The organism is Sphingobium sp. (assembly GCA_035196065.1).
Classification (GTDB): Bacteria; Pseudomonadota; Alphaproteobacteria; order Sphingomonadales; family Sphingomonadaceae; genus Sphingorhabdus_B; species Sphingorhabdus_B rara.
Genome location: CP136575.1, coordinates 500,883 through 731,568 on the forward strand (window position 1 = coordinate 500,883; position 230,686 = coordinate 731,568).

At 57.8% G+C, this 230,686-nt stretch carries 219 protein-coding genes, 4 tRNA genes and 1 pseudogene (2 of these 224 only partly in view); 109 read left to right on the forward strand and 115 right to left on the reverse strand.

From position 1 onward, the window contains the following. Both RSE16_02410 and RSE16_02415 read right to left on the reverse strand, forming a co-directional pair. Window positions 1-90, reverse strand: partial view of a nicotinate-nucleotide adenylyltransferase gene (locus tag RSE16_02410; GenBank protein ID WRH77281.1) — the start only. Its footprint begins 543 nt before the window's first position; the window shows 90 of its 633 coding nt (coding positions 1-90); it begins with the start codon at window positions 88-90; the stop codon falls past the left edge of the window. Next, window positions 87-1,343, reverse strand: coding sequence for a glutamate-5-semialdehyde dehydrogenase (locus tag RSE16_02415; protein WRH76339.1), 1,257 nt, complete (start codon window positions 1,341-1,343; stop codon window positions 87-89). The genes RSE16_02410 and RSE16_02415 overlap by 4 nt, the downstream gene beginning before the upstream one ends. A 333-nt stretch (window positions 1,344-1,676) precedes the next feature. Between RSE16_02415 and RSE16_02420 the strand changes: the two genes are divergently transcribed. Beyond that, on the forward strand, window positions 1,677-2,813 hold the full coding sequence (locus tag RSE16_02420) for a M23 family metallopeptidase (GenBank protein ID WRH76340.1): 1,137 nt from the start codon (window positions 1,677-1,679) through the stop codon (window positions 2,811-2,813). Window position 2,814: 1 nt separating this feature from the next. After that, window positions 2,815-3,219, forward strand: coding sequence for a polymer-forming cytoskeletal protein (locus tag RSE16_02425; protein ID WRH76341.1), 405 nt, complete (start codon window positions 2,815-2,817; stop codon window positions 3,217-3,219). Window positions 3,220-3,267: 48 nt separating this feature from the next. Here the strand turns inward: RSE16_02425 and RSE16_02430 are convergent, their stop codons facing one another. The 11 genes from RSE16_02430 to RSE16_02480 all read right to left on the reverse strand — a co-directional run bounded on the left by RSE16_02430 (window position 3,268) and on the right by RSE16_02480 (window position 25,584). After that, entirely contained in the window at window positions 3,268-4,143 is an 876-nt protein-coding gene (locus RSE16_02430) for an ROK family protein (GenBank protein ID WRH76342.1), read from the reverse strand. A gap of 74 nt (window positions 4,144-4,217) precedes the next feature. Beyond that, complete coding sequence (locus RSE16_02435) at window positions 4,218-4,877, reverse strand: hypothetical protein (protein ID WRH76343.1); 660 nt, start codon at window positions 4,875-4,877, stop codon at window positions 4,218-4,220. 4 nt (window positions 4,878-4,881) lie between these two features. After that, on the reverse strand, window positions 4,882-5,430 hold the full coding sequence (locus RSE16_02440; GenBank protein ID WRH76344.1) for a hypothetical protein: 549 nt from the start codon (window positions 5,428-5,430) through the stop codon (window positions 4,882-4,884). After that, window positions 5,427-5,660, reverse strand: a complete 234-nt coding sequence (locus RSE16_02445; protein ID WRH76345.1) for a hypothetical protein — start codon at window positions 5,658-5,660, stop codon at window positions 5,427-5,429. The genes RSE16_02440 and RSE16_02445 overlap by 4 nt, the downstream gene beginning before the upstream one ends. A 60-nt stretch (window positions 5,661-5,720) precedes the next feature. Continuing rightward, window positions 5,721-6,350, reverse strand: coding sequence for a PilZ domain-containing protein (locus RSE16_02450; GenBank protein WRH76346.1), 630 nt, complete (start codon window positions 6,348-6,350; stop codon window positions 5,721-5,723). A 437-nt stretch (window positions 6,351-6,787) separates the two neighbouring features. Beyond that, complete coding sequence (locus tag RSE16_02455; protein WRH76347.1) at window positions 6,788-8,563, reverse strand: hypothetical protein; 1,776 nt, start codon at window positions 8,561-8,563, stop codon at window positions 6,788-6,790. 520 nt (window positions 8,564-9,083) lie between these two features. Beyond that, window positions 9,084-9,926: a response regulator gene (locus RSE16_02460; protein ID WRH76348.1), complete on the reverse strand. Its 843-nt coding sequence runs from the start codon at window positions 9,924-9,926 to the stop codon at window positions 9,084-9,086. 149 nt (window positions 9,927-10,075) lie between these two features. Then, window positions 10,076-11,392 (reverse strand): HlyD family type I secretion periplasmic adaptor subunit, encoded by a 1,317-nt coding sequence (locus tag RSE16_02465; GenBank protein WRH76349.1) that lies wholly within the window; start codon window positions 11,390-11,392, stop codon window positions 10,076-10,078. A 36-nt stretch (window positions 11,393-11,428) separates the two neighbouring features. Then, a complete protein-coding gene (locus tag RSE16_02470) occupies window positions 11,429-13,237 on the reverse strand; it encodes a type I secretion system permease/ATPase (protein WRH76350.1) in 1,809 nt (602 codons plus the stop codon). 2 nt (window positions 13,238-13,239) lie between these two features. Further along, a complete protein-coding gene (locus tag RSE16_02475) occupies window positions 13,240-15,054 on the reverse strand; it encodes a TolC family outer membrane protein (GenBank protein WRH76351.1) in 1,815 nt (604 codons plus the stop codon). 294 nt (window positions 15,055-15,348) lie between these two features. After that, on the reverse strand, window positions 15,349-25,584 hold the full coding sequence (locus RSE16_02480) for a peroxidase family protein (GenBank protein WRH76352.1): 10,236 nt from the start codon (window positions 25,582-25,584) through the stop codon (window positions 15,349-15,351). Window positions 25,585-26,187: 603 nt separating this feature from the next. On the opposite strand from RSE16_02480, the gene RSE16_02485 reads away from it, so the two are divergent. The 3 genes from RSE16_02485 to RSE16_02495 all read left to right on the forward strand — a co-directional run bounded on the left by RSE16_02485 (window position 26,188) and on the right by RSE16_02495 (window position 28,559). Beyond that, window positions 26,188-26,373 carry a hypothetical protein gene (locus tag RSE16_02485; GenBank protein WRH76353.1) on the forward strand — a complete coding sequence of 62 codons (186 nt, stop codon included), beginning with the start codon at window positions 26,188-26,190 and terminating at the stop codon, window positions 26,371-26,373. Between the two features lie 66 nt (window positions 26,374-26,439). Then, window positions 26,440-26,982: a heme NO-binding domain-containing protein gene (locus RSE16_02490; protein WRH77282.1), complete on the forward strand. Its 543-nt coding sequence runs from the start codon at window positions 26,440-26,442 to the stop codon at window positions 26,980-26,982. Beyond that, complete coding sequence (locus RSE16_02495; protein ID WRH76354.1) at window positions 26,979-28,559, forward strand: response regulator; 1,581 nt, start codon at window positions 26,979-26,981, stop codon at window positions 28,557-28,559. Before RSE16_02490 ends, RSE16_02495 begins: the two co-directional genes overlap by 4 nt. Window positions 28,560-28,574: 15 nt before the next feature. Here RSE16_02495 and RSE16_02500 read toward each other — a convergent pair whose 3' ends face one another. The 14 genes from RSE16_02500 to gspG all read right to left on the reverse strand — a co-directional run bounded on the left by RSE16_02500 (window position 28,575) and on the right by gspG (window position 40,177). Beyond that, the gene (locus RSE16_02500; protein ID WRH76355.1) at window positions 28,575-29,066 is read right to left on the reverse strand and encodes an A24 family peptidase; all 492 of its coding nucleotides are present in this window, start codon (window positions 29,064-29,066) and stop codon (window positions 28,575-28,577) included. Between the two features lie 5 nt (window positions 29,067-29,071). Beyond that, the gene (locus tag RSE16_02505; GenBank protein WRH76356.1) at window positions 29,072-29,581 is read right to left on the reverse strand and encodes a hypothetical protein; all 510 of its coding nucleotides are present in this window, start codon (window positions 29,579-29,581) and stop codon (window positions 29,072-29,074) included. Further along, window positions 29,578-30,267, reverse strand: coding sequence for an SCO family protein (locus RSE16_02510; protein ID WRH76357.1), 690 nt, complete (start codon window positions 30,265-30,267; stop codon window positions 29,578-29,580). The genes RSE16_02505 and RSE16_02510 overlap by 4 nt, the downstream gene beginning before the upstream one ends. Then, window positions 30,264-31,292: a multicopper oxidase domain-containing protein gene (locus tag RSE16_02515; protein WRH76358.1), complete on the reverse strand. Its 1,029-nt coding sequence runs from the start codon at window positions 31,290-31,292 to the stop codon at window positions 30,264-30,266. The genes RSE16_02510 and RSE16_02515 overlap by 4 nt, the downstream gene beginning before the upstream one ends. A gap of 42 nt (window positions 31,293-31,334) precedes the next feature. Further along, window positions 31,335-32,459, reverse strand: coding sequence for a multicopper oxidase domain-containing protein (locus RSE16_02520; protein WRH76359.1), 1,125 nt, complete (start codon window positions 32,457-32,459; stop codon window positions 31,335-31,337). Between the two features lie 304 nt (window positions 32,460-32,763). Further along, on the reverse strand, window positions 32,764-33,381 hold the full coding sequence (locus tag RSE16_02525; GenBank protein WRH76360.1) for an SCO family protein: 618 nt from the start codon (window positions 33,379-33,381) through the stop codon (window positions 32,764-32,766). Next, on the reverse strand, window positions 33,368-33,856 hold the full coding sequence (locus RSE16_02530) for a copper chaperone PCu(A)C (GenBank protein ID WRH76361.1): 489 nt from the start codon (window positions 33,854-33,856) through the stop codon (window positions 33,368-33,370). The genes RSE16_02525 and RSE16_02530 overlap by 14 nt, the downstream gene beginning before the upstream one ends. 11 nt (window positions 33,857-33,867) lie before the next feature. After that, a complete protein-coding gene (locus RSE16_02535) occupies window positions 33,868-36,009 on the reverse strand; it encodes a secretin N-terminal domain-containing protein (protein ID WRH76362.1) in 2,142 nt (713 codons plus the stop codon). A gap of 20 nt (window positions 36,010-36,029) precedes the next feature. Then, window positions 36,030-36,734 carry a hypothetical protein gene (locus tag RSE16_02540; protein WRH76363.1) on the reverse strand — a complete coding sequence of 235 codons (705 nt, stop codon included), beginning with the start codon at window positions 36,732-36,734 and terminating at the stop codon, window positions 36,030-36,032. Then, window positions 36,731-37,321 carry a hypothetical protein gene (locus RSE16_02545; GenBank protein WRH76364.1) on the reverse strand — a complete coding sequence of 197 codons (591 nt, stop codon included), beginning with the start codon at window positions 37,319-37,321 and terminating at the stop codon, window positions 36,731-36,733. Before RSE16_02545 ends, RSE16_02540 begins: the two co-directional genes overlap by 4 nt. After that, window positions 37,318-38,394 carry a hypothetical protein gene (locus tag RSE16_02550; protein WRH76365.1) on the reverse strand — a complete coding sequence of 359 codons (1,077 nt, stop codon included), beginning with the start codon at window positions 38,392-38,394 and terminating at the stop codon, window positions 37,318-37,320. The genes RSE16_02545 and RSE16_02550 overlap by 4 nt, the downstream gene beginning before the upstream one ends. Continuing rightward, window positions 38,327-39,289, reverse strand: a complete 963-nt coding sequence (locus RSE16_02555) for a hypothetical protein (protein WRH76366.1) — start codon at window positions 39,287-39,289, stop codon at window positions 38,327-38,329. Before RSE16_02555 ends, RSE16_02550 begins: the two co-directional genes overlap by 68 nt. After that, complete coding sequence (locus tag RSE16_02560; protein WRH76367.1) at window positions 39,286-39,720, reverse strand: prepilin-type N-terminal cleavage/methylation domain-containing protein; 435 nt, start codon at window positions 39,718-39,720, stop codon at window positions 39,286-39,288. Before RSE16_02560 ends, RSE16_02555 begins: the two co-directional genes overlap by 4 nt. Beyond that, on the reverse strand, window positions 39,704-40,177 hold the full coding sequence (gene gspG / locus RSE16_02565; GenBank protein ID WRH76368.1) for a type II secretion system major pseudopilin GspG: 474 nt from the start codon (window positions 40,175-40,177) through the stop codon (window positions 39,704-39,706). Before gspG ends, RSE16_02560 begins: the two co-directional genes overlap by 17 nt. 45 nt (window positions 40,178-40,222) lie before the next feature. Between gspG and RSE16_02570 the strand changes: the two genes are divergently transcribed. From RSE16_02570 to RSE16_02580, 3 genes are read left to right on the forward strand one after another with little or no spacing between them, the layout of a single operon-like run. Beyond that, a complete protein-coding gene (locus RSE16_02570) occupies window positions 40,223-41,755 on the forward strand; it encodes a GspE/PulE family protein (GenBank protein ID WRH76369.1) in 1,533 nt (510 codons plus the stop codon). A gap of 1 nt (window position 41,756) precedes the next feature. Further along, entirely contained in the window at window positions 41,757-42,968 is a 1,212-nt protein-coding gene (locus RSE16_02575; protein ID WRH76370.1) for a type II secretion system F family protein, read from the forward strand. Further along, complete coding sequence (locus tag RSE16_02580; GenBank protein WRH76371.1) at window positions 42,965-43,390, forward strand: prepilin-type N-terminal cleavage/methylation domain-containing protein; 426 nt, start codon at window positions 42,965-42,967, stop codon at window positions 43,388-43,390. The genes RSE16_02575 and RSE16_02580 overlap by 4 nt, the downstream gene beginning before the upstream one ends. Window positions 43,391-43,456: 66 nt before the next feature. Here the strand turns inward: RSE16_02580 and RSE16_02585 are convergent, their stop codons facing one another. Further along, on the reverse strand, window positions 43,457-44,386 hold the full coding sequence (locus RSE16_02585) for a haloalkane dehalogenase (protein WRH76372.1): 930 nt from the start codon (window positions 44,384-44,386) through the stop codon (window positions 43,457-43,459). Window positions 44,387-44,440: 54 nt separating this feature from the next. Then, window positions 44,441-44,788 carry a hypothetical protein gene (locus RSE16_02590; protein WRH76373.1) on the reverse strand — a complete coding sequence of 116 codons (348 nt, stop codon included), beginning with the start codon at window positions 44,786-44,788 and terminating at the stop codon, window positions 44,441-44,443. 172 nt (window positions 44,789-44,960) lie between these two features. Here RSE16_02590 and RSE16_02595 point away from each other — a divergent pair, with 172 nt between their 5' ends. The 8 genes from RSE16_02595 to RSE16_02630 all read left to right on the forward strand — a co-directional run bounded on the left by RSE16_02595 (window position 44,961) and on the right by RSE16_02630 (window position 55,549). After that, a complete protein-coding gene (locus tag RSE16_02595; GenBank protein WRH76374.1) occupies window positions 44,961-45,512 on the forward strand; it encodes a TetR/AcrR family transcriptional regulator in 552 nt (183 codons plus the stop codon). Window positions 45,513-46,435: 923 nt separating this feature from the next. Further along, window positions 46,436-47,515 (forward strand): alanine racemase, encoded by a 1,080-nt coding sequence (locus tag RSE16_02600; GenBank protein ID WRH77283.1) that lies wholly within the window; start codon window positions 46,436-46,438, stop codon window positions 47,513-47,515. Window positions 47,516-47,762: 247 nt separating this feature from the next. Further along, a complete protein-coding gene (locus RSE16_02605; GenBank protein ID WRH76375.1) occupies window positions 47,763-48,980 on the forward strand; it encodes a saccharopine dehydrogenase NADP-binding domain-containing protein in 1,218 nt (405 codons plus the stop codon). 230 nt (window positions 48,981-49,210) lie between these two features. Further along, window positions 49,211-50,830, forward strand: a complete 1,620-nt coding sequence (locus tag RSE16_02610; GenBank protein ID WRH76376.1) for an NAD(P)/FAD-dependent oxidoreductase — start codon at window positions 49,211-49,213, stop codon at window positions 50,828-50,830. Between the two features lie 52 nt (window positions 50,831-50,882). Further along, a complete protein-coding gene (locus tag RSE16_02615; protein WRH76377.1) occupies window positions 50,883-52,427 on the forward strand; it encodes a long-chain fatty acid--CoA ligase in 1,545 nt (514 codons plus the stop codon). A gap of 176 nt (window positions 52,428-52,603) precedes the next feature. Continuing rightward, a complete protein-coding gene (locus RSE16_02620) occupies window positions 52,604-53,659 on the forward strand; it encodes an efflux RND transporter periplasmic adaptor subunit (GenBank protein ID WRH76378.1) in 1,056 nt (351 codons plus the stop codon). A gap of 1 nt (window position 53,660) precedes the next feature. Next, entirely contained in the window at window positions 53,661-54,752 is a 1,092-nt protein-coding gene (locus RSE16_02625) for an ABC transporter permease (GenBank protein WRH76379.1), read from the forward strand. A gap of 110 nt (window positions 54,753-54,862) precedes the next feature. After that, on the forward strand, window positions 54,863-55,549 hold the full coding sequence (locus RSE16_02630; protein ID WRH76380.1) for an ABC transporter ATP-binding protein: 687 nt from the start codon (window positions 54,863-54,865) through the stop codon (window positions 55,547-55,549). A gap of 42 nt (window positions 55,550-55,591) precedes the next feature. On the opposite strand, the gene RSE16_02635 is transcribed toward RSE16_02630, so the two are convergent. Further along, on the reverse strand, window positions 55,592-56,152 hold the full coding sequence (locus RSE16_02635; GenBank protein ID WRH76381.1) for a heme-binding protein: 561 nt from the start codon (window positions 56,150-56,152) through the stop codon (window positions 55,592-55,594). A 478-nt stretch (window positions 56,153-56,630) separates the two neighbouring features. On the opposite strand from RSE16_02635, the gene RSE16_02640 reads away from it, so the two are divergent. Next, window positions 56,631-57,521, forward strand: a complete 891-nt coding sequence (locus tag RSE16_02640; GenBank protein WRH76382.1) for a hypothetical protein — start codon at window positions 56,631-56,633, stop codon at window positions 57,519-57,521. A 266-nt stretch (window positions 57,522-57,787) separates the two neighbouring features. Here RSE16_02640 and RSE16_02645 read toward each other — a convergent pair whose 3' ends face one another. Together RSE16_02645 and eutB are read right to left on the reverse strand one after the other, a co-directional pair. Further along, on the reverse strand, window positions 57,788-58,279 hold the full coding sequence (locus RSE16_02645; GenBank protein WRH76383.1) for a cupin domain-containing protein: 492 nt from the start codon (window positions 58,277-58,279) through the stop codon (window positions 57,788-57,790). After that, window positions 58,276-60,501: an ethanolamine ammonia-lyase subunit EutB gene (gene eutB, locus RSE16_02650; GenBank protein WRH76384.1), complete on the reverse strand. Its 2,226-nt coding sequence runs from the start codon at window positions 60,499-60,501 to the stop codon at window positions 58,276-58,278. The genes RSE16_02645 and eutB overlap by 4 nt, the downstream gene beginning before the upstream one ends. A 246-nt stretch (window positions 60,502-60,747) precedes the next feature. Between eutB and RSE16_02655 the strand changes: the two genes are divergently transcribed. Then, window positions 60,748-61,215 (forward strand): cupin domain-containing protein, encoded by a 468-nt coding sequence (locus RSE16_02655; GenBank protein ID WRH76385.1) that lies wholly within the window; start codon window positions 60,748-60,750, stop codon window positions 61,213-61,215. Between the two features lie 475 nt (window positions 61,216-61,690). On the opposite strand, the gene RSE16_02660 is transcribed toward RSE16_02655, so the two are convergent. The 4 genes from RSE16_02660 to RSE16_02675 are packed head-to-tail and all read right to left on the reverse strand — an operon-like array spanning window position 61,691 to window position 67,861. Further along, window positions 61,691-62,683: a DUF2891 domain-containing protein gene (locus RSE16_02660; protein WRH76386.1), complete on the reverse strand. Its 993-nt coding sequence runs from the start codon at window positions 62,681-62,683 to the stop codon at window positions 61,691-61,693. Then, entirely contained in the window at window positions 62,683-63,618 is a 936-nt protein-coding gene (locus RSE16_02665; GenBank protein WRH76387.1) for a DUF979 domain-containing protein, read from the reverse strand. Before RSE16_02665 ends, RSE16_02660 begins: the two co-directional genes overlap by 1 nt. After that, complete coding sequence (locus tag RSE16_02670; protein ID WRH77284.1) at window positions 63,615-64,283, reverse strand: DUF969 domain-containing protein; 669 nt, start codon at window positions 64,281-64,283, stop codon at window positions 63,615-63,617. Before RSE16_02670 ends, RSE16_02665 begins: the two co-directional genes overlap by 4 nt. A 5-nt stretch (window positions 64,284-64,288) precedes the next feature. After that, window positions 64,289-67,861 carry a hydantoinase B/oxoprolinase family protein gene (locus tag RSE16_02675; GenBank protein ID WRH76388.1) on the reverse strand — a complete coding sequence of 1,191 codons (3,573 nt, stop codon included), beginning with the start codon at window positions 67,859-67,861 and terminating at the stop codon, window positions 64,289-64,291. A 263-nt stretch (window positions 67,862-68,124) separates the two neighbouring features. On the opposite strand from RSE16_02675, the gene RSE16_02680 reads away from it, so the two are divergent. Then, on the forward strand, window positions 68,125-70,014 hold the full coding sequence (locus RSE16_02680) for an ATP-binding cassette domain-containing protein (GenBank protein WRH76389.1): 1,890 nt from the start codon (window positions 68,125-68,127) through the stop codon (window positions 70,012-70,014). Between the two features lie 284 nt (window positions 70,015-70,298). Here RSE16_02680 and RSE16_02685 read toward each other — a convergent pair whose 3' ends face one another. Then, complete coding sequence (locus RSE16_02685) at window positions 70,299-71,177, reverse strand: alpha/beta hydrolase (GenBank protein WRH76390.1); 879 nt, start codon at window positions 71,175-71,177, stop codon at window positions 70,299-70,301. A gap of 367 nt (window positions 71,178-71,544) precedes the next feature. Between RSE16_02685 and rlmJ the strand changes: the two genes are divergently transcribed. Continuing rightward, complete coding sequence (rlmJ, locus tag RSE16_02690) at window positions 71,545-72,375, forward strand: 23S rRNA (adenine(2030)-N(6))-methyltransferase RlmJ (GenBank protein WRH76391.1); 831 nt, start codon at window positions 71,545-71,547, stop codon at window positions 72,373-72,375. Window positions 72,376-72,451: 76 nt separating this feature from the next. On the opposite strand, the gene RSE16_02695 is transcribed toward rlmJ, so the two are convergent. The 6 genes from RSE16_02695 to RSE16_02720 all read right to left on the reverse strand — a co-directional run bounded on the left by RSE16_02695 (window position 72,452) and on the right by RSE16_02720 (window position 80,676). Then, window positions 72,452-72,772 (reverse strand): hypothetical protein, encoded by a 321-nt coding sequence (locus RSE16_02695; protein ID WRH76392.1) that lies wholly within the window; start codon window positions 72,770-72,772, stop codon window positions 72,452-72,454. Between the two features lie 325 nt (window positions 72,773-73,097). Next, complete coding sequence (locus tag RSE16_02700; GenBank protein WRH76393.1) at window positions 73,098-73,841, reverse strand: hypothetical protein; 744 nt, start codon at window positions 73,839-73,841, stop codon at window positions 73,098-73,100. Between the two features lie 203 nt (window positions 73,842-74,044). Then, window positions 74,045-75,229 carry a M14 family metallopeptidase gene (locus RSE16_02705; protein WRH76394.1) on the reverse strand — a complete coding sequence of 395 codons (1,185 nt, stop codon included), beginning with the start codon at window positions 75,227-75,229 and terminating at the stop codon, window positions 74,045-74,047. Window positions 75,230-75,257: 28 nt separating this feature from the next. Then, window positions 75,258-78,332, reverse strand: coding sequence for a TonB-dependent receptor (locus tag RSE16_02710; protein ID WRH76395.1), 3,075 nt, complete (start codon window positions 78,330-78,332; stop codon window positions 75,258-75,260). A gap of 14 nt (window positions 78,333-78,346) precedes the next feature. Further along, the gene (locus RSE16_02715; GenBank protein WRH76396.1) at window positions 78,347-79,294 is read right to left on the reverse strand and encodes an alpha/beta hydrolase; all 948 of its coding nucleotides are present in this window, start codon (window positions 79,292-79,294) and stop codon (window positions 78,347-78,349) included. Next, window positions 79,291-80,676 carry a dicarboxylate/amino acid:cation symporter gene (locus RSE16_02720; GenBank protein ID WRH76397.1) on the reverse strand — a complete coding sequence of 462 codons (1,386 nt, stop codon included), beginning with the start codon at window positions 80,674-80,676 and terminating at the stop codon, window positions 79,291-79,293. The genes RSE16_02715 and RSE16_02720 overlap by 4 nt, the downstream gene beginning before the upstream one ends. A 211-nt stretch (window positions 80,677-80,887) precedes the next feature. Between RSE16_02720 and RSE16_02725 the strand changes: the two genes are divergently transcribed. From RSE16_02725 to RSE16_02735, 3 genes are all read left to right on the forward strand, one after another. Beyond that, window positions 80,888-82,561, forward strand: a complete 1,674-nt coding sequence (locus RSE16_02725; GenBank protein WRH76398.1) for an ATP-binding protein — start codon at window positions 80,888-80,890, stop codon at window positions 82,559-82,561. Next, window positions 82,558-83,883, forward strand: coding sequence for a sigma-54 dependent transcriptional regulator (locus RSE16_02730; protein ID WRH76399.1), 1,326 nt, complete (start codon window positions 82,558-82,560; stop codon window positions 83,881-83,883). The genes RSE16_02725 and RSE16_02730 overlap by 4 nt, the downstream gene beginning before the upstream one ends. A 104-nt stretch (window positions 83,884-83,987) precedes the next feature. Continuing rightward, window positions 83,988-84,134 carry a hypothetical protein gene (locus RSE16_02735; GenBank protein WRH76400.1) on the forward strand — a complete coding sequence of 49 codons (147 nt, stop codon included), beginning with the start codon at window positions 83,988-83,990 and terminating at the stop codon, window positions 84,132-84,134. A gap of 137 nt (window positions 84,135-84,271) precedes the next feature. Here the strand turns inward: RSE16_02735 and RSE16_02740 are convergent, their stop codons facing one another. Beyond that, entirely contained in the window at window positions 84,272-84,988 is a 717-nt protein-coding gene (locus RSE16_02740) for an IS6 family transposase (GenBank protein ID WRH76401.1), read from the reverse strand. 71 nt (window positions 84,989-85,059) lie between these two features. Between RSE16_02740 and RSE16_02745 the strand changes: the two genes are divergently transcribed. After that, window positions 85,060-85,203: a hypothetical protein gene (locus tag RSE16_02745; protein WRH76402.1), complete on the forward strand. Its 144-nt coding sequence runs from the start codon at window positions 85,060-85,062 to the stop codon at window positions 85,201-85,203. A gap of 176 nt (window positions 85,204-85,379) precedes the next feature. Here the strand turns inward: RSE16_02745 and RSE16_02750 are convergent, their stop codons facing one another. The 4 genes from RSE16_02750 to RSE16_02765 all read right to left on the reverse strand — a co-directional run bounded on the left by RSE16_02750 (window position 85,380) and on the right by RSE16_02765 (window position 88,185). Beyond that, window positions 85,380-86,270 carry a hypothetical protein gene (locus RSE16_02750; protein WRH76403.1) on the reverse strand — a complete coding sequence of 297 codons (891 nt, stop codon included), beginning with the start codon at window positions 86,268-86,270 and terminating at the stop codon, window positions 85,380-85,382. A 158-nt stretch (window positions 86,271-86,428) separates the two neighbouring features. Beyond that, window positions 86,429-86,857 carry a hypothetical protein gene (locus RSE16_02755; GenBank protein ID WRH76404.1) on the reverse strand — a complete coding sequence of 143 codons (429 nt, stop codon included), beginning with the start codon at window positions 86,855-86,857 and terminating at the stop codon, window positions 86,429-86,431. 97 nt (window positions 86,858-86,954) lie between these two features. Next, window positions 86,955-87,656 (reverse strand): hypothetical protein, encoded by a 702-nt coding sequence (locus RSE16_02760; protein ID WRH76405.1) that lies wholly within the window; start codon window positions 87,654-87,656, stop codon window positions 86,955-86,957. After that, complete coding sequence (locus RSE16_02765) at window positions 87,649-88,185, reverse strand: RNA polymerase sigma factor (GenBank protein ID WRH76406.1); 537 nt, start codon at window positions 88,183-88,185, stop codon at window positions 87,649-87,651. Before RSE16_02765 ends, RSE16_02760 begins: the two co-directional genes overlap by 8 nt. A gap of 178 nt (window positions 88,186-88,363) precedes the next feature. Here RSE16_02765 and RSE16_02770 point away from each other — a divergent pair, with 178 nt between their 5' ends. Then, window positions 88,364-89,890, forward strand: a complete 1,527-nt coding sequence (locus RSE16_02770) for a S8 family serine peptidase (protein ID WRH76407.1) — start codon at window positions 88,364-88,366, stop codon at window positions 89,888-89,890. 210 nt (window positions 89,891-90,100) lie between these two features. On the opposite strand, the gene RSE16_02775 is transcribed toward RSE16_02770, so the two are convergent. From RSE16_02775 to RSE16_02785, 3 genes are read right to left on the reverse strand one after another with little or no spacing between them, the layout of a single operon-like run. After that, on the reverse strand, window positions 90,101-90,808 hold the full coding sequence (locus tag RSE16_02775; protein WRH76408.1) for a hypothetical protein: 708 nt from the start codon (window positions 90,806-90,808) through the stop codon (window positions 90,101-90,103). Then, entirely contained in the window at window positions 90,805-91,890 is a 1,086-nt protein-coding gene (locus RSE16_02780; GenBank protein ID WRH76409.1) for an ester cyclase, read from the reverse strand. The genes RSE16_02775 and RSE16_02780 overlap by 4 nt, the downstream gene beginning before the upstream one ends. After that, window positions 91,887-92,834 (reverse strand): cupin domain-containing protein, encoded by a 948-nt coding sequence (locus RSE16_02785; protein WRH76410.1) that lies wholly within the window; start codon window positions 92,832-92,834, stop codon window positions 91,887-91,889. Before RSE16_02785 ends, RSE16_02780 begins: the two co-directional genes overlap by 4 nt. 84 nt (window positions 92,835-92,918) lie before the next feature. On the opposite strand from RSE16_02785, the gene RSE16_02790 reads away from it, so the two are divergent. From RSE16_02790 to RSE16_02805, 4 genes are read left to right on the forward strand one after another with little or no spacing between them, the layout of a single operon-like run. Beyond that, the gene (locus tag RSE16_02790) at window positions 92,919-93,920 is read left to right on the forward strand and encodes an ester cyclase (protein ID WRH76411.1); all 1,002 of its coding nucleotides are present in this window, start codon (window positions 92,919-92,921) and stop codon (window positions 93,918-93,920) included. Beyond that, window positions 93,917-95,164, forward strand: coding sequence for an MFS transporter (locus RSE16_02795; protein ID WRH76412.1), 1,248 nt, complete (start codon window positions 93,917-93,919; stop codon window positions 95,162-95,164). Before RSE16_02790 ends, RSE16_02795 begins: the two co-directional genes overlap by 4 nt. Continuing rightward, entirely contained in the window at window positions 95,161-96,537 is a 1,377-nt protein-coding gene (locus RSE16_02800) for an L-serine ammonia-lyase (GenBank protein WRH76413.1), read from the forward strand. The genes RSE16_02795 and RSE16_02800 overlap by 4 nt, the downstream gene beginning before the upstream one ends. Continuing rightward, on the forward strand, window positions 96,521-97,423 hold the full coding sequence (locus tag RSE16_02805; GenBank protein WRH76414.1) for an amidohydrolase family protein: 903 nt from the start codon (window positions 96,521-96,523) through the stop codon (window positions 97,421-97,423). The genes RSE16_02800 and RSE16_02805 overlap by 17 nt, the downstream gene beginning before the upstream one ends. Window positions 97,424-97,482: 59 nt before the next feature. Here the strand turns inward: RSE16_02805 and RSE16_02810 are convergent, their stop codons facing one another. Next, window positions 97,483-100,113: a TonB-dependent receptor gene (locus RSE16_02810; protein WRH76415.1), complete on the reverse strand. Its 2,631-nt coding sequence runs from the start codon at window positions 100,111-100,113 to the stop codon at window positions 97,483-97,485. A 133-nt stretch (window positions 100,114-100,246) separates the two neighbouring features. Further along, entirely contained in the window at window positions 100,247-100,987 is a 741-nt protein-coding gene (locus tag RSE16_02815; protein ID WRH76416.1) for a glucose 1-dehydrogenase, read from the reverse strand. Window positions 100,988-101,079: 92 nt separating this feature from the next. Between RSE16_02815 and hisD the strand changes: the two genes are divergently transcribed. The 5 genes from hisD (at window position 101,080) to RSE16_02840 (ending at window position 106,008) form a co-directional block, all read left to right on the forward strand. Continuing rightward, window positions 101,080-102,372 (forward strand): histidinol dehydrogenase, encoded by a 1,293-nt coding sequence (gene hisD / locus RSE16_02820; protein WRH76417.1) that lies wholly within the window; start codon window positions 101,080-101,082, stop codon window positions 102,370-102,372. A gap of 3 nt (window positions 102,373-102,375) precedes the next feature. Further along, window positions 102,376-103,377: a LacI family DNA-binding transcriptional regulator gene (locus RSE16_02825; GenBank protein WRH76418.1), complete on the forward strand. Its 1,002-nt coding sequence runs from the start codon at window positions 102,376-102,378 to the stop codon at window positions 103,375-103,377. Between the two features lie 111 nt (window positions 103,378-103,488). Then, window positions 103,489-104,640, forward strand: a complete 1,152-nt coding sequence (locus RSE16_02830) for a cobalamin-independent methionine synthase II family protein (GenBank protein ID WRH76419.1) — start codon at window positions 103,489-103,491, stop codon at window positions 104,638-104,640. Next, entirely contained in the window at window positions 104,637-105,386 is a 750-nt protein-coding gene (locus RSE16_02835; protein ID WRH76420.1) for an aldolase/citrate lyase family protein, read from the forward strand. Before RSE16_02830 ends, RSE16_02835 begins: the two co-directional genes overlap by 4 nt. A 217-nt stretch (window positions 105,387-105,603) precedes the next feature. Continuing rightward, window positions 105,604-106,008 carry a heme-binding protein gene (locus RSE16_02840; protein ID WRH76421.1) on the forward strand — a complete coding sequence of 135 codons (405 nt, stop codon included), beginning with the start codon at window positions 105,604-105,606 and terminating at the stop codon, window positions 106,006-106,008. Between the two features lie 191 nt (window positions 106,009-106,199). Here RSE16_02840 and RSE16_02845 read toward each other — a convergent pair whose 3' ends face one another. Next, window positions 106,200-106,916, reverse strand: coding sequence for an IS6 family transposase (locus tag RSE16_02845; protein ID WRH76422.1), 717 nt, complete (start codon window positions 106,914-106,916; stop codon window positions 106,200-106,202). A 455-nt stretch (window positions 106,917-107,371) separates the two neighbouring features. Here RSE16_02845 and RSE16_02850 point away from each other — a divergent pair, with 455 nt between their 5' ends. The 4 genes from RSE16_02850 to RSE16_02865 are packed head-to-tail and all read left to right on the forward strand — an operon-like array spanning window position 107,372 to window position 114,586. Further along, a complete protein-coding gene (locus RSE16_02850; GenBank protein WRH76423.1) occupies window positions 107,372-110,209 on the forward strand; it encodes a TonB-dependent receptor in 2,838 nt (945 codons plus the stop codon). Between the two features lie 19 nt (window positions 110,210-110,228). After that, on the forward strand, window positions 110,229-111,800 hold the full coding sequence (locus RSE16_02855) for an AbgT family transporter (protein WRH76424.1): 1,572 nt from the start codon (window positions 110,229-110,231) through the stop codon (window positions 111,798-111,800). Then, window positions 111,797-113,647 (forward strand): CocE/NonD family hydrolase, encoded by a 1,851-nt coding sequence (locus tag RSE16_02860; GenBank protein WRH76425.1) that lies wholly within the window; start codon window positions 111,797-111,799, stop codon window positions 113,645-113,647. The genes RSE16_02855 and RSE16_02860 overlap by 4 nt, the downstream gene beginning before the upstream one ends. A 6-nt stretch (window positions 113,648-113,653) precedes the next feature. Beyond that, window positions 113,654-114,586: a LysR family transcriptional regulator gene (locus tag RSE16_02865; GenBank protein WRH76426.1), complete on the forward strand. Its 933-nt coding sequence runs from the start codon at window positions 113,654-113,656 to the stop codon at window positions 114,584-114,586. Window positions 114,587-114,651: 65 nt separating this feature from the next. Here RSE16_02865 and RSE16_02870 read toward each other — a convergent pair whose 3' ends face one another. From RSE16_02870 to RSE16_02880, 3 genes are all read right to left on the reverse strand, one after another. Beyond that, window positions 114,652-115,368 (reverse strand): IS6 family transposase, encoded by a 717-nt coding sequence (locus tag RSE16_02870; protein WRH76427.1) that lies wholly within the window; start codon window positions 115,366-115,368, stop codon window positions 114,652-114,654. Between the two features lie 77 nt (window positions 115,369-115,445). Continuing rightward, window positions 115,446-115,844, reverse strand: coding sequence for a metalloregulator ArsR/SmtB family transcription factor (locus RSE16_02875; GenBank protein ID WRH76428.1), 399 nt, complete (start codon window positions 115,842-115,844; stop codon window positions 115,446-115,448). Further along, on the reverse strand, window positions 115,841-116,473 hold the full coding sequence (locus RSE16_02880) for a peroxiredoxin (protein ID WRH76429.1): 633 nt from the start codon (window positions 116,471-116,473) through the stop codon (window positions 115,841-115,843). The genes RSE16_02875 and RSE16_02880 overlap by 4 nt, the downstream gene beginning before the upstream one ends. Before the next feature lie 105 nt (window positions 116,474-116,578). Here RSE16_02880 and RSE16_02885 point away from each other — a divergent pair, with 105 nt between their 5' ends. From RSE16_02885 to RSE16_02970, 18 genes are all read left to right on the forward strand, one after another. Continuing rightward, on the forward strand, window positions 116,579-117,496 hold the full coding sequence (locus RSE16_02885) for an MBL fold metallo-hydrolase (protein ID WRH76430.1): 918 nt from the start codon (window positions 116,579-116,581) through the stop codon (window positions 117,494-117,496). Continuing rightward, the gene (locus RSE16_02890; GenBank protein ID WRH76431.1) at window positions 117,493-117,933 is read left to right on the forward strand and encodes a YeeE/YedE thiosulfate transporter family protein; all 441 of its coding nucleotides are present in this window, start codon (window positions 117,493-117,495) and stop codon (window positions 117,931-117,933) included. Before RSE16_02885 ends, RSE16_02890 begins: the two co-directional genes overlap by 4 nt. After that, window positions 117,930-118,370 carry a DUF6691 family protein gene (locus RSE16_02895; GenBank protein ID WRH76432.1) on the forward strand — a complete coding sequence of 147 codons (441 nt, stop codon included), beginning with the start codon at window positions 117,930-117,932 and terminating at the stop codon, window positions 118,368-118,370. The genes RSE16_02890 and RSE16_02895 overlap by 4 nt, the downstream gene beginning before the upstream one ends. Continuing rightward, entirely contained in the window at window positions 118,371-119,954 is a 1,584-nt protein-coding gene (locus RSE16_02900; GenBank protein ID WRH76433.1) for a TIGR01244 family sulfur transferase, read from the forward strand. It begins immediately after the preceding gene. 5 nt (window positions 119,955-119,959) lie between these two features. Further along, a complete protein-coding gene (gene sulP, locus RSE16_02905; protein ID WRH76434.1) occupies window positions 119,960-121,729 on the forward strand; it encodes a sulfate permease in 1,770 nt (589 codons plus the stop codon). 155 nt (window positions 121,730-121,884) lie between these two features. Beyond that, window positions 121,885-122,514 (forward strand): peroxiredoxin, encoded by a 630-nt coding sequence (locus tag RSE16_02910; GenBank protein ID WRH76435.1) that lies wholly within the window; start codon window positions 121,885-121,887, stop codon window positions 122,512-122,514. Window positions 122,515-122,608: 94 nt separating this feature from the next. Next, the gene (locus RSE16_02915; GenBank protein WRH76436.1) at window positions 122,609-123,358 is read left to right on the forward strand and encodes a hypothetical protein; all 750 of its coding nucleotides are present in this window, start codon (window positions 122,609-122,611) and stop codon (window positions 123,356-123,358) included. Then, window positions 123,355-124,761, forward strand: a complete 1,407-nt coding sequence (locus tag RSE16_02920) for a cytochrome ubiquinol oxidase subunit I (protein ID WRH76437.1) — start codon at window positions 123,355-123,357, stop codon at window positions 124,759-124,761. The genes RSE16_02915 and RSE16_02920 overlap by 4 nt, the downstream gene beginning before the upstream one ends. Beyond that, a complete protein-coding gene (gene cydB, locus RSE16_02925; protein WRH76438.1) occupies window positions 124,758-125,756 on the forward strand; it encodes a cytochrome d ubiquinol oxidase subunit II in 999 nt (332 codons plus the stop codon). The genes RSE16_02920 and cydB overlap by 4 nt, the downstream gene beginning before the upstream one ends. Further along, window positions 125,756-125,857, forward strand: a complete 102-nt coding sequence (locus RSE16_02930) for a DUF2474 domain-containing protein (protein WRH76439.1) — start codon at window positions 125,756-125,758, stop codon at window positions 125,855-125,857. Before cydB ends, RSE16_02930 begins: the two co-directional genes overlap by 1 nt. Before the next feature lie 25 nt (window positions 125,858-125,882). Continuing rightward, on the forward strand, window positions 125,883-126,746 hold the full coding sequence (locus RSE16_02935; GenBank protein WRH76440.1) for a methyltransferase domain-containing protein: 864 nt from the start codon (window positions 125,883-125,885) through the stop codon (window positions 126,744-126,746). A gap of 114 nt (window positions 126,747-126,860) precedes the next feature. Beyond that, window positions 126,861-127,262 (forward strand): DDE-type integrase/transposase/recombinase, encoded by a 402-nt coding sequence (locus tag RSE16_02940; GenBank protein ID WRH76441.1) that lies wholly within the window; start codon window positions 126,861-126,863, stop codon window positions 127,260-127,262. An 84-nt stretch (window positions 127,263-127,346) separates the two neighbouring features. Continuing rightward, a protein-coding gene (locus RSE16_02945; GenBank protein WRH76442.1) for an IS3 family transposase occupies window positions 127,347-128,536 on the forward strand; the annotation gives its coding sequence in 2 pieces (ribosomal slippage) (window positions 127,347-127,599 and window positions 127,599-128,536; 1,191 coding nt in all). Between the two features lie 155 nt (window positions 128,537-128,691). Further along, a complete protein-coding gene (locus tag RSE16_02950; protein WRH76443.1) occupies window positions 128,692-129,297 on the forward strand; it encodes a TetR/AcrR family transcriptional regulator in 606 nt (201 codons plus the stop codon). Between the two features lie 69 nt (window positions 129,298-129,366). After that, window positions 129,367-129,594, forward strand: coding sequence for a hypothetical protein (locus RSE16_02955; GenBank protein ID WRH76444.1), 228 nt, complete (start codon window positions 129,367-129,369; stop codon window positions 129,592-129,594). An 89-nt stretch (window positions 129,595-129,683) separates the two neighbouring features. After that, on the forward strand, window positions 129,684-131,222 hold the full coding sequence (gene istA / locus RSE16_02960) for an IS21 family transposase (protein WRH76445.1): 1,539 nt from the start codon (window positions 129,684-129,686) through the stop codon (window positions 131,220-131,222). Next, complete coding sequence (istB, locus tag RSE16_02965) at window positions 131,212-131,991, forward strand: IS21-like element helper ATPase IstB (protein WRH76446.1); 780 nt, start codon at window positions 131,212-131,214, stop codon at window positions 131,989-131,991. Before istA ends, istB begins: the two co-directional genes overlap by 11 nt. A 224-nt stretch (window positions 131,992-132,215) precedes the next feature. After that, entirely contained in the window at window positions 132,216-132,431 is a 216-nt protein-coding gene (locus RSE16_02970) for a helix-turn-helix transcriptional regulator (GenBank protein ID WRH76447.1), read from the forward strand. 314 nt (window positions 132,432-132,745) lie between these two features. Here the strand turns inward: RSE16_02970 and RSE16_02975 are convergent. Continuing rightward, a tRNA-Leu gene (locus RSE16_02975) sits at window positions 132,746-132,832 on the reverse strand. 214 nt (window positions 132,833-133,046) lie between these two features. On the opposite strand from RSE16_02975, the gene RSE16_02980 reads away from it, so the two are divergent. Further along, on the forward strand, window positions 133,047-133,250 hold the full coding sequence (locus RSE16_02980) for a hypothetical protein (GenBank protein ID WRH76448.1): 204 nt from the start codon (window positions 133,047-133,049) through the stop codon (window positions 133,248-133,250). A gap of 13 nt (window positions 133,251-133,263) precedes the next feature. On the opposite strand, the gene RSE16_02985 is transcribed toward RSE16_02980, so the two are convergent. Then, window positions 133,264-134,082 carry a zinc-ribbon domain-containing protein gene (locus tag RSE16_02985; GenBank protein ID WRH76449.1) on the reverse strand — a complete coding sequence of 273 codons (819 nt, stop codon included), beginning with the start codon at window positions 134,080-134,082 and terminating at the stop codon, window positions 133,264-133,266. Window positions 134,083-134,231: 149 nt separating this feature from the next. Between RSE16_02985 and ftsE the strand changes: the two genes are divergently transcribed. Genes ftsE through RSE16_03010 form a run of 5 tightly spaced genes read left to right on the forward strand, consistent with a single transcriptional unit; the run spans window position 134,232 to window position 137,870 of the window. Continuing rightward, window positions 134,232-134,945 carry a cell division ATP-binding protein FtsE gene (gene ftsE / locus RSE16_02990; protein ID WRH77285.1) on the forward strand — a complete coding sequence of 238 codons (714 nt, stop codon included), beginning with the start codon at window positions 134,232-134,234 and terminating at the stop codon, window positions 134,943-134,945. Beyond that, window positions 134,945-135,862, forward strand: a complete 918-nt coding sequence (locus RSE16_02995) for a cell division protein (GenBank protein ID WRH76450.1) — start codon at window positions 134,945-134,947, stop codon at window positions 135,860-135,862. The genes ftsE and RSE16_02995 overlap by 1 nt, the downstream gene beginning before the upstream one ends. Further along, complete coding sequence (locus tag RSE16_03000; protein WRH76451.1) at window positions 135,859-136,389, forward strand: YdcF family protein; 531 nt, start codon at window positions 135,859-135,861, stop codon at window positions 136,387-136,389. The genes RSE16_02995 and RSE16_03000 overlap by 4 nt, the downstream gene beginning before the upstream one ends. A gap of 7 nt (window positions 136,390-136,396) precedes the next feature. Then, window positions 136,397-137,083 (forward strand): lysophospholipid acyltransferase family protein, encoded by a 687-nt coding sequence (locus RSE16_03005; GenBank protein WRH76452.1) that lies wholly within the window; start codon window positions 136,397-136,399, stop codon window positions 137,081-137,083. Next, window positions 137,055-137,870: an alpha/beta hydrolase gene (locus RSE16_03010; protein ID WRH76453.1), complete on the forward strand. Its 816-nt coding sequence runs from the start codon at window positions 137,055-137,057 to the stop codon at window positions 137,868-137,870. Before RSE16_03005 ends, RSE16_03010 begins: the two co-directional genes overlap by 29 nt. On the opposite strand, the gene RSE16_03015 is transcribed toward RSE16_03010, so the two are convergent. Together RSE16_03015 and hisC are read right to left on the reverse strand one after the other, a co-directional pair. Beyond that, window positions 137,867-138,772 carry a prephenate/arogenate dehydrogenase family protein gene (locus tag RSE16_03015; protein WRH76454.1) on the reverse strand — a complete coding sequence of 302 codons (906 nt, stop codon included), beginning with the start codon at window positions 138,770-138,772 and terminating at the stop codon, window positions 137,867-137,869. The two genes, RSE16_03010 and RSE16_03015, sit on opposite strands and share 4 nt — an antisense overlap. Beyond that, window positions 138,772-139,869 carry a histidinol-phosphate transaminase gene (hisC, locus tag RSE16_03020; GenBank protein ID WRH76455.1) on the reverse strand — a complete coding sequence of 366 codons (1,098 nt, stop codon included), beginning with the start codon at window positions 139,867-139,869 and terminating at the stop codon, window positions 138,772-138,774. The genes RSE16_03015 and hisC overlap by 1 nt, the downstream gene beginning before the upstream one ends. Before the next feature lie 67 nt (window positions 139,870-139,936). Between hisC and RSE16_03025 the strand changes: the two genes are divergently transcribed. Both RSE16_03025 and metW read left to right on the forward strand, forming a co-directional pair. Beyond that, window positions 139,937-141,070 carry a homoserine O-acetyltransferase gene (locus tag RSE16_03025; protein ID WRH76456.1) on the forward strand — a complete coding sequence of 378 codons (1,134 nt, stop codon included), beginning with the start codon at window positions 139,937-139,939 and terminating at the stop codon, window positions 141,068-141,070. Then, window positions 141,070-141,657: a methionine biosynthesis protein MetW gene (gene metW, locus RSE16_03030; GenBank protein ID WRH77286.1), complete on the forward strand. Its 588-nt coding sequence runs from the start codon at window positions 141,070-141,072 to the stop codon at window positions 141,655-141,657. The genes RSE16_03025 and metW overlap by 1 nt, the downstream gene beginning before the upstream one ends. A 12-nt stretch (window positions 141,658-141,669) precedes the next feature. On the opposite strand, the gene RSE16_03035 is transcribed toward metW, so the two are convergent. From RSE16_03035 to ispG, 4 genes are read right to left on the reverse strand one after another with little or no spacing between them, the layout of a single operon-like run. Continuing rightward, the gene (locus tag RSE16_03035; protein WRH76457.1) at window positions 141,670-142,446 is read right to left on the reverse strand and encodes an SDR family oxidoreductase; all 777 of its coding nucleotides are present in this window, start codon (window positions 142,444-142,446) and stop codon (window positions 141,670-141,672) included. Window positions 142,447-142,469: 23 nt separating this feature from the next. Then, window positions 142,470-142,952, reverse strand: coding sequence for a GNAT family N-acetyltransferase (locus tag RSE16_03040; protein ID WRH76458.1), 483 nt, complete (start codon window positions 142,950-142,952; stop codon window positions 142,470-142,472). Then, window positions 142,949-143,842, reverse strand: coding sequence for an EamA family transporter (locus RSE16_03045; GenBank protein ID WRH76459.1), 894 nt, complete (start codon window positions 143,840-143,842; stop codon window positions 142,949-142,951). The genes RSE16_03040 and RSE16_03045 overlap by 4 nt, the downstream gene beginning before the upstream one ends. A 20-nt stretch (window positions 143,843-143,862) precedes the next feature. Next, on the reverse strand, window positions 143,863-145,002 hold the full coding sequence (ispG, locus tag RSE16_03050) for a flavodoxin-dependent (E)-4-hydroxy-3-methylbut-2-enyl-diphosphate synthase (GenBank protein ID WRH76460.1): 1,140 nt from the start codon (window positions 145,000-145,002) through the stop codon (window positions 143,863-143,865). 150 nt (window positions 145,003-145,152) lie between these two features. Here ispG and RSE16_03055 point away from each other — a divergent pair, with 150 nt between their 5' ends. Then, entirely contained in the window at window positions 145,153-146,673 is a 1,521-nt protein-coding gene (locus tag RSE16_03055) for a carboxyl transferase domain-containing protein (protein WRH76461.1), read from the forward strand. Window positions 146,674-146,678: 5 nt separating this feature from the next. On the opposite strand, the gene RSE16_03060 is transcribed toward RSE16_03055, so the two are convergent. From RSE16_03060 to RSE16_03075, 4 genes are all read right to left on the reverse strand, one after another. Then, the gene (locus RSE16_03060) at window positions 146,679-146,945 is read right to left on the reverse strand and encodes a hypothetical protein (protein WRH76462.1); all 267 of its coding nucleotides are present in this window, start codon (window positions 146,943-146,945) and stop codon (window positions 146,679-146,681) included. 21 nt (window positions 146,946-146,966) lie between these two features. Then, window positions 146,967-147,194 carry a toxin-antitoxin system HicB family antitoxin gene (locus tag RSE16_03065; GenBank protein WRH76463.1) on the reverse strand — a complete coding sequence of 76 codons (228 nt, stop codon included), beginning with the start codon at window positions 147,192-147,194 and terminating at the stop codon, window positions 146,967-146,969. A gap of 9 nt (window positions 147,195-147,203) precedes the next feature. After that, on the reverse strand, window positions 147,204-148,097 hold the full coding sequence (locus RSE16_03070; protein ID WRH76464.1) for an SPFH domain-containing protein: 894 nt from the start codon (window positions 148,095-148,097) through the stop codon (window positions 147,204-147,206). Between the two features lie 113 nt (window positions 148,098-148,210). After that, window positions 148,211-150,298, reverse strand: a complete 2,088-nt coding sequence (locus RSE16_03075; GenBank protein ID WRH76465.1) for a M3 family metallopeptidase — start codon at window positions 150,296-150,298, stop codon at window positions 148,211-148,213. A 135-nt stretch (window positions 150,299-150,433) separates the two neighbouring features. On the opposite strand from RSE16_03075, the gene RSE16_03080 reads away from it, so the two are divergent. The 3 genes from RSE16_03080 to RSE16_03090 all read left to right on the forward strand — a co-directional run bounded on the left by RSE16_03080 (window position 150,434) and on the right by RSE16_03090 (window position 151,898). Continuing rightward, on the forward strand, window positions 150,434-151,459 hold the full coding sequence (locus RSE16_03080; protein ID WRH76466.1) for a MarR family winged helix-turn-helix transcriptional regulator: 1,026 nt from the start codon (window positions 150,434-150,436) through the stop codon (window positions 151,457-151,459). A gap of 47 nt (window positions 151,460-151,506) precedes the next feature. Further along, window positions 151,507-151,582: transfer RNA gene (locus tag RSE16_03085), tRNA-Val, on the forward strand. A gap of 55 nt (window positions 151,583-151,637) precedes the next feature. Further along, complete coding sequence (locus RSE16_03090; protein ID WRH76467.1) at window positions 151,638-151,898, forward strand: hypothetical protein; 261 nt, start codon at window positions 151,638-151,640, stop codon at window positions 151,896-151,898. Window positions 151,899-151,919: 21 nt separating this feature from the next. Here the strand turns inward: RSE16_03090 and RSE16_03095 are convergent, their stop codons facing one another. Then, complete coding sequence (locus RSE16_03095; protein WRH76468.1) at window positions 151,920-152,519, reverse strand: TlpA family protein disulfide reductase; 600 nt, start codon at window positions 152,517-152,519, stop codon at window positions 151,920-151,922. Window positions 152,520-152,535: 16 nt separating this feature from the next. Between RSE16_03095 and argH the strand changes: the two genes are divergently transcribed. Genes argH through proC form a run of 5 tightly spaced genes read left to right on the forward strand, consistent with a single transcriptional unit; the run spans window position 152,536 to window position 157,084 of the window. Continuing rightward, window positions 152,536-153,906, forward strand: a complete 1,371-nt coding sequence (argH, locus tag RSE16_03100) for an argininosuccinate lyase (protein WRH77287.1) — start codon at window positions 152,536-152,538, stop codon at window positions 153,904-153,906. After that, on the forward strand, window positions 153,903-154,214 hold the full coding sequence (locus RSE16_03105; GenBank protein WRH76469.1) for a hypothetical protein: 312 nt from the start codon (window positions 153,903-153,905) through the stop codon (window positions 154,212-154,214). The genes argH and RSE16_03105 overlap by 4 nt, the downstream gene beginning before the upstream one ends. A 10-nt stretch (window positions 154,215-154,224) precedes the next feature. Further along, window positions 154,225-155,493: a diaminopimelate decarboxylase gene (lysA, locus tag RSE16_03110; GenBank protein ID WRH76470.1), complete on the forward strand. Its 1,269-nt coding sequence runs from the start codon at window positions 154,225-154,227 to the stop codon at window positions 155,491-155,493. A gap of 6 nt (window positions 155,494-155,499) precedes the next feature. Beyond that, complete coding sequence (locus tag RSE16_03115; GenBank protein WRH76471.1) at window positions 155,500-156,285, forward strand: siroheme synthase; 786 nt, start codon at window positions 155,500-155,502, stop codon at window positions 156,283-156,285. Continuing rightward, window positions 156,278-157,084 (forward strand): pyrroline-5-carboxylate reductase, encoded by an 807-nt coding sequence (proC, locus tag RSE16_03120; GenBank protein ID WRH76472.1) that lies wholly within the window; start codon window positions 156,278-156,280, stop codon window positions 157,082-157,084. The genes RSE16_03115 and proC overlap by 8 nt, the downstream gene beginning before the upstream one ends. Window positions 157,085-157,141: 57 nt before the next feature. On the opposite strand, the gene RSE16_03125 is transcribed toward proC, so the two are convergent. The 9 genes from RSE16_03125 to RSE16_03165 all read right to left on the reverse strand — a co-directional run bounded on the left by RSE16_03125 (window position 157,142) and on the right by RSE16_03165 (window position 163,163). Continuing rightward, window positions 157,142-157,861, reverse strand: a complete 720-nt coding sequence (locus RSE16_03125; GenBank protein WRH76473.1) for a cell wall hydrolase — start codon at window positions 157,859-157,861, stop codon at window positions 157,142-157,144. A gap of 169 nt (window positions 157,862-158,030) precedes the next feature. Continuing rightward, window positions 158,031-158,348 carry a DUF1491 family protein gene (locus tag RSE16_03130; GenBank protein WRH76474.1) on the reverse strand — a complete coding sequence of 106 codons (318 nt, stop codon included), beginning with the start codon at window positions 158,346-158,348 and terminating at the stop codon, window positions 158,031-158,033. Between the two features lie 48 nt (window positions 158,349-158,396). Continuing rightward, entirely contained in the window at window positions 158,397-158,864 is a 468-nt protein-coding gene (locus RSE16_03135; GenBank protein WRH76475.1) for a PTS sugar transporter subunit IIA, read from the reverse strand. Between the two features lie 90 nt (window positions 158,865-158,954). Then, on the reverse strand, window positions 158,955-159,530 hold the full coding sequence (gene raiA / locus RSE16_03140) for a ribosome-associated translation inhibitor RaiA (GenBank protein ID WRH76476.1): 576 nt from the start codon (window positions 159,528-159,530) through the stop codon (window positions 158,955-158,957). Window positions 159,531-159,574: 44 nt separating this feature from the next. Next, window positions 159,575-160,294: a DNA polymerase III subunit epsilon gene (gene dnaQ / locus RSE16_03145; GenBank protein WRH76477.1), complete on the reverse strand. Its 720-nt coding sequence runs from the start codon at window positions 160,292-160,294 to the stop codon at window positions 159,575-159,577. Window positions 160,295-160,313: 19 nt separating this feature from the next. After that, window positions 160,314-160,928: a dephospho-CoA kinase gene (gene coaE / locus RSE16_03150; protein WRH76478.1), complete on the reverse strand. Its 615-nt coding sequence runs from the start codon at window positions 160,926-160,928 to the stop codon at window positions 160,314-160,316. Beyond that, window positions 160,925-161,734 (reverse strand): shikimate dehydrogenase, encoded by an 810-nt coding sequence (aroE, locus tag RSE16_03155; protein ID WRH76479.1) that lies wholly within the window; start codon window positions 161,732-161,734, stop codon window positions 160,925-160,927. The genes coaE and aroE overlap by 4 nt, the downstream gene beginning before the upstream one ends. Beyond that, complete coding sequence (locus tag RSE16_03160) at window positions 161,731-162,333, reverse strand: Maf family nucleotide pyrophosphatase (protein WRH76480.1); 603 nt, start codon at window positions 162,331-162,333, stop codon at window positions 161,731-161,733. Before RSE16_03160 ends, aroE begins: the two co-directional genes overlap by 4 nt. Beyond that, window positions 162,330-163,163 carry a pyruvate, water dikinase regulatory protein gene (locus RSE16_03165; protein ID WRH76481.1) on the reverse strand — a complete coding sequence of 278 codons (834 nt, stop codon included), beginning with the start codon at window positions 163,161-163,163 and terminating at the stop codon, window positions 162,330-162,332. The genes RSE16_03160 and RSE16_03165 overlap by 4 nt, the downstream gene beginning before the upstream one ends. A gap of 309 nt (window positions 163,164-163,472) precedes the next feature. Here RSE16_03165 and hemE point away from each other — a divergent pair, with 309 nt between their 5' ends. The 5 genes from hemE (at window position 163,473) to RSE16_03190 (ending at window position 167,914) form a co-directional block, all read left to right on the forward strand. After that, on the forward strand, window positions 163,473-164,507 hold the full coding sequence (gene hemE / locus RSE16_03170; protein WRH76482.1) for a uroporphyrinogen decarboxylase: 1,035 nt from the start codon (window positions 163,473-163,475) through the stop codon (window positions 164,505-164,507). Between the two features lie 23 nt (window positions 164,508-164,530). After that, the gene (locus RSE16_03175) at window positions 164,531-164,974 is read left to right on the forward strand and encodes a CopD family protein (protein WRH76483.1); all 444 of its coding nucleotides are present in this window, start codon (window positions 164,531-164,533) and stop codon (window positions 164,972-164,974) included. A 186-nt stretch (window positions 164,975-165,160) separates the two neighbouring features. Further along, a complete protein-coding gene (rho, locus tag RSE16_03180) occupies window positions 165,161-166,417 on the forward strand; it encodes a transcription termination factor Rho (GenBank protein WRH76484.1) in 1,257 nt (418 codons plus the stop codon). Window positions 166,418-166,566: 149 nt separating this feature from the next. Beyond that, the gene (locus RSE16_03185; protein WRH76485.1) at window positions 166,567-167,310 is read left to right on the forward strand and encodes a TerC family protein; all 744 of its coding nucleotides are present in this window, start codon (window positions 166,567-166,569) and stop codon (window positions 167,308-167,310) included. Window positions 167,311-167,320: 10 nt separating this feature from the next. Then, a complete protein-coding gene (locus RSE16_03190; GenBank protein WRH76486.1) occupies window positions 167,321-167,914 on the forward strand; it encodes a GNAT family protein in 594 nt (197 codons plus the stop codon). Between the two features lie 3 nt (window positions 167,915-167,917). Here RSE16_03190 and RSE16_03195 read toward each other — a convergent pair whose 3' ends face one another. Then, window positions 167,918-168,628 carry a dienelactone hydrolase family protein gene (locus RSE16_03195; GenBank protein WRH76487.1) on the reverse strand — a complete coding sequence of 237 codons (711 nt, stop codon included), beginning with the start codon at window positions 168,626-168,628 and terminating at the stop codon, window positions 167,918-167,920. Between the two features lie 109 nt (window positions 168,629-168,737). On the opposite strand from RSE16_03195, the gene RSE16_03200 reads away from it, so the two are divergent. The 15 genes from RSE16_03200 (at window position 168,738) to RSE16_03270 (ending at window position 183,936) form a co-directional block, all read left to right on the forward strand. After that, a complete protein-coding gene (locus tag RSE16_03200) occupies window positions 168,738-168,989 on the forward strand; it encodes a DUF6489 family protein (protein ID WRH76488.1) in 252 nt (83 codons plus the stop codon). Window positions 168,990-168,998: 9 nt separating this feature from the next. After that, on the forward strand, window positions 168,999-170,294 hold the full coding sequence (gene mnmE, locus RSE16_03205; GenBank protein ID WRH76489.1) for a tRNA uridine-5-carboxymethylaminomethyl(34) synthesis GTPase MnmE: 1,296 nt from the start codon (window positions 168,999-169,001) through the stop codon (window positions 170,292-170,294). 68 nt (window positions 170,295-170,362) lie between these two features. Beyond that, window positions 170,363-172,252, forward strand: a complete 1,890-nt coding sequence (mnmG, locus tag RSE16_03210; GenBank protein WRH76490.1) for a tRNA uridine-5-carboxymethylaminomethyl(34) synthesis enzyme MnmG — start codon at window positions 170,363-170,365, stop codon at window positions 172,250-172,252. Further along, the gene (gene rsmG / locus RSE16_03215; GenBank protein ID WRH76491.1) at window positions 172,249-172,902 is read left to right on the forward strand and encodes a 16S rRNA (guanine(527)-N(7))-methyltransferase RsmG; all 654 of its coding nucleotides are present in this window, start codon (window positions 172,249-172,251) and stop codon (window positions 172,900-172,902) included. The genes mnmG and rsmG overlap by 4 nt, the downstream gene beginning before the upstream one ends. Then, entirely contained in the window at window positions 172,899-173,681 is a 783-nt protein-coding gene (locus RSE16_03220; protein ID WRH76492.1) for a ParA family protein, read from the forward strand. The genes rsmG and RSE16_03220 overlap by 4 nt, the downstream gene beginning before the upstream one ends. Beyond that, window positions 173,678-174,622, forward strand: coding sequence for a ParB/RepB/Spo0J family partition protein (locus RSE16_03225; GenBank protein ID WRH76493.1), 945 nt, complete (start codon window positions 173,678-173,680; stop codon window positions 174,620-174,622). The genes RSE16_03220 and RSE16_03225 overlap by 4 nt, the downstream gene beginning before the upstream one ends. Window positions 174,623-174,814: 192 nt before the next feature. Then, the gene (locus RSE16_03230; protein WRH76494.1) at window positions 174,815-175,318 is read left to right on the forward strand and encodes a DUF4402 domain-containing protein; all 504 of its coding nucleotides are present in this window, start codon (window positions 174,815-174,817) and stop codon (window positions 175,316-175,318) included. A 183-nt stretch (window positions 175,319-175,501) separates the two neighbouring features. Beyond that, complete coding sequence (locus RSE16_03235) at window positions 175,502-176,329, forward strand: molecular chaperone (protein WRH76495.1); 828 nt, start codon at window positions 175,502-175,504, stop codon at window positions 176,327-176,329. Between the two features lie 69 nt (window positions 176,330-176,398). Beyond that, the gene (locus RSE16_03240) at window positions 176,399-179,059 is read left to right on the forward strand and encodes a carboxypeptidase-like regulatory domain-containing protein (GenBank protein ID WRH76496.1); all 2,661 of its coding nucleotides are present in this window, start codon (window positions 176,399-176,401) and stop codon (window positions 179,057-179,059) included. Window positions 179,060-179,104: 45 nt separating this feature from the next. Further along, on the forward strand, window positions 179,105-179,947 hold the full coding sequence (fghA, locus tag RSE16_03245) for an S-formylglutathione hydrolase (protein WRH76497.1): 843 nt from the start codon (window positions 179,105-179,107) through the stop codon (window positions 179,945-179,947). Further along, window positions 179,944-180,453, forward strand: a complete 510-nt coding sequence (locus tag RSE16_03250; GenBank protein ID WRH76498.1) for a molybdenum cofactor guanylyltransferase — start codon at window positions 179,944-179,946, stop codon at window positions 180,451-180,453. The genes fghA and RSE16_03250 overlap by 4 nt, the downstream gene beginning before the upstream one ends. A gap of 46 nt (window positions 180,454-180,499) precedes the next feature. Beyond that, a tRNA-Gly gene (locus RSE16_03255) sits at window positions 180,500-180,573 on the forward strand. Window positions 180,574-180,615: 42 nt separating this feature from the next. Beyond that, window positions 180,616-182,385: an aminodeoxychorismate synthase component I gene (gene pabB / locus RSE16_03260; GenBank protein WRH76499.1), complete on the forward strand. Its 1,770-nt coding sequence runs from the start codon at window positions 180,616-180,618 to the stop codon at window positions 182,383-182,385. Window positions 182,386-182,454: 69 nt separating this feature from the next. After that, window positions 182,455-183,657, forward strand: a complete 1,203-nt coding sequence (locus RSE16_03265; GenBank protein WRH77288.1) for a pyridoxal phosphate-dependent aminotransferase — start codon at window positions 182,455-182,457, stop codon at window positions 183,655-183,657. Between the two features lie 108 nt (window positions 183,658-183,765). Beyond that, complete coding sequence (locus tag RSE16_03270) at window positions 183,766-183,936, forward strand: hypothetical protein (protein WRH76500.1); 171 nt, start codon at window positions 183,766-183,768, stop codon at window positions 183,934-183,936. Window positions 183,937-183,943: 7 nt separating this feature from the next. Here RSE16_03270 and RSE16_03275 read toward each other — a convergent pair whose 3' ends face one another. The 11 genes from RSE16_03275 to RSE16_03325 all read right to left on the reverse strand — a co-directional run bounded on the left by RSE16_03275 (window position 183,944) and on the right by RSE16_03325 (window position 197,270). Continuing rightward, window positions 183,944-184,570 carry a trimeric intracellular cation channel family protein gene (locus RSE16_03275; protein WRH76501.1) on the reverse strand — a complete coding sequence of 209 codons (627 nt, stop codon included), beginning with the start codon at window positions 184,568-184,570 and terminating at the stop codon, window positions 183,944-183,946. Between the two features lie 4 nt (window positions 184,571-184,574). Next, window positions 184,575-185,966: a dihydrolipoyl dehydrogenase gene (gene lpdA, locus RSE16_03280; GenBank protein ID WRH76502.1), complete on the reverse strand. Its 1,392-nt coding sequence runs from the start codon at window positions 185,964-185,966 to the stop codon at window positions 184,575-184,577. A 12-nt stretch (window positions 185,967-185,978) separates the two neighbouring features. Then, on the reverse strand, window positions 185,979-187,208 hold the full coding sequence (gene odhB / locus RSE16_03285; protein WRH76503.1) for a 2-oxoglutarate dehydrogenase complex dihydrolipoyllysine-residue succinyltransferase: 1,230 nt from the start codon (window positions 187,206-187,208) through the stop codon (window positions 185,979-185,981). A 36-nt stretch (window positions 187,209-187,244) separates the two neighbouring features. Continuing rightward, entirely contained in the window at window positions 187,245-190,073 is a 2,829-nt protein-coding gene (locus tag RSE16_03290) for a 2-oxoglutarate dehydrogenase E1 component (GenBank protein WRH77289.1), read from the reverse strand. Window positions 190,074-190,244: 171 nt separating this feature from the next. Further along, window positions 190,245-191,129, reverse strand: a complete 885-nt coding sequence (sucD, locus tag RSE16_03295) for a succinate--CoA ligase subunit alpha (protein ID WRH76504.1) — start codon at window positions 191,127-191,129, stop codon at window positions 190,245-190,247. Between the two features lie 36 nt (window positions 191,130-191,165). Beyond that, window positions 191,166-192,128 carry a malate dehydrogenase gene (gene mdh, locus RSE16_03300; GenBank protein WRH76505.1) on the reverse strand — a complete coding sequence of 321 codons (963 nt, stop codon included), beginning with the start codon at window positions 192,126-192,128 and terminating at the stop codon, window positions 191,166-191,168. A gap of 250 nt (window positions 192,129-192,378) precedes the next feature. Next, entirely contained in the window at window positions 192,379-193,767 is a 1,389-nt protein-coding gene (locus RSE16_03305) for a M20/M25/M40 family metallo-hydrolase (GenBank protein WRH76506.1), read from the reverse strand. Between the two features lie 22 nt (window positions 193,768-193,789). Continuing rightward, window positions 193,790-194,905 carry a cell division protein ZapE gene (gene zapE / locus RSE16_03310; protein WRH76507.1) on the reverse strand — a complete coding sequence of 372 codons (1,116 nt, stop codon included), beginning with the start codon at window positions 194,903-194,905 and terminating at the stop codon, window positions 193,790-193,792. Continuing rightward, a complete protein-coding gene (locus RSE16_03315; GenBank protein WRH76508.1) occupies window positions 194,902-195,399 on the reverse strand; it encodes a PaaI family thioesterase in 498 nt (165 codons plus the stop codon). The genes zapE and RSE16_03315 overlap by 4 nt, the downstream gene beginning before the upstream one ends. Continuing rightward, window positions 195,396-196,175, reverse strand: coding sequence for a succinate dehydrogenase iron-sulfur subunit (locus tag RSE16_03320; GenBank protein ID WRH76509.1), 780 nt, complete (start codon window positions 196,173-196,175; stop codon window positions 195,396-195,398). Before RSE16_03320 ends, RSE16_03315 begins: the two co-directional genes overlap by 4 nt. Before the next feature lie 90 nt (window positions 196,176-196,265). After that, window positions 196,266-197,270 (reverse strand): phosphoribosylglycinamide synthetase, encoded by a 1,005-nt coding sequence (locus RSE16_03325; protein WRH76510.1) that lies wholly within the window; start codon window positions 197,268-197,270, stop codon window positions 196,266-196,268. A 138-nt stretch (window positions 197,271-197,408) separates the two neighbouring features. On the opposite strand from RSE16_03325, the gene RSE16_03330 reads away from it, so the two are divergent. Beyond that, on the forward strand, window positions 197,409-198,866 hold the full coding sequence (locus RSE16_03330) for a hypothetical protein (GenBank protein WRH76511.1): 1,458 nt from the start codon (window positions 197,409-197,411) through the stop codon (window positions 198,864-198,866). Window positions 198,867-198,884: 18 nt separating this feature from the next. On the opposite strand, the gene RSE16_03335 is transcribed toward RSE16_03330, so the two are convergent. The 6 genes from RSE16_03335 to RSE16_03360 form a co-directional block, all read right to left on the reverse strand. After that, window positions 198,885-199,772 carry an alpha/beta hydrolase gene (locus RSE16_03335; GenBank protein ID WRH76512.1) on the reverse strand — a complete coding sequence of 296 codons (888 nt, stop codon included), beginning with the start codon at window positions 199,770-199,772 and terminating at the stop codon, window positions 198,885-198,887. Between the two features lie 93 nt (window positions 199,773-199,865). Next, on the reverse strand, window positions 199,866-200,351 hold the full coding sequence (rpsI, locus tag RSE16_03340; protein WRH76513.1) for a 30S ribosomal protein S9: 486 nt from the start codon (window positions 200,349-200,351) through the stop codon (window positions 199,866-199,868). Beyond that, window positions 200,351-200,830, reverse strand: coding sequence for a 50S ribosomal protein L13 (gene rplM, locus RSE16_03345; protein WRH76514.1), 480 nt, complete (start codon window positions 200,828-200,830; stop codon window positions 200,351-200,353). The genes rpsI and rplM overlap by 1 nt, the downstream gene beginning before the upstream one ends. A gap of 145 nt (window positions 200,831-200,975) precedes the next feature. Then, complete coding sequence (locus RSE16_03350; protein ID WRH76515.1) at window positions 200,976-202,037, reverse strand: COX15/CtaA family protein; 1,062 nt, start codon at window positions 202,035-202,037, stop codon at window positions 200,976-200,978. A gap of 96 nt (window positions 202,038-202,133) precedes the next feature. After that, entirely contained in the window at window positions 202,134-204,185 is a 2,052-nt protein-coding gene (locus RSE16_03355; protein WRH76516.1) for a protein-disulfide reductase DsbD family protein, read from the reverse strand. After that, window positions 204,185-204,550, reverse strand: coding sequence for a response regulator (locus RSE16_03360; GenBank protein ID WRH76517.1), 366 nt, complete (start codon window positions 204,548-204,550; stop codon window positions 204,185-204,187). The genes RSE16_03355 and RSE16_03360 overlap by 1 nt, the downstream gene beginning before the upstream one ends. 67 nt (window positions 204,551-204,617) lie before the next feature. Here RSE16_03360 and RSE16_03365 point away from each other — a divergent pair, with 67 nt between their 5' ends. From RSE16_03365 to RSE16_03380, 4 genes are read left to right on the forward strand one after another with little or no spacing between them, the layout of a single operon-like run. Beyond that, window positions 204,618-204,905 carry a DUF3572 domain-containing protein gene (locus tag RSE16_03365; GenBank protein ID WRH76518.1) on the forward strand — a complete coding sequence of 96 codons (288 nt, stop codon included), beginning with the start codon at window positions 204,618-204,620 and terminating at the stop codon, window positions 204,903-204,905. Next, window positions 204,902-205,552, forward strand: coding sequence for an HAD family hydrolase (locus tag RSE16_03370; protein ID WRH76519.1), 651 nt, complete (start codon window positions 204,902-204,904; stop codon window positions 205,550-205,552). The genes RSE16_03365 and RSE16_03370 overlap by 4 nt, the downstream gene beginning before the upstream one ends. Next, window positions 205,549-206,019: a RidA family protein gene (locus RSE16_03375; protein WRH76520.1), complete on the forward strand. Its 471-nt coding sequence runs from the start codon at window positions 205,549-205,551 to the stop codon at window positions 206,017-206,019. Before RSE16_03370 ends, RSE16_03375 begins: the two co-directional genes overlap by 4 nt. A 17-nt stretch (window positions 206,020-206,036) precedes the next feature. Continuing rightward, on the forward strand, window positions 206,037-207,167 hold the full coding sequence (locus RSE16_03380) for a GNAT family N-acetyltransferase (protein ID WRH76521.1): 1,131 nt from the start codon (window positions 206,037-206,039) through the stop codon (window positions 207,165-207,167). 12 nt (window positions 207,168-207,179) lie between these two features. Here RSE16_03380 and RSE16_03385 read toward each other — a convergent pair whose 3' ends face one another. Genes RSE16_03385 through RSE16_03400 form a run of 4 tightly spaced genes read right to left on the reverse strand, consistent with a single transcriptional unit; the run spans window position 207,180 to window position 211,025 of the window. Further along, window positions 207,180-208,466 carry an amidohydrolase family protein gene (locus tag RSE16_03385; protein ID WRH76522.1) on the reverse strand — a complete coding sequence of 429 codons (1,287 nt, stop codon included), beginning with the start codon at window positions 208,464-208,466 and terminating at the stop codon, window positions 207,180-207,182. Next, window positions 208,466-208,882: a DUF2497 domain-containing protein gene (locus RSE16_03390; GenBank protein WRH76523.1), complete on the reverse strand. Its 417-nt coding sequence runs from the start codon at window positions 208,880-208,882 to the stop codon at window positions 208,466-208,468. Before RSE16_03390 ends, RSE16_03385 begins: the two co-directional genes overlap by 1 nt. Window positions 208,883-208,920: 38 nt before the next feature. Further along, window positions 208,921-210,384 (reverse strand): TolC family outer membrane protein, encoded by a 1,464-nt coding sequence (locus tag RSE16_03395; GenBank protein ID WRH76524.1) that lies wholly within the window; start codon window positions 210,382-210,384, stop codon window positions 208,921-208,923. Next, the gene (locus RSE16_03400) at window positions 210,381-211,025 is read right to left on the reverse strand and encodes a protein-L-isoaspartate O-methyltransferase (GenBank protein WRH76525.1); all 645 of its coding nucleotides are present in this window, start codon (window positions 211,023-211,025) and stop codon (window positions 210,381-210,383) included. Before RSE16_03400 ends, RSE16_03395 begins: the two co-directional genes overlap by 4 nt. A gap of 238 nt (window positions 211,026-211,263) precedes the next feature. Between RSE16_03400 and RSE16_03405 the strand changes: the two genes are divergently transcribed. Next, window positions 211,264-211,337, forward strand: a tRNA-Cys gene (locus RSE16_03405). A 38-nt stretch (window positions 211,338-211,375) separates the two neighbouring features. Here RSE16_03405 and RSE16_03410 read toward each other — a convergent pair. The 5 genes from RSE16_03410 to RSE16_03430 are packed head-to-tail and all read right to left on the reverse strand — an operon-like array spanning window position 211,376 to window position 214,764. After that, window positions 211,376-213,004 (reverse strand): sulfatase-like hydrolase/transferase, encoded by a 1,629-nt coding sequence (locus tag RSE16_03410; GenBank protein ID WRH76526.1) that lies wholly within the window; start codon window positions 213,002-213,004, stop codon window positions 211,376-211,378. After that, on the reverse strand, window positions 213,001-213,459 hold the full coding sequence (locus tag RSE16_03415) for a hypothetical protein (protein ID WRH76527.1): 459 nt from the start codon (window positions 213,457-213,459) through the stop codon (window positions 213,001-213,003). The genes RSE16_03410 and RSE16_03415 overlap by 4 nt, the downstream gene beginning before the upstream one ends. A gap of 24 nt (window positions 213,460-213,483) precedes the next feature. Beyond that, window positions 213,484-213,825 carry a hypothetical protein gene (locus RSE16_03420; GenBank protein WRH76528.1) on the reverse strand — a complete coding sequence of 114 codons (342 nt, stop codon included), beginning with the start codon at window positions 213,823-213,825 and terminating at the stop codon, window positions 213,484-213,486. Between the two features lie 50 nt (window positions 213,826-213,875). After that, the gene (locus RSE16_03425; GenBank protein ID WRH76529.1) at window positions 213,876-214,508 is read right to left on the reverse strand and encodes a hypothetical protein; all 633 of its coding nucleotides are present in this window, start codon (window positions 214,506-214,508) and stop codon (window positions 213,876-213,878) included. Between the two features lie 4 nt (window positions 214,509-214,512). Further along, window positions 214,513-214,764: a hypothetical protein gene (locus RSE16_03430; protein WRH76530.1), complete on the reverse strand. Its 252-nt coding sequence runs from the start codon at window positions 214,762-214,764 to the stop codon at window positions 214,513-214,515. A gap of 115 nt (window positions 214,765-214,879) precedes the next feature. Here RSE16_03430 and RSE16_03435 point away from each other — a divergent pair, with 115 nt between their 5' ends. The 8 genes from RSE16_03435 (at window position 214,880) to RSE16_03470 (ending at window position 220,708) form a co-directional block, all read left to right on the forward strand. Continuing rightward, entirely contained in the window at window positions 214,880-215,500 is a 621-nt protein-coding gene (locus RSE16_03435) for a TetR/AcrR family transcriptional regulator (GenBank protein WRH76531.1), read from the forward strand. A gap of 89 nt (window positions 215,501-215,589) precedes the next feature. Then, window positions 215,590-216,414, forward strand: a complete 825-nt coding sequence (locus RSE16_03440) for a formylglycine-generating enzyme family protein (GenBank protein WRH76532.1) — start codon at window positions 215,590-215,592, stop codon at window positions 216,412-216,414. Between the two features lie 111 nt (window positions 216,415-216,525). Then, a complete protein-coding gene (locus RSE16_03445) occupies window positions 216,526-217,776 on the forward strand; it encodes a cytochrome P450 (protein ID WRH76533.1) in 1,251 nt (416 codons plus the stop codon). Continuing rightward, entirely contained in the window at window positions 217,776-218,411 is a 636-nt protein-coding gene (locus RSE16_03450) for a TetR/AcrR family transcriptional regulator (GenBank protein ID WRH76534.1), read from the forward strand. The genes RSE16_03445 and RSE16_03450 overlap by 1 nt, the downstream gene beginning before the upstream one ends. 62 nt (window positions 218,412-218,473) lie before the next feature. Continuing rightward, a complete protein-coding gene (locus RSE16_03455) occupies window positions 218,474-219,370 on the forward strand; it encodes a haloalkane dehalogenase (protein ID WRH76535.1) in 897 nt (298 codons plus the stop codon). Next, window positions 219,367-219,777 (forward strand): DUF1330 domain-containing protein, encoded by a 411-nt coding sequence (locus RSE16_03460; GenBank protein ID WRH76536.1) that lies wholly within the window; start codon window positions 219,367-219,369, stop codon window positions 219,775-219,777. The genes RSE16_03455 and RSE16_03460 overlap by 4 nt, the downstream gene beginning before the upstream one ends. Window positions 219,778-220,046: 269 nt before the next feature. Further along, window positions 220,047-220,454 (forward strand): glycine zipper 2TM domain-containing protein, encoded by a 408-nt coding sequence (locus tag RSE16_03465; GenBank protein WRH76537.1) that lies wholly within the window; start codon window positions 220,047-220,049, stop codon window positions 220,452-220,454. 62 nt (window positions 220,455-220,516) lie between these two features. Next, window positions 220,517-220,708, forward strand: coding sequence for a Thivi_2564 family membrane protein (locus RSE16_03470; GenBank protein ID WRH76538.1), 192 nt, complete (start codon window positions 220,517-220,519; stop codon window positions 220,706-220,708). 104 nt (window positions 220,709-220,812) lie between these two features. Here the strand turns inward: RSE16_03470 and RSE16_03475 are convergent, their stop codons facing one another. The 3 genes from RSE16_03475 to RSE16_03485 all read right to left on the reverse strand — a co-directional run bounded on the left by RSE16_03475 (window position 220,813) and on the right by RSE16_03485 (window position 224,133). Then, window positions 220,813-222,615, reverse strand: coding sequence for an arylsulfatase (locus RSE16_03475; GenBank protein ID WRH76539.1), 1,803 nt, complete (start codon window positions 222,613-222,615; stop codon window positions 220,813-220,815). Then, the gene (locus RSE16_03480) at window positions 222,615-223,610 is read right to left on the reverse strand and encodes a glutathione S-transferase N-terminal domain-containing protein (GenBank protein ID WRH76540.1); all 996 of its coding nucleotides are present in this window, start codon (window positions 223,608-223,610) and stop codon (window positions 222,615-222,617) included. Before RSE16_03480 ends, RSE16_03475 begins: the two co-directional genes overlap by 1 nt. A 232-nt stretch (window positions 223,611-223,842) precedes the next feature. After that, window positions 223,843-224,133 carry a HigA family addiction module antitoxin gene (locus RSE16_03485; protein ID WRH76541.1) on the reverse strand — a complete coding sequence of 97 codons (291 nt, stop codon included), beginning with the start codon at window positions 224,131-224,133 and terminating at the stop codon, window positions 223,843-223,845. On the opposite strand from RSE16_03485, the gene RSE16_03490 reads away from it, so the two are divergent. Beyond that, on the forward strand, window positions 224,132-224,254 hold the full coding sequence (locus tag RSE16_03490) for a hypothetical protein (GenBank protein ID WRH76542.1): 123 nt from the start codon (window positions 224,132-224,134) through the stop codon (window positions 224,252-224,254). The two genes, RSE16_03485 and RSE16_03490, sit on opposite strands and share 2 nt — an antisense overlap. A 155-nt stretch (window positions 224,255-224,409) precedes the next feature. Here the strand turns inward: RSE16_03490 and RSE16_03495 are convergent, their stop codons facing one another. From RSE16_03495 to RSE16_03520, 6 genes and pseudogenes are all read right to left on the reverse strand, one after another. Beyond that, window positions 224,410-224,703 carry a helix-turn-helix domain-containing protein gene (locus tag RSE16_03495; protein ID WRH76543.1) on the reverse strand — a complete coding sequence of 98 codons (294 nt, stop codon included), beginning with the start codon at window positions 224,701-224,703 and terminating at the stop codon, window positions 224,410-224,412. A 4-nt stretch (window positions 224,704-224,707) separates the two neighbouring features. Further along, entirely contained in the window at window positions 224,708-225,013 is a 306-nt protein-coding gene (locus tag RSE16_03500) for a type II toxin-antitoxin system RelE/ParE family toxin (GenBank protein ID WRH76544.1), read from the reverse strand. 403 nt (window positions 225,014-225,416) lie between these two features. After that, window positions 225,417-226,526: a UDP-glucose 4-epimerase GalE gene (gene galE, locus RSE16_03505; GenBank protein WRH76545.1), complete on the reverse strand. Its 1,110-nt coding sequence runs from the start codon at window positions 226,524-226,526 to the stop codon at window positions 225,417-225,419. An 89-nt stretch (window positions 226,527-226,615) separates the two neighbouring features. After that, entirely contained in the window at window positions 226,616-227,002 is a 387-nt protein-coding gene (locus RSE16_03510; protein WRH76546.1) for a hypothetical protein, read from the reverse strand. Between the two features lie 64 nt (window positions 227,003-227,066). Then, window positions 227,067-228,290 carry a glycosyltransferase family 4 protein gene (locus RSE16_03515; protein WRH76547.1) on the reverse strand — a complete coding sequence of 408 codons (1,224 nt, stop codon included), beginning with the start codon at window positions 228,288-228,290 and terminating at the stop codon, window positions 227,067-227,069. A gap of 368 nt (window positions 228,291-228,658) precedes the next feature. Continuing rightward, a pseudogene (locus RSE16_03520) lies at window positions 228,659-229,480 on the reverse strand (integrase core domain-containing protein). 170 nt (window positions 229,481-229,650) lie between these two features. On the opposite strand from RSE16_03520, the gene RSE16_03525 reads away from it, so the two are divergent. Further along, window positions 229,651-230,686, forward strand: a protein-coding gene (locus RSE16_03525) for an IS3 family transposase (protein ID WRH76548.1) whose coding sequence is annotated in 2 segments (ribosomal slippage) — window positions 229,651-229,903 and window positions 229,903-230,686 — 1,152 coding nt in all (it continues 115 nt past the right edge of the window). Because the reading frame shifts where the segments join, the coding sequence is not laid out codon by codon here.

Here is a 230,686-nt window from a genome sequence, read left to right on the forward strand (position 1 = left end):
TTCCAGCGCTTCACGCACAAAAAGGCTAATCGCCCGGTGCCCGCCATGCGCCGGATTGAACGATCCGCCAAGAAGTCCGGTAAGGGTCAGGGCCGCACCTGCCCATTGCCATGGACCAGCCATTTATAAGTCGTCAGCCCTTCGAGCGCGACCGGGCCGCGCGCGTGAAGGCGGCCGGTAGCAATGCCGATTTCCGCGCCGAGACCGAATTCGCCGCCATCGGCAAATTGGGTAGATGCATTGTGCATCACAATCGCACTGTCGACACCCGCCAGAAACGCCTTTGCGGCGGCATCATCAGCGGTGATGATCGATTCGGTGTGCTGAGATCCATAATGGGCGATATGGTCGATGGCATCATCGACGCCCGACACCATCTTGGCCGACACGATCGGCTCCAAATATTCGGTGCCCCAATCTTCTTCGTCAGCAGCAATAGTGCGCGGATCGATTTCCATCAGCATATCGTCAGCACGCACTTCACAGCCAGCATCGATCAACGCGCCAATCAATCCGGCGGGATCAGGATAATCCTGATCGATCAGCAAGGTTTCAGTGGAGCCGCAAATCCCCGTCCGCCGCATCTTGGCATTAACGACAATCGCCTCTGCCATCGCAGGGTCAGCCTTTGCATGGACATAAGTGTGGCAGATGCCATCAAGATGGGCGAGCACGGGAACGCGCGCTTCTTCCTGCACGCGGGCGACGAGTGACTTTCCGCCGCGCGGGATCACCATGTCAATCTGTCCTTGTGCGGCCAGCAGTGCGCCAACCGCTGCACGGTCCTGCGTCGGGACAAGCTGCACGGCATCGGCAGGCAGCCCGGCAGACACTACACCCTTTATCATGGCGGCATGGATTGCGCGGTTGCTGTGCACCGCCTCGCTTCCGCCACGCAGGATCACCGCATTGCCTGCGCGCAAACCCAGCGCTGCGGCATCGGCGGTCACATTGGGGCGGCTTTCATAAATGATCGCCAATACGCCAACCGGCACCCGCACCCGTTCCATGACAAGGCCATTGGGCCGTTCAGTGCGATCGATGATCTGACCAACCGGATCGGCCAGATGCGCGACCTGTTCAACCGCTGCGGCAATCGATTCGAGCCTCGCCGGATCCAGTTTCAGTCGGTCGAGCATCGCGGCAGACAGGCCATGTTCTGCGCCGGCGGCCATATCCTTTGCATTGGCGGCCAATATCTCTGTAGAGGCCGCCCGCAAGGCTGCGGCAGCCGCAATAAGCGCCTGCGCCTTTTGATCGTCGCTGACCGCGGCGATGGTGCGCGCGGCGGCGCGGGCGCGGGTCGTAAGATCGGAAACAATCTGCTGGATAGTGTCGGTCATCTACCCCGTCCCTAACCACCGCGGGGACAAAGCGAAAGTGGCGAGTCCGGCGCGCTTGCAGCAATTGATGCGCGCGCATCGGTGATTCGCATTAATTACTTGAGATTACATCATTTTTAACAAATTTACATTTGAAGCAGCCTGTCCGCCCACTGCAAAATCCGCTAAAATTTCCGCGTCTGCAAACGGTTCGCCGCACGACTCGCCCGACTCGGCACGAGTCGACGCCGCATGATTCGTCAGCGGCAAATTGACCTGTTAAGCGGCCGCCACAAGAAATAAACGGGGTGGGTCGTGTCACTAAAGGCCAGTATGTCCGGTTGGAAAAACCGGGTGGCCGGATGGTTCGTTGATCGCGAATTTTTCATGCGGTCAAACGGTCAGGTCCGGTTTCTGAAAATCTCTGCCCGATTGCAACGGCGGGTTGCTGGCACGGCTGCGGCTGTCGTCGGCCTGTGGCTGGTTGTGACCCTCGGCATGATGATCAATCAGATAAGCCTTTCATCCGAGCGCATGATGCTCAGCGCGCAACAGGAACGGGTTGAAACCGATCAGGAGCGGATCGAGAAATATCGCGGCGACATGGATGCCGTTGCCAAGGATCTGCAGGCCCGGCAGGAATTGACCGAGCGCGCCTTTGAAGAACATTTCGGTGATATGCCGACCGAGCAGGCAGCGCCCGAAGCCAGCGGTGCCGCAGCCGAAACCGCGAAAAAGATCGGCCTTGCCGTTCCCGGCGCCGCACGGCTTGCCGAAATCGAAGCCCGCCAGATAGCCTTTGTCGAACGGATGACCAAAATTGCGATCACCCGTTCGCAAAAGGCGGAAAGCGCGATTCGCCAATTTGGCCTCAACCCCGATCAACTCGCCCGTGAAGCGAAGGACGGCATGGGCGGCCCGTTCATTCCCTTTTTCAGCAGCAAGAAAAAGCAAGTCCGTGACCCCCGCTTTACGCGCATGTTGAATGCGCTTGCGCGGATGGAAGCGATGGAAATGGCATTGGCGGGAATTCCCACCAGCATGCCGGCAGCGATCGGGCTGATGTCGAGCGGCTTCGGCTATCGCGCCGATCCCTTTACCGGCGCGGGCGCAATGCACGCCGGGCTGGATTTCAAAGGCCCGGTCGGTACGCCTATCCTTGCAGCCGCCGACGGCAAGATCACATCCGCCGGTTGGCACGGCGGCTATGGCAAGACCATCGAGATTACACATGCCAACGGTCTGGTGACGCGCTATGCGCATCTTTCCGGTTTCACTGTGTCCATCGGGCAAGAAGTGAGGCGGGGGGTGCAAATCGGCCGCATGGGTTCAACCGGCCGTTCGACCGGTTCGCATCTGCATTTTGAAGTGCGCATCAATGGTGCCGCAATCAACCCGAAGAAGTTCCTGGAGGCAAATCCCGATGTTCTCGAAATCCAAGCCGTCGCCGGAAACCGGCCCACAGGCGTCACCGCCACAGGGACGCAATAATATGCGCGGTTCGGGACACACATTTTCGGTGATCGCATCGGATGTTGAAATCACCGGCAATCTGTCGGCCAAGGTCGACCTGCATATTGATGGCAAGATCCATGGCGACGTCACCTGCGGTTCGATCGTCCAGGGCGAAGGCAGCGTGATCGTCGGTAAGATTGTCGCCGAAACGGCGCGGCTTTCGGGCAGGGTCGATGGCTCGATCGAGGCAGGCGATCTTGTGATAGAGTCCAGCGCCCGCATTTCCGGCGATGTTCTTTACCAGAGCCTTTCGATCGCACCGGGTGGTCAGGTTGAAGGCAAGTTCAAGCATCGCGGCAGCCAGCAGCCCAATATTGCAAAGGCGACGGTCGATATCAGCCGCAACGATCCACTGATCCTCGGCGCTGACGCCAGGGTTTAAGCAGGGACGCAGCTGAAGATCATTTCTTCAGCTGCGCAGCCTTTTTGATTATTCCGGTGCGGCACTCTGGGCGAGCGCAAAAGCCCCCATCAGCCCGGCATTATCCCCAAGGCCCGGGGCCGATATCATCGTCGATGCATCGCTGCGGAAATAGCCGCCTCCCAGCTCCACGGCTTTTTCGCGAACGCGATCGATCAGGCCCGGCGTCGCCATTACGCCGCCGCCCAAGATCAGCTTTCCGGGTTCGAAAATCGCCTGCATGCTGACAACCAGCTGAGCGATGTACCAACTGATGATATCATGCGCAGGGTGATCGGGCGGCAGATCGGATAGCGTCTTGCCCCAGCGATCGAAAATGGCAGGCCCGGCCGTCAGCCCTTCGACGCAGTCGCCATGAAAGGGGCATTTGCCGGCATAGTCCAGATCGTCGGGGTGGCGCGGTAGACGAAAATGGCCCATTTCGGGATGCCCTTTGCCGCGCAGCGGCCGCCCGTTGATCACGGCCCCTCCGCCAACGCCGGTGCCGATGGTGAAGTAAAGAACGACCTGCTCGCCCTTGCCCGCGCCCCATGTCGCCTCTGCCAGCGCCGCGCCATTGACATCGGTATCGACGATCACCGGGCAGGCGAAACGACGTTGCAGCGGCCCGGCCAGATCAGCGCCCGTCCAGCCGGGCTTTGCAGTCTTCAATATATGGCCCCATTGCGGCGATGCGGGATCAAGCTCGACCGGGCCGAATGTGGCCAGCCCGATAGCGGAATAAGCTCCGCGCGCGCCGAACCATTCAAGCATCGCGCCGATGGTTTCGTCGGGCATCAACGTGGGGATGCGCGTCCGATCGAGGATGGTGCCATTGGCGTCGGCCACGCCGAGGACGAATTTGGTGCCGCCTGCTTCGATCAGGCCATATCTGGGCTCATTCATGGCGCGACGATGTGCGCGCTATCGCCTGAAACTGCAATCCGAAAATCCGGACAGGATGGGCCAAATGATGTGTATCACCTGACCCAGCGGGAGCGTTCCAGCCCAGTCATCGGACGGAGGAATTCTAGGCCCACCAGATTGAGAAACTGCCATTTAACGACACCGCAAATCGGGCGATGGTCGTTGCAGGCCAGCTGGATGCGCTCACCAAGATCCAGATGCAGCGCCAAGCCGATGATTGCGCCCTTGCGGTTGAAATGGACCAGTTTTGCGTCAGCCAGTATGGACTGGTAGCGCGCCGATATATCCGCGCCCAGTTCCATGATCTTCTGCACCTTCTTGCCGGTGCTTGCCCCCGTCATGGTGGCGAGGACATTATTATCGAAATAGGTCCATTCTGCGACGTTGACGGTGTAGGATGCGTCATCCTGCGCGATGATATCGCCGCTCACGATGCTCTGGTCATGAAGGAAGATATCGACATTGCTGCCATTGCCAAAAAGGCCGGCTGCGGCCGGGATATGGTCTTCCACACGGTCCGGCGTCAGGGTGTCAAAACATTCGACATGGTGAACGTCGCTTCGGGTTTTTGATATACGAATTGTCGGTCGCGTTTCCTGCCGGTCCTTGATCGCGGTGAAGCGGTGGAGGACGTTCGACAATAACGATGTAAGTGGATTCGCACCGTTGGCACCGGTGATCTGATCCGGCTGATCGAATGTGTAGCTTTTCATATCATCATTCCATAACCATGCGGTAACGCAGCAAAAATTGGCCGATGTCGGTGGGTGAAAGATCGCCGTCTGTGCGAACCTTGAAGCGCAAATGGGTTACGCGGCTGTCGACCCCGTCAATGCCGGGAGTCGGAACATAATCGAAAGTTCGGCCACCATTGTCAGAGAATTCGACGCAGTCAGCAGACGAAGCCAATGTCTCGATGCTGCAACCGTCGCGGCCACCACCGCTTTGATTGACAAATTCAAACGCAGTGCCGGGTGCTGCATCTGGCATTCCGACAATCAGCATCAGCTGCGGCGGAACCGGGCTGGTGATTGCAAAGATATTGTTTGCCGTTGTCGCCCGGGCGACGTTCGAAACCGCCAGTTCATATTCAATCACCGCGCCCGGCAAGGCTTTGGGGCGAAGCGATCCGAGCGGGTCGGCAATGACGCGACTGGTGAGCCGGATCTGGGGAGCAAGCGCGGGTGCCGATTGCGCGAAGGCGTCATACGGCAGCTGGCTTAGCAGCAGGGCGATGATCGCCGAAGTGAAGGTGGCGCTTTTCATTCGAAAGTCACCAGCAAACAGCGCTGGTCGGTGCCGATGTCGGCACAGGTGCGAACTATCTGGCCTTGGCGCGGAGCGTTGCGCATCTGGGTGTGTGCCGCCGTTCCGGCAGACGGAGCGCGCTGAAACGATACCTTTGCCATCTCGATGACCTCGACCGTGGCGACGATAGGCGTGGCGCGATTATGGCGTGGCGGCTCTTCAGCGGCTGAGGCAAGCTGCGGATGCATTATCGCACAAAGCCCCAATGTGCATGTAGAAAGAGAGGCGGCGATCCGCATCTTAGTCTATCAGGATGACCAGGTGAGCAGTTCGGAAATCGACAATTTCCGGACGAAGATCACGCCAATCTGGGTGCTCGTTTGCCACGCGACTCGGGCAGTGATGGGCGCCCGGTCCCAACCGCGAATTTGAATCTCGTTAAGCGGCGGCAGCGGCTGTTCAGTTTCGATCTTGGCCCCGCCAACCGATAGATCGACCAGACTGGCCTTATAGGTGCCGCACTTGGCGTGCAGCGTTACGGCAACACCGATCGATACGCGCGGGCGCCTTTTGGGCTGCAGAGCGCCATCCTGTTCAGCTTGGCGGATGCGGGCGATGGGATCACAACCATCGACAAACTGCATCGCGAAGGAATTGATCATGCGTTCGGTGATGATGCCGCGCAATGCGCCAGTATCGTCAAAATCAATCTCGACCGATTCACCGATTAGGAGCGGCAGATAGGCATCGAAGCGTGCGAAGTTTTTGGACAATTGGCGGACAACGATCATCGCTTCGTTTCCGTTCAGCAGGCTTTTCAGCCGCGCAATCTTGAGAAGACGGATCGGCTCGCCATTGCCATTTTCCTCTGCGTCGCGCGATGCGCGATCAGGGTTTGCTGGGGTTGTTGAAGCGAAGCTTTCGGGGTAGGCGGCCATCGGTTCATCCTGCCGATCTGTCTAAGGTCAGGTTGCAAGAGACCTGATCACCGCGCCGTCGTGACGTTGGAGCTGGGCGCGCGAAATCGCGCGCATAATTGCGCCTTTAAGCCGGACGTTTCGAGATCAGGTCGGTAAAGCTATTTTCTGCGTCGGCGCCGCAGGGCATATTGTAGCGCCGACGCAGAAAAGGAAACGAGTGGGGTCCGCCTAACCCGACCAAGGACCAGTTATGTCGAGCAAATAAGGCAGCCCGTTTCCATGTCCAACTAACTACCCAGCTTTAATGCCGAAAAGCAGTGTTACACCGTTAAATATATATGTAACACCATATTTTGTGGTCATTTGGGCAATATAGATCAATATATAGACTGCAGCAGAAGATTTGCTAATGCCTGTTAACATATGTAACGGCATGAAACGAAGCGCCGGCAGTATCAGACGTCGGACAAAACGGCTTTCTCACGCAATAGGTTGAGAATTCGGGTCCGATTGGCTTTGGAGAAAACAGTCTTTTGCAACAGTTCATCCGGAGTCGCACCCGGCCGCCGCTGCAGTTTCACAAAAGCAGCCCAGCTTTGGCGGCTCAATGCTGCATTACCAAAATAAGCTGCGATGATCGCATCACTCAAAAGGCTATCCGGGTCCGCCGAAACAGAGGCGGACCGGCGGGGGCTGACCGAACCTAAAATGTCGGAGCGACCTGATTTCAACGCAAGATTGACAATCGCAAGGCCGAGTGACGACTGGCCGTCAACGCGGGACGCCAGAGCCCGTTCCACCAATTCCGGACCGCCGGGCAAAGCGCATTCTTCAGCAAAGCTTGCCAGATAGACGGTTGCCGTGCGATCGTAGGGATTATAGCGCAACGCCTCTTCGGCATGGTAATTGCCGGCTGCGCATGAATTCTGGATATAATTCATCCACGCCAGCGCAAAATGCCCCGATGCTTCGTCAGGATAGGTCTCGATCGCACGCTCAGCCAGATCTTCGCCATTCGCTATCGCCAAGGACTGGCTGTTAAATAGACCCTCTTGGACCGAGCGCATCGCAGCGGAGCTCAACCGAACAGCTTCCAGTTGGGGATTGCCGAGCGGCTGATCGAGGCACTGCTTTACATTCTCCGCAGAGACGAAAGTCTTGCCCGCAATGACAGCCTGTGCCGCAACAAGGCAGCGATAGCCGCTATATTTTTGAGTGTCACCCGACGCCAGTTCGCGCCGACCAATCACGCCCAGCGGAGTAGTGATCTGGACCAATGCCTGGTGCAACTGGGGCTGGATCGGCTTGCTATCATCGATCGGATAGCTTTCAGACCAAATGATGCGGCCGTCAGATTTGTCGATCATTTCCATCAACAATTGCCGGCCATCACCGCCCAATCGCGTGAGATTCGCGTCTAATCGATAATCCGCGCGCGCACTGCCGCTATCATTGCCTTCGACGCTGCCCAACGTGTCGACGGCCCAGCTTTGGGCGATGCCATTCTCCAGCGCATGTTCGATTTCGCCTGCGATTTCGCGCGAAAGCGGATCGGCGCCTGTAGAAATATCGCTGATGCGCAGCACGGGCGCATGCACGCCTTGCAATACGCCTTCGCCCTTGCCAAATTTTGGGACAAAAAGCACCGCGGCGACCAACGCCGCTGCCGCAGCGCCGCCCCACAATACTGCCTGAGGGAGCTTGAACCTGTTCCTGCCCGCCACCACCAATGGTGCGGCCTTGGCAATTGCGGCGGGTTCATCATGATCAGCTCTGGTCCCGACAGTGCCGGATTCGGCCACAGCAACCGGTTCCACCTCAACCGCAGACGAACCAAGGCGGCGGCGTGCATTGCGAACGACGATATCGGGATAGGCGATGGAAAATTTTGCCAAGCGAACGCGGTAACTGCCCGGCAGAATATAGATGCACAACTCACCAACCGGTTCGTAACGTGCGTAAAAGGATGACAGGAAATTGCGCAGGCGCATCACCTGCACGCGGGGATAGCTGTCGGCCTGCGCGTCAAAATCAGCTGCGCGACCAAGGCCATCAACTGCAACCGTATAGCTTTTCAGCGTTTCACCTTCGCCCCTCAGCGTGGCGCCGACAAGATAGGCCAGCAATTGTGAAAGCTTGGGCGATTTGCGAAACATGCTGCTCGCCAGCAGATACTCCATTTCGCGCCGCAAGGCAGCGTCGAAGCTCCGATCATCGGATAGATCATGCATGTCCATTAACTGCCTGATATGTTTGAAACTGGCATCGACAAGATGCGCCCAACAGGCACGAGCCAGAAGGGTTCAAAAGGCCAAAAATTCAGTTTCATCCCAACCGTTTTGTGCAACTATAACCATCCAACAAGCCGAAAACCAAAAAAATTCGACTTATGTTCCGACGCGATTTGGCATTAACCAAGTAAGTGGCCGCACATGCAGCTAATTAACTTGGCGCGATGACGGTTTGACCACCCTGTTATCGTTGGCAATGCTGGCTATCCCCTTTTGCCATGCATTCTGTTTCCGCCCGAAATCGAGCGGCGAGGAGAAACGCCCCGGTCAATCCTGCTTTTGCAAGATTGCACCGGGGCCCTCGGAACTCCCCTGAAAAGCGGAGCGTTGATGCGACCCGAGGCTCCTCTCCTCTCCCGAGAAGCCTAGGTCTAACCCGACCATCATAAAGCGCACATATAATCGCTGCAGCATTGCGAGTGATTTCATCCGATTTGGATGGAAACTGCGTAAGTCGCGCCTAGCGGTGCTGCATTTTCCAGCCGGTTTCGAGATATTGCTTCATCATCGCACTGGCTTCGGGTTCAAGTTCGAGCATCTTGCGCCGCTTATCGGTCGGATCGGTCCAGCGCCGGACAAGCCCTGCCTCGACCAAGCTGTTCACATGCCGCAGCGCAGTACTGAAGGGGACCAAAGTTGTGGCGCAAACGCTGGATGCCGCAACCGGCTCGCCGCGGAAACTGGCGGCCGCAAGATCAAGCAATATATCCCATGACGGGCCCGAAAACAGCTCCGGATCAAAGAAGCGCGCCCGATTCTGCTGATATTTCAGTAGCTTCTGGACAAATGTGCTCAATTCCTCAGGTGTCGGTTCCGAATCAGCATTCGCGACATCCATGGCGTCCGCGTCATGCGCGGTAAGCGCACGCTCTGCCTCAAAACCGGCAAGCTGGAACTTGAACGTCATGCTGGCAAGGTTAGCAGATGCGCGCCGCAACGCCCCGGCGAGTGCATCAGTTGACACCGGTTTGGATAGAAAATCCATCGCACGGTAACGCATTGCAAGCGTCGCCGCCTCTAGGCTGGGAATGCCGGTAACAACCAGGGCGACGATCGGCCGCTTTGGCATGAACCGCAGCGCAAGTTCCTCAAGAAAAGTGTGGCCGTCCATGCCTGGCATGCGCAGATCGGTGATGACGATCCCGATATCTGGATTGTCGGCAATCATTTTCAGCGCCGACATGGCATCCGTCGCACAAGCGACATCATAACCGAGATTAGTCAGCGCCTCTTGGCTTTCGTCCAGGCAGTATGCGTCATCATCCACCAGCAGGACAGACGCCGCTTTTTCAACTGTGGTCAAAACACGCTCCAATCGAACTCGTGACACCGACCTTATCCGCACTCAACGCAGAGCGCAATGCGCAGTAAAATACGGTAACGCGTTGCAGGATGCCGGCAACAGGAATCGCCCGCCCTGCCCTGGCGGCAAAACGAACCCGCAATGCCAGCTTATTGTCTGAAGGCCTTTTCCAACTGGTCAAGAATGGGTTTTAGCAAATAGCTCATAAATGCACGCGCGCCCGTCGTGATATAGGCTTCAACGGGCATGCCATTTGTCAATTGCGCGCCGGCAACCGACCGTAAATGCCCCTTTTCGCCGGCCACACGGACGCGATAATAAGGCTGGCCGGTGCGTGGATCTTCGGTCCGCTCGGGCGAAATGAAGGTCACCTTGCCCAGCACTTCGGGCGATTGTGCGGCCTGCAGCGCGGAGAAGCGCAGGCGCACCTCTTGCCCCAAGCGCACCTGATCGATGTCGGCGGGGCTGACGCGCACTTCGGCGACAAGATTGTCATTGGCAGGCACAATCCGCAGCAACGGCTGACCGGCGGGGATCGCGCTGCCCGGTGTTACAAAGCTGATCGCATCGACAAAGCCATCTTGCGGGGCACGGATAGTCGCCTTTTCCAAGGCATATTCGGCGTCAACCGATCGCAACTTCCCCTCGGTCAGCGTATTGACCACATCGTTCAGCTCCTGGCCTGCCGAAGTGCGCAGCGACTGCCGGTACATATTCATTTCGCGCGATGTTTCGGCGATACGCGCTTCGGCTTGGCGGATGCTGGCTTCCAGCGTCGCAATCTCTCCGCGGAGCGATACGTCCGAACGTTCGATCTCGTTGAGCCGGTTGATCGTCACCAGTTCCTGCGCATAAAGCTCCCGCAGGCCGCGCAATTCAGGGGCGAGCAGTGCCTGTTGCTTGCGCAGGGCGCCAATGCGCGAGCGATAGCCGGTAATTTCCGCCTGCAACTGCGTTTGACGCGCCGAAAGCATGGCAATCTGCGCGCTTTTTTCTGCGCGCCGCGCTTCAAACAATTGCTGTTCGCGCGCAATCGCGGTCTGGACTTCGGGATTGCTGCCCGCGCCCCCAAATGTGGCCTGCGGGCGGCCGGCGAGCTCGGCTTCAAGCCGTTCGCGGCGCGCCGACAAGGCGGATACGCTTTCGGTCGACGCCGCAACCGAGGCCAGGGTGACGTCCGTATCGAGCTGCATCAGCACCTCTCCCCGGCGGACCATCTGGCCTTCATGCACCCGGATGTCGGCCAAGATACCGCCTGTCTGGTGCGAAACCGATTTCGTCTGGCTGGTAACCGACAGATTACCCGCCGCGATCACCGCGCCTGATACCTTGACGACAGTCGACAGCGCGATGAGCGCGCCAATCGTTATGACGACGCTGGCATAAGCCAGTCGCTGCCGCTTCTTCGCCTTACCGGGGACCACGGCTGTGGCGGCGGCAAAGGCGGACATATTGGGTTCGATCATGGAAGATATCCGGAGTTAGGATGAGGCATGGAAAGATCAGGCAGCGGTTGCATGTGTTGGGGCATGCACTGGGGCTTCCGCAGTCGGGGGTGCCGCGGGCGCCGCCGCTCCGGTAGGAGCCATGGGTTGAACATTATTGCGTTCGGCAAGCGCGCGCAGCACCTCTTCTTGCGGGCCGAACTGCCGCACCTTGCCTTCGGCCAAATACAGAATGTGCGAAGCGAAGCGCAGCACCGACTGGCGATGGGTGACAATGACCGCAGTTGATCCGATTTTCTTGAGGTTGATCAGCGCCAAACCAAGCGCAGCTTCGCCCGCCGGATCGAGATTGCTGTTCGGTTCATCAAGAACGACAAAGCAAGGATCCTTGTAAAGCGCGCGCGCAAGCCCAATCCGCTGGCGCTGACCGCCCGACAAGTTGCGCCCATCTTCCCCGACCTCGGTTTCATAACCGTCGGGAAGATGCAGAACCAGGTCATGTACGCCGGCAAGTTCGGCTGCGCGGGTGATCGCTTCCGACGATGCGTCGGGATCAAAACGGGCGATATTCTGCGCAACGGTGCCATCCATCAGCTCAACCGATTGCGGCAGATAGCCGATATGTTGGCCCAAAACGTCTGCATCCCATTGTTCGAGTGCCGCGCCGTCGAGACGGACCGTGCCTTGCAGGCTGGGCCAGGCGCCGACAAGGGCGCGAGCAAGGGTGGATTTACCCGCAGCGCTGGGGCCGATCACGCCGACAATCGATCCACTAGGGCAGGAGAAACTGACCGAATCGAGCGTTGGCCGTTCCTTGCCCGGAGGGGCAACGCACAGCCCTTCAACGTCCAGCGCGCCCTTGGGACGCGGCAGCAAAGTGCGCGCAGGCGGAATGCCATAGCGGTTGATCGCTTCATTCAACCGCTTCCAGCTGAAGCGGGCCATGGAAAATGCGCGCCATTGGCCAATTGCCTGATCGATCGGCGCAAGTGCACGGCCGGCAAGGATCGAGCTGGCAAAAATCACACCAGCAGAAACCTGACCATTGATCACCAGCAAGGCGCCGACCGTCAGCAATACCGACTGGATGAACATCCGCATTGTGCGGCTGATTGTCGACACAAGGATAGTCGTGTCGTTGACCGCGGACTGGCGCGTCGCCAGCCGGCCGTTCAGTTCGAGGAACATGCGCGCAAAGCGCGAGCGCATGCCCAGCGACTGGACGGTTTCCGCATTGCGCCTTTTGCGCTCGATCAAGCGGCTGCGCGACTGTGTCATTTCGCCGATTGCACCGATTGAATTCTGGTTGATCCGTTCAGATACAAAGGTCAGCGCGACCAGAACCAGCGCGCCGCCCAGCGCAGCAACACCGAGCCAGATGTGCAGCATCGACAGAATGGTGATAAAGAAGATGATCCAGGGCAAATCCATCAGCGCGCCCGGGCCAGGGCCGGCGATGAAGGAGCGGATCTGTTCCAGATCGCGAAGCGGGCTGTTGCCTGCATCGTCGCGCGATCCCCGCACGGCCAGTTCATGCGCCGAATGCAGCGCAAACGGACTGACATCGTCTTCCAATTGGACGGCAACGTCGGACAGCATCCGGCCGCGCAGCACCTCAAAATAGGCCTGAGCCACATAGATAAAGGCGCTGATCCCGAACAGGCCGAAAAGCGTCTGAAGGCTTTGCGACGGCAAGGCGCGATCATAGACCATCATCATGTAGATTGATCCATTGAGCACAAAGACGTTGATCACCGCTGACAGCAAGAAAATTGCAATCAGCGCGCTGCGTGAGCGGCGAAGCAGGAATTTGATCTTGTCTTCCGAAGCCGGCAAAGTGGCTTTGGCGAGGGGTTGGTCGTTCATTTTCACTTTCCTGCCTTCCGGCTTTTCTGTTCAATCCACTGCACAGCGCCAAAGGTCGCAACCCGCCGTACGATGCAGCTTTGACCCTGCACGCGCAGATCGCTGCACGCGGTTTCGGCTTCGCTGAAATCGGCAAAAGCACCGATTGCGAGGCGGTAGACTGTTTTCGGCGCGTCAGGCGCTAGGGCGACCATCGGTGTGCCGCCGGGAATGATACCCCCGATCACGGGCTGCAATTGGTCCCAATGGGCGCGCGCCGCAGCAGCACTTTCATGCGCGGCAAGCTGGACAACCCAATGGGTCGACGGAAATGGTGACCATTTTTCCTCCGCTGACTTTGCGACCCGCATTTCGGCAGGTCGCAAAGCCGCTGTGGCAGCGGGTGATGCTGGCAACGGAGGCTCAGAAACGGCGGATGAAACGGGTGAGGATGGCATCGCCATCATGGGCGGCTGCAAACGCACCGGTGCAAGATCCGCGTCGGGCACCAAATTTTGCGATGGCGCATCTGGGCCCATGGCGGCAGCTGATCCATTTGGCGATGAAAATTCGCGAATGGTCGGCAATTCAGCCGCTGCCGATCCGCCAATGCCGAAGTTACGCGCCTGCGCGCGGCCCATCGTCATCAACAACGAAAAGGCGGCGAGATAGGAATCCCGCTCCGCATTGGCGAGTTGGACCTGCGCGTTGCGCAATTCCTGTTCGGCGTTGAGAATATCGAGAATCGTGCGCGAGCCGACATCGCTTTCGGATCGAACACCGCTCAGCGCCTGTTGCGTTGCCGTGACGGCCTGACCGCTGGCAACAACCACTTCCTTCGCAGCACGCCAGTTGGCGAAATCGCTGCGGGCACGGGCAACGAGAACGCGCTCAATCCCCTGCGCTTCCTGAAGCGCCTGCATCTCGCGTGCAGTTGCCTGACTAACCCGGGCGGGCACCTGACCGCCACGAAACAGCGACATGTTCATCGTGACGCCAACCGTCGCGCCAAAACGGCTGTCATCGGGAATGGTCGGCTGCAGCTGACGGTCGGAATAACGGCCATTAAGCACTGCGGACACTTTTGGCAGGGCCTCTGCGCGCGCGGCTTTAACCTCATAGCGTTGCGATTCGAGCTTTGATCGCGCCGAGATAAGCTGGGGGTTTTCCTCCAATGCGGTGGCAGCGGCCATTTCCGCATTGGCCGGCAGATCCTGCAGCGGTGGCAATGGCGTAAGCCGGACAACCTCCAACCCTGTCAACCGGCGAAATTCTTCAATAGAACCCTTAAGCTGCGCTTCTGCCGTTTCCAGCTCGCCCCGCGCGATTGCGGCCCGCGATTCGGCCTGAGCGACGTCGGTGCGCGTCAAGTCGCGCGCCCTGAACCGCGCCCGCGTTGCATTCAGGGTTGTGGTCAGGCTGCGCAGATTGTTGCGCGTCAAATCGACAATCTGCTGATCCCGGATGACATCGGCATAGGCCGTGACCACGGCACCAAACACACCCATTTCCGCCGCGGCAATGCCGAAAGACGACGCATCCGAGCGCGATCGCGCCGCACGCACGCCGTTGCGCACCGCGCCGCCCTGAAACAGCGGCATGCTGACCTCACCGGAAACATCGACCCGGCCCCTGTTAGTGGTCGAGCCGGAAAGGGTTTCGCTTAATCCAACGGTGGTGCCCACCGTCGGCAGGCCGCCCGCTTTCGAAATGGTAATGCCGGCGCGGTCGGCATCATTCTGTGCCCGCGCACTCGCGATTTCTTCACTCCGGTCATAGGCGTGCTGCAAGGCCTCTGGCAGGCTTTGCGCGGCTACAGGCTCGGCCGCAAATATCATCGCAATCGATAGATAACCCGCCGTTATCAGTAGCTTATGTCTGCCCCGAAGCATCAGGGTGTCTAAGGTTAAGAGGCGATTTTCCATGCCATCGCTATCGGCCCGCCACATTAAGAAGGCGTAAAGGGTTCAGCCTTTGTTCCGTTCGTTTCGCAGCCGTTATGGCGGCGTTTATTGCCGATTTGAATGCATGTTCTGGCCATGCATCGGAAAGGAAGCCCCCGCACATAAGCGAAAAGGCCCGGGACGATAAACGCCCCGGGCCCTTCCTGTTCTTACCGGATGATGGCGGTTTTACATCATCGGGCCGAACATGTCTTGTTGTACCGGTACCAACAGGTCAGCCGGCAGATTGAGCAGGCTTTCATAGTTGGCAGGGCCGAAGGTATCGTCTTCAACGGCGACCATGTCGACGATGGCCGGTGATGCTTCTTCCACCGCCGCAATGGCATCGGTGATCATCGGGCTGTCATTGTCTTCCCAGGCAAGCATGAAGTCATCAATATCGAGTTCATCCTCGTCTTCCAGCGTCATCGTCTGGCCGGCAATGCTGACCTTCAGATCCGAACCGTCGCGGGTGATGGAGACCATGTCCTCGAAGTTGCTTTCGGTGATCCCCATTCCGTTGAGATCAATCATGTCCTCACCAGACTTGAAGTCGGTGATAACGTCCTGATCGCCAAAGGCGAAGATATCACTTCCGCGGCCACCGCTGAGGATATCTGCACCCTCACCGCCATCGAGATAATCAAAGCCGCGGCTACCGAAGAGACGGTCATTGCCTTCGCCACCGTAGAGCATGTCCGCACCACGTCCGCCGTTCATCACGTCGTCGCCGTACATGCCATGCAGCACGTCACTTCCGCCGAAGCCGAACAAGTCGTTGCTGTCATCATCACCGATCAGCACGTCTGCAAGGCGCGAACCCCGCATATTGACATCACCCAGCGGCGAAGGTGTCGGTTCGAGGGCGAGATCGGCAGGAATGCCGTCGTCGACCACGACCGGGGTATCGTTGCCCTGGCCCGGGTTCACCGGAGCCGGAACATCGATCACCGGGGTCTGGACAGGTGCATCAACCACCGGAGCAGCAGGTGCATCAACCACAGGCGTCGGAGCCGGAGCATCTGCCGTCGGAGCAGCAGGAGCGTCCACCACCGGAGCCGGGACAGGAACGTCCACTACCGGAGCAGGGGCATCCACGACCGGAGCCGGAGCGGCAGGGGCATCAACCACAGGGGCCGGCGCATCTGCAACTGGGTCAACCGGAGCCGGAACAACGGGTGTCGGCGGAGCGATCACAGTGTTGCGGTTCGGATCGGTTGCGGCATCGGAGCCAGGAGCCGGAGCATCGACCACAGGTGCCGGTGCGGGTTCCTCAGCAGGTGCGGCAGGCGCATCAACCACAGGAGCCGGAGCATCGACCACAGGTGCCGGTGCAGGTTCCTCAGCAGGTGCGGCAGGCGCATCAACCACAGGAGCCGGAGCATCGACCACAGGTGCCGGTGCAGGTTCCTCAGCAGGTGCGGCAGGCGCATCAACCACAGGAGCCGGTGCATCGACCACAGGTGCCGGTGCAGGTTCCTCAGCAGGTGCGGCAGGCGCATCAACCACAGGAGCCGGAGCGTCGACCACAGGTGCCGGGGCAGGTTCCTCAGCAGGTGCGGCAGGCGCATCAACCACAGGAGCCGGAGCATCGACCACAGGTGCCGGTGCAGGTTCCTCAGCAGGTGCGGCAGGCGCATCAACCACAGGAGCCGGTGCATCGACCACAGGTGCCGGTGCAGGTTCCTCAGCAGGTGCGGCAGGCGCATCAACCACAGGAGCCGGAGCGTCGACCACAGGTGCCGGGGCAGGTTCCTCAGCAGGTGCGGCAGGCGCATCAACCACAGGAGCCGGAGCATCGACCACAGGTGCCGGTGCGGGTTCCTCAGCAGGTGCGGCAGGCGCATCAACCACAGGAGCCGGAGCATCGACCACAGGTGCCGGTGCGGGTTCCTCAGCAGGTGCGGCAGGCGCATCAACCACAGGAGCCGGAGCATCGACCACAGGTGCCGGGGCAGGTTCCTCAGCAGGTGCGGCAGGCGCATCAACCACAGGAGCCGGAGCGTCGACCACAGGTGCCGGTGCAGGTTCCTCAGCAGGTGCGGCAGGCGCATCAACCACAGGAGCCGGAGCATCGACCACAGGTGCCGGGGCAGGTTCCTCAGCAGGTGCGGCAGGCGCATCAACCACAGGAGCCGGAGCATCGACCACAGGTGCCGGGGCAGGTTCCTCAGCAGGTGCGGCAGGCGCATCAACCACAGGAGCCGGAGCATCGACCACAGGTGCCGGGGCAGGTTCCTCAGCAGGTGCGGCAGGCGCATCAACCACAGGAGCCGGAGCATCGACCACAGGTGCCGGTGCGGGTTCCTCAGCAGGTGCGGCAGGCGCATCAACCACAGGAGCCGGAGCATCGACCACAGGTGCCGGTGCGGGTTCCTCAGCAGGTGCGGCAGGCGCATCAACCACAGGAGCCGGAGCGTCGACTACGGGAGCCGGTGCCGGTGCATCCGCAGCAGGTGCTGCCGGGGCATCCACGACGGGAGTCGGAGCCGGTGCGACAGGGTCAGCCAGGACAAGGCTCGCTGCCTCTATCGCTGCCGGAGTAGTGTTAGCGACCATCATCGACTGACCGTCGATGGTGATCCGCGAGCCACCACGAACCGCTTCGATCAAGACCTTTTCGGCGAAGTTACCCGCCGTGACACCCATGTCACGCAGATCGATCACATCGCCAGCCATGAAGTCAGCGATCGTGTCGCCATTGCCAAAGGCAAAGGCATCGATACCCGTACCGCCGATCAGTTCGTCGTCGCCAAGACCGCCGTCGAGATAGTCGTTACCCGAACCACCCGACAGAATGTCATCGCCATCGCCGCCAACAAGCGAGTCGTTGCCCGATCCACCCGAGAGGCGATCGTCGCCGAGGCCGCCTTCGAGATAGTCGTAACCCGAACCACCAGTGATGCTATCGTCGCCGGCATCGCCTGCCAGATAATCATCGCTGCTGCTGCCGGTGAGGACCATGTCGGCAACCAGCAGGGCTGCCGGTTCAATCGCCGCCAAGGCGACCGCTTCGACTGCAACCGGTGCCGGAGCATCTGCAGCCGGAGCGGCAGGTGCGTCAACCACAGGGGCAGGTGCAGCAAGGGCATCAACCTGGGTCACATGTGCAGCAACCGGAGCCGCCGCAGCCGTGTCGAGGTTCACAACGTCCTGCGGACGAAGCGCACCGACGATGGTGTCCTGACCGCCGTTCGAGGTGAAGACAATGCGGTGCGCCGATTGGAGCGCCGAAATGTCGACCACGTCGTTACCGGTGTTACCATCGATGGTGATCGTGTTGAAGTTAAGGCTGGTCTGGTTGAAGTCACCGACGACCCGGATCGAGTCACCGGAAACGGTGCCGCCATTGGCCCCACCCGGCGAGGTAACCTGCAGGGTGCTGACAATGATTTCCTCAATATTATCCAGTTCGGCCATCACGTTGCCATTGCGGGCAATGACGATTTCGGTGTTGGCATTGAAGTTGTTCAGGCTGAACACTTCCAGTGCAGCTGCACGGGTGTAGATCACGAAATTCTCTGCCGTCGTCGTGTCGCTGGTAACGATGAAGGTGTCTTCACCCGCACCACCGTCAACAAAGTCGGAACCGCCATTGGCACTTGCCTGGGTGATCGTATCCACACCGTCGCCGGCATAGATCAGGTCATTGCCTGCACCGCCGTTGATGGTGTCATTCCCAGCCAAAGCAAAGATCGCCTCGCTGCCTGCACCGCCATTGACGGTGTTGGCCGCAGCCGTACCAGTTGCAATGGTATGGTTGGCACCGTTGAAGCGCAGTCGTTCGACACCGACCAAGGTGTCAACGCCTTCCGCACCTGTATTATCGGTGACGGTGATCGTTGTACCGTTCATGTTGAGCGTGAATCTCTGGCTCGAACCTGCATAGACTGCCGTATCGGTGCCAGCACCGCCAATGATCGTATCATTGCCTGCACCGCCGGTGATGGTGTCATTACCCGACCGGCCATCCAAGCGGTCATTACCGCCACGACCGTTCATGGTGTCATTGCCGCCAACGCCAACGTTGGACTGTGCACCCATGGCATTGTCATCACCTTCGGTACCGGTGAAGGTCGTTGCACCTCCGACGAAGTTGTCACCAACCACACCCGTCGCAGCCGAGTTCAGCGTTTCAACCGTGCCGAAGCCATCGGTGAAGCTTGCAACAGCCCGCAGGATGGTTCCAACCTGAGCCTGAGCAGGCGTAAAGCTTGCTGCAGTCGCGCCATTAATGTTGGTCCAGGTCGTGCCATTATCCGACGATTGCTGCCACTGGTAGGAGAATGTCCCGAGACCATTGGTATCAGCAATGCTGCTGGTATCGATGGTCAGCGTTTCAGTTTCCGTCGGCGTCAGATCGTTGATAACCGGCGCACCTGTTGCAGCCACGGGCCCTTGGCTGATTGCCGAAGTGGCGGGCGAGTAAAGTGTTTCCACTGTTCCCGTGGTGACATCGGTAAAGGTCGACTTGACCCGCAGCGATGCACCAACCTGTGCGTGCGACGTGGTGTAGCTCGTGTCGGTAGCCTGAGCGATATCGGTCCAGCTTGCACCGTTATCGGTCGAGATCTGCCACTGATGCGACAGCGTTCCAACGCCATTGGCATCGGCGATCGACGCCGTATCAATGGTCAACACCTGGGTTGAATAAGGTGTGGTGTCGTTGATGATCGCCGAGCCAGTTGCCGCTTCGGGCATGTCAGCCACAGCTACAGAGGCAGCCGATACCAGCTGTTCCTGCGTACCCAGACCGTCGGTCCAGGACACTTGAACACGCAGCTGACCGCTCACCTGCGCCTGTGTCGGCGTGAAAGTGCTGGCCGTTGCGCCGTCGATATTCGTCCAGGTCGCACCATTGTCGGTCGAAACCTGCCACTGATAGGCCGGATCGATCACGCCATTGGGGTCGATGATACCCGAAATATCGGCCGTCATCACTTCGCCTTCCATCGGCGTGCTGTCGAGGATCACCGGTGCACCGCGTGCGGCAACAGGGCCCTCGATCAGACCGGCAGTGGCCTGCGAGTAAAGCGTTTCGACGGTTGCGGTAGTGACGTCCGTAAAGGTTGTCTTCACCCGCAACTGGTCGCCGAGCTGCGCATTCGAAACCGCATAGCTATCGCCATTGGCACCGGCAATGTCAGTCCAGCTTACACCATTGTCGGTCGAAATCTGCCACTGATGCGACAGCGTTCCAACGCCATTGGCATCGGCGATCGACGCTGTATCAATCGTCAACACTTCACCCAAATAGGGGGTCATGTCGCTGATGATCGCCGCGCCGGTTGCCGCTTCGGGCATGTCAGCCACGGCTACAGAGGCAGCCGATACCAGCTGTTCCTGCGTACCCACAGCATCGGTCCAGGACACCTGAACACGCAGCTGACCGCTCACCTGCGCCTGTGTCGGCGTGAAAGTGCTGGCCGTTGCGCCGTCGATATTCGTCCAGGTCGCACCATTGTCGGTCGAAACCTGCCACTGATAGGCCGGATCGATCACGCCATTAGGGTCGATGATACCCGAAATATCGGCCGTCATCACTTCGCCTTCCATCGGCGTGCTGTCGAGGATCACCGGTGCACCGCGTGCGGCAACAGGGCCCTGGATCAGACCGGCAGTGGCCTGCGAGTAAAGCGTTTCGACGGTTGCGGTAGTGATATCCGTAAAGGTGGTCATCACCCGCAACTGGGCACCGATCTGCGTATCTGCAGGCACATAGCTATCGCCATTGGCACCGGCAATGTCAGTCCAGCTTACACCATTGTCGGTCGAAATCTGCCACTGATGCGACAGCGGTCCAACGCCATTGGCATCAGCGATCGACGCCGTGTCAATCGTCAGAACCTGACCCGAATAGGGGGTCATGTCGCTGATGATCGCCGCACCGGTTGCTGCTTCTGCAAAGTCTGCAACGATTGCGGTGGGGGCCGAATTCAGGTTTTCGAAGGTACCGGTCAAGTCGAAATAGGCAACATTGACGCGCAGCTGGGCACCGACCTGATCCTGGCCGGGGATGAAGGTGGCATCAACCGCCCCAACAATATCCGTCCAAGTCACGCCGCCATCCGACGACATCTGCCACTGATAGGTGGGGTTGAAGATGCCATTGGGGTCGATGATGCCGGCAAGGTCAACGCTCAACACATCCCGTTCAGTCGGCGTGATGTTGTTGATCGAGGGCGCGCCGGTTGCGGCAACCGGGACAATAGCATTGATGTCATAGGTCACCGTTCCGCCGAGGCCATCGGCGAAGGTTAGCTTCTCGATGTTGGACAGACGGTCGCTGCCATCGTTTATGACGTTGGTCGGGAGCACATGGGTGACCGTCGTCGAACCGTCAGCATTGCGGACAAATTCATAGTCGGTCAGCTGACCGCGATAGACGGCCGTATCCTGGCTACCCGCGACGTCGGTGTCGAGCATTTCGCGAACGATCGACAGCTGGGCCGGGTTGAGCGTGCGATCGAGCATGAGCTGATCGAGCGTCTTTCCGCCAAACAGCAGGTTGCCGTTCAGATCCCGAACCTGGCTCGACATATGTTCTGCCGAGGCGATTGCATTGCCGTTGGCATCGTTGATGCCGATGCGGACGTTCAGCCAGCGGTCGCCATCGATGATGTCGTCGCCTGCCTTGCCTTCAATGGTATCGTTACCGCTACCGCCAAGCAGGATTTCATGCGGTTGGCCGGTCAAGTCGGTTGCAACGCCATCAGCATTGCGCACAACATCAGCCTGATTGAACACCACGACTTCAACCTGTTCGCCGCTGGCGGCATGGATCGTTTCGCGGCCGAGATGCGCAACCAGATCAGCAAATCCGTCGATGCGGGCAACGCCTTCCGTCGTCAGTGCATTCGAATAGGACAAGAAAGGTGCACTCGGATCAAAGACCGCCGCTGCTCCGGCACCAAGCGCGCCAGCAACTCTATCACGGCCGACCAGATTGTCGTCCAAATTCCAGCCCGACAGGCCCTCGACAAGGTCATAACGGTCGCGCAGAATGAAATTCTGCTGGTTGACGAAGATGGGGATACCCATATCCGAATCAGCGGCAACCGGATTGTCCTTATTGATCGCCCAGTCGAAGCCGGCCATGCCGTTAAAGCGCTGGATGCCCAGGCCTTCAAACATGATGTCGTCACCGGATTCTGCGTCATAATCGGTATCGTTACCACGGCCGTTCATGACGTCATGGCCGATGATCGGGCTGTTGAAGAACAGTTCGGAGTTTTCACCCGCGAGCATGTCAACACCGCCAACGCCGCCTTCGAGCCAGTCATCGCCTTCATTGCCGGCAACAAAGCTGGCTGCATCGCCGCCGCGCGCAAAGTCATTGCCTTCGCCCGAAGTGATCGTCTTGCTGTCACGGTTGCCGAAGATGAAGTCATTGCCGCTGCCACCAAAGACCAGATCAAGGCCCTCGCCAGAGCTGATCACGTCATTGCCTTCGTCGCCGTTCAACACGTCGGCTGCGCCCACCGGAGTGCCGCCATCGGTGATGACATCGTCGCCATAACCACCGGAGATGTGATCGATCCCCTGGCCGCCTTCGAGATTGTCATTGCCTTTACCGCCCCACAGGGTGTCGTCGCCTTCGCCGCCGATCAGCGTGTCATTGCCGACGGTACCGCCGAGCACGACATGGTCGATGCCCGTGTAACGCAGATAATCGTCAGTGCCGTCATTGTTGGTATCCTTGCGGATAACCATCGGGCTGATTGCCTGCAGGATGAAATTGTCATGAACCGGATCGGCCATGTTCTGCAGGCTCTGGTTGAGCTCAAGCGTGTAGGCTGGTGTCAGGAAGATCGAGCTGGGCAAGTGCGTGCTGCCATCATTACCCAGATCGGTGTTGCGCATGGCAAGCTTGGCCCAGCTATCACCTTCCAGCTGGTTGAGCAGGTTTGTGCCCTGCGACCGGCTGAGATAATAGAAGCGGTCGCCAGCTTGCAGATTTTCCATCTGCACTTCGAAGACGAAGTTGAACGTGCTGCCCAACAGGCCGCCAAAGGCCATTTTCTTTTCGGCGAGGCCGCCAATCCAGAAGTCGACAGTGTTGAGGCCGCTATTGGCTGCATTCCACGCGCCGGTCCCATTCAAGAAGTCTATGCGGTCAGCCGGAGCGCCCGGTCCGCCAAGGACCAGTGCAAAGGCCGCGTCGCGCTTGGCTTCAACAGTGGTCGCCGCCAGGATCGTTTCATGCTGGCCATAGGCCGCGATGAAGTTGATCACCGACGCCGGGTTCTTGATCGCAAGCGCGAAATCGAACCAGCTGTCATAAGGCTTCAACTGCAAGTCGCCAGTCTGGGCAAAGAAATCGGCACGTACCAGGTTCAGCGACGCCGTACCGGTGTCACGACCACGGGCGATGTTGAGCGTCGCAAGATCGAGCGGCAAACCGACCAGATCGTTGCGCAGCGCGTCGGTGACAAATTCGTCGATTTCGTTGCTGACCTGACGGGTCATGCCGCGGATGATTGCACCTGCTGCATCGTCAATCGTTGCACCGGCACCGGCAAAGGCCGACGGGTTGAGGAAGGCTTCGACCAGCGTCATGCTGGTGTCAGTCTGACCGTTGGCAGCAAGGACATCGACTGTTTCGTTCAGCTGCGAATGGCCGAAGCGATAAACGGCATGGGCAAATTCAGCCGTGATTGCCGGATCGATATCGACCGTGTTCGAGAAAACGAACGCATCGATGTTGGGGCTAACAAGGCGGACAAATTCTTCAAAGACCAGATGCTGATAGACCTGTTCGGTGGAGAAACGCGCGGCTTGGAACAGACGCTCGCCATTCCACAACAGCGTGGTCGTGTCGGCAGGCATTGCCGTGATCGGAGCGGCCAGATATTCGCTGATCAGCTTGAAGTCGCCCGTGGCGATGCTGTTTGCAATCAGTTCATCCTTGATCTGGTCAACGCGATGATTGTGTTCGGAATGGAACACATGGTGGATCGCGGTAAGTGCGATATTTTCGTTACCACGACCGTCGCCGACAACATAATGCTTGTCGAGCAATTCATTGTCATATTCGGCGCGATTGCCAAATTCATCTATAGGAATGGCGTTGCCCGAAATCAGATCTTCATCCGCAATCTGGCCGGCCTTCGGATCAGCATTGTGGGCGATATCACCGATAAACGCGTGGCCGGTGGACAATGCCAGGTTAGCAGCAACAGGAGCCGCCGGATTGCCTTCAACCAGATCGGCGGGCAGATTGGGTCCGGTTACGATCTGGGCAAAGCCGTTCGCGCCGGGGATGAAGTTGCCATAGAGATCGGTGGCAAGCAACGGAACGCGATGCACGTCCATATCGCTCAGTTCGATACCGAGCATCTCGCGCGCTTGCAGCTTCACATCGGCCCAAGACGGCGGGCCGCCATTGGGGGCTTCAAGCAGCCAGCCGGTGGCGACAGGCTTGCCATCGACCAGCTTATATTCACGCAGGAAGACCTGGGTCGATTCATGCGAGGAGTAAGTCTGGTTGAGGTCGATCCAGGGCGTGGTAGTGTTGGTTGCATCCCGCACGTCATCGGCGGTGCCGAGGATGCCATCAGCGCCGGGGCCGTTGGTGGCGCGGCTCATCACCATGAAGTTGGTGGGGCTGCCGGGGACATAAAGCGGATCATCAGGCTGCAGCGGAACGAAGACAGTGCCGCTACCACCCTTGTTGATCATGGTCAGGCCGTGATCGAAAAACTGACCGAAAATGGTCATGAAGCCGTTGAGCGGCGCAGTGCTGCCCAGATCAGGCATGATGTTCGGCATCACCAGATTGCCGTTCTGCATTTGAACGCCAACAAGGGCGAGTGCATCCTGCGCGCTCTGGACGGCCAGGTCGCGCTGCGCTCCTGCGCCGGCAGCATTGGCTAGGGCCGTTTCGCGTGCGTCGAACAATGCACCGCTAAGTGGGCTATTGGCGGCAACCCAGGCAGCGTCGGCTGTGACCACGGCCTTTTCGGCTGCAATGGCCTCGTTGATCGCGAAACGGGCAGTCGTCGTTACATCAACCAGTTCGGCAAATTGCGCGCCGCCAGTGATGCCTACATTGTTGAGCGCTGTGATCACCGCGATCGGGTTGGTCAGCGTCTGGTCTGCGATCAGGTTGGAAATGATACGCGGCTGGCTGTCATAAACCGAACCGGTCGTTTGCTGATAGCTGGTGGGCGCGTTGGTGCGCGGATTGGGTTCGGCCGGGTTGAACACCGGAGCCGTCTGACGCGGCATGCCAAGATCGGCAGCGCCGGCGTTCAGGTTGACAAGGTTGTTGTCAACGCCGCTAACCGTGCGCAGGCCATAAGGCGTCAGGTTGTTGAGGGGGTTACCGAGATGGTCGACAAGTTGGCCGGTCGCGGTGTGGTTTTCAGCAATCTTGATCTGCTTCAGAATGTGAACAAGATCGTTAATGTTCAACTTCAACATGGCTTTTACTCTCACTATGACACCCGAAACCGCTCGGATGCTTCGCGTCAGGCTGTGATCGACACCGTGTTGAATTGGTCGATGGCCTGCATGGCGACAGCGAATGAGAAGCAAATTACTTGGCCGCAAATTATCATGGTTAAATTAACCAGAACATTTCAGCCACAATGCAAGCAATTCGGTGGGGTTAATATTATTCGGTTATTCATTAACCACTACAAACCAGCAGAACTGGGACAATATGTTGTCTCCAAAACGGGTCCGATTGCTCTTGCCCGATCTGACGAAATACAGTTTAAGAAAGAGGTTAACTGAATAAGAAATTTAGTTAAATGGTTAAGGCAGAACCGTTAGCGAACCGATTCGCCTGAACAGCGCCTGAGAAGCAGGCCCAAGGTCATGATGACATGCAGGGTCCTTCTCGCCGCAACGGAGAGCCGAACGACGCTATTGGTAGCAAAGGTTGAGCGTGATGTAGCCAGAAGCAGCGAAGGTCGGAGTTGATGCAACAATTTACATCGCCTACGTGCCAAAGCTTGTTTCAATTATTACGGGCAGAAGCCAGTGTCGGTAAATAGTGTTCCAGACGACGGAAACATCGCGTTGCATGAGTTGATGCAGCCCCTGAACATCATCAGGCTGTGCTGCGGCAACATACGGGATCGTCTTGGCGCCAAACTGGAAGAGGTCGACGCCGAGCATCTTGCATCAAAACTGGGGCGCATCGAGGAACAGGTTGTCAGAATGAACGAATTGCTGAGGGAATTATATCGCCAAGAAACAGAGTAATTATTATTTTAACTTAACAATGTAGCAGACCAAACTGCATTATCGGGTGGGGTATTCGTGTACGGGATGATTCATAAAGGCGTCCGCGCCATGGTCATCGATCAATTGGGCGACGAGGCCTGGCAAGCGACCGAACGCAAGCTCGGCATCGGCCCGACCGAAATGATCACCGGCATGGTTTATGAAGACACGTTGACGCTTGAGATCGTCGCAGAGGCCGCCGCGCGGCTTAACCTTCCCATGGAAGACTGCCTTTTGGAATTTGGCCGTTACTGGATCAAATTTGCCGACCAAGGATCCTTCAAACAGTTTCTAAACTTTACTGGCCAGGATCTGGAAAGCTTCATTGCGAACCTGGACCGGATGCATCTGGCGGTTGCGACCGCCATGCCCCGTGCACAACTGCCGTCTTTTGCGGTGATGGCAACTAGCCCCGGCCGGATCGAGGTTCGTTATCGATCCGAACGCACAGGGCTTGAAAAATTCGTCATTGGCCTGTTTTATGGCTTAATGGACAGGTTCGGACAGACGGGCAGCGTTGCCCTTATTGAACAGCGGGATGATGCGTCCATTTTCGAAATCATCTATCGTGATGGAGTTGAGTGGTGACCTTTTCCATCAAGAAAGAATTGTTCGATAATCTCTACCCCGCCCATATTTCTCTGGATTCCAATCTGCATCTGACCGGCTTTGGGCCTTCGATCGCGAAACATTTCCCCGACCTTGAAATTGGTTCGCAGCTGTTCGATTCCTTCGACCTCACCGGGGGAAGCCGTCCCGAATATTTCGATCTTGGAACGACGAAGAGCCTCGCCATTCACCTGACATCGAAATGTGGCGGTTATAAGCTTGCAGGCACGGCTGTGCCGCTGGCAGATGAAAGCGGCTATTTTCTGGCGGTCCGCCATGTTCCAACGGAAAAGGCCTTTAAGGAAAACAAGTTCCAGATCAGTGAATTTGCACCCGGTGATCCAGAGGTACAAGGTGTTTTGCTGATCAATCTACAGCGGGCGATGATCGAAGAGTCGCAGGACACCGCGCTCGAACTGTCGTTTGAACGGCAGCGCGGCCTCGAACTGCTCGACAGGGTCAGCCGGATCGCCGGCTATATGGCCCATGATTTCAATAATTTTCTCTCGATCATCAAGCTGAATTGCGATCGGCTCTCGCGCGATTTCGGCGATAATGAACGGATTGAGCGGCTGGTTTCAATCATCCGCGAAACGGCGGCGCGCGGATCCAGCATCACCGGATCGCTGATGAAATTGTCGCACCAGCGCACCGATACTCAAATGCCCATGGCGGTCGATCCGCTGGTCGAGGAGAATATTGCATTTCTGCGCACCGTTGTGGGCTCCAACGTGGTGCTGTCAGCCGAACTGAAAGCAGGGCAGACCCAATCGGTGATCAGTCAGGTGCGGTTTATCAACTGCTTGACCAACCTTTTGATCAATTCGCGCGATGCCATGCCCGATGGCGGCGAAATCGTGATCCGCACCGATATAAAGACGCTGGCGCTGGATAGACGGGATAACGAAACCGGCACCCCGGCCGAATATATCGTCGTCGAGGTTGCCGACAATGGCAGAGGCATGACCGAGGCGGTGCTGTCGCGCGCCTTTGAACCGCTTTTTTCCACCAAATCCAATGGCTCCGGCTTTGGCCTTGCCTCTGTGCTTGAATTTGCACGCGAAATGGGCGGCGATGCGCGGCTCGAATCCGCCCCCGGCAAGGGCGCGAAGGTTTCTCTATATCTGCCCACGGTGGACCAGAATGTCGAACCCGTCACCGCGGACGGCAATGGCACCGAAAAATTGGCAAATGGCGATAGCCGGGGCCGCGTCCTGCTGGTCGAAGATGAGCCCTATGCCCTTGAAGCACTGGTCGAAATGCTGGAAGCCGAAGGCTATAGCGTCACCGCTTGCGAAACCGGCGAAGCGGCCCTGCGGGCAAATGAGAAAGCGGAATTCGACGTATTGGTGACCGACATCATCATGCCGGGCCAGCGCGGCACCGAACTGGCACGCCTTGCCTGTGCGCAGCAACCCAATCTGAAAATCATCCTGATGAGCGGTTATGTGCCCGATGTTTCGGATATCAGTGCCGGCTGGATGTTCATTCGCAAACCGATGGATTCGGGGCAATTGCTGTCGATGATCGAGGCTGCGGTCGGCAAGGGCGGCTGAACGCCCTAGAGCTGGTCACGCGCCGGCGATTAGCATCGTTGCGCCGGACAGGATTGCAGCAAAGATCAGGCATGTACCCAGCGGGATGCGCTGGGTCTGCCAGGCCGTGCGCCGCGGCCGGAACAATCGCTGCAGCACGGCATAGGCCAACCCCGATAAAGCTGCGAACAGCAATATCGTTGGCAGCACCTGCCAGCCAAGCCAGGCACCGATCCCGCCCAGCAGAATCGGATCGCCGCCGCCAAGGCCTTCCCGGCCGCGCAGATGTCGATAGGCAGCGGCGACGGCGGCAAGGCCAAGATAGCCGGCACCGGCGCCGATCAGCGCGTCACTTTTGGATATGCCAAAAGCAAGGTGACCGACGACCAGCCCGGCGAACAGAAAGATGATATTGGAAACCAGCGGCAGGCGAAAATAGCGCGCATCGCTCCAGGCCATGATCCCCAACAACACCAATGCGCTGGCAATCAGCAGCATCTGGATTGTTACAGGGATCAGGCTTTCCATTGCGGTTACCGGATAGCCGACTGCCCGAAACGCGCCACTCCCTTATTGTCGAACGATACCGTAAGCAGACGGCTCCCAATGCGAGTGCGCCATGCCATGCCGGGCCTGTGCGGCGGCAGAACCTCAAGTTCGGCGTTGGGAAAATACCGTTTGCCTGCCGATAAAATCGCATCGATCGGGGCATAGCTGCGGCATACCAGCGCGCCTTTTGGCAACGCCGTCGTCGTGGCGACGCGCCGGACTAGCCGTGCTTCGAAATTATCGGAATCGATTTCAAAGACCTTTAATTCCTTGCGCGTGGCAACGGCGACACGGGCAACGCCCGGCCGGGCAATGCGGTAAGAAACCAGCATACTGCCGAACAGGCGTGTTTGTGCGACGGCAACTTGCGCAGCGGCAATATTGCGTTCTTCAGGCGCGACGATAAGCCGGCCTTCACGGTCGAATGTCTGGGCCGATAGCGGCAGCGCAAAGATCTGCGCCGCCACTATCGCCATAAAGGCTGTTGTCTTCATGACTTTGCTTTTTTCAGCCTTCGTACGGTTTCAATCAGGATCTTGGGCGTCGAGGTGTGATAGCCATAGCCAGCCACCTTGGCGCGCGGATCAAGGATGTAGATCAGCGAGCTATGATTGATGCTGTGGCCCCGTTCACCATCACGCGGCGGCGTATGCTCGCGCGCCACCCGGAAGGCTGCGGATGCGGCCGAAAGCTGCCCACGCGTGCCGGTCAGGATCTGCATGTCCGAACCAAAGCTTTGCTGCAACGAACGCAGCGCCGCTTTGCGGTCAATCAGATGGACATGGCCATCAGCGTCATTGCCGGCATCGCTACGACGACGGACATTGCCAATGGCAGGTGCCTCGATATCGACAAAGACGGCATTGGTATTGATGCCGACCTTGCTCAATTCCTTGGCCGCCGTCGCAATCACCGGGATCGCCATCGGGCAGCTATCGGTGCAGCGGGCATAGCCGAAATAGAGCAATGTCCACTGTCCCTTGAAATCGGCATCGTCGACCGGCTTTCCAGCCAGCGTCGAGAAGTTGAACATCCCGCCCAACTGGTCTGGGTTTGGCGGCAGATGACCATAATGGTAATCCGCAGCGCGATCGTCAGCGGTTACCAGCTGAGCTGTTTCGAGGCCCGTGTCGCCGGATAGCGTGAACCCGCGGGCGAGGAAGATTGCGGGGGTTGTCATGTTACGATGATCCTTGTGTCAACAATGCCGCGGCCGCCATCCTGCACCTGGCCAGTGACCCAATGGAGGAAACGGTGGCGAATGGGGAATGTGCCGCGCGCGGTGGGGCGGATGATGATGTCGCGACGTTGCGCCGTCGACATGATGAAGGGGCGGTTTGCAGGCAGCGGCAATGCTGAGACCCAAGGCTCAGTTCCCAAAGAGCAACCATCCATCGAATGACACACACCCGGCAAGCCGATTGTGGTTTCCAATACCGAATAGCTGGCATTCAAAAGGCGGATCAGGATCGTCTGGCCCAGCTTTGCATTGATCACCACACGCGGATCAGTGGTGGTGCGGTTGTTGAACACTCCATTGGCGAGGAAGTATTTCGGGTCGAAACGGTTAAGACCGACATCGAGACCGCACATACCGGCGTCATGTTCCAAAGTGTGCCAACGCGGATCCATATCGTCGAGAACCAGAAGGCGCTCGACATCATATTTGGGTCCGCCGCTGAACAAAGTGCCCGGACCTTCGGGCGGATCGACAATCATCGGCCCGAACATGCCCATTTCGAAATGAAGCGGGGTATTGCGGTGGCAATGATAGAAAAATGTGCCAGCCCGTGATGGCCGAAATTGGTAAGTGTAGCGTGCATTGACCTCGAACGAGACGTGACCGACGCCATCATTCACCGTGGTCGGCTCAATGCCATGGTGGTGAATGGTGTGCGCATTCTTCTTCGGATCCAGCGTGCTATGCACGATCTGGCCCTGACGGAATCGCATCAAAGGCGAAGGATGCATGGGCGCGCGTCCTGCCAGTGTCGGTGCCAAGGGATCGGTGAAGGTCCAGACGCGAATTGTCTTTCCGTCCGGTGTTGGAAGGTCGAGGCTGACATCCATGTGCCGTTCGACATTTACGTCGGGAACGACCCGGTCGGGCGTCGGGAAGTTTGCTTCCTGAAATGGGTTGCAGCCAAAGGTAGAGTAAGTGAGCTCACCCTTAACGCCTGTTTTTGTCCAATCTGCCGCTTGCATGGCAAAACTCCTGAAAAAATATGATAAAGATCGATGAATAGATCAGAGAGGGCCGGTCATTTCCCAGTGGGTGACCATGCCTTGCGGATAATTGCCGCCAGCAGCCGTCTGCGACATTTCGGTGTGGCAGTGCATCACATAACGCATCGGGAAGGGTTCTTCCTTCGGCGGCCAGATGACAGCATCCATTGGCTTTTCAAACGGCAGCAAAACATCGCGGCGCGACATTGGCTCCATCGGCCAGGCATCGAGTTCGTAGCAGCTGGTGTTCAGCACGATCGTGCCATTCGCCCGGATATCGGACAGTTTGAAGATATGATTGCCATGGATGTGCGGACTGTGCGTGCACAGTCCGGCATTCATGTTGCGGATCAGGGTCGGCTGGCCTTCGCGGCCATGCGGCATGATCCGGCCAGAACCTTTTGTCCAGTCGGTGGTTGCATCAATTTTATGCGGCGCAGTATCATATCCGCTAAGTCCGTTGATCAAGAAGTAGCGCGGCACGAAAGTCGGCACGATGCTGGCGAGAGGGATGACCTCACCTGCATCAACACGCGCAGCGATCAGCGGATCAACCTGCGAGAACAGCCACAATTTGTCACGCTCCACATCATTGGGAACCCATTTGTTGCCCGGGAAGCGCTTGTGCACACCCAGCGCGTTGAACAAGGCTGCAACCTGCGGCGTGTGCGTGGAACGGCTGTAGGGCGTCGGCGAACCGGCGACAGTCGTACCCAGCTTCGGATGGACAATGAACGCACCATAAAGACCCAAGATGCGGTTAAGCGGCGCGAGCATGGGGTCGATATACATATAGGTGCCGCCAACGGGCGCGGTGAACCGAACCGTCGCCTTGCCACCCGGGGGAATCGAAGCAACCGACGCCGTGGGAATGCCGGGGATGGCAAAGCCGTGCGGACGGGTATCGAGGTTGGTGACGTTAATCGTCACAATATCGCCCTCGGTGACCTCAAGGATCGGGCGACCTTGCGCGCTGCGATCAAAGAACATCATACTAAAGACGAACACACCGTCGATCATCTCGGAATCGACAGCTTCGATCGTGAGATCAAAAATGCCGCCCGCTGCTTGAGCGGAAGCCATTGAAGGAAGGGCAGCTGCCCCCGCCGCAACGGTGCTAACCTTCAAAAATTTGCGTCTATCCATTTTTCTAGCTCTCGTTTCGTAATCATGTGCCGACTCAGTAGGTCGTCAATAGGAGCCAGATAGATGCGGATGGATACAGGTTAAAAGCTGATTAACCATTGAATATAGCCATTTTGGCAGATTAATATTTCAAATTTGAACTATATATTCTGCCAAAATAGCAAGTGTGTTGTATAAATTGGTCAATTTGTTAACCATATTATATTATGTGTTAACCATATTATTCTTTATTTTGTTCTTTATATGAAAAAATAGGGCAAAACATCGATGAATATGATCGGTTTTACATATAATCAAAATGAAACTATTTGACGAGTGACTCGAGCTTTTGCTGGAACTCGGCCTCGTCGGCATCGAAGCCAATTTCGCCTGCACGCTTGCCCTCGCGATCAACCAGAAACAGCGATGCGGTATGGTCGATCGTATAATCCGTCTCGGAATAGCGGACGGTTTCATAGAACACGTCAAACTGCTTGGCCGCGCCGGCGATATCGGCAGCGCTGCCCGTCAAACCTGTGACGGGGATCGGAAAGGAACCGAAATAGCTTTTCAGCGCGTCGGGCGTGTCACGTTCAGGATCGAGCGACACAAACAGGATTTGCAGGTCGTTAAACGGCGCGCCAATCCGTTCGCGCATGATCGACAGCTTTTGCATCGTCATCGGGCAGACATCGGGGCACTGGGTGAAACCGAAGAATACTGCAACCGGCTTACCTTTAAGCGAGGCAAGATCGAATGGCTCGCCGTCTGCATCGGTCAGCTTGAGTTTGACCGGCGCGCCCAGCGAAGGATCAGCCGCAGATTTTTCCGCAATGGCCGCATTTTTTTCATGCGCCGCATAATAAAGATAGGCGCCGCCTGAAATTGCGGAGACGGCAAGGCCTGCAATAATGAATTGGGTTGCGCGTTCAGTGATTCGCATGGGTCGCTCCCTTCGATGCGGTTTTTGCGGATGCAGCGGTAACGGGCACCGCAACATCCAGAGTGGTGCCGCCTGCAAAGCGCAAACGGACGGTGATCTTGTCGCCCGCCTTCAAAGGCTGCTTCAAACCCATGAGCATGAGATGGTGGCCGCGCGGTGCCAGTTTCAGTTCGCCCCGGGCGGGCACGGCCAGCCGATCGACGCGGCGCATGCGCGCAATGCCGTCTTTCAGTTCGGTACTGTGTATCTGCACCTCGGCGGCGACGCTGGATGACGCACCGATCAATGTTTCGGGCGTCTTGCCCAGATTGCGCAGCGAGATATAGGCCGCGGCCACTTTCTGACCTGGCCCAGCCGGGGTTGCCCATGCTGTGCCGGGCTGCACCGCTGTCGGGGCCTTGCCAACGGCGATCTGCGAGACAACGGCAAGGCCGCACAGCAGCATCGCCCCTGTCGGGGTGATATTCAAACCCATGATTTTACTCCTTATTTTGGATTTTCGAAGCGCGAATAGCTGTGCAGGGGCATCGTTTGCCCCGGCATCCAGGGCACCAAGGTAAAGGCCTTTTGCCCGCGGCCATTCATCAGTCCGTTGATAGATTTGCCAAATTCGGACGCGATATTCTGCATCGTCCGGTCTTCGCTGATCACCTTGGGTGTCACGAGGATCAGCAATTCGGTCTTGCGCTTGGTCGCGCTGTCGACGCGGAATGCCCGCCCCAAAAGCGGGATATCTTTCAACAAGGGCACGCCGCGCTGCCCCATCGAATTGCTGTCCTGGATCATCCCGCCAAGCACCGCCGTCATGCCTTCACGCAACGACAGCCGCGTCGTGACCGACCGGTTGCTGATCACCGGGCTACCGATGGCAGAGGTAACGTTGGGCTGCTGGCTCGACACTTCCTGGAAAATTTCAATGTCGATTCGATCATTGCTCAACACCACCGGGCGGATGTTGAGGATCACGCCCGTCTGGCGATACTGCACCGTCTGCAGGATATCAGTGTCGCCATTTGACTGGATATCCGCCGCGCGTTGCGATGTGATGATCGGCACATCATTGCCGATCAGTATCTGCGCCTCGCCGCCCGACCTTGCGAGCAGCCGCGGCGTGGAAATGATGTTGAGATTCTGGTTGGTCGCAATCGCATTCAATGCAGCGGTCACCGAAGTCTGCGAAAAGCCCTTTGCAAAGGTAAGCCCCAGCCCGCCGGCCTCCCGCGCGAGCCCGCCGGTGGTATTGGCCTGAACCGATCCGTTCGACAATTGCCGATCGAGGAACCATTCCATTCCGAAACGCGTCTCGTCGGTCAATGCCACTTCGGCGATGGTGATTTCGACCAGCACCTGTTTGGGGGCGACATCCAGTTCCTTCAGCAGGCGCAGCAACGGCGCATATTCGCGCCGGGTACCACGAAAAAGAATGCGGTTTCCGGGATTGTCGACAATGATCTTTCCGCCGCTGTCCTCGTTGGCCGGGTTCGCCTGTGGCAGACCGGACCGTTCCATGCCCGACGCCCGTTGGCCGCTTTCGCTGCGGCGCGCCGAATCTTCGATCCGGCCCTGCGGCGAGGCAATCGTGCTGACATCATCGCCGCCATTCGCACGCCCGACCAGACTGCCCAGTTCGGCGGCCGTGGTGTTGCGCACCTGATAGACAAAAAAGCCAGCATGATCGCCGCCTGATCCTTCGAGCGAATCGAGCTGTTCAACCCAGTAAAGGACGCGGTTGAACAGCCGCACATCGTCGGAAAACAGCAACAGGCAATCGGGGCGCGACAGGTGCACAAGGTTGGTGCCCCCAGAGCCTGCGGATCCGATCGAAAAGCCTTCGCTTGCCAATACCTCGCGCAGTTTTTCCGCCAGCGCGTCCGAACTCCAGAGCATCGGGGCGATTCGGGCAACGCGGGCGCCGGCATATTGTGGCTGGTCAATCCCGGCGAGTAGCCCGCTGGCAGCGGCCACTGCGGCTTCATCACCCTGCAGCATGACACCATTGGCATCGGGTAGCGATTGCACCGCAACCCCGCTTTGGCCTTCGACGATATCGGCGACGATGCCAGCTGCAGGGTCTGCAGCGATATTGCCGAGCGCGACGACCTTCGTCACGCCCGTCTTCAATTGCTGGACGCCCGTCTTCGCCGGTGCCTCGCGGACCAGAACCGCGCCGCCTTGCTGGACAAGCACCAAGCCGTATTGGTTCAGGGCTTTTTCGGCGAGCTGCAAGAATTGCCGCGATGACATTTCCTGCGGTCCGCTCATGCTCACAAGATCGCGGCGCTGCGCCACACCGGGGCCCATGATATAGGGTACGCCCAATATCTGCCCAAGGACGGTTTCGGCAAACTGGCCCAGCGGTTGCGGGGGCAGGCTTGCTGCGACTTTCTTGTCTGGTACCAGCGTCGCCAGATCTGTATCGCTCAACGGCGCATCGTCGCCCGTCGTCACAGGCGCATCGATCAACACCGTTGTGCGCGGCGCGATATCCTGGATCGGCTGGGGCGGAGGCGATGCGATAGGCGACGACAATGCCTCATCCGAAAGCATCAGCGGCTCAACGGAAATGCGCGGCTGAACATCAGCGGAGGACGATGCAATGGCAATCGCCAGAATCGCGGTGCTGGACATGAGCATTTGCATCATATTTCCTATTTATCAGAGGTGCCGGGACGCGGGATGCGCCGGCGCGGCTGGGAAGAATTTGAAGGAGTGGCGGAACTGGCCGATCGGCTGCCAGAGGAACTGGCGGCATTCAACGGCGATGGAACATAGGGTGTCGCGGGCGAGGCCGTGCGCAAACCAAACCCCAAAGGAACGGCGACTTTTGCGGACTTGCGCGCAAGCGTTACCGACCGCGTATCGATGAGCGCTACGCGCCATCCGTCGCGATACAGATCACCCACCTTCAGCGTCCGTCGAATGCCATTGGCGGTGTCGATCACAACCAGACTGGCAACCCCGTTGCTACGCTTCACCGCGGCGATGGTTCGTGACAGCTGGCCAGCAATTTCCTCGGCGCTTGGCCCGGGATCGACCTGGGGTGGCGGCGGGGCAGAGGGTAAGTTGTTTTCGGCCACTGCCGGCATAGCCGGCAGATCGGTAGTCAGCGCCAGGCCATCGACCTGCGCGGGATCATTAAGCGGCACAACAGCCCAAAGCGTCGGTGGGAGTTTTGACAGCCGTTCGCGGGCCGTCTGCGCTGTCAGATTAGGATCACCAAGTTTGGGAGGCTTTGGAGCAGAGGCGTTTTGCACGACGTCCGAAGCACCGGTCGGGTCGACAAGCATCCGGCCCGCGGCAAATGCGAGCCCGGCCATCAGCAGACTGCCGGCGATGAGCAGGGCGCGGTTCATGTCCCTGCCCCCTGTTTCTTGTGCAGCGCGCGGAACGTCACGCGCATCCGGCGCTTGTCGCCTTCCTGGCGTACTTCAAAACCGTCGATAAAATAGCCTCGGCCGGAATATTCGACCTGTTCAAGCAAGCGCAGCAGCCCGGCCCAATCAAAGTCGAACTCAACGGTCGTCGTCAGCACGGAAAATCGTTGCTTGGCGCTTTTTTCGGCTGACACAGTGTCGGTCGTGTAATTGTCGAGGATGACCGGCGCGGTCAGTCCCGCGCTGCTGGCCAGAGCCAATACTTCGCCACGTAGCCTTATCTTGCTGATCGCAGGCGTCGCATCGACGATCGCCGATTGCGCGAGCAGTTTTTTCTGCGCTGCGATTTCGACCCGCCACTGGTTGTTCGACAGCAGTTTGAATTGCGTTCGCGTTTCGGCCAATCGTTGCTGCGCGGCGGCATTGTCCGCATCGGCATTTTGCCGGGTATCAAAGGCAATATAAAGCCAAGCGGCAATAGCGATGCCGAGCAGAAGCTGCAGCAGACGTTTTTCCCGATCATCGGGACGCCAATCCAGAAGGGCGGTCAGCCGGTTGGCAATCATGGCCCCACCTCTGCCGAAAGGATCATTTCGCCATCGCTTTCGCCGTCCTGCGCGGCAACATGAACAAAGCCGGGAAGCGCCTCGATCTGCGCAGCGACGGTGCGCAGCCGATCGACATCGCCGCCGGTTTGAACTGCAAGGCGCAATTGTTCGCGATCAAGCTGCATCGACGATAGCGACAAATTTGCATTGGCAACCTGCGCAAGGATCGTTGCAAGATCGGTGGCCGCGGTGGTTTGCCCTAATGCGCGCTGCGCAGCGTTTAACTCCTGCAGATCGGAACGGATTTGGGAGAATAGCTCATAACGGGCGACAAACCTCTCCAGCCGGGCGGCCTCAGCCTCGCTGCGCGCGGCAGTTTCAGCCAATGTTGCCGCCTCGCCCTGCCACCATCCACCAAGGACCGACGCAAGCAGCAGCGCGGCAAGCAGGCCTTTTTCTGCAGCACCCATCGGGCGTCGCAGCACCGTTCCGCCACGTACCCGGGCTGTTAATTGCGACCGTTCAATATGGAATGCCGGCGGCAATGGGATGGCAACGTCCCCGTCCGGATCTGCCAGCGCGACAACATCCTGCCATTCCGCCGCGCCAAAGGCTGAACGCCGCCAGGTAGAGGCGATAACCATTTGTCGGCGAACCAGCCGGGCCTCATATCCATTTTCGAGATAGATATGATGCCAGCCATCGGGCAGGCTGGCGCATAGGCTTTCGGGAAGATCGCGGCTGGGTGCATTTGGCGAACCGCCTTGCGGACCGTCATTAAGGCTGGCCCATGCGGCAGCATCCCACCACCAGATTCCGACGCCGTCGCGGCCGCGGATGACGATCGAACCGGCATCGACAAAGGGGGCCTTATGTTCTGCGCGGAGCAGACAGGCGGCCTCAAACTGTTGTCGGCGCAGCCCGGTGGGGCGCTCGAAATATTCAAAGCGGCAGAGATTTCGGGGAATGATTGCAGGCGTAGCCCAGCGTCCGGTGGGCGAATCCGCCCCCGAACCTAAGGCTTTACCGTTCGGGAAGCGGCTGAGCAGCTTCCTCCACAAACGGAAAGCAGTGGGACTGATGTCCAGCATCGACTATCGGGCCTTTTGCAACAAAAGAACGAGCCAGATCGTTAGGACCCAGCTCCAGCGTCGATTGATAGAAGTAAAAAGGTAAAGTCCCGGTTAACCCACGACGATTTATAGATATGCTTATCCTGATATTTTGGGATATCGACTTCCGCTCTACGACCGGATACTGAATAATACTTCCATTTTGATTATATTTAATACTCAATTTGGTTGTATTATCATTTCTATTGCGAGCATTCAGGATTTGTCGAACACTATGTTCGCTGCCGGTTAGGGCAAAAAGCACTGATGGCGGCGCAGTCGGCAAGTAAAGGCCGGGCTTTTCAAGGCGCCGCCACGCTGTTGCGGCCTCCAGCTTTCGGCGCTCATCGCCGCGCACATGGTTACTCCAGTGAAGGCCGGACGCGCGGTCGCGGGCAGCCAAGATGCCGGAGACGATATTCTGTGCTTTCGGACCGGTAATACCGCAGGCCGACATCAGACCCGACAGCATGGCCCGGCTGGATTCATGCAAATTTATCAGCCCGCCTTCATCCTGCAAGCGCACGACAGCTTCGGTCGAGTCATCAATCTGGATGGTATAGGGGCGCCCATCGAACAGGATGGTGCGCCGCATTGCCGGCAATTCACCGCTAATCAGGCTGCCATCAAGTGCAAGGCGCGGCCCGCCAAATTCAAGACCGTTGCGGCCCACCGGCTCGGTCAGCAGCAAAAAGGCAACCTGGCTTTGCGCGGTTACCGCCACCCGTTCGACATCGAGTTGGGCACGGGCCTGGCGAAGCTCACGCCCCAGCCGGTCACTGGCCGGAAGCGACATGACGAGCCCCAGCGCGAGCAGCGCGACGGCAAGCGCCGCCATCGGGGCTGCAAATCCGTCGTTGGAATTTCCGGTCACGGTGCAATCCATACGCGCGATTGCCCGCCTTGCTGCAGGGTGAAGCGGACCATGTCACTGTCGGCGTCATTGCTAGTGCCGCGCCAGATTGAGCCGTCGTTGCTGTAGGAGAAGCTGGCGCGCCCCGCTTCCCAACGCAGGATAGTCTGCGCTTTGCCGGCGCGTTGCAGCACAAGTGCATCAGGAAGAATGCGCAGCGCGCCGAGTTCACGCGCGCTCGCAAGCCCGGTCGCCCGGGCGGCCTCGGTTGCAAATATGCGGCGCGCCTGCAACTTTTCGACCGCCGCTTCGCCACGCGACATGAAGCGGCGGCTTTGCAAGCTATCGGCCGTTAACAAATCGACGATCAGTGCCAGCAGTGCCGCAGTCACAGCCAGGCCGATCAAAACCTCGATAAGCGTAAAGCCTTGCTCGCTATTGCGCACCGGCATCGGTTTCGCCCACAAATATGTCGCGCGCGGTACCATTGCCACCCGCCGATCCGTCGCTGCCCAGCGTGCCGATAACAGGCCGACCATCGGGCGTTTGCGGTTCGCGATAGATGAACGGGCGCCCCCAGGGATCCTTCGGCACATCGGCCGCGAGATAAGGCCCCTGCCAGCTTTCCGCGACATCGGCGGCCGGACGCTGCAAAAGCGAAAGCCCCTCTGCATTGCTCGGATAGCGATCAATATCGAGCCGCATCGACATCAGAGCCGATTCCAGAGAGCGCAGTTGTGCACGCGCAGTAACGACTTTGGATTTATCGAATTGTTCCATTAAACGAGGGGCAACTAGAGCCATAATGAGACCAATTATAGCCAAAACGATTATTAATTCCACCAAAGTGAAACCGTTTTCTAGATTTGAGCGAGTATTTTTCATATTTGTTCTACCGAATGTTAGCATTCATTGGGCTAAGCCATAAGCCTTAACACCTCAAGGTTTTGTCCTTTGAACAGTAATATTGTAGACTTTCTTAACGCACATGGCTTGATTTCGCAGGCTGACCTTGTCGAAGCTCGGGCTTTGCAGGCGCATGGCGGCGGTTCTGTCGCGGCGGCATTGATCCGTCTGGGCGTTATCGGCGACGAACGACTGGCCGAGGCAGTGGCGGGGGCAATGGCCCTGCCCCTGCTGGCAGACGCGCCTGATATTGGTCAGATCCTTGCCGCGCAGCAGAGCCTTCGTTTTTCGCTGAACTGGCTTGCGGAGCAGGAAGTGCTGATCTGGCACGACGCGCTTGATCGCCCCTGCATTGCCTTTGCCAGCGGCAGCAACGCGCTGATCGAAGAAGCGATGGAGCAGTGGGATATTGCGCCCGGCCGCCGCTTTGCGGTCGCACTGCGCCTGCTGCGCGCTGTTCTGGCCGATCTGGAGCAGGGCGGCAGCAGCCAGCCTGCATCAGGCAGCACCGGCAAGCTGGAAGAATTGGCCGAAGACGCACCGGCGATCGAATTCATCAATGCAATGCTGTCCGAAGCGATGGCCCGGCGGGCAAGCGACATTCATATCGAACCATTCAAGGGCGATATGCAGATCCGCTTGCGAATCGATGGAACGCTGCATCTCTGGCGTACCGTTCCTGCAATCCGCTTTGCAGCCACCGCCTCGCGCATCAAGCTGTTATGCGGAATGGATATCGCTGAACGGCGAACACCGCAGGACGGCCGTTACAGCCTGCGTATTGCCGGCCGCGACGTCGATATCCGCGCATCCTGCCTGCCGGGCGTTTGGGGCGAATCGATCGTATTGCGCTTTCTGGGCCGCACCGTTGACCTGCCTTCGCTCGCCGATCTTGGTGTGGCGCCGGCGATGGCGCAGCAATTGGGCGATCTCATCCGCCAGCCTGCAGGCCTGGTGTTGATCGCCGGACCCACCGGGTCGGGGAAAACGACAACCGTCTACAAACTGCTCGAGCAACTAAATGACGGTTCACGCAAGATCATCACCATCGAAGACCCTGTCGAAATCGATCTGCCGGGCGTGATCCAGGTCAATGTGCGGCAGGATATCGGACTGGAATTTGCCACCGGCCTGCGATCGATGCTGCGCCAAGACCCTGACGTAATTTTCGTCGGCGAAATTCGCGATTCGGAAACGGCACAAATGGCAACCCGCGCGGCGATGACGGGGCATCTGGTGATTTCCACCGTACACACCCGGTCAGCGGCAGCGTCCATCACGCGCATGGTTGACCTTGGCGTTGAAGGCTATTTGCTGGCTGAGGCGATCAGCGGGATCATTGCGCAGCGCCTGTTGCGCCGGCGCAGCGCCGACAACACTTATAGCGGCCGGATCGGCGTCTATGAATTGATGGGCGTCGATCCGCTGTTGCGCGACGCGATCCGGCGTAACGCCCCGCAGAATGAACTTGAACAACTTGCCTCGCAGACAGGCTATCGGCCGATGATCGATGACGCCCGCGACAAGGCGGACGTCGGATTGACCGATGCGGGTGAAATCCAGCGGGTGCTGGGTGACTGAAATGGCCGATGACGACGCAAGCTATGATTATGTCGCGATTGACGGCAACGGGCGGCGGCAACGCGGCACGGTGCAAGCCGACAACGCAACCCAGGCCTTTGCCCGGGTGACCCGCCAGCATCTGACCGTCGTCAAGCTGGAACGATCGGGTGCGGGCGACACTGCCGGCCGTAAGGCAACGTCCCGGCGCGACCAGATTGCCTTGCTGCGGCAATTGGGAATGATGCTGCAGGCGCGCGTCGATCTGATGCAGGCACTGATGGCGATGCAGGCCGGGGCAGCCACGCCAGCACTGCGTTCGGCAATCGACGTTGCGATGGCTGAACTGCGTAGCGGAAAACCCTTGGGTGCATGCCTCAGCACCGCGATTCCGGGAATGCCGTCCAATATCCTCGCGCTGGTCAATGCGGGGGAGGCCGGCGGCTGCCTGGCAGAAACCATCGGCCATGCCATCGACCAGTTGGAGGCCGAGGAACGGATCGCAGCGACCATCAAGAGCGCGCTGGTATATCCCGCCTTTTTGTCGATCGCCGGATTGATGGCTGGCACGATCATGCTGCTGTTCGTCATCCCCCGCTTTGCAACGCTGATCGGCGAACGTCGCGATCAGCTTGATACCATGTCGCGGCTGATTTTCTGGCTGGGTGACGTTGCCCAGCAAAGTTTTGCGCTGGCGTTGATCGCGCCTCTGGCCGCGCTCCTTTTCCTTATAGTCACCGGCCTGCGTGGCGATAATGCCTGGTTGCGCCGCTTTGCAATCCGCCACATCCCTATGCTCGCGCGGCTGGCGCTGCAACGCGAACGCGAACGGTGGTGCCGGATCATGGCCTTTGCGCTGCTCGCGCGCATATCCATCGTCGATGCCATGCGGCTGGCTGCAGACGGCCTTAAAGACATGGCGTTGCAGGAACGCGCAATCAACGCGTCGCGCGAATTGCGAGTCGGCAGCCGGGTGGCAGACGCGATCGCTGAGATCAGGCTGTTGGATGAGGCGCAATTGAGCCTCGTGCGTGCCGGCGAGGAATCGGGGCTTTTGGCCGACATGTTCCGGCGCATCGCGATCGACACGGAAGAGGGGCTGCGGGAAAGCCTGAAGCGCACCACCGGGGTGCTCGAACAATCCGTGGTGGTCGCGGTTTCTCTTTTCGTCGGGCTGATTGTCTATGGCCTGATCGCCTCTCTGACGAGCGTATACGAAACGATCCCGCTATGATCGCGCGTCGCCAAACCCATGGTTTCAGTACGCTGGAGCTTTTGGTTGCGCTGGCAATATTGTCGCTTGGGCTGATGGCGCTGATCGATTTTCGTCTGAGCCTGTTGCAGACGCAATCGCGCCAACTCGCACAAGCAGAGGCGATCCAGCATGAAGCGAACGCGCTGGCATTGCTGCGCCAGATCAATCCGGCCGCTCAGCCGTCGGGCCGTATCGCAATCGACCAATCGGTGCGGTTGCAATGGGACGCACGCATCGTTGGAAGTTACCGCCCGCAGCTTGCCTGGCTGGGCCGCGAGACAGGTTATCGCGTCGCGCGTTTCAAGGTGAACTATGCGATCGTCGAAGCTGATGCAGCGATCGTGCGCGGCGTGGTCGAGCTGATCGGCCGCATCGGCCCCGATGGACGGCCAACACCCTGACCGCAGCGCTTTGAAAAAGGATGACCTACCGGTCCGCGCGCGGACCTGATATCGGTGGCGAGACAATCAAAGCCGGAATTTTTCCAATGCGGCACGGGCGATGATGTCGCCCTTTTCTTGAACAAAATGGCCGGCGTCGTGCACCTTCAACGGAGCGGGGCAACCATTGAGCGAGCCGCGCAGCCGATCCATCACTTCCGGCCCCAACACGGGATCAGCCATGCCTACGGCCATGAAGGTCGGCCCGTGCCATTCACTGGACCACCAGTCGCGGGCCCGGCGCGCCTCGACAATACCGGGCATGTCGGGATCGGTCATGACCAGTTCGGGGAAGCGCCTGACCCCCGCCTTAAAGCGGACATCGGGAAATGGCGCGGCATAGGCGGCGGCTTCTTCCCCTGAAAGATCCGGCTGGCTGCGCTGGAACAAGGCGGCAATGTCCATATCGGGGCGGCTGCGGTTGAAATCACGCCAGCGGGAAAATCCCTCACTAATTGGCTCGCCCACCGGGATCGTAGTGTTCATTACCAAAAGCCGGGTGAAACGCTCAGGCATATCGGGCGGAATGGTCAGGCCAAGGATTCCGCCCCAGTCCTGACAGACCAGCACCACATTCTGCAAGTCGAGCGCATCGATCAGCGCACAGAGCATCCCGCGGTGAAAGGCAAAACTATAGACCGCCTCGTCAACTGGCTTGTCTGAGCGGCCAAAGCCTAGCAGGTCCGGCGCAATGACGCGGTGCCCCGCCCCGGCAAAGATCGGGATCATCTTGCGATAGAGATAGGACCAAGCCGGCTGGCCATGGAGGCACAGGAAGGTCACGGCGGCATCGCGCGGGCCTTCGTCGAGATAATGGACCCGCAGCCCTTCATAACCGGCCAGGTCGTCGCGATAATGCGGTGCAAAGGCATAGCCCGGCAATACGGCAAAGCGATCGTCCGTGGTGCGCAGCGCCGATATGCCCGCCCCGGTGTTAAAGGGTTCAGAGTGGCTCATGCCGTGCCGCATCGATGTGGGAGCGAGACGAAGCGGCGCGTTGGGTCACCACGGTTACGCCTGCCGGGCCCGGGCTTCGCCGAGCAGCAATGCCTTGGCGTCACCGCCGCAGCGATAGGAATGGAAAAGCAAATAGATCGATAGGAAGAACATGCCGCCAAAAAAGGCGACGACAGCCAGCCCAAGCCCCCCAGCACTAAACTGGTGCCGCCAGGCCACCCAGATTGCCGACAGCCCCAGAAAGGTCATGAAGTCGAGGTTGAACTGGCCCGGCCAGCCCATTTCCGCCATATCGCCGAAAAACACCGGCAGCAGGTTCAAGCCATGGTTTGCAATGGTAATCGACGTATAGCCGGCAATCGCAAAAAAGCAGATGATCAAGAACAGGCGGAACACAGACATTTTCAATTCTCCCACTTAATGTTTTTGGCACATTCCAAGGTAGCGGCAGCCGCTATGGCAAAAGGGGCAAGGGCAGCGAACGGCAAGATTTCGTATAGGAGCTCCATCGCCTCTTAATCCTTGTAGCAACTGCTACATGGTAACTGAATGTAATGAGTGCTACAAGGGCGAAATGAGCATCAGAAACGCACAACGGGAAGCGGTGATCGAGAAATTGGCCGAGCATATGCTTGAGCACGGACTCGCTGCGACCAGCCTTCGCCAGTTGGCCGACGCAGCCGGAGTGAGTGATCGGATGCTGCTCTATTACTTCGCAGATAAGGCCGAAGTGCTGAGCGTTACCTTGACCCGGATTGCGGAGATGATGGCCGACGCGCTTGTCGAGGCCCTGCCCGAAGGCGAAAGTTTCTCGCCAGCTGATTTATTGCAACGTGCAGCCGCATTGACAACGCAAGACGAAATGCGGCGGTTCATGCGCTTCTGGGTTGAAGTGGTTGCTGCCGCAGCGAGAGGGGAACCTGCCTTCGCGGGCATTGCGGCGCAGATCATGCAGGGGTGGCAGACATGGGTGGAAAGTCGCCTGATCCTTCCGCCTGATACGGATCGGCGCGCGGTTGCACTTGCAATCATCGCGACGATTGATGGCCTGGCCCTCATCGATATCTGTGCAGGCGGACCTGCTGCTACACAAGCCCGCACCGCGCTTCCCATCTTGTCAACATGACCGTTTGGTCTCTGCAGAAAATGCCGGAGCAGTTGATCGATGGTGCGTTCTGCCAAAACTCTTTGCGTCTGGAATTATAACGCGCAATTCTCTGTGGCGTCGGATCACCAAAATGGAGCGGAAACGCGGCTGCAAACCATCTCTTGAGGGTTACCGGAAATAGGATTTTACATTGTCGGAGATATCGAAAAGCTTCTTTCGCTTATCAATTTCGCATTGCTTTGATGACAAGATATTCGCCTCAAGCAGCCTTTTTATATCAATATTGTGCGCAGAAATGGAACGCCCTGTCCGCCTCATAATCTCCAAAGATGGGAGGGGGCCGTGCGTCGCGAGCTCATAGATTATTCTGACCTCATTATGCAGGCATTTAACGTTGGTCTCAGACTGAAATTTTATAATTTTGTCTAATGCATCTATCATTTTGTAGCCAGGGACATGTGGTGGTGGTGGTCAGAAACAACTATTTATAATCTCAACCATCTATCAATATTTATGTAAGTTAGCATATAAAGCTATTGTTTACATTAGGTTAGAAATAAATAGCGATTTGGCTAGCGCGGCTAGCGCGATCTCGGCCTCTGCCGCCCATCCATTCGTCGCGCGATCCTCAGGATGATCGAAAGCAACAAGAGCTTTGGACGCTGGCGCTCGCCGCCAGATGCGTTCTGCAACCATCGTCAATGCATTGGCGTGCGCCTCATGACGTTCATATTGCTGGGCCAATTGGACGCACGTTGCAGTTAAATCGCCAGCCCCTTAAGTGTTAGGCTCCGGTGAGCGAAGCGCAATGCCGGCATGAATAGACAGGGACCCCGGCAGTGAGCGAAGCGCAGACCATCGAAGCAGCGAAACCGGAGCATGCCGGAGTAAGGCGCCTTAGCGACCTCCAGACCCCATGCCTTGTGCTAGACGTTGATCGCATGGACCGAAACATTGCGCGACTAAGGGCGAAACTGGACGGCCTGGGCGTCACTTTGCGGCCCCATCTTAAGACCGCCAAATCCGTGGAAATTGCAAGGCGGATGATGAACACGCCGCAAGGTCCAGCGACGGTTTCCACGCTCCGCGAGGCAGAACTGTTTGCTGAGGCAGGCATAACTGATGTCATTTATGCGGTGGGTGTCACTCCATCGAAGCTAGCCAAAGTGATCGAACTGCGGCGCGGCGGATGTGACCTCGCTGTGCTGCTCGACACCGTCGAACAGGCGCAGGCCGTTGCCTCCGCCTCCCGTGAAGCTGGCATCATAATTCCCGCACTTATCGAAATTGATTGTGATGGCCACAGATCGGGCATCCTCCCGGGGGATGCAGATCGGTTGCGTGCGATCGCAGCCGCGCTGGTTGATGGTGGCGAGTTACGGGGCGTACTTACCCATGCCGGGGGCAGCTATTCGGCGCGTGGCAACAAGCTGAAAGACTGTGCTGATACAGAACGCAACGCCGTGATCGAGGCAGCCACCATTCTCCGCAAAGCCGGATATGCTTGTCCCATAGTCAGCATGGGCTCCACACCGACCGCGCACAATGCAGTCATCCTAGACGGGGTAACCGAAGTACGCGCCGGCGTTTTCATATTCTTTGACCTCGTCATGGCTGGCATAGGTATCTGCAAGGTCGAAGACATCGCCATATCGGTTCTGGCGACAGTGATTGGCCACCAGCGCGAAAAGGGGTGGATCCTTATAGACGCCGGCTGGATGGCAATGTCACAGGACAGAGGCACTTCCAAGCAAGAGGTCAATCAAGGATATGGTTTGGTTTGCGATGTCTCCGGCCAGCCATTCGACAACCTGATTCTCGCTGATGCCAATCAAGAGCATGGGATCATTACCGTGCGGCCAGGTTCCGATGCGGGGCTACCTGCTCTCCAAATCGGCGATCGGGTCCGGATCCTGCCGAACCATGCCTGTGCAACCGGTGCGCAACATCAAGCCTATCATGTCGTCCGCGGTGCATGCGATGTCGTTGAGGACGAATGGCAGCGGTTCGGGGGCTGGTAATGATGTTAAGGCGCATTGATTAGCTCCCCTATGCCCATTGGCTCAGCCCTGTCGACACGATGCCGGACAGCATTACCCGTTAGGATCAAGCGACAAGCAATCGAATATCGACGCTTGCAACACCCAAAGTTCGCTGCCTAATGGCGGCCCAGCAGATGACGCCAATGTTCGATTGGTTTGCGCAGCATCAGCGCCAAGTTTCGACGATGGACGTTTGTTCAAAATTCATTGACCCGGCAGGACACAAATGACTGAAACCAAATTCGACATCATTGTCTATGGGGCGACAAGTTTCGTTGGCCAGATCATCACGCGCTATATGCATGAGCAGTTCGCAGATGGATCGATCCGTTGGGCAATCGCCGGGCGTTCGCTCAATAAGCTTCAACAGGTCAGCGATACGATCGGCTTATCGGGTGTCGAGCTTATCGTTGCTGACGCTGCGGATGAATCAGCATTACGGCAAATGTGCGCACGGACCAATGTTGTCATATCAACCGTCGGCCCATATGCGCTTTATGGTGATGTGTTGGTCAGGGTCTGCGCCACAACGGGCACAGACTATTGCGATCTGACGGGGGAACCCCAGTGGATCCGCAAAATGCAATTACGGCACGATGCTGATGCGATAAAGAGCGGCGCACGGATCGTTCATTGTTGCGGTTTTGATTCCATCCCATCTGATCTGGGCGTCCATTTTCTGCAACGCAGCGCATTGGAGCAATTCGGCCAAACATGTGACCGGATCAATATGCGCGTCGTCAACATGAAGGGTGGCGCGTCAGGTGGCACCATCGCGAGCATGATTAACATGGTCAAGGAAGCGGTAGGTGATGCCGATTTGCGGCGCGAACTCCAAGATCCTTACAGCCTGTGTCCAGCGGGCCATGGCTTCTCGGTTCCGCAACCGGATGTGAAAATCGCATATGACAATGTCTATGGCGGCTGGATTGCTCCCTTTGTCATGGCGGGTATCAACACAAGGGTCGTGCATCGGTCCAACGCCTTAAGTGGCAACAGCTATGGTGCCGAATTCACATATGAGGAAGCTGTGGTGACCGGTCAGGGCGCGAATGGTAAGTGGAAAGCGCGCGCCACCACATGGGGCGTGAATGCGCTTATGATTGGACTGGCTGTACCTCCAATTCGCTGGCTGCTTGAAACTGCTGTTCTTCCAAAACCAGGCGAAGGACCGAGCGAAGAGGCGCAGTTAAAGGGTGGGTTCGACCTCATTTTCCGCGGCTCAACGGCAAAGGGCGAAACCATAGGGTGTCGCGTCACGGGGGACCGAGATCCTGGCTATGGGTCAACCGCCAAGATGTTGGCTCAGGCTGCCACCTGCCTTGCCAAAGACGTACCAGACGATGTTGCGGGGGGCTTCTGGACGCCAGCAACACTTTTGGGCGACAAGCTCGTCGAACGGCTAAAGGCGCATGCCGGACTTACCTTCGAAAAACTGGCCTAGGGCTATTGCCAGACTAACATAGCTGGCGGCACAAGGGGGCGCGTAAGTTGCTTCGCATCCGCGACACGCGCATGCGATGGCTTTGCGATGACACAATTGCTGCAAACTTGCCTCCAGTTGGCAGGCTGGCGCGAGCCGCACTGGATTGCGCCGCTTCGCTAGCAATAACGAAGAAAGGAAGGGGCCAAGCACGTGTGGCGCAGCCTGCCGGAATTGGCTAGGGCGGCGTCATGCTTCGCATCAATGAACTGAAACTGCCTCTCGATCACGCCGCCGAAGACCTTCCGGTGGCGATTTGCGCACGGCTGAAGATCGACGCCGCTGACCTCACCCGCTTCCAGATCTTCCGCAGGGGCAATGATGCCCGCAAAAAGCACGCGATCCTGCTGACCTATGTCGTCGATTGCGTGGTGGCGAACGAGGCCGAAGTACTGGCACGCTTTGCCGACGACCAGAATGTGAAGCCCACCCCAGACACTTCCTACAAATTCCCGGTCATGGCCCCGCAAGGCTGGGACGGCGAACGGCCGGTGGTTATCGGCGCAGGGCCTTGCGGTTTGCTCGCCGCCCTGATCCTCGCGCAGATGGGCCTCAAACCGATCATCATTGAACGCGGCAAAGCAGTGCGCGAGCGGACCAAGGATACCTGGGGACTATGGCGGCGCTCGGTGCTGGAGCCGGAATCGAACGTGCAGTTCGGCGAAGGCGGTGCCGGCACATTCTCGGACGGCAAACTCTATAGTCGAATTAAAGACCCCCGCCATCTGGGGCGCAAGGTGCTGGTCGAGTTCGTCAAGGCAGGCGCGCCGGACGACATTCTGACCGAAGCCCACCCGCACATCGGCACCTTCCGCCTCGTCACAATGGTGATGTCTATGCGCGAGACGATCGAGAGCCTGGGTGGCGAATACCGTTTCCAGACCCGCGTCGAGGATTTCGAGATCGAGACGACGCCAGACGGCGAACGGCAGATCGCCGGGCTGCATTTGTCGGACGGATCGCTCCTCCCCGCTCGCCACGTGATCATGGCGGTGGGCCATTCGGCGCGCGATACGTTCCAGATACTCTATGACCGGGGCGTGCATATCGAGGCCAAACCCTTTGCCATCGGCGTGCGGATAGAGCACCCGCAAAGCTGGGTCGACACGGCGCGTTATGGCCAGAGCGCGGGCAACAAGATCCTCGGTCCCGCGGCCTATTCGATCGCGCATAAGTGCAGCAACGGACGCACAGTCTATTCCTTCTGCATGTGCCCCGGCGGACGGGTGGTTGCCGCCACGAGCGAGGAAGGCCGCGTCGTCACCAACGGCATGAGCCAGTATTCGCGCGCAGAGTTCAATGCGAACTCGGGCCTCGTTGTCGACATTGATCCGAACCGCGACTATCCCGGCGGGCCGATGGCGGGGATGGCGTTCCAGCGCCACTGGGAAAGTCTCGCCTTCGAGGCTGGCGGGCGCAACTATATGGCCCCTGGACAGAAGCTCGGCGATTTCCTCGCCGACCGGCCCTCCACCGAGTTTGGCGACGTGATCCCCAGCTACAAGCCGGGTGTCCATCTGACCGAACTCAAAAAATGCCTGCCGGACTATGTGATCGAATCGATCCGCGAGGCGCTGCCGGTGTTCGGGCGGATGGTGCCGGGCTACGATCATCCTGACGTGGTGATGACCGGCGTCGAGACGCGCACCTCCTCACCGGTGCGGATCACGCGCGGGAGGGACTGCCAGAGCCTCAACACGCGCGGGCTTTATCCGGCAGGTGAAGGCGCTGGCTATGCAGGCGGCATTCTTTCAGCTGCGGTCGACGGGATCAAGGTGGCCGAGGCGCTGGCCGCCGAAGTGCTGAAATGAACGCGGCGGATCCATCCCACGATGCGGGCAAAGAACTGGAGTGAGAGAATAGATGACAGGTGGGTTAAGCCTTACGCAGGCCGTTCGTCGCGCGGTCGCAATCAAACGAACTGACACGGCTGTAATTGACGGTCCGGTTCGGTTCACCTGGGAGCAGTTTGCGGATCGCGTTTCACGTCTGGCGGCAGCATTCATTGCGCTCGGCCTTAAGCCGGGCGGGCGGGTGGTGTTATTGGCGCTTAACAGTCACCGATCGCTTGAATGCTTTTATGCTGCCATGCAGGCGGGTGGGGTGATCGTCCCCCTCAATCATCGGCTCGGCGTGGACGAGATCTTGGCCCAAACCAATGATTGCGCCCCTCAGATCGTGATCCTCGGCCCTGAATTTGCATCGATGCACGAAGCGCTTCTGGTGACCGCGGACGGGACAAAGCGGGAGATGGTTTACTGCGACCACGATGCGGCGCCGGAAGGGTTTCACGGTTATGAGCAACTGGTGGCCAGTAACCAGCCGATCGAGGATACGGGGCGGCAGGGCGATGATCTCGCTTGTCTCCTCTATACCAGCGGAACGACCAGTGCAGCAAAGGGCGTGATGCTGAGTCATGCCAATTTCTGCGCCAATACCGCCAATGTCGTGGCCGAACTGGGGATGGATGAAGACACCGTCCACCTGCATCACGGCCCTCTTTTTCACGTTGCATCAGCTGCGCGCCTGTTCTCGACCACGCATGTTGCGGGCACCCATGTCTTTCTGCCCCGCTTCGTGGCCCGCGAGGTAATTGCCGAGATTGCTCGGACCAGCGTGACCCATGCGACCTTCGTGCCGACCATGTTCCGGATGATGCTTGATGAGCCAAGTCTCAGCCAAACCGACCTTACGAGCCTGCGCTATGTGTCGTACGGTTCCGCAGCCATGCCCGAGCCATTATTGAGGGAGTTCATGGCGGCCCTGCCATCGGTCCGCATGCTCCAGTCCTATGGCATGACCGAATTGTCGCCGGTAGTGACGATCCTTGGCTGGCGGGATCATTTGCCGGACGCTGCGGCCAGCGGTCGCCTTCGCTCGGCGGGTCGTCCGGCAATGTTGGCCGAAGTGGCGATCATTGACCCGGATGACAGGCCTTTGCCTGCGGGGTCGCATGGCGAGATCGTAGCGCGCGGACCTATGGTGATGCAGGGTTACTGGAACCGGCCCGACCTGACTGCCGAAGCCTTGCGGGGCGGCTGGATGCATACCGGAGACGTCGGTTACTTCGATGATGACGGATATCTCTACGTCGTTGATCGGCTGAAAGACATGATCATCACCGGCGGGGAGAATGTTTGGTCGCAAGAGGTAGAAAATGCGCTCGCTTCGCATCCTGCCGTTTCACTGTGCGCAGTCATCGGCAAACCCGACACATTCTGGGGCGAAACGGTTCATGCAATTGTAAACTTAAGAGACAATATGGCCGTCACCGAAGCCGAATTGATCGCGCACTGTCGCAACCTTATCGCGCATTATAAATGCCCGCGCAGCGTCGATGTTCGAGACGAACCTCTGCCACTCAGCGGTGCCAATAAGGTTCTGAAATCGGAACTTCGCGCGAAGTGAGCGCTTTGCCATTCGCGCAGCACCTTGTTCGTTGCCTGACACGACGCACCTGACATTGACGCACATTCGGTTCGCCAGACGCGGGTGCGGGCACATGTAAAATCAACCCACGCGGACCTTAAGCGACGCGCATGGCTGGAACATTCGAGGCCGGAGTTTGTTTGTGTGCGTGACAAATGAAGATAGCTTCACGCCGGATCCTATTTGTGGCGATGGCCGCAATCGCCTTAGCAATTGCGGGGTATTGGCTATTTGCGCCGCGCGACAAGGCAGTTGCAACATTCGTGACCAAGACAGCTGTGGCAGACCGCATCCTGTCCGTGAACGGCAGAATCAGGCCGCGGCTTCAGGTTGATATACGCCCTTCGCTGGGCGGGCAGCTGATCGCATTGCCATTCGATGTCGGGGATCGGGTGTCATCAGGGCAGATCCTTGCCAGAATCGACGATGCCCCCGAACAGGCTGCCATCGCAGAAGCGCAAGCATCAGTCGCAACGCAGCAGGCAACACTTGCACAGGCCCGACGGGAACTGACGCGGTTCGTGGAGTTAGGCCAATTCGCAACCAGACGAGAGGTGGAACAACGGCGCCTGTCAGTATTGGAAGGTGAGCGCGAACTCAATCGCCGCCAAGCCGCTGTTGCCCAAGCAAGCGAGCTTCGCGATCGCCGCGTGTTGCGGGCACCCTTTGCAGGGGTCATTCTGGAGCGGCCGGTTGACCCCGGTCAGGCGGTCGGGCTTGAAAGCGTGATTTACCGCCTCGCCGACCTGTCAAATCCAGAAGTCAGCATAGAGGTGGATGAGGTCTACGCTTCAGAAATCCGGCCGGGCATGGAAGCAACGGTTGCCATGGCCGGGCAGAAACGCCCGCTCATGGCCAAAGTCCTGCATGTCGAACCCCGTGTCGATCCGGCAACCGGCGCGCGCGCCGTGCGTCTGGGTCTGATCGGTGCAGCAACCGATGCGCCCTCTGGGATGACTGTAACCGTCAATCTGCTGATCGAACGCCGAGAAGGGGCGATTAGCGTGCCGAGAAGCGCCCTTATCCCATCGGCGAGTTCGGCCAAAGTACGCGTAGTCGGAACTGACAAGGTCGTGATTGAACGCGCAATTACCTTTATCGATTGGCCAGCGGAAGCTGTGATTGTGACCAGCGGCCTCGTGCCCGGCGAACGCATTCTGACAGAGCCGGATTCGGCGCAGCCGGGCGAGAAAGTTAGGATAAACGGTTAGGATGACCCCCTATGCCGTCAAACTCGCCATGCGGCACTTGCTGTCCCACCCGGGGCAGACCGCGCTCCTGATGGCCGGGGTTGCGCTTGGCGTCAGTGTTTTCATCTTCATGAGTGCGCTAATCGGCGGGTTAGCGACTTTGCTAACCATGCGCACCGTTGGCAGCATCCCGCACATCGTGGTGGAAATGCCCAATCGCGACCCGGCAATTTTGTCGATCGAACCGGGTGCGCAAGTGGTGCTTCAGAAAGATCTCAGCCGGCGCGACCAGATCACCATCTGGCAGCCAATGATCCCGATCATCGAACAGGCCTCCGGCGTGATCGCTGTATCGCCGCAAATCAGGGGCTCTGCCTTTGTCGAGCGTGGCCAGGCCGTGTCGCCGGTCGGGGTCATCGGAACGATGCCGGGCAAATTGTCGGACATCGCCAATATCGATGCGGCGATTGTCGATGGCTCCAGCAATCTGCCTGCGGACGGGATCCTGATCGGAAGTGTTTTGGCGCGTGATCTGGGGCTTCGGGTGGGGCAAGTCGTCCAGCTGACATCGGATCGCGGTCGGTCGCGCAGCTTTCGCATTGGCGGCATCTTCACCCTCGGCATCGCCAGCGCCGATCGCCAGGCAATCTATATGAATTTCACCACGGCCAGGGCCTTGTTCGATCTATCGACAGGGATTTCGCGCATCGAGATCAAGGTGCAGCCCGCAACCGCTGCGGAAGGCATCGCCGAACGCCTGCGCCGGTCAACCGGCCTCAAAGCTACGCCCTGGACCGAAGACAACCAGCAGCTTTTCGAAGGCCTTGATGCGCAGGCGCGCACCGGCACGATCATCAAGGCATTCTCACTGGTTACGATCATCGTCGGCATTGCCAGCGCCATGTTGCTCTCGATCGTTCGGCGACAGGCGGAGATCGGGATCATGCGGGCGATGGGCGCCAGCCGCAGCCTGGTGGTAACGATCTACGTTCTTGAAGGAACCTTGATCGGCCTTGTCGGTGCGCTGGTCGGGGCTTTGGCCGCATGGCTCGCATTGTTGCCGCTCCCACCGGTAAGTGCTGTGAAAAGCGGTGCCCTGCCGATCGACCGCTAGCAGGGTGATTTCCTGCTGGCGATTGCGCTGACCACGCTTGCCGCAACGCTTGCGTCGATCCTGCCCGCACGCCGTGCGTCACGGATCGATCCGGTTGAAGCGATCGGGGCATGACCAAGTCGCTGATCCTGTCTGTAATCGGGCTGATCAAAGATTTTGGCGAAGGCGAAACCCAGGTACATGTTCTGAAAGACATAGACCTTTCCATGGAAGCGGGCGAGATGGCGGCCCTGCTTGGCCCCTCAGGCTCAGGCAAGAGCACTTTGCTGACCATTTTGGGCACCTTGATGCGCGCGAGCGGTGGCACACACGAAATGCTGGGGGTGGACTTGATGCATGCCAGCGAAGCCCAGCGCACCGAGTTCCGAAGCAAGAATCTGGGTTTTGTTTTCCAGTTCCACCACTTGCTGCCAGATCTTTCCGCGCTGGAAAATGTGATGATGCCAGCCGCCTGTGCTGCAGGGCATGAAACCGGGGCGATGCGCCAACGGGCGAGTGAATTGCTTGACGCTGTCGGTCTGTCGGATCGCCGAAATTTCCGCCCTGCGGCAATGTCCGGTGGCCAACGCCAGCGCGTTGCCGTGGCGCGTGCGCTGATCAACAATCCGACGCTGGTTCTGGCCGATGAACCGACCGGCAATCTTGATAGGGAATCGGCCGATCACGTGATGGACCTGATTCACACCATCAATCAAACGATGGGCAGCAGCTTTCTGATTTCGACCCATGATGAATATATCGCATCGCGCTGCCAGCGCCGGATCGAGCTGCTTGATGGCCGGATCGTCCGTTCCTGAGCGTTGATGCAAAGCGCGGACAAAGCCCCTTGCTTTGCCAAGTCACCGCGCCACCGGTATCATCACTTCGTTCCGGCGCAGAAACCACAAAGTCCAGGGCGGGTTGTACTGGGCTAATACCGGCGCGCCGATTACCTGCAAATCCTGTGCGACGATGAAGCTTTGCAGCGCGGCTGTGTTGGAAGCGACAGCCTCTTCGCGGGCGAAACCGCTAAAGCGGGCCACGGCCATGCGCTGCGGCGCGAGCATGCGAAGCCGGACTTTCGGATCATTGGGCTGCGGCAAGCTATCCAAGGTGGCGCCCTCAGGCATGATGAAGCGGATCACCCAATTACCGTCACCACCCGACTGAATGACTGGTGCGGTCATGGCGATCTTCTCGTTTGTTGCCGCCTGCTGGGTTACCGGAGCTGTCATCGCGATGCTTTGCGTGCGGGTGTTGGCGCCGAAGATGTAGCCGGCAAGCAAGCGAAACCCCTTGCTTGCCGCTTCCTTGCGTTCACCGCTCACCAAGACTTCGGCGATGGCCTGTGCCGGATAGTCGCGTATTTCAAAATCTCGCTCGGAAAACTCGACGGTGAAAGGCGGCTCTTTAGTGGCCATCGACATTACTCCCCACAGGACCAGTCCAGCAATAAGGACCAGAATAAGCGCCCTCAACATAGCAACTGCCTCGATTGGCATGACCCCATGGCACGAGCCGGGCGGTATTCATGTCCATTGAACCGGAAGTAAGTGCAAATGTTCCGGTCGGTGCCGTCAGACCAATCGCAACCTCTGTCCGTTCGGCCCGGATAGGGCAGGGGCAATCGTACATATATCATCACCACAAGACGGATCACCTCAGAGGATAAATTGAAGTAACGGCACGGGTTATCTAATGTGCTCAACCAACCAATTTATCGGCGGCTCATCCCACGAGCAATTTTGCTCTGACAAAACCCCTCACGGCTATGATGGCCCAAGGCTGTGCAATTGGCGAGCAGACACCCTGCCAATATGGCGGCATTTTTCCTTTGTTGGCGGCTGGACCGGCCTTAGCCCCGATCGAAGACGGCGACGGCGCGCGCAATCGGGGGGAATGATGGATATCGATATAGCGGACATGCTCGCGACGTCGGAAATCGGGCAAATGACCTTCGCAGAGGCTAAGCAGATATTTGCCCTTGCTTCGAGCGAGGGCTGGAATCCCGGCCGAAGCGATCTTGAATGCGCATGGAAATGCGATCCGGATGCCTTTATCGCGCTTCGATACCGCGGCACCATGATCGCAGGCGGCAGCATCTTCCGCCACACTCCGTCTTTCGGATTCATGGGCCTGTTCATCGTCAACGAAGCGTTTCGCGGATATGGTCTCGGCCGGCGGTTATGGCACACGCGCTTGCAACTCTTGCGTGCCCGGCTTGCGCCTGATGCGGTCATCGGAATGGACGGCGTGTTCCCGATGGAGAGTTTTTACGCGGCCGGCGGTTTTGAACCAGCCTATGAAACCGTGCGATATCAGGGCGTGGCGAGCGGGGCCATTGCAAGAACCGGCCATGCGCCGATGCCCGTTCACGCCCCTGTTTCAAACGACATATTGCTGGCTTATGATCGTGACCGGGCACCCTATGATAGAAGCGCCCTGCTCGCATCCTGGTTGTCGCAACCGGAGATCATGACGGCAGCGACATTTCAGGACGGCGTTTTGGTGGGATTTGGTCTGGCACGCCCAGCCGAAAACGGTTTCAAGATCGGCCCATTAGTCGCAGACGATGCCCGGATCGCGCAAGGATTGCTGGCCAACTTGGTCGAACGGCTCGATGGCACGCAAGTGCAAATCGATGTGCCGAGCCCGAATCAGGATGGCGTCGCGCTGGCAAAATCATTTGGTCTCGAAGCCAACTTCGGCTGTCGCCGCATGTATTTCGGCGGAAGGCCAGAGGAGAATATGCCGTCTATCTTTGGCGCCATGTCGCTTGAATTTGGTTGACCATATTAGCCTTTGCGGGCCGTAAGTTCGAACGCGCGCGACCTTATGCCGCCGGTGTAGTCGCAAACTGCCATGCAAGGTGACCCGCTTCCGCTATCAAAACCAGCGGCGAGCACAAGGCCGATCTCCGCCAACCCCAACTCCATCAGCAACAGTCCCCCCAGTATCTTCTACCAACCCGCCCCTCGTCTTCAGGCTGGGCCATCGTTGCAGTTTTGGGATTTTGCACCAAGCCAGACAGGCGTCACTTTGGCAGTATCGGAGCCTCAGCGCTCGACAAGGGGCCCATCATTGGCAGCCATATAGACGACAAGGAGTTTCACGGGCGTCGCGCCGGCATTCAAGCCCCGATGGCGCACGCCAATCGCTTCGACTAGCGCATCTCCGGCCTTGTAACTCCGTGTGCCCTGTACGCCATAATTGACGGTCAATTCGCCCTCTAGCAAATAGGCGAACATCGGGACCAGATGGCGGTGCAGCGGGCCTTCCTCACCCGGAGCAAGCATAATGATCTCCGAGATCAGCCTCGCATCGCCTTCTGGATAGGCAAAGGGCGCGCCTAGAATATCGGTTTTCGTATCGAGCAGCCTGACCGCCGGATAGGCGGGTACTGGCGGTGCCGTTTGAGTAAGAGCCGCGTCATCCGTCGATACTGCAGCGGCCTTCGCCATATCATGCGGCAAGGTCAGAGCGGCAAAGAGGATGGCAGCACTCACTGCGCAGCACTGCATGCTGCCATTTCGGGCCCAGTTGATCATCGCGCACCGGCTTTCTGCCACATTTCAAGGAAGATACGGGTGCAATCGCGTGCGCCGGTCTCTGGGGCGAGTGCAGTTGCGGAAATTCCGGAAACAACCCGGGTAACATCATGGTCAACACCACCCGATTGCGACCAAAGCTGACCATCAGCGACGGTCATATAAGCCGAAAAGCAATCATGGCCTGACCCCGGACGTTCGCCGATCACATGGATTATTGCCTTGCGTCCACTGCTACCGGAAAACAGTATTTCGCCAGCTTTATAACCGGCGCGCACCCTGCCTCGTTCAAATGCAATGATGTTTGGCGCAACCGAGAGCCCATTCTGTTTAAGGCCCCGCGCCAAAGCCTGCAGGAAAGTATTGCGAACGGGATCATCCATGATCGCTATCGCATTCAGCCCATCACTCAGGACAATCTGGATATCGAACGATCCCGCTCCCCGGCCGCGCCATTCGGTCAACTGTGCAACGGTCGCTTCAGACGGCGTCTCGCCCAATTCGGGATGCAGAATATAATCGCGCCGATCGCGCGCCTTGGTTTCGGCGATGATCACATCGGCCAGCGAAGGCAGAAAGGCAGCATCGAAATCCGCCCAAATGCTCTTGCGGGACCGCTCATAGATGGTGTGGATTTCCTGTGCGATTGCAGGCTCAAGGTCCTCAGGCAATTCGCCATGGCCTTGCGCCAAGAAAAGTCCGCGCCCTCGAACGGCGTCCATTTTCTGTTCTGCCTCGGCCAATATATCCCGTTCGGGCCGGTTGTCGCCTTTGCGTCGCCGATATTCGACGTAGATCTGTTCAGGTTTCCCAAAGTTTTCGGCGGGCGCTCCAGCATCGTCGACCACCGCAAGTTTACGGAAAAAATGATGCATCGGCTCGCTGATCTTGAAATCGAACTTGCGCCTGAGCCGAACATGATCCTGAAAGCCGGTCGTCAGATAACCGAGCATCGGATCAATTTTGGTTGGCAATGCCATCAAATAGGCAGGATTGGCTGGCGCCACGCGCTCAAGGCAGTAATCGAGATCGTCGAGGCTGACATCCATGTGAAGCGTCGAGCAGACGTCAAGCCCGATGCACAGGCCGTGCAGCTTGCCCATGACGAGATCTTCTAGGCAACAGCGCACCAATTGATCCCGATTGCGGAATACTTCTGGCCCGATAAAGCCTGCGACATCGTTCACATGCAGCCAAGGACGCCGTCCATTTGCTGCGGCAATCCGCAGCGACAAAAAGCGCGCCAATCCATATTTGCGCGATTCATGCAGGACCATGTCCATCGACTGGCCGTGTCCGTTGGTAAAATCTGCCCCCTGCCCGGTTTCAAAATACATGGCGAACTTGCCCTGCCGCTGGTCGGCATGTGCAACCAAGCGGTCGAGTGACAAATCGAAGGTCTTGTTAGCCGCGTCGCTGCCAGCGATGCTCTGAAACCACAAGGCGGTTGAGCTTGGCCACTTTTTCTCAACCTCAGCCTGGACGTCGATATGCGCAAGAACGCAATGCGGCAAAACATCCGAAAGCCCGAAGGTGTCGACAATGTCTTTCAGCGCAACTTCGATCGCATGAACACTTTCCGGTTCACTGCTGACCGGGTTGGTCCCGATCACCACATCACCAACGCCATAAGCAAAGCCGTTGAAGACCTGCCAAGCAATGTCGTCAATATTGTCGGTCGGGGAATTGGGCTGGATCCGCGCACCGAGATACCCCCGTTCACCGATATTTGAACCCGGCAAAGGATTGAAGATTGTGGACGCAATGGCGGTCAACTCTTCATCAGACAGTAACTTGACCACGCAACCGATGACATCACTGGAAAGGCCCGGCATGATTGCCTTTATGTCAGCTTCGTCTTTTGCAAGCAGGTAGTGGCGTAATGCGCCGAGAGTCCAATCTCGCAACGTGGCGGCCACGGTCTCATCTATGCTGGAGATGATTGCCCGATGCAGATCGTCGCTAAAAATCGGATTGGCATCGATCTGGTAAAGCCGCGTGTTTGCCAGAAGCATGCGCGCCACCTTCCGATGCTCATCGTCTTTCGCCGCAACGCCGATAATGGCATCGCCCTCCTTGAAGGCGTTGGCAGCGCCAATCCAATTGGCAAAACTATGTATGGACCATCCTTCAGGCGAAGATTTCAAATAATCGACCAACCCCAGGCTCGTCGCTTTTGCGATCCCAACATCGACAAGCGCCGGCGTTGCACATCCTGTCACTGCGGCAGCCGATCCAAACTGCAAAACATTGCGTCTTGATAACTTGCTCTCGACATTCACCTGGTCGCTCCCAAGATGGTCATTTTACATTGTGAGACAAATCTTTAGCATCGCGGACTGTCGCATGCTAGCGATCAATGCGCGTATGAAAATGGCGTTTAAAGGTCCCCGGACATGGCTATGCGACCAAGATCAACGATGTGAGACGTTTCGGCTTTACCGATACACTGCCAGCTTTACGGTGACATGATGGACGAAATTGCGATCAGCCACATCCTCAATCTGTTCGAACGGCACGCCGGCGAGATTTGCCGTGGAGATTTATCCTTTGCCACAGTGATGCCTTTTGCAGGCGCGCAGGCTCAAAAGGCACCCAATGGTTCGACAGTGATCACGGTGGCCATCGCCGAAGAAATGTCGGAGAAGCTGCCAGCCAGCCACCGCCATATCGATCTTTTCCTGTTGGAACCTGCGCGCGAACTGGGCGCGCATTTTCACAAGCTGTCCACTGCGCATGTATATGGCGTCGATGGTTCCGGCACAGCCATGGTCGGAGACCAACGGCTACAATTGGCCAAGGCCGACAAAGCCGTTTTCCCTGCCGGCCTAATCCATAATGTTGTGTCAGGCCCTGATCATTTCCTCTTCGCCTCGTTCCAGGACCACCCCATCATCCAGGAAGACGGATCACTTGATTACTTCATTGCCGACTAAACCCAAGGTCACCGGGATCGGCACTAGATTTTTGGTGCGATACAACAGAAAGGCATTGTCAGAGCAAAATTGCCTGTGAGCGGCGGCGGCGACAAATCCGGTGGATAAGCAAGCCCGATAAACCGTTCCGCTACTTTAACTCCTCGCCCGAGATCCTTCGTCTGGTCGTCATGATATATGCGCGGTTCCCGCTCAGCCTGCGGAACGTCGAAGACCTTATGTTCGGGCGCGGGATCAACATCTGCCACGCGACGGTCAGGTTTTGGTGAAACCGGTTAGGCCCGATGTTCGCCTCGGAAATTCGGCACCAGCCCAGATGCTCAATCACCCACCCCCAGAACTGCATCCTTGGGGGTTCATTCTGTCAGCTTTAATCATGAAGATCAGCCGGATTTTGGGCTTCTCCCTATTCCGGAAAACTGGCCGTCGCGCCAGTGCTCTCCGCCTTGCCGGTGCGTTTACTCTGACAGTGCCCTTAACCCTGCTCAAGCGCCAGCAGGGCGAAAGTGGCCAACCAATGTTCGCCCATATAATCGTCGCCCAGGTGCGGCATGGCCGCATCGAGGTGCCGCTGCGCAGTTGCAAGCGCAGGTTCGCGTACAGGGTGCCCCTCTGGTAGCGCTGCTGCGATCCGGCGCCAGCACCAGGCGCGACTGAGATTGAGGCCGTCGAGATGCGCAATCTTGCCGTCGCTGCGGTCAGAGACAGTCGCAGGCGTGAACAAGGTGGCGGGAAGCCCTTCAGCAGCGGCCGGCAGGAAGTGATCAAACCATCTGGCGAACCCGTCGCCCAGCACCTGGCACATCAATAGGGCTTCGGTCAGCGCGGAGGAGAGAAACTCGTCGCCGCCCGGCTCCCATGCTTGGCAATCACGGTCCTCGCTGAACCAGTCCTTGGCGCGGGTATCGATAAGGCTGGTAAGCGCGGCATCATGTTCCAGCGCCCAATCGCGCGCTAGGGTAAGAGCGAAAGCCGATGAATAATGCGTGCCAACACGTATCGGATATGTCTGGAGCGGTAGGAACTGGCGGAACCGCTGCGCAAAGGCGGCGGCAAAGGCATCGGCATAGCGGGACCAAGGGCGATCATGCCGCACCATTTCTGCATGGAGCGCCAAGGCCCAAGCCCAGCCATAAGGCCGCTCAAACCCGCGCGATGAAGGGCGTGCGAGATAGGCAGTTTCGACCGCGAAATTCTCTGCTGTGAGCATCTCCTCGGCTAGCGCATGTACCCGCGCCGCTTCGGGCAGATCCGGATAAAGCCGCGCGAGGCGCAGTACCTGCCACCAGCCATGGACACAGGAGTGCCAATCGAAACTGCCAAAGAAGATCGGGTGCAGTTCGCGGGGGGTGCGGGCATCCTCCGGCGCTTCCATCACATGATCCAGCTTGTGCGGAAACTCGCGGGTCAGGTGCCCTAGGGTCAGACCCATGAAACGCGCAGCATATTCGGCAGTGAGGTGCGTCATCAGAAAGCAAACCACCAGATGAAGAGGGTATTGACCACCAGCAATGGCAGCGCCGTTCCAATCTGGACTCGGACCACGGCATTTCGGTCTTTCAACTCAAGCAGGGCGGCAGGGACGATGTTGAAGTTTGCTGCCATCGGCGTCATCAACGTGCCGCAGAAACCGGCAAGCATGCCGATAGCGCAGATCACGGCGGGATCGCCGCCATACTGCCTGATCAGCAGTGGCACGGCGATCGCTGCGGCCATGACCGGGAAGGCGGCGAACGCATTGCCCATAACCATCGTGAACAGCGCCATGCCCAATGTGAAGGCGATCACTGCGCCGATCAGGCTGCCATCCGGGATCACGCTGGACATCAACTGCCCGACTACGTCACCCACGCCAGCCAGTGCGAAGACCGCGCCAAGACTGGCCAGCATCTGCGGCAGGATCGCCGCCCAGCCCACCGAATCCATCAAGCGCCGCCCTTCCTGCAAAGGTGCAGCCGGATGGGGGCGCAGCCAGGCAAACCCGATCAGTAGCGCTAGCATTGCGCCGAACGCGAGGCTGACCAGCGTCACCTGCTTGGGATTGACCAGCCCCGGCAGATGCTCGAACCCGAACGTACCGGCCAACGCCGTCGCCGGGATCACCAGCGCCAGAAGGAACAGGCGGTTGCCATAACCCGTGGCCCGCTCAGCCCGGATCTCGAGCATAGTACCGCCGCCGCCCCGGCCTAGCTGCCCGGTGCCGGCAATGGCGACCAGAGCCAGAACCAATAGGCCGTTGGTAAAGTCACTCAGTCGGTCGCCCGCCAGCATAGACAAAGCAAGGAGGCCCCAAAAAGCCCCGTTACCCCAGCGCTTCGGATTCGTCGCATCGCGCAGCGAAAGCATAGCGAAAGCAAGGAAGGTCAGCCCCGCTAAGGTGTAGACGAAGGGTAGGCCGATCATTGTTCGGCCTCCTTCCGGCCAAGTCGCCGGTCGAGCTGCCAGAGCCGAAAACCGTGGATCAAGAAGGCGGCTATCGCGGTTGGGATTGCCCAGACCGAGAGCTGGAACGGTGAGAGGATGATGCCCTGTTGTTCAAGGAAGCCGACCATCAACAGGATCGAGCCGATCGCGATGAAGATATCCTCGCCAAAGAACAGGCCGACATTATCGGTCGCGGCCGACATGGCCTTCACTTGGTCGCGGTCGTCTTCGGTCAACTCTGTCTGCCCTTCGGCTGCAGCCTCGGCCATCGGCGCGACCAGCGGCCGGACGGTCTGGGCATGGCCCGCCACCGAAGTCAGCCCCAGCGCCGAGGAGATCTGGCGGATCAGCAGGTAACCGGTCAACAACCGGCCGGTCGTCGCACCCTTTAGACTGGCGATCAGGCCGCGCGCGCGTTCCTGCAATCCATACGCCTCGAGGAGCCCGATGACCGGCAATACGATCCAGACCACAGTTACATAGCGGGTGTCGTTAAAAGCCTTGCCGAAAGCGGAAACGATCGCATGAAGATCGAGCCCGGCGGTAATGCCCGTGACGGCTGCAGCCGCCACCACGACCAGCAGCGGATTGAAGCGAAGCACGAAGCCCAGCACCATCACCGCAATGCCCGAAAGTACCCACATCTCGCTCATCCATAGCCTCCCCCGCCCGGCGTTTCGACCACCATCACATCACCCGGTTCCATCTCCACAGATGCGGTGGAATCAAGAACCTCAATCTTGCCTGACGTTCGCTCAACCCACGTTGCGCCGAGCGCTCCGGGCGCCCCGCCGGCCAAACCGAATGGCGGTACGCGGCGGCGATTGGCCAACATCCCGGCCTCCATCGGCTCCAGAAAGCGCAGCCGCCGCAGCGCCCCGTCACCGCCGCGTTGCCGCCCCGCGCCACCCGAACCATGTCTTATGGCGAATTTTTCAAGCATTACCGGGAAGCGCGTTTCGAGCACTTCGGGATCGGTCAGCCGGCTGTTGGTCATATGGGTCTGGACTACGCTGGTCCCGTCGAAATCGGGCCCCGCGCCAGAACCACCGGCGATGGTTTCGTAATATTGGTAGCGATCATTGCCGAAGGTCAGGTTGTTCATCGTCCCCTGCGCCGCCGCCATCGCCCCGAAAGCTCCAAACAGCGCATCCGTTACAACCTGGCTGGTCTCGACATTGCCGGCCACTACAGCTGCCGGATAGCGCGGGCGCAGCATGGATCCTTCGGGCACCAGGATCGTGACCGGGGCGAGGCAGCCTTCGTTCATGGGGATCGGATCGTCGATCATGGTGCGCAGCACGTACATCACCGCCGCGCGGACCACGCTGAAGGGCGCGTTGAAATTGCCGGGGAGCTGCTCGCTCGTTCCGGCAAAATCGATCGTTACCTGCCGCGCTGCACGGTCGACCCGGACCGCAACGCAGACCACCGCGCCATTATCCAGTTCGTACCGGAACGTTCCGTCTTCCAGTCGCCCGATCAGGCGCCGCACGGCCTCCTCTGCATTGTCGTGGACATGGCCCATATAGGCGCTGACCACCTCGATGCTGTGCTCTGCGCATGCGCGCTCCAAGCCTGCCGCCCCCCGCGCGCAGGCGGCGATCTGCGCGGCAAGGTCGGCCAGGTTCGCATCAACGTTGCGCGCCGGGTAAGGGCCAGAGGAAAGCATCGCCGCCAGTTCATCACGACAGAAGCGGCCCTCGTCGACCAGCAGGACGTTTTCGAGCAGCACGCCTTCCTCGCCGATATTGCGGCTGTTTGGCGGCATCGATCCCGGGGCGATCCCGCCAACATCGGCATGGTGACCGCGCGCGGCAACGTAGAAGGCGGGCGCATCCCCAGCGCCGACAAAAACCGGCATGACGACCGTGATGTCGGGCAAGTGCGTGCCTCCGGCATAGGGCGCGTTGAGAACATAGGCATCGCCGCGGCGAATGCCCCGGCCATCCCTGCCGCTGGCGCGCTCACGCAGCACAGCCTGGACGCTCTCCCCCATCGAGCCGAGGTGGACCGGCATATGCGGGGCATTGGCAACCAGACGCCCAGACGCATCGAAAATCGCGCAGGAGAAATCGAGCCGCTCGCGAATATTGACCGACATGGCGGTGCGCGCAAGAGCCGAACCCATTTCCTCAGCAATCGCCATGAACAGGCCGTTGAAGATTTCGAGGCGGACGGGATCAGCATCGGTCCCGCTGGCGGTCAGGGCCGCGCGTGGCGCGGTGCGGCTTAGCCGCAGGGTCCCATCAGCGTCGACCGCCAACGACCAGCGCGGCTCGACCACAGTGGTCGCCAGCGGATCAATCACGATCAGCGGCCCCTGCGCAGTGAACCCGGCGGGCAGTGCAGTACGGTCATAAACCGGCACGGGGTGACCCGACCCGGCAAGGTAGCAGTCGACCGTTTCGATCGGCGGGCCGGCCTTTTCAGGCAACGGCCAGTCGAGCATGCCTGAAGCCTCACCGGCAGCAATCGCTTCGACCCGCACCCGGTCGATCACCAACGCACCATCGCCAACATATCCGAACTGCGCGCGGTGGGCTGCGGCGAAGGCCTCTGACAGTTGCTGCGGATCGCCGGGGGGCAGTTCGATGGCATTCTCGGAACCTTCGCGGCGCAGGAACAGGCTGGTGCGGACTTCTGCGACGGCGCTTCCCAGCTCGCCCTGGACCTGCTCCCCAAGTTCCCTAGCCAGCGTATCCGCCGCATCCAGCCCAGCCGACAGCGGCTGAGCCAGGGTTCGCTCGCGCACTGCTGTTTCGCTGGCAAGACCCATGCCATAGGCCGAGAGCACACCGGCGAGCGGGTGGACAAGCACCGCGTCAATCGCCAGCTCGTCGGCTACCAGGCAGGCATGCTGCCCGCCAGCGCCGCCGAAGCAGGACAAGCTATAGCCCGTCACGTCATGTCCGCGCGCGACCGATATCTGCTTGATCGCATGCGCCATGTTGGCGACGGCAATGGCGATAAAGCCCTCGGCCAACGCCTCGACCGTAAAGACCTGTCCAGTCTCAGCCTTGATCGCCGCTGCCATCTCAGCAAACTTTTCCGCTACAACATTCGTGTCGATCGGCTGGTCGCCCGTGGCGCCGAACAAGTGCGGGAAATGCTCCGGCCGCAACTTGCCGAGCATGACATTGCAGTCGGTTACTGTCAGCGGCCCGCCATTCCGATAGCAGGCCGGTCCCGGCACGGCCCCGGCGCTTTGCGGGCCAACCACCAGCCGCCCAGCATCGAACCGACAGATCGAGCCGCCACCCGCAGCCACGGTATGGATGCGCAGCATCGGAGTGCGAATGCGGACATTAGCGACGCGAACCTCACTGTCGCGTTCGAAGTGACCGGCATAATGGCTGACGTCGGTCGAGGTGCCGCCCATGTCGAAACCAATCACCTTCGGCGCGCCGCTCGCTTCCGCAGTGCGAGCCATGCCGACGATCCCGCCGGCCGGGCCGGAGAGAATCGCGTCCTTGCCCCGGAACCGTGCCCCATCCGCAAGTCCCCCGCTCGACTGCATGAACAACGCGCGATTGCCCGGGCCCAGCGCGGTGGTGAATTGGTCAACATAACGGCGCAAAACTGGCGAGAGGTACGCGTCGACCAGCGTCGTATCCCCGCGCCCGACCAGCTTGATCAATGGCGCAACTTCGTGACTTACCGAGACTTGCGTGAACCCAGCCACCCGCGCCAGATCGGCCAGCCGCGCCTCATGTGCAGGATAGCGATAGCCATGCATCAGCACGATTGCGATCGAACGGAAGCCTTCTGCAACCGCGGCCTTAAAGGCGGCGCTGGTGGCGGTCTCATCCAGCGGCTGAACCACCGTCCCATCGGCCATAACCCGCTCGGCAATCTCGATCACCTTGGCGTGCGGGGGTTCAGACAGGACGATCTGGCGCACGAACAGTTCGGGCCGCTCCTGCGTACCGATCTGCAGCGCATCGCCAAAGCCGCCTGTAATGGCGAGGACGGTCGGCTCGCCCTTGCGTTCCAGCAGGGCGTTGGTGGCAACCGTGGTGCCCATCCGCACGGCGGCAGGGGGCAATGCCCCCACATCGGTACCGCTCAGCTGCCGGATACCGGCAATTGCCGCATCTTCGGCTCGAGCCGGGTTGTCTGATAACAGCTTAGCAGTCAGCACTTGGCCGTCGGGCGCGCGGGCCACCACGTCGGTAAAGGTTCCGCCGCGATCGATCCAGAATTGCCATTCACCCGCCACGCCGCCGTCATAGGCCGCGGTGTGGCGCTGGCAATCACTTTCGCACAGGGGCGGGGTTCAGCGGGATCACGACCGCCATTCGGCGAACTTAAAGCTGCACCGGAAATTCGGCGCCAGCGTGTTTCGCGCGCGGGGCAGCAGGCCGGCGTGGGCTCCAAGCATTGGAAACAATCCACTAACGTTCAGACAGCCGCCTCCCTCAATTGCGTCTGATTGCAGCAAGCATTGCTTTTGCTTGGCGCACGATGCTGCTAGGCACGCGCATGCTCAACTTGAATAATATTACGGTTCGCCTTGGCGGTCGGACGATCATTGACGATGCAACGGCCAAGCTGCCGCCGCGCGGACGCATCGGGCTGATCGGGCGCAATGGCGCGGGCAAGTCCACACTTGTGCGCGTGATTGCCGGTATGCTGGAGGCCGATAGCGGCGAAGTATCGATGCCGCGGGGCAGCCGCTTAGGTTATATCGCGCAGGAAGCGCCAGGCGGCGACGCCACCCCGTTCGAAACGGTGCTGGCCGCCGATACCGAACGCTCGGCGCTGATGCTGGAAAGCGAGACATCCGAAGATCCGCACCGTCTGGCCGAAATTCACGAACGGCTGATAACCATAGAAGCCCATTCCGCCCCAAGCCGCGCGGCCCGTATCCTGGTCGGCCTAGGTTTTGATGATGCGGCGCAGCACCGCCCGCTGGAGAGTTTCTCGGGTGGCTGGCGGATGCGGGTTGCCCTGGCCATGCTGCTGTTCTCGCAGCCGGACCTGCTGCTTCTTGACGAACCGTCTAACCACCTCGACCTTGAAGCCGTGCTATGGCTGGAAGATTTCCTGCGCTCTTACCCGGCCACGATCCTGCTGGTCAGCCATGAGCGCGATTTCCTCAACAATGTGGTCGATCACATCCTCCACCTCTCATCCGGCAAGCTCACGCTCTATCCAGGCGGTTATGACGCTTTCGAGCGCCAGCGTGCTGAACGCCAGGCGCATCTCGCTTCGGCCCGCGAAAAACAGGAAGCCGAGCGCGAACGGCTGCGTGACTTTGTCGCCCGCAATTCGGCACGGGCATCCACTGCGAAGCAAGCGCAATCGCGCGCAAAAGCTCTAGCCAAGTTGCAACCGATTGCGGAGATGATCGACGATCCGTCCTTGCAGTTCGATTTCCCTGATCCTGACGAGCTGCGCCCGCCGCTTGTTACGCTCGATCTTGCCGCAGTCGGCTATGGCGAGGCACCCGTGCTCCAGCGGCTTAACCTGCGGATCGATCCCGATGACCGGATTGCCCTTCTCGGCCGCAATGGCAATGGCAAGACCACCCTGGCTCGGCTGCTCGCCGCGCAGCTTGCCCCGATAGATGGTGCGATGACGGCCAGCGGACGCATGCGCGTCGGCTATTTCACCCAGTATCAGGTAGAGGAACTCGACCGGTCCGAAACCCCGCTTCAGCACATGACCGTGCTGATGAAGGGTGCCACCCCCGCCTCAGTGCGGGCCCAGCTGGGACGCTTCGGATTTTCTGGCCCTAAGGCCACAACCGAGGTGGGCAAGCTTTCCGGCGGAGAGCGCGCCCGGCTTGCGCTGGCCTTGATCACCCGCGAAGCACCGCATTTATTGATCCTCGACGAGCCGACCAACCACCTTGACGTCGACACGCGCGAGGCCTTGATCCAAGCGCTTAACGGCTATTCCGGCGCAGTGGTGATTGTCAGCCATGACCGGCACATGCTGGAAACCACAGCCGACCGGCTAGTGCTGGTCGATGGCGGCACCGCGCGGGAGTTTGATGGCTCGATTGACGATTACCTCGCCTTCGTGCTGGCCAAGGATCCGGCCCCAGCTCGCAAGGAAACGCAGAGCGACACCGACAACCGCCCGGTCAACAAGAAGGAGCAGCGTAAGGCTGCTGCCGAAGCCCGCGAGAAGGGCCAGCAAATGCGCAAGCGCGCCAAAAGCGCAGAATCAGAGCTGGAAAAGCTGACCATGCTACTCAAGGCGACCGATCAGGCCATGTTCGATCCCAAGTCTGCCGATCCGTCGCTCGCTAAACTGACCATGACCGAGTTGATGAAACGTCGGGCCGAACTAGAGAACCGCAAAGAAGCCGCCGAAACTGCCTGGCTTGAGGCAAGTGAAGCATATGAAGCGCTGGTTGACTGAGGCGCTGCCGTTCGCTTGATCAATGCAGTTTTCCAGCCACTTGTGTGCGGCTTGGCCATGATTGGGGGGTGCAGCGATTTAGGCGGATCCAGTCGCTGCATTGAGGTGCCGTGAGCGGACGTCTCCTCGAAGCATCCTTTATGTCTGCCCCGCCATCGCAAATGCCAGCACAAGAATTGACCGGTTGCTCTCGCTTTAAACAGCGCGTCAACTCATGCTGAGCTCCGCTTCCTTGGGCGATCCGGAACAAGAGCGCTGGGACTTCAAGATTGTAAATGCAGACTCTATCTGTTCGTACTTCTAACTCTGCTAAGTCGTCCAATGACGAGTTGTGCAATCATATCTGGCTGCTCCGGCAACATTGCGTGGCCGGCATTTTCGAGAATGGCGATTTCAACGCGCGCGGGTTGGAGTGCTTGCAGCGCTTCGGCATTGGCGGGTGGCGCTAATACATCCTGCGCCGCCTGGATTATGTAGATCGGCGCTTGCCCGCCTGCACTCCATTTTTCGGAGGGCGAATTTTTCAAAGCAGCCTGTTGCTGCATCGCAACCGCGCCATACCAGCCGTCACGCCAAACCTCTGGATCGTTGCCCGGTGCGAAGAAAGCGGTGCGGACTGCCGCTATGTGTGCTTCGGGAGAGAGGGAGGTATCGAAGACATCGTAGAGCGCCTTTGCGATGGCTGGAGCTATCGCAACTTGCCCCCCAGAAGCCAGCAGTATCAGGCTTGATACCGCTTCGGGATATTGGGAGGCTATCACCCGTGCCAGCCTGTTGCCATAGGCGTGACCTATCAATACGGCTGGCTCAATGGGCCCGATTCCCGGCGCGGATTGCAGGGACCGGATGACTTCAAATACGTCTTGGGCATAGTCTGCGAGCGACCGCGCGGCCGGGCCTTCACTCCTCCCAATTCCGCGCGGATTGATAGCGGCTGTCTGGAACCCAGCCGCCGCTATCCGGGAGGAGAGGTCATCGAAATCGCTGGCTCCTCTACCCAGCGACGGCAGCAACACAACCAGCGGTCCTTTTCCGCGCAGTAGCACTTCGACCACGATCGGATGCTCCGCTGCATGGCTCTTATATGATATGAGCTTGCTCGTTGTGGCATGCGCCTGACGCAAGCCTTTTGCAGTGATCGGGAATGGCACCGTCAAGGTCATAGCCATTGTTCCCAGGACGACCCTGCGGGAGAAACTTCGATCGAGATCCATGTCATGCCATCCTGTCAACTGAGCGATCACATCACCTCTATACCGCGTTTTAGCGGGTCGACTATGGCAAAGCGGAACTGCCGCAAAACTCGAGCTTTCGGCACAGGGGACCGCGAAAGTCTGGTCAGCGCCGGGCGCCACCAATAGTTCCACTGGCGCCGATCGCCGACGCTGGCTTTCGGTCGCGCGCAGAAGTGCTTTGAAGGTTTTCGTCCAACCCTATAAGGGCATCCGATCAGGTGCTTCAACCGCCTCGGGCTCGGCTTGAGCGCCCGGCAGCCCATACAAAGGCGGATCGTCAGGATTTTGAATTGCAGTGAATTATCGCCATTCCTTCCATGCCGGCAATAGCGCCGATGTCGTGAAGCACAGCCTGCTGATCGCCCTCGTGCAGGCCTTGCAGCTCAAAGAGAGCGCGCTGACCCTGATCGACACCCATGCCGGCTGCGGGCTGTATGATCTCGAGGGGGAAGAGGCCGGACGCACTGGTGAGGCCGCGCAGGGCGTGCTCCGGGCCTGTGCTGACACGAACCCCTTGCTGGACGAATATCGTGCCGCAGTGCAAGCGGTGAATGCCGCGGCCGAGCCGCACCTCTACCCCGGCTCGCCGCGGTTTCTGGCGCAGCTTTTGCGCGCGCAGGACTTGCTAATCTTGAACGAAAAGCATCCCGAAGACGTCCGTGCCCTGCGCGGCGTGATGCGCGGCACAACCGCCGCTGTGCATGAGCGCGACGCCTACGAGTTCTGGCTGGCGATGCTGCCGCCGCGAACACCTCGCGGCGTGGTTGTGGTCGATCCGCCATACGAACAGACAGACGAACGCGCGCGCATTACCGCTACCCTCGCCGCGGCTCACCGCAAATGGTCGCATGGCGTGACGGTGATCTGGTATCCGCTGAAAGACCGCGCCACGCATTGGCGATGGAAGGAGCAATTACGCAAGCTCGGTATCCCGAAATTGCTGTGCGTCGAGCATTGGCTGTACGATAGCGATCAGCCCGGCATCTATAACGGCGCGGGCCTTTTTATCGTCAACCCGCCCTACGCCTTCACGCAGGCGCTGCCGCCTCTGCTGGAAGCCCTGCGCGCCGCGCTGGCGCCCGACGGGCATAGGGGTGAGATCACAGCCGATTGGCTGAACGATTGAAATAAACCCTCATCGTCACTTCTCCCAAAGGAGAAATGGCCGCGCAGCAGGCCTGCCCCTGCAAGACGGCCTGGGTCTAGTTGCCGTCAGCATCGACTTCGAAAACCATCGGCTTTCCCCGGGAAGAAGGCTCCCATCCGGCTTGTAACGCTGCCTGAATGCCCCTGATTACAACTGCGTCGCCAATCTGAAGGCGGCCTCGTTGCATACCTTTGATCAAGCGTTTCGGCGCAGGGAATTCCAGCAACGCTCCGCGTTGAGTGTCCTTGCGCAGCAAAGCGACGGTCATGCCTTTCCAGCCTTCACGCTCGCTCCACTGCGGCTCGCTCCGCAGCTCCCACTCATATTGAAACCCGTCGACGTCGACGATACCGGAAAGCTTGTGGATCTTGGTCATGCTGCCATCCCTAGCAGGTCTGCGACTACAAACCACCGGCTGACTGCGGCTTGGCAAATTCCGCCAGTACAAGCGGGTTTTCTTGCAGAAGCAAAACAGGCGTAACCGGGAATACGTTCCTCTCAGAAGCGGGAATTCGCCAATACAATACTGCTCAAATACGCGTGGAGCCTATTCGCGTGATCGGAAACAGACGGCGAAGTCGGTGTCACTAATGTTATAGCGGTGAGTGACGCGGTGGCATAATGGCTGGATCTGCCTGAGTATCAATATTGTGATATAAGCTTTTGTCACCCCCGGCTTTGTGCCGGAGTTCAACACTTGCTTATGGCTTTCCCAGACCGACAAGGTAAGGAATGGCGAAGGGGGCCATGCCGCCATTGTCATGACCGATCCCTGGAGCATAAGCGATTTTCCAGCCAAATGGAGTTGATGCTCCGGCCATATCGCGTGCGACCGAAAGGAAGGCTTGCCCTCGCTCAAAGCGAGTTAGCCCCTGTTGGTCAGCCTGTTCATTCTTGCGAAGATTGGGATCGTTGCGATCTTTATCCTCTGTCCCGAGCAGGATTGTCAGAGGCCGCTGAAACGCCTTTTCGGGTGAAACCAGACCGGCTGCATCGCCTCCCCAACCATAAGGGAAGGCTGCGCCATTCGGCATAGTATACCAGCCGGAATTTGCTGCGACCGCAGCTTGCAATCGGGGTGCATCGGCAAAGGCGACATAACGGTGGACAAATTGGCCGCCTGCAGAATGACCATATAGTGCATAGCCCCACTGGTTGCCGGCGACACGGCAGACAATCTCGTCGAACAAGGGCTCTATTGCCGCGAACGACCAGCGCGACCGCGGATTGTGGTGGCCTTTCCTGCCGACGATATTGCCAAGATTGTAGGAAGCTGTTGTCGGAAAATCCTGCCTGCCAAATGTTGGGACAACAATTATAAGGTCATGTTTCTCGGCAAGATCACGCCACTCGTCACGATATCGGTCGCCGTCTCGATACACGCCATGCATGACAAAGACGATGCGGCTATCCCGGCCTGCTGCTTGCGGCTTGTGAACAAACACCGGAAGTTTAGGGCCTGACCAACCGGAAAATTCAATCCGCGATGATCCTTGGGCAAGAGGCTCGCAATCTTTTGCGCTGGCAGGTAAAGCCGCAGACATCGTACCTAGACATACAAGCATAGCTGCGAGACGGAAGAGCAAGCGCCTATACATCAAATGCTCTCCCTTTTGAGGGGCGATCGCCCCGTTGCTAGCCATCTGGATCATTGGCCCGGAGCGTCTCCGAGCGACGAACTGAGCGCGGGGATCATGGAGGCCGCAAGCGCTTCGGCCGCGGTGCGGATCGCCACTGCATCGGTGTTATCCCCAGCCTCATAAGTGAAAGCGGGAATGCCGTAGGTCGCATGGAACCAATTTTTGGTTGTGCCGGAACCGGGGTTTGCATCACGCGGTTCAATTTCGAATGGATAGCCCTTAAAAGCGGTTTCCTTGGTACCCAACCAGCCTGCAAGAAACGCTTTACCCTGCGGCGTGGCCTCATCGCCCTGAACATAGAAAAGATTGCGGTTGGTCGAATGGAAATCGAGCATTAGAACCGGTCGCACGCCAGCCGGAAGTCGTCGTATCCAGTCAACGACCGCACGCGTCTCCGGTTGACTGAACGTACCCCAATCCCGGTTGAGATCGATACCCCCCAAATTTGCCCGCCAATGGCCTCGCGCGACCCCGTCAGGATTGAGCAACGGCACAATCAGGAACTGATATCTGCTACGGTCGATTGCGCCTGATCGCACCAACTTTGCAATCGTCAACGAAAAGGCATCCATTGCAGTTGCCCCCGTCACTTCCGGCGGATGCTGCCTGCCCAGCAGAACAACAAGTCGAGGGGCATCGGCATTGCCGAGATACACTGCCTCGAGAGGGCGCCCGTCATGCGAATGACCCAAAAGGATCGTGCTGCCGTTTCCGGCCTGCACAAGCTCTGCCAGCAGTTTCTGGTAATGGACGGATGTCACCAGCGGCTGCCCGCTTACGATCCCCTCTCCCGATGGCAGCGTGATTGCAATCCCGCCACCGTCCTTCGCAACCGCGACCGAGAGCGAGGCGGGGTCACCCCTACCATACCATTTTGGTGTATAGCGGTGACGAGCCCCGAGATAACGCACATTGACAGTCAACTTGGCACCTTCGGCTGCTTTGTAGCGGAAGGCGTACCAAGGGCTTGGATTGATAGGGGGTAGATGTTCGGGAACGACCATGATCGAGATCGTCCGATCATCCTCTACATAGCAGGTTGATCGTGATGCGCCTTCAAAGTCGAAATGGACGCTTCCCTGTGTCGTATGGCATCCCGTCAGGGCTGGTTTGGAAAATCGCGCGGGCGGGGAGTCAGGTGCTTGTGCAAATGCATTCGCCCCTACCCCGCCCACGATAAGTGCGGCGAACATTCCCCATGATCCTGTCCGCCGCCCCATCTCAGAACTTCTTGCGAAGTTCGACGTGAAATACCCGTCCGCGCGCGGTGTACAGTTCGCTGTAGAAACCATAGGTTTCGTCTGCGAGCGGCGGATCCTTGTCGAACAGATTGTTGATCGCAAAGCGCAAGCGTGTTCCGTCCAGGCCCGTATCATTATTGATCGTGTAGGATATCGACAGGTTGGTCAGGAACTGATCGTTAACCCGGTAGAAGTTGGCATTTGGATCATCCGAAACCAGCAAAACATCGCGGACCACGCTGGTGTCCCATACCTTGCCGGTATATTGGCCGAAGAGACCGACTTCAACTGGCCCGCTTTCCCAATTGATCGATCCGCTCATGCGCCATTTCGGGCGGCCATCAATCTCGAGCAGTTCGCCCAATCCGCCAATAGTGACGTCGGCAGGCAGCTTACCTGCAGCGATGCCGGCGAGCAATTCTTCACCGTCAGTGCTGGCCGATTGAACAAAGCTTTTCAGTCTTGCGGCATTCAACCGAACACGAAACTGACCCAGACCAAATTCCGGCACATTGTAGAACAATCCGAAATCCCAGCCTTTTGAAACGCGGCTGTCGAGGTTCAGATAAGGATCGAGTACCCGGACGATTGCACCGGCAGGGGTAAGGCGCGTTCCGGTGAACAGCGCAATGTCGTCAGCAGTCGGCGTGGCGCGAATGACGTTAGGATTGGTGCTGCCGCTCAGCCGGCGGAGCAGGTCGAGTGCAATGGCATTATCGTCGCCGAAAGTGCCAACCAATTCGGTCTGTTTGACACGCCAATAGTCCGCCGTCAGCGTCAGACCCGGAATGAAACCCGGCTCTAGCACGACGCCAAGGTTGATACTGTCGCTATCCTCAGGCTTGAGATCCTTGGCACCTGATCGGAAGCTGACTACACCTGCACCGGGGCAAGCATCAAGGCCGGATAGAAGACCCTTCTCGACCCGCGCCTGACAGATCACGAAATCGTCCCGTGTGTTGGACCGGGTAGTGCCATCATCATTGACCTGCACCAGATTGGGCGCGCGGAAACCTTGCGACCATGCGCCGCGAACCGTGATCCCGGGGATCGTGGTCCATGATGCTGCGACGCGCGGTACCATGGCGGTAGCCTTGATGTCATTGAAACGCTCGATCCGCCCGGCCATCTGGATGTTGAACTCCTCGACCAGAGGAATGTTCATGTCACGGCTTACGACCGGCACGAACAATTCGGCAAAAGCCGAATAGACCTCACGCGTTCCATCTGTATCGGGTGACGGGCTGGTGCCGGCCACGTCACTGCCGTTGAACACTCCGGTAACGCTGTCGGTGAAGGTGATCGTGCCATCAAGCCGGTCGTCACGATCATCAAAAAAGGTTTCACGGCGCCATTCGACGCCGGTTGCAATGCCGAGGTTCCCGCCCGGAAGCGAAATCAGGTCATCGCGGCTGACCTTGAAGTCTGCCAGCGCCAGCGTCGTGCCGCCGTCGCGGGAAACGTTGATGCGGAATGTGTCGATGACGGATGCCGGATTGGGCGTGCAATCGCCCTGCCCCGGATCGTCGAGGCAACCCCCGTTGAACGGATTATAGGCATCAGGCGTCGTGCGGTTGATCGACTGCTGCATGGCGGTGAGTGAAACGCGATTGGTTTCAAGATCTGTCACGCGCGCTTCCGAATAGACAAAGCCCGTGTCGAAATCCCATGCGCCAAAACTGCCGCGCAGGCCGCCAACCAAACGGAACGAATCCTTGTCGACAAATACGTCGCGATTGCCGGCATCGACGAAACGGTACCGTTCCATGATAAGGTCGGCGCCGGTTGTCGGAATGGTGGTGCCGGGCAGTCGATTGGGATTAACCGCACCACTCGTCAATGTCGTGGGGCCAAAGGGGTTCCAATAGGCCGTGCGTGAAATACCAACCGGCACCGCACTCAGAATCGCAGACGCATCATTGGCACGCTTGTTTTCCGAACGATAATAGCTGCCCTCAAAATAGGCTTCGACGTCGTCCGTCAGATCATAGTTCAGCAACGCCATCGCATTGTAACGCGTCTTGCGGCTGATTAGCGTGTTACCGAAAATGGTGTTGTAGCGCACCGCCGTTGTCGGCGTCTCGCCATTGCGGGCGCAGATGCCGTTGCGGAAATCCATACGGCAACCGGTGAATGTGCTGGGCTGGAGATAGAAATCGTCATCGCCGATCGGCGTGCGGTTCGTGGGCGCCTGGATGTCGAACTGGCCGAAGGGACCAAAAGTGTTACGGTTGTTGAACGAGGCATCACCGGCGAAATCGGTGTTCGCCACAAGCGCCAGACGGTCATCATCGCGCGAATAGTCGCGTGCCGATGCGCCAAGGCCATTTTCATGGAAATATCCGCCATAGAGCGTCAGGTTGCCGCGACCACCGCCAAAATCTAAACCGAGGCCACCGGAAATCCGGTAGCTGTAAAGACTGGTGCCATCCGACGCGCGCCAGTCTGCCTCCACAAAGCCGCCATTCATATTGCCCTTGAGCACGGTGTTGATTACACCCGCGACAGCATCGGCACCGTAGATCGCTGACGCACCATCGCGCAGAACCTCTATCCGGCGCACGCTGCCAGGCGCAATCTCGTTGGTGTCAGGGCTGACCACCGGAACCAGCAACTCTGTCTGGAAACCGGGATGCAAGTTCATACGCCGGCCATTGATCAGCAACAGGGTGTTGCCAGTACCCAGATCGCGCAGATTGACCGAACCGACATCGCCGCGGACGTTATTCTGCGTCGTCGCATTCTGTTCATTGAAGGCCACCGTTCCGGCCTGCGGAATCGAGCGGAACAGTTCGTCGCCCGATGAGGCACCGGTATTCTCAATCTGCTGCTCATCAAGAACGGTCACTGGCAGGACGTCATTGATTTGCGCGCCCTGGATTTGAGAACCGATGACGACAATAGCCGGCTCGGCTTCCTCTGTGGACTGGGCGGCTGCGGTTGCCGCAGCTACCGGCGTGGCTGCTGCGTCCTGCGCATGCACGGCTGTTGCAGCCATCAACCCTGTACTGCTTAGCAATGCCAGCTTCAGGTACATCTTGGTTGTCATCATCATACTCCCTGATTGTTTTATAGTGTTTTTATGGAATCAAACCATTTCCGGAACATTTCCGGCCATTGGCTCAAAATCTGGTCCGGGTTGCCAAGGCCCCATCCGTGCCCGCCATCGCGAAACAGGTGCAACTCTGCCGACGCACCCGAGGCATTTAGTTTTTCAAACAATAAAATTCCATGCCCGGGAGGCGTAATCTTGTCGTCCGCTGACGCAAAAATGATCGTCGGCGGAGCATCGGCGCTGGCATAAGTGTCAAGCGACCAGGCGGTCTCTGCCTCGACATCCGCGGTGTTGCCGACAATTTCACGACGGGTACGGGTCGTGTCATAGGGCTTTCGCAGCGAAACGACCGGAAACAGCAGCACCGAGAAATCCGGTCTGGCGCTGGCTTTCTCATAGCGGTCGGCGCCTTCATAGAGCCGGCGTTGCGGCTGTAAGGCGGTGAAACCGGCCAGATGGCCGCCGGCCGAGAAACCCATGACACCAATTTGCTTTGGGTCGATGCTGAACTCGGAAGCTTTGGTACGAATGATGCGCATTGCGCGCTGAGCATCCATGAACGGCGCGGTTGCCTCCCATCCATCATTCGGCAGACGGTAAATCAGTTCAAACACGGTAAAGCCACGCTGCTGCAGCCAGCGTGCAATGGGCGTGCTTTCTTTCCACAACTGAATCCGGAAATAGCCGCCACCGCCGCACACTAAAACAGCCGCGCCATTAGGGTTGGCCGGACGATAGACGCGCATGCGCGGGGTAGAAATATTCGAAAGCGCACCAAATCCTGCGCCTTCAATCCCCAGTTTTTCGGGTCCAGTTGGTCCGCCCTGCCCTGGTGGTTTGCCGGGCCATAAAGGGATCTCCTCCCACGCCTCCGCTAATGCAGGCGCTGCAGTGCCAAGTTCCAAAGCACCGATCGCCGTCAGCAGGGCAAGGTTACCGAGCAAGGTGCGACGTCCGATCATAGAGTTTTGCCCATTGCAGCGACCAAAGCCTCGCTGTGCGGGCCGCTGCGTTCATGACGTTCGATGTCATCCTCCGGCAGCGGCATCGGCCTTCCCGCCATTGCAGCCGCCAAACGATCAGTATCCAGCGCCCCTTCCCAACGGGCGACGACAATCGTTGCAACAGCATTGCCGATGAAGTTGGTCAGTGCCCGGCACTCGCTCATAAAGCGGTCGATCCCAAGGATCAGCGCCATGCCTGCGACTGGAACCGATGGGACAACCGACAAGGTTGTCGCCAAGATTACAAACCCAGCGCCTGTCACTCCTGCTGCGCCTTTAGAACTGATCATTGCAACCAACACCAATGCCAATTGTTCGGACATAGAAAGGTCTATGCCGACCGCCTGCGCTATGAACAAAGCGGCGAGAGTCATATAAATATTGGTGCCGTCTAGATTGAAGGAATAACCTGTTGGCACCACCAGACCGACCACGCTTTTGCGAGCCCCCGCGATTTCCATCTTTTCCATCAAGCTAGGCAGCGCCGCTTCCGACGAGGATGTGCCTAGCACCAGCAGCAGTTCCTCGCGCAGGTATCGGATCAACTTGAAAATCGAAAAACCCGCAAAATAGCCAACGAGGCCAAGAACAACGATCACAAAGAGCAGCGATGTGAGATAAAAGGTCGCAACCAAAGCGGCGAGGTTCGCCAGTGAGGCAATCCCAAATTCACCAATAGTGAAAGCAATCGCGCCGAATGCCCCGATCGGTGCAAGTTTCATCAACATGTGCACGAGCTTGAAGATCACCTCGTTGAGCGAGGAGAGAACATCAAGCACTAGGTCACTGTGCGGGCGCGTGGCCGCTAGCGCCAACCCAGTCAGGATCGCGACCAGGAGGACCTGAAGGATATTGCCCTCGGTCATTGCGCTAAACAATGTCGTCGGAATGATGTTCAGCAGAAAGGCCGTAATGGTCTGGTCTTTTGCCGTGCTGGCATAACCTTCAACTTTACTGGCATCCAGCGTCGCAGGATCAATCCCCAGACCCGCGCCCGGCTGCACGATATTGCCGACGACAAGCCCGATGATGAGCGCCAGAGTGGAAAAGAAAAGAAAATAAGCAAACGCCTTTCCCGCAACACTGCCGACCGCGGACAAATTGCGCATGCCGGAAATGCCGGTGGCAACAGTGAGAAAAATCACCGGGGCGATAATCATTTTCACCAATTTAATGAAACCATCGCCCAGAGGCTTCAGCGCAGAGCCAATATCCGGATAGAGGTGGCCCAACAGCGCGCCAAGGCAGATCGCCGCCAGCACCTGCACATAAAGCTTGCGATAAAGTGGCAACCGAATGCGGGGTTCTGATGCACCAGTTGTAGGCGTCGCGGCCTGCATTTTTTCCTGCTCCCTATCCGGATTTTCTCCCCGGTTTTCGACAAAATAAGCTCAATGCAGCCAAGCACAACGGAATTTGAAGTTATGATTTAATTTATAAATAACAAAAAGATGATGATATCCACCGCTCATTTATTCTGATTTTCCAGACAAAATTCTTGCAATTTTTGCGGATTTCCAGACAAATGGTGGCCATAGAATGATTTTTAAATTGCCCCCCACCCCCGCGCCGGGTCGGCGCTATTTGGCCGTGATCTTAGCGGCGGGTCTTCTGCTGATTGCAGGTTTGGGTCTTGTGGTTATCGATCGCACCTTGCGGGCTTCGGCGCTCGATGAAGCGGAACGAGTTGCTCAAAACGAAGCGGCGATTTTTGCGGCAGGGCTAGAAAGCGAACTCGACAAATTCAGTCTGGTCCCGCTGGTGCTGGCGAAAGATCCCCAAGTCCAGTCCCTTCTGCTTGGCAGCCGGATACAGCAAGCCGGACTTAACCGGCGGCTCGAGCAAATCGCACAACAAAGCGGAGCAGCCGCGATCTACTTAATGGACGACAAAGGCCTGACTTTGGCAGCCAGCAACTGGAACCGGCCGGACAGTTTCGTTGGCTCTAACTATAGATTTCGGCATTACTTTCGCGAAGCGGTTACTTCCGGAACGGCGAATGAGTTTGCACTGGGTACAGTCAGTCGGCGGCCCGGGCTGTACATCTCCCGTCGCGTAAACACCCCTTCTGGTCCGGTCGGCGTTGTTGCAATCAAGGTGGAATTCGACACGATTGAAGCCAACTGGGCAAAAGCGACTTCTGGAGTGTATGTGACCGACGCCGATGGTGTCATCCTGGTGACCAGCAAGCCTGGCTGGAGATTCAATACCACCCGGCCGGTTTCTGCCGGCCAACGCAATATGGAACAGGATCGGCGGCAGTTCGGTAAATCAGAGCTTCCGCTCTTCACACCCGAAACAGGCATTACGTCCGCACAAGCGCCTTTGATCAACAGCATCAAGCCGGTCGCGCCATTCAACTGGCAGTTGCATCTTTTGTCCGATCCATCGATTTCGCTCGCCGCCGCCAAGGCAAATGCTCGCCTGCTGTTTCTTTTGTTACTTGTACTGGCGGTCTGCACCGCCGCGGCGGCAGCAGTCAGCATTCGGCGTAGAGAAGCCAGGGCGCAGCAGCTTGTGAATGAACGCACCGCGCTTCTGCGTGATCAACTACAGCAGGCGAACAGGCTGGCGACCCTCGGCCAGATAACGGCAGGCGTTGGACATGAAATCCGCCAGCCGGTAGCCGCGGTGCGCATATTGGCAGAGACGGGCCAGCGATTGGTCGAGCGCGGAGCATATGACGACGCCCGCGCAAACTTTAACCGAATAACCGCACTGACTGAACGGATCGGGACGATAACCGACGAGTTGCGGCGGTTCAGCCAGCGCAGGAATCGTGCACCGCGCAAGGTTCCGTTGCGCCAGGTCATCGATGGCGCACGGTTGCTTCTGCGTGACAGGATCGTCCAACTCGAAATCGACTTTGTCATGCCTCCCGAACCGGCGCTCGACCTGATTGTTCGCGGCGAGCATGTCGCTCTCGAACAGGTACTGGTCAATCTATTGCAGAATGCGCTTGATGCTGCCGGGCAGCGCGGCCGAGTTGTGATCGAAGTAATGGAAGCCGGCCCGTTCATCCGGCTTTCCGTGATCGACAATGGGCCGGGCCTGACGACCGAGCAGAGGGCCAACCTGTTCCAGCCCTTTGCCACGACCAAAGCAGAAGGGCTTGGGCTGGGACTAGTGATATCGCAGGATATCATGCGCGGACTTGGAGGTGATCTGGTAGCAGATGAAATACCGGCCGGCGCATGCTTCACGATGGCCATACCGTGCAAATGAGCAGCTCGCCGCCCGTCACTGTTTTCTTGGTCGAGGATGATGAGTCGCTTGGCCCCGCCGTCGCCGACGCCTTGCGACTGGAAGGGATGCTGGTTTCGCTATTCCGTCGGGCGGAAGCGGCACTTGACGCTCTACCTCCAGACTTTCCCGGTGTAGTGGTAAGCGATGTGCGCTTGCCAGGGATGGATGGTCTCGCCTTGTTTGCAAGACTGCAAGAGCGCGATCCCGATTTGCCGGTGATTTTCACCACGGGCCATGGCGATGTCGAAATGGCGGTTGCAGCATTGAAAAACGGCGCCGCGGACTTTTTCACAAAGCCTTATTCCTCGACAACATTGTTACGCGCCATTTCTAGTGCCGCAGAACGACGGCGGCTAGTGCTGGAAAACCGCAGATTGCGAGACGCAATGTTGGTGCAAGCGCGTGAGAAGTTCATCGGATTATCGGATTTCGCCTCACGCGTGCGTGGAATGCTCTATGCCGTCGCCCAAGCTGAGATCGATGTCGTGATCGAAGGAGATACCGGCACCGGCAAGACATTTGTTGCTCGGCTGATCCATGAACTAGGTCCGCGTCGCAGCAGGCCGTTTGTGCAGATCGACGCGGGCGCGCTCACACATCAGGACGCGGATCTTTTGCTGTTTGGCCGAGAGCCGGGCGGCGGCGGATTGTCACGAACCGGGCTGATAGAGCGCGCCAATGGTGGAACTTTGCTGATCGACCAAATTGAAACCGCCAGCCCAAATCTTCAGGCGCGGCTTCTATCTGCTTTGGAAACCCGTTCCATTTTGCCCGCCGGAGCCGATCGCTCCCGAAAACTGAACCTGTGCGTTGTGGTTACACGGCAATTGTCGGGCGACACGGATCATAGCAGTGACAGCAGAAGCCAGTTTCATGAACGGCTTGGCGCAGTCCGCTTGACACTGGCGCCCCTAAGCGCACGACGCGAAGACATTCCAATCCTGTTTCGCCAATTTCTGTCGCGGCATGAAGCTGAACTTGATTTGCCGCATCGTGAAGTAACCGAAAGCGTCTGGCACTATCTTCAAACCCATGACTGGCCGGGGAATATCCGCGAATTGGAGGCATTCGCTCGGAGTTGGACCGTCGGCCTGAATCTGCCGATAGACACATTGTCGCCGCAGAGCGACGGCCGCCCGCTCCACATTGTCGTCGCCGAATTTGAACGCACTGTATTGGAAAATGCATTGCGCTCAACCGGAGGCAATATCCATCAACTGGAACAGGCCCTAGGTACACCCCGCAAGACACTTTATGACAAGCTTAAGCGTTATGGCCTTCGCTCAAAGGATTACCGATAAACCTCAGTGTTGCAGCCAACCGCCTGCGGCACGGCCGGCAGATCCGATTGGTCATTGAAGGTGATGGGCCGCCTCCAACGGCGCCGGTCAAACAAGCATGTCGGGTGGCTTCGTCTCCACAAAGACAGCGCGACACCAAGCTGATCACTCTGCTCGCCGAGGCGCATGCAGCGCGAAAGCTGGTGCTTGCCCATCCCAACACTTCACTTGCCGATCTCGCCAAGCAGCATGCGGCGTTGTTGGAATGCTAAGCTTAGGAGGGTTTGTGCAACAAGACAGAGGCCTTGGCTTCCAACGGCAGTGCAACTTTGATGGTTTGAGCTGGTGCTGTCAGTCTAACGCTAACTGGTCTCCACTGAACAAGGGCAGGGCAGGTGGCCGCTGCGCCTCAGGCAGCGAGAGAATGCCACTCAGCCAGGGCGGCTGAGCGATGGAGCTTGTAGGTCTTTCGGTCAACGAGGTGGCGGTCTGAGGCGAAGTGGTTGTGCAGTGAGGCGTGGACGGAGGCGAACTTCTGTAGCGACTTCATCTGCCGAAATCTGAGCATCGCACGCTCTCGTCGCCTGAAGGGGAGGCGGCTGTTCTCAACCCTGTTGTTGGCCCAGCGGCCGATCTCCTGCTTCTCCCGATTGCCCAACTCGTCCATCGCTGCGCCGTAGGACCGCAGGCCGTCGGTGGTAATTGTCTCGACGCAACCGTGCCGCTTCAGCGCCTTCTTTATGAATGCCAGCGCAGCTTTCTTATCTCTGGTCTTTGTGACGTAACTGTCGAGGATCTCACCTTCCTGGTCGACCGCGCGCCACAGGTAGTGCATCTCTCCGCCAATCTTCACGTACATCTCGTCGAGGTGCCAGTTCCAGTGGCGAAAGCCCTTCATTCGTGAGACCTGCTGCCGGCGGATATCGGCAGCGAACATTGGGCCAAAGCGGTTCCACCAGAAGCGCACCGTCTCATGGCAGATGTCTATTCCCCGCTCGAACAGCAGGTCCTCGACATTCCGCAGCGACAGCGGAAACCGGACATACATCATCACCACGAGGCGGATCACTTCGGGCGATGAGTTGAAATAGCGGAAGGGATTGGCGGGCTTCTTCGATCTCGGCATTCTGCGCAGCTAGCGGCCCTCGACCCCTGCGCCTAGCCGGTCCATTTGCTCTGACAGGGCCGTTCAACGCCATGCTCGCACCGCATTGGCAGAGGCTCTGCGATCCCGAAATACGCGAACTTGCCATAATGCCGGAAATCAATGGCGCGGAGGACGATGCTGTGGATGTGGAGGTCGACGGCGAGGATCAGGGTGAGGACGGCGCGCCGTCCTGATGCGCGGGGAGAAGGAGTTGTTATCAAAGGTCGGTTAACGCGAAAGGTCCTGTCGCCTCACAAAGCCACAGGACCTTTCGCATAGGATCATTACGTTATGGGCAAGCGCTCAACGCGCAGCCGTGTTGGCATCAAGTTGTGCCAAGTGCACTTATGGAGTCTAGCCTCCAGCCTTTTCAGTCAAAAAGAACGCTAATGGTCATTCCGCCTGCAAAGTCAGTGCTGTTGTTGTTCAGCCCTGTGCTTCCAAAGAGCGAGAGATTGAGCCCCTTTGCAAGCCGGAAGCTTGCCCAACCCGTCACTTCGCTCGATGCCGGATTGCCGGTAATCGGCGATTGTTGCCAATCATAATCGGCACCGATAACCAAACCCTCGCCGGTGTTAATACTTGCGCCACCGCCAGCACCCCACGTGTCGCGAAGCGGCGTTAGAGTTGAGCTTCCCGCAAAGCGGCGACGGCCATGAACATAAACTGAGGCCGGACCAATATCCTTACCAAGGTCGCCCGAGACGGTAACATCCGCCTTGCCGGTGCCAATCCGCTTGCTGCTCGATGCTGTCGGCAATTTAACACGGCCAGTGGCATCGAAAAAGAAATCCGACCCCAGATCAAGGCTGTAGGTGGCAGCCATCACGACATCACCGATACCGCTGCGCTTGCCCGACAAGGGAACTGCACCGCCATCTTCTACGTCAACATCGCCGGAACCGCTGGAGCCACTACCTCCACGGCCGCGACCGCGACCACGTCCCCCACCACTACCGCTATCACCGCCGTCAGGCGTGTCGAGCAACGTACCCGGGCCCTCTATCCGGACATAAGGTACCGAAACGCGGAAACTGAAATTGGAATTGGTGTACTTGATCGACACCGGCGCCGAGAGCACCTTGGTCTTCTCGATCTCGCCATAATCGCCGGACGAATAATTTGCGCCTACAGAAATGCGAACGCTTTCATCGTCGTCGGCGCCATTGTCAGAGGGCAGGCTCTGTGCAGACACCGGTGCGGCAATCATACCGGCGACCATGGCGAGCGTCAGACACGCCGTGTGGTTAAGATATTTCATAAGTATTTCCCCGGATTATTTGCGCCGTCATGACCCGAAGAGCCCGCAGCGACAGTTGCTAAATCAAGAATTGGCTCTGGAAAGGAGCGACCTTTCCAGAGCCTGCCGTCTGTCCAGCCTGATCAAATCAAACCGGAACTAACGGCCACGCGATCGTATCAGGCGCCGCCGGGGGCGTCGTCACCGCCACGACCGCGACCACGTCCCCGGCCTTGACCACGTCCCTGGCCCCGATCTCGGGCGCTAGGATTATCATCACGGGCGCGGGTGGATCGGCTACGATCCCCACCGCGGTCGTCGCCAGCAGCATCATCTGCTCCACGTCCACGCGCACGGTCGCCGCCCTTGTCATCATTCGCCGAGCGATCCGCCGGATCGTCAGAGCCGCGTCCGCGGCGAACATCGCCGGGGGTGTCGTCGGCACCGCGGCTACGGCTTTTGGAGCCAGCTACGTCATCACAGCCGCGGCACTGGCGGACATGGCCTGCTGGATCATCGGCACCACGGCGCGCCATCGCGCTACCGGCAGTCAGGCTTGCAGCACCGACCACGATCGCGGCCACGCTATATTTAAAGAAATTGGTCATCAGTGTTTCTCCCAAATCAATGGCCGACCTCAATGTCGGTCGCAGCACAACGATTTGTTTTTATTTTTATTCCCCGCGGTGACGTAAAATTAGGATTTCACTCCCAGCCATCTGAAATAATTGTATTTTCTTTTTCCAGACTGAATGGATCGCTCGCCTGCAACCGCTTGTAGCCCCGATCAAGAGGCGCAAGGTCAGCCCCAGCGGCAGTACGCACGTCACCATTTTCCACATCCACACTTGACGCTGATGCTTCAGCTTCGATGGTCCACTTGCCTTTGCTTCGGCAAGCGATTCCGCTGCTTTGGTTGTCGACGGCAAATTCGCGGCAAAAACGCCCATCAGCCGCAGCAAAAGTCAGCACTGGGCGAACCTTGCGTCCTTCCTGCGAGAGCGGCAATGTCTTGCCGGAAGGCACGCTTTCCATCGCCAGCTGGAACTGGCTGTCGCGTTCAAGACCGCCGCCTCCACTGGGTGTCAATATAAGCGCGACCGCAATCGACGCTGCGATCGCTCCGCCTGCCAGTCCAATCTTCCAGAATTGCGCTGGATTGTCATTGGCTGCAGTTGTTGGCGTTGCCGGCTGCGTTTCAAGGCCAAGCCGCGCGATCATCGCTGCATCAATATTGTCAGCATCCGTCGGAAAGGCTGCGCGCAGCATTTCATCAGCGCTCCGATATACCTCCACCTCATCGCGTAGGGTCGGATCCTGCGTCATCGCCACTTCGAAACGTGCAGCCTCTGCAGCTGACATCACGCCATCAAGATAAGCAGAAATTTGTTCGTCGCGGTCAGCCATCTATCTCATCCTTCCGCATAGCGTGCCCCTGAAGCCGGCTAGCTATAGCCTTTCGGCCTCTGGCGAGGCGGCTCATCACAGTTCCAATTGGAATCTCCAGGATCGATGCGGCTTCCTGATAGGATCGGCCATCGATCACGATCAATGCCATCAATGCGCGCTGTTCATCGGGCAATGCGGCAAGCGCTTCCCTTACATGCCGAAGGTCCGACCGTGCCTCGACTATGCTGTTCCCGTCATCGCCTGACAGGTCTGCAACCTGATCAATATCAACCGATGTTCCACGGCGCGCTTGCGACCGCATCTGATCGATATGAATATTCTGGGCGATTTTGAACATCCAGCTTTCAAGGCTAGTTCCTGCCTGCCATTGCCCGAATCGCGCCAATGTTCGCTCAACCGTCGCTTGCATCAAATCGTCACCCCCATCTTCGCTGCGCGCGAGCACTGTGCAGAAACGGCGCAATCGCGGCAGAAACGCCACAATGCGTGCCTTGTGCTGCTCGGAAACTATAGTGCCCGCTTGCATGCTGATGATGGCCTAACGTTTGGAGAGATAAATTATTCCACAACTGATTTGGCGCTTGGAGATTTTGGGCTAAAATATGGTTAATTTTTTTCCTTTGCTCGGAATAGTTCTCAATTTCGAACGTTATCGGCTTATGAACAAGCCTCTTGCCAACCCCACGTTTCGCCGCGAAACTTCCATGATGACAATGAAAAAGGCTTCGCTTCTGTCGTCAATTGCTCGCGCGACGGGTCTGCTGATATTACTCGGCATAGTCCCGTCTAATGTCGCGGCTGAGCGCAGCGATCGCGCCGACAAGGCAGTGGAAAGTGCGAACCGCGCCGCCGAACGCGCCGCGAGAGATGGTGCACGTGCGGCCGAAAACGCAGCCCGTGTCACCGAACGTGCGCGGATCGATGACGTCAAGGCGCGCGAGACTGCGCAAATCCGGGAAGCAAAGGCTAACACCGATCAGACTAAGGCGGAAATGGATGCCAAAATTGATGCAATAAAGGCCAACGCCGATGCGGAAGAGAAAGCAGCTAAGGAAAGTGCTGACACCGCCGAACAGGCAGCGAAGGCTGCAGAAGATGCAGCCAAAGATGCAGCCGACGCCTTTGAAGATGCTGCACGCGCTGCCGAAGAGCGGCTAGACGACTCCCTGGGTTCTTCCGAGGGCATGCGGGATCTGGCAATTGAAGAAAATCCCGACTTTGACGATAAAGGCTTTCCAGTAAGGCGCGGCGAAATTGTCGGGATCGATGTCGACGAACGCTCACTGGCGCGTGCCACATCAGCCGGATTCACAATCATCGAACGGGCAAAGCTGCCGTCAATCGGCGGTGAAATTGTGCGCCTTGAAGCACCAAAGGGCATGAACTCCAAGACGGCGTTAGAATTTATGCGCAGAAGCGATGGCGCTGGCAGCTACGACTTGGCCCATTATTACGGGCTGCTTTTTGCCCCTCAAGGCGGATCGAAAAACAATGGCGGCGGAACCATCAAGGCACGGCCGAACGGACTAAAAATCGGCATGATTGATACCGGCGTTGCCGCACATAAGGTCTTTGCCAAAACTAAACTGCAAGCGCGCAGCTTTGCCGGGGCAGGCAAAGCGGTGCCAACCGAACATGGAACTGCCATTGCATCCCTGCTAGCAAGCGGCGGCGCTTCAACGATCGTGGTCGCTAATATTTTCGAGGGGACAGGCTCTAAGCCTTACACATCGGCTGATGCAATCGTACGCGCACTCGATTGGATGGTTCAACAACAAGTAGCAGTCGTAAATATCAGCCTTGCAGGCCCCCGGAACCGCATTCTCGACGCACTTGTGCGAAAGGCATCGAGCATGGGCTATGTCATCGTTGCCGCTGCAGGCAATGGTGGCCCTGGAGCACCGCCTGCCTATCCGGCGGCCTTGCCCGAAGTGGTCGCAGTTACGGCAGTCGACGAGAGCAGACGCATTTACCGATATGCGAACCAGGGGGAATATATACGTGTTGCTGCAATCGGGGTGGACGTTGCGGCAGCTGCACCGGGTGGCGCTACCGTGCGCCAAAGCGGCACCTCTTTCGCAACACCGCATGTTGCAGTCTGGATGGCACGCTGCACCAATCGCAAAGGCTTTGCCGCCCGGCCAGCATGTATCAAACGGCTTGAAAGCGAAGCGCGCGACCTCGGAGCACCAGGACGCGATCCGGTCTACGGTTTTGGAATTGTCCAATAGGTGCTGTCAGTCTAATCGCAACTCGTCTCCGATTGGAGCGGCTGCAGCTTTGGGCGCGCGGTCTCAGACCATGAGAGGCGGCCACTCGGCCAGTGCGGCCGAACCGCATTTCTTGTAGGTTTGGCGATCGATGATACGGCGTTCTAGGACGAAGTGGATGTAGACTGAGTGATGCCATTTGAAGGTATCGGCATACATGCAGCTCGGCGGTCACTCTAATCCATATTGGATGTGACTTCCGGTCTGCTGGGCGACATAGGCAGACCAATCCAGCAAAGTTTCTGCGCTCCCATTGCTGTTCACAACATGACTACCGAACAAGCGGATACGTCGCCCGCTGTGGTGATGCGCAGCCATTCGAAACAACACCGCAGTTGCTCCTTCCCGCACAATTGCATGTTCGAAATAGAACGTTGCGTCGGGCATGTCCTGGATCAAGCTCCGGACGGCTTCGGGCATCTCGTCTGAAAAGGCGCGGCCATTCCATGCAGAGTGCAGCGTTTGCGCGAGACCGATTGCCTCTTCTGGGAATTGCGACGGCAGTTCGGGTTCTGCTGTTGCCGCAAATTGGCCTAATCCGGCACGCAACTCTCCAATGGGCGGATGCACCGGCGGGGCAACCAAATCACGCCGGCGGTTGGTAATTTCCACCTCCCGCAATATTCGGCCGTCCTCGCGCCAAACCCAACGGTGAAGCTGCCAGTCATTGTTAGCACTTTGGACCGCCACCATGTCCCCAAGATCTAATGCTACGGTCGCTTCCAGATCCCCCACCTCTACCCATTTGGCGAGGATTGCATCGCGGCCTTTGCTTATGCTCATGCTGTCTTCGCGGATAGCCCGGTGCGAATGGCTATCGGCGAGGCAGCTATACTTGCCACGCCAAAGGGCATTTTCAAGAACGGCCAGTGCACTCATAGCCCGCCCTCCATCTGCCGCATCAAGGCAACTTCATCGAAAACGGTAACCTCTTCAGCAATTCTGCCGCCAACGACCCGCCAATGTGTGACAGCCAATATATATATGCGCTCGCCAGTTGCTGGACCGTAAAGCGCTCCGCCATCATGCGTGCCAGTCAGCGACCAACGGACGGCTATATCCAAAGCGCCGCCGGCGGCCTGGACGTGAGCGATATGGTCCACATTTATCCGGGCATCGCCAAAGCTGCCGATGATCGCAGTGTACCATCCTGTGATTTCGCCCCACCCGAACAGGCGGCGGCCGCCGGGACCGTTCCAGCGCGCAGCAGGCGAATAGACCTCTCGCACGCGTCCGAATCGTCGGTGCGCAATGATCTGATCAAATATGGCCGCGGCAAACGCATCAGGCTCTGACGCTGCATCGGGAATTGCATGATCTGTCCACCCCGATCGCGGGACATCCAGGATGGCCTGAATGTTTGTCTGCCGCCAATCCGCACGCCCCTGACCCTTGGCCCTGTCAGCTTCCGCATGAAGGCGCGCAACCGCGCGGGGATGATAGCCCAGCTGCAGTGCCATATGGCTGTAATCGCGGACCAGCCACTCCTCTATGATCAAGTTGGCCTTGCAAAGGCAATCCGCGATCGTGGTAAAAGTTATTCGCTTCCCGGTTGCCGGACCAAGTTCGGATGCGCCCAGATTGGTCGCGCTCGATGTGATGCGATGGGAAGACAGATAGCTCCCCTCCCCCTCATCGGACCAGATCACCGCCTCACCTGTCAATGTGCGGTCCGGGAAAGCTGAAAGTGTCCGAGCAGTCCCTGAAATCACACCTTCCATTCCGAACGTCGGTCCGGTCATCATGTGCACGGCAATGTCGCTACTGTAATGCGTCGCAATCAGACCTACGTCCTTTTGTTCCCAGATGCGATGGGTACAGCGCAGAATATAGTCGACAATGTCGGCATATTCGGGATCAAATCCCGGAATATGCTGCCGAGGCAAGCCTTGCGGTTCGAGAATTTGGGTAATGTCTCGCCCGCCGACATTGGGAATTGCACCGGATGACATGCTGTTCATGCGCCGACATGGTAGATTACGGCACCCTCGTCCGTCATTAGTAAATGACGAAGGCCCACTGGAACGGTAATCGTATCGCCCTGGCCAAGGGTCTTGGTGCCAAAAGCCCAACTGAATTCGACACTGCCTTCATGCACGAACAGGACGCGCGGGGCCGCCGGTGCTTCGAACTGATCGCCATTACCGGGCGCCAGGTCAATTCTTTGCATGCGAATACCATTGGCTGCATGCAAAGGGGCGCCTGGTCCCATCAAGGCACGCCTGCCTGCCCCATCGACCTGCGCTGCGCGCCAGACGACCGCTTCCAGTTGTTCCGCAGTCGGGATAGCCATCGCGGCCACTTGCTCGGGACTGGTACGTGGCATCGGGGCGATATCAGCAGGCAATTGCTGACCTGCTACTGTATCGATCAGGCTGCCATTTTCGAGAAGCACCAGACCATGTTCTTGTGCCATGTCAAAAACATAGGGCGCCCAGAGTACACGACCCGGATCGTCTTCACCGAGTACAACCCAAAGAAAGCCGGTATCGTCCCCGATATTGGTGAAGCCGCGGAACAACCCGGTCGGTACAGAAATCACGTCGCCTGGGCGGATCACGATGTGCGCATCATCGCCATGTTCTCCGATGTTGATCTGCCATTCGCCCGAATGCACCAAGAAAATCTCTGCAGTCTCATGGCTATGCTGCGAATTTACACAGCCGGGGGGCTGGCGCGCACCGCCGATATTGAAGCCATGCGCTTCAGCAATATGAACATGCTGGTCGGGATTTTCTGACACACCCGGACCGATGATCGTGAAATTCTCCTTCTTTTCCGAACCCGGCGTGCGGGTATCGATGAATGCGTTGTAGCAAGGCATCAGATCAGCATAGCGAACGATCCGCGCCTCTATCCGTTCCGGGGTCCACATATCATCATTCACTGGGGCGGCGGTCGCCATAAAGTTCCTCTCAATCGACTTCAATTAGGGGGTTTACGGACTTTGCATTCGAAGTCAATATGACGGCAAAGAGGAGAGTTCGAAATGCTAGACAAAGCATCTTATTGGTCAACGATCACAAAAAATGCTTTTCTTGCAGATGGTTATTTGGATTTGTGCGCGCAACTTTACGCGCCCAACGCTGCCGTGCATGTATCAGCACCAGTTGGCGATCTGTCCGGCACCGATGCCATGGCTCAATCGTTATGGCAGCCGCTGCTCGCTGCGATGCCCGACCTTGAACGACGCACTGATATCCTTCTATCGGGAAACTTCACCAACAAGGCGGGCGAAGAGGGTCAATGGTTTGCTTCGACCGGCTTTTTTGTCGGCCATTTCGAAACGCCCTTGTGGAACATAGCCCCGACACTGCGTCCGATTTGGTTGCGCTATGGCTGGTTCGACCGCGTCGTTGGCGACCATGTCGTCGAGAGTTATGTGATCCTCGATCTAGCCCGCTTCCTTATCGATGTAGGTCAATGGCCACTTGCGCCGCAACTTGGTCAGTCGCAATGGCCTGCGCCGCTAACCCAAGACGGAGTGGCGCTTAACGCTGCAGACGCGGTTGAAAGCGACAAGAGCCTTAAGCTGGTCGAGGCGATGATCGGCGGACTAATGCAATATGATGGCCGCTCACTTGCCAGCATGGGCATGGTACGTTTCTGGCATCCGCAATTTCATTGGTACGGTCCGGGTGGGATTGGCAGCGCGCGCGGGCATCGTGACTATGAACGTACGCATCAGGGACCCTTCCTTGCGGCATTTCCCGACCGTATCGGCGGCAATCACAAATGCCGGATCGGCGAAGGTGCCTATGTCGCCTCAACGGGCTGGCCCAGTATCAATGCCACGCATAGCGGCGACAGCTGGTTAGGACTTCCGGGCACAGGAAAACGTATCACTATGAAGGTTATGGATTTCTGGCGGCGCGACGGCGATTTGCTGGCGGAAAACTGGGTGTTTATCGACATGGTCGATCTATTGGGGCAGATCGGCGTCGATGTATTCGCGCGGGTCCGTGCATTGAACGGAGCGAATATCAAATGAGCAAAGTCACGAATTCGCAAATGATCGACGCAAAGGATATTGCGCTGACCCGCAGAGTAGGTGCCCTTGCTTTCTTACTAGTTGCCTATTTCTTTTACGCTTGGTCTTGGAACACCGTCGATATTTTGCGTCCCTACATCAAGGAATCGCTCGGGCTTACAGACTTAACGGCGGGCTCCGCATATACCATTCAGTCCGCAGGTGCGATTGTAGGCGCAGTGGTGATGGGCCAGATCGCAGACAAGATCGGTCGACGTAACGCACTCGTAATTTCAATGTTTGGCTATGGCGGCTTCCTCCTAGCGGCCTTATTGGTCACAGATTACACCACGTTGGTCATGCAGCGCGCGGGCCTTGGTTTTTTCATGGGATCAATGTTTCCCATTGCCGTCGGCATCTACTCGGGACTTTTCGGGCGTGATGTGCGCGGGGTGATCGCAGGATTTGTGCTAGGCACTTACAATGTGGCGGTCGCGGCTTTGGGCTTTCTTTCAGCAGCCGCATTCAAGGCCGGCTATGACTGGAAACTTCTGCTTTGGGCAGGTGCAGTGCCCATGTCGATTGCACTCTTTGCATTCTTCGTCATTCCCGATGACCGACGTCTGATTCCCATGGATGGCCTTAATGACGGGCAGGCAACCGCAAAGTCGGCATTGCCAATTGCCGAATTGTTCAAACCCGGCGTTGCCAAGCAGACCATCCTGCTTGCAACGATGACCGGTCTCAATTTCTTCGCCTATCAGGCCTTTACCGGCTGGGCCTCAACCTATCTTAAAGAAGATCGGATGATCCCTGACACAGTCGTGGGCGATGTGCTGGGCTGGCAATTCATAGGTGCCGCAGTCGGCGGGTTGGTCTGGGGTTATGTCAGCGATCGGCTGGGCCGGCGCGCGGCTGCATGGGGCTTTGTGGTAGCAGCAGCGCTGATCCCTGTTTACCTGTTCGTCGAGATGCCTATTGGGTTGCTCGAACTCACAGGCTTTCTCTATGGTGTTATGCTTTCGTGCAGCGCGATCTGGGGACCCTGGCTGTCCGAACTTTATCCGGCGCATTTACGCTCTACAGCGGCATCAATTTTCAACTGGGGTCGAGTAATCAGCATGATGGCACCGCTGGTCACTGCTCCCTTGGCTGAAGGCTTTGGCCGCGCCCCCGTAATGAGTCTGGCCTCGGTCGCGTTCCTCGCCGCTGCCATTATCTGGATGCGGCTGCCTGAAACCGTAAAGCCGCTTGGTCAAAGATGATTTCAATTCTTGACCTGTTCCGCATCGGTATCGGTCCATCCAGTTCGCACACTGTAGGACCGATGCGGATTGCACGCCGCTTTGTACGCCATCTCCATTCAGACAGGAAACTGAATCATGTCGCGCAGTTAAGGGTTTCGCTGCAGGGTTCACTCGCGCTGACAGGGGTCGGCCATGGCTCGGTCGAAGCCGTCATTCTTGGTCTGTTGGGCGAGCACCCATCACGCATAGATCCCAATGCCATTCCAGGGTTGCTTGCCAAGGTTAGTTCGACCCAACTGCTACCCCTGCCCCATGGCCCCACTATTGGTTTTGAACCGAAGCGCGATATCCTGCTGGACGCACATGTCATGCCGGAACTCCACCCCAATGGCATGTTGTTACAGGCGTTTGATGCAAGCGGCGCTCTTGTCAGCAAGGAAACCTATTACTCGACTGGCGGCGGGTTTTATGCGTCCGAAAAACAACTTCGCTCGCCCGTCCCCAACGACACGATCGGTGCTATAGCAGAGGCTGTCTACGCTTACGCTTCAGGAGCCGAGCTGCTTGAGCTGTGCGAACGGGAAAACAAAGCCATTGCAGAAATCGTCCTGGCCAATGAGGATGAAATTCGTTCGCGCGCAGATACGATCGCCGGGCTTGATGCAATTGTGGCAGCCATGCTTGGTTGTATCGACCGCGGCTTGAATACGTCTGGTATCCTGCCCGGCGGCCTCAATGTCCGTCGTCGAGCGCCGGAAGTTTACAACCGCTTGGTCGATGGCGTTGGCAATAATGAGGCGGAGCGGTTGCTTGACTGGCTGAACGTTTTTGCACTCGCAGTTAACGAAGAAAATGCGGCGGGTGGCCGCGTGGTCACAGCGCCCACCAATGGTGCCGCGGGCATTGTCCCCGCTGTACTCAAATATTATGCCTGCGCCGAAGGCAAAGGCCCCGAGGTTGCGCGACAATTTCTGCTAACGGCAGGCGGCGTCGCTTTGCTCTACAAGATGCGGGCCTCAATTTCGGGGGCGGAAATGGGCTGCCAAGGCGAGGTCGGCGTTGCCTGCTCAATCGCAGCAGCAGGGCTTGCCGCAATCTGGGGTGGAAGCCCGACCCAAGTAGCCAGCGCTGCCGAAATTGGCATGGAGCACAATCTGGGTCTGACTTGCGATCCGGTAGGGGGGCTTGTGCAAATACCCTGCATCGAACGCAATGCTCTGGGTGCAGTAAAGGCGGTGAACGCCGCACGTCTGGCTCTGCACAGCAAGGAACGCCCCAAGGTTTCTTTGGATCAGGTAATCGAGACAATGCGCCAAACTGGGATTGATATGTCGTCCCGCTATAAGGAAACGTCGCAGGGGGGACTTGCCGTTAATGTCATCGCCTGTTGAATTGCCTAGCCGCATTGTTGATGCGCATCACCATTTATGGGATTTGAAGGCGATCAACTATCCTTGGCTGATGGCAAAGGGAGAGCGCAGATTTTTTGGCGATCCGACTCCTATCCAGAAGGACTATCTGGTCGGCGATTTCCGTTGCGATCATGATAGTCTATCAATTGTCAAAAGTGTCCATGTTCAAGTTGGGGTAACGCCAGAAGATTCACTGCTGGAAACGCGTTGGCTACAACATCAAAATGAGACCCATGGATTGCCGAGTGCAATAGTAGCCTTCAGCGATTTGACGGCAGTCGATATTGCAGATCAACTCGAAGCGCATGCGCAGTCTCTTACGTTCCGCGGAGTCCGACAGATTGTCGGGCGCAGTGCAGAGGAAGATGCCAAGACCGGCACCGGCTCTTTGCTTGCAGACCCTCGCTTTACGGAAGGTTTGACCGAGCTTTCGCGGAGGGGTCTGTCGTTCGATCTTCAACTGCTGCCAACTCAAATGACTGCGTTTGCCTCACTTCTTGAAAAACTCCCCAACCTTAAGGTGGCTCTTTGTCATGCTGGAAGCCTCAGCAGCGAGGAGCAATTCGACATTTGGAAAGTGGGCATTGAACACTTGGCTGCATTACCCAATGTGATCTGCAAGATTTCGGGATTTGGAATGTTTGATCCGGACTGGACTACATATTCCACCAAAGCGAAATTCGAGGTGTTGGCTGATAGGTTTGGACCAATGCGTATCGCCTTTGGGTCCAACTTCCCGGTCGAAAAGCTCGCGTCAGATTATACCAGCGTCTGGACCCGGTTTTCTGAACTTACCTCAGACTTCAACAAAGATGATCGGGCCATGATGTTCGCTGGAACGGCAGAACGGTTCTATCGGATTTAGACCTAAGAAAAAGGGCGGCCCTTAGGACCGCCCTTTCATGTTTGGTTGATGCAAAGGTATCAGAACTTAAAGCTGCCGATCACACCCCACTGACGAGGCGGAGCATAGCTTGCCTGCAAAGCGCCGCCGCCGCCCCAGACGAAGCGGTTGGCTGTCGCCTCATTGGTGACATTGTTGACATAACCCTGGATCGAAATGCTGTCATTAAACGCCAACGTCAAACGTAGGTCGATTTTGCTGTAGCTTTTCTGCTTTTCCAGGATCGAATTGAAAGGCTGCCCGAACCATGATCCCGAATATGATATTGCGGCATATGGCGTAAGCTTCATTTCACCGCCCAAGGCGATATCATAGGATGCGTATACCGACCCCATTGTCTCTGGCGAATAGGGAATATGGTTTCCACTAATATCGCAACCGTAAGCCGCCGCAGGCTGGCCTGCGCCGCCGGTACCGGGGACTAAGCCACAATTATAGCCCGGGGCAAACACACGCCGCTGGCCTGCAGGTGCGATGGTCACGCCATTGACGACCGTTGCCGTAAGTTGGGCAGCATCGGCAATCAATATGCTGGTACCAAAAGGCGCAGGCACGTCAGTATATTCGGTATATTTCGCATTCAGATAAGCGAAGGTCGCACCGATTTGCAGTGCATCCGTCGGCTGCCAGATCGCCTCCAGTTCGGCACCATAAGAACGCGCTTTACCGCTGTTCTCGATGATCGACAGCGTGGTTGCGCCCGCTGGCACCTGACGCTGTTCCTGCAAGCCTTTATACTTGTTGTAGAACAAGGCCAGATTGAGCTGGACTGTGTTGTCGACGAAGCGGTTTTTGGAACCGATCTCAAACGCAGTCACGGTTTCCGGATCAAAAGTCGGCGTCAACGCCGCCTGGTTCTGTCCAGAGTTGAAACCACCCGAACGGAAGCCGGTTGAGGCTGATCCATAGAGGAGGTTGTCGTCGCTCATCTGATAGTCGACCGCCAAACGCCAAGTCGCCTTCTTGAACTTTGCGGTGTCATAGGTTGCGCCAGTCAGTACAGCTGTATTTGCAGCCAGACACTGGAAACCGGGGCGCGGCGCAGGAAGCGACGTATATGTACAATTTGTAGGTGCGCCTTGCGTTCCAAAAGCGCTGTCAGGGATTGGACCTGTGCGCAGAGTAATTGCGGTGCCCTGGGGAACTGCTGGCGTCCCAGCGGTTGGCAGGATTGCATTGGCATTGGCAAAGGCAAAGTCCTTCGTATCCACCGTGTACCGAAGGCCTGCTGTCACCCGCAGCTTTTCTGTGACAGCATAGCTCGCCTGCGCATAAGCCGCGATAGACTCGGTTTCGGCGCGCTGCTGATCATAAAAGCCGCCACCGTTTGCAGCGAGGTTTAGGTTCGGCGAAACATTTCTGATGATACGGGAAAGCTGTTGGTTGATGAAAATTCCCGTCAGCTTGTCCTTGAAATAATAAGCGCCCAGTACGTAAGTGAGCGGGCCGCTGTTTTCGCCAGAAAGCAATTGCAATTCTTGGCTGAACGTCTTTGCGCGGGTGTCTTGGAAATCGATGCCGATCTGGTTGCCGGAAAAGTCGGTGTCCGATGTGCGGATCGCACCAAAATCCGTGTAACCAGTGATGGATTTCAGCGTAACTCCGCCAAAATCATACGCAAACGTTCCGGCCCATGCCTTGTTCTCAAGATCGAGCACGGTAGGTTGGTCGGTATCAATCCGGTAAGGATCGCCGGCCGCATAAATGGGAATGCCCAAATCACTTCCCGCAGCCGTGCTTGCACCTGGAAGCGCATCATTTACGCCATCACGGTTACCGCCGCGAGTGTTCAGTACAACCGGCGTTGCGTTGTACAATTGCTGACGACTGTTCACATCGAAATAGCTGCCAACGAGCTTGTAGCCAAAGGCCGAGCCGCCTGCGCCAGTGCGTTTTGAATAGTCGAATTTGATAGAAGCGCTGAACGCGTCATTCGGTTGCAGCAACAAAGTGCCACGAACATAGCGGTTATTGTCGTCGAAAAGATTGTTACCAAGCGGATTGTCGTTTTTAACGTAACCGTCTGACTTTTCGTACGAGCCTGCTACTCGAAGCGCGACCGTGTCACTAAGTGCAGCATTCACATATGCGTCGGTACGGAAACGGCCAAATTCACCAACGGTCACATCGAGGCCGCCAAAATAGCCTTCTAGCGATGGCGCAGCTGTGACGACTGAAATGTTACCACCGAAAGTATTCCGGCCATAGAGCGTTCCCTGAGGGCCGCGCTGCACTTCAACCCGTGCAATGTCGACAAATCCCGTCGTCGCCTGGCTGGCGCGCGATTGATAAATGCCATCAATAAAGAAGCCGATAGTCGTATCGCCGTTAACGCCGACATTCTCCGTCCGCACGCCGCGGATAGCTGGGCGTGCGTCGGATCCTGAACGACCAAAGGTAAAGCCTGGGACCTGTCCCTCAAGTCGCGAAATATCGTTCGTCCCCCGTTCTGCCATTTGTTCGGCTGTGAGGGCGGAAATCGAAATTGGAACATCCTGAAGATTTTCTTCGCGCCGCTGCGCAGTCACAACGATTTCTTTAATGCCTGCCTGATCCTCATCGGCTTGCTGCGCAAATGCAGGCAGTGCCGCGAAGTTCGCAACTGTAGTGGCCACACCTAGGAGCAGTGCGGACTTAATCGGACGCTTCATGTTCGGTTCTCCCCTTAAAACAACGGTCTTAAATCCGGTGAACTTTAAATTGACTGCGAATGCAAGAATAAAATGACTTCGAATGCACAGCGCGGCAATGCGTTGCAAATTCGCCACGGCTCGCAGCGACAGATTATTGCGCGGTCCAGCCCCCGTCGACCAGCAGGCTGGTGCCAGTCACCATGGCAGCTGCCGGCGAGGCGAGGTAAAGCACTGCATCTGCAACATCCTGTGGCTGGCCAGTTTTGCCCATAGGTATCATACGTTCGACAAATTCCCGAAAGTCAGGATCGGCTAGCATCGGCGCGGTCATGGGTGTTTCAATAAAGGTCGGCGCGACAGAATTTACCCTTATACCGTGTGGAGCCAGTTCGACCGCCATCGCCTTGGTCAAGCCTTCAAGGGCATGTTTGGTCATGCAATAGACCGTGCGCCGCGGACTTCCTACGTGTCCCATCTGGCTGGTAATATTGATGATTGCCCCACCGCGGCCCCTGCGCAGCATCGATTGGACCGCAGCTTGGGCAACCAGATAGGCACTGCGGACGTTGAGGTTAAGCATCCGGTCGAGCACATCGGCAGTCACTTCCGCCATCGCTAACGGCGTATTGGTCCCGGCATTGTTCACCAATATGTCAAACTCGCAGTCGGCCAGTGCCTCCGCAAATCGAGGATCAAGAATGTCAGCTGTCCAGCTAGTTATACGCGGATGTCGATCTGCAAGATCGACCAGTGCTACAGGATCTCGCGCTACCGCAACAACATTGGCTCCTGCATCTGCTAGGGTCAGCGAGATTGCCTGTCCAAGCCCCTTGCTGCCGCCTGTGACTACGGCTTTCTTTCCCGTCAGATCAAACCGTTCACCTGCCACCATCTACCTCCCAAAAAACGTCTTTGCATTCGAAGTCAATTTTTGTAGCCTAGGCATAATTCACCCCTTTGAAAAGATATAGAGGAGCAAGTTTCATGGCCCGCTTTCTGAAGACCGGCATTACCGACGATGCCGCGGCCGAGGCCGATGCGCAGGTTCGCGCAATCGTTGAAGAAATTATTGCCGATGTCAAAAAGCGCGGCGATGAGGCCGTACGTGACTGGTCACGCAAGTTTGACAATTGGGCGCCTGCAAGCTTTCGCCTCAGCGACGAACAGATAAGCGCAGCATATGATGAACTTGATGCGCAAACCATAGAGGATATCCGCTTTGCGCAAACGCAGGTTCGCAATTTCGCTCAAATCCAGCGCGATGCATTGAAAGATGTCGAGGTTGAAACGCTGCCCGGCGTCATCCTGGGGCACAAGAACCTGCCTGTGAATTCTGTTGGCTGTTATGTTCCTGGCGGCAAATACCCCTTGGTCGCATCGGCTCATATGAGCGTGGTGACCGCCAAGGTCGCAGGCGTAAAGCACGTGATTTCAGTCGCACCTCCCTTCGAAGGCAAGCCCAATCCGGCAATCGTCGTGGCGATGCACATGGCGGGTGCGGATGAGATTTTATGTGTTGGCGGCGTTCAGGCCGTCGCTGCAATGGCATTAGGCACTGAGACGATCCAGCCGGTTGACATGATCGTAGGCCCGGGCAACGCCTATGTTGCCGAAGCAAAGCGGCAGCTTTTCGGGCGCATTGGCATCGATCTGCTTGCTGGACCTACCGAAACACTGATCATTGCCGACGAGGAAGGTGCCGATGGCGAATTGTGCGCCGCAGACCTTTTGGGGCAGGCCGAGCACGGGCCCAATTCGCCGGCAGTACTGCTGACCAATTCGGAAAAGCTGGCACGCGAAACGATGGCCGAGGTCGAACGTCAGCTGACGATCCTTCCAACGGCGCACATCGCCTCTAAGGCGTGGGAAGATTATGGCCAGGTAATCGTATGTGACAGCTACGAGGAAATGGTCCAGGTCGCAGACGATATCGCATCCGAGCATGTGCAGGTGATGACGCGTGATCCCGATTATTTCCTCAACAATATGACGAACTATGGCGCGCTGTTCCTCGGCTATCGCACCAATGTTTCTTATGGCGACAAGGTGATCGGTACCAACCACACGCTGCCGACCAAGAAAAATGCGCGCTTTACCGGTGGCTTGTGGGTTGGCAAATTCATCAAGACATGTACCTATCAACGCGTTTTGACCGATGAGGCGAGTGTGATGGTGGGGGAATATTGCAGCCGGCTGTGCGCGATCGAGGGGTTTGCCGGGCATAAGGAACAGGCCGACATCCGCGTGCGCCGTCTCAGCAAGAAAAAGGCTGCCTGATCGATGCAGCGCCATCGCGCAACTTCATATGACGTAGCCCGCCATGCAGGCGTGTCGCAATCTGCGGTATCGCGCTGCTTCAAGGAAGGAGCAAGCATCTCTGCCAAGACGCGGGAGAAGGTGCTCGCTTCCGCGCGGGAGCTAAATTATTACCCCAATGCAATCGCCCGCGGCCTGATTACCCAACGATCCAACCTCGTTGCGATCATCATCTCGAACCTCACCAACCTCTATTACCCGGAAGTGCTGTCACAGCTGACGGAACGTCTTTCACAGCATGGTATTCGGGTCTTACTTTTTACGCTCGCGGCCGAGTCAGACGTCGATCAGGTGCTCGACCAGGTTTGGCAATATCGGGTTGATGGTGCGATCGTTGCCGCTCGGCTTGATCCTTCGCAACTGGCCGGATTTGCCGATCGCGGCGTACCTGTGGTTTTGTACAACCGTGTCGGCGAAGACGTCCCGGTGGCGAGTGTATGCTGTGATTCTGTTGCCGGGGAAAATCTTCTGGTCGATGCATTGCTCGCGCACGAGCACCGCAAATTCGGAATCATCGCAGGCCCTGAAGACAGTTATGTCGGCGAAGAGCGCGTCAATGCAGCGATCCGCCGATTGCAGGGGCATGGTGCAGACTATGTACTTGTGCGCGGCCAGTTCGATTATGTCAGCGGCGAGACAGCGTTGAAGGACATCATGCGTCAGACCGGCGGCAAAATCGATGCCGTCATATGCGCCAACGATCTGATGGCGGTCGGCGCCATCGACTGCGCGCGTGCACATTTTGGCCTTAACGTTCCCGACGACATCTCGATCGTTGGTTTCGACGGGGTCGGACCTGCGACCTGGCTGTCCTATCAAGTGACAACAATCCGCCAGCCGGTGCGGCGGATGACAGAGGCAGCGGTTTCCATGTTGATTGAGCGCATTGCATCGCCCGAAACCTCGCCGGAGCAGCGGTTGTTTGCAGGTGAGTTGCTGTCGGGCAATAGCGCTCGCCTCGGATGAACCCTCCGCCCTTTGTGCTCCTGCCGGGCAACATGATGCCGCCGAAACAGCCTGACGCGACGAACGCCAAAATCGCGAATTGGATTTCCTCAAATAAAAGAGAGATTTGCCGTGCCTGACCGTATCTTGACTACCCATGTCGGCTCCCTGCCCCGCTCTGCAGCAGTTACCGAGCTTGTTTTTGCTCAGGAGCGGGGGGAGCCGGTCGACGAAGCAGAGTTTGATCAGGTAATCGGAGCCGCAGTTGACGAAGCGGTTCGCTTGCAGGTCGAAAGCGGCGTGGATCTAGTTTCAGACGGCGAAATGTCGAAAATCAGCTATGCCACCTATATCAAGGACCGCATCACAGGCTTTGACGGAGACAGCCCGCGTACGCCACCCAAAGACTTGGAGATGTTTCCTTCCTTCCTCGAACGGCAGGCAAAAGGCGGCGGCACCCCGACCTATCGTCGACCCAAATGCGTCGGCGAAATTCGACCCAAAACACTTGCGCCGCTGCAAGCTGACCTGACGCATATGAGCAAAGCCATGGCGGCATACAGACCGGTTGGCGGCTTCATGAATGCAGCATCTCCAGGGGTCATCGCACTGTTCCAGCCCAACGAATATTACCCAACGCAGGATGCCTATTTAGAGGCTCTGGCAGAGGCCATGCGACCAGAATATGAAGCGATCGTCGCTGCCGGCCTATATCTGCAACTCGATAGCCCAGATCTGGGGCTTGGTCGCCACATGATGTACAAAGACCGCAGCGATGCGGAATATCTGCAACTGATCGGCGGCCATGTCGACGCGCTTAATCATGCGCTGCGCAATGTGCCGGCGGACCGCGTACGCATGCATGTCTGCTGGGGCAATTACGAAGGACCGCATTGCTGCGATGTAGAAATGGGCGTTATCCTGCCGACCCTGATGCAGGCGAAACCGGCAGGGCTACTGTTCGAAACCAGCAACCCGCGGCACCAGCATGACTGGAATTATTTCGCCGAAATGACGGACCTAATACCCGAGGACAAGGTTTTGATCCCGGGAGTGATAGACAGCACCACCAACTTTATCGAACATCCACGTGTCGTTGCTGAGCGGATCGAGCGCTTCGCATCGATTGTTGGGCGCGATCGGGTGATCGCCGGCACTGATTGCGGCTTTTCGACATTTGCCGGATTTGGCGTGGTTGATCCCGCTATTGTCTGGGCCAAGCTAAAGGCTTTGAGAGACGGCGCAGAGATCGCCAGCCGCAAACTCTGGGCGACCACCGCATGACCTTCAAGCAACGCATAGCCGGGCATGAACCAATGCTTGGTACTTTTGTGAAAACGCCGCATCCACACATCGTTGAGGTGCTGGCGTCCACGGGACTAGATTGCCTGTGTTTGGATGCTGAACACGCCCCGTTCGACAGGCGCGATCTGGATCTGTGCATCTTCGCCGCGAGGGCCGCCAGCATGCCAGTGATCGTCCGGCCGCCGTCTTCTGCACATGAGCAGATATTGAATGCGCTTGATTGCGGGGCCGATGGCGTACTGGTGCCACATGTCCGATCTGCAGAAGAAGCCCGGGCTGTCGCAAAGGCCGCGCATTATGGTGCGGGCGGGCGTGGCTATGCCGGCAGTAGTCGGGCGGCAGGCTATGGCAGCATTGCGATACCCGAACATCTGGCCAATAGCGCGGCGCGATCAATTGTAATTGCCCAGATTGAAGATCTGGAGGCGCTGGACCAGATCGACGCAATTGCTGCCGTCGAGGGCATCGACGCACTCTTCATCGGCAGGATCGATCTCACCATCGCGCTCGGCTGCACAGACCCCGATGACCCAAAGGTTGTCGAGGCATTGGACCTTATCATCGCTGCCGCCAAAAATTCCGGACGTCCGGTTGGAATGTTTACCTCGAAACCGACCGATGCCGCAATCTGGCGCGACAAGGGGGTCAGCCTTTTCTTGTTGGGTTCTGACCACGGCTTCCTCAGAGGCGGCGCTGCAGGCTTGCGGCAGCAATTCCTGTCCTGAGAATTCCAAGCACAAATTTTGAGTGATTACGATGTCATGCGCAACGCCTGCACAAACGACTTGGTCTAAAATATGGCCGCCAATGATTTGTGTCGCAGTGGCAGGACAGGACACGAGCGCGACGACTGAGCCTACGGCAAAGTCAGGATGGCATTTTCACGAATTTGATACTCGCGGCTGAACGGCCAAAGTGAACAAATTTCATAGGAGTATTCTTATGCAGAATATCTTTTCAATCGGACTCGAAGAGGCCAAAACCATTGCCGCTGCAGCGCGCACCAAAGCGGAGGCCGAAGGGTGGACCGTTGTAATCGCTATTCTCGACGCAGGAGGGCATCTCATCCTGCTCGAGCGCGCTGACGGAACCCAATTAGGTTCGATCCAGGTCGCACAAGACAAGGCAAAGACCGCATTGATGTTCAAGCGTCCATCTAAGGCGCTCGAAGAGGTGGTGCTCTCGGGCAAGGTGCATATGGCGAAGTTAACTGGTGCGCTACCTATTGAGGGGGGTCTGCCATTGGTTATGGATGGCGCAGTCGTTGGTGCGATCGGCGTTTCTGGCGTGCAGTCATTTCAAGATGGAGCGGTGGCGCTTGCCGGCGCAGCGGCGTTGGCCCCTTAGAGCGCTTCGTTTCCACCCACTCCGCAATCTACAACATCTTCGCTGTCCAACGTCACCTCGTCTCCCGCAAAACCATGCGCACCTCTCGAGCGGCAGCATTTGCCGAATGGGGCGCTGCGTCCGAGACGGTGCTGTCAGTCTAATGCGAACTTGTCTCCAGCAAACGTAGTTGGGGCAGGGGGCGCGTAGCCTCAGGCCGCAAGGTTGCTCCACTTGGCAAATGCTGCCGAGCGTCGTTCCTTGTAAGTTTTTCGGTCGGTGAGGTGACGTTCCTGATTGAAGTGGTTGTGGAGCGAGGCGTGGACTGACGCGAACTTTTGGAGTGTCTTCATTTGCCTGAACCGGAGCATTGCCCGCTCTCGTCGTCGGAAGGGCAGGTGGCTGTTCTCGACCCGGTTATTGGCCCATCGACCGATTTCTTGTTTTGCCTCACATCCAAGGTCAGTCATGGCGGCACGGTAGGATCTGAGGCCGTCGGTTGTGATTGCTGCAGGCGCCCCGTGACGCCGCAGCGCCTTCTTCATGAATGTGAGAGCGGCCGCTTTATCGCGGGTTTTGGTGATGTAGCTCTCGAGGATTTCGCCTTCGTGGTCGACGGCGCGCCAAAGGTAGACCATCTCACCGTTCAGTTTGACGTACATCTCGTCGAGATGCCAACGCCAGTGCCGAACTCCACGCATGGCCTGCACCCGCTGGCGGCGGATGTCGGCCGCAAACATCGGCCCGAACCTGTTCCACCAAAACCTGACAGTCTCATGGCAGAGGCCGATGCCGCGCTCGAACAGCAGATCCTCAACGTTCCGCAGCGACAGGGGGAACCGCACGTACATCATCACGACTAGGCGGATGACTTCGGGAGATGAGTTGAAATAGCGGAACGGGCTAGCTGGTTTTCTAGGGCGTGGCATGCGCAGCGGCTACCGGTCAGTCGCCGAGAGCGCCAGCCGGTGCATTTGCTTTGACAGCACCAATTGTAGACCTAATAAGATATTGAATCTGATATATATTCAGAGAAATCGGACCAACTTTAACAATTCCCTGATTGGCGGAGTTGTGGCTTTGGAGGGGGTTTCAGGCCATCGGGGAGCAAAGGGACGTCGCCTAACTGGAAAGAGCCGGCATCAACCTGGCAATGCTTCTGCACTGGTTGAACAAGCTTTATGCGGAAGGAGGAAGCGCAATAACTTGCCTTCACGGGGCGAACCGAGGCCTTAACATGTACAAGTGGTCGACGATGATAAACTATAACAATCTTGCATGAACCAATCGGTATAATTCATAACATTGCATAACTAGTACTCGACATCCAACGATCGCAATGTCTTGGGAACGGGCAAGCCGTCCCGCGTCAGGGAGATCGAAAATGAAGGGGTTCATGTTGCGCGCGAGTACCGCGCTCATGTTGTCAATGTCTGCAGGGCAATTCGCACCTGCCTTTGCGCAAGATCAAGCGGGCGACACTGAAGAAAACGCCAAAGCAGCCGACACGATTACGGTAACCGGCAGCCGCATCGGGCGGAAGGACGCCACCTCGGTCGGGCCTCTGACCACTCTGACCGGAGAAGATATTGCGGCCAGTGCCCCGACCTCCGCCGGCGATCTTCTGCAGGCAATGCCTAGCGTTGGCGTCAGCCTCAACTCAAATGGCACGCAGGGCACTTCATTTGGTGTTAGCTCGATTAACCTGCGGTATCTCGGCTCGGCAGAAGGCAGCGGCAACCGCACACTGGTGCTGGTCGATGGCAAGCGCTGGGTCAATGCGGTCGGCGGTCGCGGTTTTCGAGACTTTGTCGATCTCAACACCATTCCTCTGGGCATAATCGACCGCATTGAAGTGCTAAAGGACGGCGCGTCGGCAATTTACGGCGCAGATGCAATTGCCGGCGTAGTGAACATACAGACCAAACGCAAAATTGACGGATTTGAGGGCAATGTGCGCCTCGGCATTTCCTCCCGCGGCGACAGTCAGAACTATTCGGGCTTTCTCAACTATGGTCGCGATTTGGGCCAGGGGTCCTTCCTTGTTTCGGCCAGCTACAATGACAGTCGGCCCATTCTTACATCCGACCGAAAAATTTCGGCGCGCGCGCTGACCCCGTTGACCGCACCACCAACATCGCCGCAGGGGCTGTATGTCCTCCCCGGTCTTACATCGAATGCCTTTTTCGGAACGCCTGCCAATTTCGGCAACAGCGCCGCCAATGCGTTAACCCGGGATGTGGGCATCACGAGCATTGGTACAGGTAATACCGCAGACAATGCCTTTCGCGTCGCCCGCCTTCCCGGCGACGATTACAACACCATGACGCAAGGCCTTTACGCCACCGGACCAAGCAAGCGGTTCGGCCTTTTTGCGAGGGGCGAAGTCGAATTATCGGATGGCATCAGCCTTCGCGTCGAAGGGCTGTACAATTATCGCAGATCAAGCCAGTTGTTTGCGCCCTTCCCACTCGACGTGCGCGGGTCGAACGGGTTCCGGATTTCCGCAGACCAAGCGTTTAATCCGTTCGGCACCGCCAATGGTGTTCCTCTAGCCAATGCGCTTGCATTTTCAGGCAGCACATTCCGCATCCAACGTGTGCCCATCGAAGTCGGCAATCGCGACAACCAGCAGACGGTCAAGACCGCGCGCCTGGCGGCTGGCCTCGAAGGGTCTCTCGAACTTGCCGGCGATTGGAAATGGGATGCCTTCTTCTCATGGTCGCGCAACCGTGCCGATTTTAATGCAATCAACCAAATCAATCTCGAAAATGTTTATCTCGGCCTGCATTCGCCTGCGCTCTGTTCGGCAAGCCAAGGCTGTGTCCCACTCAATATTTTCGGCACGATCACACCTGAAATGGCGAATTACATCAGGTACAACGCTAAGGACGAGAATGGCGCGAGCCAATATGACTTCACCGTCAATCTTTCGCGCTCTCTGTTTGATCTGCCTGCTGGCCCGGTGGGCTTTGCAATGGGTTACGAATATCGCAAGGAATCGGCCTATGATCGGCCCGATGCCTTCGCAGCAACGCCTTCACTAATCCTGCCACTGGTCAGCGGTGCGCGGCAAAACCCGACCACAGCACAGTCCCGCGACCCCACGGTGGGATCATATGACCTGCACGAAGGCTACGCCGAAATAAGCGTTCCTCTGCTTGCGGACGCCCCTGGATTCTACAGCCTCGATGTCGATGCTGCCACGCGCTATTCGCATTATTCGACCGTTGGCGGCAAGCTGACATCCAAATTCGGGCTTGCCTGGCGCCCGATCGAGGACATCCTCGTTCGCGGCACCTTCTCGCAAGGGTTCCGTGCACCGTCGATCCTCGAACTTTATCAAGGTGCCCGCCAAACAAACTTTCAGGGCACGGATCCTTGCAATGGCGGCGGCGCAGGTCTTGTTGGCTGCGCAGGCATTCCGACCAGCTATAATCAAAGCCAGTTCAATGCCGGCCTGATTGCCGGACTGGTTGCTGGCAACCAAAATCTAAAACCCGAAACTGCGACGACATGGTCCGCCGGACTTGCACTGACGCCCGGCAACTTTACCTTCACCGTCGACTGGTTCAAAATTGATGTGAAGGATGCAATCGCCGCTCAGACCGCCACGCAGATCCTAACGACCTGCGCCAATAGTGGCAATTTCTGCGATCTTGTAAGCCGTGCGTCGTCGGGCGAAATCACTGAATTACGGCAAGCAGTTGTCAACCTGAGCCAGATCGAGGTCTCGGGCATCGATGCGACTGCCCGGTATCGCGCTTCACTTGGCACCGGCACGATAGAAGCGTCAGTCGACGCCTCCTATCTGGACAGCTTCCGCACCTTCATCCCCCAACCAAATGGCACGATTATCGTAGACGAACGCGCCGGCAAGTCGGATCAGCCCCGATCGACTTTCCCCCGCTGGAAAGGTCAGGCGAGCCTGCGCTATTCGGCCGAAAATTGGACGCTGGGATGGAAGACCCGCTACATCGGATCCAGCGACGATATTCCTGGCAATGCTGTCAATGGGGGCAAGCTGAGCGAGGTCTTTTACCACGACGCGCAAATCGCTTTCGACGTGAACGACGGCGCTTACAACTTTGCCTTCGGTATCGACAATATATTCGACCGCCAACCGCCGGCATCGGCAGCGAACAATCCGATCAACTTCGACATCTACACCTATGATATTCGGGGCCGCTACATGTATGTTCGGATCGGGACAAAATTCTGATCTCTGATAGTGGCATGATATGACGCAGACATCTCAGCAGTTGCCGTCCGTTCCGGACGGCAGCCGGACGGGCTGGCTGGACCGGATCGAAAGGTTCGGAAACCGGTTGCCCGATCCGGTTGCAATCTTTGTGCTGCTGATGGCGGTTCTCGTCGGTGTGTCAGCACTTGCGGCAGCGGCAGGCTGGTCGGCAACCAATCCGGCAACGGGCGCATTAATTGCCAGCGAAAGCCTTTTATCGCAGGAAAATATCCGGCGGTTTCTGGTCGAAATGCCTGCAACATTCACCGGCTTCAAACCTTTGGGCCTCGTGTTGGTAGTGATGCTTGGCGCAGCAGTTGCCGAGCGCTCGGGTCTGTTTGCTGCGCTGATGACCCGGTCAATGCGCAAAGTGCGAGGGCGCTTTCTGACGCCCTCGGTTTTTCTCGTCGGGCTTTTGTCACACCATGCCTCGGACGCTGCCTATGTTGTGATTATTCCTCTGGCTGCACTTGCTTATGCCAGTGTGGGCCGTCACCCACTTGCCGGGGTGGCCATTGCCTATGCGGGAATTTCCGGTGCCTTTGCAGCCAATCTAGTTCCCGGCCAATTTGACGTTCTGATCCTGGGTATCACGCAAAGCGCCGCGCAAATGATTGATCCGGACTACGGACTTAATCCGCTTGGCAACTGGTGGTTCACGGCGAGTCTGGGGTTTTTGCTGATACCCGTTACCTGGTGGGTCAATGACCGCATCGTGGAGCCGAGGCTGGGCACTTGGCATGGAACGACCGAAACGTCCGCACAGGTCGCACCCGCGGCTGGTGAACCGGATAAGGAAAGTGCTGCATTGCGCCGCGCGTTTTGGGCAGCATTGGCCGTCGCCAGCCTCTTCGCTGCATTGGTCATTACACCGGGTTTCAGCCCACTCGTTGATCCCGCTGTTCCGGGGCCTGCCCGACTAGAGCCCTTTTATACCAGTCTCGTTGCAGGCTTTGCTTTGCTATTCCTTGCATCCGGATGGGCCTTTGGCCGCAAGGCCGGAACGATTTCATCGCACCGCGATGTGGTGAAAATGATGGGCCAGGGACTAGAGGCGACCGCACCTTATCTGGTCATGGCATTCTTCGCTGCACATTTCATCGCCATGTTCACTTGGTCCAATCTTGGTCCAATCGTTGCGATCAAGGGTGCCGAGGTCTTGGCCCACATCGAACTTTCCACTTCAACGCTACTGGTGGCGCTACTCAGCCTGTCGTCAGTCTTTGACTTGGCGATTGGTTCAGCATCGGCAAAATGGAGTGCGATGGCGCCGATCGTGGTGCCCATGCTGATGCTGCTGGACGTGTCACCCGAGATGACAACTGCAGCCTATCGGATGGGCGACTCCATCTTCAACATCATTACACCTGTGGCTTCCAATTTCGTACTCGTACTCGCTCTCGCCCAGCGCTGGAAACACGATTTCGGTATCGGTTCACTGATCGCAATGATGTTGCCTTTCAGCATCGCCATTGGAGTTGTCGGTTTTGGACTGATCGCTTTCTGGTCCGCCAGCGAATTGCCGACCGGGCCCGCCGCGCCTGCAACCTATGAGTTCCAACGGCCATGATTGAGGATCGCGCTTATCTGGTTGAACCGTCGATCGCAGATGCCATGGTTCCGATGCGAGATGGTATAAGGCTGGCGACCGACATATACCTTCCCGAAGGCAAAGGCCCTTTCCCTGTCCTTCTTGAACGAACCCCATATGGCAAGCGGCGCACTAACCGGGCAGACTGCACAGCCCAGGATCCGAAGATCCGCAGCAAACCGGAAATCGCAGCGCAATTCGTAGCGGGCGGTTTTGCCTATGTGCTGCAGGACGGCCGTGGCCGTTACGCCTCCGAAGGCCGCTTTACCAAATATCTTTGCGAGGGCGAAGACGGTGAAGACTGCCTTGCATGGATCATGCGCCAGCCATGGTGCAATGGCGAGGTCGGAACGCTTGGCTTATCCTATGGCGCCCATGTGCAGGCCGCGCTCGCCTGCGGAAATCCCAAGGGTCTTGGCGCGATGTTTCTCGATTCCGGTGGCTTTTCAAGTGCCTATCACGGAGGTATCCGGCAGGGCGGCGCTTATGAATTAAAGCAACTTACATGGGCCTATAAACATGCGTTGATCTCTGCGACACACCGCGGCGACCGGGCTGCAATTGCATCCATTGCTGAACAGGATATCCGAGACTGGATCCGCATACGCTGGCGCAAAGGCCTGTCCCCCATATCCGCTATGCCGGAATATGAAGCCTATATCCTCGAGCAATGGGACCGCAACGTTTTCGACCATTTCTGGAAACAGCGCGGGCTTTACAGCGCTGGATGGTATGATCGGTTTTCTGATGTACCCCAAGTCCATATGTCGAGCTGGTACGATCCTTATGCTCAGACCGCGATCGATAACTTCGCCGCTCTTTCACAGCTTAAAAAAAGCCCCGTTCGCTTGATCTTGGGGCCGTGGACCCATGGGCAACGGTCTGTCACCTATTCGGGCGACGTCGATTTCGGTTCGCTGGCGACACTCGATGGCAATCTGGCAGTTGATTATACAGTGTTGCGGCGTGATTGGTTCGACCATCATCTGCGCAGACGCGATGTCGCGGATCCTTTGCCCGACGCGGTAACTATTTTCCGGATGGGCGGCGGCTCGGGAAGAAGAAACGCTCAAGGCAGGATGGATCATGGCGGTTCATGGATGCGCGCTTCGAGTTGGCCCTTGCCGGATACAGCCATCGAAACGCTTTATCTGGCTGGAGGCGGGCAGCTCTCTCATACGCCCGCGGCTGAAGGAGAAGCTGCGAACTGCCGTGTAAAGGCCGATCCTGCAAATCCCGTTCCGACAATCGGCGGCGCGGTAACTTCGGCAGAGCCAATCATGTTTGCCGGCGCATTCGACCAACGCGAAACCGAGGCATTGTTCGGCGCAACAATGCCGGGCCGTGCGCTTGCGGATCGTGACGATGTGGTGAGCTTCCGAACCGATCCCCTCACCGATGCGATGTGCGTTGCCGGCAATATCGAACTGCGTTTATTTGTCGAATGTGACACGCCAGATGCAGACATTGCGATCAAATTGGTCGACGAATATCCGCCAAATGACGATTATCCCCAAGGCTTTACGATGAACGTCGCCCATGGCATCTTGCGGTTACGGTTCCGAAACTCTTTCGAAAAGCCTGAGCCGATGGTAACCGGAAAAATCTATGAAGTTGTCGTGCGATCATTTCCGACCTGTAACCTGTTCGCGGCTGGCCACCGTTTGCGTATCGACATTGCGGGCAGCAACTTCCCGCATTTCGACATCAATCCAAATTGTGACTGGTCAGATCCCGATGCGCAACCTTGCGTTGCAACCCTGCAAATCCATTGCACTGCGGATTTGCCATCCTGCGCAACCATTCCGTTTGTTTCTGTCCGGTAGCCTGACTTGAAGTTGCGCATCGGCTTTGGCGCGGGGCCCGAACAGCCAGACATCAGCATCCGGGCGTTGCGCGCTTTTGTCGAAGTCATGCACAGCGGTTCCGCGACTGCCGCTGCAAAGCAATTGCAAATGACACAGCCTGCAATCAGCCGCCTGATCGCGCAGGTTGAGGAGCGTTACGGATTCGAGCTGTTTTTTCGTGAAAAAGGCAGACTTGTCGCCACCGAAGACGGAAAGCGCTTTCTTTCTGAAGTTGAGTTGGCGCTATCCAATATGGAGCGGCTCCATAATATCGCCCGCGACATATCAGGGCTAACGGCGGGCTCGATCCGCGTGGTCGCGCCGCCAAGCTTCTCTGAAGCGATCCTGCCTGACATCGTCGCCGCTTTTCTCGAACGCCATCCGGGAGTTGAATTCAGCATAGACTCGCGCAGCGCCGAAACAGCACGATCAATGATAGCGATGCGTTATGCCGATTGCGGCTTTGTGAAGATGCCGGTCGATGAAAAAGACCTCGCGACCGATGTCATGATGACCAACAACTCTGTCTGCGTGATGCACCGGGACCATCCGCTTGCTGGCCTCGATTCCATTTCTCCGGCTGAAATCCTTGACGCGCCGTTGATCCTGCTCGGCGCAGGCCGGCGCTGGCGCAGCCAGGTCGATCAGGCCTTTGCCGAATATGGCCGGCGGCCCAGCGTGTCGATAGAAACGCATACTCATGGATCTGCCTGCGCGCTCGCGTTCAAGCAGATAGGTATGGCCATTCTCAATGAACGGCTGGCAAAGCCTTATCTGCGGGGTCCGCTGGTCGCGCGCCCATTTCAACCGCACATCGTCCACCGCTATGCTTTTGCCACATCAAATCTTTCACCACCTTCGCGCCTGACCCTAGCCTTTAAGGAAGTTGCCGCGGACTATTTCCGCAATGCCCCCTGAGGTGCTGTCAGTCTAACGCTAACTGGTCTCCACTGAACAAGGGCAGGGCAGGTGGCCGCTGCACCTCAGGCAGCGAGAGAATGCCACTCAGCCAAGGCGGCTGAGCGATGGAGCTTGTAGGTCTTTCGGTCAACGAGGTGGCGGTCTGAGGCGAAGTGGTTGTGCAGTGAGGCGTGGACGGAGGCGAACTTCTGTAGCGACTTCATCTGCCGAAATCTGAGCATCGCACGCTCTCGTCGCCTGAAGGGGAGGTGGCTGTTCTCAACCCTGTTGTTGGCCCAGCGGCCGATCTCCTGCTTCTCCCGATTGCCTAACTCGTCCATCGCTGCGCCGTAGGACCGCAGGCCGTCGGTGGTAATTGTCTCGACGCAACCGTGCCGCTTCAGCGCCTTCTTTATGAATGCCAGTGCAGCTTTCTTATCTCTGGTCTTTGTGACGTAACTCTCGAGGATCTCACCTTCCTGGTCGACCGCGCGCCACAGGTAGTGCATCTCTCCGCCAATCTTCACGTACATCTCGTCGAGGTGCCAGTTCCAGTGGCGAAAGCCCTTCATTCGTGAGACCCGCTGCCGGCGGATATCGGCAGCGAACATCGGGCCAAAGCGGTTCCACCAGAAGCGCACCGTCTCATGGCAGATGTCTATTCCCCGCTCGAACAGCAGGTCCTCGACGTTCCGCAGCGACAGCGGAAACCGGACGTACATCATCACCACGAGGCGGATCACTTCGGGCGATGAGTTGAAATAGCGGAAGGCATTGGCGGGCCTCTTCGGTCTCGGCATTCTGCGCAGCTAGCGACCCTCGACCCCTGCGCCTAGCCGATGCATTTGCTCTGACAGGGCCCAAAAACATTAGCCTGCTAAATGATGCGCGCGAATCCTGCCGCGCTACGCGCTGGGGTTGAACGTACCTCAGGCTTATTCACTTGCAGGGCGGTATTCAACATTTGCTCCACATCACCTTCGTCTCCGAGGATTGCTTCCATGCTGCGAACGCATAAGCGGACTTTATCATTCGCTAAGTCATACCAGATTTGCTTTGAAGCGCGCCGCGTTTTTACGAGGTCGTTGCGGCGCAGTTCCGCAAGTTGCTGGCTAAGCGCAGGTTGGCCGATGCCAGTTGCGGTATCTATTTCGCTAACAGTGCGTTCACCGCGCAAAAGGGAAGATAAGATCATGAGCCGCTGCGGCTGCGCATAGACTTTTAGCTTGTCCGCCGCTTTTACGGCGCGATCCCGACTTTCAAAAAGCGAAGTCATTTCGCATCTGCCAAATGACAAAACCAATCATCATCAACTCCGATTTCGGCGCTGTTTATAATTGGTAGTGCCAGCAATCTATCCCCAGGCTGCCATCCCTCTGGAGCGAGGGCAATGTTGCCCTCAGTAGCTTTCAATGCGCGAAGAAGGCGCAGCATTTCGCTGACCGAGCGCCCAACATTATGTGGATAAGTGGTGATCGCACGAATTACTCCCTCTGGGTCGATAAAATAGGTTGAGCGAACCGCTGCGCTATCAACTGCGGTATCGTCAATCATGCCATATGCGCGACCAATTGCCATGGATGGATCTTCGATGATTGGGAACGGAACATGAATCCCAAATTTGCGTTTAATCGCATTCACCCACGCAATGTGCGAATGGATACTGTCCACGGACAGTCCGAGCAATGCACAGCCAGCTGCTTCAAACTCGGCGGCCGATTTCGCGAGGGCAATGAATTCCGTCGTACACACTGGCGTAAAGTCGGCAGGGTGCGAAAAGAAGATGAGCCATTGGCCCCGATATTCCGATAGGCTCCGTTCCCCGAGTGTGGTTCGCGCACGAAAGTTCGGCGCTGTTTCGCCAATCCTAATTGGCTGTGAGGGAACTGCTGGCGTGTCGTTCATTTCTTCATCCTGTTAATCTGTCGGCGCTGCCACGAGACTCCTATTGACGCAACATTGATAATTGATTACACAATTTATGTAAATATGAATTTATAGGAGTTTCCCATGCCCGACTCAGCGTTAGAAAATGCCATCGCGCAGGTGAGCGATGCCCAAAAGGGTGTTCCGATAATTCGCGCCTTTTTCGACAAACCGACTTTCACGGTCAGCTATGTGGTCCATGATCCCGAGACCAAGCAGGCTGCGATCGTTGATAGCGTGCTTGATTTTGACCCTGCTTCAGGCCGGACCTCGTTCGCGTCGGCGGATGCAATTATCGCATATGTTGCACAGCAGGGCTTGGCCGTTGATTGGCTACTCGAAACCCATGCGCATGCCGATCACCTTTCGGCAGCACCATATCTGCAACAGAAGATCGGCGGCAAAATCGCAATCGGTGAACATATCGTCACCGTCCAGAATGTGTTCGGAAAGCTGTTTAACGCTGGCACTGATTTTCAACGTGATGGGTCCGACTTTGACCGGCTGTTTGCCGATGGCGACCACTTCCAAATTGGGAAGCTGGACGTAACCGTTCTACATGTCCCCGGTCATACGCCTGCGGACATTGCCTATGTCATTGGTGATGCCGTGTTCACAGGCGACACAATGTTCATGCCCGATTACGGCACGGCACGCGCCGATTTTCCCGGCGGGAACGCGCGGCAATTGTTCCAGTCGTTGCGCCGGATATTGTCACTGCCTGCCACGACGCGCCTCTTCATGTGCCACGACTATCTGCCTGCTGGCCGCACTGAATATGCATGGGAAACCACTGTGGAGGCAGAGCGAAAAGGCAATGTCCATGCCCATGACGGCATAACCGAGGATGAATTTGTCGCGATGCGTGAGGCGCGCGATGCGACGCTGGATATGCCGCGCCTGATTTTGCCGTCGGTGCAAGTGAATATGCGTGCAGGGCATATGCCCGCAGCGGACGACAATGGCATCACCTACCTCAAAATCCCGGTCAACGCCGTATGATACCGGCTTTTCCCAACGCCATGCCTGTTGAAGGCTTTATGGGCGGCTTGCTGATTGGGCTTGCGGCCGCGATCATGCTGCTCGGCCTTGGCCGGATCGCCGGCGTCAGCGGAATGGCGGCGCGGGCAACGGGCATCGCGGATACCGGAGCGCCACGAAATGTCGCAATCGCATTTGTCGTCGGCCTTCCGCTTGGCGCGCTTTTCATTGCAACGGTATTTGGTGCGGTGACAGTCAGCTTTCCAGCATCAATCTGGCCGCTAATCATTGGTGGCTTACTCGTTGGTTATGGCACACGGCTCGGCTCGGGCTGCACCAGTGGCCATGGCGTATGCGGGCTATCGCGCCTTTCACCGCGATCCATGCTGGCAACCGGCATGTTCATGGCAAGCGGGTTTGTGACCGTAGGGTTTCTTCGCGCTGGAGGTTTGCTATGACCCGGGCGCTGATCGCATTGCTCTCTGGACTGTTGTTCGGGGCCGGTCTTGCGTATTCGGGCATGTCAGACCCTGCCCGGGTTCAGGCGTTTCTGGACCTGTTTGGCCAATGGGATCCGACGCTCGCTTTCGTTATGGGTGGCGCGATGCTGCCAATGGCAGGGGCTTGGGTCATTAGATCGCGACTGTCTGCGCCGCTTGCCGCGCCAACGTTCGATTTACCAGGCACGACCAAGCTGGATCGCCCGCTCGCCATTGGGGCCATATTGTTTGGAATGGGTTGGGGCATTGCCGGCCTTTGCCCCGGGCCTGCGCTTGCTGACTTGGCGATTGCGCCGGGCGATGTCGCGCCATTTGTCGTTGCGATGTTTGTCGGCATGGCCGCGCAACGCTTCATACTTTTTACATCCCAAAAACCAAAACAGGCGGGGGCCTAAATGACCTTCAAATCCATAACGCCAGGCTTTTCTGTCTCGGGGCAACTGACGGCAGAAGATGTGCATCACGCCGCCGCGCAGGGCTTCAAATCGGTTATCTGCAACCGGCCGGATGGCGAAGAGGCGGGGCAACCATCCGCCGCCGCTATCCAGAAAGAAGCGGAAGCGCTTGGTCTGTCATTCACTTATATTCCAGCCGTGTCAGGCGCAGTGACGGACGATGATGCGGCCAAGATGAAAGCGGCTCTTGCCGATATGCCATCCCCCATTCTTGCCTATTGCCGTTCCGGCGCGCGCTCCAGTAAGCTTTGGGAAATAGCGACAAAAGGTCAGAATGAAGCGCCATTCTCCGTCAAAATCTATGATGTGGTTATCGTGGGCGGCGGCAGCGCAGGCATTGCGACTGCCTCCAGCCTCCTCAAACGCAACCGGCAGCTGTCGATTGCCGTAATCGAACCTTCAGAAGACCATTATTATCAGCCCGGCTGGACTATGGTTGGGGCTGGTGTTTTCTCGGCTGGATTCACCAAGCGCACCGAAAAATCGGTCATGCCCAAAGCGGTTGACTGGATCAAAAAGGCAGCCTCTGGATTTGCGCCTGAGGACAACAAAGTGCTGCTCGCCGATGGAAGTTCGGTTGCCTATCGCGTGCTGGTGGCATGCCCCGGCATTAAGCTGGATTGGGAGGCTATCGACGGCTTGACCGAAACACTCGGTCAAAATGGCGTAACGTCCAACTATCGTTACGACCTTGCCCCTTATACCAACCGCCTTGTGAAGGATTTCAAGCAAGGCCGCGCGCTGTTCACGCAGCCGCCAATGCCGATTAAATGTGCAGGCGCGCCGCAAAAATCAATGTATCTATCATGCAGTGCGTGGGAACGTGCCGGGGTGTTAAAAGACATTGATGTGCAATTCCATAACAGCGGCGCAGTGCTGTTCGGGGTTGCCGCCTATGTGCCCGCACTGATGGAATATATCGAACGCTATGACGCGCACTTAAATTTTGAATCGAAGCTGGTTGCGATCGATGGCCCTGCCAAAATTGCGACATTTGAACAGAAACGCGGCGACATCGTCACGCGGGTCGAAGAAAAGTTCGACATGATCCATGTCGTCCCGCCGCAAGTCGCGCCAGATTTTGTGCGCAACAGTCCGCTGGCTGCCGCAAGTGGTTTCATTGAGGTCAATGAAGCGACATTGCAGCATGTGCGCTATCCTAATGTCTTTGCATTGGGCGATGCCTGCTCGGCGTCAAACGCCAAGACCATGGCGGCAGCGCGCAAGCAAGCGCCTGTGGTCGCGGTGAACGTATTGGCTGCTCTTGAGGGCAAACCGCCTGTCGCCGATTATGACGGCTATGGCAGCTGTCCTCTGACCGTTGAACGCGGCAAGATCGTGCTTGCAGAGTTCGGCTATGGCGGCAAGTTGCTGCCAAGCTTTCCCAATTGGCTGATTGACGGCACGCGTCCATCGCGCCTGTCATGGCTGTTAAAGGACACCATCCTTCCGCCAATTTACTGGCACGGTATGCTCAAAGGGCATGAGTGGATGGTCAAACCCCACAAGATCGGCGCGGCATAACGGCTATGAAATTGGCGCGCTATTTGCCGATATTGGAATGGGGACGCGGCTATGGCGGCGTGACGTTGACCAATGACTTGGTGGCCGCTGCAATCGTCACGATAATGCTCATCCCGCAAAGCCTGGCTTATGCCATGTTGGCGGGATTACCGCCGGAAATAGGGCTATACGCGTCTATTCTTCCCATCATTGCCTATGCACTGTTCGGAACGAGCCGCGCACTCGCCGTTGGGCCAGTGGCGGTGATTTCGCTGATGACTTTGACAGCGGCGAGCGCCGTTGCTGCACCGGGCAGCGCCGAATTTATTGCCGCCACGCTTGTCCTCGCGTTGCTGTCCGGGCTGATCCTGATTGTCATGGGCGTGTTGCGTCTGGGTTTTCTCGCAAACCTGTTATCGCATCCTGTGGTGTCGGGGTTTATTACCGCAAGCGGTATCATTATTGCCACCAGCCAACTCAAGTCGCTGTTGGGCATTAAGGCGTCGGGTGAGGCAATGCCCGAGCTGGTCACGACGTTGATCGAAAATGCCAAGGACACAAACCCTTACACCCTTGCGATTGGCGTGATTGCGACCGGATTTCTATTCTGGGTGCGCAAAGGTTTGAAACCCATGCTCATTGGTTTCGGGCTGGCGGCTCGGCCTGCTGATCTTGTTGCCAAAGCCGGACCCATCGTTGCGGTCGCGCTGTCGATTTTGGCGGTCATCACGTTCGATCTTGAAGCCAAAGGCGTGAAGGTGGTCGGCGATATTCCGCAGAGCTTGCCACCCTTCACCATTCCCTTGTTCGATGCGGAACTATGGCAGAGACTGGCCGTTCCTGCGCTGTTGCTCAGCATCATTGGATTTGTGGAATCGGTCTCGGTCGCGCAAACGCTCGCAGCGAAAAAGCGGCAGCGCATTGTTCCGGACCAGGAACTTATTGGCCTGGGCGCAGCGAATGTCGCCGCCGCTTTTTCGGGCGGCTATCCAGTCACGGGCGGATTTGCCCGCTCGGTCGTCAACTTCGATGCAGGCGCGGAAACCCCCGCCGCAGGTGCATTTACCGCGATTGGCATATTGCTCGCGGCCTTGTTCCTGACGCCATTGCTCGCGTCGCTTCCCATCGCGACATTGGCCGGTACGATCATCGTTGCGGTCTTGAGCCTCGTCGATTTTAAAACGCCGCGCGCGATCTGGCGCTATTCCAAAGCCGATTTTGCCGCGATGGCGGTAACGATAGCCGTGACGCTCCTGATTGGTGTTGAACCTGGCGTGATGGCAGGTGTCGGCCTGAGCCTTGCATTGTTCCTCTGGCGCGCTTCACGGCCACATGCCGCCATTGTTGGACGGGTTCCCGAGACCGAGCATTTCCGAAATGTGAAACGCCACAAGGTGTTCACCGACCCGCGCATCCTGACCATCCGCGTCGACGAAAGCCTTACCTATCTCAACGCCCGTTGGCTCGAAGAGTTCGTACTGGAACAGGTCGCCGAACGTTCAGAGCTGCGCCATCTTATCCTGATGTGTTCTGCAATAAACGCTGTTGACGCCTCTGCGCTCGAGAGCATCGAAGCAATCAACCACCGGCTGGCAGATAGCCGTGTCCAGCTGCATTTCTCTGAGGTCAAAGGCCCGGTAATGGACGCACTCGAAAAGTCGCATTTGCTTCATGACCTCACCGGCAAAGTCTGGTTGTCACAAAACGAAGCGCTTCAATCGCTCATTCGGTCTTCGGACGAAGACGACAATGCAACGACTATTCCCGACAATATGGCCGCTAGAGGTCTGATATGACAGAGTATTTTTCAAAACGTCGTGGCATTAAGTGGCGCATTCTTTATTGATACAAACATTCAAATTGTCGATTACATTAACTGTGTAATTATGTTGGTATTGAGCGGCAACTGGGATCATTGTTGAGATACTAAGTAAACCAAAAAGGATATAATATGACCCTTCACATTGGCGATATCGCACCCGACTTTCAGACTGAAACGCAAAATGGCCCGATCAGCTTCCACGAGTGGGCTGGCGACAGCTGGGTATTCTTCTTCAGCCATCCGGCAGATTTTACACCTGTTTGCACCACCGAAATGGGTCGCACGGCGCAACTCGCTAGCGAGTTTGAAAAGCGCAATACCAAGCCACTTGGCCTTTCGACCGATACAGCGGAAGAGCATCTTAAGTGGATCGATGACGTCAACGACACCCAGCATACCGACCTCAAATTCCCGATCCTTGCGGATGCCGATCTGTCGATTGCGCGTATGTACGATATGATCCATCCGCAGCAGAGCGAAACCGCCGCGGTGCGTTCGGTATTCATCATCGATCCCGACAAGAAAATTCGTCTGACCATGACCTATCCAATGAGTGTCGGTCGGAATTTTGCTGAGATATTGCGCGTCATTGATGCGTTGCAGACCGGCGACAAGTTCCGGATTGCGACGCCTGCAGACTGGGAAGTGGGCAAGGATGTCATCATCCCGCCGTCGATCAAAGACGACGAAGCTGCGACGTTGTTCCCGCAAGGCTGGACGACCCTTCGTCCGTATTTGCGGACGACGAACGTCGCCTGAATTAGTATGAGCATAAAAGGTAAGATTATATTTGAATATCCAACTTGTTGGCTCGCAAATGTCACTGTCGTTAGTAGATAGGAAAATTAGACGGATGAAACTGGTCTTCGCGCTTCTCCCAATTCTTCTAACGACAGCACCAGCTCTTGCGGAGCCAACGTCGGTGACAGTTCATGCCATCAGCCAGGATGCAAAATTCATCGGCGATTCGATGGGTGGCGTCGAGGTGGTTCTGCGTGATGCAAAGACGGGTAAGGAACTCGCAAAAGGTATTACTGCTGGAGACACAGGTGATACCAATAAGATTATGGAAGCTGTCGGGCGGTCACCAATGCGCACGAGTCCAGGGGCCGCGCATTATTCGACTACACTAGATATTTCGGTGCCCACGCTGGTGCGTGTTGAACTGCGCGGGCCGCTTGGCCGCCCCTTAACGATGCAGAGCGCGATGTCCGATCGCTGGCTGGTTCCCGGCATTTCGGCAGTCGCTGGTAACGCGTGGGTCGTGGAACTTCCTGGCCTTGCCATAGAAATGGACGACATCTCTACTTTGACACAGGGTCAAGCTACCACTTTGACTGCCAAAGTGTCATTGATGTGCGGCTGTCCGATTGCGGATGGAGGCTTGTGGGACGCGGCAGATTATCAAGTAGTCGCAATATTGCGCCAAAAGGGTCAGCCTACTGAGCGAATACCAATGTTCTTTTCAGTCGCTCCGGGACAATTCACCGGTACAATGCTACCCAACTTTTCGGGAAAGGGCGAGCTCTGGATTATCGCCCGAAATAAGCGCACCGGCAACACTGGAGCAGCAAGTTTTCCCATCAGGATTAGTAAGCCATGATCGAGCAGGAATGGGCAATAATTCTGGCCCGGGCACAATTTGCTTTTACCGTAAGCTTCCACTTTCTGTTTCCAGCGTTTTCGATTGGGCTCGCGAGCTTTCTCGCGGTTCTTGAGGGGTTGTGGCTCAAAACCGGTGAAGGCGTGTACGCTAACCTATATCGCTACTGGTTGAAAATCTTCGCGGTTGTTTTTGCGATGGGCGTCGTGTCGGGCATCGTGATGTCCTACCAATTCGGCACCAATTGGTCGGTGTTTTCGGACAAAGCGGGACCCGTCATCGGGCCGTTAATGGCCTATGAAGTTCTGACGGCGTTCTTCCTAGAAGCAGGCTTTCTGGGCGTAATGCTGTTCGGGATCAACAAGGTTGGGCGCAAGCTCCACTTTGTCGCAACGCTGGCCGTCGCCATTGGCACCTTCATTTCCGCATTCTGGATATTGTCGGTGAACAGCTGGATGCAAACACCGGTGGGATATGAGATTGCGGCCAATGGTCAGTTCATGCCCGGTGATAGCTGGTGGGCAATCATCTTCAACCCCAGCTTCCCCTACCGCCTCGTCCACACTTTACTGGCGGCCTATCTGACCACTGCCTTTGCCGTGGGCGCGGTTGGCGCCTGGCATTTGTTGAAAGACAAAGCCAATCCGGGGGCGCGCAAAATGTTCTCGATGGCTATGTGGATGGCGGCAATCGTCGCGCCGCTTCAGGTCGTCGCGGGTGACTTTCACGGCATCAATACGTTGGAACATCAACCGGCGAAGGTCATGGCAATGGAGGGGCATTATCAAAGCCATCCCGATGGCGCGCCATTGATATTGTTTGGCATTCCCAACAGCAAAGAGCGGACGGTCGATTACGCCGTTGAAATTCCCAAAGCATCGTCGTTAATCCTGAAGCATGATCTGAATGCACCGCTCGCTGGCCTTGATACCATCCCCGACGCAGACGAGCCGCCGGTTGGTATTGTCTTCTGGGCATTCCGGATCATGGTCGGTCTCGGCATTGCGATGGTAGCCATCGGCATGTGGAGCCTGCTCGCACGGTCGAGAAAGCAGCTGTATGAATGGTCGTGGCTCCATAAGGCCGCATTATTGATGGGCCCGTCTGGCTTCATTGCCGTGCTTGCAGGCTGGGTGGTGACCGAAGTTGGACGGCAACCCTTCACGATTTATGGCGTGTTGCGCACCGTTGATAGCGCCTCGCCGCTTGATGCACCCGCCGTTGCTTTCTCGCTTCTCGCCTTTGTTGTGGTGTATTTCGCGGTGTTCGGCATGGGCATTTGGTATTTGTTGCGTTTGATGAAGAAACCACCGGAGGCGCACGAAAGCGCGCTGGATGGCACCCCTATCCGAAGCGCAGGCATCACACCTGCACCCGCGGTATTGGAAGGAGCATCGGCATGATCGATCTGACCGTTATATGGGCCAGCATCATTGGCTTTGCCATCATTGCTTATGTTGTCATGGACGGCTTTGATCTTGGCATCGGCATATTGTTTCCCTTTTTCAAAGTGGGCAAGGACCGCGATACCGCGATGAACAGTATCGCGCCTGTCTGGGACGGAAACGAAACATGGCTGGTGATGGGCGTCGGCGGTTTGCTTGCGGCCTTCCCGCTGGCGTATGCGATCATTTTGCCTGCGCTTTATGCACCGATGATTGCGATGCTGCTTGGCCTTGTATTTCGCGGCGTTGCGTTCGAATTTCGCTGGCGCGATCCGGCACATCGCGAACTGTGGGATCGCGCATTCACGCTGGGTTCGTTCATTGCCACCTTCGCGCAGGGGATAGCTCTTGGCGCGCTGCTCCAAGGTATTACCATTGAAGGCCGTTCCTATGCCGGCGGATGGTGGGAATGGCTGTCGCCATTTAGCATTTTGACCGGCTTTGGGCTGCTGGTCGGCTATGCGCTTTTGGGCGCGTGCTGGCTGAACTGGAAGACCGAAGGCGCATTGCAGCGTCAGGCGGTCACTTATGCCGGACGGCTGGGCATAAGCTTGCTATTGATGATCGGCGTAATCAGCCTCGCCACGCTGACGCTTGAGGCGCAATATTATTTGCGTTGGTTGAGCTATCCGGGTGTGCTGGCAACGGCCATAGTGCCGATTGCTACCATTGCCGTGACGTTCCTCTTCTATCGCAGCCTGCGTCGGACCAAAGATGCGCAGCCGTTCTTCTGGGCACTCGCATTGTTCGGCTTATGCCTGGTTGGCCTTGGCATTTCGATCTGGCCAAACGTCATTCCGGCGCGGGTCACCATCTGGGAAGCAGCGGCGCCACATCGCAGCCAAGTCTTCATGTTGATCGGCGCGTCTATCATGGTCCCGATCATTGTTGCTTACACCGCATGGTCCTATTGGGTGTTCCGCGGCAAAGTCGGCCACGACGGATATCATTGATGCCGCGCGCCAAACAATTAGGCTGGTTCTTCGGCATCTGGATGCTGAGCGTCGGTGCTCTGGCGATTATCGGCGGTGTCATCCGTTGGGTATTGCTTTAAACGTTTGCATAGGGAGAGGCGCAAAATGACTGAGATGAACAACGGCCCCGAAGCATTAAAGGGCGAAGATTGGGCCGGCGAAATGGGTGCCAAATGGCTTGCTAATCTCGCACGTTTTGAGGGCATGATTGCCCCCATTGGTGAAGCGCTTCTTAGGCAAGCCGATTTCAAACCCGGCGAGCGCGTGCTTGACATCGGCTGCGGTGGTGGCGGGACGACAATTGCCATCGCCAAGGCCGTTGCGCCTTCTGGCGAAGTGGTTGGCATCGACATTTCTCCCGACTTGACGACCGCGTCTCTGCGGCGTGCCAAAGACGCTGGAGTAGCCAACATTGGGTTCATCTGCGCTGATGGAGCCACGGTCCAGCTCGACGATGCCCCGTTTGACAGGCTCTTTTCGCGCTTTGGCAGTATGTTTTTTCCCGAACCGCATAAGGCCTTTGCAAATTTGCACAGTCTGCTGCGTCCCGGTGCGCGGATTGATCTGGCGGTATGGGGTCCACCACGCGACAATTTGTGGATGATGGAAATGATGGGCGTCGTCCGCCGCTATGTCGATATCCCCCCGGCGGTTCCCCGCGCGCCCGGCCCATTCGCGTTTGAAGATCTCAACTATCTGAACGAAATTCTTGCGAGCGGCGGCTTTTCGGAAGCCAGCGTCGTGGCATATAATGGGCTTCAACCAATTGGTGGCGTGAATGCCACAGCTCATGATGCGGTATCGTTCGTGCTGTCTTCAATGGCGGCTGGACGCGCGCTGGAGGAACAGGGTGCAGACGTTCGCGCGGCAGCTGAAACGGATTTGGTCGAACTATTCCAAACGCATTATGTCGCCGGGCAAGGCGTGATGATGCAAGGTAAAGCTTGGCTCGTGTCGGCGACAGCTTAGAGATGATTTTTTGTCTGAAACGAGGCTTTCGCCAACCGGAGTGAACGGCTTGTTTGGAAGGCGAAGCGTGTTCGTTTTAACGGCCGGTATGTTAGCGAGGTGCTGTCAAAGCAAATGCACCGGCTGTCGCTCTCGGCGACTGACCGGCAGCAGCCGCGCATGCCACGCCCTAGAAAACCAGCTAGCCCGTTCCGCTATTTGAACTCATCGCCCGAGGTCATCCGCCTAGTCGTGATGATGTACGTGCGGTTCCCCCTGTCGCTGCGGAATGTTGAGGATCTGCTGTTCGAGCGCGGCATCGACCTCTGCCATGAGACTGTCAGGCTTTGGTGGAACAGGTTCGGGCCGATGTTTGCGGCCGACATCCGCCGCCAGCGGGTGCAGGCCATGCGTGGAGTTCGGCACTGGCGTTGGCATCTCGACGAGATGTACTTCAAACTGAACGGTGAGATGGTCTACCTTTGGCGCGCCGTCGACCACGAAGGCGAAATCCTCGAGAGGGTGCTGTCAGTCTAACGCTAACTGGTCTCCACTTGACGTGACCCCTTAAATTCCCTCCATTTATAATTAGAGTCCGGCCCTTGAGAGAAGGACGGAACGATGAAGCGATCACGGTTTACAGAAGAGCAGATTATAGGTGTGCTTCGGGAGGCAGAGGCGGGTGCGAAGACGGGCGACCTTGCCCGTCGACACGGCGTATCGGAGGCGACGCTTTACAACTGGAAGGCCAAGTACGGAGGCCTGGAAGTATCCGAAGCCAAGCGTCTTCGAGCGTTGGAGGATGAGAACGGGCGGCTCAAGCGTCTGCTGGCAGACGCGATGTTAGACAATGCAGGTCTGAAGGATCTGCTGTCAAAAAAATGGTAACGCCCGCTGCAAAGCGTGAAGCGGTCGCGCATCTTCAAGCCCTGCTTGATGTCAGCGAGCGGCGGGCGTGCAGGGTCATAGCGGCGGATCGGACGGTCATTCGCTACCAGTCTTGTCGCGGTGATGACACGGTGCTGCGTGAGAAGCTGCGCGCCCTTGCGCACCAGCGCCGCCGGTTTGGTTACCGCCGCCTTCATATGCTGTTGCGGCGCGAAGGCATCGCGATCAACCGCAAGAAGACGCAGCGGCTGTATCGGAAGGAAGGCTTGACCGTGCGGCGGCGCAAGGGGCGCAAACGCGCGGTGGGCGCTCGTGCGCCGGCTCCCGTTATAGCGCTGCCCAACCAGCGCTGGAGCCTCGACTTTGTGCACGACCAGTTGGCGAGTGGCCGCCGGTTCCGGATACTCAACGTGGTCGATGATGTGACGCGCGAGTGTCTGGCCGCAGTTCCTGATACTTCGATCTGTGGCAAACGAGTGGTACGCGAACTGACCGATCTGATCGCTGTGCGCGGCAAGCCCGCCATGATAGTCAGCGATAATGGAACTGAACTGACCTCGAATGCCGTGCTCGAATGGTGTGGGACCGCCAAGATTGACTGGCATTATACGGCCCCTGGAAAGCCAACCCAGAATGCGTTCGTCGAGAGTTTTAACGGGCGGATGCGTGACGAACTGCTCAATGAGACATTGTTCACCAGCCTTGATCATGCCCGCGAGAAGATCGCTGCATGGGCTTGGGACTATAACACCCGGCGGCCTCACTCCTCGCTCGGATACGCCACCCCAGCGGCCTTTGCGGCCGAACTGAAAAAGCAAGGGGCTGCTTCGCTCCGCATAGCCGGAGGCTACGCTACGCAGCCCCTTGCTTCACCCGCCCACATGGGCAACAACAACCCCGAGGCTCTAATCAAAACTGGATGATAGTTGGGGGTCACGTCATTACCAAAAACCTTTTTCGCAACCTTTCCGAACGTGTTGATCATGGTCGCTACGACGTCGGTAGTCTAACTTTCTGTGGTCGCGCTTGCTCAGACAACGCAGGGGAACTAAGTCGCCAGCGATTTTGAGGATTTGATATGCTGAAAAAAAGGCGCCCGCGAATTGATCACGACGAACGGCGGATAGCAATCTTACGATCGGGTGCCCGAGTTTTCCTTGAGAAAGGCCTGCGCGGTGCGACAATGGATGATGTCGCGGCCGAATTGAATCTTTCAAAAGGACTTATCTATCGTCAGTTCTCGTCAAAAGATGATCTGATTGCGGCAATTTTCGAGGAGGTTTTGGCTGTTCTAGCGCGTCTGAAAGTGGAGCCTTGGGGCGGGTACCATGCGGGTACCGTTGGCACCATCGCTGCAGCTCGAGAGAATCCGGAAGCATTCCTGCTACTGTACCGGGAATGTCGAGGTGACCCAGTATATCGCATTCATGCCAGTCAGTTGGAAGAGCTGTATGTAGACTGGCTAATGCGATTCTTTGAGGATCAAAAAGGTCAAAGCAGCAAGGAAGCACGCCGCGCGGAAATGGCAGTTAGAAACCTAACCGGCTTCCTCTTTGAAGCTTTATCGAACTGGCTTACCGAGGGGGACGCGGCCGAAGATCCCATTTTCGCAGCTTGGATTGGCGACATCATCAAGTCCTGGCGTCGGTCTACAATTGCTCACTGGAATCTTCCCGACATCTGAACATAGCCTCTTGTAGCATCGCAACGGCCTCGCTAATGTAACTCGTGAGTTACGTTAAGAGGAGTCGATATGCGGACGGCATTTTTGGGGGGCAGTGCGATCGCACTTGCGTTGTCAGGCACTACGGCGATGGCACAACAGAGTGCGGACGTTGAAGGTCTCGACAATCAGGAAATCGTTGTGACCGCAACGAGGCGCGACCAAGGCCTTAACTCTGTGCCCGCTGCTGTTACGGCAATCACCAGTCAGCAAATAGAGGAAGCTACCGTTAGGGTGTTGATTGTCGTTGAGAAGTGACCCGTTAGGGGCATAAGTTTTCACTGAGATTTGACCCATGTTTGAACCACACCCTGACCGACCGGTTGGGGGGATGAGGAGTGATCAACATGGATTTATTGAGTGTGATACGTCGCTGGCGTTTTCGGCAAGGGATGCCGATCCGTGAGATTGTACGGCGGACAGGATTGTCGCGGAACACGATCCGCAAGTATTTACGTGCAGACACGTTAGAACCGGTATTCAGGGCCTCTGTTCGGCCGAGCAAGCTTGATCCGTTTGCAGAGAAGCTGTCGGGGTGGCTGCGGATTGAGGTTGGCAAGTCGCGAAAGCAGAAGCGCACAGCCAAGCAGATGCACGCTGATCTTGTGGTATTGGGCTATGACGGTTCCTACGAGCGGGTTGCAGCCTTTGTGCGCGCTTGGAAGGCTGAACGCCAACGCGAGCAGCAGACCAGCGGACGCGGCACTTTTGTGCCCTTGGTGTTTGCGGCGGGTGAAGCCTTCCAGTTCGACTGGAGCGAAGACTGGGCCATTATAGGTGGCAGGCAGACCAAGTTGCAGGTAGCGCATACCAAGCTATCATACAGCCGAGCGTTCATTGTTCGGGCATATCCACTTCAGACCCACGAGATGCTGTTCGACGCGCTTGCTGAGGCGTTCAGGGTGCTGGGCGGTGTTCCCCAGCGGGGTATTTTTGATAATATGAGGACGGCGGTCGATCGCATTGGCCGGGGCAAAGTCAGACAGGTCAATGCGCGCTTTGCCGCTATGGCGAGCCATTACCTGTTCGAAGCAGACTTCTGTAACCCGGCCTCGGGGTGGGAGAAAGGACAGGTCGAGAAGAACGTGCAGGATGCGCGGCGGCGGCTGTGGCAGCCCCTTAGTGCCTCTGGGCCCAGCTTCCCCGATATCGATGCCCTGAACGCTTGGCTGGAGGAACATTGCATTGCGCAATGGGGGCATATCAAGCACGGTAGCCTGCCTGGTACCGTGGCTGATGTGCATGCCGAGGAAGTCGCCAGCTTGATGCCGCAGGGCCGTATCTTCGACGGCTTTGTCGAACACAGCAAGCGGGTATCCCCGACCTGCCTCGTGAACTTTGACCGTAACCGTTATAGCGTGCCGGCATCGTTTGCGAACCAGCGGGTGAGCCTGCGGATATACCCGAACCGGGTCGTTGTTGTTGCCGAAGGGCAGATCGTGTGCGAGCATGTTCGGATTATTGAGCGCTCGCACCATATGCCCGGCCAAACGGTGTATGACTGGCGCCACTATCTGGCAGTAATCCAACGCAAGCCCGGTGCCTTGCGTAACGGGGCACCCTTCACCGAACTGCCGCAAGCGTTCCGGCAGTTGCAAGGGCTGATCCTCAAGCGGCCTGGCGGCGACAGGGAGATGGCCGAGATACTGGCGCTTGTGCTGCATCATGATGAGCAGGCAGTGCTATGCGCGGTCGAGCTTGCCCTTGATGCTGGGGTGGCGACCAAGACCCATGTTCTCAATATCCTGCATCGTTTGACCGATGGCAAAGCTATCCCGCCAACCCCTATAGATGCACCACAGGCTTTGCGCCTTGCGCGCGAGCCTCTAGCCAATGTCGGGCGCTACGATGCCCTCCGGAACAAGGAGGCGCGTCATGCGTCATGATCCCGCCAGCGCCGCGATCGTGGTCATGCTACGCGGCCTCAAGATGTACGGCATGGCTGGCGCCGTCAGCGACCTGATCGAACAGGGTGCCCCTGCGTTCGAAGCGGCTGTGCCGATCCTCTCGCAGCTGCTCAAGGCGGAGATGACCGAACGTGAGGTCAGATCCATCGCTTACCACATTAAGGCAGCCCGGTTCCCGGCCTACAAGGATCTGGCCGGGTTCGACTTTGCAGCCAGCGAGGTGAATGAAGCCCTCATCCGTCAACTCCATCGTGGAGATTTTATAGACGGTGCCGACAATATCGTACTGATCGGCGGTCCCGGGACAGGTAAAAGCCACATGGCTACAGCGCTTGGCGTGCAGGCTGTTGAGCATCACCGCAAAAAGGTCCGCTTCTTCTCCACGGTTGATCTGGTCAATGCGCTGGAACAGGAAAAGGCTATGAATAAAGCTGGCCAGGTTGCCGAGCGCCTGCTGCGCCTTGATCTCGTCATTCTCGACGAGTTAGGCTATCTGCCGTTCAGTCCATCAGGCGGCGCGCTGCTGTTCCATCTGCTCTCCAAGCTTTATGAGCAGACCAGCGTCATCATCACCACCAATCTATCGTTCAGCGAATGGGGCGGTGTGTTCGGTGATGCCAAGATGACGACCGCTTTGCTCGATCGACTTACGCACCACTGCCACATCCTTGAGACCGGGAATGACAGCTTCCGCTTCCGCGCCAGTGCCGCAGCGCCCAAAAACAGAAAGGAAAAACCAACCTCTTGACCCAAAACCCGCAACGCGGGATATACCAACCACCCGGGTCACTTCTCAGTGAAAATAACGGGTCACTTCTCAACGACAATCAACAATCTGATCAACATCACAACTGCCTCAAAAATACGTCACTTATAAGTGACATTCTGAATGCGAACCGGGCGGATGAAGTCAAGTTAAATGTCACTTATCGTCTGTAGATTGATCGTCGACATTCGGGCGACATCCATCGAGTGGATATTCGTCAAATTCTTGGGGCAAATCTCAAGCGTCTTCGAACAGCAAAAGGCTGGTCGCAGGAGCATTATGCCTTTGAAGCGGGTATCCACCGTACATATGTAAGCGACATTGAGCGCGGCGCGCGCAATCCTACGATCGAAATCCTTGCAAAGCTTGCAGCGCCTCTAGGTGTTGAGCCTGCAGAATTGATCCGTCGGAGCGAAGCCTGACAGGAAGACGGGCATTTGCCGGCATGTGGTTCCACAATTTAGTGGCGGCAAAAGGAGGCCATGCTGAGGACGCGGCAACTTCTGGCGGTTGCTATAGCAAGAACGAATCTCAAGCTCAAAACCGCCGACGCCATTGAGGTTAAAAAACGTCTCCAATGCCGTCACTGGAGACTGGCACCATTTTTGATGCGCCAAGGCGGCAAACTGACGCTGTCTCCAGCCCAACGCTCATTCACCAAAACCCGCAAGACTGCGCCCTTTTGGGCTCAGCCTGTCAGTAAAATGTATGGAGATCAGCCGCTCTTTGGACTGTTTGGTGCGGTCGAGAAGACTCGAACTTCCACGGCCTTTCGGCCACAACGACCTCAACGTTGCGCGTCTACCAGTTCCGCCACGACCGCACTGCCCTGACAGGTAGGCGAGCGCCACTAGCAAAAGGCTAAGAGGGGTGCAACCGCTATATCCGGGTAATTGCAGCAAAAGCCCTTGTCGCAATATGGGGCAGTTTCGGGGACGAGCGCGGGAAAATGCTTTTCTGCACCGGTTCGGGCGCAATTAACCCTCTTTGCGGCTTGCCGCCCAAGGTAAACGACGCGTTAACCTTGGGCCATGTTCATGCCGCTCATTCTGATCGCTGCTGCCGCGACAGCCGTCGCGGACGGCGCACCCGCCCGGGCGAGGGTGACGGCAAGCGCGAGCGTCACCATGATTGCCGCCGAATCGATTAATCTGTCACAATTACAGCGCGGGCAGGATCGCAACCGAACGGACCGGCGGGTGAGCCGGCATGCGGGCGGCCTTTTGATCGAATATTATTGATTGCCTGCGGGTGTCAGCTGCTGCCGAGAGCCCAGCTGACGCTGATTCGGGAGGCAGCGAGCGGCACATCACGGCGTAACTGGCTGAAATCGGTTTTTGCACCCGGTGCGAGCGTGCGCACCGGCGCCTTCATGGTCCAGCTATAGACCGAACGGCCGCTGTCATCCTTTAAAGTCACCAGCAATTCTGGGACATTCTGCGCCGTTGCAGTAGGGTTTACGATTGACCCGCTGGCGATGAAGAAAGGTGACCCGTCAGCATCGCGGCCCAATTCCAGATTGTCATGGAGAACGATGGTGAGATCGGGCTCCTCGGCGCTGGTCGCAAAGCTGTTATCGAGCCAGCCGAAATACCAAGTCGCCATTCCAATCGACACGGCAAGCAAGGCAAAGGCTGCCGCCGCCCATGTCATCATCTTTGCCGGATTGCGGCGCGGGCGGAATGGCGGTTCATGGGCAAACTGGCTGCGGTTTTCGGACACGCGCGGCGGCGGCGGGATTTCGCGCGCCAGTTCGGCAACAGGTGGATCGCCCTGACCAAATCGGGACGGCCGGTCGGCGTCGACAACGACACGCGGCGGCCCGTCAAATGCAGAAAAGCCGGGTGAGGGTTCGTCGGATATGCTTGCAAAATCTGGCACAGGCGCGGAATCCGGCTGAGCAACAGCTGGCGGTGCAACAATTGGCGGCGCGGGCGGTGCAGGCGGCGATGCCACACCATCCTGAAACCAGCTGTGCCGGCAATTGGCGCAACGCACCTGCCGCCCGCTTGTGCCGATGGCACTATCGGGAACGACATATTTTGTCCGGCATTCGGGGCAAACCAGCAACATGTAACAGCATAAACATCAGCGATTCGCGTGATGCAAGCGAATCGGACGAATTTGCTGTGGACGGTGGGTGCTTTATCGTCCGTTCGGGGCACATTATCGCCCAAACATCCCTTTGCGCCACCGCCGCTTATGTGCCATTCGATAGGATGATGCAAAGCGTAGCAGAATTTGACAATGTGGGTTTGCGATACGGTACCGATACCGAGACGCTGACCGATGTCAGCTTCAAGCTGTTTCCGGGCAGTTTCTATTTCCTAACCGGCGCATCGGGTGCCGGCAAAACGTCGCTGCTGAAACTCCTTTATCTCGCCCATCGCCCGAGCCGGGGTTCGATCCGCATGTTCGGCGAGGATCTGGTGCACATGCCGCGTACACGGTTGCCCGGCTTTCGCCGGCGCATCGGGGTGGTGTTTCAAGATTTCCGCCTAGTTCCGCATCTGAACACTTTTGACAATATCGCGCTGCCGCTGCGCATCGCGGGCATTTCGGAACGCGACCTCGACGGCCCGGTGCGTGAAATGCTGTCATGGATCGGGCTGAGCGAACGTGCAGAGGCACGCCCCGCGACACTTTCGGGCGGCGAACAGCAACGCGTGGCGATTGCGCGCGCGGTAATCGGCCGACCCGAAATCCTTGTCGCGGACGAACCCACAGGCAATGTCGATCCCGACATGGCCGTGCGGTTGCTGAAGCTGTTTTCGGCATTGAACCGGCTGGGCACGACCGTTGTGGTGGCAACGCACGACATCCATTTGCTGCAGGAAATCGAAGGTGCCCAGATGATGCGGCTCGACAAGGGGCGGCTTTCCGATCCGACCGGCGCGCTCCGCCATCCGCCGCAACCTTTGATATTGCGCAACTGATGGCATTGCAGCGCACCCCTTTTGCTATCGCAGCGCATGAGCGAAAGCTGATCCCCGACGGCCGTTTTTCAGGCGCCATGCCTTGGGTGATGGCGATCATGATTTTTCTGGCGCTGTTGTCGGCTGCTGCCGCTCTCACACTTTTTGACGCTGCCCGCCAAGGACGCAGCGAATTGACGCGGCAGGCAACGGTGCAGTTGCTGGAGGATGATCCGCAAATGCGTGCCGTCGAACAGCAAAGGCTCGCCAGCCGACTGCGCAACATGCCGGGGGTCACCAGCGTCCGCGCTGTTCCGGAATCCGAGGCGCGCGCCCTTTTGCAACCTTGGCTCGGCGACAGCGCCGAGGCGGCGGGCATTCCCGTGCCGGCACTGATCGATGTCGAATTTGCGCAAGCCCCATCAGCTGAACGTCTTTTGCAAATGCGCCGCGAACTTGCGCGGGGCAACGATGGCAACCGGTCCGACATCCGGATTGACGGCAATGCCCAATGGCTGGAACCATGGTTCCGGCTGATGCGCACATTGCTTGCCATGGCAGGCGGAATTGTGCTGCTGCTGTTATTGGCTACGGCCGCTACCGTGGCGCTTGCAGTGCGCGGTGCGCTCAATACGCATAAGGGCACAATCGAGATCATGCACATGATGGGTTCAACCGACCTGCAGGCCGCCCGCCTCTTCCAGCGGCGCGTTGCCCTTGATTCACTCTTTGGCGGCGCGATCGGCTTTGCTTCAGCCACGGGGCTGCTGCTGCTGCTCGGCAACCGTGTCCAGGCGCTTGACCCAGGGTTGCTGGCGGGCGCGGGAATGCCGATTTATGGCTGGCTACTCTTGCTGTTGATTCCGCTGGCAGTTACAGGCTTGTCGATAGCGATGGCGCGGTGGACAGTGCTGTCGACACTCAAGAACATGTTATGATTCGACGCACGATTGCCTTTGTTTTTCTGGTCTGGGTGCTGGGCTTTGCCTGGTTTGCCCTGTTCCTGCCGCAACCTGCGGACCTGACCCGGACCGACGCAGTGGTGGTCTTGACCGGAGGTGCACAGCGCATCGACCGCGGCCTTGAAATCCTCGAAGCGAAAAAGGCCCGGCGCCTGCTGATTTCGGGCGTGGATCTTGATGTGAAACCCGGCGAACTGGCGGTGGAGTATAAACGCCCCGTTGCGCTGTTCGATTGCTGCATTGATCTGGGCTTTCGCGCAGTCGACACCCGATCGAATGCGATTGAAACTGCGCGCTGGGTGAAACGGAACAAAATCCGCACGCTACGTCTTGTTACGCATGATTGGCATATGCGCCGTGCCAAGATGGAATTGGCGATCGCGCTTCCCGATTCGATCGATGTGATCGCCGACGCCGTGCCGACGCAGCCAAGCCTTTATGTTCTGTTTCGGGAGTATAACAAATATTGGCTGCGCGGAACCGCTGCACTGATCGGGGTTTAACCCTGCAATGTATCTGGTCCGCTCGCTTCTTTTTGCCATCATCTTCTACATCGGGTCTGTTCCCTATGTGCTAACGGCATTGATCGGGGCCTATGTGTCGCGACCATTGTTACGGGCGGGGGTGCATGGATGGAGCCGATACCATCTGTTCTGTGCCGGATGGTTGCTCGGCATCCGCCTGAAGCTGGATGGGGTGTTGCCGCAAGGTGCGGTACTTTTTGCGATCAAACATGAAGCGATGTTCGAAACGATCGACATGCCGCGCCTGTTCCGGCTGCCTGCCGTCATCACCAAACGCGAATTGTTCGACATTCCCGGCTGGGGCCCGGCCGCAAAAGCCTATGGGATGATTCCGGTAGATCGCGAAGCGGGTGCGGGCGCATTGCGCGCGATGCTGACATTGGCCCGCCAGATTACGGCCGACGGCCGACCAATCGTGATATTTCCGGAAGGCACCCGCGTGCCCCATGGCGAGCGCCCGCCACTGCAATCGGGCTTTGCCGGACTGTATAAATTGCTGGGATTACCGGTCGTACCAATAGCGGTCGACAGCGGAAAATTAACGCCCAAGGGCAAGCCCTGGTGGAAAAGCGGAACAATCACTTACAAGGTCGGTGAAACCATTCCGCCCGGCCTGCCCCGTGATGAGGTCGAGGCTCGGGTGCATGCGGCGATCAACGCACTCAATGGATGAGGGTGGACGGATCGTCTATTTCCACGGTACGCCGGGATCCCCGGACGAACTGCTCCTTTTCCCCGCATTGGGACTGACGGGTTGCAACCGACTATGGGTCCTGCCTCGCCATGATCACCATAACGGCCTTTCGTCAGATCAATATTTCGATGCACTGGCATCAGAAATTGCAGCGCATTTTCCAAATGGCCCAATCAGGCTTGTCGGGTTTTCCCTCGGTGCATTTATTGCCATGAACGTCGTTTCCCGCCTTGATAATCGGATAATATCGCTAGACTTGATTTCTCCGGCAGGGCCCTTGGAACTCGGCGATTTTCTGGGTCAAATGGCTGGTGGGCCCGTTTTTCGAATGGCGCGCTATAGCCGCCTTCTGTTTTCGATAATGGTGCACCTGCAGTCATGTCTGGCGCGCATTGCACCCGGATCATTGTTCCATATGCTGTTTGCCGATGCTGCAGGGCATGATCGTGCCTTGGCCTCTCAACCGACGTTCAAGTCGGCAATGGCCCAGATGCTGCAGCAGTCTATAGGCCGCAATCCGGAAGCTTATCGACGGGAGGTCACCTCATATGTCGAGGATTGGGCCAGCATTTTACCGCTTATCTCACCGCCGGTCACGCTCTGGTATGGTGATGACGATAATTGGACCCCGCCATCGATGGTCGAGGCTTTAGGCAAGGCGCTACCCAATGTCGTCGCGCAGCATCGCCTTGCTGGCCATTCGCACTATTCGACCCTCGGATATTTTTTGGATAGGGGTTTGAATAGCGCTTCCAACGGGAGTTAATGCTTGCGCCCGAAATCGGGTGCATCATCATCCTGCCCCTGTTCGACAATCGAACGGCGGATCGTGCGGGTACGGCTGAAAAGCGCTTCCAGTTCTTCACCCTTGTCATAGCGGATGGCGCGCTGCAGCGCGGTCAGATCTTCTGAAAAGCGCTGAAGCATTTCAAGCACGGCTTCCTTGTTGTTGAGGAAGACATCGCGCCACATCACCGGATCGGAAGCAGCGATGCGCGTGAAATCACGGAAACCGCCGGCCGAATATTTGATCACTTCGCTTTGCGTCACCTCGCCCAGATCGTCGGCCGTGCCGACAATGGTATAGGCAATAAGGTGCGGTAAATGGCTGGTAATCGCCAGGACAAGATCATGGTGCCGCGCCTCCATGATTTCGACATCGGATCCCAGCCGCTGCCAAAATGCACGCAATGCCTCGACCGCTGCTTCGGGGGCGTTGGCTGGGGGAGTAAGGATACACCAACGGCCCTGAAACAGGGTTGCAAAGCCAGCATCGGGTCCGCTTTTTTCGGTACCGGCGACGGGGTGTGCGGGAATGATTGTCGCGCCGGGAAGCACGGCTGCCAATGCGTCTGCAACACTTTGCTTACAGCTGCCGACATCGCTGACGATAGCATCCGCCGGAAGGTCCTCGGCAATTTCTGCCGCAACAACACCCATTGCACCAACGGGAACGCACAGCACAACCAGCCCGGCATCGATCACCGCCGCGCCCGCCGTATCGGTCACATCGTCACAGAAACCGAGTGCGCACGCCCGTTCGCGCACCTGCGGATCGGCATCATGGCCTGTAACGCTCACATCGGGCATCGCGGCCTTCACAGCGCGCGCAACTGAGGAGCCAATCAGCCCCAGCCCGATGATCGTGACGCGTGCAAAGGGCAGCATCAGCTGTGCCGTTCCAATATATTGCGCAATGCCGCCATCAACCCGCGATTTTCCTCTTCACTGCCAATGGTGATACGCAGCCCGGTTGCCAGCCCCTGCCCCGGCAGCCAGCGGACGATATAGCCTTCGTCCATCAGCGCCTTGTACGCCGTCTCTGCGCTGACCGCGCCTTCGAACATCACCATCAGGAAGTTGGCGCGGCTGGGAATGACCTTGAGGCCGTGATTTGAAAGCGCGGCGATTTCGGCCGCCATCCAGTCGCGCCATTCGCTGTTATGTTTGCGGCTATGGGCCAAAAAGTCACTATCGGAGAGTGCGGCAATTGCGGCGGCCTGCCCGGCGCTGGTGACGTTGAACGGCGCGCGAATGCGGTTCAATGTCTCGATCAGCCCCGGCTGGCCGTAGGCCCAGCCAATGCGTTCGGCGGCAAGACCATAGATTTTGGAAAAGGTGCGTGTGACCAGCACATTTGCATGTTTGCGCGCAAGATCGAACGCAGCGGGACCATCTTCTTCCAGATATTCGCCATAGGCCTGGTCGAGCACTAATACGCAGTCGGCCGGAAGTCCTGCATGCAGCCGCATGATTTCGCCATCGTCGGTCCAGGTGCCGGTCGGATTGTTCGGATTGGCAACAAAGACCACGCGTGTCTTGTCTGTCACCAGTGCTAACAACGCATCGACATCAGTGCCATAATGTTTGTCAGGCGCAACCACCACGGTGGCGGCGCATTTACGTGCGGCGATATCATAGACAGAAAAACCGTAACGCACGTAGATGATCTCGTCCCCCGCGCCGGCATAGCCAGCAGCGATCAGGTTCAAAAGTTCGTCCGATCCGGTACCGCAGACGATTCTGTCGGCTTCAAGATCATAGGCCTTGCCCAGCGCCTCGCGCAGCGCAGTCGATGCGGGGTCGGGATAGCGCGCCAAAGTTGCACGTGCGTCTGCCATGGCCGCCGTGGCATCAGGGCTGCATCCCAAAGGGTTTTCATTGGCAGAAAGCTTGATCAGAATGCGGCCATCATCGCTCTTCGCCTTGCCCGGCGTATAGGCATGAATGGCGTTGATCCAGGGCTTGGCTACAGGCTGTGTCATGCGCCGCGCCATAGCCTTGCCCAGCGGCCCGTGCAACCAAGCTATTGTTTTAGCCGCCTTGCCTGATATGGCGCTTTCTATGGGTGAAGATGGGCGTTTCGGCCTCGACAGGCGCACAAAGCTGCTGGGGCCGGTTAGGCTGGATAGCGGCGCTGCCTTTGCACCTGTTGAATTCGCCTATGAAACCTATGGCACCCTCAACGCCGACAAATCGAATGCAATCCTTATCTGCCATGCGCTGACCGGGGATCAATATGTCGCATCTACCCATCCGGTAACGGGAAAGCCCGGCTGGTGGACGCGGTTGGTCGGCGAAGGAAAGCCCGTCGATCCGGCGCGCCATTGCGTCATCTGCATCAATGTTCTGGGTAGCTGCATGGGCAGTTCAGGGCCGGCCAGCTTCGACCCGGGCACTGGTGAGCCCTATGGCATGGAATTCCCCGTGATCACGATTGCCGACATGGTGCGCGCGCAAGCGATATTACTCGACCATCTGGGTATCGAAAGGCTCGCCTGCGTGATCGGCGGATCGATGGGCGGGATGCAGGCGCTGACATGGGCGTCGCTATTCCCCGACCGCGTGCAATCGGCGGTCGTCATTGCCTCGACCGCACGACACAGCGCGCAAAATATCGCCTTTCATGAAGTCGGCAGGCAAGCGATCATGGCCGATCCGAATTGGCAGGGTGGCAATTATTATACGTCTGTCGACCAACCCGACGCCGGCCTCGCGGTCGCACGCATGGCGGCGCACATCACCTATCTGTCTGAAGCCGGGCTGACCGAGAAATTCGGGCGGCAGCTACAGGACCGCGAAACCAAGACCTTTGGTTTTGATGCCGATTTCCAGGTCGAAAGCTATCTGCGTCACCAGGGATTAAGCTTTGTCGAGCGCTTCGACGCCAACTCCTATCTCTACATCACCCGGGCAATGGATTATTATGACCTCGCCGAAGAGCATGGCGGCGTGCTGGCCAAGGCCTTTACCGGCAGCAAAACCCGTTTCTGCCTCGTCAGTTTCGACAGCGACTGGCTTTATCCGACCATCGAATCCAAGCGCATCGTTCGGGCCCTGAATGCCGCAGGTGCAGCGGCCAGCTTTGTCGAATTGTCATCGCCCTTTGGCCATGATGCCTTCCTTCTGGACGCGCCCGAAATGAACCGGATCATCGACGGGTTCCTGAAAGCGGGTGGGCTATGATGCCGCTACGCCCCGATCTTGCGATTATCGCCGAGACGATTCCTGCCGGGACGCGCGTGCTGGATGTCGGGTGCGGCGATGGCGCGCTGATGGCGGCGCTACGCGACGCCAAGGGAATTGATGCACGCGGGATGGAAATTGATCCGATCAATGTCGCCAATGCCGTAACGCGCGGCCTTGCCGTGGTGCAGGGCGATGCCGATACCGACCTTGCCGACTATCCCGACAATGCATTCGATTATGCCATACTCAGCCAGACGCTGCAGACCACGCGCCGGCCTGACTTGGTGTTGGACCAGTTGCTGCGTATTGGCGGCCTCGCCTTTGTGTCCTTCCCCAATTTCGCCCAGTGGAAGATCCGTTTTGCCCATATGTTCGGCGGGCGGATGCCGGTGACCAAGCAATTGCCCCACCGTTGGTATGATTCGCCCAACATCCACCATGTGACGGTCGACGATTTCAAAAGCCTTGTCGCTGATCGCGGCTATCACATCGAAGGCGAATGGTATCTTACCGGCGAAAAAAGGCGCGGCGCGGGGCTTGCCAACCTGCTCGCCGAACATGCGGTTTTTCTGCTGAAACGCTGAGCCGCCGAAGCGTCAGCCCAATGTCGCCATGCCGCCCGCATCAATGTTGAGTTTCTGCCCCGAGCAATAGCTGTTGGCATTGGACACAAACCAGACGACCGCTGCGGCGACATCGTCTGGCGTCGGCACCCGGCCGAAGGGGAATTTCGCGTCAAGCTCATGAATGTCCGAAACCCCGGCGACCGCGCGCGCCAGCCTTTCGCCCATATCCGATACGGTCAGCGCAGGGGCGACGATGTTGACGCGGATGCCATTGGCTTGCTCTTCCTTGGCAAGCGTGAGAGCGAGCGCCTCGCTTGCTGCCTTGCCCATATTATAGGGCGCGCCATTGCGAGAATGCGACAGGGTCGCGACGCTGGAAATCATGATGATGTCGCCGCGCGGCGCAGCGCGCAAATGCGGGATCGCCAGTTTTGAAAGATAATGCGGAGCAAAGGCGTGAACCCGCATAACCCGTTCAAACTCGGCCGGATCGGTATCGGCAACGATGCGTCCCTTGCTGGCAATGCCGGCATTGTTGATCAGAATTGACAACTCACCAAAATCAGCAGCAACCGCAGAAACCATCGCTTCGCAGGCGGCATAATCGTCGACCGATGCCTGATAGGCCTTGGCCCGCCTCCCCAATGCCTCGATCGCCGCCACGGTTTCAGCGGCCGCATCGGCATCGCGGGTATAGTTCACCGCGACATCTGCACCAGCGCGCGCCAGCGCGATCGCAATGCCACGCCCGATTCCGCGCGATGCGCCTGTGACCAGCGCGGTACGGCCGCTCAGCGATATCTCCATTTCCCTCTCCCCCGAAAAAATCGTCAGCCCAGCGCTGCCAGTTTGGCCAATGCGGTACCATCGACACGATAGATCGTCCATTCGTCCATCGGCTTTGCGCCCAATGCCTTATAGAATTGGATCGCAGGTTCATTCCAGTCGAGCACCGACCATTCAAGCCGTGCACAATCGCGCTCTACCGCAATCGCCGCCAGCTTTTTCAGCAATGCTTTGCCGAGGCCGGCCCCACGCGCCTCCGGACGGACGAACAGATCCTCCAAATAGACGCCGGGCTTACCTTCAAAGGTCGAAAAATTATGGAAGAACAGCGCAAAGCCTTGCGGCGAGCCGTCAATCTCTCCAATCAACACCTCGGCGTAGGGACGCGTTCCGAACAGTTTGGCTTCCAGCACCGCCTCGTCAAAGCGCACTTCATGCGCAAGCCGCTCATATTCGGCGAGATCGCGAATAAACTGCGCGATCAGCGGAATATCCGTCGCGCTGGCAGGCCGTATCGAAAGCGTCATTTTCCCAATCCCTGTTTAATCCGCGGCCATAGCATGCCGACTGACAAGCCTGCCATGACCAATGCAAACGCAATCAGTTTCCATGATTGCAAGGGCTCGCCAAGCACCAAGGCTGACGCGCCCATGCCAAACACCGGTACCATCAACGCCATCGGCGCAACGACTGCTGCCGGGTGCCGGTTGAGCAGCCAGCCCCACGCAGCATAGCCGAACATGGTGTTGCCCACCGATTGCCACAGTACCGCCGCCCATGTTGCGCCGTCCGCAGCTTCGATGCCGGCGATCATGCGATCCGGCCCTTCGAGCATCAGCGCGAATAGCAAAAGCGGTGGCACAGCAAAAATGCTCGACCAGACGACATAGGATAGCATGTTCTGCGGTGCGGCCTGCCGAGCGACCATGTTGCCGCTCGACCAACTAAAGGCTGCAAGCAGCACCAAACCAAGGCCCAGCGGCGTGGCACTGCCATCGGTGTGAAAGGCAATGACGGCAAGGCCGCTACTCGCAAGCAGAAGCGCGACCAGCTGGTAGAGGCCGACTTTCTCCCCCGATAAGCGCATCGAGAGAAAAATCGTGAAAAACACCTGTGTTTGCACGACCAGCGAAGCAAGCCCGGGGGTAATGTCTGCCCGCATCGCCGTGAACAATATGCCGAACTGCCCTGCCCCAATCAGCACCCCATAAGCAGCAAGGCTTCCCCAACCAACCTTTGGTCGGGGAAGAAAAAAAGCGAGCGGGAAGAAAGCGAGGGTGAATCGGAGCAAAGCCAATGTCAGTGGCGACAGATGTTCAAGCGCAAATTTGATAACAACAAAATTCGTTCCCCATACCGCCATAATCGCAATTGCGAGCAGCAGATGGGCGGGCGGAAGCCCGTGGCGCGTTGGCATTAACTCGACCCTGGCCGCGCTCAGGCGGCCTTGCCGTGCAGCGTATCCATGCTGACGCTGGTTCCGGCATCGATCTCGGCGGCCTTCGCCTCGACCAGCTTGACGATATGACCAATCATGTCGGCATCTTCGACATGATGATCGGTCACGCCCGAAAGATAGACCATATGCTTGCCATTACCGCCGCCGGTGATGCCGATATCGGTCTCGCGCGCTTCGCCGGGGCCGTTGACAACACAGCCGAGAACCGAGAGCGACATGGGTGTTTTGATGTGCTGCAGCGCATCTTCGAGTTTCTGCACGGTGCGGATCACGTCAAAACCCTGCCGCGCGCATGATGGGCAAGATACCACGCGGACGCCGCGGGTGCGCAGACCCAGCGTTTTCAATATTTCATAGCCGACGCGCACTTCCTCTTCAGGTTCTGCCGAGAGTGAAACGCGAATGGTATCGCCAATACCTGCCCAGAGGAGGTTACCGATACCGAGCGCGGATTTCACCGTGCCGCCAATCAGGCCACCCGCCTCGGTAATGCCCAGGTGGAGTGGGCAATCGACTGCCTCGGCAAGGCCCATATAGGCGGCAACCGCAAGGAACACGTCGGACGCCTTCACTGCGACCTTATATTCGTGGAAATCACGATCCTGCAGCAGCTTGATATGATCAAGCGCGCTTTCGATCAGCGCCTCCGGGCAAGGCTCGCCATATTTTTCGAGCAGGTCTTTTTCGAGGGAGCCGGCATTGACGCCGATGCGGATCGCGCAGCCATTGGCCTTGGCCGCATTGACCACTTCGTTCACCCGCTCTGCGCTACCGATATTGCCTGGGTTGATGCGCAAGCAAGCTGCGCCCGCATCTGCCGCCTCAAGCGCGCGCTTATAATGGAAGTGGATATCAGCAACCACCGGCACGCGCGCCGCGCGCACAATCTGTTTCAGCGCCGCGGTTGATTCAACATCGGGGCAGGAAACGCGGATGATATCGACCCCTGCATCCTCGCAACGGCGGATCTGGTCAATCGTAGCCTTGGCGTCAGAGGTGAGCGTGTTGGTCATGGTCTGCACCGAAATCGGGGCATTGCCGCCGACGGGCACATTACCGACCATGATCTGACGGGATTGGCGACGCGCGATATCGCGCCAAGGGCGTATAGAAGACATGGGCAGCGATATAGGCGAGGATCAGCCCTGCGGCAACGGCGGTTGCGCATCAGGTAGAAGCGCTTTGGGATCGCCGGTAATTCCCGCACGCGGGGAGGATGGTCAATATCCCCCATTGCACCAATTGAAAGCCGCGCTAGCGTAGCAAGCATGAGTTGGGAAACAGAGATTGCGCAGCTGCGCGCGCGCGAGGCGTTGGCCGAAAAAATGGGCGGCGAGGAGAAGCTCGCGAGGCAGCACGGGCAGGGCAAGCTTGATGCGCGCGAGCGGCTGAAGCGATTGCTCGATCCCGGCAGTTTCCGTGAAATTGGCAAGATTGCCGGCAAGGGCAGTTATGACGCGGCGGGCGAGCTTGCCGATTTCAGCCCGTCCAACTTCATTTTCGGGCGCGGCAATGTGAACGGCCGTCCCGTCGTAGCCAGCGCCGATGATTTCACCGTGCGCGGTGGTGCGGCCGACGCAGCGCTGCACCGCAAATTCATCCAGTGCGAGAAAATGGCACATAGCATGGGCCTGCCGCTGATCCGGATGATCGACGGGACGGGCGGCGGCGGATCCGTAAAGACGCTGGAGGATACTGGCTACACCTATGTGCCGGTCACACCGAGTTGGGACGATATTATCAAGAATCTTGAAACGGTTCCCGTCGTCGCGCTCGCGCTTGGCCCCACGGCGGGCATGGGTGCAGCGCGCACCGTAGCGAGCCATTATTCGATCATGGTGAAGGGTCTGTCCCAGATCTTTGCCGCCGGCCCAGTAGTGGCGGCACAGATTGGCGAGGAATTGTCGAAGGAGCAATTGGGCGGAAGCGAGATTCATGCCCGCAACGGGGTGGTCGATGAAGAAGTGGCGAGCGAGGATGAGGCCTTTGCCTATGCCCGTGCCTTCCTGTCTTACCTGCCATCACAGGTCGGACAACATGCCGCACGCACCGTGCCGCACGATCCGGTTGATCGACGCGATGAAAAGCTGCTCTCCATTGTACCGCGTGAGGACAAGCAGGTCTATTCGATGCGGGCCGTCATGGCGTCGGTCTTTGACAGCGGCAGCGTCTTTGAAATGGGCCGCCGCTGGGGGCGGGCGGCAATCACCGCCTTTGCGCGGCTTGATGGTTGGCCGGTTGCAGTGCTGGCCAGCGATCCGACCTATCTGGGCGGATCATGGGAAGCCTTGACGTCGCAGAAAGTGAAACGCTTTGTCGAACTGGCTGGCCAATTCCAGATGCCTGTCGTGCATCTGGTTGATAATCCCGGTTTCATGATCGGGCTGGAGGCTGAACGCAGCGGTACCATCCGCTATGGCGTCGAGGCGATGAACGCAGTGTATAAGGCGACCGTTCCCTGGGCCAGCGTGATCGTGCGCCGCGCCTATGGCATTGCCGGCAGTGCGATGTCGAACGGCGAACGGTTCCAATATCGGTTTGCCTGGCCGAGCGGCGACTGGGGATCGCTCCCCATCGCAGGTGGGCTGGAGGCAGCATATAAGTCAGAAATCGCAGCAGCGGATGATCCAGCAGCGAAGCTGGAAGAAATCAAGGCGCGGCTGAATGCGGTGACTTCGCCTTTCCGAACAGCGGAAAAGTTCAATGTCGAGGATATCATCGATCCGCGTGATACACGGCCGCTTCTGTGCGAATTTGCAGGGCTGGCCTGGGCGAAGCTGGGCGCCTGACCACCCTAATCGCCTGACCCCCGACCACCCCTGCGCCATTTCCAGCCGCCCTCGGTTCGTGCGGCATATATTGGCATTGGCGCCAGCGCGATGATCAATATCGCCGGCAGCATCACAAGCGGCCTGTCCGCAAGCAGAAGCGATAGGCCAACAATCATGGCCATGTGCGAAAGTAGCAACACCCAGCCCTGCCATTTGAAGGGCAGGCCCGCGCCATAGCCAAAACGCTTTGCCCGAAACCATGGGCCTTTATCACGCAAATGATGCAACATGCGGATCTCCTTCAGCCAAGCCTATTCATAGCCCGACGCTTCTTTGAGCGCCGGTCGTCCCCGTTTCGGTTTATCACTGACCACGACCTTCACCCCACGCCGTTCCAGTGCCTCGCGCAGCAGCACTTCGATCTGTGCATTGGCACTGCGGAAATCGGCCGCTGCCGCCCGCTCGATCGCGGCATGAAGCGCGGGATCGAGACGGAGCGGGAAGGCTTTTTTCGCTATCGGCTTTGGAGAGGCAGGCATTGCGTTCTGCTATTGATAGAGCGAACCGGCATTCACGACAGGCTGGGTATCCCGCTCTCCGCAGAGCACAACCATCAGGTTCGATACCATCGCTGCCTTGCGCTCGTCGTCAAGATGAACAACGCCCTTGTCGCTCAATTGCTTTAGCGCCATTTCGACCATAGAGACGGCGCCCTCGACCAGTTTCTTGCGCGCAGCGATCACTGCCTCGGCCTGCTGGCGGCGCAGCATCGCCCCGGCAATTTCCTGCGCATAGGCAAGATGCGTAAAGCCGCATTCGTCAACGGTGATCCCCGCGACCGCAAGCCTTTCCATCAATACGGTGCGCAACTCAGCACCGACTTCATCATGGTTGCCACGAAGCGTGACTTCCTTATGCTCAATATCGTCATAGGGATAACGCGAACCGATGGTGCGCACCGCTGCCTCAATCTGCGCCAAGACAAAGGCCTTATAGTCATCGACATCAAACAATGCCTGCGCGGTATCGGTAACCCGCCATACCACTTGTGCCGCAATCTCGATTGGATTGCCGCGCAAGTCGTTGACCTTAATCTTTTCCGAAATCAGGTTGTTCGCACGCAGGCTGACCTTCGCCTTGATCATCCACGGCCAAACCCAACGCAGCCCTTCATTGCGATCGGTGCCCTTATAGGCGCCAAACAGGGTTAGCGCGACGCCCTGATTGGGTTGGATCATGTAGAAACCGGCGGAGATAAATAGGAAAACGGCAATGCTGGCAGCCATGCCGATGAAATCCGCATTTGGGTCATCCGCAATGATCGGCCCCATAGCCCAGACAAACCAGCCGATGCTGAGCAGCATAAGCAACAACATCAGATAGCCATTAAAACTCCGCGCCACATTCTCGCGGCTCGCATTCAATACAACCGAATCAGACATGATCGCCTCCAAATAAATATGATATCATATTTATATCGTTTTTGGCGTCGGACAAGACGAATCGGAGCGATGCATGATTGGGAAAGAAAAAGGGCGGGAAACCCGCCCTTTTCTTATTCAGCTGGAACCGGAAAGCCCCGCTTTTTCATGATGTATTTCACATCCGGGTCACGGCCGCGGAAGGCACGATAGGCCTCAATCCGATCGCTTTCATTGCCGGTCGACAACAGCATCGAACGGAAGCGCTCTGCGGTCTCCTTGTCCCAGACATCACCCTTTTCGGTAAAGGCAGCCCAGGTATCGGCATCCATCGTTTCGGACCAGAGATAGCTGTAATAGCCGGCCGAATAGCCATCATCGGCGAACAGATGGTTGAACTGCGGCAGGCGGTGCCGCATCACCATTTCCTTGGGCATGCCAATCTCGCCCAATGCCGTCTTTTCAAAGGCGCGTGGATCGGTCACTGGATCAGTCCGGTTGTGGAGCATCATATCGAGGATTGCGCTCGACAGATATTCAACCGTCGCAAAGCCTTGATTGAACGTATCACTGGCGCGGATCTTGTCGACCAGCGCCTGCGGGATCGGTTCGCCCGTCTGGTAATGCTTGGCATAGGTGTTGAGAATATAAGGCGTGAGCAACCAATTCTCATTCACCTGGCTGGGATATTCCACAAAATCGCGGGGGGTATTGCCAAGGCCGGGCCAGGTAATGTCATAATTGAGATAATGAATCGCGTGGCCAAATTCGTGAAACAGCGTTGATGCATCGTCAATGCTGATCAGCGTCGGTGTTCCGCCAGCGCCCTTCACAAAGTTATTATTGTTCGACGCAAGCGTGATGTCGCCATGTCCCGAAAGCTTGTTCTGGCTGCGATAGGTGGTCATCCACGCACCGGAACGTTTGCCCGCGCGGGCGAAGTTATCAAGGTAGAATAGGCCGATCACCTCGCCGTCACGCTTGACCTCGAACGTACGGACGTCCTTTTCAAACACCGGAACCGTGCCGGTGTTTTCAGTGAAGCTCATACCGTAAAGCCGACCGGCCGCATCGAACATGGCGGCAACCATCTGATCAAGCTGGAAATAGGGTTTGATCTCATTCTGATCGAGATCATATTTCGCCTTGCGGACCTTTTCCGCATAATAGCGATAGTCCCAAGGCTCGATCGTGATCGCGGCATTTTCCTTGTCGGCGACGGACTGCATGTCGGCCACCTCTTCCTTGACGCGCGCAACGGCTGCCGGCCAGACCTTCATCATCAGATCCATCGCACGATCGGGTTCTTTCGCCATCGTATCTGCCATACGGAAATGCGCGTGCGTCTTGAAACCGAGCAGCTCGGCGCGCTGTTGGCGGATTTTCAAGATCTCGGCGATAGTCGCATTAGTATCATTCGCATCGCCATTGTCGCCGCGCATAACGAAGGCGCGCCAGATTTTCTCACGCAGGTCACGGCGGGGCGAGTTTTCAAGGAAGGGCTGGATCGCCGAACGCGTGTTCGCCACTGCCCAGCCCTGCTTGCCTTTCGCTTCCGCGGCAGCCTTAAGTGAGGCAACAAAACTGTCGGGTAGACCCGCAACATCTGACGGGTCGGTCAGCAGGATATAACTTTCCTCGTCGGCCAGCACCTTGTTCTGGAACTGCGAAAATTTCTTCGCCAGCTCGGTTTCATAGCCGATCAGCTTTGCCTTTTGCTGGGCATCGAGCCTTGCGCCGTTGCGCACCAACCCTTCATAGGTACGTTCGAGCAAGCGCATCTGGGCCTTGTCCAGCCCGAGGCTGTCACGCTGCTGATACAGATATTGCACGCGCTGGAACCAGCGGGCGTCGAGGTTCAGTTCGTTGAAAAAAGCGCTGAGTTTCGGTTCCCAGTCGGCCTGGATCTTACGGATTTCAGGGTTGGAAAGGTTGGATGAATGAACCCCCCAAAGCGCAAACAGACGTTCCATATGCGCGCTCGAAAGCTCGCTCGCTTTGATCGTATTGTCGAAGGTAATCGGCGCCGGATTGGTAAGGATAGCTTCGAATTCCGCCTTGGTGCGCTTCATTGCGACATTGAAGGTAGCCGGAAAGTCCGACGGCTTCACCTTATCCCAAGGCGGCACGCCATCATAAGGGCCGGTCCAGGGATCAAGCATCACAGAGCCGGCATCGGCAGCTGGTGCTGCAGCCGTACGTGCCTCAACAGCGACCGGCATGGCTGCCCCCGTCAGTAATGCAATTGCCAATGGCCATGACTTCATTCCTTTGCGCACAGTTTCTCTCCTGAAACAGGTACCGCAGCAGCCGGGGTACGGCCGTTGCCACCAATGTTCGATACTTAGCGCGGTGGCATGCAACTCGCAAAGCGGCAAATTGCGCTGGACAACCGGCTCCATAATGGAGAGATGTGGTGGCGGGTGGTGGTCCACAAGAGTCATTATGGCTCTGACAATATTTTGAGGACCCACCTTTTCATGTCCGATCATTTCAACGCCCGGCCACGCATGTCTGCTGCCGTTATCGCAACACCTGCGGCGCGCCTGCAGGAGCTGGAAACACTAGCGCGAGAATGCGGCTGCCTGCTGCGCCAGTTTGGCGAGGAATGTGATTTCCTTTTGGTCGCCCGATCATCCGAAACGGAGCCGGATGTGCATGTATGGAGCGATATTGCCAATTATCTGGACATTCATGACACCGAGGCACTGGTATGGTCCGATCTTGACGCAATTGATGCTGCTTATGCTGCATTGCCGGCGGGCAGATGCCATTTCTTTATCGACACGGCAGACTGGCAAGCGGTGGCAATCTTGAGCGGGATCGGGCGGCGTTTGCAACGGTATAAGGTGCATGAAGGTGGCCAACAGGATGAAACTGTGGCGTTGCACCGGATCAGCAGCGAGCTTGCCGATTTTGCCCGCACTCTGGCGCGTATCGCCGAACAGGAGGAGGCAGGATCAAGCAGCGTGCGCGACAAGCCGGTCGGCTTTCGGCCAGCGCCACAAGGCTTGCTCGACAATATGGTCAAGGCCAAGGCGCGACCACGCAACATCCGAGCGATGATCAAGCTGCGCCGGATGCGTGACCGCTTTTTTGATCCCGCACTTTTCGCCGATCCGGGCTGGGACATATTGCTCGATCTTTATGCAGCGCAGGATGAGGGCAAGGCGGTATCAGTTTCCAGCCTGTGCATCGCCGCCGCAGTGCCACCGACAACCGCGCTACGCTGGATCACCAACATGACAGAGGCCGGATTGCTGATTCGCGTCCAGGATCCGGGCGATGCGCGCAGGGTGTTTATCGAACTGTCACCCGATACGCGCCAGCAACTGGAAACTTATTTCGAAGCCGCATCTGCGATGAGCGGAGTGGCGATTTGACTTGCACGCAGGCACGGGCTTTGGCAAAGCGCCTGCCGGAACCTGAAGGGCGCTTAGCTCAGTTGGTAGAGCATCTCGTTTACACCGAGAGGGTCAGCGGTTCGAGCCCGTTAGCGCCCACCAGGTTTCCCGATCGCCGTTCATATGACGGTAAGGTTCAAAGAGGCAGATTATGGGCATGGCAAACAGGGCCCGAATTGCAAATGGGATATTGGCAACTGCGCTGATCGCGGGCTTTTCCGTGCCCGCCGCTGCCACACGCGGACCCACACAAACCGCCTCTGCTGAACCCTTCACCCTCGTCAAGGAAAAGGGCGACAAGGAAAGCACGGCTGACGCGAAGCTTCCGACGGGTTGCCGACCTATTGCAAAAAATCTGGGCGACACCCGACCCACGCGCAACACCAACTGTCTGAAACCGCGTCCGATTCTGATGTAGTGTCCAGCCTAGGGGGGGGGATCAAACCGCTTCGTCGAGCAGTTTCTTTACCTCTGCATCATCCCATTCGACACCGCCAATAATCCGCCACACTTCGCGACCCTTGCTGTCGTAGAGGATCGTCAGCGGGAGCACCACCGCACCGCCCACCGCACCTGAAAGCCGGTTATCGGGATCGGTATAGGGCTCCAGATTGGCAACGCCCGTCGCATCGAAAAAGCTTTGAACAGGCTTCAGTCCCTGCAGATCCTGCGAAACGGCGATCACCGACATCTTGCCCTCTTCAAGTTTGGCAAGCGCATCAAGCGTCGGCATTTCTGCTTTACACGGCGCACACCAGGTCGCCCAGATATTCACCAGAAGCGGCTTACCGACAAATTCGGAAAGCGAAACCTCTCCCGCCTCTGCATCGGCGAAGATCACGTCGGGTGCCGACCGCCCCGCAAATTCATAGCTGAGTTCAGCCTTCAGCCCGCTCTCACTGACCAGCCCGAACCCTTGTTTTGCAGCCTTTCCAGTGGCAGCGGGTTCCGCTTGCTCCTTCGGCGCGCTTTGCCTATCGCAAGCGCCAAGAAACAGCGGCAAAGCAATCAGAAGGGATCGGAAGATTACCCGCGACACAACAAACTCCAGTAGCATTTGGGGCGGACGGTTCGGTGCCGGCCCGGCAGATGTCATGCGCGAGATAAACGCGTCTATCCCGGTCGACAAGCGACTTTGGCAGCAGGATATTGCGGGCAGCATCGCCCATGCCGCAATGCTTGGCACACAAGGCATCATCACCGCCGAGGATTCGGCCGCAATCATCGCCGGCCTCAAAACGATCCAGCAGGAATATGCAGCGCAGGGCGTTCCCGAGCATATCGAGCTTGAAGACATCCATATGCAGGTCGAAACCCGTTTGCGCGAACTGATCGGCGATGCCGCCGGGCGCCTGCACACCGGACGTTCGCGCAATGATCAGGTTGCAACCGATTTCCGCCTTTGGGTACGGGAAGCCTGTCGCGAGATGGACCGCGCGCTCAAGGCGCTGCAAGTCGCCCTTGTCGATCGCGCAGACCAGAATGCCGACAGCATCATGCCCGGCTTTACCCATTTGCAGGTAGCCCAGCCGGTAACACTCGGCCACCATCTGATGGCCTATTATGAAATGACCAAGCGTGATCGCAGCCGCTTTGCAGATTGTGCGCGCAGGCTGAACCGCTCGCCGCTCGGATCAGCAGCGCTGGCAGGCACGTCCTTCCCGATCGATCGCGAAGCCACTGCTTCTGCCCTTGGTTTTGACGGGCCGACCGCGAACAGCATGGATGGCGTATCCGACCGCGATTTCGCAATCGAATATCTGGCCTGCGCAGCGCAGGCAGCGATTCATCTTTCGCGCCTGGCAGAGGAAATCATCCTTTGGGCGTCGCAACCCTTTGGGTTTATCAAGCTGCCCGACCAATGGTCGACTGGCAGTTCGATCATGCCGCAAAAGCGCAACCCCGATGCCGCTGAACTGGTTCGCGGGCATTGCGGGCGGATCATCGGTGCCTTTACCGGCCTGATGATCACGATGAAGGGTTTGCCGCTGACCTATTCAAAGGACATGCAGGACGACAAGGCACCTTTATTCGAGGCGCATGATCTGCTCGACCTCAGCCTTGCAGCGATAACCGGCATGATCGGAGAGGTCGTTTTCAACACTGACCGAATGCGCACTGTTGCCTCCACCGGATTTTCGACCGCAACCGATCTGGCGGACTGGCTGGTGCGCGAACATGGCGTTCCTTTCCGTGAAGCACACCACATAACCGGTGCAGCAGTGAAATTGTGCGAGGCGCGAGGCGGCGAACTGGAATTGCTGACAGCGGCCGATCTTGGCGGCATTGATCCCCGTCTGGCCAATGCCCAGCTGCCCGATCTTTCGGTCGCAGGGTCAGTAAACAGCCGAACCAGCGCTGGCGGCACTGCCCCGCTTCGGGTAAAGGAAGCGATCGCGGCCGCGCGGAAGGAATTGGGATCATGACTCGGACGAACAAGTTGCTGATTGCCTGCTGTGCCCTGGCTGCACTTGGCGGGTGCGGCAAGGTTGGCGAGTTGCAGCCAAAGGCAGGTCAGGCAATGCCAGACAAGGCCTATGGCCAAAGTGAACCCGCCACCGCCGACACATTGACCACCCCTTCGGTTCAAGCGCGGCCTGGCCGCAGCGATGAATTGATGCGCAGGTCAGAACGCCGCCGTGACGATCCGTTTGATCTGCCACCGGGTGCGGACAACACAAAAGACGAAACACCGCCTGCAAATTCAGAACCTAAAGACAAGACACCGGACTGACGCTTCTTCCATGGATTATTTTCAGATTATTGATGGCGTGATGCACGTCGAAGACATGCCGCTGACCCGCATTGCGGAGGATGTGGGATCGCCAGTCTATGTATATTCGCAGGCAACGCTCATCCGCCATGCCCAGGTTTTTCGGGAAGCACTGACCAAGGCAGGCATCGCCAATCCCCATATCGCCTTTGCAATCAAGGCTAATCCCAACCTTGCCGTACTGAAAGTATTGGCAGGCGAAGGCTATGGCGCCGACGTTGTGTCAGGCGGCGAAATGCGGCGGGCCCTAGCCGCCGGAATTCCGGCCAAGGACATCGTCTTTTCGGGCGTGGGCAAGGATGATGCGGAAATGGCTGCCGCGCTGAAGGCCGGCATTGGCCAATTCAACATCGAGTCCGAAGAAGAAGGCCGCGATCTTGCTGCCCTTGCCGAAACATTGGGCCTGCGCGCCGATGCGGTGCTGCGCGTCAACCCTGACGTCGATGCCCAGACCAACGCCAAGATTTCGACGGGCAAGGCGGAGAACAAGTTCGGCATCGGACTGCACCAGACGCCTGCCATCTATGGTCGCCTTGCAGCCCTGCCAGGATTGAACATGCGCGGCGTGGCACTTCATATTGGGAGCCAGCTGCTCAACCTCGAACCGCTGGAAACCGCGTTCGGCAAGATCGGAAAGCTGATTACCAACCTGCGTAATGCCGGCCATAGCATTAGCCATGTCGACCTCGGCGGCGGTCTAGGCGTGCGCTACAAGGAAGGCGACGTTCCGCCGCATCCGGATGAATATGGAGCGATGGTTGCCCGTGCGACCAAGGATTGGGGCGTACAACTGATGTTCGAACCGGGCCGTGTGATCTGCGGTAATGCCGGCGTGCTGGTGACCAAGGTGATCCGCGTAAAACCGGGTTCGGGGAACACACCCTTTGTCATCGTCGATGCGGCAATGAACGATCTTGCCCGCCCAGCGCTCTATGATGCTTGGCATGATTTCGAGGCGGTCTCGCCAACAGGCGACCGTTTCACCGCCAACATCGTTGGCCCTGTTTGCGAAACCGGTGATACTTTCGCGATGGGACGCGAGATCGACAAGGTAATCGCGGGTGATCTTGCAATCTTTCGCACTGCCGGTGCCTATGGCGCGACGATGGCGAGCACCTATAACAGCCGCGGGTTGGTCCCCGAAGTATTGGTGAGCGGTGATCGTTATGCAGTCGTCGCCGAGCGGATCGAGCCGGCAACGATCCTTGCCGCCGAACATGTGCCCGACTGGCTTGCCTGACCCCCGATGGACCAACTGCCGCTTTTCCTGAATGTCAGGGGCAAGCCCATTATCCTTGTGGGCGAAGGTGAAGCGGCCGATGCAAAACGGCGACTGATTGAACGTGCCGGCGGGCACTGCGTATGCGAAGAATCGCAAAATGCCCGCCTCGCCTTTGTTGCGATCGAGGATGAATTGCTGGCCAAAGCTGCCAGCACCCGTTTGAAAATGCGCGGCTTGCTGGTCAATGTCGTCGATCGGCCGAAACTGTGCGACTTTACCGTGCCTGCAATTGTCGACCGCGATCCCTTGCTCGTCGCAGTTGGAACCGGCGGGGCGTCAGCGGGGCTGGCAAAGATGGTGCGCCAGGCAATCGAACGGCTGTTGCCCGCACGTCTTGGCGAACTGGCCCTGCGCCTGAAAAGTGCCCGCGATGCCATGCGACTGCGCTGGAACGAAGGTGCAGAGCGACGGCGACGCCTCGATGCAGCACTGGTACCGGGCGGCTTACTCGATCCGCTCGACGATGATTCGGCCGATAGGGTCGATAGCTGGCTGGCATCGGACACCGTGCTGCACCCTTCACGTGTGGTGACAATTGATCTGCACTCCTCCGATCCAGACGATCTGACACTTAAGACCGCAAGGCTTTTGGGGCAGGCTGATCATTTGTTCGTCGATGGCGAGATAGGCGAAGCACTGGTCAACCGCGCGCGCGCCGATGCTGCACGCCATGAAGGCCCGCCCTCCGATCCACCGCCGCCGGGACTTGTCATCCATTTGCGGCTGCGCCACGATCCGCGACATGACTGATCTTTCGCCTGATAATCCTCTGCTTTTCTTTGGTTGCGGCAATATGGGCCGCGCGATGCTCGACGGTTGGCTGCGCAGCGACATCAACCCCGCTGCCTTCATCATCGTCGATCCGGCAGCGGCAGATTACCCCGCTGGCGTACAGCATTTCACCGATGCCGCTTTATATGCCGGACAGGTCAGCACAGCGGTGATCGCGGTGAAGCCGCAAATGTTCCCACAATTGGCACCGCGCCTTTCGGCCCTGTTGCACCCCGACGCCCGCGCGATTTCGGTGATGGCAGGTGTACGGCTCGACCAACTCGCCGATGCCCTCCCCGGACGGCAGATCATTCGGCTGATGCCCAATCTTGCGGCAGCACTTGGCAAATCGCCATTGGGTTTATGCGCAGCGCAACAGGCAGCAGAAAGCCGGTTAGCCATAGAAGAGCTGGTGTCGCCTTTGGGTACGCCAGTGTGGATAGAGGATGAAGCGCTGATGGACGCCGTCACTGCGCTCGCAGGGTCGGGGCCGGCCTTTGTCTATCGCTTTATCGAGGCACTTTCGCGCGCCGGCGAAGCGCTGGGTCTAGATCCCGACATTGCATCGAAGCTGGCAATGGCAATGGTCGATGGCGCGGTGGACCTTGCGGCTAACTCGGACCTCTCACCGCAGGAACTGGCGACACGCGTAACCAGCCCGGGTGGAACGACTGCAGCAGGACTGGCGGTTCTGGACGCAGACGAGGCACTGGCTGTGTTGGTCGGCGATACCTTGCGCGCGGCGCGGGATCGCGGTGTGGAACTGGCCAAATCCTAAAGAAAAAGGGCCGCAACTTTGCAGCGCGGCCCTCTTATCATTCCGAAAATCGGCCAATCAGCGGTAAAAAACATGATTGTCTACGGCGCCCATCCGCTTCAGGCGCCAGCCCGGTGAGACATGGCGGGCGTGAAAGAACAGCGCGCCTTCAACAGGGCTTTGCCAGCTGGCGTCGCGCGCGATCTTGCTGATCGCGACGGCATTGCGCCAGTGGCGGCTGTCCATGTTGATCGATGGCATCCGTCCGCCACGAACAAATGAGAATTGGCTGGGCTGGTAAACCACGCCGCAGATCGTGCTCGGAAAACGGCCCGATTGGGTCCGCGCAATCACGACACGGGCGACAGCAAGCTGGCCTTCAAGCGATTCGCCCTTTGATTCAAAATAAACCGCCGATGCCAGGCACTGTTCTTCCGAACCAAGATCTTCGGCTGCACCATGGGCCTCGACCAGGTCGGCAAGGCTGTCAGCATTGAGGATTTTTTCGCCTTCTTGCGCGGGTGCTTCGGCTTCAGCGTGAACTGAAGGCACACCGGTTCCAGGCGTAAAGATGATTTCGCTATTTTTGGGAAGCGATGCCGAGACCGGTTCGATGCTGGCTGCATCGCGCACCGCAGTGTCGGCTGCGAGGACATTGGCATCGACGTGGATTGTTTCCGTCGTCAGAGCCTCGCTATTATTGGCGCCATAGGCAAAGCCGGCGTCCGAATAAGCCGCTCCGCCGATAAGCATGAGCGACAACACCGCAGCAGGTGCGGTTTTAAAAAGGATTTTCATTCATCTGGTTCGTTGTGCGGCTGTGGAGCCAAAGACGCGCTGTTGGTACTCGAATATTATTGCGTCTAATCTTCCACGTCCGACTTGCGTGTTTACCCTGTTCCACCCCAGAACGTATGGGCAACCTTCGCTATTCGTGAGCCGCCTCTGATTGCGCGGCGGCGTAAAGTCAACTTATCGCTGCCAGAATGTCGGTGAAGCGTTGTGCAAACGGGACGTCCAGTTCGATAATCCATATATCGGGGTCCCGGCTAGCAAGGCGCTGGCAATATTTGGAAATATATTCATCAGAATCAATATCTTGATGCACAATTTCGCGCCATTCCCGGGTAGCGGATGAACCGGGAACAGGTTCGAAAATTGTCGGATTCTCGCCCTTTTCACGTCTTATGATCATCAGCGAACCCGCTTCTGGATCACCTTTGCGGATCACCATAGCAAAGCCGCCATGCGCTTCCGCCTGGCGTCGTAATGCCGACACCAGCATGTGCGCCGCCAGCCGTGGTTCGATCATTTCGTAAACAGCCAGACTTCGTCAGGCCGCATTGCGTTCCTCAATGGGGGAAAGCAGCGCGAACAGCGCCGACGCGTCACTCGCGCCGCGCAATTGGGCGCAACTGGCTTCGTCGCGGAACATCCGCGAGACCTCGGCCAATGCCTTCAAATGTGCTGCCCCGTCATTGATTGGCGAAAACAACGCAAAGGCGAGATCGACAGGTTCGTCATCGACGGCGCCATAATCGATCGCACGCGCAAGGCGGACAAAAACGCCTGTCGGCGCCTCGAGACCTTCGACCTTGCAATGCGGGATAGCAGTACCACCGCCAAAACCTGTCGGCCCAAGACGTTCACGCTCTAACAGGCCTTCATGCGCCGTCGAAGAATCGACACCGTAATTCTGCGCCGCGAGAGCCGCCAATTGTTCCAATAGTCCATTTTTATCAGCACAATCGATGTCAGCGAGCACCGCGCCATCGACTAGCCGCGAAGAAATGCGAATCATTATTTCACCCCATTGCTTCAGCGACCCCCCGCTGAGGCAATTTCTAAGCTATTGATCCCTAATGTGAAACTTTATGAACTGGGTCGAATTCTAGGGTGTGGACTTCGGTTCAACCCAACCGATCGTGCCATCTTCGCGGCGGTAAACCATATTATGCCGGCCAGTTCCAGCATTTTTGAAAAGAAGTGCCGGAGTGTTTCGCAGATCCATTAACATCACGGCATCAGAAACCGATGCTTCCGGAATGTCGACGCGCATTTCGGCAACGATCACAGGCGCCTCTGGAGGGGGCGCTTCGGCTTCGATGTCCCCGGCATCAAACACCGTATAGGCGGCCTCTTCCATCGCGAGTGCATGCGCCGTCTGCGAATGGCGGTTTTGCAGCCGTCGCATATAGCGGCGCAGCTGCTTCTCAATCTTTTCAGCAGCACTATCAAAGGCAATACGCGCCTCGTTGGCCTCGCCCCGGCCCTTAAGGATCAGCCCTTGCATCACATGGGCAACAATATCGCAGGAAAACTTGTCGTGCGGTGCACGGCCGAATGTCGCTTGCGCGGAGATGGCCTTCGAAAAATATTTGTCGGCAATCGCCCCCAAGCGGGTTTCGACATGGGTTCGCAGTGCTTCGCCTGTTTCCAACTGGTGCCCCGAAACCCTTATTTCCATGGTTCTTCTCCTCATATGGGCACCGCGACAAACGGTGCGATCAATCAACTGTGCGCTTTCTCCCGACGATTCTGGTCGGTCCAGATTGCGTCCTTTAAACTGTCAACAAAGGCTCGATGGCGTTCAAGCTCCTCTGGCAATGGCTGAAACAGCCGTGGTTGCCGAAAAGGACGGTCGCTTCGCACCAGCGAAACCCGCATGGTCTCGACCACCATCTCGCTGCCCGCATCATCGGCAAGGCCAAGGCCGATCTGGCGGCCACCGGTCAGTTCGATGTAAAGCTGGGCCAAAAGTTCGGCATCAAGCAGCGCGCCATGCTTGGTCCGGTGGCTGCGGTCTATGCCGTAGCGGCTGCATAGGGCATCAAGCGAGAGTTTCGCGCCGGGGTGCTTGCTGCGAGCCATGGCAATCGTATCGACCATGCGACCCATGTCGACAGGTGGGTGACCGCACCGGCCCAGTTCCATATTGAGGAAGCCGAAGTCGAAACTGGCATTGTGCGCGACCAGCGGGCTATCGCCGATGAATTCCAGCAGTTCCTGCGCCTTGCTCGCAAAAAGCGGTTTATCGGACAGGAATTTGGTCGAAAGGCCATGCACAGCCTCTGCACCTGCAGGCATATCGCGTTCGGGATTATAGTAGCAGTGGAAGGTTGCACCGGTCATCACCCGGCCAACCATTTCGATGCACCCAATCTCAACCATCCTGTCGCCGGAGAGTGGGTCGAAACCCGTGGTTTCGGTATCGAAAATGATTTCTCGCATTCTAATAACTCATATCGGCTTATTCTTTTGAGTCTGCAAGGTCGTCGCGTAATTTTTTGATCAATGCACGCACCTGTTCGCGTGTTTCCGCAATCGAAACGCCGGTATCGATGACATAATCGGCGCGTTTGCGCTTTTCGGAATCGGGCATCTGCAGTGAGAGGATATGTTCGAATTTTTCGACCGTCATTCCTTCACGCGCCAAGGCGCGGCGGCGCTGCTGATCAGCCGGAGCAGAGACAACGACGACCTTGTCTACACCTGCAGCACCACCTTTTTCAAAAAGCAGCGGAACATCGAACAGCACAATCGGTGCATCGCGGTGCTTCTCCAGAAATTGTGCGCGCATCACGCCAACAGCAGGATGAATGATTGATTCCAACCGGGCCAGTTTTTCACGGTTGCCCAACACAATCGGGCCGAGTTTCTGCCGGTCGACACCGGCCAGCCCAGTCGTCCCGGGAAAAGCTGCCTCAATCTCGGAAACGAGCGCACCGCCCGGCCCCTGCAACAGGTGTACCGCAGCATCAGCATCAAAATGGGGGATAGCTTCGTCAACAAAGATCTGCGCCACGGTCGATTTACCCATGGCAATCGAACCAGTGAGACCAAGAACCAATGGTTTCCCCGTCATTTGAGCAACAAATCGCGCAATTCATCCTCACAATCATCAGGTGGGGCCTGACCAAAGAAGAGTTCAAACGCCACCGCTGCCTGGCCGATCAACATATCAAGGCCGTCAATGGTTGCGAGGCCACGCTGGCGCGCCGCGGCAAGCAAGGGAGTTTCAATGGGGGTGTAAACAATATCATAGACCAGCGCATCTTCAGGGAGTGGCGACAGATCCAGGTCGAGCGGCAGTTGCCCCACCATTCCCAAAGGACTGGAATTCACCAGTAGGTCAGCAGGCGGCAAGGGCTTATCCATCTGGAGCACCTGTCCCTTCAACCCGAAATGGCTGAGCAGTGCCGCCGCTTTCAACGGACTGCGCGCCATAATCGTCACCGTTCCGATGTCAGCCTGCGCAAGCGCAAACAAAATCGCACGCGCCGCACCGCCCGCCCCTACAACAATGGCATTGCGATGCGCCCAATCATCCTCGCTGATTGGCGCAAAAAAGCCCGCAGCATCCGTATTGGTGCAGAGCAGATCGCCATCACCCGATCGGAAAACGGTATTGGCAGCACCTATCGACTCTCGCACCCCACCCGGATCGGCTACGAAATCGAGTGTTGCGACTTTGTGCGGTAGCGTGATGTTGCAACCACGCCATTGATCATCGCTGCGCCGCGTGTGAAAATAATCGCCTAACGCTTCTGCGGTCACATGATGGGCGCGATATTCGGCTGCGACGCCTAGTTTTTTTAGCCAAAAGCCATGAATCAGCGGGGATTTGCTATGTTTAATCGGGTCGCCGATAACTTCGGCATATGGCGTCATGACAGCAATTCCTTTCGGTCGCGCAGGAAGGCAAGAAGGGGAAGAAGGGGAAGCCCGAGAATATCGAAATGGTCGCCTTCGATCCGGGTAAAGAGTTGCGCACCCTCTCCCTCGATCTGGTAACAACCGACGCAGTGGCGGATGCCATTCCAGTTCCGTTCAACATAGGAATCGATGAAAGCATCGCTTAGTTTTCGGACATTGAGGCGCACAATCCCGACATGGCGCCAAACCGGTACGCCGGCAGCGGCAACAACAGCCGCACTGAAAAGGCGGTGCGACTTTCCCGACATTTCGGCCAATTGCGATTTCGCCATATCCGGACTTTGCGGCTTGTCGAAAAGCGGGCCATCATCAAGCGCCAGCATTTGGTCAGCACCGATGACCAGTGTTGCGGGAAATTTGGTCGACATCTTAGTCGCCTTGGCTTCGGCAAGGGCATCCGCCATGTCACGCGGCGACAGGCCGTCGGCGGACAGAGCGTCTTTCAACGCCTCTTCATCGACCATTGGCGCCATGGCGTCAAAAACCAACCCCGCATTTTTGAGCATCGAAACGCGCGTAGCGCTGATCGATGCAAGAATCAGAGGTGTCGTCACGGGATTTGCTCCAAGATCCGGCCCTGTCGTTCGTTGAACAGATTGATGATTGCAGCTGCGCTTTCTTCGATCGACCGCCGTGTCACATCGATCACCGGCCAGCCATTGTCGGCAAAGATGCGCCGGGCATAGGAAATTTCAGCCTTCACCTTGTCTTCATCAACATAATCGGTGTCCGGCGCCTGATTCAGTGACAGCAGCCGGTTGCGGCGCACCTGCACCAATCTGTCCGCACTTGTGACAAGCCCGACCACCATCGGACGTTTCAGCGTATAGAGCGCCGCAGGCGGGGGAGATTCCGGCACTAAAGGAATATTGGCGGTCTTATATCCGCGATTGGCGAGGTAAATGCTGGTCGGGGTCTTTGACGTGCGCGAAACGCCTGCCAGAAGGATGTCGGCCTGTTCCCAATCCTGATGATTCAGACCATCATCATGCGCGATAGTGAACTGAATCGCCTCAACCCGCGCAAAATAAGCGGCGTCAAGGGCATGTTGCCGGCCAGGGCGGGCCTTGGCCTGCTGACCCAAGACAGCGGAGAGGGCATCGGTAACGGCATCGAGCGCGGCAACAGTGGGCAATCCTAATGCCCGGCACCGGTCTTCCAGCTTCGTGCGCATCGTACCGCTGACCAGGGTGAACAATACAAGCCCAGGATTGGCCGCCACATCGACCAGGATGCGTTCAAGATGCGCTTCAGAGCGGACCATCGGCCAGAAATGCTTTACCGTTTCAACTTCATCGAACTGGGCCAGCGCCGCCTTGGCGATATTCTCCAGTGTTTCCCCGGTGGAGTCGGAAAGAAGGTGTAGATGGATACGGTTTTGCAAATCTCAGGTCCTTGCGGGACAGTCTTGTGGGGTAGCTGGGGATAAATCAAGGGATGAAACGGTGGGCAGCTTTTCTACCCAGATCGTACCAGTTTCATCCTTCGATTCGGGCACAGACAATCCACAAGCGAAACCATCATTCCACAGCCTGTGAATAACGGGGATGAATGTAATCGAATCGTGCCACTGCAAGCAACGGCAGGAGTCAATATGTTGGCAAAACAGGCATTCCCCCCTAAAGGCGCGACTTACCCACAGACCATCATCTGTCATCATCCTTATATAAATATAGATATTATTGGATTCTCCATGGCGACCGAAACTCCACAGCGCAAATTGCTCGCGACGCTGCGCGGTCAAAAATTCGATACGCCACCAATATGGTTGATGCGTCAAGCTGGGCGTTATCTGCCCGAATATCGTGAACTGCGCGCACAAAAAGGTGGGTTTCTGGAACTTGCCTATGATAGCGATGCGGCCACAGAGATTACACTGCAACCCATTCGCCGTTTCGGTTTTGACGGAGCGATCTTGTTTTCGGACATTTTGGTCGTGCCGCATGCCATGGGACAAGATTTGTGGTTTGAAACGGGCGAGGGACCGCGGCTTGCGCCCAAGCTGGCCGATGCTGATTGGCAAGATTTCACGCCGATGCCGCAGCGGCTCGACCCGGTGATTGAAACCGTGCGTAAGGTTCGGGCGGCACTACCTGCGGAAACCACCTTTCTCGGCTTTGCAGGAAGCCCCTGGACAGTTGCAACCTATATGGTTGCAGGCCAGGGCAGCAAGGATCATGCAGAGGCAAGGGCGATGGCCTATGCCGATCCATCGCGTTTCGGTGCGTTGATCGATGCCATTGTAGGTGTGACAATCGATTATCTCTCGCGGCAGATTGCGGCTGGGGTTGATGCTGTCCAGTTGTTTGACAGTTGGGCGGGATCATTATCGCCGGCTCAGTTCGAACGATGGGTGATTGCGCCAAATGCTGCGATTATCGCCGGATTGAAGGCGCGCCATCCCGATACGCCGATCATCGGCTTTCCAAAAGGTGCGGGTGGCAAATTGCCGGCATATGCGCGGGAAACCGGCGCTGATGCGATCGGGCTTGATGAAACGGTCGATCCGATTTGGGCAAATGCGTCACTGCCACAGGGAATGCCTGTACAGGGCAATCTTGATCCATTGGCATTGGTTGCAGGCGGAGACGCGCTTGAAGCTGCAGTGAAGCAGATATTGACGGCATTCCCCGATCGACCCCATGTCTTCAACCTCGGTCATGGAATTGTGCCGCACGCGCCCATTGCGCATGTCGAAAAATTGCTTAGCTTGGTGCGTGAGGGATAAGTCTTTTCTCGGAAATCCCATAAATGGCGGAAACAATTGCAGTGCTCTATTTTTGGCTGAAATCGGCGCATCTGATCTTCGTGATATTCTGGATGGCCGGCCTGTTTATGCTGCCCCGCTTTTTCGTCTATCATCAGGAAAGTGCGGAAGGGTCTGAAGAGGCGGCACGTTGGGTCGAGCGTGAAAGGCGTCTTCTCAAGATCATCCTCAACCCGTCAATGGTAATTGTTTGGGTTCTTGGTTTGCTGCTCGCATGGCATATTTCGGCCTTTAGCGAAGGTTGGTTCCATGCGAAGTTGCTCGCGGTCCTGGGCCTTTCGGCCTATCATGGCTGGATGGCCGGTTATGCCCGGAAACTTTCAACTGGCGAACGTCCCTTGGCGGGAAAGACGCTGCGGATTTTGAATGAGGTACCGGGTATTGCGGCTGCGCTTATTGTGATCCTTGTAGTCATCAAACCTTTCTGACCTTGTCGGGATCATGGCGGGTTATGTCCGCGCGGTTTGACAAAATTGCGAAACTACCCTACCCAGCGTTCCAAGCCCGTTCTGGGCGTGAGGCGCATTTCGATAACAACGCGCCACCAAACTTTTCCATAATGATCCGGTAGTTTTTGACGCCGGCAGTCTGTCCATTTGAGCGGAACATCGCACATGCATTTGAAAGAATTGAAGAACAAGAAGCCTGCTGAATTGGTTTCGATGGCCGAAGAGCTGGAAATCGAAGGTGCTTCGACGCTGCGCAAGCAGGATTTGATGTTCGCTATTCTGAAAGAATTGGCCGAAGATGGCGAGCAGATCATGGGCGTCGGCACAATCGAAGTGCTGCCAGACAGTTTTGGTTTTCTTCGTAGTCCCGAGGCTAATTATCTCGCCGGTCCTGACGATATCTATGTCTCCCCCAACATGGTGCGCCAATTTGGCCTGCGGACGGGGGATACAGTTGAAGGCGAAATCCGTGCGCCCAAGGATGGCGAGCGCTATTTTGCGCTGACCAAGGTTTTAAAGGTCAATTTTGATGATCCCGATGCTGTGCGGCACCGGGTCAATTTCGATAATCTCACCCCGCTCTATCCCGACCAGAAACTGACACTCGATGCCACCGACCCGACGATCAAGGACAAGTCGGCACGCGTAATCGATATCATATCGCCGCAGGGCAAAGGACAGCGCGCATTGATTGTGGCGCCGCCACGTACCGGTAAGACCGTGTTGCTGCAGAATATCGCGAAAGCGATTACAGACAACCATCCAGAGGTTTTCCTGATTGTCTTGCTGATCGACGAGCGCCCCGAGGAAGTCACCGATATGCAACGCAGCGTGAAGGGAGAGGTCGTGTCCTCAACCTTTGACGAGCCTGCAACCCGCCACGTTCAGGTCGCCGAAATGGTGATCGAAAAGGCAAAGCGCCTTGTGGAACACAAGCATGATGTTGTGATCCTGCTCGACTCGATCACGCGTCTTGGTCGCGCCTACAACACTGTCGTTCCGTCATCGGGTAAGGTGTTGACCGGCGGTGTCGACGCCAACGCATTGCAGCGCCCCAAGCGTTTCTTCGGTGCTGCCCGTAATATCGAAGAAGGCGGTTCACTTTCCATCATTGCGACTGCGCTGATTGATACCGGCAGCCGTATGGATGAAGTGATCTTTGAAGAATTCAAGGGCACAGGCAATTCTGAAATCGTTCTCGACCGCAAGGTCGCGGATAAGCGCATTTTCCCTGCTTTGGACGTCGGTAAATCGGGTACGCGCAAGGAAGAGTTGCTGGTCGAGAAGGACAAGCTCACCAAGATGTGGGTGCTGCGCCGCATTCTCATGCAAATGGGTACAGTCGACGCGATGGAATTCCTCCTCGACAAGATGAAGGATTCCAAAACCAACGAGGATTTCTTCGACTCGATGAACCAGTAAGTGGTTCCTATCGCGGCGGAGTGTTGAGTGGGCGGCAAAGCCGATGCACCGACGATAATCTCGTTGGGCGCGCGGAACAATTGCATCCCAAACTTGCTTCCCCAGAACGATAATCCTATGCCCACGCTGTAAATTTCGGGGAAACAATAGTGCTTGATGTGATATTCGCGACGGCTGCGGCTGTGCCGTCCTTGGGTGGTCCCGCCGACATATGGGCTGCGATCGTCAAAGATTTTTCTAACATCACCAGCCCGTCGGCTTTCACCGCATTTTTGCAGGTGTTGATGATCGACATCGTGTTGGCCGGCGACAATGCCATCGTCGTGGGCGCATTGGCCGCAGGTCTGCCTGCGGACCAGCGGCGCAAGGTGATCATGATTGGTGTGCTCGCGGCTCTGGTGCTGCGCGTCGCTTTTGCCCTGATGGTAACATGGTTGCTTGGGTTGATCGGGCTGATTTTCGCAGGTGGCATTCTGCTGCTGTGGGTAGCCTGGAAAATGTATCGTGAAATCGGCGCGAGCCATTCCGATGATTCACCTGGTTCACCCGAAATCGAAGGTGATGAGAATTCGGGCATAAAGTCTGCCAAGAGCTTCTGGGGCGCCGCCTGGGCCGTCGCCCTCGCCGACGTGTCGATGAGCCTCGACAATGTTCTTGCGGTTGCAGGTGCGGCCAAGGACCATCCGGGCATCATGATCGTTGGTCTGGTCTTTGCTGTCGCGCTCATGGGTGTCGCTGCGAATATCATCGCCAAATATATTGAGCGCTATCGCTGGATTGCTTGGTTCGGCCTTATCGTGATTGTCTATGTTGCTATCAAAATGATCTACGAAGGCTGGATCGACCCGAATCTAGGTGTCGGTCGCTATGTCTATGCGATGATCGGCGGATAGGGCCGGTCAGATGGCAGGCCCTTGGACCGACCAGCCGGTTTTGGAGGGTCGCCATATATTGCTGCGGCCCATGGTTCGCAGTGATGGACCTGCGATCGTTGATGCTGCTAGCGACGGTAAATTGTGGGAGTTGTTCTACACCGTTGTACCTGGGCCAGAGTCGATAAATGCTTATTTGGATCGGGCCGAACGCGAGCAAGGCTGGGGCCGGATCATGCCTTTTGCTGTGATCGAAAAGGCCTCTGGTAATCTTGTTGGTGCCACGCGCTATATGCGGATGAATGCGCCGCATCGCCGTTTAGAAATCGGCACGACCTTTTATGCGAGCCGGGTTCAGCGTTCGCCAATCAATAGTGAGGCAAAGCTGCTTCTGCTTACGCACGCCTTTGAATCGATGAATTGCGTTTGCGTGCAATTTCGCACTGACCATTTCAATTTCGCTTCGCAACGCGCGATCGAACGGCTGGGTGCCAAGCGCGACGGCTTGATCCGTAACCATCAGATTATTGACGGCCGCGTCCGTGACACACTGCTTTATTCGATCCTCGCCAATGAATGGGAGGGCGTGAAGCGTAATCTGCAGATGAGGTTGTCGCGCGGCTGAAGCCTAGCCCAGATGCTCCGCGAAAAATGCAACCGTGCGCGAATCTGCGAGCTGCGCGCCAGATTCATCACGGCGGTTGCCCATTTCAGCGGCAAAGCCGTGATCTAGTCCCTTATAGTCGTGTAAGACGACTTTAGGATGTGTGTCCAGACCAGCATGGATCGCTGCCTGCGCTTCGGGACCAACAAAATGATCGGCTGTCGGAATATGCAGCATCAGTGGATTGGCAATCGCATGGGATTCGTCGAGCATAGTGTCGATCATGACGCCATAATAGCCGACCGATGCGTCGATATCGGTGCGCGCCGCAGCCATATAGGCGAGGCGACCACCTAGGCAGTAACCGACGCAACCTACCTTTTGCACCGCAGGCGCACCGAGCTCTCCACGACGGATGGCGTGGATGGCCGCTTCGATATCTTTGACCCCGTCATTGGGTTCATATTGCCCGAAATAACCGAATGCTTCCTGCAACTGCGTCTCTACGTCGGGATCAAGTTCAACACCGGGGGCAAAACGCCAGAAAATGTCAATGGCGACAGCAAGATAGCCCGCGCCCGCCCATTTGTCGCATTTCTGCCTTATGCCTTCATTTACACCGAAAATTTCAGGGATAACAATCATTGCGGCTTTGGTTTTGCCTGTCGGTTTCGCAATATAGGCGTTGAACAATGCGTCTTCATCAAATGCGCGGATCTTGATCATTTCACCCATGATTGTGCACTCCTGCTATCAAAAAATTGCCGACCGCGCTTATGGCACTATAGTGCCTTCTACAATCGGGTTATTTGGCTCCTAAGCCAGCAAATTGGGAAGAGGCGATATGAAATTCAACATCGAAGTCGATACGACCCCAGAGGAAGTTCGCCGCCTGGTAGGCTTGCCGGATCTTTCCGAAGTCCATGACGTCTATTTGGAAAAGATGAAGGCGGTTGCCGACAAGGGGCTGACACCTGAAATGGTGCAGGGGATGATCCGCAACTGGGTACCAATGGGTGATCAGAGCATGGATTTCATCAAGGGACTGATGGGCGGACTTGCCGGCGGCGGTCTCGGCGCGAAAGACAAGAAATAACCGCATTTCATGGGGCTTGGCGAAACGATCTTTGCGCTGTCCAGTGGCGCGCCCCCTGCGGCCATAGCGATCATCCGGATCAGTGGTTCGGCAGCAGTTGCCGCCGCGGAATCGCTTATGGGAAAATTGCCGTCCCCGCGAAAGGCGGGGTTGCGTCGTCTGATCGATCCGCTTGATGGCAGCCTGCTTGATGAGGCGCTGGTTCTGCTATTTCCCGGGCCCGATACGGCCACTGGCGAGGATCTGGTTGAACTGCATCTGCATGGCGGTCGAGCCGTAGTGCGCGGCGTTGAAGCTGCTCTTGGCCGCATAGCTGGATTGCGGATGGCTGAGGCTGGGGAGTTTACCCGCCGCGCCTTTGCCAATGGCAGGATCGACCTTAACGAAGCCGAGGGTCTCGCTGATTTGCTGACGGCTGAAACCGAATGGCAACGTCGCGCCGCTGCGGCTATGGCAGGCGGCACATTTACCCGGCTGGTGGAACAATGGCGGGAGAGCTTGTTGCAGCTGTGCGCGCGTGTTGAAGCGCTGATCGACTTTTCCGATGAAGATGATGTTGGAGTTGAAGATTATTTATCAATAACAAATAGTTGTGAACAATTACGTGGTGCCATAGGTGCGCATTTATCTGCGCCAGTTGCAGAAAAACTGCGCGATGGATTGCGGGTGGTGCTCGCCGGCCCACCCAATAGCGGCAAGTCAACGCTGCTCAACGCACTGGTGGCGCGTGAAGCTGCCATCGTTTCAGACATTGCCGGCACCACGCGTGATGTGATCGAGGTGCCCGCTGCATTTGAAGGCATTCCTTTCATCTTTGCCGACACCGCCGGTCTGCGATCGGATAGCGGGGATGCCATTGAGGTGATCGGAATTGACCGCGCGAGAAGGATGATCGCTGAGGCCGACATCTTGTTGTGGCTCGGCGCCGAGGGTGAGGCGCCCGCACATTCCCATTGTATCGAAATTGAAGGACGCATCGATGATCCTGCCCATGTGGTGAAATCCGCCACCGCCCGCAGATTGTCTGCCTTAACAGGCGAGGGAGTTGCGGCGCTGATTGGGGATATTGTTGCGCTGGGTCGGTCGCTATTGCCACCGCCCGATATGTTTGCGCTCAATGAACGTCAACATCATGCCTTGCAGTCTGTTACGTTGTTTCTGGATCATGCTTCTCGCGCAAGGGATTTACTGATTGTCGCTGAAGAACTGCGCCAGGCAAGGCTGGCATTTGATGTGTTGACGGGGCGGGCGGGGACCGAGGATATGCTCGACGCGTTGTTCGGGCGCTTTTGTATCGGTAAGTAAAGATGTTCCACGTGGAACAGATCGACAGCTTTTGACGCCTCACGCCGCATAGGCTATGCGGACCCATAATGTACTGCACTGCAAAGCCCGATTTTGATGTTCTTGTAGTTGGTGGCGGCCATGCCGGTGTTGAGGCAGCGGCTGTGGCTGCGCGCATGGGCGCGCGTGTCGCCTTGGTGAGTTTCGTGCGTGACACAATTGGTGCCATGTCGTGCAATCCAGCGATCGGTGGCTTGGGCAAAGGCCATCTCGTTCGCGAAGTCGATGCATTTGACGGATTGATCGCCCGCGCGGCTGACGAGGCGGCGATCCATTATCGAATGCTCAATGCTTCAAAGGGCGCAGCGGTCCAAGGACCGCGAATCCAAGCCGACCGGAAATTGTTCCGACAGTCGATCCATCGGCAGCTAGCCGGAACACCTGATTTGGAGATTGTTGAGGGCGAGGTGGCCGCGTTGCGTTTTGCACCCGGCAGTGATCGCAGCATTGCTGGACTGGTCTTGTCTGATGGTTCCGAAATTTCGGCCTATGCAGTGATATTGTGCACGGGCACATTTCTGGGCGGAACATTATTTCGCGGAGAAGAGCGGCTCACCGGTGGCCGTATTGGCGAAGCCTCTGCCTTGAAGTTGGCTGAGCAGATTCGCGGCAGTCAGTTGCCCATGGCGCGATTGAAAACTGGGACGCCGCCGCGACTCGATGGTCGAACGATTGACTGGGCGCAACTGGAAGAACAGCCATCCGATGACGACGGCTGGACAATGTCTGCGATGACGGCGCGGCGTATGGTTCCGCAATTATATTGTGCAATCACGCGAACGAATAACCAAACGCACGACATCATCCGCAGCGGCCTTGATCGATCACCGCTTTTCGGAGGTGCAATCCAAGGGCAGGGACCGCGTTATTGCCCTTCGATCGAGGACAAGATTTTCCGCTTTGGCGATCGCGAAGGGCATCAGGTTTTCCTTGAGCCGGAGGGACTGCAATCGCACCTCATCTATCCCAACGGGATATCGACCTCATTGCCCACCGATGTACAGCTGGCAATGTTGCGATCGATGGCTGGACTGCAACAGGTCGAAATGGCCGTTCCGGGCTATGCAGTTGAATATGACCATATAGACCCGCGCGCCTTAGATCGTCGGCTCGCGGTCCGGGGATTTGAAGGCTTGTATTGCGCCGGCCAGATCAATGGCACGACTGGATATGAAGAGGCTGCGGCCCAAGGCTTGGTTGCAGGGATAGGCGCCGCTTGCCAGGTTTTGAATCGAGACTTTCCTGCGCTTGATCGTTCCAACAGCTATATTGCGGTGATGGTCGATGATCTTGTGCTGCATGGTGTGACGGAGCCTTACCGCATGCTGACCGCGCGTGCTGAGTACCGCTTGCGGCTACGGGCTGACAATGCGGGCACACGACTGACGCCGCTTGCTATTGCCGCTGGAGCTGCTGGGGAAGGTCGTCTGCGGGCCTTTACAGAGCGTGAGGAACGCAAAAACCAGCTTCGTGAAGCTTTGTGCGAAGATGCGAGTGCGGATCAACTGATCGCAATTGGCATTCCGGTGAAGCGCGATTCAGGAAAAATGCCCTTGTTTGACTGGTTGCGCTTTCCCGACGTGGCGCTTTCGTCCCTATTGGATGTTTCACGTGAAACAGCTTGTCATGGGGATGATGCGATCATTGGCGAGTTGGAACAGGACGGTCGTTACGCACCCTATGTGGACCGGCAGGCGGCCGAATTGCGCGATCTTGCCGCCAATGAGCAGATGCGTATTCCGGACGAAATCGACTATGGTTCGATGGCTGGTCTTTCAAACGAGATGGTTGAACGGTTGACAGTGGCCAGACCCGAAACTTTGGCAGCGGCCAGTCGTATTCGTGGAATTACGCCGGCCGCACTCGCCGCGATCTTGGTGCACGCTCGCCGTGCGGCGCAGGCAAAGCAAGCGGCATGACGGAAGATGAAGCGCGTCTATGGTTGTCGGCCAATCTTGATGTTTCACGTGAAACAGAGGAAAAGCTGGGAGCATTTGTCGCTTTCCTAATCGAAGAGGCCAAGCTGCAAAATTTGATATCTGCCGCGACTCTCAACCATATCTGGGCGCGTCACATCGTCGACAGTGCCCAATTGCTGCGCTTTGCCGAAAAGACGGGAAGCTGGATTGACCTAGGGTCAGGCGCGGGCTTTCCTGGTCTCGTCATTGCCTTGCTCAGCGATCATCGCGTTACTTTGGTCGAATCGCGGGCTCGTCGTATTGACTATCTTTCGCGGGCAGTTGATTTTCTCGGATTAAAAGATCGGGTATGCATCGCAGGTTCGTCGATCGAACGCGTAGAAACTGCCCCATTTTCGGTCATTTCGGCACGCGCCTTTGCGCCTTTGCCCCGGTTGCTTGACCTTGCCGTCCGATTTTCCACAGTAAAGACCTTATGGTTGTTACCAAAGGGCAAAAATGCCGGTAAGGAATTGCATGAGGCGCACGGACGATGGAATCTCGACTTCAACGTCGAAACCAGCATTACCGATAGCGAAGCGGGAATATTGGTTGGTCATGTTTTGGGTGAGCGCCCGAGGGCCAGCATGAAAGGACGGCGGAAACGATGATCCGGATCGCCATAGCGAACCAGAAGGGTGGCGTGGGAAAGACCACGACCGCAATCAACCTCGCTACCGCGCTTGCGGCTTGTGGTCGGCGCTGTCTGCTGATCGACCTCGACCCCCAGGGCAATGCGTCGACGGGGCTTGGCGTTAACGCATCGGACCGCAAATATAGCAGCTATGATCTGCTGATGGGCGAGGCGACGCTGGCTGAGGCTGTTGTAAAAACGATGATTCCCGGGCTTGATCTGCTGCCTGCAACGGTGGATCTTTCGGGCACCGAAGTTGAACTGGTCGACCATGCCGACCGGGCGCACAAATTGCAAAAAGCATTGGCGGAGGATGAGGCGCGCTGGGATGTCTGTCTGATTGATTGTCCGCCTTCACTCGGCATGTTGACGATTAATGCGCTGGTTGCGGCCGATTCGATCCTTGTTCCGCTGCAGTGCGAATTTTTCGCATTGGAAGGGCTCAGCCAACTGTTGCAAACGGTTGAGCGCATCCAGAATCGCTTCAATTCCTCGCTTTCGATCCTTGGCATTGCGTTGACCATGTTCGACCGTCGCAACCGCCTGACTGATCAGGTTGCTGAAGATGTTCGAAACTGCCTCGGCGGATTGGTGTTTGACACGGTAATACCGCGCAATGTCCGTCTGTCAGAGGCGCCCAGTCACGGTTTGCCGGCGCTGATCTATGATCATCGCTGTTCGGGATCGGAAGCCTATATGGGTTTGGCGCGAGAGCTGATCGGCCGCCTACCCGCCTCGAAGGAATTGGCTGCGTGAGCGACACTGAAAAGCCATTGCGCAAGAAGATGGGTCTTGGGCGGGGACTTGATGCCCTTTTGGGCGAGGTCTCACTCGATCGAACGGCCGATCGTGTTGCGGGCGGTGGCTCAACAGAGAGGCCCGTTGGTCCGCCTCCGACCAATACAGAAGGCGTCAGCACTATTGCGATTGCCGATATCCACCCGAATCCGGCACAGCCGCGCCGCCATTTCAGCGAGGAATCGCTGCAGGAACTGGCGGCGAGCCTGAAACGGCACGGTTTGATCCAGCCGATTCTCGTTCGTCCGCATGGTGCGGGATACCAGATTGTTGCCGGCGAACGGCGTTGGCGTGCGGCGCAGCGAGCGCAACTGCACAATGTCAAAGCGATCGTGCGGGAGCTTTCGGACGAAGAGACGCTCGAAATTGCGCTCATCGAAAACATTCAGCGCCAGGATCTGAACCCTATTGAAGAAGCAGAGGCCTATCGCAAACTCTGCCAGGATTTCGGTCATAGCCAGAGCGAGCTTGCCGCGATCGTCGAAAAATCGCGTAGCCATGTGGCAAATATGATGCGCCTTCTCGACCTGCCGGTGCTTGTCCGCGAACTGGTGGTTGAGGGCAAAATCAGCATGGGTCATGCGCGTGCGCTTCTCGGGTCGGATGATAGCGCCCGTCTGGCGGCGATTGTTGTGAAGCAGGGACTTTCGGTCCGGCAGACCGAGGCGCTCGTGCGCAAGTCCCGCGTTGAAGAAGGCAAGGTAGCCAAGCCGCGAATCGATGCGGGCGGCGGCGATGCCGATATTCGCGCCGTGGAGCAGCATTTGGGCGACCTTCTCGGTCTTAAGGTACGAATCGTCCATGATGGTTCGGGTGGAGCTGGTGCGGTGACTTTTGAATATCGCAGCCTTGATCAGCTCGACATGCTGTGCCAGCGGCTCACAGGCGAGCAATTCTGATCTAAATGGCTGTAAATCTGGCGCTAGATTCACAGCGTTAACCAACCAAGATACTGTTTCTAAATCAAAATCTGAAAAACTCCTCTTTTGGCGTTAACCATAAGCTGAAGCGTGCTTTTATGGTTTGCCTGCCAAAAGCGATGATGAATGCAGTGGGGCATTCCGAATTTTCGTTCGTCGCAAAAGGACCAGATGATGATCAAAAAGATGAAGCTCGCAGTTGCGGGCGCAGTACTTGCCGCAAGCATGGCATCCAACGCCGCTTATGCCGCCACCGAACAGGCCGATGCTACTGTGCAGGTGCTTGCAGCCGTGCAGCTGTCGGCTGTCAGTGACCTTAACTTTGGCATTGTTGCCGCTTCGGCTGCAGGCGGCACCGTTACGCTGGCACCGACCGCTGCGGCAGTTCCCGTCGGTTCGGGCGTTATCCCTATCAGCGGTGGTTCGTCCGCCAGTTTTCGCGTAACCCAGGCTACCAACGGAGAGACGATCGCGCTGAGCGTCGGCAACCCGACGCCTTTGACTTCGGGTGCCAACTCGATTCCGCTGTCGGGCCTGACGCTTTCGAACAGCAGCATTCTTTTCAACTCGTCTTCGTTGCAGACTGTTTACGTTGGCGGCACGATTTCGCTTGGTGCCAACCAGGCTGCGGGCACCTATGTCGGTTCGTTTGATGTAACCGCTGAATATCAATAAGATATGCCGGGCGGGATTGCCGCCTGATCAATCATTCCAGACCCCGGTTGCCTTGTGCAGCCGGGGTTTTTCTTTGCCTGCCGGGCAGCGTTAGCAGCTTGGTAACCATGTCCTGATAATCCGAAATGGATCAGAAAACCGGCAGACCAGGCCGGAACGGACCAGATCGGGCATGAAACCATTATGACTATTTTGCGCAAAGCTTTCGCGTGGGCGCTTGGCGGCCTTGCCGTCCTTATGACATCTGCGTCACCAGTCCATGCATCGGGCGATCTCCTTGTCGCCCCCACCCGCGTCATTCTTGATGGAAAACGCGGAACCCAGGTCATCCTGAACAATGTCGGCAGCGAAGAAACCACCTACCGGATTACTTTAGAGATAAAGCGGATGTCCGAAATGGGGGAGCTGGTCGACATCGACACAGCTTCAACCAGTGAAGCAGAAAAAGCTGCGCTTGGCCTCGTCCGCTATGCGCCGCGTCGGGTGACCCTGCTTCCCAACCAGCCGCAATCGATACGTATCGGGCTGAATGCGGCCGAAGGCCTGCCAGACGGGGAATATCGCGTGCACATGTTGTTTCGCGCCGTCCCAAAGACCAATGCCGTGACTGAAGAAACGGCAACGAACGAGGTGAAGATCCAGCTCATTCCTCTCTATGGTATCGCAATTCCTGTTATCATTCGTAAGGGTGAATTGAGCGTGACAGCAGCACTCGCCAATGCCCGCCTTGATCAGGGGGAGGATGGCCCGCTGTTGGCCTTTGATGCCACCCGAAAGGGCAACCGCTCGGTCTATGGTGAGTTTCGCGTCACCAAACCGGGTCAGGCCGAACCGTTATTGGTGCAAAAGGGCATTGCGATTTATCCCGAGATAGAACGCCGCAAGGTGGAACTGCAGCTTAGTCCCGAAGAAGCATCGGCGATCCGTGGCGGTGAAGTTGTGATTTCCTATCACGACACGCCCGAAAATGGTGGCGGCATGATTGCCCAGCTTCGTACGGTGGTGCGCTAACTCCTCGGCACCCGCCGACTGGCAGCAATCCTCATGTGGCGCTTCCTGCCCATATTTTGGCGAGGTCTATTGGCCATCGCACTTGCCACCGGCACCTTTGCGGTACCGGTGGCTTCAGCGCGTGCAGCCGATGGGGCGGTACGCTGGACTGCCAATGACGATGACCAGCTTTTGCTTGATGTCCGCGTCGGGCGGTTTCGCGTCGGTGATGGCGTGCGCGGCTATCAGACCGATAATGGAATATGTGTAGATTTTGCGGACATCATCATTGCGTTCGACCTTCCGGTGCGCCTCGATAAAAAGTCGCGCCGCGCAACTGGCTGGTTATTTGAGGAAAGCCGCACTTTCACCCTCGACCGCGACAGTGGAAGAGTACAAATCATGAACAAATCTGCATCTTTGGGTGCAGCCGACATTCGTGACACGCCGGAAGGCTGGTGCGTCGATACGCGTGCGCTGGGCCGCTGGCTCGATGTGACGTTGACCCCGGCGCTGAATGACGCACTGTTGGTGGTTGCTGCCGATCGCAAATTGCCATTCGAACTTGCAGAAGAACGGAAAGATCGGGCCGCACGGGTGCGCCCCACCGCCACATTCGACCTGCGTAGCCTGCCCCAGGCCAAGGATCCTTATCGTTTTTGGCGAACGCCGTCGGTCGACTTCGTGGCGTCAGCGGGAGTTCAGCGGGAAAAGGGACGCCCGACCGCGCTTAACGGCCGCTATGATATCTTTGTTGCAGGTGAAATCGCCCGTGCGGCGTTTGATGCACGATTGTCGTCAAATGATCAGGGAACACCTGAAAGCTTTCGGGTTCGCGCTTATCGCACCAGCGCCGAGGGTGGACTGCTCGGGCCGCTCAACGCCACACATTTCGGGGTGGGCGACGTTTCGTTGCCCAGTTCGTTCATCGGCAGCCGATCAACCCCCGGGCGCGGGCTGTATGTCACCAACCGCCCGCTGACCCGCCCCGACAATTTCGACCGAACCAGCTTTCGCGGCGAATTGCCCGATGGTTGGGAGGCCGAGCTTTACCGCAATGATCAGCTGATCGGCTATTTCCAGAGCCGCGGTGACGGTCGCTACGAATTTCTCGATGTGCCGCTGTTGTACGGCCAGAATCGCCTTGAAGTCGTTCTTTACGGCCCACAAGGGCAGATCAAACGGGATGTGCGGATGATTCCGGTCGGCCCCAATTCGATCCCGCCACGCGAAACCTATTACTGGGCCGGTATCCAGGATGCCGGCCGCGACCTCGTCAACCTCGGATCGAGCGATGCGCAGCCCTTTAATGGTTGGCGTGCCGGGTTCGGATTCGAACGGGGTATTGATGCCCGCATGTCGGTCGGGTTGTCGGCACTAACTTCGGTCTATGAAGGCCGGCGCGACAGCTATGCCGAGGCCATGATGCGGCGCGCCATTGGCCCTTCGCTGGTCGAGATAGCGGCGGCAGCTGATATTCGCGGCGGTAGCGCGCTGCGTGGCCAGATGCTGGCGCAAATCGGCCCAGCGATGATTGGCGCGCAATCCATCTGGCTGTTTGGCGGTTTCCGCAGTGAGCAGTATCTGCCCGGGCTGCGCGCCGAACATATGGCATCTTTCGATCACACTATTAAAATTGGTTCTAGATCAATACCTTATGGATTTGACGCTACCTATCGACAATCGCACAATGGCAATAGTTCGATTGAAGCCAAGGCGCGCACGTCTTTCAACATTGGTGGCATGACGGCAACGACCGATGTGATCTGGGAACAGATGAAATTTGCCTTTGGCAGTGATCCGCCGTCGCGCCTCGATGTCGCACTCCGCCTGAGCGGTCGTGCGGGCGGCTTGCGCCTGCGCGGCGAAGCGCGTTTTGGCGTGATGGGTGCTGCCGGCTTCAAGGAATCGCGGCTCACGGCCGAATGGCGTTCGGACGATAAGGCCAATTGGCGGGCTGAACTGGGTTATGAAGCGCTGAACCGCCGCGGGCGGCTCGGCTTTGGCTATACGCGCCAGTTCGAGAAGTTTGCGCTGACCGGGCAGCTTACTGCTGCGACCGATGGATCGGTTGCGGCACAAATGAGTCTTGCGTTCAGCCTGGGGCCGAATCCCAATGGCGGCGGTTTTCATATGTCGTCTGAAAAGCTGGCTTCCAGCGGGCAGGCAGCCGTACTGGTTTATCAGGATCTGAATGCCGATGGCCACCGACAATCGGATGAACCTTTTGAAAAGTCAGTAGAAATTACCACGGGCATAAATGGCCGCGGGCGACCGACCGATGAATCGGGGCAAACCCTGATCGGCGGTCTTGAACCCTATGTTCCCATTCTTGTCGGGATCGACGCGGATAGCCTGCCCGATCCTTATGTCCAACCGGCGTCGAGCGGTGTTGTAGTTACCCCGCGCCCTGGTGTTGCGATTGTCGTTGAACTGCCGCTTGTGGCCGCAGGGGAGGTTAGCGGCTATCTGGTGCGTGAAGGTGGCAAGATCATGGGCGGCCTTGATGTGGAATTGCTCGATGCTGCAGGGCGTATGATTCGATCAACCCGCAGCGAATATGACGGTTTCTTCCTCTTTGAACGTGTGCCCTATGGGCAATATCGTCTGCGTGTCGGGGCAATGGCGGCAAATATCGTTGGCGTTCAGTCGGAAATTGCCGTTCCGGTGCGGCTCGACCGGGCCAAGCCGACCGTCGATATGGGAACGGTTCAGCTAAAGCCGGCGACGCGAATTGCTGCTAGCGAATAAGCGCATCGCTTGACCTTTGAAGTAGAAGCCGCTTTGGCAGCAACCATGAGCATTGAAACATTATCCACCAACCGCGCCTTCAGTGGCGTCCAAGGCGTTTATCGCCACGCTTCTTCGGAAACCGGAACCGACATGACTTTCTCGGTTTTTGTTCCCGATCATGCACCGGGCGCAAAACTTCCGGTGGTTTGGTATCTTTCCGGCTTGACCTGTACCCATGCTAATGTGACCGAAAAGGGCGAGTTTCGCCGTGCTTGCGCTGAACTGGGTCTGATTTTTGTCGCGCCTGATACCAGCCCCCGGGGCGAGGACGTGCCCGACGATGCAGAGGGCGCCTATGATTTCGGGCTTGGCGCCGGCTTTTATGTCGATGCCACCGCTGCGCCGTTCGACCGGCATTACCGGATGCGCAGCTATATCGAGCATGAACTGCCCCGGCTGGTCGCGGAGCATTTTCCGGTCGATATGGACCGGCAGGGCATTATGGGCCATTCGATGGGCGGGCATGGCGCGCTCACAATTGCGCTCCGCAATCCCGGACGTTTCCGCGCAACCTCGGCATTTGCTCCGATTGTTGCACCAAGCCAGGTCCCCTGGGGTCAAAAGGCGCTGGGCGGTTATCTGGGATCCGATTCTACCGGATGGGCGGATTATGATGCCTGCGCGCTGATTGAATCGGGTGCGCGGCTTCCCGACCTGTTGGTCGATCAGGGCGAAGCCGACAATTTCCTTGCCGAACAGCTGAAAACCCATTTGCTCGAGGAGGTTTGCTCAGCCGCAGGACAAAAGGCGACGATCCGGATGCAGCCCGGCTATGATCACAGCTATTATTTCATATCGACTTTCATGGCCGAGCATCTGGCTTGGCATGCCCAACGGCTTGCATGAAGATATTGGGCGCGATTCTTGCCGGCGGGCAATCGCGCCGTTTTGGATCGGACAAAGCGCTCGCAGAATATGAAGGGCGCAGGCTGATCGACCATGTCGCTTCTGCGCTGCTCCCACAGGTTGACGGGTTGGTTGTCGCGGGGCGCGATTGGCCCGATATGGAAACAGTTGCCGATCTTCCCCGGCCGGGCATGGGGCCGCTCGCCGGTCTGGCAGGCGCGCTCGATTATGCCAGGCGCTATGGCTATGATGCCGTTCTCAGCAGCGGATGCGACATTCTCGGTCTTCCGGTCGATCTGGGACCGCAATTGGGTGCTGCGCCTGCAATTGTCGAGGATTTGCCGCTCGTCGGCATCTGGCCCACAGCCATGGCCGACCAATTGCTGCACTGGCTTGACAGCAGTCACCGCCATTCGGTTTACGCCTTCGTCGACTATTGCGGCGCGCGGCGGATTCGGTTGCAGCTTCCGCTGCGCAACATCAACCAGCCCTCCGATCTGGTTTAGGATATTGGCACTGCGCACAGAGTCGGCTTAAGAGGCGTTGCGAATCGCGGGTGTAGCTCAATGGTAGAGCAGCAGCTTCCCAAGCTGACGACGGGGGTTCGATTCCCCTCACCCGCTCCACGCCGCTTTCCCTTGTACAGCATAACGTTATAGCGAGACACGATGATCGATCCCGCGACGCCTTTTGTCCTGCTCGACGATGCCCGCGTTGCGGATGCCTCTCCGGCGCGGCTGTACAGCGATCCTTTTGAGATTCTGTGCGCCCGCCGGCCCGAAGATGTTGATTCCGTGCTCGCCGCCGCTCGCGCAGCGCAGCGTGCCGGGCACCATGTTGCAGGCTATCTCGCTTATGAAGCGGGCTTTGCACTGGAACCTAAACTTACCGCTCATTTGCAGGCAAGGCCGCCACATACACCCTTGATCTGGTTTGGTGTTTTTGAACGATACCATGAAATAGACAGCGCGGCGGTGGCCGGGCTGTTCCCGGATCCTGCCGGGGCGTGGTTGGGCCCTGTGCAGCCAAAGGTGACACGCGGCGATTATGAATCGGCCTTTGATGCGGTCGAAAATTACATCGCGGCGGGTGATATCTATCAGGCCAACCTCACCTTCCGGGCCGAAGCATGCTATGCTGGCGATCCGCTGGCGTTATATGCCGCCATCCGGCCCCGTGCGGCAGCGGGTTATGGCGGTATTGTCTGGACGGGCGAAGATTGGTTCCTTTCCTTTTCGCCCGAACTGTTTTTTGCGCTGCAGCACGGCCGGGTGACAGCCAAGCCGATGAAGGGTACCGCCAAGCGCGGGCGCAATGCCACGGCGGATGAGCGTCTCGCTCTTGAATTGCGTGAAGACCCAAAGCAGCGCGCCGAAAATTTGATGATTGTTGATCTGCTGCGCAACGATCTTTCGCGCGTGGCGCGACCGGCCTCGGTCTCTGTGCCTAATCTGTTTGCGATCGAAAGCTATCCGACCGTGCACCAGATGATCTCGACCGTTACAGCTGATCTTGATGCCGACAAGGACGCGATCGATCTCCTCAGCGCCATTTATCCGTGCGGTTCGATTACCGGTGCGCCGAAAATCCGTGCCATGGAGATTATTTCAGAGGTCGAAACTGCCCCGCGCGGTATTTATTGTGGTTCAATCGGGCGGATGGATCCATCGGGCGACGCTGCGTTCAACGTGGCAATACGCACTTTTCACTTGAACGAGGATCGCAAGCGGGCTTCTCTCGGGCTTGGGTCAGGCATCGTTGCAGATTCCGCTATGGCTGCGGAATGGGCGGAGTGTCTGGCCAAGGGGGAATTTGCACGGGTGCAACGGCGGGACTTCGATCTTATCGAAACCATGCGCTTCGAACCGGCCAAGGGTTTGCTGCGGCTTGAACTGCATCTGGAACGGATGAAGGAAAGTGCGCGGGCGCTTGGTTTTGAATTTGACCGGCACGAAGCCCGCAATCGGCTGCACGCGGCGGTTTTCCATCTCGACGCCGATGCCAAGGTGCGCCTGCTTGCCTCACGCAACGGCACGCTGGCCATCGCTATAACCGCTGCCCCAGTGACATCTGAAACGGCTCTGCGTGTGGTGGTGGTGCCGCTGCCGGTCGACCAAGGTGATTTCCGTTTGCGGCACAAGACGACCGATCGGGCTTTTTACGATGAAGCGCGGTTAGCATCAGGTGCTGATGAAGTTGTTTTTGCCGATCTCAAGGGACAGCTCACCGAAGGCAGCTTCACAGCTGTGTTTGTGGAACGGGATGGTAAGTTGCTCACCCCGCCGCTTTCTAACGGTCTGCTGCCTTCGGTGTTGCGGCGTGCCTTGATCGAATCAGGCGAGGCAATTGAGGCGGAACTTTCGGTGACCGATCTGACGGCCGGTTTCTTCGTCGGAAACAGCCTGCGCGGCCTGCTTCCGGCCAAACGGGTTGCGTAATTTTCGAACGCGCGATAGGGGGTTTCGCGCAATCCTCCATCACCGCTCCAGCTTCGGGAACAGCACATGATCGACAGGCTCTCCGCCGCCCTGGGCCGCATCGCGCCCTCAGCCACCCTTGCCATGTCGGGCCGTGTGCTCGAAATGAAAGCGCGCGGAATTGACGTCATTGGCCTGTCTGCCGGCGAACCCGATTATGACACTCCGGATTTCGTGAAGGATGCTGCGATTGAGGCGATCCGCGCGGGAAAAACGAAATATACCGCCGTCGACGGCATTCCCGAATTGAAGGCAGCGATCGCGGCAAAGTTCAAGCGCGACAATGGCATCGATTATGGACCGAAGCAGATCAGCGTCAATGCGGGCGGCAAGCACACGCTGTTCAACGCGCTGGTTGCTACGGTCGACGCCGGTGATGAAGTGATCATTCCGGCGCCCTATTGGGTTAGCTATCCCGATATCGTCCAGTTTGCTGGTGGAACGCCAGTGGTGCTGCCGGCATCGGCGGACAAGGCCTACAAGATCACCCCCGATCAGTTGGATGCCGCAATTACTCCGCGCACACGCTGGCTGATCCTCAATTCGCCTTCGAACCCGACAGGCGCGGCTTATAGTGCCACCGAGCTTAAGGCGCTGGGCGAAGTGCTGCTGCGCCATCCCCATGTCCTGCTGCTCACGGACGATATGTATGAGCATATCTGGTATGCACCGCAGCCTTTTGCGACAATGTTGCAGGTCTGTCCCGATCTCTATGATCGCACGCTGACGATGAACGGCGCGTCAAAAGCCTATGCGATGACCGGCTGGCGCATCGGCTATGCTGGTGGTCCGCAATGGCTGATCAAGGCAATGGGCGATCTGCAATCGCAATCGACCAGCAATCCTTGCTCGATCAGCCAATATGCTGTGACAGCCGCACTCAACGGGCCACAGGATTTCCTGAAAGAGCGTAACGCCAAGTTCAAGGAACGGCGCGACCTTGTCGTCGCAATGCTCAACGATGCCCCCGGGCTCAACTGCCCCGTCCCTGAAGGTGCCTTTTATGTCTATCCCGACGCCAGCGGCGTGATGGGTAAGATGACGCCCAAGGGCCGGAAAATCGAAACCGATGCTGATCTGATCGACTATTTCCTCGACGACTGGAATGTCGCAGCGGTGCATGGCGGCGCCTTTGGCTTATCGCCCGGTTTCCGCATCAGCTACGCCACTTCGAACGAAGCGCTGAAAACTGCATGTGAGCGCATCCAGTCGGCGTGTGCAGAACTCGTCTGATCGCAAATTAACGGCTGTTAATCAGTGTTTAACCGTCGCCATGTTGAGGTTGGTTCAGGGTCGCTGTAGCGGCGATCTTGTAAAATGACTCTAGATAAGAGCCCTTCGATGACGCGCATCCTTGCATTTTTCCGGTCCGACCTTTTCCTCAGCCTGTTTGGTGGATTTGCGCTTGGTATTGCCGGCATCGCCCTTGTGCGTCCGGCCAGTGCCGAGACTCAGGGCCATGAAAGCAAGGCGGTGGTGATCGAAGCCCCGCTAGTGGCAATCGCACCCTAAGCGTCGATCATCCCTTATAGGCCGGAATGGCCAACCCCTTGTAAATTGCTGCCGCACGCAAGCCGAACCCGGCTACTGCACTGATCACTGCGGCCATTAAAAACGGCATGTCGAGCGAGAAGAGCAGGACAAACAGACCTGCTGACAGGGCCGAAGCCGTCACATAGATTTCCGGTCGCAGTATGATTGAGGGGATGCCTGCCAGCATGTCGCGGATAACGCCGCCGACACAGGCCGTGATCACACCCATCATCATCGCCGGTAACGGACCTACGCCAAGACTCAATGATTTCCACGCGCCAAACACCGAATAGACGGCAAGGCCCACCGCGTCGAACCAGTCGAGCGCACGTGGGCTCCAGAGCCGTGCCGGTGTCATCCACACGAGCAATGCGGCGCCAAGGCAGGTTGCCGGAAAGTGCCAATCCTGAACCCAGAATACCGGCGCGCCAATCAACAGGTCGCGCACTGTTCCGCCGCCAACACCTGTCAACAATGCGAAAAAGGCAAAAGTAACAAGCGTCTGTCGTTGCTGTGCCGCGGCCAGTGCGCCCGATGCAGCGAACAGCGCGATGCCAAACAGGTCTAGCGCGGAAATCAGCGCCGGGGCTATTTGGACGACGCCTTCGTTCACCGGATCACATGTGGATCGGTTTGCCCTGCACGGCCATGGCCGCTTCCTTCAGCGCTTCCGAATGGGTCGGATGCGCATGACAGGTATAGGCTATATCTTCCGAGGTTGCGCCAAACTCCATTGCCTGCGCCGCCTGTGCGATCATCGTGCCGGCAACGCTAGCGATGCACCAGACGCCAAGCACGCGATCGGTTGCTGCGTCGGCAATGATCTTCACAAAACCGTCCGGTTCATGGTTGGTCTTGGCGCGGCTGTTGGCCAGCATCGGGAATTTCCCGACCTTCACCTCGCCTTTGGCCTTGGCGGCTTCTTCGGTCAGGCCGACACCGGCGATTTCGGGCCAAGTATAGACGACCGACGGGATTACATCATGGTTGATGATCCCGGTCAGACCGGCGATGTTTTCGGCGCAGGCAATGCCCTCATCTTCGGCCTTGTGCGCAAGCATCGGGCCGGGAACGACATCGCCGACAGCCCAGATGCCCGGAACGGCTGTGCGGAATTCATGGTCGATTTCGATCTGACCGCGCGCATTGACCGAAAGACCCGCCTTGTCGAGTGCCAGCCCATCCGTGTTTGGACGGCGGCCGATAGAAACGAGTACGCAATCAGCTTCGATCGTTTCGCTGGTGCCGCCTGCGGCAGGCTCGACGGTCAGAAGGGCGACTTTGCCCTTCACTTCGACGCCGGTCACCTTGGTCGAAAGCTTGAAGACAATGCCCTGCTTCTTGAAGATCTTGTTCGCTTCCTTGCGGACATCACCATCCATGCCGGGAAGAATTTGATCGAGATATTCGACCACCGTCACCTTTGCACCCAGGCGCCGCCAGACAGAACCAAGCTCAAGCCCAATCACGCCGCCGCCGATGACCACCATATGGTTAGGTACCTTGGGCAGTTCGAGCGCACCGGTCGAATCGACAATGATCGCCTTGTCATTATCGACGGTAACGCCAGGCAATGGCGTAACCGACGAACCCGTCGCGATGATGAAATTGTCTGCCGTATAGCTTTGCCCGGCCACCTCGATGCTGTTGGCAGAGGTGAAGGCGGCGCGGCCCTTGATCCAGCTGACCTTGTTCTTCTTGAACAGGAATTCGATGCCGCCAGTCAGGCTTTTCACTGCGTCGCGGCGCTGGCCATGCATGACTTCTAGGTCGAGCTCCGGCTTCACATTGACGCCCATTGCCGCCATCGATCCATTGGCTGCCGCATCGAAATATTCGGATGCATGCAGCATCGCCTTGGACGGGATGCAACCGACATTGAGGCAGGTGCCTCCAAGCGTTTCGCGCGATTCGACACAGGCGGTCTTCAGGCCGAGCTGTGCCGCCCGGATTGCGGCCACATAGCCACCGGGGCCGGATCCGATAACGATGAGATCAAAATCAGCCATGGTTTCGGCTCCTTAAAGGTCGATCAGCAGGCGTGTGGGGTCTTCAATTGCTTCCTTGATGATTTTCAGGAAGGTCACAGCTTCACGGCCGTCGATTAGGCGATGATCATAGCTGAGTGCCAGATACATCATCGGGCGTGCCACAATCTGTCCGTCGCGAACTACCGGGCGTTCCTCGATCCGGTGTAGACCCAGCACGGCGGACTGCGGCGGGTTGATGATCGGGGTCGACATCAGTGAACCGAACACACCGCCGTTGGAAATGGTGAAGGTACCGCCGGTCATGTCGTTCATGGTCAGCGTTCCATCCTTGGCGCGCTTGCCGAAATCACCGATCGACTTTTCGATCTCGGCAAAGCTCATTGTTTCGGCATTGCGGATGACGGGGACGACAAGGCCATTAGGCGCGGATACCGCGACCGACACGTCGAAATAATTATGATAGACGATCTCGTCGCCTTCGATCCGCGCGTTGACCGCCGGAATGTCCTTTGCGGCTAGCGCTGCGGCCTTGGTGAAGAAGCCCATAAAGCCGAGGCGCACGCCATGCTTCTTTTCGAACATGTCCTTGTAACGGTTCCGTGCGTCGATCACCGCCGACATGTCGACATCGTTGAAGGTGGTGAGCAGCGCCGCAGTGTCTTGCGCGTCCTTCAGGCGGCGGGCGACTGTCTGGCGCAGACGCGTCATCTTGATGCGTTCTTCCTGACGGCCGGCACCTGCCGCTGCAACAGGCGCAGCGGTCGGCTGGGCCGCTGCCGGCGCGGTGGGTGAACTACCCTTGGCGGCCGCAAGCACATCTTCCTTGGTCAGTCGGCCATCCTTGCCGCTTCCCTTGACCTTGGTCGGATCAATGCCGAGTTCGAGCACCAAGCGGCGTACGGCCGGCGACAGCGTCAGGTCGGCGCTGGCGGCGGGTGCGGTGTCCTGTGTCAGCTTCTGCTCGTCGACCGACTTTGCTGTTTCGGTTCGCGGCGCGTCCGGAACATTGCCTGCAGCCGAAGCCGAATCGCCGATCAGTGCGATGACTGCGTCGACATTCACAGTGTCGCCTTCCTTCACCAGTTGGTCGGTCAGAATGCCTGCCACCGGGCTTGCAACCTCGATTGCGACCTTGTCGGTTTCAAGGCTTGCGATCGGTTCGTCGAGCTTTACTATTTCGCCGGGCTTTTTCAGCCACTGGCCAAGCGTTGCTTCGGTGATCGATTCACCCAGTGTCGGGACTTTGACTTCGGTGCTCATATCTTTGCTCCTTGGGGCTGCTTCCCCCTTGGGTCGTTATTTCTTCTTCGGGTTGCGTTGGCGGCGGATTTCATCGCGCACGCCATGGCCGAGGGCATGGGCAACCAAGGCAGCCTGTTCCGCTTGGTGGCGCTTCATAAGTCCGGTTGCTGGCGATGCGGCGGCCTTGCGACCGGCATAACGTGCCCTGGCGGGGCCAACGCCTGCATCGGCAAGGCATTGTTCGATCAACGGTTCGACAAAGAACCAGCTGCCATTATTCTGCGGTTCTTCCTGCGCCCAGACGATGTCTTCCAGATTGGGCATGCGCTTCAACCGCACCGTTAGCGGTTCGCCGGGAAAGGGGTATAGTTGTTCGATGCGGACGATAGCGGTGTTGGTGTCGCCGCTCGCGTTACGCGCCTCCATCAGATCATAGGCGACCTTGCCCGAACAGAGCACCAGCCGCTTCACATCCTTGTCCGCCGGAGCCCAGGGATCTGAAAGAATCCGCATGAAATGGCTTTCGCCCTGGAAATCCTCGGCCTTCGATACTGCCAGTTTGTGCCGCAGCAGCGACTTTGGCGTCATGACGATCAATGGCTTACGGAATGACCGGTGCATCTGCCGCCGTAACAGGTGGAAGAAGTTGGCGGGCGTGGTGCAGTTTGCGACCTGAATATTATCTTCAGCGCAAAGCTGCAGGAAACGTTCCAGACGAGCGGAGCTATGTTCGGGGCCCTGGCCTTCAAACCCGTGCGGCAACAGCATGACGAGGCCGTTGGCACGAAGCCATTTCGATTCGCCGGATGCAATGAACTGGTCGATCATGGTCTGCGCGCCGTTGACGAAATCGCCAAACTGCGCCTCCCACATCACCAGCGTTTTGGGATCTGCACCGGCAAAACCATATTCATAACCCAGCACACCAAATTCTGAGAGAGGGCTATCATGCACTTCGAAACGGCCATGTGGCAGTGTCGAGAGGGGGATATATTTGGTTTCGTTATTCTGGTCGACCCAGACAGCATGACGATGGCTGAACGTGCCGCGGCCTGAATCTTGACCCGACAGTCGAACGCCATAGCCTTCGGACAGCAAAGAGCCAAAAGCGAGCGCTTCGCCTGTCGCCCAGTCGAAATTTTCGCCGGTTGCGAACATTGCCTTTTTGGCTTCGAGAACGCGGCCAAGCGTCGGGTGGATGATATGCCCTTCGGGAACGGTGGTCAGCGTGCGACCTAGCCCGTCCATTAGCTTCTTCGCGATGCCGGTGGGTACATTGCGGCGCGCGGTTTCGGGGTCGGCGGGTTTGTTGAACCCGGCCCAACGACCACCAAACCAGTCGGCTTCATTGGCTTTGTAGTTTTTGCCGGCTTCGAATTCCTGTTCAAGGATCTGCGTGAAGCGCATCGCATGTTCGCTCGCCCAATTGGCGTCGATCACATCTTCGGACACAAGGCGGGACGCGTAAACTTCGCTCACCCCGGGCTTGCCCTTGATCACCTTGTACATCAGCGGTTGGGTGAAACCGGGCTCATCGCCTTCATTATGGCCGAAGCGGCGATAGCACCACATGTCGATCACAATGTCGCGCTTGAAGCGCTGGCGGAATTCGATCGCCATCTTGCAGGCAAAAGTTACTGCCTCGGGATCATCGCCATTGACGTGGAAGATCGGTGCCTGAACGCCCTTGGCAACGTCGCTCGGATAGGGCGATGAACGGGCAAATTGCGGGCTAGTGGTAAATCCAACCTGGTTGTTGACGATGAAATGGATGCAACCACCGGTATTGTAGCCGCGGATGCCTGAAAAGCCGAGGCACTCCCAAACAATGCCTTGGCCAGCAAAGGCGGCATCGCCGTGCAACAGGACCGGCAATACCTGTTCGTGCTTTTCCTTGCCGATATCGTCGCGGATCGTCTGGTTGGCGCGGACCTTGCCCAGCACCACCGGATTGACAGCTTCAAGGTGTGACGGATTGGGTACCAGCGACATATGTACCTTGATTCCGTCAAATTCCCGGTCGGTTGAGGTGCCGAGGTGATATTTCACATCGCCCGAGCCGCCGACATCTTCGGGGTTGGCAGAGCCACCGGAAAATTCGTGGAATATGATCCGATAGGGTTTCGCCATCACATTTGCGAGCACGTTGAGACGGCCGCGATGCGGCATGCCATAGACTATCTCGCGAATGCCAAGCTGGCCGCCATATTTGATGATCGCTTCAAGCGCCGGGATCATCGCCTCGCCGCCATCCAGCCCGAAACGCTTTGTGCCGACATATTTCTTGGCGAGGAATTTCTCGTACTGCTCGGCTTCGATCACCTTGCCAAGGATCGCCTTCTTTCCTTCCGCTGTGAACGAAATGGCGGCGTCCCGGCCTTCCATCCGTTCCTGCAGAAAGCGGCGTTCCTCGACGTCGGCGATGTGCATATATTCAAGGCCCACGGGCCCGCAATAATTGGCGCGCAGGGTGGCTACGAGCTCCCGAACGCTGACCCAGTCAAAACCCAGCGTTCCACCGACATAGACCTTGCGATCCAGATCGGCGTCGGTGAATCCATGATAGGCCGGGTCCAAGTCAGCCGGAACTTCCTGTTTTGAAAGCCCTAGCGGATCGAGATTGGCCGCAAGGTGGCCGCGCACGCGATAGGTGCGCACCAGCATCATTGCACGGATTGAATCGCCCGCTGCGGCAACTGCGTCGCCATCGCTTAGCGGTTTGCCGGCAGCCTTGGCCGCAGTCTTGATCTCGACCACCATTTGCATGGGGTCAAGTGCGCCTGTCAGATCGTCGGTATCGCCGATTCGCCAGTTTGGCCGCTGCCAGCTGGGGCCGCGTTCCGGTTCATTGGCGGATTCGAATTCGTGGTTTTCGTAACCCATCTCACTTCCTTTCCCCTCTCCCGTCGGGAGAGGGTTGCGCAGACTTGGCGTGATGTCGCCAAGTCGAAGCTGGGTGAAGGGATCTGCTCTATCGAGCGCGTAAAGCCCCTCACCAACTGCGCCTAGGCCAGCGGCCAAGGCTTCCTATCCTCTCCTTTGGGGAAAGGAGTTTCACCCCTTCAATACGCTCATCAAGGTTGTTCCCAGTTCGCTCGGGCTGGCAGCAACCCGGATTCCGGCGGCTTCCATCGCTGCGATCTTGGATTCAGCGTCGCCCTTGCCACCGGACACGATCGCGCCGGCGTGGCCCATACGACGGCCCGGAGGCGCAGTCCGTCCTGCAATGAAGCCAGCCATCGGCTTTTTACGGCCGCGCTTGGCTTCGTCGATCAGGAACTGGGCAGCCTGTTCTTCGGCATCGCCGCCGATTTCACCGATCATGATGATGCTCTCGGTGGCGTCGTCCGCCAGGAAGAGTTCGAGCACGTCGATGAAGTTGGTGCCGTTGACCGGATCGCCGCCAATGCCGACAGCCGTGGTTTGGCCAAGGCCTTCATTGGTCGTCTGGAACACAGCTTCATAAGTCAGTGTGCCCGAACGCGATACAACGCCGACCGAACCTTTGGAAAAAATGTTCCCCGGCATGATGCCGATCTTGCATTCACCCGGCGTCAGCACGCCCGGGCAGTTCGGGCCGATAAGGCGCGATTTCGAACCCGAAAGTGCGCGCTTCACGCGCACCATGTCGAGCACCGGAATGCCTTCGGTGATGCAGACAATCAATGGAACTTCGGCATCAATCGCTTCCAGAATCGAATCAGCTGCAAATGGCGGTGGCACATAGACGACCGAGGCATCGGCGCCCGTCATCTGCACAGCTTCGGCGACGGTATCGAACACCGGCAGGCCGATATGCGTGCTGCCGCCCTTGCCGGGTGTCACGCCGCCGACCATCTGCGTGCCATAAGCAAGCGCCGCCTGGGTATGGAATGTGCCGGTTTCACCAGTCATCCCCTGCGTGATGACCTTCGTATTCTTGTGGACCAAAATGCTCATGAACGCCTCTCCGAGATATGTGTCGTGCCAGCCTGCTCAGGCGAGCGAAGGATCGATATTTTTGCAGGCGACGAGCAGTTCCTTCACTGCATCGACACTGATCTGCAGATTGCCCTTTGCTTCATCATCGAGGGCGATCTCGACAATTTCCTCGATGCCGCCTGCGCCGATGATGCAGGGCACGCCGACATAGAGACCGTCGAGGCCATATTTGCCGTCAACATAGGCGGCGCAGGGCAGAAGGCGTTTCTGGTCGAAGAGATACGCTTCTGCCATCGCAATACCGCTGGTCGCTGGTGCGTAATAGGCCGAGCCGGTTCCGAGTAGAGCAACGATTTCGCCGCCGCCGCCGCGTGTGCGCTTGACGATCGCGTCGATGCGCTCCTGCGTCGATTTGCCCATTTTAATGAGGTCGGGAACGGGTATGCCCGCTACGGTCGAATATTGTACAACCGGCACCATTGTGTCGCCATGTCCGCCGAGCACGAATGTGGTGACATCGCGCGCCGAAACGTTGAATTCCTCTGCAATGAAATGGCTGAAGCGGCCAGAGTCCAATACGCCAGCCATGCCGACAACGCGGTTGTGCGGGAGGCCGGAGAATTCACGCAATGCCCAGACCATCGCATCGAGCGGGTTGGTGATGCAGATGACAAAAGCGTCGGGTGCATTGTTCTTGATGCCCTCGCCAACGGCCTTCATCACTTTCAAATTGATACCAAGCAAATCGTCACGGCTCATGCCGGGCTTGCGTGCGACGCCAGCGGTGACGATGATCACATCTGCGCCAGCGATATCCTTATAATCGTTCGAGCCGGTGATTTTGGCGTCGAACCCTTCGATCGGTCCGCATTGCGACAGGTCAAGCGCCTTGCCCTGCGGTACGCCTTCGACGACGTCAAACAGGACGATATCGCCCAGTTCCTTTTGTGCTGCGAGGTGAGCGAGCGTGCCGCCGATATTACCAGCGCCGATCAGCGCAATCTTCTTGCGGGCCATATCATGTCCTTCCGTTGGGCCAGATGCCGTAACGGTCCAACCGCTACGTCTTTAAGGGAATTGCGGTCCCGTTAAGCGGAAACACTCCCTACGGCAACCCCTATAAAGGCCGAAGGTAAAGGCTTTTTCTGATATCAGTTCGCAATAGCATTAGTGACGAAGATTTCGTCGTTCTGAAACCCGTTCAAGGTCTATTTGTAGCCCAATCTTTATCCCGAAATGCATTCTGACGCACGCTTTGGGCTAGAGATTAACCCGCAACGCGCTTCAGCATTTCCATCCATATCGGTATCTGGCCATGAAAACCGTCGGCATTGACCCGTTCATCAAGCCCGTGCGCGCCTTCGCGTTCGCCAACGATACTCCACAGCCCGCCAAAGCCGTAAACTGGAATGCCATTAGCGCGCAAAAAGGCCCCGTCAGTGGCGCCTGCCGACTGATAGGGAACGACGGGCGCATCTTTGAACCGCGTCGCCACCGCTGCCTTATAGGCATCGAGTATATCCTGCCGGATCGCCGTAGGCGCGGTTTCGGGGGTTTGCGAACCCTCAACAGCAGTTACCGTAACATCCGGACCTGCCAGTGTCTGAAGCTGCTGGCGCACATCCTCTACCTTCACGCCCGGAAAGATACGGCAGTTGACATTGGCCTCCGCCTTTTGGGGCAGGGCATTGGGAGCATGGCCGCCTGAAAGCATGGTTGCAACGCATCGGGTGCGCGTACTTCCCGGATCATTGGCTTCTACGAGATCTGCCGTTTCCCGGTCGTTCGGATCAGCCAGAAAACGCTTGATCAATTCGCCATACTGCCCGCCATCCTTCGCGGCGAGCAAAGCAAATCCTGCCCGTGTCGCATCATTCACCATTGCCGGAAATCGGTGGGCTTCAAGTGCAGTCAGTGCATTAGACAGCGCATAGATGGCATTGTCCGGCCGTGGGGCGCTGCTATGCCCGCCGCGATTGGTGGCCGTCAGCTTGAAATCGGCATAGGTTTTTTCGGCGATTTGCATCGCGAACAGTTCCGGTCGCCCATCCTTATACACCGATCCGCCACCTGCATCACTGTTGAGGCCATATTCGGCGTCGATCAATGAACGCCATTCGGTTGCTGCGCGGCGCGCACCATTGCCGGTAGTTTCCTCGTCGCCGGTAAACAGCACGATCAGGTCGCGTGTCGGCTGAAAGCCCGCGGCTTTTAGATATTGCAGCGCAATCAATATGCCGGTCAGTCCTGCCTTGTTGTCATTGGCCCCCCGGCCGAGATACCAGCCGTCTTCCTCACGGAACTTGAATGGTGGATTCTTCCAGTCACTTTCCTTGGCTTCGACGACATCCATATGCGCCATCAGCAGGATTGGTTTCTTCCCGCTGGGTTTGACCGCAGGCCAGCGCGCGATCAGTGTCTGAGTGCCATCATGATCCTTGACGATGACGTTTGTAATCCCCGCTTTCCGGAATTCGGCTGTCAGCAATTCGGTCAGCTTGCCAAACTCAGCTGTTCGCCCTTCGACGGTCGGGATCTCCACAATCTTTGCAAACAACTCGCGCTCTGCCTGCCGCTTCGGGGCTTCCGCAGCAAAGGCCTGGCTGGTAGCGAAGGCCAGCAGGGCTGCCATTGTCGCTGATACGGCTTTCTTCATGAAACTCTCCCTTGTAGGCAAACTACCGCGGACCGTGGCCCTCTGCCAGATAGTCTTCGCTTTGCATTTCAAGCAGACGCGACACCGTCCGTTCAAATTCGAATTTGCCATCGCCTTCGGGATAAAGATCATCAGGCGCGGCATCGGCTGCGGCGATCAGCTTAACGCGATATTCGTAAAGCGCATCAATCAGCGTGACAAAACGTGCGGCCTCGTTGCGATTATGCGGGCCAAGCACCGGAATGCCAACGATGATGACGCTATGGTAACGCCGCGCCACCGCCAGATAATCAGCGGCACCCCGCGCCTCTGCGCAAAGCCGCTTGAATGAGAATACGCCAACGCCTTTGAGCGATTTCGGAACATGCAGAGTCCGTCCCGCACCCACGTCAATGTCCGCGCTGGGCACATGGGCCCGATCCTCCGGTGGATAATCGGTCAGCTTGAAAAAGGTTTCCGAAAGTGAGGCGGTCGCCACCGGCCCGTTTGGTACCAGCCAGGTGGCCGCATTGCCCAGCCGATCACGGCGGTAATCTGTCGGTCCATCCAGTGCCATGACGTCAAGCCGTTCCTTCACCGTTGCGATAAAGGGAAGGAACAGCTGGCGATTGAGGCCATCCTTGTAAAGGTCGTCGGGATGCCGGTTCGACGTGGTGACGACGGTAACGCCTGCATCAAACAGACCAGCAAACAGCCGCGACATGATCGCAGCGTCGGCCATATTGTTCACCACCATCTCGTCAAAACATAGCAGCCGGGCTTCATTCGCGAGCGCCGCAACCACAGGTGGTATGGGATCGCCTTTTTCCTTTTCACGCTCAACCTTCAGCCGAGCATGGATGTCGAGCATGAATTCATGGAAATGTGCGCGCCGCTTCCGATCAATCTGCACCGCATCGAAAAACAAATCCATCAGCATCGATTTGCCGCGGCCAACTCCGCCCCAGAGATAAAGCCCGCGAACCGCTTCTGTCCTGCGGCCGATCAACCGCCACAATGCGCCTGGGCGGGCAGAGGTGGTTTCCAGCTGTTCCTGAATTTCGGTTAGTTTGGCCGCGGCAACGGCCTGATCGGGATCGCGCTTGAGTTCCCCTGCAGCGACCAGTTCCAGGTACCGCGTCTGAACGGTCGCGCTCATCTTTTGTCTTGCGACGCCTTGCGGATCGTGCCGGAGAAAGAGGCAACGATATGTTCGTCATTCGGGCCTTGCACCACCATACCGCGCAGGAAAATCAGCCGCCCGGTTGCGCGCACCTGTTCGACAACGGCGTCCAAAGGCTCGTCAATCTGGCCGCCACCGATGAATTGCGTGCCCAGATCGAGCGTGACTGAAAAACCGGCATTGAGTGAACCAAATTGGTGCGATGCCGCGAATAGCGAAACATCGATCAGTGCGAGTGTGACTGCACCATGGACATTGTCGCCCAGATTACTGTGCTTTCGCGTCGGATGCATGCGCAAACGGGCCCGAGGCCTGCCATCGGGCAGGGGGTCTTCGAGACGTACGAACAGTGGCTCGATAAATGCGTTGAAGCGGCTTTTGTCGTTAAGGTTCCAGCTTAGCCAGCCGTCGCCTTGGGCCTCGGCATCAAAATATTCAGCGCGCCGGGGCTCCTCAATGCCGTCGTTCAAATCTGCCGCTCCACGAGCAGCTTTTTGGTCTCGGCAATCGCCTTGGCCGGGTTCAGGCCCTTCGGGCAGGCATTGGCGCAGTTCATGATCGTATGGCAGCGATAGAGGCGGAAGGGATCTTCCAGATCGTCCAGCCGTTCACCCGTCATCTCGTCGCGGCTGTCAGCCAGCCAGCGATAGGCTTGCAGCAGGATGGCCGGACCAAGAAATTTGTCACTATTCCACCAGTAAGACGGGCAGCTTGTCGAACAGCAGGCGCACAGGATGCACTCGTAAAGACCGTCCAGTTTGGCGCGGTCTTCGGGGCTCTGCAGCCGCTCCTTGCCCGAAGGCGTGGGCGTTACCGTCTGCAGCCAAGGTTTGACCGATGCATATTGCGCATAGAAATGCGTCATGTCTGGGACGAGGTCCTTGATCACTTCCATATGCGGAAGCGGTGTCAGCGTGACGTCGCCCTTGCAGTCTTCGATTGCTGTCGTGCAGGCAAGGCCGTTCTTGCCATTGATGTTCATCGAACAGGATCCGCAAATACCTTCACGGCACGAACGGCGGAAGGTCAATGAAGGGTCTTGATCGCTCTTCATCTTGATCAGCGCGTCGAGCACCATCGGACCGCAATTTTCGGTATCGACCTCGAACGTGTCATAACGGGGATTATCCCCGCTATCCGGATCGTAGCGATAGACCTTGAACTTGCGCGATTTGCCTCCGCCCTGTGCGGAGTGTGTGGTTCCGGTGCGGACCTTGCTATTCTTGGGCAAAGTGAATTCGGCCATGTCTTTATCCCGTTACGACTTTGTACGATGCCCTAACCAAGCGGCACCGCCCAAGCAATTGCAATTTTCATCGCGCGATTAAAGCTGAAATCACGCTTTCGGCATCAACCCACGCCGAATCAGGCTTTCGGCAACGATAGTCTCGATCAGGTCTTCCTGGCTCCAGCCCATCAATACCGCCGACCGGCCATAGACCTTTTGTGACCATAGGTTGCACTGCAAATTGACCTCAAGCAGGTTGATCTCCCCGCTTTCCTCGTTGAAGCGGAATTCGAAGCGACCGAAATCGAACGGACGGAAAATCTCGGCGAGGGTCAGCGTCATTGCCTTGATCTTGTCCCAGGCGGCATCTGCCTCAAACGGAACCAGCGTATATTTATTCTCACGTTCGACCAGGTCACGCTTTTCCGCATGGGTACGCAGATGTGAAGGGTCATTCTGCTTGAACAGCATGGGTGGCATTACAAAGGGTGCGCCGTCCTTGAAGATAACGGGTACTTCGACATCGCTACCGTTCATGAAAGGCTCGACGATCGCATCATGCCCTTCGGCGTGGATGCGCAATATGGCCGCCTTTACGCCTTCCCAGTCATTGGCATCGCCGATACCCCAGCTGGCAGAGCTGTTATTGGGCTTGATGACAAAGCGGCTGCCCTTGGGGCAACGGGCTTCTTCTACCGGTGCGCCGGCGCGATAGACCGCCCAGTCACAGGTTGGCACACCGCGGGCAACGCCTTCCAGTTTTGTCAGATGCTTGTCGTCTGCAAGGCCGCGCAAAATGGGGTTGGCGCCCAGATAGGGAACGCCCAGCCTTTCGCATAAAAGCGGGCACAGCATTTCCGAATTGAAAAAGCCGCCACGGTTCAGCATCGGCCAAACGAAATCTACGCCTGGGTCGGTGAACAGCGCGTCATAGGCATTGGCAACACTTAGATTCTCGAACAATCCGGACAGGATCGTCTTCATCTCATAATGATAGGGCGAATGGTTGCCGTCAGTTCCATGCAGGCTTCCGTCGCCAAGTGCATGCTTGGCAATGAAAAGGATGCGCAGATTTTTGCGGATGTCAGCGGAAAGGCGTGTCGGTTCGGTCATTTTTCCAGTCCTGTCGGGGCAGGAACCCCCTGAATGCCGCCGCTCTTAGACGCTTCACCGATTTTCGCAATTTCCTAATTGCAATGCGGCGTCTATAGGCTGCCCCACTTGAGGGAAACACGGGCCGGTTTAGCGCTTATGAACATTTCCGAATTGGCCCGCTGGATGACCTGCGGGGGCGATGCGCGCATCGTCTTGGATCCAGCGTCCGGCCTTAACCGCTACCACAGCGCACCCTATTCGCGCGACGTGCTGGCTTTTGCCTCTTCGACCGCAAACGATCTTTCGGCCGATGCTATGACCTTCCTTGAAAGCGAAGTTGGCGATGCAGCGGAAGGGCTTGGTTCGGGGGCGGCTTATCGGGCCTATCTCGATACGCTGCGCGGCCGCATCGCCAGCGCCTATCGCCTGCCTGAAGGCACCGACATTTTCTTTGCACCGTCGGGAACCGATCTAGAATATGTCGCCTTGCTGGCTGTGGCGCAGCGCAAGGCCAATGGCATCGCCAATCTTTTGCTCGGCGCGGATGAGGTTGGCTCCGGCTGTATTCACAGCGCTGCTGGCCGCTATTTCGCGCATGAAACCGCGCTGGTTGCCAATGTCTGTCCCGGACAGGATGTCGAGGGGCTGCCGCCGATTATCATGGGAGACTTTCCGGTCCGCAATCAAGAGGGCGAGGCCTTTGACAGCGCAACGCTGGCAAGCCAGATGGAAAGCGCGATTGCCAGCGCGCTTGGCAATGGATGTTTCCCGCTGGTGCATGTCGTCCATGGGTCAAAGACCGGGCTGGTGCTGCCGCATCTTGACGATATCGACCGTCTACAAAGCCGTTTCGGCGACGACGTCGCGTTTGTGGTTGATGCCTGCCAGGCGCGGATTACGACCCGTGCGATCCATGATTATCTGGCGCGTGGGATTATTGTTTTTCTCACCGGATCGAAATTCATGGGTGGCCCGCCGTTCAGTGGCTTTGCCTTGCTCCCACAGGGGCTGGTCGCCCAGGCGGCTCCGCTGGCGCAGGGTATGGCAACGATCTTTCGTCGTGCCGAGATTCCAGCCGGATGGGCCGGACGTGACCTTTTGGACGATGACGGCAATTGTGGCCTTGCGCTCCGGCTTTCAGCCTCGCTTTTCGAGCTTAATCGGTTCCAGTCGCTCGCCTTTGACCGGGTCAAGCGGGTAGTCACCGCATTCAACGCATCAGCCAGCCGGCTCGCTGAAACGCTAGCGGCCCGCAAGGTTGCTGCTGCGCCCGTCGAAGATGCCGATGAAGAAGCCGGGCACCCGATCGAGATGCAGACGCTGGTCACGCTCGATCTGTGCCATGATGGCCAGGGAGCGGTCAGCCGCATGCTCGATTTTGATGCCGCTGTCGCTATCCATAAGGCAATGATCGCCGATGGCGTGCGGCTGGGGCAGCCGGTGCGCTGTGTGAAGCTGGCCGATGGCCGCTGGGGGGCAACATTGCGCGTCGGGCTTTCAATGCCTCAGGTCGTAATGCTGGATCAGCAGGACGATACCGCGCTTGAAAGCTGGCTCGATGCGGCGATGGACCGGATTGCAGCGTCGCTTTTGCCGAGACTTGCTTCTGCCTGAGCCCGAGCTAGACGCGCGTCATGGCCGCGGGGCTTTGGTAAAGGCAATGATATCGTCGATCACCGGTGCTTTCCCCCGGAACGGACGGGCGATTGCCATTACGATGCCGCTATGGGTGATCCCTTCATAAAATCGGACAAGCGCGGGGCCGCCTTTTTCCGTGATCGTCTTGGCGAGTACGCGGCTATTGCGGGGCTTCACCGTCGTATCGGCATCACCGCTTAACAAGAGTAAAGGCGGTGCGTCCCCGCGTGCATAATGGATTGGCTGGGTTTCATGCGGCTCTGGCCATTGGCCGAGGGCAGCCCGCGCAGCATCGCTGGTAAAGGGGTAGAAGTCATAGGGGCCGGCCAGTCCGATGACACCTGCCACCACGGCGGAATCCAGTTTTTGCGCAGCCAGCCATTTGGGGTCGAGTACGGCGAGCATTGCGATATGCGCGCCGGCGCTATGCCCTGAAACGTACAGCCGCTGCGGATCGGCACATGGCGGAAGATGGCGATGAACATATGCGATTGCGGCCGCCGCATCTTCGACAAAGGCGGGGAACCGCGCGCCAGGCATTTTTCGATAGTCAGCTACGACGACATGAAAACCCCGTTCGGCAAAGGCGCGGCCGACAAAGCCATAACTCGCCCGATCGCCATCGCGCCATGACCCGCCATGGAAAAAGATCAGCGTCGGATAGCTGCCCGCCGTGCAGTCGCGCGCAAAACCTGCAGGGCTGTAAAGGTCATAGCGCTGGGCAGGGTCGGCTTTTGCATAAGTGATGCCGCGTTCGACGGTGATGGTGGCGCGCTTTCCGGGCCAGTAATTATCGGCAAGATCCAGTTGGCGCGGCCCTGCTAGGCGTAGCAGCGCAAAAGCGGCTAGCCCCAGAATTGCGATCGTGGCGACGATAAGCATGATTCTCCCCATGCGCATTGACTAACCCCTGATTGCCAAAAGAAAAGGGCGACCCGCAGGCCGCCCTTTCGAATTTTGATATTTCGGAAGCGATTAACGCTTCGAGAACTGGAAGCTACGGCGGGCCTTGGCCTTACCATATTTCTTACGCTCGACGGTGCGGCTGTCGCGCGTCAGGAAGCCTTCGGCCTTAACTGCGCCGCGAAGCGCGGGTTCGAACTTGGAAAGTGCCTGTGCAATGCCATGCTTCACGGCACCGGCCTGACCCGAAAGACCGCCGCCCTTGACGGTGGCAATCACGTCATACTGGCCAACACGCTCGGTCACGCCGAACGGCTGGTTGATGACGAGGCGCAGCGAAGGACGTGCGAAATACACTTCCTGATCGCGGCCGTTGACAATGATCTTGCCTGTGCCGGGCTTCAGCCAGACGCGTGCAACGGCGTCTTTACGGCGGCCGGTAGCATAGCTGCGGCCCTGGGCGTCGACTTCCTTTTCACGCAGCGGCGCGGCCGGTGCAGCCGGTGCATCGGTGCCAAGCGTCTGAAGATCAGCGAGCGATTCTACGGTGTCGGACATTATGCACCCACCTTGTTCTTGCGATTCATGGAAGCGATATCGAGCACCTGCGGCTTCTGGCCGTCGTGCGGATGCTCGGTACCATTGTAGAGGTGAAGGGCGCGCATCTGCTGACGACCCAGCGGGCCGCGCGGAACCATACGCTCGACAGCCTTTTCGAGGACGCGCTCTGGAAAGCGGCCTTCGAGGACCTTGGCGGCGGTGACGCCCTTGATGCCGCCGGCATAGCCGGTGTGGCGATAATAAACCTTGTCGCCCAGCTTCTTGCCGGTGAACTTCACCTTGTCGGCGTTGATGACGATCACATGATCGCCGCAATCGACGTGCGGGGTGAAGCTCGGCTTGTGCTTGCCGCGCAGGATATTGGCGATGATCGAGGCCACGCGACCGACGACCAGACCGTCGGCATCAATGATGTGCCAGGCCTTTTCGACGTCCTGCGGGCGGATCGATTTCGTGACTTTGGACAGCGTCTTCATGGCTGCTGGTCGAACCTCCGAATGGAAAAACATGCCGGGCGAGAATCGAATCTCTCCGGCGGATGGGCGCTAGTGACGGCAAATGCCACAGCAGTCAAGCAAATGCAGGCCTTTTCGGACGGGTAAAATAATACCACACCCTCGATTAGGCGCGATCCGCCGATCGACCGAGCAAATGGATTCCCCATATGGTTGATGCGACAACCAGCGCGCCCACGGCCTGATGCAGCACCGCCATGACGATGTTCATATTGGTCATGACTGTGGCGATACCGAGCAGGATCTGCGTTCCGAATGCCGCATGGATGGCGATTGACGCCGGCCTGGCACCCGCTTTCTTCGCGCGGCGGGCGAGCAGCACCAGTGCCGCGACCGTTACCCAAGCCCACCAGCGGTGGATGAAGTGCGTCAGATACGGATCATGGGTCAGCGCAAACCAGGCTCCGCGGCTCCAGTCTATACCATCAGGGTAGAAACGGTCGTTCATCAACGGCCAGCTGTTCGATACATAGCCGGCATTGAGCCCTGCGACCCAAGCGCCGAACAAGAGCTGCAGGAAAAGGATGACGATGACAGTGGAGCTAAAGCCGGTCAGTCGCGCCGTGCGTGCCGTACTGCTGCGTGCCAGCTGTCTCAGGTCAAGTGCGGTCCAGATCAGCCCGCCCATGATAAACAATGCGGTCAGCAGATGAACGGCAAGCCGGTAATGGCTGACATCAGTACGCTCACTAAGTCCCGACGATACCATCCACCAGCCGATTGCGCCCTGCAGGCCGCCCAGCGCCAGCAACGCAAAAAGCCGGGCATGATAGCCAGCCGGAATCCTCCGGCGGATCCAGAAAATTGCAAAGGGCACGGCAAAGGCAAGGCCGATCACACGGCCGAGCAGACGGTGTACCCATTCCCAGAAATAAATGAATTTGAACTCAGCAAGGGTCATCCCGGCCGGGCCGTTAATCTCCAGATATTCGGGGATCTGTTTGTATTTTTCGAATTCCGAAAGCCATTGCGCTTCGTTGAGTGGCGGCAGGGCTCCGGTCACCGGTTTCCACTCGGTGATCGACAGGCCCGATTCTGTCAGCCGGGTAATCCCGCCGACAATGACCATGATGAAGACAAGGAAGGCGACGGAATAGAGCCAATTGGCAATGATGGCCGGATTGGCGCGGCTTTTGACGTCGGAAGACGGAAGCGTCTGGGTGCTCATGCGAAAGATCCTATGCGCGGCGGTGCAGGGCGCTGCAAGTGCAGAAAGATACACTGTTCATGCGTGTTTTTTTGCCTTTCTGCATCAAGATGCTGCTCACTTTCCCACGGTTTCGGCGATGATTGCCGGCGTTAATATCTGCGGCAATTCTACCGCTGTGCCCCGTGCCGGATAATATAGGTAAAGCGGCACGCCCGAACGGCCATGGGCAGCAAGAAAGCGCGCGATCGCGGGATCGCGGCGGGTAAAATCGCCGATCATGACCACAATGCCCTTTTCGCGGAACAGCTGCTCGGTCTCGGCCCGGTTAATCGCAGCCGCTTCGTTGACCTTGCAGGTGACGCACCAGTCTGCGGTGAAATAGAGAAAGATTGGGCGGCCTTCAGCGCGCAATGCGGCAAGCCGCGCTTCGTCAAAGGCTGCGCCGCCCAACTGCCGGGCCGAATCTGCCTCCACTGTGTTGGGCACCATTCGCGCCGCACCGGCAAACAGGATCAGGGCCGACACGGCCAAAATTGTTGCCGCAAAGCGCACCCGTGTGGCACCTACACGGTATATTGCGAACAGCAGGATCAGCGCCGCTGATGCCAGCAGGCCGATCCAAAGCCCCTCACTCCCCGATTGCCGCCATAGCAGCCAGCCGAGCGCAATTGCGGTGAGCGCCATCGGCACTGCCATCGCCAGACGGAACCGACCGAGCCAAGGGCCCGGTCTGGGCAACATTTGCCGCAGCCGTGGCACATAGGCGATCAGGATGAATGGCAAGGCTATGCCAAAACCCAGCGCCGCAAAGAGCAGCAGGGCTTCAATCGCAGGTAGCAACAATGCCGCCCCCAGCGCCGCTGCCATGAATGGCCCGGTGCAGGGCGTTGCAACGAGCGCGGCGAGCACGCCTGTCCAGAATGACCCCGCCGTGCCGCCTTGCCGCGCAAGGCTGTCGCCGACGCCGAAACCGCGCAGTTCGAACAGGCCGACAAGATTTGCCGTCACGGCGACCATCAATAAGAGCAGGAAGAGAACGAAAGCAGGTTCCTGCAGCTGGAAAGCCCAGCCTATCTCTTCCCCGCCTGCGCGCAGAGCTAGCATCAGTCCGCCCAATGCCGCGCAGCTCAGTATGACGCCCGCGCTATAGGCCAGTGCATCTCGCCTTGCCTGTTTCTCGCTGCCGCCCGCTTTGGCGAGCGCCAAAGCCTTAAGGCCAAGGATAGGGAAAACACACGGCATCAGGTTGAGCAGCAAACCGCCGGCAATCGCGGCCAAGAGCAGCCATACAAGCCCGGTGGGTGCTGCATCCGCTTCTCCATTCCCTTTGCCGGACGGAATCAGCACTTCAACGGCGTCGCCGCCTTTTGGAATATCGCCCGCAACCGCCTCGACCAGAATTCCCTGATCCTTTCCGAACCGTAAAAGCCCCCGAATTGGCTTGGCATTGGGCAGGGCTTCGGTTTCGATAATCAGCCAATTGCCAGAACGCCGGGCCGTTTGCGGCGCGGCGTGCCGGATGCTTTCATTGGTCAGTGCGAAGAAATAGGGCTGATCCAGCGGTGCCGTAGCCGGAAAAGGAATCGCTATCCGGTAGCGCCCGTCGCGCGTTTCATAACGTGCCGGCTGATCCAGCGGCACGGGAAGCGCGGTCCGCCAGCGATCGAATGTAGCCCTTTTTGTCGCCGCAATCCTCCCGTCGCCGATCCGCAGTTCCAGCTGAAAATCCCCCTGTTGGGGAACGCAAATGGTATCGGTACAACCCAACCAGTTGCCCCGCACCCGGATCGGAAGTGTCTTCCCCGCCGGCAGATTGTCCGGCAGTTCCAAATCCACAAGGATTGCATGCGGGGCTTCATAAACATGGTTCATCAGGCCGCTGATCAGCAGCGGCTTGGGTACCGGATATTGCAACGCGCCTGCGCGCACGCCATCGGGCAGGCTCCATTCCAGCTGCAGACCAAGGCCCGCATCCCCTGGATTTTCCCAATAGCCATGCCACCCCGCCTTGGGTTCAAATACAAAGGCCAGACTGACGCGGCTACCCGCCTGGGGTGCCAGTGTTTCGGCATCCAGCCGGCCCGGCACATTGTTTTGCTGGGCGAGGGCAGCCTGCGCGGCAAAGGCGGCAAAGCACCAAAATAAGAGGCGATGGATCAGGCGCATCAACTGATGATTCCGCGCACCGTTTCAAGAAAAGCTACCATGCCCACCGGTTTGGAGAGATAGCCGCGCGCACCGGCGCCCAATATGCGTTCTTCATCGCCCTTGCCCGCATAGGCCGTGACTGCCAGCACGGGGACCGCGCGCAGATCGGCTTCGGCCTGCATCGCCTCGATCAGATCGAGCCCGCTGATATGTGGCATCTGGATATCCATGATCACAAGGTCCGGCGCAAAGTCGCGAATCCGTGCCAATGCATCGCGTCCGTCACGCAGCCCCTCAACCTCGAACTGGTGCGCGCGCAGCAGTTCGGTGAATAATTTGAGGTTCAGTTCATTGTCCTCGACGATCAGAACCTTCTTGGTCACGCACATTCCCACAATTCAGTCCAATTGCTGCCTAGGCAGCATCGCGGCTTTCGCTTAAGCCAAAGCAATGATCGAAACAAATGCGAAAAGCGTTCGGCAGATTCAACCCGAACCCGATATGCTCGCTCTTGAAGCGCTTGGCTGGATACTGGCTGACGGTGATCGTGCCGCGCGGATGCTCAATCTGACAGGATTGACCCCCGATATATTGCGGAACGTCGTAACCGAAACTGCAACCCAAGCGGCAATTCTCGGCTTTTTGGAGGCGCATGAACCGGATCTGGTCGCGGCGGCCGATCATATTGGCGTGCGTCCCGAAGCACTCGTCCGCGCCCGGCAGGAGCTCGAAGCATGAGCGGCCGGCCTCTCCTCATTTCGGATTGTGATGAAGTGCTGTTGCACATGATCGTGCCATTCCGCGACTGGCTTGATGAAGTGCACCACATTCATTTCGACCTTGTCCATGGCGATTGGGGTGAAGCGCTGCGCCACAAGCATGACGGCACGCAGGTTGAGCGCGGTCATGTTTGGAACCTGCTCAACGGCTTTTTCAAGACTGAGATGCACCGGCAGCAGGCGATTGACGGCGCGGTGGCAGCGATCAACCAGATTGCCGAAATTGCCGATGTCGTCATCCTGACCAATTTGATGGACGAACATAATCAGAGCCGGGGCGTGCAGTTGCGCGATGTCGGCATCGACGCGCCCGTCTATACCAACCAGGGCGGCAAGGGTGACGCCCTGCGCCGCATCGTCGAGCGCTATCAGCCGAGCGTTACCGTTTTCGTCGACGATCTGGCGCACCAGCATGAATCGGTTGGCGAAACACTTCCCGATGTCTGGCGTTTGCAGTTTGTCGGTGAACCCATTTTATGGCCGCGCGTGAAGACGTCGCCGGCTGCCCATGCGCGCATTGATCGCTGGAGCGAGGCACAGTCGTGGATCAGCAACGCTTTGCTTGCCGGGGTCGGCGCCCCGATCATTGAAAAGGAAAATATATGACCTCCCATGTTGCGCCCGAAGACCGGCTGGTCGAATTGGGCATTACCCTTCCCGAACCCGCCGCGCCTGTGGCGTCCTATGTTCCCACGGTTGAGGTGGGCGGCATGCTTTTCATTTCGGGCCAAGTCTCCTTTGTCGATGGCGCGTTGATGACTGGCAAGGTCGGCGATACGCGCGATGAAACCGATGCGATCCTCGCCGCCCAAGGATGTGGTTTGATGTTGATCGCTCAGATGAAAAAGGCGCTAGGTTCGCTCGACCGGGTCGAACGGATCGTCAAACTCGGCGCATTTGTCGCCTCAACGCCTGATTTTACCGGCCAACCGCGCGTTGCCAATGGTGCGTCCGACCTGATGGAAGCGGTGTTCGGCGATGCCGGCAAGCATGCGCGCAGCGCCGTTGGCGTACCCGTTCTGCCGCTTGACGCCACGGTTGAGATTGACGCAATTGTGAAGGTCAAGGGCTAGCTGTCCGTGCGCTGCAGATGACTGATGTTATCGCTGAAATCGCAACCGGCGTTTGCGCCCTTGATGCAGCGCAGTGGGACAGGCTGAACGTATCGGGCAACCCCTTTGTCGGTCATCCCTTTCTATGCGCGCTTGAACAGTCGGGAAGTATCGGGCCGGGCACAGGCTGGTCTGCGGCACCGATAGCGATACGCGATGATGCTGGCGCGCTTGCCGGTGCGTTGCCTGCCTATCTGAAGACGCACAGCCAAGGCGAATATGTCTTCGATCATGGCTGGGCCGATGCCTATGAACGGGCGGGCGGGCGCTATTATCCTAAATTGCAGATTGCTTCGCCTTTCTCGCCGGTTCCGGGTCCGCGCATTTTGGCGCTGGATGAGAGGACTGCCGGGCAATTGTTGCAAGCTGCCCAAAGCGTCGTGCTCGAAAATGGTCTGTCTTCGGCCCATGCAACTTTCGTTGATGAAGCGCAGTTGCCGTTGTTTCAGGACGCGGGCTGGCTGATCCGTTCGGGCACTCAGTTTCACTGGACCAATGCCGACTATGCCGATTTTGATGCCTTCATGGCGACGCTCGCTTCGCGCAAGCGGCGCGCAATTCGCAAGGAGCGGGCGGCCGCGCAGGCTGCGGTTGAAATCGAGATATTGCGTGGCGGCCAGATCAAGCCGCACCATATGGATGCCTTTTGGCTTTTCTATCAGGATACCGGCATGCGCAAATGGGGGCGGCCCTATCTGACGCGTGCCTTTTTTGATCTTGTTGCGGAAAGCCTGCGCGATTCGATCGTGCTGTTTCTGGCGCATCGTAATGGCCATCCGGTGGCCGGCGCGCTCAACCTCTTGGGGCCCGACTGCCTCTATGGCCGTTACTGGGGTTGCACAGAGGATATTCCGTTCCTCCATTTCGAGCTTTGCTATTATCAGGCAATCGACTTTGCGATTGCGCATGGCTTGGCTCGGGTCGAGGCTGGCGCACAGGGCGAGCATAAGCTGGCGCGCGGCTACCTTCCCACAACAACTTGGTCGGCCCATTATATCGCCGACCCCGGATTTCGCGCAGCGGTTGCCGATTTCCTCGAACGCGAACGGCGCGCGGTTGAGCGCGAGCAATCTTTTTTGGAGGAATTGGGGCCGTTCAAGCGGGGTTAGACCGCAGCCTGATCAGCGCACGATGGCGCCACCCTTCATTACATGGTCGACCGTTTCCAGCAGGCGGATATTGTCTATCGGATCGCCGCTCACAGCAACCAGATCGGCAAAGCGCCCCGGTGCGATGCTGCCCAGATCCGCTTCGCGCCCCAAAAGCTCGGCCGCTCTAATGGTGGACGACTGGATCGACTGCATTGGCGTCATTCCGTACCGGACCATATAGGCAAATTGGCGGGCATTGAGGCCGTGCGGATAGACCCCGCTGTCGGTGCCATAGGCAATTTTGACGCCCATTTTGACCGCCTTGGCAAAGCCTGCGCGCTGGACGTCCGTAGTCTCACGATTCTTGCGGAGATATTCTTCGGGCCAGCCCTCTTTGGTGCCGACCTCGTCGATATAATCGCCATTGTAGATGTCCATGACCAGCCAGACGCCGCTGTCTTTTGCCAGTTGTAGCGCCTCATCGTCGATCAGGCTGGCATGTTCGATCGACCGGGCACCTGCGCGGATTGCCGCCTTGATGCCCTCTGCACCATGGGCATGGGCGGTGGCATAGCTGCCCTGCGCCCGCGCTATAGCAATCGCCGCGCGCATTTCCGCTTCTGACAGTTCGGGTGCTCCGGGTTCGGTACCGATGGCGAGCACTGCGCCTGTGGCGAGAAGTTTCAGGAAATCGGCGCCATTATCGAACAGGAAAGTCGCTTTTTCAGCTGCGGCTTCGGGCCCACGCATTACGCCTAGCCGCATGTCTGCGGGCAGCTGGTCATTCGGCACAACGCCGTTCAATTCGCCACCGCCGCCGGGATGGGTAAGATAGGCCCCCGCCACGAACATGCGCGGGCCGGGGACGAGCCCCTGATTGATTGCATCGCGCAATGCGACATCGGTCAGCCCGCGATAGGTGCCGACATCGCGCACCGTCGTAAAGCCGGCGCGCAGCGTGAGCAGCGCATTATGCGCGCCATGCAGGGCGGTCAGCTGTGGTGAGGTCTTGATCGGTGCGGCCAGATCCGCGCTTTGACCTGCATCGGCAAGGTGGGTGTGCAGATCGATTAGCCCAGGCAACACGGTATAGGCGGACCAGTCGATCCGTTGGGCTCCGGCAGGTGTGGGGCCGCATGGGGCAACCGCGACGATCCGTTCCCCACGCACCTCGATGCACTGTCCCTCGGTCGTCGTGCCGGCAATGCTGTCGATCAGCCGGCCGGCTTCGATATATTGGCGGTTGGCAGCGTCAGCAGCGGCAAGCGGCGCTGCCATCAGCATGGCAAGCAGTGCCGCCAGGCGCGCGATCCGCATCAGCCTTTTTTGGTGATGCGCTCAATCTCGCGCGCGACCATGGCCTCTACTATTCCCGGCAGATTGGTGTCGAGCCATTCCTTGAGCATCGGCTTCATCAGTTCGCGCGTCAGCCCCTCCAGCGAGGTTTCGCCCGAGCGTACGATCTGCGGCGCAACGCCGGGTTCAGAAAGGGTCTGCAAGACCGAAAAGCTCTGGCGCAGGCTTCGCGCTTTTCCGGTGTCGAGCAGTTCTTCTTCACGGTCGTCGCCAGCTGCTTCGGTCAGTTCGAGGACGTCCTCGTCATGTTCGGAACGGCGCACGTCGCGGGTGGGCTTGCGCGAATTGATCGCGCGCGACCGATCCTCGTCAGCGATGATCTTCTTGATCGATGAAAGAATGGCTTCCATCGATGGTTCGCTGCGATCATTGGCCATATTTCGTCTGCCCTGCGTAAGTCTCTCTGATTCCCTCGCTATTGGGGAAGCGGCTCTATTTCTGCCTTTTGCGCGGGTGTGTCAACTGTCCGGCTGGCTTTGACCTGCGGGTCAGCCTGCGATGACCAGTCGTTCCAAGCATCTTCCACCTTCTGGAAGTCCGCGACCGGATCGTAAAGCGTGCCGCCTTCCAGTCCCAGATCGCGCGCCTCGGCACGACCCATGGCGGCGAGCAGCGAAAAGCCTGCGACATAGGCGTTGCGCCGCGCTGTCACCAATTGCACCTTGCTTTGCAGCAGCTCCTGCTCGGCATTCAAAATGTCGAGGATTGTGCGGTTGCCCACGCTGTTCTCGGCGCGAGTGCCTTCAAGCGAGAGTTCGTTTGCAGCCACCGCACGTTCGGATGATGTGATCACGTCAAGCGATGCCCGCCAGCTGGCATAGGATGCGCGGGTCTGGGCAATGGCTTCACGCTCGGCGGCGATTTCCAGTTCCTGCGCCTGTCCCAGCCGGGCCTGCGCCTGACGAACCTGCGCCGCCGGCTGACCACCTTGATACAGGGGGATCGTCGCGCGTACGCCGGCCTGCCCGTTCAGCGCGCTATTGTCGGCCTGGAAGCCGGGGATGTTCGACGACACTGAATTGAGCGCGTTGCTATAGCTGCCCTGCGTGAATACGCTGACCGTCGGCAAGCGCGCAGCATTGGCGGCTCGGCGATCATAGCCGGCTGCTTCGCGGGTTTCACGTGCGGCGATCACATCAGGATTATTGTCGAGTGCAACTTTTACCGCGCTGTCAGGCGTTTCGGGAAGGTTGGGCAATGGCGGCGGAGCTTCCAGATTTTCGGGGGGCCGGCCGACCAGCTGGATGTAGATTTCCTTTGAGCGGATAAGGTTCGCCCGCGCAGCTTCCATATTGCTGACAGCGAGCGCAAGCCGCGCTTCTGACTGGGCAACGTCGGTTCGCGTCAGATCGCCAATCTCGAAACGGTCGCGCGTCGCTTCAAGGTTGACCTGCAAAACGCCCACCTGCGCACGATTGAGATCGACAATCGCTTCGTCGCGGATCACATCCATATAAGCGCCGACAACAGCAGAGAAAATCGCGCTTTCCGCGCCGCGCAGATTGGCAAAGCCTGCCTCGACACGGTTTTCCGCTGCACGCACTGCATTCTTGATTCCGCCGCCTGCATACAGCGGCGCGGCGACCGAGGCGTTCACATTAAAGCCGCGTGCCTGAACGACAGAAGCGCCGCTATCTTGCAGGACATTTTCAAAATAGGTCGGCTGTGCGACCACATCGGGTCGCCCATTGGCCTTTGCCAGCGGAACGCCCTCGTTGATCGCCTTTTGGCCTTCGCGTGCAGCCGTCAGATTCGGGTTGCTTTGATATGCTGCCAGCAACGCATCGCGCAGCGTTTCTGCCATTGCCGGTGATGCTATCACCGCCGATGCGGCGAGCAGCAGGGCAACGGATTTCACCTTTGCGGGTGCGTTCTTCAAAATACAAATTCCTTCGCGCGTTCAAAACCCGGCAGGGCCGCAACTTCAAGATCCGCAAGATTGCGCAGCGCGACATGCCCACCCAGCTTCACGCCGGTAGCGAGCCGGGTGACGGCTCCTTCAATGAGGCCCGTCACTATGCGTCCGCCCTCGCCCAGTTGGTCCAGCAAGGCAGCCGGCAATTGTTCAACCGCGCCGTCGATGAGGATCAGGCTGTAAGGGCCGTGATCGGGCGCACCGGCTTGCATCGGGCCTTCAACAAGAGTGATGCCGGGGACATTCGTACGGGCTTGCGCCGCCAATTGCGCGTCATCTTCTACAGCGACAAGTTCGCTTCCTTGCCCATTCAAAAGGGCGGCAAGATAGCCGGGGCCGGTGCCGACCAACAAAATGCTGTCGGTTGGGGTGATGTCGGCTGCCTGCAACATTTGCCCGTTGGCGAGCGGCGGATTGAGCATCCGATTGCCGGTCAGCGGTACCGAACGATCCATATAGGCAATGGCGGCTTTTTCGTCCGGGAGGAATTTTTCGCGCTCGGTCGCCCCCATTGCGGCGATGATCCATGGTTCGATCACGCCATTGGTGCGCAACTGGCTGTCCACCATATTCTGGCGCATTTGGGCAAACTGCGTTGAATTCATCTACTTTTCCGACTTTTAAGCGCTTGGGTTGCTTGATCGCATCACTGTATTGCGCAGGCAATACAGGAAATCGACTCTTCTTCTAGTCCGGCGCGGCTGAAAGGCCAAGCCGGTTTCAGACGAAAACCTGTTTTCACTCCGCAAAAGGCAACATTCCGTTCAAAAGCCGATTGCATAAGCCCCCTCCAGCCGCTAGGGCGCTCGCCTTACCACCGGCGGCAAGATCGCCGCCGCGCGAGGCCCGATGGCGGAGTGGTTACGCAGAGGACTGCAAATCCTTGCACGCCGGTTCGATTCCGGCTCGGGCCTCCACTTCACCTCCCAAAAGATACTATACCCTACGCTGCCGGTCAGTTGGCCCAGTAGACATATTCCTGATCCTTGCGCCAAGGCGCGTTGAGCGGAACGTCGACGCGGATCGGTGCTTCCAGCAGTCCGGGCCATAATGGTTTGGGCAGGCCGGCATTTTGTTCCTCGATCATTCGGCGCATCATGGCTACGCGTTCGGGTTCCTGCGCAGCCAGGTTCCTCTGTTCGGTGGGGTCGATCGCCAGATTGTAGAGCCAGACCTTGTTGGGCCGCTTGGCGACCTGCAGCTTCCAGTCGCCAGCGCGTACAACGCGATAGTCGCCCGATCGCCAGAAGGTGATCTCGCGCCGCTCTTTGGGATTGAACAGGTTATAGCTGTCCATCTTGCGGTCGCTCGGCACCTCCGCCCCCGCGGCCGCAGCGATTGTCGCGAACATGTCGAGATGCTGGGCGACGTCGGGGCGGGTTGTGCCAGCTGGGATCGTCGCTGGCCAACGCATCAGCAACGGCACGCGAATGCCACCTTCAAAAAAGGTGCCCTTATATCCCCGATAAGGCTTATTATGGTCGGCAATCCCTGTGTACCAAGCGCCGCCATTGTCGCTGGTAAAGATCACCAGCGTATTTTGGTCGAGCCCCGTGGCCTTCAGTTTCGCCAATATGTCACCGATCCGACGATCGAGCTGGCGGACCATTGCGCCATAGACGCGCTGGGTGTGATCCTTGATCTGCGGCAGCGCGTCATAGTCCGATTTCAGCGCCTGCAGCGGTGTGTGCGGCGCATTATAAGCAAGATACATGAAGAAGGGCCGGTTCTTGTTGGCCTCGATCGCGGCGAGCGCATTGTCCGTGAAATAGTCGGTCATATGCCCCTTGGGCCGAAAGCGGCCGCTGTCGCCCCAATAAACGGCATAAGGAAGGTTGGGCCAAAGGAAGCGGTCGATCGGATCCCAAGGAAGCTTCGCATTGACCACGTCCGGATTGTCGGGATTCAGGAACATGCCGCCACCGGCGCGAAGGCCAAGGCTTTCATCAAAGCCCTGTGATGTGGGACGCAGCGGTTTCGATTCGCCCAGATGCCATTTGCCGATGTGAATATTGTGATAGCCGCGGGTCTTCAGCACCTCCGAAATCATGATTTGATCTGCGGGTACGCCCTGGTCGGGATAGTCGGGCAGGTCGCGGTTCAATTCCTTGTGATAGATTATCGGATAGGGGGCATTGCCGCCCTGGTGGGCAAGATTTGAGGCGAAGGCTGCCGGAACCGCAGTAAATTCAAAACCGAAACGCGTCGGATAGCGCCCGGTCATCAGCGCCGCGCGCGAGGGCGAGCAGGTCGCATTGGCGGCATAGCCATTTGCGAAGCTAACACCCTCTTTGGCAATGGAATCGATATTGGGCGTCGGCACCGCACCTTTGGCAACGCCGCCGCCATAAAGGCTGATGTCATTAACGCCGAGATCATCGACCACGATAAGGATGACATTGGGCGGCCGCTTGCCCTGCGGTGCGGTCGCCGGCCCTTGGCTCCAGGCAATCGGGCGATTGTCTGCAATGGGTTCCCGCCATTCGCTGATGATACCGGGAAGGTAGATTTTATACTGTTGAAAACCGAGATAGCCTAGGCCGCCCAACACTGCCAATGCTGCGATCCATTTTAGCTTCGTCATGTAGGACTCTCCGACTGGCGAAGGCTCGATCGCTGCAGCGCGAGCCAAAGAAACAGCAAGATCACAGGCAGTGAAACCAGGCTGGCATAATGTTCCGGCGGGTGGTGGCCGCTGACGGGTACATGCATCACCCAGCCGGACCAGCTGAGTAATATGCGTTCAAGCAAACTGACAAGCAGAAAGAGCGGCACCAGCGACCGGTAACGCAGTGCGACCACCAGTGTGACAATGCCGTGCGCAATCTGGGTTGCGCCGGCCCAAGCAAACATCCCGAAAATCATTGCCGGGTTGTCGCCAAGGTCCAGTCCCGCAATGGTGCCCGCGCCGCCATCGGGGAGGAAAGAGTGGATCATGCCTGGAACAATCCAGGCAACTCCGTAAATGGCTAGAAACCAGGCCGCATAGCGTGAGCCTTGATATTGATCATTGGTGCTCGGCGGCAGGAAGGTGCGCATCCCCAAAACTCCCCACTCCATATTTTATGAATCTATGTTCCGTCCGGCCGCGAACATGATGACCCAGCCACTGGCCATTATGGTCGCTGCAAAAGCGACCAACCAGCCAGCCATTCCGAACAAGCCTGCCGCTGCGCCATAATAAAGCAACGCAAAAAATAGCGACCCGCCAAGCAAAAAAGCCGGCGCATGGCGCGCGGCTTCTGCCCCGACATTCATGAAGGTGGCGCAGGCAATACTGGCCATACTGTGCATGAACTGAACTTGGGCGCCAAGCCGCACGAGCGGCGAAATATGCTCAGGAAGATGCGCTGAGAGAATAAGCGCGATGGTGGATATGAGCGCATTGATCGTGGCAAGCCGCATCCATAACCGCCGGCTCCAGCCTATCTTTTGAGGTCCCTTCACCGGCGTGGTCATGTGCCACACGTCAACAGTGCGATATGTGCCAGCGCGGCCAGAAGCGCCAGAATTAGAGCCACAGTCACCCGCGGGCTCACATATAGGGACAGGACTCGCTGCGTCGGGAAAGAAAATGTGGCCAAAGTGCCGAGCAGTTTGTCCGGATGGCCCTCCATGAAAGATGGGTCCATCACCAGCTTCATCATGTCGCGCCGGCTGCGGTAACGCATCAGGCCGAAGATGGTCCAGTTGGGATCCGCCTCGGTATTCCACGCATCGATATAGCCACCCACCTTGCGTCCGATCATGCCCGGATGGCCGCCATTGCGGAACAGCACGGGCATGAAGCGCTTGGAATAGCGTTTGAGCAGTTCAAAGCCTTGCACCATCTCCCCGCTCTTTGGGTCTTCTACCTGCTCCATTTGCGCTTTGACCAAATTCAGCATCACAAATTCGCGGCCGTCATCTGCCTCCAGAAATGCGCGCATGATATCGATGCTGTTCCCGGTTCCTTCAAAACGGCCTGCCAGTTGGCCAAGAAGTGCGTCAATCTCCGCAGGCTTTAGCGGGCCCGACCAATTATCATACCAGAGCCGGAATGCCACATAAGCCAGCAGGGCCGCGCCCCATATGATCCAGACTGTCATGTCTTTAGCTATCCTTCTTCTTTGCGCGCTCGGCATCGCGCCGCGCCTTTGCCGCTGCTTGGCAGCCAGGTGACGTTTTTTTGATATTCTTGACGAGACAGGCGCGAACCTTTTCGCGGCTAAAACTTGCCAGTTCGGCCGAGCAAAATTGGCGGATGTCCGCCATGCATGCTTCGCGCACATTGTCCTGCGCCGACAACGGCGCAGCAAATGCCAGCACCGCCATTGCCCCCCAGATGATCACCGCTTTTGCCATCCTCGTCTCCTCCCGACAGATTGGCGGAATATTATTGGCACTAATTATGCCAAAATATATTTGCAATCGCTTTTGTTGCTTGCGCCAAGGGCTGTTTGCCGCAAAATACAGGTTCATGACCAAGGCTTCGCACAATATGGCATCACGCTCGAACGCGCCTCTGGCCGATGGTCGGCGCGAACGGAGCCGATCCAGCCGGAGCAAGATCGTTGCAGCGATGCTGGATCTGGTCGGCAAGGGCGATGTTGCGCCCAGCGCTGCGCGCGTTGCCGAGGTGGCGGGCGTTGGCCTGCGTTCGGTCTTCCGTCACTTTGACGACATGGATGAGCTATACCGAGAGATGGGCGGCGTCATCGAGGCTCAGGTGATGCCCATCATCCTTCAGGCCCCCTCGGGCGCCAGTTGGAAGGAAAAACTTCTCGATATTGCTGACAGGCGGGCGACGGTCTTTGAAACGATCCTGCCCTTCAGGATTTCGGGCAACCTCAAACGATTCCAGTCGCCTTATCTGATGCAGGATTATCGACGGATGCTGCGGCTCGAAACCGAGATCATAGAGGCACATTTGCCTGCATCGGTAAAGGCAGATGTCACAGGAGCGCATAGCCTTAATGTCATCCTGAGCTTTCAGACTTGGCGACTGTTGCGTCACGATCAGTCGCTGACCGTTGAAGATGCCAAGGCCGTTGTGCGACGTTTGCTGAACGATGTTCTGGCCGGAATGCCAGAAGAATGATGCAGCGACTGTCGCTTGCTTTCAGCTTGCTGGTGCTACTGTCTGCATGCGGTGATGCATCGGTTCCGGCTGGAAGATCATGTACCGCGTTGCCTGACAAAACAATGCAATGGATCCCCGACGGTCGCTTTACCATGGGCGCTGACCCGCAATACCCCGAGGAGGGACCGCCACGCGAGGTTGCGGTCGACGGCTTCTGGATGGCAACGCATGAGGTGACCAACGCCGAATTTGCAGCCTTTGTGAAGGCCACCGGTTATAAGACCATGGCGGAGCGCGATCCTCCGCCGCTTCCCGGTGCGCCGCCCGAAATGCTCCAGCCCGGCTCGGCAGTGTTTACCGTGCCGACGGCGGAAAATAACAGCTGGTGGCGCTGGGAGGTTGGCGCACAATGGCGGCATCCGTCCGGGCGGGACAGCGCAATTGCGGGCGAAGATGCAATGCCCGTCGTGCAGATCGCCTATCAGGATGCGCAGGCCTATGCGCAATGGGCGGGGATGGAATTGCCGAGCGAGGAACAGTGGGAATATGCTGCCCGGGGCGGTGCCCCTGCGCTTGCCGAGCCGCTCGACGAACAGGGCGGACCGCAGGCGAACTATTATCAGGGCGTATTTCCGCAGCGCGATATGGGCATTGATGGCTTTACCGGCCGTGCGCCGGTCGGCTGTTTCAAACCTAATGGCTATGGCCTTTACGACATGATCGGAAACGTCTGGGAATGGACCAGTTCAGGCGGTGACAGGGCGGGCGCGATCGAGGCGGTCAATGTGATCAAAGGCGGGTCCTTCCTATGCGCCGCCAATTATTGCGCGCGCTATCGGCCGGCTGCGCGGCAATTTCAGGAAAGGGGCCTAGGTACCGACCATATCGGGTTTCGGCTGGTGGATAATGTGAAGGCCGGACCCGGGCAATGACGCTGCAAAGCCTGCCATTTCAGCAAAGCGCTTCGGCCTTATAGATTGACCTCGGCAGGAATTAGGGTATTTACCCTAATTCGGTGAATCGAAGTTGAAAGGCCCTTGTCCATGTCTGAAGCCACCATGCGCGACCGCAGCGAAGCCCCCGTTGACCCCTTCGACGTGTCACGGCCGGAGCTTTATGCCGAGGATCGCTGGCAAGAGCCGTTCCGCAAGTTGCGCGCGGAATCGCCGATCCATTATGTGCCCGAATCCGGTTTTGGCCCCTATTGGTCGGTCAGCACCTACAAGCCGATCGTGAAGATCGAGGCGCTGCCCAAGATCTTTTCGTCCGATTGGGAAAAGGGCGGCATTGCCATTTCGGGCGATCCCGCGCTGCTGGAACAGTATAACATGCGTGAGCCGATGTTCATTGCCATGGACCCGCCCAAACACACCGGCCAGCGCCGCACCGTCGCGCCCAGCTTTGGCCCCAGCGAAGTGGCGGCGATGAAGGCGGAATGCGCGGCGCGCACCGGCGAAGTGCTTGATAGCCTGCCGATTGGGGAGCCGTTTGACTGGGTACAACGTGTTTCGATCGAACTTACGACGGGGATGCTCGCCAAGATCTTCGGCTTCCCCTGGGAACAGCGCCACAAGCTGACCGAATGGTCTGACTATGGCGGCGATGTCGAACTGACCAAATCGCCCGAAACGATCGAACTCAGGCTCGCCAAGATGCAGGAAATGGGCATGGCCTTTGCCGCGCTGTGGCAGGAACGCATGGCCAATCCGGGCAAGGATCTGATCTCGGTCATGCTGCAATCCGATGCGATGCGCGAGATGGAGCCCGAGGAATTTATCGGCAACCTGATCCTGCTGATCGTGGGCGGGAATGATACCACCCGCAATTCGATGTCGGCCTATGCCTATGGTCTGTCGAAATTCCCCGAAGAGCGCGCCAAGCTGGAAGCCGATCCTTCGCTGATCCCCAATGCGGTGCAGGAACTGATCCGCTGGCAGACCCCGCTTTCGCACATGCGCCGTACAGTGACCGAGGATACCGAGGTTGACGGCGTGCAGATGAAGGCCGGCGACAAAGTGGTGATGTGGTACATTTCCGCAAACCGCGATGAGAGCGTGTTCCCCGATGGCGAAGCGATCAAGGTTGACCGCGAGAATGCGCGGCGGCATTTATCATTCGGTTATGGCATCCACCGCTGTGTCGGCGCCCGCGTCGCTGAACTGCAGCTGGTGACGCTCCTTGAAGAAATGGCTAAACGACGCTTGCGCGCCAATGTCATTGAGGAACCGGTGCGCGTCCCCGCTTGCTTCGTCCATGGTTATAAATCGCTGCTGGTCGAACTTTCGAAATATTGATGAAGACCCGGGATCGGATTGTCGAGGCTGCGCGCGACCTGTTCAATTTGCAGGGCTATGGCGCGATAACGACAGCAACGCTCGCGGCGCATCTGGGGATTGCCGAAGGCAATCTCTGGTATCATTTCAAGACCAGGCGTGCGTTACTGGATGCGATTGCGGAGCAGTTTTCGAAAGCGATTGAGGCGCGGTTAGCTTTAAGGCCAGACAATGATCCTGTTGCCGCCTATGTCGTGCTTCTGCAAGCTATGATGGCTGAATTCCGTAGCTTTCGCTTCTTCTATCGCGATCAGCAATCCTATGGCGAGCATACAGACATTATTCGAAACCGTGCGCCGGACTGGATCGAACGCACCTATGTTCAAATCGAGACGCATCATGCTGCATTGGTCGATGCCCGCCTTCTCGAATGGCCCAAGGTTCAACTGCGCGATCTGGCCATCAACGCCACCATCATCCTGCGCTATGGGCTGGAACATTATCGCGAACTTGGCGCGCCGACCGGCGAGGGAACCGGCGCTGTGCGCAGAACCTTACTACGGCACCTGACGCTGTTTGAACATGGCCTGACCTCAGAAGCCGCTGCGAAAATCCGCGACGCCATTGGCCAGATTGATGCGGCGCCTGTGCATTGACCCGCGCCTGATAATATGGCACTCACAATGCCAATTCTATCATTCTGACAAGGAACAGTCCTTTGAAAGTCCTGCGCACCCCCGACAGCGCCTTTGCCGATATCGACGATTTTCCCTTTGCGCCGCACTATCTGGAAATCACCGATCCGGATGATGGCACCAAGCTGCGGGTGCATTATGTCGATGAAGGGCCGCGCGACGCTCCGATCGTGCTGATGATGCATGGTGAACCAAGCTGGTGCTATCTCTATCGCCACATGATCGCCCCCGTCGTCGCGGCAGGGTATCGCGTGATCGCGCCCGACCTCATCGGTTTTGGTAAATCGGACAAGCCAAGCAAAAAGACTGACTATAGCTATGCCCGTCATGTCGGCTGGATGCGCCAATGGGTTGAGGCGCTTGACCTTACCAACATGACGCTTGTCTGCCAAGATTGGGGGTCGCTGATTGGCTTGCGCCTTGTTGCGGACATGCCGGATCGCTTCTCAGCCGTTGTGCTGTCCAATGGCGGCCTGCCCGAAGGCGGCCCGGCCCCGCGCGCCTTTGCCATCTGGCGCGCCTTTGCGACATGGAGCCCGATCTTCCGGATTGGCAGTATCGTCAATATGGGAGTCAAACGCACACTGAGCGCTGCGGAGATCGCAGCCTATAATGCCCCCTTTCCCGACAGCAGTTACAAAGCCGGCGCGCGCATCTTCCCCAGCTTTGTTCCTTTTGAGAATAATGTTGCAGTTCCTGACCAGAAACGCGCCTGGAAGGTGTTTGACCAATGGGACAAGCCGTTTCTGTGCTGCTTCAGCGATGGCGATCCGGTGACACGTGGCGGCGAAAGCCGCTTCATCGGCCGTGTCCCCGGCACGGCGGGCCAGCCCCACCGCACATTAAAGGGCGGGCATTTCGTTCAGGAAGACGATCCTGAAGGTTTTGTGCAGGCCATTTTGGAAGTGGCGAAGAAATGAAGGTCGTCAATCATCTCCACCCCAGCCCTGAACAGGCGAAGGCCTTTTTCACCGGTGAAGAAGACGGGCCGATGTGCATGGTCAATCTTCTAAAGTTTAAGCACAAGGCCAGCTATGCCGACGGCTCCGAACCTGAGCTTTCGGGCCGTGATGCCTATCTGCGTTATGGCGCAGGTGTGCAGGCTTGTGTCGCGGCCGTCGGTGGCAAGGCCCGCTTTTCTGGCATGGTCACTGACCTGATGCTGGGCGAGGTGGACGAGCTTTGGGATATGGTCGCGATTGTCGAATATCCCTCGCGCGCAGCAATGCTGCAGATGGTCCAGTCACCTGAATATCAGGCGATTACCAAGCACCGCGATGCGGGGCTTGCAGGCCAGCTCAATATCAGGACGAAGGCACAGGGCTGATCCAGCGTTTGCGCCTGCGCTTCGTTCAGACGATGCCGCCCATCCCCAAGGTCAGATTGCGCAGATGGGGTGCCCCCAAATGTGCATTTCTGGGCCCATTACAGCGGCCATCGGCCCGCCATTGCCGCGCAGTGAGGGATTTTATGGGTTAGGACATTTCCGGATTACTTGAACGGCCCCCGGCGCTTAGTCCTTGCTATGCAAGCATAACGGCGTTTCCGAGCGGATTATGTCCGCACGATTGAGCGCCGCCCAACCGGAGAAGAGGCATGCGCAAAGGTCTAATCCTTATCATGGCAGTCGTGACATTGGGTGCCTGTACCAGCGATGGCGGTGATTACCGCCCGAACTCGTCTTGGCGCCAATATGACTATAATCGACCCGATCCCAATTATGGCGGCTACTATGCCGACCGCTATTATAAGGAGAACCCTCGCCGGTATCGCGAACGCAAGCTGACGCGGAACGAGCGGATCTACCGCGGTCAGGATGGGCGTTATTATTGTCGCCGTTCCGATGGAACGACCGGGTTGATCGTGGGCGCGATTGCGGGCGGCGTGCTTGGCAATGTCATCGCCCCGGGCGGATCGGAAGAACTCGGCACGATATTAGGTGCCATTGCTGGAGGCATTGCGGGCCGCTCCATCGACAAGTCGGATGATGTGCGATGCCGTTAGATGCCGCCGCGTTTGATCATGATCAGGGGCCCTATGCCCACCATCCTTAAAGGAGGAATGTCATGTCGCTTATCACCCTGATCTTGGTCCTCGTTGTCGTCGGCGTCATACTTTGGCTGATCAACACCTACCTGCCGATGGACGGTAAGATAAAAAGCATATTGAATGTGGTTGTCGGGATCGTTGTGATCCTTTGGTTGCTGCAAGCCTTTGGCGTGCTCGGCCCGATCAGCGGCGTTCGGGTTGGCATTTGATCTTGATTGTTCGGCATGGGGAGCGACGTGGCAAATGGCCCCATCACCCCATTATCCGGCCACCGTGCAACATCATGGTGCGCGGCTTTCCTGCGCACTCGCCATCAGGATGAAGGCACTGGGGTGACCCGGTGCCTGCGCCAGACCCAGACGAGCCCGCCCAGCAGCAAGGCCAGACCGCCCAGATAAGGCAACATCGCAAGCAGGCGCGGGACGAGCAGAGTATCAAGGGCATTGTCGAAAATCTGTTGCGGCGCGCTGTAGCCCGGCGGCATGGGCAGCACGCCATTGGCTTTGGCAAAGGCGGCATAATCGGCCTGCATTTGTGCAAAGCGGGCAGGCATGTCCGCTGACAGGTCGCGTGTCTCGCCCGGATCTGCTATGATGTCGTACAGCCGCCAGCGCCCGTCGCCATAAGGGGGAAGGTTCTTCACCAGCTTATAGTGCCCCTTGAACAAGGCGGCATTGCCCGACAATTCATAGCCGATGGGCTTGCCCTCTGCATGCACGGTTGCTGCAGGGTTGGCGAGCATGGGCCGCAGATCGGCGCCGCGCATCGGCTCAACGGCGCGTCCGGCAAAGCGGCCTTGCTGGGCCGGCGCTCCTGCAAGCGCAAGCAAGGTGGGCGCGACGTCGGTGACATGGGTAAAATTGCCCGCAATAGCGCCACTGCGAATTTCTGGATGGCCTGGCCATGCGACGATCAGCGGTACGCGCAGGCCGCCCTCGCTGGCGGTGAATTTATAGCCACGAAGCGGGGCGGCGGACGCGCTGGCAAATCCAGCGCCAGTGGCCGTCAGCGATCCTGGCCGACCCTGTTCGCTGATGCTCTGATTGTACAGAATGCGCGCGTTCCAGTGCGATAGCAGCCCCAATTCCATCGGGTCGGTTGCCTCTGAACCATTGTCCGACAGGAAGAGGAAGATGGTATTTTCATATTCGCCCTCAGCCTTGAGATAGGCAATCAGACGTCCGATTTCGCGGTCCATAGCCGTGGCCATTGCGGCATAGGCGGCCATCGCGCCCGCGCGCTGGCGGCGCTGTGTGTCTGATAGGGAATTCCAGTCCCGGGTGGTTTTCATGCGCACCATCGGCACGCCTGCCGGCATGACGCCTTGGGCAATGGCGCCGGCACGCCGGCCTTCGCGCAGCACGGTCCAGCCTTGCGCATAGCGCCCCTGATAGGCGGCGATGTCGGTATCGCTTGCCTGCACTGGGATATGGTTGGCGAGGAAATTGATCGAGGCGAAAAAGGGTTTCCCGCTTGCCCGTCCGGATTGGATATAGCTGATCGCGCGATCAACCAGTAGTGTTGACGAGTAAAAGCGCGCAGGCAGCTTTGCAGGCTTGCCGTCCTCGGTCCAATCGGCGCGGGTATATAGCAGCAGGTTAGGCTTATTCTCGAAATTGTCGGCGCCCGATTGCGACAGCGCCAGCGCCCGGTCATATCCGCGCGCGGTCGGCACCGTGGCGGGACTGTGCCCCAAATGCCATTTGCCGGTGAAATAGGTGCGATAGCCCTGCGCGCGCAGCAGTTCGGCCAGGGTTATGACGCGGTTGTTGAGGTGCGTTTCATAGCCGGGCTTGCCGCGATGCGCCGGCGGGATCGTCTCGGGCATGTTGCCAAGGCCGGCACGGTGGCTGATTACCCCGGTTTGCAGCATCGCGCGCGTGGGTGAACAGCTTCCCGCGACATGAAAGTTGGAAAAGCGCACGCCCTTGCGCGCCAGTTGATCGAGATGCGGCGTTGCAATTTCGCCGCCATAGGCACCGATATCGGAAAAGCCGATATCGTCTGCCAAAAGGATGACGATATTGGGCTGACGCGCCGTGCTGCGTTTTGCGAAGGCGGTCTGCGGCAGGCATATTGTCGCTGCCACTGCCCACAGGATCAGCCGGCGCAACATCAACGATCCTCCAGCACCGCAAGGCAGCCGGTTTCAGTTAGCAGCGGCGCAATCGATGCGCGCGCATCCGCATTAAGCGCTGCGTATCGGCTGCGCAGGTCGGCCAGGCATTTGACCTGATATTTGAACACGCCCTGCGAATAGGGATGGCCCATTGCCTCGATTGCGAATTGATCCTGTCCGGCCGCATTTGCCTCGGCATTGGCGACGAGAAAGGGCAGGTAGATTGCGCCTGCCTGCCGCAAGATTTCGACCACGACTGGCGGCAAGGGCGCGTCGGGTGCATCCCATTCGCCATCGATGCCCGACATATCGTCGATATGGAGCAGCCAGCGCAGGCTATAGGGATAGTCGGCGCGCATCATCGCCTCGGGCGTCGGGTCTACGCCCAATTGCGATAGCTGTCCGTAGAGGCTGAATTCGGCAAGGCTGGGGCGGCTACCAAAGAAGAGATGCCGGTCTGTGACATGCGCCTCCAGCGCTGCCAGCAAGGCGCGCGTCGAGGCCTCGATCAGCGGGAAGTTTTCGGCCGTGCAGCCGACGATCGCCATGCGCCCTACCTGTCGGCTGCGAAATTGTTCGGCAAAGCCTTGGCTCGTTGCAAGCCCGCCGCCCTTCAGATTGTCAAAGGCAAGCCATCGGCTCATCTGGATCTGGTCGACTTGCGCCAGCCAGCGATAGCCGAACATCGCCTTGGTCACCCATTCGTCGGCAAAATCCTCGATCAGATGGGCGAGAAAGGCGCGTGCCGGATGGGGGGGCACGACGGACCGCTCGGGGTGGCGCTGCTCCAGCGTGTAGATGAGCGGCGTCGAATCATTGTGAAAGCTGCCGTCGGGAAATTGCAGCACTGGGATTACAGGCGCCTTCACCTGCGCCAACGCATCGCGCGCCTCTCCTCCATGCGACCAGATATGGGGAATGCGGCGATAGCGCAGCAGCGCCCGCATCTTGAGCGAGTAGGGCGATCCCAGTGCCCCATAAAGTGTGTACATGCGGGCCTCCTCCTTCCGGTTATTGCGCTCTATCGTGCCGCAATATTATGGCATTATCAATGCCAATAAATGGCGCGTTGGTGAAATTACCGCGCCGCATCGCGGACCCGCGCAAGCCGTGTCCCGGACACGAAACCGGCACCGGCTTTCTGCTGCAGAGCTAAGGGATCTCGCCTAAGCCGCGCAGTGTCGCGCCTGTTTGGGTTGGGTTTTGGCGTTTGCAGCGGGAGGTTCAGGCAGCAAACAGGACTTCGTCAACGACAATGTGGTCAGACTGTGCGCGGGCCTTTGCCAGATCGTGGGCCGTCTGCATGCGCATCAGCGTATCTGCCTTTACGCCAAAGGCCTTCTCGAACCGGATCGCCATTTCTGCCGAGAGCGCAGTATGGCCATTGAATAGATTGCTCAGCGTCTGGCGGGTGACATGGAAAGAGGCGGCGAGGCGATTGATGCTCACGCCATGTGGATCGACGATCTCGCTCTTCAGCCAGTCGCCGGGGTGAACTGCTAGAGAGGGGTGCATGTTTAAGGCCATCTATGATAGTCTTTACAAGTTCAGTTTTGAGATCGTTACGTCATCAATTTTGATGAAGGTAAGCCGCCAATTTTTTGTCACTGTCACTGTCACAGGCATGGCCCATTGACCCGCCTTGTCTCCAACCAGCTCATGCAGCCCATAATTTGGTGGCACGGCCGGACAGTTTTTGCCCATGCGCGCGTCTGCTACTGGCGTGGTTCTTGTTCTGGATGGGTTTCGAGTGGTTCGCAGCCCTATCCCTCTTTAGCCCCTGTAGGAACCTCAACCCGCCCGCAACGCCTCTCGCGCTTCTCCCGGCAGATGGGCGATGACGCTGAGATAGGCGCTGGCGGTGGCATCGGGTTGGCGACGGCCTTGTTCCCAGCCTTTCAGGGTAGCAAGCGGTATCCCGTAGGCGCGGGCAAAGGCGTTCTGCGATAGACCAAGCCCCTCGCGGATCGCGCGGACGTCTGGCACGTTCACAATATGCTCCCGCGCCGCTGTGCTACGCCCGCTCGCATGGGCAACCGCCTCTTTCATGCTGGCGATCAACTCTTGTCCGAAGGCTGTGCTCATATCTTCATCCTTTGCCCTGTTTGATTGCTGCAGCGAGAGCGGTCAGGGTGCGCTTCTCGTCTTGGGTGAGGTCGGTCGCCTGCGCCTTGGCATAAGCGAGCAACAAGTAGAGCGGCATATCGGCGTTGTGATAAAAGTAGATCACCCGAACACCGCCACGCTTGCCCGCTCCCGCCTTGCCCCAACGCAGCTTTCGAATGCCGCCTGTGCCGGGGATCACATCACCGTCCTGCGGATTGGTGCCTAGATGATCAATCAGCACGGCCAACTCAGCTTCCGACCAAATCTTCTCGGCCTGCCGTCTAAACATATGCGTCTCTGCGACGGTGATTGGGCGGGTTTGCACGGGGACGTATATGCGTCAATGACGCCTAAAAGGCAAGCGAAATTTGGCACATTCGATCTTTGCCAACACATAGAACCGATAAGAGGGGCGGTTCTACGCGAGGCAAACGAAGGATAAGGTGATGGGTGGACTTATCGGTCGTTTGCGTCGTGTTTTGGTCATGGACGTGGACTTATCGGTCGTCTGCGTCGTGTTTTGGTCATGGACGTGGACTTATCGGTCGTTTGCGTCGTGTTTTGGTCATGGACGTGCAGTTATCGGGAGTTTGGGGGCATTTGGTCCATAATGGAGTGCTGTGGTCCATTTTGGTGTGAAGTGTTGCAGGATTTGGAATGTCTCGGAGGTCTGTCTGCGGATAGACACTAGACTACATCAGTGTCTGGTATCCGTTTGGGTTTTTAGATTGCCAGTCCCAGCTCGACCTACAAATATCCTCCAGCGAATGCACGGCGCGCCAGTTCAGTTTGTCCGCAGCCTTGGCCACGCCTGCCACACTGGTCGCAATGTCTCCAGGGCGCCGATCGACGATTTGGAATGGAATGCTTTGACCGGATACCGCCTCAAACTCCTTTATAATCTGAAGGACGGAAGTGGGCGAACCGGTGCCGATGTTGAACGCTTCACAGCCAGACTGCGCCTTAATAAACTCGACCGCCGCGAGGTGGGCTTTGGCAAGATCGACAACGTGAATATAGTCGCGCTCACCAGTTCCATCGCCTGTTTCATAATCCGCACCAAAAACGCTAAGCCGTTCGCGTCGTCCGACCGCCACTTGAGTCACAAAAGGCATGAGATTATTTGGTGTGCCCGTTGGATCTTCTCCAATGTCTCCCGATGCATGCGCGCCAACTGGGTTGAAGTAGCGCAGTAACGCGGCAGAAGCCAAAGGACGGGCCCTGCACCAGTCCTCTATGATTTGTTCAACCATGTATTTTGTGCGGCCATAAGGATTTGTGGGCGCGCATGGATGCGCTTCATTAAACGGGAGGTAGACGGGTTCGCCATAGACCGTAGCAGAAGACGAGAATACTAACCGGCTGCAACCAACACTGTCCATGGCCGATAAAAGGCGAAGCGAACCAACGACATTGTTGTCGTAATAATCAAGTGGCAGCTCGTTCGATTCCCCCACGGCCTTGAGCCCGGCAAAATGGATGACTGCATCAGGCTTAAAGGACGCAAGTGCGTCAGCCAAACGCTGTTCATCGCGAATATCAACCTCGATCTGATGGAAATCCGAATTTGCGAGCCTGCGCACGCGATCTAGGGCAATTGGGGAGCTATTACGATAATTATCACCGACACAAACTTCATGGCCGGCCCGGATCAACTCCAAAACCGTATGGCTTCCAATGTAGCCCGCTCCACCTGTTACAAAAATACGCATACAAAATTTCTCATAAAATAGACTCAGGGTGTTGGCCCGCAACACGTCGACCACATACTGAAGCAGCATCCGATCAGCGACAAGCTGCATCTACTTCGGTATCGCCTCAGTCGCGCAAACCGTCCCGTGGAAAACTTGTCCTATAACGCTTCTACTCAGATGCGATCATCATCGCACTGCTACTCCGTGGAACTAAGCCCGAAGTCATTCGGCCATCCTGCTATCATCAAATCTTGGTTTGTAAGTAGCCATCGATAAGGGTCAGCAATGCCGCCGGCCCGGGAGGGACGTTCGGGGTGACCAATTTCGGTGAGACGCATCACTTCCATTAGCTTGCGGGGTGTTCCGTCTGGCTTCAATGTTTCGAACGAAATTTGGCCGGTGCACTTGGCAATCTGGGAAGTGATCTTGGCCAGATCGATGATCGAGACATCTTCTCCGCAGCCGATATTGTTGCCGCTAAGCATGGGCAGTGTGACCGCACGCGGATAGATGAAGGACAAGCCAAGGGCCAACAATTTGCGTATAGTCTTCCGGAATGCCTGATGGATGACATTGCATTCCATAATCAGGTTTTCTTAGTAGCAAGCAGAGCGTCGATGTGAGTTGATCTAGCACTCATTCGGCTTGTCAGGCGCAGTTATCGATAATTGCAAGCATGCGCCTAGCAAGAACTTTCCGATCATAATGCTTAGCAGCCAATGGGCCGTTATGGGCCAGGCGCTTTCGTGTGTCCTGATCATCATGAAGCTGTTTTAGGCGTTCTGTTAATTCAACGTGATTTTCAGGCTCGAACGTAAGGCCAATGTCGTGTTTGCGAACAATTTCGGCCGACTCGCCTTCGACCCCATGCAGGATAGGTATCGCCATTCCCATGCATTCAAACATCTTTGATGGAATGACTGTAGTGAACAGTTCGGAGCGCCTGAGGTGTATGATCGACGTATCCAGAATTGACCAGTAACGGGCCACTTGTTCCTTCGAGACGCTGTCCAAAAAGATAACGTTTCGAAGACGTTCAGTGCGTGCACGCGCCTCAAGTTTTTGACGGTGCGCCCCGTCGCCAAGCATCAATATTCGGATCCGATCGCAATGTTCAGAGTTCGCCAGCAGGTGTGCCGCGTCAAGCAATGTATCCAGGCCATGAGCCAAGCCGTGCGTTCCAATATATCCCGCCACAAAAGCTTCTTGCAGGCCCAATTCCTCCAAAAGCTCTTGATCCTTAGGTATGGGTGAGAAACGTGAACCATCAACACCATTCGTCACGACATGGATCTTTGTGCCATCAATTCCACGGCCAATTAGGTTTTGCCGGAATGCATGGGTTACCGAGATGATTATGGTCGCCCTTCGGTATAGAAACAGCTCGACCTTTTCGAGGAGATCGAGGAACCGCTCCTTCTTCATCGCGCCAACGGCGCGGATGGACTCGGGCCAAATATCGCGTAGCTCAAATACCCAAGGCCGGCGCTTAGCGACGCTCACTGCATATGCCGCACATGCGGTAAAAAACTGTGGCGAAGTGCCTATAACTACATCGACCCGGCGTATGAATAATGAGGCAAGGAAGGCCATCACCATGAAACTGAGATAGTCTAATATGCGTTTGGCAAAACCCTCGTTTCGGGTGATGTAAGTCCAGACACGGATTACGCGGATGCCATCTATGTCCTCAGTCTGCCAAAGCCGGTTTTTATATCCTGCGAATACCTGGCCCTTCGGGAAATTCGGTGCGCAAGTGACGACGGTGACCTTCTGCCCTGCCTTTACCCATTCGCGGCAATGCTCGAACGTGCGGCTCGCTGGCGCATTGACCTCCGGCGCGAAGTTGTCGGTCAGGAAGAGTATATGCATATGATCAATTGCCTTCCACGTCCAGATTGGCGCGACCGGCCACCAAGGGGACTATGGGGCAGCGGTTGGGGATGCTTATACCAAATTTTGGGTGCAATGTTGTATCTTCTGCGCGCATGTCACCCCCTTCACTTTTTACACGCAAATTAAGACCACCGGGCAATGTGAGCAATGCTTCATTGGGGGGCATATCTTCAGCGAGATTTGCGGGTGTAAGTGAAACCGCGCTTCCGCTTGGATCCTCGAACTCAACAGATTGGTGACGTGACCCCCAGCTTTCCACCAACTGGAATTTGAGCCTGACTGCTTTTTGCACTGCTACCCAACCTTGGATCACTCATGCCCGGAGTTTTCCCCTTGCTCAGATCCGGTGGGCTGGTCTCACTAGCTGAGTTTGCCAGCATGATCGGGGGGATATTCCCGGTCGCGCTGTGCGGTCGCTCTTCATTGTAGTGTCTGCGCCAAGTCTCTAACTTTTCGCAAGTATCTTGCAGCGATAAGAACCAGCGCGCGTTAAGGCATTCGCTGCGCAGTTGGGGCCCCGTCGTCAACTGGTCATGAACAAAGTCCATCACCGACACATCGTTCGACCGGATCGCCGTCGTGCGATTCGCCCTGAGCTTCGCCTTGCCCCGCCGTTTGGGGGTCTTGTTGCGCAGCTGCAGGCCCAACTCCCTGAAAACCTTCTTCATGTTCACCTGCCAACCGTCCCGGCGCAAGAGATGGAACATCCGCCGGTAGCCATAACGGACATGCGTCTCGCAGATCTCCTTGATGCGCTTCTTCAGAAAGGCCGGATCGGCAAGGCGGGTCTGGTAGTGCTAACTGGAAGTGTCGAACGGCAGAGCCTGGCAGGCCCTCCGGATCGGCACATCCCAGTCTGATAGCATCCCATAGGAACAGCTCGCGCTTCCGATCCGGCCTCAGGGCTTTCGGCGGATGACGTCCTGCAGCATCTCACGGTCCAGCCTCAGATCGGCGACGATTTTCTCCAGTCGTCCGTTCTTGTCTTCCAGATCTCGCAGGCGCCGCATCTCTGACGGCATCAGCCCCGCGCATCTCTTCTTCCGGTTGAAGTCGATCGCTTGGCTGATCCCTGCCTTGCGACAGATCTCAGCGACTAGCGGGCCTTCCTTCCCTTGCTTGATAACGAACGCCTTCTGTGTGTCCGTAAACTTCGATGCCTTCATGCCATAATTCCTCGTCCAGCCAGGGCTGTATAACGCGAAAAACTCTAACTGCGAATGGTCCAAAATTCAGGCGGCAGAGCACAGACGCTATGCAATACTCAAAGAAAATCAGGGGGTCATGTTGACGTGCTCCCCTGAAATGTGACCGCTTTTTGGTAGAGTCTGACGATATGAAGCGAAGCAGGTTCAACGAAGAGCAGATCATTGCGATCTTGAAGGAGCAGGAAGCTGGGATGGCGACGGCGGAGGTCTGCCGCCGTCACGGGATCAGCTCGGCGACATTCTACAAGTGGAAGTCGAAGTTTGGCGGTCTGGAGGTGTCTGAGGCCCGACGGTTGCGGTCGCTCGAGGAGGAGAACTCGCGGCTGAAGAAGCTGTTGGCCGAAGCGATGCTCGACAATGCCGTGTTGAAGGATCTGGCCTCAAAAAAATGGTAACGCCCGGCGCCAAGCGGGAAGCCGTCGCCCATGCCCGGGAGCATCACGGGGTGAGCGAGCGTCGGGCGTGTGCACTGATTGGTGTGAGCCGCAGGGTGGTTCGGTATGAACCGAGCAGGCCAGATGACGGGGCGCTGCGGCAACGGCTGCGCGAGCTGGCGGCGGAACGTCGCCGGTTCGGCTGTCGCCGCCTGGGCTATCTGCTGGCGCGGGAAGGCATCGCACCCAACCACAAGAAGCTGCTGCGGATCTACCGCGAGGAAGGACTGCGCATGCGTCGCCGTGGCGGCCTGAAACGGGCGTTGGGCACGCGCAGACCGATGGTGCTGCCGGATGGCCCGAACCAGCGCTGGTCGCTCGACTTCGTCTCTGACAGCCTGATCTGCGGTCGGCGCTTCCGCATCCTGTGCGTGGTCGATGACTACACGCGGGAGTGCCTGGCGCTGGTGGCCGATACGTCACTGTCAGGTGCTCGGGTGGCCCGCGAACTGACCAGCCTGATGGGGAGTCGCGGCAAGCCGCACACGGTGGTCAGCGACAATGGGACTGAACTGACCTCGTCAGCCATCCTGCGCTGGTCGCAGGAGCGACGGGTCGAGTGGCATTACATCGCTCCGGGCAAGCCGATGCAGAACGGCTTCGTCGAGAGCTTCAACGGTCGCCTGCGGGACGAATGCCTCAACGAGATCTTGTTCACCTCGCTGGCTCATGCCCGGTTCGTGCTGGCCGCCTGGCGGCATGACTACAACACGGTGAGGCCGCACTCGAA

Excerpts from the sequence above, each read along its gene's own strand:
- RSE16_02600 (WRH77283.1), top strand. The coding sequence starts at position 46,436 with ATGGACCGAAACATTGCGCGACTAAGGGCGAAACTGGACGGCCTGGGC.
- mnmE (WRH76489.1), top strand. The coding sequence starts at position 168,999 with ATGGGGCTTGGCGAAACGATCTTTGCGCTGTCCAGTGGCGCGCCCCCT.
- RSE16_02800 (WRH76413.1), top strand. The coding sequence starts at position 95,161 with ATGATTTCAATTCTTGACCTGTTCCGCATCGGTATCGGTCCATCCAGT.
- RSE16_02785 (WRH76410.1), bottom strand. The coding sequence starts at position 92,834 with ATGGCGACCGCCGCCCCAGTGAATGATGATATGTGGACCCCGGAACGG.
- RSE16_02665 (WRH76387.1), bottom strand. The coding sequence starts at position 63,618 with ATGATCGGCCTACCCTTCGTCTACACCTTAGCGGGGCTGACCTTCCTT.
- hemE (WRH76482.1), top strand. The coding sequence starts at position 163,473 with ATGGCGACCGAAACTCCACAGCGCAAATTGCTCGCGACGCTGCGCGGT.
- cydB (WRH76438.1), top strand. The coding sequence starts at position 124,758 with ATGATCGATCTGACCGTTATATGGGCCAGCATCATTGGCTTTGCCATC.
- rplM (WRH76514.1), bottom strand. The coding sequence starts at position 200,830 with ATGAAGACGCTGTCCAAAGTCACGAAATCGATCCGCCCGCAGGACGTC.
- RSE16_03060 (WRH76462.1), bottom strand. The coding sequence starts at position 146,945 with ATGTTGCATCATTTGCGTGATAAAGGCCCATGGTTTCGGGCAAAGCGT.
- RSE16_02815 (WRH76416.1), bottom strand. The coding sequence starts at position 100,987 with ATGGTGGCAGGTGAACGGTTTGATCTGACGGGAAAGAAAGCCGTAGTC.
- RSE16_02445 (WRH76345.1), bottom strand. The coding sequence starts at position 5,660 with ATGCATCCGCAGCTTGCCTCAGCCGCTGAAGAGCCGCCACGCCATAAT.
- RSE16_03125 (WRH76473.1), bottom strand. The coding sequence starts at position 157,861 with ATGAAAATCCTTTTTAAAACCGCACCTGCTGCGGTGTTGTCGCTCATG.
- RSE16_02710 (WRH76395.1), bottom strand. The coding sequence starts at position 78,332 with ATGATGATGACAACCAAGATGTACCTGAAGCTGGCATTGCTAAGCAGT.
- RSE16_02605 (WRH76375.1), top strand. The coding sequence starts at position 47,763 with ATGACTGAAACCAAATTCGACATCATTGTCTATGGGGCGACAAGTTTC.
- fghA (WRH76497.1), top strand. The coding sequence starts at position 179,105 with ATGAGCATTGAAACATTATCCACCAACCGCGCCTTCAGTGGCGTCCAA.
- RSE16_03200 (WRH76488.1), top strand. The coding sequence starts at position 168,738 with ATGAAATTCAACATCGAAGTCGATACGACCCCAGAGGAAGTTCGCCGC.
- RSE16_02890 (WRH76431.1), top strand. The coding sequence starts at position 117,493 with ATGATACCGGCTTTTCCCAACGCCATGCCTGTTGAAGGCTTTATGGGC.
- RSE16_03010 (WRH76453.1), top strand. The coding sequence starts at position 137,055 with ATGCGGCGATCAACGCACTCAATGGATGAGGGTGGACGGATCGTCTAT.
- coaE (WRH76478.1), bottom strand. The coding sequence starts at position 160,928 with ATGACGGGGAAACCATTGGTTCTTGGTCTCACTGGTTCGATTGCCATG.
- RSE16_02620 (WRH76378.1), top strand. The coding sequence starts at position 52,604 with ATGAAGATAGCTTCACGCCGGATCCTATTTGTGGCGATGGCCGCAATC.
- RSE16_02535 (WRH76362.1), bottom strand. The coding sequence starts at position 36,009 with ATGTCCAGCACCGCGATTCTGGCGATTGCCATTGCATCGTCCTCCGCT.
- RSE16_02595 (WRH76374.1), top strand. The coding sequence starts at position 44,961 with ATGAGCATCAGAAACGCACAACGGGAAGCGGTGATCGAGAAATTGGCC.
- RSE16_03115 (WRH76471.1), top strand. The coding sequence starts at position 155,500 with ATGGACCAACTGCCGCTTTTCCTGAATGTCAGGGGCAAGCCCATTATC.
- RSE16_02505 (WRH76356.1), bottom strand. The coding sequence starts at position 29,581 with ATGAAGACAACAGCCTTTATGGCGATAGTGGCGGCGCAGATCTTTGCG.
- RSE16_03375 (WRH76520.1), top strand. The coding sequence starts at position 205,549 with ATGACCTCCCATGTTGCGCCCGAAGACCGGCTGGTCGAATTGGGCATT.
- RSE16_02740 (WRH76401.1), bottom strand. The coding sequence starts at position 84,988 with ATGCCGAGATCGAAGAAGCCCGCCAATCCCTTCCGCTATTTCAACTCA.
- RSE16_02825 (WRH76418.1), top strand. The coding sequence starts at position 102,376 with ATGCAGCGCCATCGCGCAACTTCATATGACGTAGCCCGCCATGCAGGC.
- RSE16_03415 (WRH76527.1), bottom strand. The coding sequence starts at position 213,459 with ATGCGCACCTTCCTGCCGCCGAGCACCAATGATCAATATCAAGGCTCA.
- RSE16_03370 (WRH76519.1), top strand. The coding sequence starts at position 204,902 with ATGAGCGGCCGGCCTCTCCTCATTTCGGATTGTGATGAAGTGCTGTTG.
- RSE16_03005 (WRH76452.1), top strand. The coding sequence starts at position 136,397 with ATGTATCTGGTCCGCTCGCTTCTTTTTGCCATCATCTTCTACATCGGG.
- hisD (WRH76417.1), top strand. The coding sequence starts at position 101,080 with ATGGCCCGCTTTCTGAAGACCGGCATTACCGACGATGCCGCGGCCGAG.
- RSE16_03330 (WRH76511.1), top strand. The coding sequence starts at position 197,409 with ATGAACATTTCCGAATTGGCCCGCTGGATGACCTGCGGGGGCGATGCG.
- odhB (WRH76503.1), bottom strand. The coding sequence starts at position 187,208 with ATGAGCACCGAAGTCAAAGTCCCGACACTGGGTGAATCGATCACCGAA.
- RSE16_03090 (WRH76467.1), top strand. The coding sequence starts at position 151,638 with ATGGCAAACAGGGCCCGAATTGCAAATGGGATATTGGCAACTGCGCTG.
- RSE16_02610 (WRH76376.1), top strand. The coding sequence starts at position 49,211 with ATGCTTCGCATCAATGAACTGAAACTGCCTCTCGATCACGCCGCCGAA.
- RSE16_03355 (WRH76516.1), bottom strand. The coding sequence starts at position 204,185 with ATGCGCCTGATCCATCGCCTCTTATTTTGGTGCTTTGCCGCCTTTGCC.
- RSE16_03390 (WRH76523.1), bottom strand. The coding sequence starts at position 208,882 with ATGGCCAATGATCGCAGCGAACCATCGATGGAAGCCATTCTTTCATCG.
- RSE16_02415 (WRH76339.1), bottom strand. The coding sequence starts at position 1,343 with ATGACCGACACTATCCAGCAGATTGTTTCCGATCTTACGACCCGCGCC.
- RSE16_02550 (WRH76365.1), bottom strand. The coding sequence starts at position 38,394 with ATGCTGGACATCAGTCCCACTGCTTTCCGTTTGTGGAGGAAGCTGCTC.
- RSE16_03290 (WRH77289.1), bottom strand. The coding sequence starts at position 190,073 with ATGGGTTACGAAAACCACGAATTCGAATCCGCCAATGAACCGGAACGC.
- ftsE (WRH77285.1), top strand. The coding sequence starts at position 134,232 with ATGCAAAGCGTAGCAGAATTTGACAATGTGGGTTTGCGATACGGTACC.
- RSE16_02475 (WRH76351.1), bottom strand. The coding sequence starts at position 15,054 with ATGATATTTGCGGCCGAGCCTGTAGCCGCGCAAAGCCTGCCAGAGGCC.
- rsmG (WRH76491.1), top strand. The coding sequence starts at position 172,249 with ATGACGGAAGATGAAGCGCGTCTATGGTTGTCGGCCAATCTTGATGTT.
- RSE16_02850 (WRH76423.1), top strand. The coding sequence starts at position 107,372 with ATGAAGGGGTTCATGTTGCGCGCGAGTACCGCGCTCATGTTGTCAATG.
- RSE16_03235 (WRH76495.1), top strand. The coding sequence starts at position 175,502 with ATGACTATTTTGCGCAAAGCTTTCGCGTGGGCGCTTGGCGGCCTTGCC.
- RSE16_02440 (WRH76344.1), bottom strand. The coding sequence starts at position 5,430 with ATGAAAAGCGCCACCTTCACTTCGGCGATCATCGCCCTGCTGCTAAGC.
- RSE16_02625 (WRH76379.1), top strand. The coding sequence starts at position 53,661 with ATGACCCCCTATGCCGTCAAACTCGCCATGCGGCACTTGCTGTCCCAC.
- pabB (WRH76499.1), top strand. The coding sequence starts at position 180,616 with ATGATCGATCCCGCGACGCCTTTTGTCCTGCTCGACGATGCCCGCGTT.
- RSE16_02920 (WRH76437.1), top strand. The coding sequence starts at position 123,355 with ATGATCGAGCAGGAATGGGCAATAATTCTGGCCCGGGCACAATTTGCT.
- RSE16_02985 (WRH76449.1), bottom strand. The coding sequence starts at position 134,082 with ATGTTGCTGGTTTGCCCCGAATGCCGGACAAAATATGTCGTTCCCGAT.
- RSE16_03475 (WRH76539.1), bottom strand. The coding sequence starts at position 222,615 with ATGTTGCGCCGGCTGATCCTGTGGGCAGTGGCAGCGACAATATGCCTG.
- RSE16_02520 (WRH76359.1), bottom strand. The coding sequence starts at position 32,459 with ATGGATAGACGCAAATTTTTGAAGGTTAGCACCGTTGCGGCGGGGGCA.
- RSE16_02845 (WRH76422.1), bottom strand. The coding sequence starts at position 106,916 with ATGCCACGCCCTAGAAAACCAGCTAGCCCGTTCCGCTATTTCAACTCA.
- RSE16_03105 (WRH76469.1), top strand. The coding sequence starts at position 153,903 with ATGACTCGGACGAACAAGTTGCTGATTGCCTGCTGTGCCCTGGCTGCA.
- RSE16_02940 (WRH76441.1), top strand. The coding sequence starts at position 126,861 with ATGCACCGGCTGTCGCTCTCGGCGACTGACCGGCAGCAGCCGCGCATG.
- galE (WRH76545.1), bottom strand. The coding sequence starts at position 226,526 with ATGCAGCTTGTCGCTGATCGGATGCTGCTTCAGTATGTGGTCGACGTG.
- RSE16_02490 (WRH77282.1), top strand. The coding sequence starts at position 26,440 with ATGATTCATAAAGGCGTCCGCGCCATGGTCATCGATCAATTGGGCGAC.
- RSE16_02780 (WRH76409.1), bottom strand. The coding sequence starts at position 91,890 with ATGAACAGCATGTCATCCGGTGCAATTCCCAATGTCGGCGGGCGAGAC.
- RSE16_03035 (WRH76457.1), bottom strand. The coding sequence starts at position 142,446 with ATGGAGATATCGCTGAGCGGCCGTACCGCGCTGGTCACAGGCGCATCG.
- lysA (WRH76470.1), top strand. The coding sequence starts at position 154,225 with ATGGATTATTTTCAGATTATTGATGGCGTGATGCACGTCGAAGACATG.
- lpdA (WRH76502.1), bottom strand. The coding sequence starts at position 185,966 with ATGGCTGATTTTGATCTCATCGTTATCGGATCCGGCCCCGGTGGCTAT.
- sulP (WRH76434.1), top strand. The coding sequence starts at position 119,960 with ATGAAATTGGCGCGCTATTTGCCGATATTGGAATGGGGACGCGGCTAT.
- RSE16_02615 (WRH76377.1), top strand. The coding sequence starts at position 50,883 with ATGACAGGTGGGTTAAGCCTTACGCAGGCCGTTCGTCGCGCGGTCGCA.
- RSE16_03250 (WRH76498.1), top strand. The coding sequence starts at position 179,944 with ATGAAGATATTGGGCGCGATTCTTGCCGGCGGGCAATCGCGCCGTTTT.
- gspG (WRH76368.1), bottom strand. The coding sequence starts at position 40,177 with ATGCTAACATTCGGTAGAACAAATATGAAAAATACTCGCTCAAATCTA.
- zapE (WRH76507.1), bottom strand. The coding sequence starts at position 194,905 with ATGAGCGCGACCGTTCAGACGCGGTACCTGGAACTGGTCGCTGCAGGG.
- RSE16_02660 (WRH76386.1), bottom strand. The coding sequence starts at position 62,683 with ATGACGCACCTCACTGCCGAATATGCTGCGCGTTTCATGGGTCTGACC.
- RSE16_03270 (WRH76500.1), top strand. The coding sequence starts at position 183,766 with ATGACGCGCATCCTTGCATTTTTCCGGTCCGACCTTTTCCTCAGCCTG.
- RSE16_02630 (WRH76380.1), top strand. The coding sequence starts at position 54,863 with ATGACCAAGTCGCTGATCCTGTCTGTAATCGGGCTGATCAAAGATTTT.
- RSE16_02640 (WRH76382.1), top strand. The coding sequence starts at position 56,631 with ATGATGGATATCGATATAGCGGACATGCTCGCGACGTCGGAAATCGGG.
- RSE16_02510 (WRH76357.1), bottom strand. The coding sequence starts at position 30,267 with ATGACAACCCCCGCAATCTTCCTCGCCCGCGGGTTCACGCTATCCGGC.
- RSE16_02995 (WRH76450.1), top strand. The coding sequence starts at position 134,945 with ATGGCATTGCAGCGCACCCCTTTTGCTATCGCAGCGCATGAGCGAAAG.
- RSE16_02860 (WRH76425.1), top strand. The coding sequence starts at position 111,797 with ATGATTGAGGATCGCGCTTATCTGGTTGAACCGTCGATCGCAGATGCC.
- RSE16_02455 (WRH76347.1), bottom strand. The coding sequence starts at position 8,563 with ATGCATGATCTATCCGATGATCGGAGCTTCGACGCTGCCTTGCGGCGC.
- RSE16_02575 (WRH76370.1), top strand. The coding sequence starts at position 41,757 with ATGGCCGATGACGACGCAAGCTATGATTATGTCGCGATTGACGGCAAC.
- sucD (WRH76504.1), bottom strand. The coding sequence starts at position 191,129 with ATGAGCATTTTGGTCCACAAGAATACGAAGGTCATCACGCAGGGGATG.
- RSE16_02810 (WRH76415.1), bottom strand. The coding sequence starts at position 100,113 with ATGAAGCGTCCGATTAAGTCCGCACTGCTCCTAGGTGTGGCCACTACA.
- RSE16_02750 (WRH76403.1), bottom strand. The coding sequence starts at position 86,270 with ATGAAATATCTTAACCACACGGCGTGTCTGACGCTCGCCATGGTCGCC.
- RSE16_03430 (WRH76530.1), bottom strand. The coding sequence starts at position 214,764 with ATGGCAAAAGCGGTGATCATCTGGGGGGCAATGGCGGTGCTGGCATTT.
- metW (WRH77286.1), top strand. The coding sequence starts at position 141,070 with ATGCCGCTACGCCCCGATCTTGCGATTATCGCCGAGACGATTCCTGCC.
- RSE16_03490 (WRH76542.1), top strand. The coding sequence starts at position 224,132 with ATGTTTAAGGCCATCTATGATAGTCTTTACAAGTTCAGTTTTGAGATC.
- RSE16_02635 (WRH76381.1), bottom strand. The coding sequence starts at position 56,152 with ATGGCCACTAAAGAGCCGCCTTTCACCGTCGAGTTTTCCGAGCGAGAT.
- RSE16_02870 (WRH76427.1), bottom strand. The coding sequence starts at position 115,368 with ATGCCGAGACCGAAGAGGCCCGCCAATGCCTTCCGCTATTTCAACTCA.
- RSE16_03000 (WRH76451.1), top strand. The coding sequence starts at position 135,859 with ATGATTCGACGCACGATTGCCTTTGTTTTTCTGGTCTGGGTGCTGGGC.
- RSE16_02770 (WRH76407.1), top strand. The coding sequence starts at position 88,364 with ATGATGACAATGAAAAAGGCTTCGCTTCTGTCGTCAATTGCTCGCGCG.
- RSE16_02430 (WRH76342.1), bottom strand. The coding sequence starts at position 4,143 with ATGAATGAGCCCAGATATGGCCTGATCGAAGCAGGCGGCACCAAATTC.
- RSE16_03400 (WRH76525.1), bottom strand. The coding sequence starts at position 211,025 with ATGAATTCAACGCAGTTTGCCCAAATGCGCCAGAATATGGTGGACAGC.
- RSE16_02980 (WRH76448.1), top strand. The coding sequence starts at position 133,047 with ATGCCGCTCATTCTGATCGCTGCTGCCGCGACAGCCGTCGCGGACGGC.
- RSE16_02685 (WRH76390.1), bottom strand. The coding sequence starts at position 71,177 with ATGACCTTGACGGTGCCATTCCCGATCACTGCAAAAGGCTTGCGTCAG.
- RSE16_02955 (WRH76444.1), top strand. The coding sequence starts at position 129,367 with ATGCGGACGGCATTTTTGGGGGGCAGTGCGATCGCACTTGCGTTGTCA.
- RSE16_02950 (WRH76443.1), top strand. The coding sequence starts at position 128,692 with ATGCTGAAAAAAAGGCGCCCGCGAATTGATCACGACGAACGGCGGATA.
- RSE16_03135 (WRH76475.1), bottom strand. The coding sequence starts at position 158,864 with ATGATTCGCATTTCTTCGCGGCTAGTCGATGGCGCGGTGCTCGCTGAC.
- RSE16_03305 (WRH76506.1), bottom strand. The coding sequence starts at position 193,767 with ATGAAGAAAGCCGTATCAGCGACAATGGCAGCCCTGCTGGCCTTCGCT.
- RSE16_03410 (WRH76526.1), bottom strand. The coding sequence starts at position 213,004 with ATGACGAAGCTAAAATGGATCGCAGCATTGGCAGTGTTGGGCGGCCTA.
- RSE16_03495 (WRH76543.1), bottom strand. The coding sequence starts at position 224,703 with ATGAGCACAGCCTTCGGACAAGAGTTGATCGCCAGCATGAAAGAGGCG.
- RSE16_03425 (WRH76529.1), bottom strand. The coding sequence starts at position 214,508 with ATGACAGTCTGGATCATATGGGGCGCGGCCCTGCTGGCTTATGTGGCA.
- RSE16_02790 (WRH76411.1), top strand. The coding sequence starts at position 92,919 with ATGCTAGACAAAGCATCTTATTGGTCAACGATCACAAAAAATGCTTTT.
- RSE16_03380 (WRH76521.1), top strand. The coding sequence starts at position 206,037 with ATGACTGATGTTATCGCTGAAATCGCAACCGGCGTTTGCGCCCTTGAT.
- ispG (WRH76460.1), bottom strand. The coding sequence starts at position 145,002 with ATGTCTTCTATACGCCCTTGGCGCGATATCGCGCGTCGCCAATCCCGT.
- RSE16_02590 (WRH76373.1), bottom strand. The coding sequence starts at position 44,788 with ATGTCTGTGTTCCGCCTGTTCTTGATCATCTGCTTTTTTGCGATTGCC.
- RSE16_02755 (WRH76404.1), bottom strand. The coding sequence starts at position 86,857 with ATGACCAATTTCTTTAAATATAGCGTGGCCGCGATCGTGGTCGGTGCT.
- RSE16_03470 (WRH76538.1), top strand. The coding sequence starts at position 220,517 with ATGTCGCTTATCACCCTGATCTTGGTCCTCGTTGTCGTCGGCGTCATA.
- RSE16_02560 (WRH76367.1), bottom strand. The coding sequence starts at position 39,720 with ATGCCGGTGCGCAATAGCGAGCAAGGCTTTACGCTTATCGAGGTTTTG.
- RSE16_03130 (WRH76474.1), bottom strand. The coding sequence starts at position 158,348 with ATGCTGGTGTCGGCATTACGACGCCAGGCGGAAGCGCATGGCGGCTTT.
- RSE16_02900 (WRH76433.1), top strand. The coding sequence starts at position 118,371 with ATGACCTTCAAATCCATAACGCCAGGCTTTTCTGTCTCGGGGCAACTG.
- RSE16_02715 (WRH76396.1), bottom strand. The coding sequence starts at position 79,294 with ATGATCGGACGTCGCACCTTGCTCGGTAACCTTGCCCTGCTGACGGCG.
- RSE16_02435 (WRH76343.1), bottom strand. The coding sequence starts at position 4,877 with ATGAAAAGCTACACATTCGATCAGCCGGATCAGATCACCGGTGCCAAC.
- RSE16_02465 (WRH76349.1), bottom strand. The coding sequence starts at position 11,392 with ATGATCGAACCCAATATGTCCGCCTTTGCCGCCGCCACAGCCGTGGTC.
- RSE16_03385 (WRH76522.1), bottom strand. The coding sequence starts at position 208,466 with ATGCGGATCGCGCGCCTGGCGGCACTGCTTGCCATGCTGATGGCAGCG.
- RSE16_02840 (WRH76421.1), top strand. The coding sequence starts at position 105,604 with ATGCAGAATATCTTTTCAATCGGACTCGAAGAGGCCAAAACCATTGCC.
- RSE16_03500 (WRH76544.1), bottom strand. The coding sequence starts at position 225,013 with ATGTTTAGACGGCAGGCCGAGAAGATTTGGTCGGAAGCTGAGTTGGCC.
- mdh (WRH76505.1), bottom strand. The coding sequence starts at position 192,128 with ATGGCCCGCAAGAAGATTGCGCTGATCGGCGCTGGTAATATCGGCGGC.
- proC (WRH76472.1), top strand. The coding sequence starts at position 156,278 with ATGACTGATCTTTCGCCTGATAATCCTCTGCTTTTCTTTGGTTGCGGC.
- RSE16_02935 (WRH76440.1), top strand. The coding sequence starts at position 125,883 with ATGACTGAGATGAACAACGGCCCCGAAGCATTAAAGGGCGAAGATTGG.
- RSE16_02745 (WRH76402.1), top strand. The coding sequence starts at position 85,060 with ATGCTCGCACCGCATTGGCAGAGGCTCTGCGATCCCGAAATACGCGAA.
- RSE16_02670 (WRH77284.1), bottom strand. The coding sequence starts at position 64,283 with ATGTGGGTACTTTCGGGCATTGCGGTGATGGTGCTGGGCTTCGTGCTT.
- RSE16_03480 (WRH76540.1), bottom strand. The coding sequence starts at position 223,610 with ATGTACACACTTTATGGGGCACTGGGATCGCCCTACTCGCTCAAGATG.
- RSE16_02530 (WRH76361.1), bottom strand. The coding sequence starts at position 33,856 with ATGGGTTTGAATATCACCCCGACAGGGGCGATGCTGCTGTGCGGCCTT.
- RSE16_03515 (WRH76547.1), bottom strand. The coding sequence starts at position 228,290 with ATGCATATACTCTTCCTGACCGACAACTTCGCGCCGGAGGTCAATGCG.
- RSE16_03230 (WRH76494.1), top strand. The coding sequence starts at position 174,815 with ATGATGATCAAAAAGATGAAGCTCGCAGTTGCGGGCGCAGTACTTGCC.
- RSE16_02585 (WRH76372.1), bottom strand. The coding sequence starts at position 44,386 with ATGAGCCACTCTGAACCCTTTAACACCGGGGCGGGCATATCGGCGCTG.
- RSE16_02795 (WRH76412.1), top strand. The coding sequence starts at position 93,917 with ATGAGCAAAGTCACGAATTCGCAAATGATCGACGCAAAGGATATTGCG.
- RSE16_03420 (WRH76528.1), bottom strand. The coding sequence starts at position 213,825 with ATGCGGCTTGCCACGATCAATGCGCTCATATCCACCATCGCGCTTATT.
- RSE16_02680 (WRH76389.1), top strand. The coding sequence starts at position 68,125 with ATGCTCAACTTGAATAATATTACGGTTCGCCTTGGCGGTCGGACGATC.
- mnmG (WRH76490.1), top strand. The coding sequence starts at position 170,363 with ATGTACTGCACTGCAAAGCCCGATTTTGATGTTCTTGTAGTTGGTGGC.
- RSE16_03465 (WRH76537.1), top strand. The coding sequence starts at position 220,047 with ATGCGCAAAGGTCTAATCCTTATCATGGCAGTCGTGACATTGGGTGCC.
- RSE16_03220 (WRH76492.1), top strand. The coding sequence starts at position 172,899 with ATGATCCGGATCGCCATAGCGAACCAGAAGGGTGGCGTGGGAAAGACC.
- RSE16_03485 (WRH76541.1), bottom strand. The coding sequence starts at position 224,133 with ATGCACCCCTCTCTAGCAGTTCACCCCGGCGACTGGCTGAAGAGCGAG.
- RSE16_02645 (WRH76383.1), bottom strand. The coding sequence starts at position 58,279 with ATGATCAACTGGGCCCGAAATGGCAGCATGCAGTGCTGCGCAGTGAGT.
- RSE16_02545 (WRH76364.1), bottom strand. The coding sequence starts at position 37,321 with ATGATTGCCAACCGGCTGACCGCCCTTCTGGATTGGCGTCCCGATGAT.
- RSE16_02835 (WRH76420.1), top strand. The coding sequence starts at position 104,637 with ATGACCTTCAAGCAACGCATAGCCGGGCATGAACCAATGCTTGGTACT.
- RSE16_02720 (WRH76397.1), bottom strand. The coding sequence starts at position 80,676 with ATGCAGGCCGCGACGCCTACAACTGGTGCATCAGAACCCCGCATTCGG.
- RSE16_03075 (WRH76465.1), bottom strand. The coding sequence starts at position 150,298 with ATGCCGGTCGCTGTTGAGGCACGTACGGCTGCAGCACCAGCTGCCGAT.
- RSE16_03055 (WRH76461.1), top strand. The coding sequence starts at position 145,153 with ATGAGTTGGGAAACAGAGATTGCGCAGCTGCGCGCGCGCGAGGCGTTG.
- rho (WRH76484.1), top strand. The coding sequence starts at position 165,161 with ATGCATTTGAAAGAATTGAAGAACAAGAAGCCTGCTGAATTGGTTTCG.
- raiA (WRH76476.1), bottom strand. The coding sequence starts at position 159,530 with ATGGAAATAAGGGTTTCGGGGCACCAGTTGGAAACAGGCGAAGCACTG.
- RSE16_02855 (WRH76424.1), top strand. The coding sequence starts at position 110,229 with ATGACGCAGACATCTCAGCAGTTGCCGTCCGTTCCGGACGGCAGCCGG.
- RSE16_02540 (WRH76363.1), bottom strand. The coding sequence starts at position 36,734 with ATGAACCGCGCCCTGCTCATCGCCGGCAGTCTGCTGATGGCCGGGCTC.
- RSE16_03365 (WRH76518.1), top strand. The coding sequence starts at position 204,618 with ATGATCGAAACAAATGCGAAAAGCGTTCGGCAGATTCAACCCGAACCC.
- RSE16_03335 (WRH76512.1), bottom strand. The coding sequence starts at position 199,772 with ATGCTTATCGTCGCCACGATCGCAATTCTGGGGCTAGCCGCTTTTGCG.
- istA (WRH76445.1), top strand. The coding sequence starts at position 129,684 with ATGGATTTATTGAGTGTGATACGTCGCTGGCGTTTTCGGCAAGGGATG.
- RSE16_03350 (WRH76515.1), bottom strand. The coding sequence starts at position 202,037 with ATGAGCACCCAGACGCTTCCGTCTTCCGACGTCAAAAGCCGCGCCAAT.
- RSE16_02580 (WRH76371.1), top strand. The coding sequence starts at position 42,965 with ATGATCGCGCGTCGCCAAACCCATGGTTTCAGTACGCTGGAGCTTTTG.
- RSE16_03320 (WRH76509.1), bottom strand. The coding sequence starts at position 196,175 with ATGGCCGAATTCACTTTGCCCAAGAATAGCAAGGTCCGCACCGGAACC.
- RSE16_03460 (WRH76536.1), top strand. The coding sequence starts at position 219,367 with ATGAAGGTCGTCAATCATCTCCACCCCAGCCCTGAACAGGCGAAGGCC.
- RSE16_02805 (WRH76414.1), top strand. The coding sequence starts at position 96,521 with ATGTCATCGCCTGTTGAATTGCCTAGCCGCATTGTTGATGCGCATCAC.
- istB (WRH76446.1), top strand. The coding sequence starts at position 131,212 with ATGCGTCATGATCCCGCCAGCGCCGCGATCGTGGTCATGCTACGCGGC.
- RSE16_03510 (WRH76546.1), bottom strand. The coding sequence starts at position 227,002 with ATGGAATGCAATGTCATCCATCAGGCATTCCGGAAGACTATACGCAAA.
- RSE16_02425 (WRH76341.1), top strand. The coding sequence starts at position 2,815 with ATGCGCGGTTCGGGACACACATTTTCGGTGATCGCATCGGATGTTGAA.
- RSE16_02705 (WRH76394.1), bottom strand. The coding sequence starts at position 75,229 with ATGTTCGCCGCACTTATCGTGGGCGGGGTAGGGGCGAATGCATTTGCA.
- RSE16_02880 (WRH76429.1), bottom strand. The coding sequence starts at position 116,473 with ATGAACGACACGCCAGCAGTTCCCTCACAGCCAATTAGGATTGGCGAA.
- RSE16_02910 (WRH76435.1), top strand. The coding sequence starts at position 121,885 with ATGACCCTTCACATTGGCGATATCGCACCCGACTTTCAGACTGAAACG.
- RSE16_02515 (WRH76358.1), bottom strand. The coding sequence starts at position 31,292 with ATGCAAGCGGCAGATTGGACAAAAACAGGCGTTAAGGGTGAGCTCACT.
- rpsI (WRH76513.1), bottom strand. The coding sequence starts at position 200,351 with ATGTCCGACACCGTAGAATCGCTCGCTGATCTTCAGACGCTTGGCACC.
- RSE16_03045 (WRH76459.1), bottom strand. The coding sequence starts at position 143,842 with ATGCCAACGCGCCACGGGCTTCCGCCCGCCCATCTGCTGCTCGCAATT.
- RSE16_03325 (WRH76510.1), bottom strand. The coding sequence starts at position 197,270 with ATGACCGAACCGACACGCCTTTCCGCTGACATCCGCAAAAATCTGCGC.
- RSE16_02500 (WRH76355.1), bottom strand. The coding sequence starts at position 29,066 with ATGGAAAGCCTGATCCCTGTAACAATCCAGATGCTGCTGATTGCCAGC.
- RSE16_02480 (WRH76352.1), bottom strand. The coding sequence starts at position 25,584 with ATGTTGAAGTTGAACATTAACGATCTTGTTCACATTCTGAAGCAGATC.
- RSE16_03445 (WRH76533.1), top strand. The coding sequence starts at position 216,526 with ATGTCTGAAGCCACCATGCGCGACCGCAGCGAAGCCCCCGTTGACCCC.
- RSE16_02895 (WRH76432.1), top strand. The coding sequence starts at position 117,930 with ATGACCCGGGCGCTGATCGCATTGCTCTCTGGACTGTTGTTCGGGGCC.
- RSE16_02450 (WRH76346.1), bottom strand. The coding sequence starts at position 6,350 with ATGGCCGCCTACCCCGAAAGCTTCGCTTCAACAACCCCAGCAAACCCT.
- RSE16_02875 (WRH76428.1), bottom strand. The coding sequence starts at position 115,844 with ATGACTTCGCTTTTTGAAAGTCGGGATCGCGCCGTAAAAGCGGCGGAC.
- RSE16_03080 (WRH76466.1), top strand. The coding sequence starts at position 150,434 with ATGCAACTCGCAAAGCGGCAAATTGCGCTGGACAACCGGCTCCATAAT.
- RSE16_02655 (WRH76385.1), top strand. The coding sequence starts at position 60,748 with ATGATGGACGAAATTGCGATCAGCCACATCCTCAATCTGTTCGAACGG.
- RSE16_02525 (WRH76360.1), bottom strand. The coding sequence starts at position 33,381 with ATGCGAATCACTGAACGCGCAACCCAATTCATTATTGCAGGCCTTGCC.
- RSE16_03065 (WRH76463.1), bottom strand. The coding sequence starts at position 147,194 with ATGCCTGCCTCTCCAAAGCCGATAGCGAAAAAAGCCTTCCCGCTCCGT.
- RSE16_03015 (WRH76454.1), bottom strand. The coding sequence starts at position 138,772 with ATGCTGCCCTTTGCACGCGTCACGATCATCGGGCTGGGGCTGATTGGC.
- hisC (WRH76455.1), bottom strand. The coding sequence starts at position 139,869 with ATGACACAGCCTGTAGCCAAGCCCTGGATCAACGCCATTCATGCCTAT.
- RSE16_03190 (WRH76486.1), top strand. The coding sequence starts at position 167,321 with ATGGCAGGCCCTTGGACCGACCAGCCGGTTTTGGAGGGTCGCCATATA.
- RSE16_03040 (WRH76458.1), bottom strand. The coding sequence starts at position 142,952 with ATGACGCTTTCGATACGGCCTGCCAGCGCGACGGATATTCCGCTGATC.
- RSE16_02885 (WRH76430.1), top strand. The coding sequence starts at position 116,579 with ATGCCCGACTCAGCGTTAGAAAATGCCATCGCGCAGGTGAGCGATGCC.
- RSE16_03195 (WRH76487.1), bottom strand. The coding sequence starts at position 168,628 with ATGGGTGAAATGATCAAGATCCGCGCATTTGATGAAGACGCATTGTTC.
- RSE16_02470 (WRH76350.1), bottom strand. The coding sequence starts at position 13,237 with ATGAACGACCAACCCCTCGCCAAAGCCACTTTGCCGGCTTCGGAAGAC.
- RSE16_02695 (WRH76392.1), bottom strand. The coding sequence starts at position 72,772 with ATGACCAAGATCCACAAGCTTTCCGGTATCGTCGACGTCGACGGGTTT.
- dnaQ (WRH76477.1), bottom strand. The coding sequence starts at position 160,294 with ATGCGAGAAATCATTTTCGATACCGAAACCACGGGTTTCGACCCACTC.
- RSE16_03435 (WRH76531.1), top strand. The coding sequence starts at position 214,880 with ATGACCAAGGCTTCGCACAATATGGCATCACGCTCGAACGCGCCTCTG.
- RSE16_02915 (WRH76436.1), top strand. The coding sequence starts at position 122,609 with ATGAAACTGGTCTTCGCGCTTCTCCCAATTCTTCTAACGACAGCACCA.
- RSE16_02775 (WRH76408.1), bottom strand. The coding sequence starts at position 90,808 with ATGAGTGCACTGGCCGTTCTTGAAAATGCCCTTTGGCGTGGCAAGTAT.
- RSE16_02760 (WRH76405.1), bottom strand. The coding sequence starts at position 87,656 with ATGGCTGACCGCGACGAACAAATTTCTGCTTATCTTGATGGCGTGATG.
- RSE16_02730 (WRH76399.1), top strand. The coding sequence starts at position 82,558 with ATGAGCAGCTCGCCGCCCGTCACTGTTTTCTTGGTCGAGGATGATGAG.
- RSE16_03070 (WRH76464.1), bottom strand. The coding sequence starts at position 148,097 with ATGTCTGATTCGGTTGTATTGAATGCGAGCCGCGAGAATGTGGCGCGG.
- RSE16_03175 (WRH76483.1), top strand. The coding sequence starts at position 164,531 with ATGGCGGAAACAATTGCAGTGCTCTATTTTTGGCTGAAATCGGCGCAT.
- RSE16_02765 (WRH76406.1), bottom strand. The coding sequence starts at position 88,185 with ATGCAAGCGGGCACTATAGTTTCCGAGCAGCACAAGGCACGCATTGTG.
- RSE16_02930 (WRH76439.1), top strand. The coding sequence starts at position 125,756 with ATGCCGCGCGCCAAACAATTAGGCTGGTTCTTCGGCATCTGGATGCTG.
- RSE16_03025 (WRH76456.1), top strand. The coding sequence starts at position 139,937 with ATGGCGCTTTCTATGGGTGAAGATGGGCGTTTCGGCCTCGACAGGCGC.
- aroE (WRH76479.1), bottom strand. The coding sequence starts at position 161,734 with ATGACGCCATATGCCGAAGTTATCGGCGACCCGATTAAACATAGCAAA.
- RSE16_03450 (WRH76534.1), top strand. The coding sequence starts at position 217,776 with ATGAAGACCCGGGATCGGATTGTCGAGGCTGCGCGCGACCTGTTCAAT.